Source organism: Nonlabens spongiae (assembly GCF_002117125.1).
Lineage (GTDB): Bacteria > Bacteroidota > Bacteroidia > Flavobacteriales > Flavobacteriaceae > Nonlabens > Nonlabens spongiae.
In genome coordinates, this window is sequence record NZ_CP019344.1 from 1816147 (window position 1) to 2046832 (window position 230686).

The 230686-nt window shown below is 41.7% G+C and carries 205 protein-coding genes, 2 tRNA genes and 4 pseudogenes (1 of these 211 cut by a window edge); 119 read left to right on the plus strand and 92 right to left on the minus strand.

Annotated features, from left to right (window positions below; genetic code table 11):
• Positions 1-165: 165 nt before the first annotated feature.
• Positions 166-768: a hypothetical protein gene (locus tag BST97_RS08395; protein ID WP_085766816.1), complete on the minus strand. Its 603-nt coding sequence runs from the start codon at positions 766-768 to the stop codon at positions 166-168.
• Positions 769-1157: 389 nt separating this feature from the next.
• On the opposite strand from BST97_RS08395, the gene BST97_RS08400 reads away from it, so the two are divergent.
• The 6 genes from BST97_RS08400 (at position 1158) to BST97_RS08425 (ending at position 8400) form a co-directional block, all read left to right on the plus strand.
• Positions 1158-1925: an alpha/beta fold hydrolase gene (locus BST97_RS08400; protein ID WP_085766817.1), complete on the plus strand. Its 768-nt coding sequence runs from the start codon at positions 1158-1160 to the stop codon at positions 1923-1925.
• Positions 1909-2622 carry a response regulator transcription factor gene (locus tag BST97_RS08405; protein WP_085766818.1) on the plus strand — a complete coding sequence of 238 codons (714 nt, stop codon included), beginning with the start codon at positions 1909-1911 and terminating at the stop codon, positions 2620-2622. The genes BST97_RS08400 and BST97_RS08405 overlap by 17 nt, the downstream gene beginning before the upstream one ends.
• 281 nt (positions 2623-2903) lie before the next feature.
• On the plus strand, positions 2904-4352 hold the full coding sequence (locus tag BST97_RS08410) for a hypothetical protein (protein ID WP_157111549.1): 1449 nt from the start codon (positions 2904-2906) through the stop codon (positions 4350-4352).
• Between the two features lie 30 nt (positions 4353-4382).
• Positions 4383-5459, plus strand: coding sequence for a right-handed parallel beta-helix repeat-containing protein (locus tag BST97_RS08415; protein ID WP_085766820.1), 1077 nt, complete (start codon positions 4383-4385; stop codon positions 5457-5459).
• A gap of 11 nt (positions 5460-5470) precedes the next feature.
• A complete protein-coding gene (locus tag BST97_RS08420; RefSeq protein WP_085766821.1) occupies positions 5471-6997 on the plus strand; it encodes a T9SS type A sorting domain-containing protein in 1527 nt (508 codons plus the stop codon).
• A 215-nt stretch (positions 6998-7212) separates the two neighbouring features.
• Positions 7213-8400 (plus strand): T9SS type A sorting domain-containing protein, encoded by a 1188-nt coding sequence (locus BST97_RS08425; protein WP_085766822.1) that lies wholly within the window; start codon positions 7213-7215, stop codon positions 8398-8400.
• Positions 8401-8775: 375 nt separating this feature from the next.
• Here the strand turns inward: BST97_RS08425 and BST97_RS08430 are convergent, their stop codons facing one another.
• On the minus strand, positions 8776-11409 hold the full coding sequence (locus BST97_RS08430; RefSeq protein WP_085766823.1) for a valine--tRNA ligase: 2634 nt from the start codon (positions 11407-11409) through the stop codon (positions 8776-8778).
• Between the two features lie 107 nt (positions 11410-11516).
• Here BST97_RS08430 and BST97_RS08435 point away from each other — a divergent pair, with 107 nt between their 5' ends.
• A complete protein-coding gene (locus BST97_RS08435) occupies positions 11517-11909 on the plus strand; it encodes a DUF1573 domain-containing protein (RefSeq protein ID WP_085768198.1) in 393 nt (130 codons plus the stop codon).
• Between the two features lie 3 nt (positions 11910-11912).
• On the opposite strand, the gene BST97_RS08440 is transcribed toward BST97_RS08435, so the two are convergent.
• A complete protein-coding gene (locus BST97_RS08440; RefSeq protein ID WP_085766824.1) occupies positions 11913-13226 on the minus strand; it encodes an aspartyl protease family protein in 1314 nt (437 codons plus the stop codon).
• 75 nt (positions 13227-13301) lie between these two features.
• On the opposite strand from BST97_RS08440, the gene BST97_RS08445 reads away from it, so the two are divergent.
• The 6 genes from BST97_RS08445 to gap all read left to right on the plus strand — a co-directional run bounded on the left by BST97_RS08445 (position 13302) and on the right by gap (position 19019).
• On the plus strand, positions 13302-14492 hold the full coding sequence (locus BST97_RS08445) for a pyridoxal phosphate-dependent aminotransferase (RefSeq protein WP_085766825.1): 1191 nt from the start codon (positions 13302-13304) through the stop codon (positions 14490-14492).
• Positions 14489-15520: a UDP-N-acetylmuramate dehydrogenase gene (gene murB, locus BST97_RS08450; protein WP_085766826.1), complete on the plus strand. Its 1032-nt coding sequence runs from the start codon at positions 14489-14491 to the stop codon at positions 15518-15520. The genes BST97_RS08445 and murB overlap by 4 nt, the downstream gene beginning before the upstream one ends.
• An 83-nt stretch (positions 15521-15603) precedes the next feature.
• Positions 15604-15816, plus strand: a complete 213-nt coding sequence (locus BST97_RS08455; RefSeq protein WP_085766827.1) for a membrane or secreted protein — start codon at positions 15604-15606, stop codon at positions 15814-15816.
• A gap of 6 nt (positions 15817-15822) precedes the next feature.
• Positions 15823-16971, plus strand: a complete 1149-nt coding sequence (locus tag BST97_RS08460; RefSeq protein WP_085766828.1) for a glycosyltransferase — start codon at positions 15823-15825, stop codon at positions 16969-16971.
• A gap of 46 nt (positions 16972-17017) precedes the next feature.
• Positions 17018-17890: a lipoyl synthase gene (lipA, locus tag BST97_RS08465; RefSeq protein ID WP_085766829.1), complete on the plus strand. Its 873-nt coding sequence runs from the start codon at positions 17018-17020 to the stop codon at positions 17888-17890.
• A 139-nt stretch (positions 17891-18029) separates the two neighbouring features.
• Complete coding sequence (gene gap, locus BST97_RS08470) at positions 18030-19019, plus strand: type I glyceraldehyde-3-phosphate dehydrogenase (protein ID WP_085766830.1); 990 nt, start codon at positions 18030-18032, stop codon at positions 19017-19019.
• Between the two features lie 187 nt (positions 19020-19206).
• Here gap and lpxK read toward each other — a convergent pair whose 3' ends face one another.
• Positions 19207-20187, minus strand: a complete 981-nt coding sequence (gene lpxK, locus BST97_RS08475; RefSeq protein WP_085766831.1) for a tetraacyldisaccharide 4'-kinase — start codon at positions 20185-20187, stop codon at positions 19207-19209.
• 263 nt (positions 20188-20450) lie between these two features.
• Here lpxK and BST97_RS08480 point away from each other — a divergent pair, with 263 nt between their 5' ends.
• Together BST97_RS08480 and BST97_RS08485 are read left to right on the plus strand one after the other, a co-directional pair.
• Entirely contained in the window at positions 20451-21542 is a 1092-nt protein-coding gene (locus BST97_RS08480) for a Nif3-like dinuclear metal center hexameric protein (RefSeq protein WP_085768199.1), read from the plus strand.
• A 3-nt stretch (positions 21543-21545) separates the two neighbouring features.
• The gene (locus tag BST97_RS08485; protein WP_085766832.1) at positions 21546-22325 is read left to right on the plus strand and encodes a zinc ribbon domain-containing protein; all 780 of its coding nucleotides are present in this window, start codon (positions 21546-21548) and stop codon (positions 22323-22325) included.
• An 89-nt stretch (positions 22326-22414) separates the two neighbouring features.
• On the opposite strand, the gene BST97_RS08490 is transcribed toward BST97_RS08485, so the two are convergent.
• Entirely contained in the window at positions 22415-23209 is a 795-nt protein-coding gene (locus BST97_RS08490; RefSeq protein WP_085766833.1) for a hypothetical protein, read from the minus strand.
• A gap of 220 nt (positions 23210-23429) precedes the next feature.
• Here BST97_RS08490 and msrA point away from each other — a divergent pair, with 220 nt between their 5' ends.
• Positions 23430-24071: a peptide-methionine (S)-S-oxide reductase MsrA gene (msrA, locus tag BST97_RS08495; protein WP_085766834.1), complete on the plus strand. Its 642-nt coding sequence runs from the start codon at positions 23430-23432 to the stop codon at positions 24069-24071.
• 80 nt (positions 24072-24151) lie between these two features.
• Here the strand turns inward: msrA and hemH are convergent, their stop codons facing one another.
• From hemH to aspS, 5 genes are all read right to left on the minus strand, one after another.
• Positions 24152-25189 carry a ferrochelatase gene (gene hemH / locus BST97_RS08500; protein ID WP_085766835.1) on the minus strand — a complete coding sequence of 346 codons (1038 nt, stop codon included), beginning with the start codon at positions 25187-25189 and terminating at the stop codon, positions 24152-24154.
• Positions 25190-25232: 43 nt separating this feature from the next.
• On the minus strand, positions 25233-25511 hold the full coding sequence (locus BST97_RS08505) for a type II toxin-antitoxin system RelE/ParE family toxin (protein ID WP_085766836.1): 279 nt from the start codon (positions 25509-25511) through the stop codon (positions 25233-25235).
• Position 25512: 1 nt separating this feature from the next.
• Positions 25513-25755 (minus strand): hypothetical protein, encoded by a 243-nt coding sequence (locus tag BST97_RS08510; RefSeq protein ID WP_085766837.1) that lies wholly within the window; start codon positions 25753-25755, stop codon positions 25513-25515.
• Between the two features lie 90 nt (positions 25756-25845).
• Positions 25846-26112 (minus strand): hypothetical protein, encoded by a 267-nt coding sequence (locus BST97_RS08515; protein WP_157111551.1) that lies wholly within the window; start codon positions 26110-26112, stop codon positions 25846-25848.
• 174 nt (positions 26113-26286) lie between these two features.
• Positions 26287-28038 (minus strand): aspartate--tRNA ligase, encoded by a 1752-nt coding sequence (gene aspS, locus BST97_RS08520; RefSeq protein WP_085766839.1) that lies wholly within the window; start codon positions 28036-28038, stop codon positions 26287-26289.
• Positions 28039-28399: 361 nt separating this feature from the next.
• On the opposite strand from aspS, the gene BST97_RS08525 reads away from it, so the two are divergent.
• From BST97_RS08525 to BST97_RS08575, 11 genes are all read left to right on the plus strand, one after another.
• Positions 28400-28759 carry a toxin-antitoxin system YwqK family antitoxin gene (locus tag BST97_RS08525; RefSeq protein ID WP_085766840.1) on the plus strand — a complete coding sequence of 120 codons (360 nt, stop codon included), beginning with the start codon at positions 28400-28402 and terminating at the stop codon, positions 28757-28759.
• A 168-nt stretch (positions 28760-28927) separates the two neighbouring features.
• On the plus strand, positions 28928-29614 hold the full coding sequence (locus BST97_RS08530) for a TetR family transcriptional regulator C-terminal domain-containing protein (protein ID WP_085766841.1): 687 nt from the start codon (positions 28928-28930) through the stop codon (positions 29612-29614).
• 162 nt (positions 29615-29776) lie between these two features.
• Entirely contained in the window at positions 29777-31117 is a 1341-nt protein-coding gene (locus tag BST97_RS08535; RefSeq protein ID WP_085766842.1) for an ABC1 kinase family protein, read from the plus strand.
• 122 nt (positions 31118-31239) lie between these two features.
• Complete coding sequence (gene tnpA / locus BST97_RS08540; RefSeq protein ID WP_085766843.1) at positions 31240-31644, plus strand: IS200/IS605 family transposase; 405 nt, start codon at positions 31240-31242, stop codon at positions 31642-31644.
• 231 nt (positions 31645-31875) lie between these two features.
• Positions 31876-35283, plus strand: coding sequence for an isoleucine--tRNA ligase (ileS, locus tag BST97_RS08545; protein WP_085766844.1), 3408 nt, complete (start codon positions 31876-31878; stop codon positions 35281-35283).
• Between the two features lie 2 nt (positions 35284-35285).
• Positions 35286-35666: a TraR/DksA family transcriptional regulator gene (locus BST97_RS08550; protein WP_085766845.1), complete on the plus strand. Its 381-nt coding sequence runs from the start codon at positions 35286-35288 to the stop codon at positions 35664-35666.
• A gap of 108 nt (positions 35667-35774) precedes the next feature.
• Positions 35775-36395, plus strand: coding sequence for a hypothetical protein (locus BST97_RS08555; protein ID WP_157111553.1), 621 nt, complete (start codon positions 35775-35777; stop codon positions 36393-36395).
• Between the two features lie 37 nt (positions 36396-36432).
• Entirely contained in the window at positions 36433-37050 is a 618-nt protein-coding gene (locus BST97_RS08560) for a lipoprotein signal peptidase (protein WP_085766847.1), read from the plus strand.
• A 108-nt stretch (positions 37051-37158) separates the two neighbouring features.
• Positions 37159-40098 carry a GH92 family glycosyl hydrolase gene (locus BST97_RS08565; RefSeq protein ID WP_085766848.1) on the plus strand — a complete coding sequence of 980 codons (2940 nt, stop codon included), beginning with the start codon at positions 37159-37161 and terminating at the stop codon, positions 40096-40098.
• A gap of 4 nt (positions 40099-40102) precedes the next feature.
• Positions 40103-41080: an isoaspartyl peptidase/L-asparaginase family protein gene (locus tag BST97_RS08570; protein ID WP_085766849.1), complete on the plus strand. Its 978-nt coding sequence runs from the start codon at positions 40103-40105 to the stop codon at positions 41078-41080.
• Positions 41080-42387, plus strand: a complete 1308-nt coding sequence (locus BST97_RS08575; RefSeq protein ID WP_085766850.1) for a sugar MFS transporter — start codon at positions 41080-41082, stop codon at positions 42385-42387. The genes BST97_RS08570 and BST97_RS08575 overlap by 1 nt, the downstream gene beginning before the upstream one ends.
• A 9-nt stretch (positions 42388-42396) precedes the next feature.
• Here the strand turns inward: BST97_RS08575 and BST97_RS08580 are convergent, their stop codons facing one another.
• From BST97_RS08580 to BST97_RS08595, 4 genes are read right to left on the minus strand one after another with little or no spacing between them, the layout of a single operon-like run.
• Entirely contained in the window at positions 42397-42969 is a 573-nt protein-coding gene (locus BST97_RS08580; RefSeq protein WP_085766851.1) for a 5-formyltetrahydrofolate cyclo-ligase, read from the minus strand.
• Positions 42941-43927: a succinylglutamate desuccinylase/aspartoacylase family protein gene (locus tag BST97_RS08585; RefSeq protein WP_085766852.1), complete on the minus strand. Its 987-nt coding sequence runs from the start codon at positions 43925-43927 to the stop codon at positions 42941-42943. The genes BST97_RS08580 and BST97_RS08585 overlap by 29 nt, the downstream gene beginning before the upstream one ends.
• Entirely contained in the window at positions 43920-44792 is an 873-nt protein-coding gene (gene rimK / locus BST97_RS08590; RefSeq protein WP_085766853.1) for a 30S ribosomal protein S6--L-glutamate ligase, read from the minus strand. Before rimK ends, BST97_RS08585 begins: the two co-directional genes overlap by 8 nt.
• A complete protein-coding gene (locus BST97_RS08595) occupies positions 44782-45219 on the minus strand; it encodes an ATP-dependent zinc protease family protein (RefSeq protein WP_085766854.1) in 438 nt (145 codons plus the stop codon). Before BST97_RS08595 ends, rimK begins: the two co-directional genes overlap by 11 nt.
• A gap of 342 nt (positions 45220-45561) precedes the next feature.
• Between BST97_RS08595 and BST97_RS08600 the strand changes: the two genes are divergently transcribed.
• Positions 45562-47226, plus strand: a complete 1665-nt coding sequence (locus tag BST97_RS08600) for a T9SS type A sorting domain-containing protein (protein ID WP_085766855.1) — start codon at positions 45562-45564, stop codon at positions 47224-47226.
• Between the two features lie 4 nt (positions 47227-47230).
• Here the strand turns inward: BST97_RS08600 and BST97_RS08605 are convergent, their stop codons facing one another.
• Positions 47231-48373 carry a cystathionine gamma-synthase gene (locus tag BST97_RS08605; RefSeq protein WP_085766856.1) on the minus strand — a complete coding sequence of 381 codons (1143 nt, stop codon included), beginning with the start codon at positions 48371-48373 and terminating at the stop codon, positions 47231-47233.
• A 333-nt stretch (positions 48374-48706) separates the two neighbouring features.
• Between BST97_RS08605 and BST97_RS08610 the strand changes: the two genes are divergently transcribed.
• Together BST97_RS08610 and BST97_RS08615 are read left to right on the plus strand one after the other, a co-directional pair.
• The gene (locus BST97_RS08610; RefSeq protein ID WP_085766857.1) at positions 48707-49057 is read left to right on the plus strand and encodes an arsenate reductase family protein; all 351 of its coding nucleotides are present in this window, start codon (positions 48707-48709) and stop codon (positions 49055-49057) included.
• On the plus strand, positions 49054-49974 hold the full coding sequence (locus BST97_RS08615) for a DMT family transporter (protein ID WP_085766858.1): 921 nt from the start codon (positions 49054-49056) through the stop codon (positions 49972-49974). Before BST97_RS08610 ends, BST97_RS08615 begins: the two co-directional genes overlap by 4 nt.
• Positions 49975-49982: 8 nt before the next feature.
• On the opposite strand, the gene BST97_RS08620 is transcribed toward BST97_RS08615, so the two are convergent.
• Positions 49983-50462, minus strand: coding sequence for an acyl-CoA thioesterase (locus tag BST97_RS08620; protein ID WP_085766859.1), 480 nt, complete (start codon positions 50460-50462; stop codon positions 49983-49985).
• 73 nt (positions 50463-50535) lie between these two features.
• On the minus strand, positions 50536-51933 hold the full coding sequence (locus BST97_RS08625) for an MATE family efflux transporter (RefSeq protein ID WP_245833509.1): 1398 nt from the start codon (positions 51931-51933) through the stop codon (positions 50536-50538).
• Between BST97_RS08625 and BST97_RS15790 the strand changes: the two genes are divergently transcribed.
• The 19 genes and pseudogenes from BST97_RS15790 (at position 51932) to hisIE (ending at position 69696) form a co-directional block, all read left to right on the plus strand.
• Positions 51932-52156 (plus strand): hypothetical protein, encoded by a 225-nt coding sequence (locus tag BST97_RS15790; RefSeq protein ID WP_157111555.1) that lies wholly within the window; start codon positions 51932-51934, stop codon positions 52154-52156. The genes BST97_RS08625 and BST97_RS15790 overlap by 2 nt on opposite strands.
• Before the next feature lie 21 nt (positions 52157-52177).
• Positions 52178-53839 (plus strand): asparagine synthase B, encoded by a 1662-nt coding sequence (asnB, locus tag BST97_RS08630; RefSeq protein WP_085766860.1) that lies wholly within the window; start codon positions 52178-52180, stop codon positions 53837-53839.
• Positions 53840-54024: 185 nt separating this feature from the next.
• Positions 54025-55431 carry an anthranilate synthase component I family protein gene (locus BST97_RS08635; RefSeq protein ID WP_085766861.1) on the plus strand — a complete coding sequence of 469 codons (1407 nt, stop codon included), beginning with the start codon at positions 54025-54027 and terminating at the stop codon, positions 55429-55431.
• On the plus strand, positions 55412-55912 hold the full coding sequence (locus BST97_RS08640; protein WP_085766862.1) for a hypothetical protein: 501 nt from the start codon (positions 55412-55414) through the stop codon (positions 55910-55912). The genes BST97_RS08635 and BST97_RS08640 overlap by 20 nt, the downstream gene beginning before the upstream one ends.
• Before the next feature lie 2 nt (positions 55913-55914).
• The gene (locus tag BST97_RS08645; protein WP_085768201.1) at positions 55915-56481 is read left to right on the plus strand and encodes an anthranilate synthase component II; all 567 of its coding nucleotides are present in this window, start codon (positions 55915-55917) and stop codon (positions 56479-56481) included.
• Positions 56478-57476, plus strand: a complete 999-nt coding sequence (gene trpD / locus BST97_RS08650) for an anthranilate phosphoribosyltransferase (RefSeq protein WP_085766863.1) — start codon at positions 56478-56480, stop codon at positions 57474-57476. Before BST97_RS08645 ends, trpD begins: the two co-directional genes overlap by 4 nt.
• 35 nt (positions 57477-57511) lie before the next feature.
• Positions 57512-58315: an indole-3-glycerol phosphate synthase TrpC gene (trpC, locus tag BST97_RS08655; RefSeq protein ID WP_085766864.1), complete on the plus strand. Its 804-nt coding sequence runs from the start codon at positions 57512-57514 to the stop codon at positions 58313-58315.
• A gap of 17 nt (positions 58316-58332) precedes the next feature.
• Entirely contained in the window at positions 58333-58950 is a 618-nt protein-coding gene (locus tag BST97_RS08660) for a phosphoribosylanthranilate isomerase (RefSeq protein WP_245833511.1), read from the plus strand.
• Complete coding sequence (trpB, locus tag BST97_RS08665) at positions 58947-60116, plus strand: tryptophan synthase subunit beta (RefSeq protein WP_085766866.1); 1170 nt, start codon at positions 58947-58949, stop codon at positions 60114-60116. The genes BST97_RS08660 and trpB overlap by 4 nt, the downstream gene beginning before the upstream one ends.
• 68 nt (positions 60117-60184) lie before the next feature.
• Entirely contained in the window at positions 60185-60967 is a 783-nt protein-coding gene (trpA, locus tag BST97_RS08670) for a tryptophan synthase subunit alpha (protein ID WP_085766867.1), read from the plus strand.
• Positions 60968-61186: 219 nt separating this feature from the next.
• Positions 61187-62047 (plus strand): ATP phosphoribosyltransferase, encoded by an 861-nt coding sequence (gene hisG, locus BST97_RS08675; RefSeq protein ID WP_085766868.1) that lies wholly within the window; start codon positions 61187-61189, stop codon positions 62045-62047.
• Positions 62047-63336 carry a histidinol dehydrogenase gene (hisD, locus tag BST97_RS08680; RefSeq protein ID WP_169711555.1) on the plus strand — a complete coding sequence of 430 codons (1290 nt, stop codon included), beginning with the start codon at positions 62047-62049 and terminating at the stop codon, positions 63334-63336. The genes hisG and hisD overlap by 1 nt, the downstream gene beginning before the upstream one ends.
• Positions 63337-63509: 173 nt before the next feature.
• Positions 63510-64583, plus strand: coding sequence for a pyridoxal phosphate-dependent aminotransferase (locus BST97_RS08685; RefSeq protein ID WP_245833513.1), 1074 nt, complete (start codon positions 63510-63512; stop codon positions 64581-64583).
• 218 nt (positions 64584-64801) lie between these two features.
• Positions 64802-65914, plus strand: coding sequence for a bifunctional histidinol-phosphatase/imidazoleglycerol-phosphate dehydratase HisB (gene hisB, locus BST97_RS08690; protein WP_085766870.1), 1113 nt, complete (start codon positions 64802-64804; stop codon positions 65912-65914).
• Positions 65911-66390: pseudogene (gene hisH / locus BST97_RS16130) on the plus strand (imidazole glycerol phosphate synthase subunit HisH); the annotation flags it as partial. The gene hisB and the pseudogene hisH, both read left to right, overlap by 4 nt.
• Positions 66391-66507: 117 nt before the next feature.
• Positions 66508-67179, plus strand: a pseudogene (locus tag BST97_RS16135) (DUF559 domain-containing protein); the annotation flags it as partial.
• A 93-nt stretch (positions 67180-67272) separates the two neighbouring features.
• Positions 67273-68046 carry a 1-(5-phosphoribosyl)-5-[(5-phosphoribosylamino)methylideneamino]imidazole-4-carboxamide isomerase gene (gene hisA, locus BST97_RS08705; protein WP_085766871.1) on the plus strand — a complete coding sequence of 258 codons (774 nt, stop codon included), beginning with the start codon at positions 67273-67275 and terminating at the stop codon, positions 68044-68046.
• Between the two features lie 123 nt (positions 68047-68169).
• Positions 68170-69030 (plus strand): imidazole glycerol phosphate synthase subunit HisF, encoded by an 861-nt coding sequence (gene hisF, locus BST97_RS08710; protein WP_085766872.1) that lies wholly within the window; start codon positions 68170-68172, stop codon positions 69028-69030.
• A gap of 10 nt (positions 69031-69040) precedes the next feature.
• Positions 69041-69696, plus strand: a pseudogene (gene hisIE, locus BST97_RS08715) (bifunctional phosphoribosyl-AMP cyclohydrolase/phosphoribosyl-ATP diphosphatase HisIE).
• 50 nt (positions 69697-69746) lie between these two features.
• Here the strand turns inward: hisIE and BST97_RS08720 are convergent.
• Together BST97_RS08720 and BST97_RS08725 are read right to left on the minus strand one after the other, a co-directional pair.
• Positions 69747-70271, minus strand: a complete 525-nt coding sequence (locus tag BST97_RS08720) for a DUF6252 family protein (RefSeq protein WP_085766873.1) — start codon at positions 70269-70271, stop codon at positions 69747-69749.
• Positions 70272-70363: 92 nt separating this feature from the next.
• On the minus strand, positions 70364-71446 hold the full coding sequence (locus tag BST97_RS08725; RefSeq protein WP_085766874.1) for a hypothetical protein: 1083 nt from the start codon (positions 71444-71446) through the stop codon (positions 70364-70366).
• Between the two features lie 152 nt (positions 71447-71598).
• On the opposite strand from BST97_RS08725, the gene BST97_RS08730 reads away from it, so the two are divergent.
• A complete protein-coding gene (locus tag BST97_RS08730; protein WP_085766875.1) occupies positions 71599-72714 on the plus strand; it encodes an alkene reductase in 1116 nt (371 codons plus the stop codon).
• Here BST97_RS08730 and BST97_RS08735 read toward each other — a convergent pair.
• Complete coding sequence (locus BST97_RS08735; RefSeq protein WP_085766876.1) at positions 72678-73277, minus strand: TetR/AcrR family transcriptional regulator; 600 nt, start codon at positions 73275-73277, stop codon at positions 72678-72680. The two genes, BST97_RS08730 and BST97_RS08735, sit on opposite strands and share 37 nt — an antisense overlap.
• A gap of 68 nt (positions 73278-73345) precedes the next feature.
• Between BST97_RS08735 and BST97_RS08740 the strand changes: the two genes are divergently transcribed.
• A complete protein-coding gene (locus BST97_RS08740; RefSeq protein WP_085766877.1) occupies positions 73346-74998 on the plus strand; it encodes an aromatic amino acid hydroxylase in 1653 nt (550 codons plus the stop codon).
• Positions 74999-75428: 430 nt separating this feature from the next.
• Here BST97_RS08740 and BST97_RS08745 read toward each other — a convergent pair whose 3' ends face one another.
• The 5 genes from BST97_RS08745 to BST97_RS08765 form a co-directional block, all read right to left on the minus strand.
• Positions 75429-75635 (minus strand): hypothetical protein, encoded by a 207-nt coding sequence (locus BST97_RS08745; RefSeq protein WP_085766878.1) that lies wholly within the window; start codon positions 75633-75635, stop codon positions 75429-75431.
• A 142-nt stretch (positions 75636-75777) separates the two neighbouring features.
• The gene (locus BST97_RS08750) at positions 75778-76425 is read right to left on the minus strand and encodes an Ig-like domain-containing protein (protein WP_157111559.1); all 648 of its coding nucleotides are present in this window, start codon (positions 76423-76425) and stop codon (positions 75778-75780) included.
• 111 nt (positions 76426-76536) lie between these two features.
• A complete protein-coding gene (locus BST97_RS08755) occupies positions 76537-77526 on the minus strand; it encodes an Ig-like domain-containing protein (protein WP_157111561.1) in 990 nt (329 codons plus the stop codon).
• Positions 77527-77609: 83 nt separating this feature from the next.
• On the minus strand, positions 77610-88703 hold the full coding sequence (locus tag BST97_RS08760) for a beta strand repeat-containing protein (protein ID WP_169711556.1): 11094 nt from the start codon (positions 88701-88703) through the stop codon (positions 77610-77612).
• 1386 nt (positions 88704-90089) lie between these two features.
• On the minus strand, positions 90090-90740 hold the full coding sequence (locus tag BST97_RS08765; RefSeq protein ID WP_085766882.1) for a response regulator: 651 nt from the start codon (positions 90738-90740) through the stop codon (positions 90090-90092).
• Between the two features lie 137 nt (positions 90741-90877).
• On the opposite strand from BST97_RS08765, the gene BST97_RS08770 reads away from it, so the two are divergent.
• Together BST97_RS08770 and BST97_RS08775 are read left to right on the plus strand one after the other, a co-directional pair.
• On the plus strand, positions 90878-91708 hold the full coding sequence (locus BST97_RS08770) for a helix-turn-helix domain-containing protein (protein WP_085766883.1): 831 nt from the start codon (positions 90878-90880) through the stop codon (positions 91706-91708).
• Between the two features lie 225 nt (positions 91709-91933).
• Positions 91934-93871 carry a tetratricopeptide repeat-containing sensor histidine kinase gene (locus BST97_RS08775; RefSeq protein ID WP_085766884.1) on the plus strand — a complete coding sequence of 646 codons (1938 nt, stop codon included), beginning with the start codon at positions 91934-91936 and terminating at the stop codon, positions 93869-93871.
• A gap of 5 nt (positions 93872-93876) precedes the next feature.
• On the opposite strand, the gene BST97_RS08780 is transcribed toward BST97_RS08775, so the two are convergent.
• Positions 93877-94182, minus strand: a complete 306-nt coding sequence (locus tag BST97_RS08780) for a hypothetical protein (RefSeq protein ID WP_085766885.1) — start codon at positions 94180-94182, stop codon at positions 93877-93879.
• Between the two features lie 83 nt (positions 94183-94265).
• Entirely contained in the window at positions 94266-94655 is a 390-nt protein-coding gene (locus BST97_RS08785; protein ID WP_085766886.1) for a hypothetical protein, read from the minus strand.
• Between the two features lie 206 nt (positions 94656-94861).
• Between BST97_RS08785 and BST97_RS08790 the strand changes: the two genes are divergently transcribed.
• The 7 genes from BST97_RS08790 (at position 94862) to BST97_RS08820 (ending at position 102452) form a co-directional block, all read left to right on the plus strand.
• Complete coding sequence (locus tag BST97_RS08790; protein ID WP_085766887.1) at positions 94862-98014, plus strand: WD40/YVTN/BNR-like repeat-containing protein; 3153 nt, start codon at positions 94862-94864, stop codon at positions 98012-98014.
• Positions 98015-98017: 3 nt separating this feature from the next.
• Entirely contained in the window at positions 98018-98434 is a 417-nt protein-coding gene (locus tag BST97_RS08795) for a hypothetical protein (RefSeq protein ID WP_085766888.1), read from the plus strand.
• A gap of 16 nt (positions 98435-98450) precedes the next feature.
• On the plus strand, positions 98451-99053 hold the full coding sequence (locus BST97_RS08800; RefSeq protein WP_085766889.1) for a Uma2 family endonuclease: 603 nt from the start codon (positions 98451-98453) through the stop codon (positions 99051-99053).
• Positions 99054-99213: 160 nt separating this feature from the next.
• Positions 99214-99287, plus strand: a tRNA-Arg gene (locus tag BST97_RS08805).
• A 458-nt stretch (positions 99288-99745) separates the two neighbouring features.
• Positions 99746-100909, plus strand: a complete 1164-nt coding sequence (locus BST97_RS08810) for a hypothetical protein (RefSeq protein ID WP_085766890.1) — start codon at positions 99746-99748, stop codon at positions 100907-100909.
• Positions 100899-101681 (plus strand): porin family protein, encoded by a 783-nt coding sequence (locus BST97_RS08815; protein WP_169711557.1) that lies wholly within the window; start codon positions 100899-100901, stop codon positions 101679-101681. Before BST97_RS08810 ends, BST97_RS08815 begins: the two co-directional genes overlap by 11 nt.
• Complete coding sequence (locus BST97_RS08820; protein ID WP_085766892.1) at positions 101682-102452, plus strand: hypothetical protein; 771 nt, start codon at positions 101682-101684, stop codon at positions 102450-102452.
• Here BST97_RS08820 and clpX read toward each other — a convergent pair whose 3' ends face one another.
• The 8 genes from clpX to BST97_RS08860 all read right to left on the minus strand — a co-directional run bounded on the left by clpX (position 102453) and on the right by BST97_RS08860 (position 111068).
• Positions 102453-103688, minus strand: a complete 1236-nt coding sequence (clpX, locus tag BST97_RS08825) for an ATP-dependent Clp protease ATP-binding subunit ClpX (protein ID WP_085766893.1) — start codon at positions 103686-103688, stop codon at positions 102453-102455.
• Positions 103689-103818: 130 nt separating this feature from the next.
• Positions 103819-104496, minus strand: a complete 678-nt coding sequence (clpP, locus tag BST97_RS08830) for an ATP-dependent Clp endopeptidase proteolytic subunit ClpP (protein WP_085766894.1) — start codon at positions 104494-104496, stop codon at positions 103819-103821.
• Between the two features lie 87 nt (positions 104497-104583).
• Positions 104584-105915, minus strand: coding sequence for a trigger factor (tig, locus tag BST97_RS08835; protein ID WP_085766895.1), 1332 nt, complete (start codon positions 105913-105915; stop codon positions 104584-104586).
• A 364-nt stretch (positions 105916-106279) separates the two neighbouring features.
• The gene (locus BST97_RS08840) at positions 106280-107401 is read right to left on the minus strand and encodes a beta-ketoacyl synthase N-terminal-like domain-containing protein (RefSeq protein WP_085766896.1); all 1122 of its coding nucleotides are present in this window, start codon (positions 107399-107401) and stop codon (positions 106280-106282) included.
• Positions 107402-107418: 17 nt separating this feature from the next.
• The gene (bioA, locus tag BST97_RS08845; RefSeq protein ID WP_085766897.1) at positions 107419-108705 is read right to left on the minus strand and encodes an adenosylmethionine--8-amino-7-oxononanoate transaminase; all 1287 of its coding nucleotides are present in this window, start codon (positions 108703-108705) and stop codon (positions 107419-107421) included.
• Positions 108702-109319 carry a dethiobiotin synthase gene (gene bioD / locus BST97_RS08850; protein ID WP_085766898.1) on the minus strand — a complete coding sequence of 206 codons (618 nt, stop codon included), beginning with the start codon at positions 109317-109319 and terminating at the stop codon, positions 108702-108704. The genes bioA and bioD overlap by 4 nt, the downstream gene beginning before the upstream one ends.
• A 211-nt stretch (positions 109320-109530) precedes the next feature.
• Entirely contained in the window at positions 109531-109935 is a 405-nt protein-coding gene (locus tag BST97_RS08855) for a DUF2007 domain-containing protein (RefSeq protein ID WP_085766899.1), read from the minus strand.
• The gene (locus tag BST97_RS08860; RefSeq protein ID WP_085766900.1) at positions 109932-111068 is read right to left on the minus strand and encodes an aminotransferase class I/II-fold pyridoxal phosphate-dependent enzyme; all 1137 of its coding nucleotides are present in this window, start codon (positions 111066-111068) and stop codon (positions 109932-109934) included. Before BST97_RS08860 ends, BST97_RS08855 begins: the two co-directional genes overlap by 4 nt.
• A gap of 130 nt (positions 111069-111198) precedes the next feature.
• Here BST97_RS08860 and BST97_RS08865 point away from each other — a divergent pair, with 130 nt between their 5' ends.
• From BST97_RS08865 to BST97_RS08905, 9 genes are all read left to right on the plus strand, one after another.
• Positions 111199-111738, plus strand: a complete 540-nt coding sequence (locus BST97_RS08865) for a hypothetical protein (RefSeq protein ID WP_157111563.1) — start codon at positions 111199-111201, stop codon at positions 111736-111738.
• Positions 111735-112286, plus strand: coding sequence for a DUF2975 domain-containing protein (locus BST97_RS08870; protein ID WP_085766902.1), 552 nt, complete (start codon positions 111735-111737; stop codon positions 112284-112286). Before BST97_RS08865 ends, BST97_RS08870 begins: the two co-directional genes overlap by 4 nt.
• Positions 112287-112350: 64 nt before the next feature.
• Positions 112351-112557, plus strand: a complete 207-nt coding sequence (locus BST97_RS08875; RefSeq protein ID WP_085766903.1) for a helix-turn-helix domain-containing protein — start codon at positions 112351-112353, stop codon at positions 112555-112557.
• Positions 112558-112663: 106 nt separating this feature from the next.
• The gene (locus BST97_RS08880; RefSeq protein ID WP_085766904.1) at positions 112664-113089 is read left to right on the plus strand and encodes an ankyrin repeat domain-containing protein; all 426 of its coding nucleotides are present in this window, start codon (positions 112664-112666) and stop codon (positions 113087-113089) included.
• A gap of 122 nt (positions 113090-113211) precedes the next feature.
• Positions 113212-115458 carry an ATP-binding protein gene (locus BST97_RS08885; RefSeq protein WP_085766905.1) on the plus strand — a complete coding sequence of 749 codons (2247 nt, stop codon included), beginning with the start codon at positions 113212-113214 and terminating at the stop codon, positions 115456-115458.
• Positions 115442-115867, plus strand: a complete 426-nt coding sequence (locus BST97_RS08890) for a response regulator (protein WP_085766906.1) — start codon at positions 115442-115444, stop codon at positions 115865-115867. Before BST97_RS08885 ends, BST97_RS08890 begins: the two co-directional genes overlap by 17 nt.
• Entirely contained in the window at positions 115864-116430 is a 567-nt protein-coding gene (locus tag BST97_RS08895; RefSeq protein WP_085766907.1) for a response regulator, read from the plus strand. Before BST97_RS08890 ends, BST97_RS08895 begins: the two co-directional genes overlap by 4 nt.
• Position 116431: 1 nt before the next feature.
• On the plus strand, positions 116432-116989 hold the full coding sequence (locus BST97_RS08900) for a biliverdin-producing heme oxygenase (protein WP_085766908.1): 558 nt from the start codon (positions 116432-116434) through the stop codon (positions 116987-116989).
• A gap of 128 nt (positions 116990-117117) precedes the next feature.
• Positions 117118-119229, plus strand: coding sequence for a glycoside hydrolase family 97 protein (locus tag BST97_RS08905; RefSeq protein WP_317043403.1), 2112 nt, complete (start codon positions 117118-117120; stop codon positions 119227-119229).
• 134 nt (positions 119230-119363) lie between these two features.
• Here BST97_RS08905 and BST97_RS08910 read toward each other — a convergent pair whose 3' ends face one another.
• Positions 119364-120035, minus strand: a complete 672-nt coding sequence (locus tag BST97_RS08910) for a hypothetical protein (RefSeq protein ID WP_157111565.1) — start codon at positions 120033-120035, stop codon at positions 119364-119366.
• A gap of 36 nt (positions 120036-120071) precedes the next feature.
• On the opposite strand from BST97_RS08910, the gene BST97_RS08915 reads away from it, so the two are divergent.
• Positions 120072-120740 carry an O-methyltransferase gene (locus tag BST97_RS08915; protein WP_085766911.1) on the plus strand — a complete coding sequence of 223 codons (669 nt, stop codon included), beginning with the start codon at positions 120072-120074 and terminating at the stop codon, positions 120738-120740.
• Positions 120741-120974: 234 nt separating this feature from the next.
• Here BST97_RS08915 and BST97_RS08920 read toward each other — a convergent pair whose 3' ends face one another.
• The 6 genes from BST97_RS08920 to BST97_RS08945 form a co-directional block, all read right to left on the minus strand.
• A complete protein-coding gene (locus BST97_RS08920; RefSeq protein WP_085766912.1) occupies positions 120975-121568 on the minus strand; it encodes a phosphatase PAP2 family protein in 594 nt (197 codons plus the stop codon).
• The gene (locus tag BST97_RS08925; RefSeq protein WP_085766913.1) at positions 121568-121843 is read right to left on the minus strand and encodes a Sec-independent protein translocase subunit TatA/TatB; all 276 of its coding nucleotides are present in this window, start codon (positions 121841-121843) and stop codon (positions 121568-121570) included. Before BST97_RS08925 ends, BST97_RS08920 begins: the two co-directional genes overlap by 1 nt.
• A gap of 45 nt (positions 121844-121888) precedes the next feature.
• Positions 121889-122689, minus strand: coding sequence for a hypothetical protein (locus BST97_RS08930; RefSeq protein ID WP_157111567.1), 801 nt, complete (start codon positions 122687-122689; stop codon positions 121889-121891).
• Between the two features lie 88 nt (positions 122690-122777).
• On the minus strand, positions 122778-125078 hold the full coding sequence (locus tag BST97_RS08935; RefSeq protein WP_085766915.1) for a M1 family metallopeptidase: 2301 nt from the start codon (positions 125076-125078) through the stop codon (positions 122778-122780).
• 63 nt (positions 125079-125141) lie between these two features.
• A complete protein-coding gene (locus tag BST97_RS08940) occupies positions 125142-125711 on the minus strand; it encodes a DUF6702 family protein (RefSeq protein ID WP_085766916.1) in 570 nt (189 codons plus the stop codon).
• A 76-nt stretch (positions 125712-125787) separates the two neighbouring features.
• Positions 125788-126621: a carboxypeptidase-like regulatory domain-containing protein gene (locus BST97_RS08945; protein ID WP_085766917.1), complete on the minus strand. Its 834-nt coding sequence runs from the start codon at positions 126619-126621 to the stop codon at positions 125788-125790.
• 113 nt (positions 126622-126734) lie between these two features.
• On the opposite strand from BST97_RS08945, the gene pepE reads away from it, so the two are divergent.
• Genes pepE through BST97_RS08970 form a run of 5 tightly spaced genes read left to right on the plus strand, consistent with a single transcriptional unit; the run spans position 126735 to position 129664 of the window.
• Positions 126735-127460, plus strand: coding sequence for a dipeptidase PepE (gene pepE / locus BST97_RS08950; RefSeq protein ID WP_085766918.1), 726 nt, complete (start codon positions 126735-126737; stop codon positions 127458-127460).
• Positions 127461-127463: 3 nt separating this feature from the next.
• Entirely contained in the window at positions 127464-127751 is a 288-nt protein-coding gene (locus tag BST97_RS08955; protein ID WP_085766919.1) for a GNAT family N-acetyltransferase, read from the plus strand.
• Positions 127730-128203 carry a GNAT family N-acetyltransferase gene (locus tag BST97_RS08960; protein WP_245833516.1) on the plus strand — a complete coding sequence of 158 codons (474 nt, stop codon included), beginning with the start codon at positions 127730-127732 and terminating at the stop codon, positions 128201-128203. Before BST97_RS08955 ends, BST97_RS08960 begins: the two co-directional genes overlap by 22 nt.
• A complete protein-coding gene (locus BST97_RS08965; RefSeq protein ID WP_245833518.1) occupies positions 128200-128889 on the plus strand; it encodes a M15 family metallopeptidase in 690 nt (229 codons plus the stop codon). The genes BST97_RS08960 and BST97_RS08965 overlap by 4 nt, the downstream gene beginning before the upstream one ends.
• A gap of 4 nt (positions 128890-128893) precedes the next feature.
• Entirely contained in the window at positions 128894-129664 is a 771-nt protein-coding gene (locus tag BST97_RS08970) for a M48 family metalloprotease (RefSeq protein ID WP_085766921.1), read from the plus strand.
• A gap of 23 nt (positions 129665-129687) precedes the next feature.
• On the opposite strand, the gene BST97_RS08975 is transcribed toward BST97_RS08970, so the two are convergent.
• The 3 genes from BST97_RS08975 to BST97_RS08985 form a co-directional block, all read right to left on the minus strand.
• Positions 129688-130053: a DUF6265 family protein gene (locus BST97_RS08975; protein WP_157111569.1), complete on the minus strand. Its 366-nt coding sequence runs from the start codon at positions 130051-130053 to the stop codon at positions 129688-129690.
• 143 nt (positions 130054-130196) lie between these two features.
• A complete protein-coding gene (locus BST97_RS08980; protein WP_085766923.1) occupies positions 130197-131135 on the minus strand; it encodes a mevalonate kinase family protein in 939 nt (312 codons plus the stop codon).
• The gene (locus BST97_RS08985; RefSeq protein ID WP_085766924.1) at positions 131132-132193 is read right to left on the minus strand and encodes a diphosphomevalonate/mevalonate 3,5-bisphosphate decarboxylase family protein; all 1062 of its coding nucleotides are present in this window, start codon (positions 132191-132193) and stop codon (positions 131132-131134) included. Before BST97_RS08985 ends, BST97_RS08980 begins: the two co-directional genes overlap by 4 nt.
• A 339-nt stretch (positions 132194-132532) precedes the next feature.
• On the opposite strand from BST97_RS08985, the gene BST97_RS08990 reads away from it, so the two are divergent.
• The 5 genes from BST97_RS08990 to BST97_RS09010 all read left to right on the plus strand — a co-directional run bounded on the left by BST97_RS08990 (position 132533) and on the right by BST97_RS09010 (position 137241).
• The gene (locus BST97_RS08990; protein WP_085766925.1) at positions 132533-133186 is read left to right on the plus strand and encodes a metal-dependent transcriptional regulator; all 654 of its coding nucleotides are present in this window, start codon (positions 132533-132535) and stop codon (positions 133184-133186) included.
• A complete protein-coding gene (locus BST97_RS08995) occupies positions 133183-134130 on the plus strand; it encodes a metal ABC transporter solute-binding protein, Zn/Mn family (RefSeq protein ID WP_085766926.1) in 948 nt (315 codons plus the stop codon). Before BST97_RS08990 ends, BST97_RS08995 begins: the two co-directional genes overlap by 4 nt.
• Positions 134130-134867: a metal ABC transporter ATP-binding protein gene (locus tag BST97_RS09000; RefSeq protein ID WP_085766927.1), complete on the plus strand. Its 738-nt coding sequence runs from the start codon at positions 134130-134132 to the stop codon at positions 134865-134867. Before BST97_RS08995 ends, BST97_RS09000 begins: the two co-directional genes overlap by 1 nt.
• A 108-nt stretch (positions 134868-134975) precedes the next feature.
• Positions 134976-136100, plus strand: a complete 1125-nt coding sequence (locus tag BST97_RS09005; RefSeq protein WP_085766928.1) for a metal ABC transporter permease — start codon at positions 134976-134978, stop codon at positions 136098-136100.
• Entirely contained in the window at positions 136084-137241 is a 1158-nt protein-coding gene (locus BST97_RS09010) for a metal ABC transporter permease (protein ID WP_085766929.1), read from the plus strand. Before BST97_RS09005 ends, BST97_RS09010 begins: the two co-directional genes overlap by 17 nt.
• 202 nt (positions 137242-137443) lie before the next feature.
• On the opposite strand, the gene BST97_RS09015 is transcribed toward BST97_RS09010, so the two are convergent.
• Complete coding sequence (locus tag BST97_RS09015; protein ID WP_317043469.1) at positions 137444-138217, minus strand: enoyl-CoA hydratase/isomerase family protein; 774 nt, start codon at positions 138215-138217, stop codon at positions 137444-137446.
• Between the two features lie 404 nt (positions 138218-138621).
• Here BST97_RS09015 and BST97_RS09020 point away from each other — a divergent pair, with 404 nt between their 5' ends.
• Positions 138622-139200, plus strand: coding sequence for a helix-turn-helix domain-containing protein (locus BST97_RS09020; RefSeq protein WP_169711558.1), 579 nt, complete (start codon positions 138622-138624; stop codon positions 139198-139200).
• Between the two features lie 22 nt (positions 139201-139222).
• Here BST97_RS09020 and BST97_RS09025 read toward each other — a convergent pair whose 3' ends face one another.
• Complete coding sequence (locus tag BST97_RS09025; RefSeq protein ID WP_085768204.1) at positions 139223-140461, minus strand: ABC transporter permease; 1239 nt, start codon at positions 140459-140461, stop codon at positions 139223-139225.
• On the opposite strand from BST97_RS09025, the gene BST97_RS09030 reads away from it, so the two are divergent.
• Complete coding sequence (locus BST97_RS09030; protein ID WP_085766932.1) at positions 140442-141782, plus strand: exo-beta-N-acetylmuramidase NamZ family protein; 1341 nt, start codon at positions 140442-140444, stop codon at positions 141780-141782. The genes BST97_RS09025 and BST97_RS09030 overlap by 20 nt on opposite strands.
• Positions 141783-141792: 10 nt before the next feature.
• A complete protein-coding gene (locus BST97_RS09035) occupies positions 141793-142236 on the plus strand; it encodes a DUF1569 domain-containing protein (protein ID WP_085768205.1) in 444 nt (147 codons plus the stop codon).
• On the opposite strand, the gene obgE is transcribed toward BST97_RS09035, so the two are convergent.
• The 3 genes from obgE to BST97_RS09050 form a co-directional block, all read right to left on the minus strand.
• Positions 142237-143244 carry a GTPase ObgE gene (obgE, locus tag BST97_RS09040; RefSeq protein ID WP_085768206.1) on the minus strand — a complete coding sequence of 336 codons (1008 nt, stop codon included), beginning with the start codon at positions 143242-143244 and terminating at the stop codon, positions 142237-142239.
• Between the two features lie 165 nt (positions 143245-143409).
• Positions 143410-144582: a T9SS type A sorting domain-containing protein gene (locus BST97_RS09045; protein ID WP_157111571.1), complete on the minus strand. Its 1173-nt coding sequence runs from the start codon at positions 144580-144582 to the stop codon at positions 143410-143412.
• Between the two features lie 155 nt (positions 144583-144737).
• Entirely contained in the window at positions 144738-145841 is a 1104-nt protein-coding gene (locus BST97_RS09050) for an adenylate kinase (RefSeq protein WP_085768207.1), read from the minus strand.
• 121 nt (positions 145842-145962) lie between these two features.
• Between BST97_RS09050 and BST97_RS09055 the strand changes: the two genes are divergently transcribed.
• The 5 genes from BST97_RS09055 (at position 145963) to BST97_RS09075 (ending at position 151859) form a co-directional block, all read left to right on the plus strand.
• Positions 145963-147108 carry a 5-(carboxyamino)imidazole ribonucleotide synthase gene (locus BST97_RS09055; RefSeq protein ID WP_085766934.1) on the plus strand — a complete coding sequence of 382 codons (1146 nt, stop codon included), beginning with the start codon at positions 145963-145965 and terminating at the stop codon, positions 147106-147108.
• An 80-nt stretch (positions 147109-147188) separates the two neighbouring features.
• The gene (locus BST97_RS09060) at positions 147189-148325 is read left to right on the plus strand and encodes an ATP-binding protein (RefSeq protein WP_085766935.1); all 1137 of its coding nucleotides are present in this window, start codon (positions 147189-147191) and stop codon (positions 148323-148325) included.
• Positions 148322-149077: a metallophosphoesterase family protein gene (locus BST97_RS09065; protein ID WP_085766936.1), complete on the plus strand. Its 756-nt coding sequence runs from the start codon at positions 148322-148324 to the stop codon at positions 149075-149077. The genes BST97_RS09060 and BST97_RS09065 overlap by 4 nt, the downstream gene beginning before the upstream one ends.
• A gap of 386 nt (positions 149078-149463) precedes the next feature.
• Positions 149464-150603, plus strand: a complete 1140-nt coding sequence (locus BST97_RS09070) for an SPFH domain-containing protein (RefSeq protein ID WP_085766937.1) — start codon at positions 149464-149466, stop codon at positions 150601-150603.
• A 155-nt stretch (positions 150604-150758) separates the two neighbouring features.
• Positions 150759-151859 (plus strand): DNA helicase PriA, encoded by a 1101-nt coding sequence (locus tag BST97_RS09075; RefSeq protein ID WP_085766938.1) that lies wholly within the window; start codon positions 150759-150761, stop codon positions 151857-151859.
• 1018 nt (positions 151860-152877) lie between these two features.
• On the opposite strand, the gene BST97_RS09085 is transcribed toward BST97_RS09075, so the two are convergent.
• The 13 genes from BST97_RS09085 to BST97_RS09145 all read right to left on the minus strand — a co-directional run bounded on the left by BST97_RS09085 (position 152878) and on the right by BST97_RS09145 (position 167711).
• Positions 152878-153387: a hypothetical protein gene (locus BST97_RS09085; RefSeq protein WP_085766940.1), complete on the minus strand. Its 510-nt coding sequence runs from the start codon at positions 153385-153387 to the stop codon at positions 152878-152880.
• A gap of 34 nt (positions 153388-153421) precedes the next feature.
• The gene (locus BST97_RS09090) at positions 153422-154234 is read right to left on the minus strand and encodes a hypothetical protein (protein WP_085766941.1); all 813 of its coding nucleotides are present in this window, start codon (positions 154232-154234) and stop codon (positions 153422-153424) included.
• Positions 154235-154372: 138 nt separating this feature from the next.
• A complete protein-coding gene (amaB, locus tag BST97_RS09095) occupies positions 154373-155926 on the minus strand; it encodes an L-piperidine-6-carboxylate dehydrogenase (RefSeq protein WP_085766942.1) in 1554 nt (517 codons plus the stop codon).
• Positions 155927-155941: 15 nt separating this feature from the next.
• The gene (locus BST97_RS09100; RefSeq protein WP_085766943.1) at positions 155942-156937 is read right to left on the minus strand and encodes an NAD(P)H-dependent glycerol-3-phosphate dehydrogenase; all 996 of its coding nucleotides are present in this window, start codon (positions 156935-156937) and stop codon (positions 155942-155944) included.
• Positions 156938-157316: 379 nt separating this feature from the next.
• Positions 157317-158081 carry a tetratricopeptide repeat protein gene (locus BST97_RS09105; protein WP_085768208.1) on the minus strand — a complete coding sequence of 255 codons (765 nt, stop codon included), beginning with the start codon at positions 158079-158081 and terminating at the stop codon, positions 157317-157319.
• A 2-nt stretch (positions 158082-158083) separates the two neighbouring features.
• Positions 158084-159847 carry a BatD family protein gene (locus tag BST97_RS09110; protein ID WP_085766944.1) on the minus strand — a complete coding sequence of 588 codons (1764 nt, stop codon included), beginning with the start codon at positions 159845-159847 and terminating at the stop codon, positions 158084-158086.
• Positions 159847-160854 carry a tetratricopeptide repeat protein gene (locus tag BST97_RS09115; protein ID WP_245833520.1) on the minus strand — a complete coding sequence of 336 codons (1008 nt, stop codon included), beginning with the start codon at positions 160852-160854 and terminating at the stop codon, positions 159847-159849. Before BST97_RS09115 ends, BST97_RS09110 begins: the two co-directional genes overlap by 1 nt.
• 59 nt (positions 160855-160913) lie before the next feature.
• Positions 160914-161945, minus strand: coding sequence for a VWA domain-containing protein (locus tag BST97_RS09120; protein WP_085766945.1), 1032 nt, complete (start codon positions 161943-161945; stop codon positions 160914-160916).
• Positions 161946-162015: 70 nt separating this feature from the next.
• Complete coding sequence (locus BST97_RS09125) at positions 162016-162474, minus strand: hypothetical protein (protein ID WP_085766946.1); 459 nt, start codon at positions 162472-162474, stop codon at positions 162016-162018.
• A gap of 193 nt (positions 162475-162667) precedes the next feature.
• The gene (locus BST97_RS09130; protein WP_085766947.1) at positions 162668-163678 is read right to left on the minus strand and encodes a vWA domain-containing protein; all 1011 of its coding nucleotides are present in this window, start codon (positions 163676-163678) and stop codon (positions 162668-162670) included.
• Positions 163675-165414: a hypothetical protein gene (locus BST97_RS09135; protein WP_157111573.1), complete on the minus strand. Its 1740-nt coding sequence runs from the start codon at positions 165412-165414 to the stop codon at positions 163675-163677. Before BST97_RS09135 ends, BST97_RS09130 begins: the two co-directional genes overlap by 4 nt.
• Entirely contained in the window at positions 165411-166274 is an 864-nt protein-coding gene (locus BST97_RS09140; RefSeq protein WP_085766948.1) for a DUF58 domain-containing protein, read from the minus strand. Before BST97_RS09140 ends, BST97_RS09135 begins: the two co-directional genes overlap by 4 nt.
• A gap of 435 nt (positions 166275-166709) precedes the next feature.
• Entirely contained in the window at positions 166710-167711 is a 1002-nt protein-coding gene (locus tag BST97_RS09145; protein ID WP_085766949.1) for an AAA family ATPase, read from the minus strand.
• A 355-nt stretch (positions 167712-168066) separates the two neighbouring features.
• On the opposite strand from BST97_RS09145, the gene BST97_RS09150 reads away from it, so the two are divergent.
• The 7 genes and pseudogenes from BST97_RS09150 (at position 168067) to BST97_RS09180 (ending at position 172416) form a co-directional block, all read left to right on the plus strand.
• Entirely contained in the window at positions 168067-168822 is a 756-nt protein-coding gene (locus BST97_RS09150; RefSeq protein ID WP_085766950.1) for an SDR family NAD(P)-dependent oxidoreductase, read from the plus strand.
• A 31-nt stretch (positions 168823-168853) separates the two neighbouring features.
• The gene (locus tag BST97_RS09155) at positions 168854-169225 is read left to right on the plus strand and encodes a hypothetical protein (protein ID WP_157111575.1); all 372 of its coding nucleotides are present in this window, start codon (positions 168854-168856) and stop codon (positions 169223-169225) included.
• Positions 169203-170177, plus strand: a complete 975-nt coding sequence (gene hemB, locus BST97_RS09160; protein ID WP_085766952.1) for a porphobilinogen synthase — start codon at positions 169203-169205, stop codon at positions 170175-170177. Before BST97_RS09155 ends, hemB begins: the two co-directional genes overlap by 23 nt.
• 11 nt (positions 170178-170188) lie before the next feature.
• Entirely contained in the window at positions 170189-170581 is a 393-nt protein-coding gene (locus BST97_RS09165; RefSeq protein WP_085766953.1) for a hypothetical protein, read from the plus strand.
• Between the two features lie 42 nt (positions 170582-170623).
• Positions 170624-171292 carry an IS1595 family transposase gene (locus BST97_RS09170; protein WP_085766954.1) on the plus strand — a complete coding sequence of 223 codons (669 nt, stop codon included), beginning with the start codon at positions 170624-170626 and terminating at the stop codon, positions 171290-171292.
• Between the two features lie 385 nt (positions 171293-171677).
• A pseudogene (locus BST97_RS16400) lies at positions 171678-171848 on the plus strand (GNAT family N-acetyltransferase); the annotation flags it as partial.
• 91 nt (positions 171849-171939) lie between these two features.
• A complete protein-coding gene (locus tag BST97_RS09180; protein WP_085766956.1) occupies positions 171940-172416 on the plus strand; it encodes a regulatory protein RecX in 477 nt (158 codons plus the stop codon).
• Here the strand turns inward: BST97_RS09180 and BST97_RS09185 are convergent.
• From BST97_RS09185 to BST97_RS09215, 7 genes are all read right to left on the minus strand, one after another.
• Entirely contained in the window at positions 172406-173278 is an 873-nt protein-coding gene (locus BST97_RS09185; protein WP_085766957.1) for a cupin-like domain-containing protein, read from the minus strand. The two genes, BST97_RS09180 and BST97_RS09185, sit on opposite strands and share 11 nt — an antisense overlap.
• Before the next feature lie 18 nt (positions 173279-173296).
• Positions 173297-174388, minus strand: coding sequence for a biotin synthase BioB (gene bioB / locus BST97_RS09190; protein WP_085766958.1), 1092 nt, complete (start codon positions 174386-174388; stop codon positions 173297-173299).
• 173 nt (positions 174389-174561) lie between these two features.
• Positions 174562-174909 (minus strand): phage holin family protein, encoded by a 348-nt coding sequence (locus tag BST97_RS09195; protein ID WP_085768211.1) that lies wholly within the window; start codon positions 174907-174909, stop codon positions 174562-174564.
• A gap of 71 nt (positions 174910-174980) precedes the next feature.
• Positions 174981-176684 (minus strand): G-D-S-L family lipolytic protein, encoded by a 1704-nt coding sequence (locus BST97_RS09200; RefSeq protein WP_317043406.1) that lies wholly within the window; start codon positions 176682-176684, stop codon positions 174981-174983.
• 8 nt (positions 176685-176692) lie between these two features.
• A complete protein-coding gene (locus BST97_RS09205) occupies positions 176693-177943 on the minus strand; it encodes an OmpP1/FadL family transporter (RefSeq protein ID WP_085766960.1) in 1251 nt (416 codons plus the stop codon).
• Between the two features lie 104 nt (positions 177944-178047).
• Positions 178048-178809, minus strand: a complete 762-nt coding sequence (locus BST97_RS09210) for an alpha/beta fold hydrolase (protein ID WP_085766961.1) — start codon at positions 178807-178809, stop codon at positions 178048-178050.
• Complete coding sequence (locus BST97_RS09215) at positions 178809-179522, minus strand: pyridoxine 5'-phosphate synthase (protein WP_085766962.1); 714 nt, start codon at positions 179520-179522, stop codon at positions 178809-178811. The genes BST97_RS09210 and BST97_RS09215 overlap by 1 nt, the downstream gene beginning before the upstream one ends.
• A 71-nt stretch (positions 179523-179593) precedes the next feature.
• Here BST97_RS09215 and BST97_RS09220 point away from each other — a divergent pair, with 71 nt between their 5' ends.
• The 7 genes from BST97_RS09220 to BST97_RS09250 all read left to right on the plus strand — a co-directional run bounded on the left by BST97_RS09220 (position 179594) and on the right by BST97_RS09250 (position 186704).
• Complete coding sequence (locus BST97_RS09220; protein WP_085766963.1) at positions 179594-180250, plus strand: CBS domain-containing protein; 657 nt, start codon at positions 179594-179596, stop codon at positions 180248-180250.
• Entirely contained in the window at positions 180250-181125 is an 876-nt protein-coding gene (locus tag BST97_RS09225) for an NAD kinase (RefSeq protein ID WP_085766964.1), read from the plus strand. Before BST97_RS09220 ends, BST97_RS09225 begins: the two co-directional genes overlap by 1 nt.
• 102 nt (positions 181126-181227) lie before the next feature.
• Entirely contained in the window at positions 181228-181914 is a 687-nt protein-coding gene (gene porG, locus BST97_RS09230) for a type IX secretion system protein PorG (protein ID WP_085766965.1), read from the plus strand.
• A 2-nt stretch (positions 181915-181916) separates the two neighbouring features.
• On the plus strand, positions 181917-182651 hold the full coding sequence (locus tag BST97_RS09235) for an isoprenyl transferase (RefSeq protein ID WP_085766966.1): 735 nt from the start codon (positions 181917-181919) through the stop codon (positions 182649-182651).
• Positions 182652-182655: 4 nt separating this feature from the next.
• Complete coding sequence (locus tag BST97_RS09240; protein ID WP_157111577.1) at positions 182656-185250, plus strand: BamA/OMP85 family outer membrane protein; 2595 nt, start codon at positions 182656-182658, stop codon at positions 185248-185250.
• A 31-nt stretch (positions 185251-185281) separates the two neighbouring features.
• Complete coding sequence (locus BST97_RS09245) at positions 185282-186106, plus strand: OmpH family outer membrane protein (protein WP_157111579.1); 825 nt, start codon at positions 185282-185284, stop codon at positions 186104-186106.
• A gap of 76 nt (positions 186107-186182) precedes the next feature.
• On the plus strand, positions 186183-186704 hold the full coding sequence (locus tag BST97_RS09250; protein ID WP_085766968.1) for an OmpH family outer membrane protein: 522 nt from the start codon (positions 186183-186185) through the stop codon (positions 186702-186704).
• A 116-nt stretch (positions 186705-186820) separates the two neighbouring features.
• Here the strand turns inward: BST97_RS09250 and BST97_RS09255 are convergent, their stop codons facing one another.
• The 3 genes from BST97_RS09255 to recQ form a co-directional block, all read right to left on the minus strand.
• Positions 186821-187015 (minus strand): cold-shock protein, encoded by a 195-nt coding sequence (locus BST97_RS09255; protein WP_085766969.1) that lies wholly within the window; start codon positions 187013-187015, stop codon positions 186821-186823.
• A 96-nt stretch (positions 187016-187111) separates the two neighbouring features.
• Entirely contained in the window at positions 187112-187603 is a 492-nt protein-coding gene (locus tag BST97_RS09260; protein ID WP_157111581.1) for an RNA methyltransferase, read from the minus strand.
• Positions 187594-189774, minus strand: a complete 2181-nt coding sequence (gene recQ / locus BST97_RS09265) for a DNA helicase RecQ (RefSeq protein WP_085766971.1) — start codon at positions 189772-189774, stop codon at positions 187594-187596. Before recQ ends, BST97_RS09260 begins: the two co-directional genes overlap by 10 nt.
• Before the next feature lie 158 nt (positions 189775-189932).
• On the opposite strand from recQ, the gene BST97_RS09275 reads away from it, so the two are divergent.
• The gene (locus BST97_RS09275; RefSeq protein WP_157111583.1) at positions 189933-190709 is read left to right on the plus strand and encodes a hypothetical protein; all 777 of its coding nucleotides are present in this window, start codon (positions 189933-189935) and stop codon (positions 190707-190709) included.
• Between the two features lie 24 nt (positions 190710-190733).
• Here the strand turns inward: BST97_RS09275 and BST97_RS09280 are convergent.
• Positions 190734-190805 (minus strand) — tRNA-Arg (locus tag BST97_RS09280).
• A 143-nt stretch (positions 190806-190948) separates the two neighbouring features.
• On the opposite strand from BST97_RS09280, the gene BST97_RS09285 reads away from it, so the two are divergent.
• Positions 190949-191899 carry a mechanosensitive ion channel family protein gene (locus BST97_RS09285; protein ID WP_085766974.1) on the plus strand — a complete coding sequence of 317 codons (951 nt, stop codon included), beginning with the start codon at positions 190949-190951 and terminating at the stop codon, positions 191897-191899.
• A 23-nt stretch (positions 191900-191922) separates the two neighbouring features.
• On the plus strand, positions 191923-193626 hold the full coding sequence (gene recJ / locus BST97_RS09290) for a single-stranded-DNA-specific exonuclease RecJ (RefSeq protein ID WP_085766975.1): 1704 nt from the start codon (positions 191923-191925) through the stop codon (positions 193624-193626).
• A gap of 239 nt (positions 193627-193865) precedes the next feature.
• Here the strand turns inward: recJ and BST97_RS09295 are convergent, their stop codons facing one another.
• Positions 193866-194114 carry a hypothetical protein gene (locus BST97_RS09295; protein WP_085766976.1) on the minus strand — a complete coding sequence of 83 codons (249 nt, stop codon included), beginning with the start codon at positions 194112-194114 and terminating at the stop codon, positions 193866-193868.
• Positions 194115-194365: 251 nt separating this feature from the next.
• On the opposite strand from BST97_RS09295, the gene BST97_RS09300 reads away from it, so the two are divergent.
• Complete coding sequence (locus BST97_RS09300; protein WP_085766977.1) at positions 194366-194719, plus strand: DUF6686 family protein; 354 nt, start codon at positions 194366-194368, stop codon at positions 194717-194719.
• A 75-nt stretch (positions 194720-194794) separates the two neighbouring features.
• Positions 194795-195616: a universal stress protein gene (locus tag BST97_RS09305; protein WP_085766978.1), complete on the plus strand. Its 822-nt coding sequence runs from the start codon at positions 194795-194797 to the stop codon at positions 195614-195616.
• A 61-nt stretch (positions 195617-195677) separates the two neighbouring features.
• Here BST97_RS09305 and BST97_RS09310 read toward each other — a convergent pair whose 3' ends face one another.
• The 3 genes from BST97_RS09310 to BST97_RS09320 all read right to left on the minus strand — a co-directional run bounded on the left by BST97_RS09310 (position 195678) and on the right by BST97_RS09320 (position 200035).
• Entirely contained in the window at positions 195678-196202 is a 525-nt protein-coding gene (locus BST97_RS09310) for a thioredoxin family protein (RefSeq protein ID WP_085766979.1), read from the minus strand.
• A gap of 77 nt (positions 196203-196279) precedes the next feature.
• Positions 196280-197872: a peptide MFS transporter gene (locus BST97_RS09315; RefSeq protein WP_157111585.1), complete on the minus strand. Its 1593-nt coding sequence runs from the start codon at positions 197870-197872 to the stop codon at positions 196280-196282.
• Positions 197873-197881: 9 nt separating this feature from the next.
• Positions 197882-200035: a S9 family peptidase gene (locus tag BST97_RS09320; RefSeq protein ID WP_085766981.1), complete on the minus strand. Its 2154-nt coding sequence runs from the start codon at positions 200033-200035 to the stop codon at positions 197882-197884.
• A 127-nt stretch (positions 200036-200162) separates the two neighbouring features.
• On the opposite strand from BST97_RS09320, the gene BST97_RS09325 reads away from it, so the two are divergent.
• Positions 200163-201473 (plus strand): hydroxymethylglutaryl-CoA reductase, degradative, encoded by a 1311-nt coding sequence (locus tag BST97_RS09325; RefSeq protein ID WP_085766982.1) that lies wholly within the window; start codon positions 200163-200165, stop codon positions 201471-201473.
• A 181-nt stretch (positions 201474-201654) separates the two neighbouring features.
• On the opposite strand, the gene BST97_RS16315 is transcribed toward BST97_RS09325, so the two are convergent.
• The 5 genes from BST97_RS16315 to BST97_RS09350 all read right to left on the minus strand — a co-directional run bounded on the left by BST97_RS16315 (position 201655) and on the right by BST97_RS09350 (position 206843).
• On the minus strand, positions 201655-201786 hold the full coding sequence (locus BST97_RS16315) for a cupin domain-containing protein (RefSeq protein ID WP_317043407.1): 132 nt from the start codon (positions 201784-201786) through the stop codon (positions 201655-201657).
• 202 nt (positions 201787-201988) lie between these two features.
• The gene (locus BST97_RS16140) at positions 201989-203041 is read right to left on the minus strand and encodes a MauE/DoxX family redox-associated membrane protein (RefSeq protein ID WP_085766983.1); all 1053 of its coding nucleotides are present in this window, start codon (positions 203039-203041) and stop codon (positions 201989-201991) included.
• A gap of 60 nt (positions 203042-203101) precedes the next feature.
• Positions 203102-203719, minus strand: a complete 618-nt coding sequence (locus BST97_RS09340; RefSeq protein ID WP_245833521.1) for a thioredoxin family protein — start codon at positions 203717-203719, stop codon at positions 203102-203104.
• Between the two features lie 17 nt (positions 203720-203736).
• Positions 203737-205251: a 2,3-bisphosphoglycerate-independent phosphoglycerate mutase gene (gene gpmI / locus BST97_RS09345; protein WP_085766984.1), complete on the minus strand. Its 1515-nt coding sequence runs from the start codon at positions 205249-205251 to the stop codon at positions 203737-203739.
• A 371-nt stretch (positions 205252-205622) separates the two neighbouring features.
• A complete protein-coding gene (locus BST97_RS09350; RefSeq protein WP_085766985.1) occupies positions 205623-206843 on the minus strand; it encodes a BaiN/RdsA family NAD(P)/FAD-dependent oxidoreductase in 1221 nt (406 codons plus the stop codon).
• A gap of 170 nt (positions 206844-207013) precedes the next feature.
• Here BST97_RS09350 and BST97_RS09360 point away from each other — a divergent pair, with 170 nt between their 5' ends.
• Positions 207014-207544, plus strand: coding sequence for a hypothetical protein (locus BST97_RS09360; RefSeq protein WP_157111587.1), 531 nt, complete (start codon positions 207014-207016; stop codon positions 207542-207544).
• A gap of 20 nt (positions 207545-207564) precedes the next feature.
• On the opposite strand, the gene BST97_RS09365 is transcribed toward BST97_RS09360, so the two are convergent.
• Entirely contained in the window at positions 207565-208437 is an 873-nt protein-coding gene (locus BST97_RS09365; RefSeq protein ID WP_085766988.1) for a helix-turn-helix transcriptional regulator, read from the minus strand.
• A 187-nt stretch (positions 208438-208624) separates the two neighbouring features.
• On the opposite strand from BST97_RS09365, the gene hemA reads away from it, so the two are divergent.
• The 4 genes from hemA to BST97_RS09385 all read left to right on the plus strand — a co-directional run bounded on the left by hemA (position 208625) and on the right by BST97_RS09385 (position 211780).
• Entirely contained in the window at positions 208625-209875 is a 1251-nt protein-coding gene (gene hemA, locus BST97_RS09370) for a glutamyl-tRNA reductase (RefSeq protein WP_085766989.1), read from the plus strand.
• A gap of 9 nt (positions 209876-209884) precedes the next feature.
• Entirely contained in the window at positions 209885-210856 is a 972-nt protein-coding gene (hemC, locus tag BST97_RS09375; RefSeq protein ID WP_085766990.1) for a hydroxymethylbilane synthase, read from the plus strand.
• Between the two features lie 64 nt (positions 210857-210920).
• On the plus strand, positions 210921-211325 hold the full coding sequence (locus tag BST97_RS09380) for an antitoxin Xre/MbcA/ParS toxin-binding domain-containing protein (RefSeq protein ID WP_085766991.1): 405 nt from the start codon (positions 210921-210923) through the stop codon (positions 211323-211325).
• A gap of 2 nt (positions 211326-211327) precedes the next feature.
• Positions 211328-211780: an RES family NAD+ phosphorylase gene (locus BST97_RS09385; protein WP_085768214.1), complete on the plus strand. Its 453-nt coding sequence runs from the start codon at positions 211328-211330 to the stop codon at positions 211778-211780.
• Positions 211781-211790: 10 nt separating this feature from the next.
• On the opposite strand, the gene BST97_RS09390 is transcribed toward BST97_RS09385, so the two are convergent.
• Together BST97_RS09390 and BST97_RS09395 are read right to left on the minus strand one after the other, a co-directional pair.
• Complete coding sequence (locus BST97_RS09390; protein ID WP_085766992.1) at positions 211791-214517, minus strand: AsmA family protein; 2727 nt, start codon at positions 214515-214517, stop codon at positions 211791-211793.
• A gap of 6 nt (positions 214518-214523) precedes the next feature.
• Positions 214524-215222 (minus strand): queuosine precursor transporter, encoded by a 699-nt coding sequence (locus tag BST97_RS09395; protein ID WP_085766993.1) that lies wholly within the window; start codon positions 215220-215222, stop codon positions 214524-214526.
• A gap of 94 nt (positions 215223-215316) precedes the next feature.
• Here BST97_RS09395 and folK point away from each other — a divergent pair, with 94 nt between their 5' ends.
• Positions 215317-216414, plus strand: a complete 1098-nt coding sequence (gene folK / locus BST97_RS09400) for a 2-amino-4-hydroxy-6-hydroxymethyldihydropteridine diphosphokinase (protein ID WP_085766994.1) — start codon at positions 215317-215319, stop codon at positions 216412-216414.
• Positions 216415-216487: 73 nt separating this feature from the next.
• On the opposite strand, the gene BST97_RS09405 is transcribed toward folK, so the two are convergent.
• The 4 genes from BST97_RS09405 to BST97_RS09420 form a co-directional block, all read right to left on the minus strand.
• Complete coding sequence (locus tag BST97_RS09405) at positions 216488-217111, minus strand: DUF6705 family protein (protein WP_157111589.1); 624 nt, start codon at positions 217109-217111, stop codon at positions 216488-216490.
• 11 nt (positions 217112-217122) lie between these two features.
• On the minus strand, positions 217123-218589 hold the full coding sequence (locus BST97_RS09410; protein ID WP_085766996.1) for a hypothetical protein: 1467 nt from the start codon (positions 218587-218589) through the stop codon (positions 217123-217125).
• Positions 218590-218684: 95 nt separating this feature from the next.
• On the minus strand, positions 218685-219971 hold the full coding sequence (gene odhB / locus BST97_RS09415; RefSeq protein WP_085766997.1) for a 2-oxoglutarate dehydrogenase complex dihydrolipoyllysine-residue succinyltransferase: 1287 nt from the start codon (positions 219969-219971) through the stop codon (positions 218685-218687).
• A gap of 3 nt (positions 219972-219974) precedes the next feature.
• Complete coding sequence (locus BST97_RS09420) at positions 219975-222734, minus strand: 2-oxoglutarate dehydrogenase E1 component (RefSeq protein ID WP_085766998.1); 2760 nt, start codon at positions 222732-222734, stop codon at positions 219975-219977.
• Between the two features lie 112 nt (positions 222735-222846).
• Between BST97_RS09420 and BST97_RS09425 the strand changes: the two genes are divergently transcribed.
• Positions 222847-223383, plus strand: coding sequence for an alpha-ketoglutarate decarboxylase (locus BST97_RS09425; protein ID WP_085766999.1), 537 nt, complete (start codon positions 222847-222849; stop codon positions 223381-223383).
• A 95-nt stretch (positions 223384-223478) separates the two neighbouring features.
• Here the strand turns inward: BST97_RS09425 and BST97_RS09430 are convergent, their stop codons facing one another.
• Positions 223479-223787, minus strand: coding sequence for a hypothetical protein (locus BST97_RS09430; RefSeq protein WP_085767000.1), 309 nt, complete (start codon positions 223785-223787; stop codon positions 223479-223481).
• 1 nt (position 223788) lies between these two features.
• Positions 223789-224772 carry a polyprenyl synthetase family protein gene (locus BST97_RS09435; protein WP_085767001.1) on the minus strand — a complete coding sequence of 328 codons (984 nt, stop codon included), beginning with the start codon at positions 224770-224772 and terminating at the stop codon, positions 223789-223791.
• A gap of 137 nt (positions 224773-224909) precedes the next feature.
• On the opposite strand from BST97_RS09435, the gene BST97_RS09440 reads away from it, so the two are divergent.
• The 4 genes in view from BST97_RS09440 to BST97_RS09455 are tightly spaced (at most 22 nt apart) and all read left to right on the plus strand, a layout consistent with a single transcriptional unit that may run on beyond the window.
• On the plus strand, positions 224910-225524 hold the full coding sequence (locus BST97_RS09440; RefSeq protein WP_085767002.1) for a TetR/AcrR family transcriptional regulator: 615 nt from the start codon (positions 224910-224912) through the stop codon (positions 225522-225524).
• On the plus strand, positions 225525-226904 hold the full coding sequence (locus BST97_RS09445) for a TolC family protein (RefSeq protein ID WP_085767003.1): 1380 nt from the start codon (positions 225525-225527) through the stop codon (positions 226902-226904).
• A 22-nt stretch (positions 226905-226926) separates the two neighbouring features.
• Complete coding sequence (locus tag BST97_RS09450; RefSeq protein ID WP_085767004.1) at positions 226927-228099, plus strand: efflux RND transporter periplasmic adaptor subunit; 1173 nt, start codon at positions 226927-226929, stop codon at positions 228097-228099.
• A 7-nt stretch (positions 228100-228106) separates the two neighbouring features.
• Positions 228107-230686, plus strand: the 5' portion of a protein-coding gene (locus BST97_RS09455) for an efflux RND transporter permease subunit (RefSeq protein WP_085767005.1). The gene runs 966 nt beyond the window's last position; only the first 2580 of its 3546 coding nucleotides appear in the window; its start codon is at positions 228107-228109; its stop codon lies off the right edge, out of view.

The window sequence follows — 230686 nt, forward strand, 5'->3', positions numbered from 1 at the left end:
AAACATAGAATCGCTATCGATGCTGAGATAACCTAGCGTTTCCGAAATACAGTTTATAATTACAACTGCCAATAGGAGGTAATAATATTTATTGAAACTAAAGCAAAAAATCGCAACCATTAAGGTTGCGATTGAATACCATGTTATGATAGATATATTTTCCAATTAAATTAGGCTTAATCCTTTGTACGGTGGTCGATAACTGAGATTGTAGTAGCCGGTTGATCCGTTACCAGATATTTTAATGGTGAGTAATTTTGAAGAACTTGAGTCATCTGGATCTTCTGCTATTGCGATGAACTGTAAACTTTGCTTACCATAAATCGACTCCATACCCGCAAGAAAGACATCTGAAAAATAATTATCAATCGTGGCTGATCCTTTGGGAATCTCACCTATGGGTTTCCTTGTTATTTTCACTGAATTGGAGTTCGTATCAAATTCAAAATTAGTATAGTATCCATAAGACGGAGTGATGTTATTGAGGTGAAAATCATGATTCTGCCCATTCTCATCTAAACAGGTCAAAATATCCCCATGATCTATATCATCATTTCTCTTATGATAATCATGAACCATAAGGCTAAGTTGCCATTGTTTCGTGTAGTCGATATAACCTTTTTCATGTGATAATTCAATGAAACTGATCTTATCATCCAATTTAGGGATATTAGAAAAATTTACAAACTTAATTCCCCCAATCTCTTGGACGTGAATACCATTTCCGCTGTTGATTTGAATATTGTTTTTATAGATCAATGTTTCCATAAGTCTTTGATTTTAAAGTTCGACCTAAAACTACTCAATCTCCTTAACAGTTTGTTAGCGTTTTTCCTATTTGTTTGAGGTTTTCTCCTATTGTGAAACAGGGCAAAGCCTGTTGTGTGCCATCAATACGAATGATAGTTTTGCTATCAGAAATAATGGGAACCGGCAGTTCTAGCCCTGTTCACAGATAGTCATCCAGACAATAAAAGTGAAAAGAAAGAGTGCTTTATTATTTATGTATGTGTGTAGTTTTTACGCTTTCGCGAAAGCGTAATCTAAATTACTCGTAAGACAGACCATGACATCAAAGTCTGCCTCCAGCCACCTAAAACCATTGCAATCCTTGCGTTTCAACTAAATCAGTATTAAATTCGAACTATCCCTGACTAATGATCAACAATAACCTTTTTCCCCACCGCATCGTTTGCATACACGGTAATTCCTCCTCATCAAGAGTCTTTGAGTGCCTCAAGGAGCTGGAAGGCGCTCACCTCTGCATCGAGGCTATAGATCTTAACGGTCATGGCAAGAACCAAAATTCCAAGACCGAGCAAGATTTTACAATTGCCACCTATAAAGCCCAGCTTATTAAGGCGATCAATGACGGCAACGGGCCAGTATTGTTGATAGGCAATTCATTGGGCGGCAACCTAGCCATAGAAATTGCAGAAAAAATTGACCATTTGAAGGGACTGGTGATCATGGGAACGCCGGTGCTCAAAAAACCTATCAACTTTGAAGAGTGCACACACCCATTACCAGAACTCGCGACCTACCTGACTGAGAAGTCCACGGATCATGACATTTATAACGCCATAGACTCTACCGTGGTGGACAAAACAGTTATCTCACACTTAAAGGAAGACTTTAAAATTACTGATGGCAGGATCAGATCGGTCATGGCAGCAGATCTGTCTAGCAGTAATGCGTTTGGGGATGAGTATTCTATTTTTACACAACTCGATGTCCCACGATATATCATAAACGGCAATCAAGATGCTCTTCTAAGATTGGATTACCTAGGGACTTTGGTAAAAGAGAGCAGCGGCGATGTCACATTGATCAAGTTTGATAACTGCGGTCACTATCCCAGCGTGGACCGTCCCGACCTCTTTATGGAAACCGTTCAAAAAATTGCCCATGCAGTATTTGAATAGGGAAAAACATACAGAAAAAGAGTTTTTACAGAAGGGAAAGCACTTTGCTTTCAAGCTCAGGAAGCTTTATCTCAAAGACCCAGAAAAATTCTACGATCTGCAGGACTACTATCCGTTCCCGGTCTACATCAACCACCGCAAGACTATTGAATACCATTTTATCAACGAGAAGTTTCTGGGCATGGGACGCGAGGTCGAGCCTATCGTGAGAAACGGTAAGGACTACTTACTGCGCGTCTCTAACGTTCCACTCTTCAACCGTGCGATGGAGAAGGCCAGGACTTTGGATAAGAACAACGACCATCAGGCCGTGTGCAACTACCTGCAGGCGATCAGATTGAATAACGAGAAGGAGGAGCCCTTTGTCACGAGCAAGATTCTAATCGACGATGCACTAACCATGAATGTCCCCTTGCTATTTACTGGCGAAGACAGCTTCTCTCAGGCCTTTAAGGAGATACTCCCCAGCAATAAGCAGGAACTCCAGCAATTCTTAAGGTTCCAGACCCTGACCAAAAGAGAAAAACAGATCACGAGACTCATAGGTCAAGGCCACTCTTCAAAACAGATCGCAGAGATGCTCTTCATCTCACCGCATTCCGTAAAGACCCACCGCAAGAACATCTACCAGAAACTGGACGTGCACAATGTTTCCACGTTGTTGAAACTGAATCTCGTGAACGACCTCGCTGGCTAGAAACGCATTCTCCCGCCTCTCTTCCCGACCACAATATACCCCAAAAGAGGTATTTGCATCCCCTTAAGACGGTTCTAGTTTTGGATTGAGTTGAGTGGTATGAACTTATTCCATGAATGTATATGTGGTTTCTCGCTTTTGCGAAAGAGGGATACAGAACTTGAACATGCTTTTTTATTGCCACTATCAAGAAATAGGGTTTTTCCTATCTAGGAATAGGGGAAAGCCTTAAAGGATTGTTAAGTAAACAGATAGGTTTGGTGAATCAAATACTTCAAGACATGAGAAATTTATACTTTATCTGTCTATTTAACTTCATCGGTGGTGTATTAGGAGCGCAAGAGCAGACAGACACCATCACTATTGATCAAAATATTGATGAGGTAAGCTACAAAGCTTTTGACAAGATCATTCAGCGAGACCTTAACTTTCTGCTCTTTGAAAATATCGCACCCCAGCAGGGCATTAGTTTTACAGCAAATGATAAGGGCAGCCAGCTTAATCTAAGTGGAATTTTATATTCTGGCTACAAAGGTATCTACACCATAAATGCTGAACTCTCCTCTACTAAAGGGGTGTATTTATTTGATGAGGATGGCGGCGAGAAAGGAACGGTTACATTCAATTATTTTAAGGCGTATCACCGAAAATATTTTAGAAAGTCCATCGAGGATCAAGACAAGATGCGAGGAGCCCATTTTGCCTTGGAGAAGATATTTCATGCATACGCAAAACTTGACACCTTAAAAACAATCCTTGACAAAGGAACAAATGAACCTGAAATAGAGTCCAATTACCTAAAAGCAAAGACAAAGCTACAGTCGCTTTCCAGAACCCATCTCAATTCCCAAGATGTACATGCCTTTGGTCAATTAGACAATTTCAGCTACAAGATGGTTAAATCAAAAGCTGGTGATAAAACTGTAAAAATTACCTATGACTGGAAACCCGCACGGATGAACGTAAAGAAAAAATACGATCTAAAGTCATTGGAACGGTTTTGCGAGCATATAGAATACATTCATAAAAAACTGGAAGAAGAATTAATCGAATACGAAATTCAAACGGCAAAAAAGAACTGGGAAACAAAGCATACGGTCTTTTTCAGCCTGCACCCTTATTATACAAGAGAATCACTAGACCTCTATGAAATTCAAGATGATTTCTCAAATTCGTTCCAAGAGATCAGCGGCGACCTTTATGGTATCAAGATTAATTTCCTGAACTATTCCTACGAGCGATTGGCAAAAATGAAATGGTGGAGGCCCCACCAGTTCTTCCTGCAAGTAGGTGGCAATTTAGGGCGCATCTCAAACCGTTCCAACTTTAGGGAACAACAACTTGCGTTTATTGATACGCTGGAAACCAGTAACGGAACAGTTCAAAACATAACCTCTAGAACCGGCTTTACCAGTCCCAGTGGGAGGTATCAATACGGGATTGGCTTTGGACTTCATACCGCTGTCTACGTGTTTCCTTGGAAATACCCATTTGGGCTCTTTGGGCAGATCAGCTATTCAGACCTGAACTTCTCGTCTGGTTCAGGAGTATCTGACAGCAGGACGATACCATTAAGAGCAGGTTTCCTTCTCAACCTTAAGAATAAGAAAAAAGACGTGGACAGAATTACCATCCAGGCCTTTGCAGATCGTTCTAACCTACGTCTCGACCCTAGTGCAAGTGATGATTGGCGCTTTGGTATAGGTGTGGGACTACCTATAAAATTTTAAACAATAATTATTAATCATAATCCCTTACCCATGAAAAACTTACTTACGACCCTCACAACAGCATTAATGCTGTTCAACGCCATTACCTTGCAAGCCCAAACCACCATAACAGTAGACAATACGCCCGGCAGCGGCGCTCAATTTTCTGATATTCAGAGTGCCGTCGATGCGGCAAGCAATGGTGATACTATCTATGTACAACAATCACAGTCTAATTATGGGGTCGTGGTAGTGGACAAGCCGGTCACTATCATTGGTAGGAGCGCTCTCGATGCTAATTTTATTACAAGGATTCAAGAAATAAGACTCACCATCGGATCCGACGGTACAATTATCCGAGGTGTAAGCGTAATAAACGGTATCTCAACTGTAGGTGAGGGGGGCGCAAACCCAACGACTGGAGTCATTTCAAACATCACAATAACGGAATGTACAACATCTATAAACTTAGGTTCTGATGGTTCATCCGATAGCTATGATGTTCAAAATATCACTCTGAGCGGTATTAATCATCGCGGTATTGATCTAGACTCGACAGTAAGCAATGTTCTTATCGATAATTCTTCAATTACCGCCTTGTCCGCTTCAAACCCCAGCGCATTGCTAGTTTCAAATTGCATTTTTGAAATGAGGAGTACATCCCAGCCTCAAATCATTAACTCCAATGTAAATGGTACTATAACTATTACCAACACGATTTTTGAAGGTCCTGTAAGCACGCTCAGAATAAGCGGCAACTACAGTTTGAGCTTCTGTCTGCTTGTCAATGTAAACGATCCTACTAATCCGGTTACTGTTGAACCGAACACTTCGGCCACAAACAATGTCAACAATTGTATTTTTGGTCAGGATCCTCTATTTGTTCTCAATGGGCCTATTCCAGGCGGGCAGGGAATATTTACCACAATCCCAGATTTTAACCTTCAAACTGGATCACCAGCAATAGGCGCGGGTTTTCAGGGCGAAAATATTGGATATGAAAGTACATTCAATTTTAAGCGTCTGGGAAAACCTAGAAATTTTCCAGAAGTAAAGATTACAAACTTTACCAATATAAGCCAACCAAACGGCACGCTGACTTTTGAGATCCAGGCGACTTCCCACTAAAATTTAGAATCATGAATTCAGAATTTAGAATTATGGGATCAAATCATCTTTCAATAGGCAAACTGTTTTTGACATTTTTATTTGTTCTGCTGTGTTCCGCTTTCGCGAAAGCGCAAGACATCACGACCGCAGAATACTTTATAGACAATGACCCGGGAGTGGGACAGGCTACCATACTCAGCCTCAATAATACGGGAACAAATCTTACAGATCAATTTACGATCAACACGGGCAATCTCACCATAGGCTTTCACAGACTATACACAAGGGTGCAAAATGCAAACAACACTTGGGGTCACTACGATGGTTTTCTTTTCTATGTGGCTGACACCACTCCCGTAAGCAATCCTGCCCTACCTGATCTTGCCGCAGCAGAATATTTTATCGATACGGATCCTGGCGTGGGGCAGGCAACGGCGATTCCCCTCAATTCAAATGGCTCCGCTATCACCGATACATTCATGGTCAATGTAGGCGCGATCACACCGGGTTTTCACCGTCTCTATGTGCGAGTGCAGGATGCCAATGGCGTCTGGTCGCAATACGATCAGTTTTTGTTTTACGTTACCGATCCCAACGACAATCCGCCCGGGCCGCTGCCCACTATTGTCGCGGCAGAATATTTTTTGGGAACTGATCCAGGACTGGGCAATGCAACAGCGGTTACACTTACACCTACGGGAACTCCTGACCATTTCATGTTTGACATTGATTTTTCAGGCTTGCCAAGTTGTTCAACGACTCCTTTTCACTTGAGGGTGCAAAATAGTGATGGTGTCTGGTCCCTTTACGACTACGATCCCGCGCTGCAATTGCCCGACACCGAAGCTTCTGTTGCAGATAACGCAAGCCTCACCACGATAAACGAACAATGTGAGGTCACCAGCCTTACCGCGCCTACGGCTACAGACTCTTGCACGGGCATGCAGGTAACTGGTACGAGCAACGTGAGCTTTCCTATTACTGCTAGCACTACGGTTTCTTGGACTTATGACGACGGGAATGGCAACATCACAACACAAGACCAGCAGATCATCGTTCAGGATACAGATGTTCCCGATGCTGTCGCACAACCTATTACGGTAGACCTCAACGGAGCGGTAAGTATTTCCATTCTCCCAACTGATATAGACGATGGATCGACAGATAATTGCTCCACGCCAGTATTGACCCTGTCACAGAACACTTTTACGGCAGTAGGAACGTATCAAATTACCCTAACGGCTACAGATTCCGCTGGAAATTTTGATGAGGATACAGTGACGGTAACCGTCGTTGATTCTACGTTGGGTATTCATGATCAGGACATCTCCGCATCGTTTGAGGTCTACCCCAATCCTACGTCGGGCGATTTGCATGTAGAGTCCAGCCAGCAGTTGGAGCGCATTGAACTGTACTCTATTACCGGAAAACTCCTTATGTCAATAAATGAATCGGTCGATGTTATCGATCTGTCAAAATATCAATCCGGCTTCTACCTAATCAAATTTATGGACGTGTACGGCAATACCGCTGTAAAACGCGTTATCAAAAATTAGCCACCAGCCATTTTTATGGCACAGCGCCTCGGGAATTAGGGGAACCGAGGCGCTTTGACTTTTAGTTGGATTCTTTTGGTTTTTACGCTTTCGCGAAAGCGTAAATAATTGAAGCCTTTTTAATTAATAGGGTTTTTCCTAACGAGGAATAGGGGAAAGCCTTAAGCAAGCACCAGCCATGTAATTACATTTTAAAAAATGTAAAAGTTTGGATTATGAATTTAAAACTACCTAGTATCGTTATCATTTATTTTATTTTGATGATCACGCAATCGCACGCACAAAACAACCTTGAATCTATAGTGGAACAGTTCTGGAACGGAGCTTCTTATGAAGACTCTAACGGCCGTGATCTATTCTATGACTCAAATGGAAATTTAATTACTGATATATATTATTTCCGAAACGGTTTAACTTGGGAACCTTCTGAAAAAACCGATTATATATACGGATCAAATGGAATGGTCTCGCAAGAGATATTTAGTATCTATCAAGGATCTGGCATGCCCACTCCATACTCCCGCACCAGCTACACCTATTCTTCAAACAATGTTACTTTTATACTGGACGAAGAGTTTGAAAATGGTCAATGGGTAAATCAATTAAGGGGTCAGCTCTCGTATAACTCAAATGGTATAAGCCAGTTTCTAATTGAAGAATGGACTGGATCGTCTTGGTTTCTGACAGAAACCATTGACTTTATATATTCAAACAATCGACTTACCGAAGTGAACTTCGAATACTGGGATGGTTCACAATACATTAATGATGGTCGAGACCTCTACACCTATAATTCAAACGGTCAGGTGGCCACCTATACTATTGAATCTTGGGATGGTTCCAACTATGTAGATCCTGAAACTTTAGAATATACTTACGATGTTGCAGGCAATCTTACCCAGCTAAGAGAATCATATGATAATGGAAATGGCAATTTATTTGTCAATCTTTCAGACTATAATTATGATACTAATAATCTTATGGCATCGTACAATAATCCCTTCAACGACCGAACCGGTATAGATTATCTCTTTGATGTTCAACCTAATTATGTGAATCAAATTTCTGAAATTCTCACGACTCAAGACAGTAACAACAGTGGGAACTTTACGCCAAGTAATCGTAAGTCGTATAATTATGATACCCAGCTGTTGAGTGCTCAGGAAATTGTTACTGAAAATGAAATAATCGTTTTCCCAAATCCTACCTCCAGTATACTTTATATCGACTCGCAGCAAGACTTAAAACAGATAGATGTATTCTCAATTACTGGCAAACTTGTTTTGACGTTAACTAAGAATCTTCATGAAGTCAATTTGTCAAATTTAACTTCGGGAGTTTATTTAATCAAACTGCAGGATGTAAATGGAAATTCATTTGTCAAACGGATCGTAAAGTCTTAGCCAACCAACCATCTTAATGGCACAGCGCCTCGGGAATTAGGGGAATCGAGGCGCTTTTTTTATTTATTCGCTTTCGCGAAAGCGTCATTAAAAAAAGTAATAATCAGAAATAGAGTTTTTCCTATTTACAAATAGGTTTTTCCCTTAAGAATGAAAATTAACGCAAAGCTATATTTGAATAAGTAAATAAGGGAGACTTTTCATGTTTATTACTTAACCGCCATCAAGTTTATGGCACAGCGCTCTGGCAATTAAGGGGAAAAAGCCAGGGCGCTTTTTTTATCTCTTCTTCCGCAACAAATAAATCGCTAGCGCCACAACACATACCAGTATCGCGATAAAAAAAACAGTAATTCCAGAAAGTGGATTCATACCTTAAGATTTAAGAGCAGCAATACTGCGCTCCAACGTTTCAATCTTAGCAACGGCATCTGCCTGTTTTTTCTTCTCTAATGCAACCACTTGTTCTGGTGCATTGTTGACAAAACGTTCGTTACCTAATTTCTTTTCCACTCCCTTCAAAAATGCTTGAGCGCGGTGTAATTCCGATTGTAGTTTTTCAAGTTCAGCTTCAGTATCTATAGCGCCTGCAAAGGGAATGAAATACTCATTAGAATTGACCCTGTAGCTAGCCGCTCCATCCAGTTGCTCAGAAATGACCTCAATTGAGGATATGTTTCCCATTTTCTGGATGAGGCCGTCATAGCGATCGCTCGTCTTTTCGTTATTGATCACTTTCAACTCTATCTCGTTCTTAAAAGCAATCTGTTTTTCCTTACGCACTTTTCTTATACCTGAAATTACGTCTTGAACTAACGTGAAATCCTCCAGAAGCGATTCATCAATCTGATGAGCCTCTGGCCACTTGTTGACACAAAGAGCATCTTTTGAATTGCGCTCTCTTAAAGAATGCCACAATTCCTCAGTCGCAAAAGGTGTGAAGGGATGCATGATCCTCAAATTGTCCTCAAAAAGGTCTATAACTTCCTCGTAGGTTTTGGCATCAATAGGTTGCTGGTATGTAGGCTTTATAATCTCAAGCAACCAACCGCAGAAGTCGTCGTAAACCAATTTATAGACCGCCATTAACACATCACTGATGCGGTATTTTGAATAATGATCTTCGACCTCTGAAAGTACCTGACTGAATTTACTTTTATACCACGCAATCGCTTGCTGGCTGTGCAAAGGTTGCTCGATGGACGCATCTACTTCCCAGCCTTTGATCAAATCGTGGGCACTCAGATTTTTCTTGATAAATCCTTTTCCTTGCTGACAGAGCGCCTCGTCAAACATCAGGTCATTGCCAGCAGCGCTGCTCAATAACAAGCCCACACGTACACCGTCTGCACTGTACTCCTCAATCAGTTTTAAGGCGTCCGGACTGTTGCCCAGCGACTTGGACATTTTACGCCGTTGCTTATCACGCACCAGTCCCGTGAGATACACTTTGTCAAAAGGTTTCTCGTCGCGCAATTCATAACCTGCAACGATCATACGCGCCACCCAGAAAAACAAGATATCAGGACCCGTTACCAAGTCACGAGTTGGGTAATAATAATTGATCTCTTCATTTTCAGGCTCCAGCACACCATTGAAAACACTTATAGGCCACAACCAGCTTGAGAACCAGGTGTCTAGAACATCAGTTTCCTGTCTGAGGTCAGTAGCCTGGATGGAGTTGTTGTTTGTACGCTTTCGCGAAAGCGTTACAGCCTCCTCCACACTTCCAGCTACTACAAAATCTTCTTTTCCATCACCATAGTAATAAGCTGGAATGCGTTGTCCCCAAACGAGTTGACGTGATATGTTCCAGTCGCGCACATTTTCCATCCAGTGGAAATAAGTACTCTTGAACTTAGAAGGCAAAAGCTCAACGATATCTTCTTTAACAGCTTTGATCGCCGGTTGTGCGAGTTCTTCCATCTTGAGAAACCACTGGTCAGAAAGTCGTGGCTCGATGACGGCGCCTGTGCGCTCACTAGTACCTACTTTGTGAACGTGATTTTCCTTTTTTAGCAAAAACCCTTTTTCATCAAGCTCCTGACTGATCTGTTTGCGCACGTCAAAACGATCTTTACCTTCATAATGCAGGCCGTAGCTATTGAGCGTTCCATTTGCATTGAAAATATCGATCACCTCTAAGTTGTGGGTCTCACCTATCTTTTTATCATTCTCATCGTGAGCGGGAGTAATCTTGAGTGCACCCGTACCAAATTCTGTATCTACATAAGAGTCTGCAATAATCGGTATCTCGCGATTTGCAATGGGTACAATAGCTGTTTTACCAACGAGTTTTGTGAATCGATCATCTTCTGGATTGACACAAATCGCCGTATCACCGAGAATAGTTTCAGGTCGAGTGGTAGCGATCACAATATGATCATCGCTGTCTTTGATGGCGTATTTCAAATAATAAAGATGCCCGTTGCGCTCTTCATAATTCACTTCCTCATCGCTGAGTGTGGTTTGAGCTTCTGGATCCCAATTCACCATGCGGTAACCGCGGTAAATCAAACCTTTTTTATAAAGGTCGATAAATACATTAATCACGCTCGCACTCATGTCATCGTCGAGGGTAAACTTAGTGCGTGACCAGTCGCAACTTGCGCCCAGTTTTTTGAGCTGTTCCAGAATGATTCCACCGTACTCATGGGTCCAGTCCCAAGCGTGTTGTAAAAACTCTTCTCTTGTCAGGTCGTTTTTATCAATTCCCTGATCCTTGAGTTTTTTGACAACCTTAGCTTCAGTCGCTATACTGGCGTGATCTGTTCCCGGCACCCAGCATGCATTATAACCTTTAAGTCGCGCACGGCGTATCAAGACGTCTTGAATGGTATTGTTGAGCATGTGTCCCATGTGTAAGACTCCCGTCACATTAGGCGGCGGTATCACAATGGTGTAGCTTTCCCTATCGTCTGGAACTGACTTGAAAAAGTCGTGTTCCATCCAGTAGTCATACCATTTTTGCTCTACGGTTTGCGAGTTGTAATTAGAAGCTAGGGACATATTGGCTCAATTTTTGACTATCAAAGGGCAAAAGTACCATTTAACCTTTGTAAAGCATAATGAGTTATACGATTATAAATCGTAGATTTATCGAATACTTTCCAGCTATGAAATATCCTATTTTGATTACTGTTTTACTGAGTATCCTAAGCATAAGCTCGATCCATTCTCAGAGCGATGCCCAAACTCTCAATACCACAGTTGAATTTGAGGCCACGGTTTTGGATTTTGGAACAATTAGTAAGAGTAGTGATGGTCGCAAAACTTTCGTCTTTAAAAATACTGGAGAGGAACCTCTGGTTATATCTAAAGTTTTTTCATCCAGCCATTTGAGGGTCGTCAAATATCCACAAGAACCTGTTCAGCCCGGTGAAAAGGGAGAAATCGTAATTAAGTATGACACCAATCGTGTAGGACCTATTGTGAAAACGGTGACCGTTATGATGAATATCAAAGAAAAAGCGATTCCGCTTCAGGTGAAAGGTGAAGTGAAATTGTAAAGGCTATTCTATTATTGGCTTCAGTTTTAGTCGCACCTTGTAGTATTCTTTTCCGCGTTTCATTTTTAATTTGACTACAGATCCTGGATCGCGGTAAAATAAATATGTGACTTCTCCCATACTGAATTCGCCCAAGTCCTTGTTAAATAAGCCAACTACCTGATCTCCCTCTTTTATTCCATTGAGATCTGCTGGAGAATCTGGAGCGACGTAGGATACGATGATTTTTTTGGCGTATCGATAGAAAAATGTTTTAGTCTGCCCGATTTCTATTTTCTTCATAGAGCGCACTTCTGTAGCTTTATCGGGATCGTAATTATATTTCACATCAGTCACCAGCTCTTCCTTACCTTCCCTGAGTTTTAATCCAGCCATATTATAATAAAAACCATCTTTAAAAGCCCTTGTTTGACGCAGATATAAAAATTCATCATCATAGTCAATCACGACTTCAAAACGTCTTAGAACCTCACCTCCTATCGAGCCGCGATTCAAATCACTGGACTGGAAATTTTCTCGATCCAATTCAGGGTAGGCAAAAGTGATTTTATCAAAAGTAAATTCGCCAATTTCAAGCGTATCAACTTTTGAACGGAATCCATATACATCACCACTCATCCCAAAACCAAGATAGTCCCTGAATCCTTTAACAGGCATTTTGAATTGCTCATCTTTTTCAAAAAGCCAAAGCGCGTCTCCACTACCCGTATCCAGTAATAAACGCGTAGGCATTGCTGAACTATCATTTTTGACTTGAGCGTTTATATATAACTTCTCGCTTACTTTTTCCAGCTTTATTTTTTCATATCTAGATAATCTCAAAGCAGATTCATCTTTGTAGGTTAAAATACGTTCACGACGAAAGTCTAGTTCAACTAAATGATTTTTAAAAAATTCAATTCCTATAATACCATTCACCTCAGTACCCAAAATCGGTAGAAAACTTATCTGACTTTCAGTAAGAACATTAATAGTTGCATTTTCAGATTTCAGTTCGCCTATTTGAATAAGGTTTTGAGAGCTTTCTATCGCTTTAAAAGGCTCTAAGCTTCCATAACCCCTGATGGTCGTTTCTCTTCCTTGACCTACATTCAAACTGTCGACACCATTTAAATTGAAAATGGTAGATCGAGACGCACCACTGTCAATGATAAATCGCAATTCCGTACCATTAACTTTTGCTCTAGCGATCATGATTCCAGAAACCACATCTACAGGTATTTCTACCTCATCAGCACCGTCAGGCAAGGTGAACTCTAGCGCGCAGAGCGGTAAAATAAATACAAGAATTGCTAAGAGGTTTATAAAATTTCTCATCTTCACTTGTAAGATCGTCAAAATGCATGGCACTCATGACACCAAATAGTACCTTTGTCGTAATTAATATAAGAAATGCCCAAAATATCTGAAAAAGGACAGGCGATGCCGTCCTCTCCCGTTAGAAAATTAGTTCCCTTTGCTGAAGCTGCCGTCAAAAAAGGCAGAACGATCTACCAGTTAAACATAGGACAACCAGATATTAAAACTCCTGAACAAGCCCTTCAAGCCGTTAAGGATGCAGACATGGAAGTACTTGAGTACAGCCATAGTGCAGGTAATCAAAGCTACCGCGATAAATTAGCAAATTATTACAACAATTTAGGTTTTGACATCTCAAGTGATGACATTATAGTATCAACTGGCGGTAGTGAGGCATTACTTTTTGTGATGGGGTCTATTTGCGACCAGGGTGACGAGGTGATTATCCCAGAACCGTTTTATGCAAATTACAATGGTTTTGCAGCGGCCAGCGGCGTTACCGTAAAACCCATTCATACTAAAATTGAAGAAAATTTCTCACTACCCTCTATTGCAGAATTTGAGAAACTCATTACTGATAAGACTAAAGCAATTCTCATCTGTAACCCAGGTAACCCGACCGGTTATTTGTATACCGAAAATGAAATGCAGCAACTGGCAGAATTGGTTAAAAAACACGACCTTTTTCTCGTAGCTGACGAGGTCTATCGAGAATTTGCCTATGATGGCCGCATCCATCACTCTGTTTTGAGTCTTAAGGGTATTGAGCAAAACGCCATCATGGTAGATTCCGTATCAAAAAGATATAGTATGTGTGGTGCCCGTATAGGCTGTCTGGTTTCTAAAAATAAGGAAATCATGGGAGCAGCAATGAAATTTGCCCAGGCGCGATTGAGCCCTCCTACTTTTGCTCAAATTGCTGCTGAGGCTGCTCTGGATACGCCCCAGGAGTATTTTGACGAGGTTATTCAAGAGTACATTGAGAGACGTGATTTATTGATCAACGGGCTCAAAGAAATCGAGGGCGTTAAGGTAGCTAACCCAGGCGGCGCATTTTATTGCGTTGCAGAATTGCCCGTAGAAGATACTGATGCTTTTGCGCAATGGTTGCTGGAGTATTTTGATTTGAATAACGAGACGGTCATGGTCGCGCCTGCAGCCGGATTCTACAGCACACCAGGCATGGGTAAAAACCAGATACGCATTGCTTATGTTCTGGAAAAGGAAGCAATAAGAAAGTCTATCAAAATCTTGCAAGCGGGTCTTAAAGAATACACGGCGTGATTGAGGTCCGGGAGCAATTTTCCTTAAAGGAGTATAATACTTTTGGAGTTTCCGCTTTCGCGAAAGCGTACATAAAAGCAACCTCACTGCAACAATTAAAGGAAGCGATAGGATATTGTAACGGTCAGGATATTTTCTTGCTGGGCGGCGGAAGCAACATGCTCATCAAAAACAATATTGAGCGCACCGTTGTACACGTATGCCTAAAAGGTAAAGAGGTTCTCAATAATGTAAAGGGCAAAGTCAGTCTGAAAGTCATGGCTGGCGAAAACTGGCACGAGCTGGTTCTCTACTGCATCGAGCAAAACTATGCCGGTTTAGAAAATCTATCTCTTATCCCTGGAAATGTGGGGACTGCTCCTATTCAAAATATAGGTGCTTATGGCGTAGAACTTAAGGATGTTTTTGTGAGTTGCGATGTTTTGGACACCGCGACCCTTGAAGAAAAGACGCTGACTAAACAAGAATGCAAATTCGGTTATCGGGACAGTATTTTCAAGAATGAGGCGCTGGGAAAATATGTGATCACCGCTGTCACATTTGAGCTGACTGATTTGAATTCTACAGATGATTATCAGCTTAAAACGGATTACGGCGCTATAAAAAAGGAACTTGCCCGACTTGAAGGTCCCGTGAATATTCAAAAAGCATCTCAGGCAGTCATTAATATTAGGAGTAGCAAACTCCCTGATCCTAAAGTTATAGGGAACAGTGGTAGTTTCTTTAAAAATCCAGTGATAGAGAAACGCTTGTACGATGACTTAAAATCCCGCTTTCCAGATTTACCATGCTATCCTTTGGATGATTTGCATGTCAAAGTTCCTGCTGGATGGTTGATCGACAAGTCTGGATTGAAAGGCAAGCGATATGGCGATGCTGGAGTGCACGATCGTCAGGCACTCGTTTTAGTCAATCATGGTAATGCAACCGGTGAGGAGATTCTAGAAGTGGCACATAAGGTCCAGAAAGCGGTTAAAAAAACCTTTGATATCAATATTGAAATGGAAGTTAATCTGATTGAAGGCTAGTGATAGCCCGAGTAAATCTCTTCATCAATAAATTCTAGTCGGCATGGCGTTTGTCTTGTATATGTAAATTTTATCTTTGCATTATGGATTTAAAACTATTTTTAATCACCTTCGGTTTATTAGCACTAGCTTTTGCTGGAATTGCTATAAAAATATGGGGAAAGAAAGATGGAAAATTTGCCGGTACTTGCGCCAGTCAAAACCCATACCTAAACAAAACAGGCGAAGCGTGCAGCATGTGCGGTAAATTACCCGACGAGCAGGATTGCAAAAATCCAGAGAAGACCACTCGATAATTTATCATGATCCTAGATCTCTTCGTCTGGTTTCTGGCCGGGTTCACGATTCTTAATTTAGGGTATTACCTATACTTCTCAAAGTTCTCTTTTATTACCAAGTCAACTTGCGATCGCACTTCGACTACGCTCAGTGACATCGCACCACATGCTTCTGAAACTATTGATGCGGTCTCAGTAATCATTTGTGCTAAAAACGAAGAGGAAAACCTCAAAAGATTACTACCGCTACTACTTGAACAAAACCATCCCAATTTTGAAGTAGTTGTTGTAAATGACTACAGTAAGGACAACACACTTGAGGTTATCGAATCATTCATGGAGAAAGACTCCCGAGTAAAATTGGTAGATATTGTTCCAAATGAATCTTTTTGGGGAAATAAAAAATATGCTTTAACGCTGGGGATCAAAAAAGCGAGAAATAATAAGTTACTTTTTACTGATGCCGATTGCACACCAGCCAGTAAAAGTTGGATCTCAGAAATGACTCAGCAATTAGTGGATAAAAAAACTATTGTGCTGGGATATAGTGGCTATGAAAAAATAAAAGGTTCCTTCCTCAATGCGCTTATCCGGTTTGAAACTGCCATTGCCGCCACCCAATATCTAAGTTACGCGGTAAGAGGAAACGCTTATATGGGAGTAGGTCGCAACCTCGCTTATACCGCTGACCAATTTTACGCCTCTAGTGGCTTTATGAGTCACATGAAGGTTTTGGGTGGTGATGACGATCTTTTTGTAAACGAAGCAGCAAACCGCGAGAATGTTGCAGTGAGCCTGAATCCAGATTCATTCACTTACAGCGTGCCTAAAAAATCATGGAACGCGTGGTGGAAGCAAAAAAGAAGACACATCAATACCGCTGGTCATTACAAATGGAAACATAAAATCGCTCTGGGGCTATTTTTTGTTTCTCAAATAGGCTTTTTTGCATCGGCTGTAGTTGCTGGAATTTTTAGTCCTTTTTGGATGATTGTATTGGGAATTATTGTTTTGCGTTATCTAGTCACCTGGCTAGTAATAGGATATGCGTTCAAAAAACTACAGGAGTCAGCGCTTGTTTGGTTTTACCCGTTTTATGAAGTCATTTTGCTCTTCAGTCAGGGTGCGTTATACTTCAACAACCTTGTTGCTCCACCCAGATACTGGGAATAGTCAGTTTTGAAAATTCAAACGACTACTTAATCACTATTTTTGTACTATGGAAACAATCACAAAATCTGTCGCTCCACCTAAAGGAAAGCCCAAATGGCTCCGTGTCAAACTTCCCGTAGGTAAAAAATACAAGGAATTGCGTGGAGTGGTTGACAAATATGAGCTCCACACCATTTGTACCAGTGGTAGCTGTCCTAATATGGGAGAATGCTGGACAGAAGGAACGGCTACTTTCATGATTTTAGGTAATGTATGTACGCGTAGTTGTGGATTCTGTGGTGTGAAAACAGGTAGACCAGAAGACGTAGACTGGGCAGAACCTGAAAAAGTCGCTCGCTCAATCAAACTGATGGGCATCAAGCACGCAGTAATTACGAGTGTTGACCGTGATGACCTTAAAGACATGGGTTCCATCATCTGGAAAGAGACTGTTGCTGCGATAAGAAGAATGAATCCAGAAACTACGCTGGAAACGCTCATACCAGACTTTCAAGGAAATACTCGTAACATCGACCGTATTGTTGAAGCAAATCCTGAAGTAGTTTCCCATAACATGGAGACCGTAAAGCGTTTAACGCGTGAAGTAAGAATCCAGGCAAAATACGAGCGCAGTCTTGAAGTACTTCACTACCTTAAAGAGCAAGGTATCAACCGCACAAAGTCAGGAATTATGCTCGGGCTTGGAGAACGTGAAGACGAAGTCATTGAAACTTTACACGATTTGAGAAAAAACGATGTGGATGTAGTGACGCTGGGTCAATACCTGCAACCTAGTAAAAGACACTTACCCGTTCAGGAATTCATTAATCCTGACCAATTCAAAAAGTATGAAGTGATCGGGAAAGACCTTGGCTTTAGACACGTTGAGAGCGGTGCATTAGTACGTTCTTCTTACAAAGCGCATAAGCATATTTTGTAGATTTTAGCTTCGTCAAATCCATCTATGTCAAGTCGAGCGGCTCCCGATAGCAATCGGGTCGAGACTGTTTTAACGTCGCGATCTCTAATCGTTCTTCCGCCGCGGCGGACTCGAACTGACAATTTCAACTGAATAAAGCATGATTAAAATCGCAATAAACGGCTTCGGGCGTATAGGTAGGGTATTTCTAAGAACGGTCATCGACCATCCTGAAATTGAGGTCGTAGCAATCAATGACTTGGCGAGCCCTGAAGTCATGGCACACCTTTTTAAATATGATTCTATCCACGGTGTACTCGATAAAGAAGTAAATCATGGCAACGATTTTATTCAAATCGGCAAGCATCAAATCAAATTTTCTCAGCATAAACAACTGGAAAGTCTCGACTGGAAAAATGTAGATATTGTCATAGAATCGACGGGAAAATTCAAGCTAAGATCAGAACTTCAAAAACATCTACAAGCTGGTGCTAAAAAGGTCATTTTGAGCGCTCCACCGGTGGAAGATGACATCAAGACCATTGTTTTGGGAGTAAATGATGCGATTATAGAACCCTCAGACCTCATTATTTCAAACGCCAGCTGTACCACAAATAACGCAGCACCCATGATCAAGGTGCTTGATGAGCTCTGCGGTATCGAGCAGGCTTACATCACCACGGTGCACAGTTATACGACAGACCAGGGATTGCACGATCATCCCCACCGCGATTTGAGACGTGCAAGAGCCGCTGGTCAGTCTATAGTTCCTACCACAACGGGAGCCGCCAAGGCATTGACTAAAGTTTTTCCGCACCTCAGCGAAGTCATTGGTGGTTGTGGGGTGCGCGTTCCAGTGCCTAATGGGAGTCTTACGGATATGACCATTAACGTGAAGAGAGGTACATCAATTCAAGAGGTGAATGATGCTTTTTCCGCTTTCGCGAAAGCGTACCCAGATTACTTCTCCTACACAACGATCCCACTAGTTTCTAGAGATATATCAGGCAGTCCCTACTCCTGTATTTTTGATTCAGAAATGACCAGCGTAATCGGTAAACTGGTTAAACTCATAGGGTGGTACGACAATGAAAGTGGATACAGTAATCGATTGAAAGATTTAGCGCTACGAGTGGCTGGACTCGGGTAGTTGTTTGGATTTAACGTAGTTGTTGTTCTCAGGCTGTTGGCATCGATTGGAACTGGACATCAGTTATCCGTTATTAGTTGATAGTAGCTAAATTGAGGTTATCAGATACAGATAAAAATTAGTTGGTAAGGGCAGGTTTAAACCTGCCCTTACAGACCTCAAGTTGGCGCAAAGCCTCATACTTAGATCACTTAATATTCGTGAAATCCAAATCTTCTTCTCCTAAGAACTTAGTTTCGATCTCAATGAAATAGAGATTTGGGATTCCAAACTTTTTCAAACGCATGTAATCTTTCTCAGTCGTGATGATGAAATTCATTTTCCGAATTTTTTCTATATCCTGATCCGTAAAATTATGATGATCAGGAAATTTGAGGTGATCCACTTCAAGAAATTGAGAGAGGTGATCTACCAGAGGTTGCGGTTTTGCGATGCCGGTAACCAAAGTAACTTTCTTTTGTTTCAAACCCTCCAAAGGAAGTTTTTCATCGCCTTGTAAAACATTTGAATAACCTATATAGGCAAAATCCACAGTTTGGTATGATCGCGGCTTTATCTTTTTACGAATTTTATTTTGCTCGCCAACGCTCAAATTGGACGGGCATTTTGTGACAATAATATGGTCTGCTCTCGTTACTCCAGCAGCGGACTCACGCAAATCTCCGGCTGGTAAAACAAAATCCTGGTAATAAGGTCGATCGTACGATGTTAACAAAATGTATTTGTGAGCTTTCACGTGCCGGTGCTGATAAGCATCATCCAGCAGAATCACATCGAGATCATATCTCTCACTCAAGTTTTTAATTCCCAGAACACGTTTTTCGGCGACAGCGACTTTTATGGAATCGGCAAACTTTGTTTTAATTTGCAGCGGCTCGTCTCCCACTTCTTTAGGAGTGTGACTTGTTTCTACCTCGAGATAACCGCGAGTCGATCTACCGTACCCTCTACTTACCACTCCGACTTTTTTATCGGTTATGGAACGAATCAAATATTCAATCATAGGTGTTTTACCCGTTCCACCCGTGCTCAAATTTCCTACTGCTACCGTAAACACTTTGGGGCGGTATTGCTTAGTGAGTCCCACGTTGAAGAAGAAATTGCGCAAAGCCGTTATAAGGTCATAAAGAACCGCGAAGGGATACAGCAAAAGACGAAGTTTGCGCATAAAGCGAAATTAGTGATTTTGAAAGCAGTGAACAGCAAATAGTTTTTGGATGCTTGATGTGATGTTAAAATATGTCGTCGGTTGTGGAAACTGAATCAAATTAGATGCAGCAGTTCCCGTGGCAGATAGCTTGTTCTCAATATTTGATATAGATTTTTATAGGATTACCTTAGTTTTGGGTTTTATTGAGCTTTCAAATAAAATGCGGTGGTCTGGCCTCAAGACCATTAACAATTAACTTAAAACTGGTAAACCACGCAATGATCACAATCAAACAAGTCACCGATTATCTAGAAATTCTCGCCCCTCGTGCTTACGCTGAAGATTTTGACAACACCGGTTTATTGACGGGAAACAAACATGACGAAGTCACGGGAATACTGGTAACGCTGGATTGTTTGGAAAATGTGGTAGACGAGGCGACAGAAAAAGGCTGCAACCTCATCGTCACTTTTCATCCTATCATTTTTAAAGGATTAAAGCACTTGCAACCTACTGATTACGTGCGTAAAGCGGTTGTCAAAGCAATCAAAAAAGATATCGCCATTTATGCAATTCATACAAATCTGGATAGCGTGAAGGGAGGCGTGAGTTACCGCATGGCAGAAGCACTGAACCTCAAAAATGTAAAGACACTCGTTCCAAAAAAGAAATTGCTCAAAAAATTGACGACCTACGTCCCTACTGAAGATGTTGAAAAAGTCCGTAATGCCTTGTTTGATGCGGGTGCTGGATCGCTAGGAAATTACTCAGATTGCAGTTTCAGTCATGAAGGAGTCGGGACTTTTAAAGGAAATGATGAAAGTAATCCGGCGATAGGACAGCAGGGAAAACGTGAAAAAGTTGCCGAGACGCAACTCAATCTGACTTTTCTTCCACACCTTGAGATTCCCGTTTTGCAGGCCTTGCATCGCACCCATCCGTATGAGGAAATTGCTTATGAGATTACCACGCTAGACAATTTCTACCAAAACATAGGACTTGGGGTCATCGGTGAATGGGAAACACCACTTTCTAAAGAAGATTTTTTACAAAAAGTGAAGTCCATTTTTAAGTGTGGAGTGGTAAGATTCTCGCTTTCGCGAAAGCGAGATATCAAAAAAGTAGCGCTACTGGGAGGTTCTGGAGCCTTTGCCATTAAAAATGCCATCGCTGCCGGAGCTGATGCGTATGTTACCGCAGACCTCAAATACCACGAATTTTTTGAAGGATCAGAAATGCTTTTATGCGATATAGGACACTTTGAAAGTGAGCAGTTTACAAAAGATTTATTGTATGAATATCTTAGCGATAAATTTAGTAGTTTTGCAATCCTTTGTGCAGAGGCACAAACAAACCCAGTAAATTACTTTTAATAGATGGCAAAAAAGACTGAGGCTACCGTAGAAGACAAGTTAAGAGATCTTTACAACCTTCAACTCATCGACTCTAGAATAGACGAGATACGCAATGTACGTGGAGAACTTCCACTAGAAGTTCAAGATCTTGAAGATGAAGTGGAGGGTCTTACAAAAAGACTGGCCAAACTGGATGCCCACCTAGAAGAACTAGGCGATAACATCACAGAAAAGAAAAACATGATCGCAGAGTCTAAGGCTCTGATCGAGAAATATGCCGAACAGCAAAAAAACGTGCGTAATAATCGTGAGTTCAACTCTTTAAGCAAAGAGATCGAGTTTCAAGAACTTGAGATCGAACTTTCCGAAAAGCACATCAAGGAATTCAAGGCGCAAATCGAGCAGCAAAATGAAGTGATCGAAGAACACAAGGGCCGTCTTGAAGAGCGCAAAGAGCACTTGAAGCACAAGAAGTCTGAACTGGATGAAATTCTTAAAGAGACTGAGAAGGAAGAACAAGCCCTTATGAAAATGAGTGCAGACTATGCAAAATCTATTGAAGAGCGTTTGATCAAAGCCTACACCCGTATCAGAACCAACGTTAAGAATGGTCTTGCCGTAGTGCCGATCGAGCGTGGTGCATCTGGAGGTAGTTATTTCACCATTCCACCACAGGTGCAAGTTGAGATTGCTAGCCGTAAAAAGATCATAACTGACGAGCACTCAGGTCGTATACTTGTAGACGCCGCTCTTGCCGCTGAACAAGCCGAGACTATGGATAAGACTTTTGCGAAGCTGTAATTCAGTTGACTGTTGACTGTTGACTGTTGCAATAATTGAATAGAATATAGAAGCCACCGCGATGCGGTGGCTTTTTTTATGGTTTAAATCTAATTTTTGAATTCAGTTAAAGGAACATTCCATTCCACGGTGAGCGGTTGCGCATCTTCTATCTTTCCGGACTCATAGATTCCCAAACCAGAAAATCGACCTTTGAATTGTTTCTCATTCAATATTTCTACAGTCAAGACTCCTGAAACAGGGAGCACGTTCAACCACCTACTTTTGTCTTGAGAGGGCATGTTGATGAATACACCAAAATATTGAGAGGTCAATTCAATTTCATCATCAGGCAATTTCTCCATCTCACCGCTGATTATTGCTTCCAGCTCAGCAGCTACCTTTTGCAATTCGTCCATCGCAGCCATATCGCCCTGCTGAATTCTTTTACTGAGCTGCTTCATTTTCTCTTCGCGTTTCTTGATCTCAGCATCAAGTCGTGGCTTGGAGTCTTTCAAAACCGCTCTGGTTTTATCTGCGATTTCATTGCCTTGCTCGTATTCTGACATACCTCTTTCAAATTGAGTAGTTTTCATTACCAGCGGTTTATCCATCTTAATGGGAAAACATTGGGTCATACCAACAATTAAAATATTCATCGCTTCAGGATGGTTGATCAGTACACCATCTTGCAACTTGTCTAAATCTGGAAGTTTCTCCTCCAAAAGATTGACATTGAATTCATCGCTATTCTTTGTTAGTTCTGCTTTATACACAGCTTTATAAGTACGGGATTGTCCATCAAATGTGTAGGTGATTGTCTGTGAGAAGGAGATTGAACTCAGGACCACAGCAAGTATGCTCAGGATCGATAATTTCGAATAGCTCTTAAGAGGTCGTTTCATTTTTCATTAATTTAAAAGGTAAACTATTGCAAATTAAGTAATTGATAAAAATACATATTTTATAAACTTCACCTCATATTAAAGTGGGTCTGAAAAAGGCATCTTACGGTCTAATAACTACCTGGCTGCATTTACTGATATCTTGAACATTTCACCTTTAACGGGTTTTTGGTACGCTTCTTTCTTAATGTCGATTAGATTCGCTAAAAAGTGAAAAAAAATGAAATTATTGACATTAATCCTCGCAGCCTTTTTGAGTACTGGCTGTGCAGAGGAAAAAAAAGAAAAGGAAATTGTCCAAAATATCGAACCCATAGAAGTCGCTGCACAAAACGGCATGGAGCGCGCTTATTTTGCCAGTGGCTGTTTTTGGTGTGTTGAGGAAATCTATGAAAGCGTAAAAGGAGTAAGTGAAGTAATTTCTGGCTATTCAGGAGGAAATTCAGACAATCCTACCTACCGCAATCACGCAGATCATGCTGAGGCTAATGAAGTGATTTACGATCCTGAAAAAGTGAGATTCAAAACTTTGGTAGATGTGTACTTTGCCTCTCAAAATATTGAGCAAGAAAATGGTCAGGGGCCTGATATAGGTCACAGTTACAGATCCATCATCTTCTATCAAAATGCGGAGCAAAAACAAATCATCGATGCAAAAATCGCTGAGTTGACCAAAGAAGGATACGATGTAGCCGCAGAGGTGAAGCCATTCCAGAAGTTCTACAAAGCTGAAGACTATCACCAGGATTACGCTACGAATAATCCGAATAACCGCTACATTCAAGGGGTCAGCATCCCTAGATTCAAGCGTTTTGCCTCAAAGATGCCTGAGGTAGTAAAAAAAGAAGCATTGCAGCATTGATATTTTTGACTTACGACCGCTGCGCTTAACGACGAAAGACGTATGACCATAAAAGCTCTCTTGAACGAGAGCTTTATGTTTTATACGGTTGCTTCAACAGGCTGCATCGCCCATTCATCTATCCAGCGGCTTAAGACTTTTACCCAGTCCTCGCGATCGTTAAGGCAAGGGATAACGTGGAACTCCTTACCTCCTACTTCGTGGAAAATCTCTTCGCCTTCCATTGCGATTTCTTCTAGTGTTTCCAGACAATCGCTTACAAATGCCGGTGTAGCTATCGCAAGTTTTTTAGTTCCTCCCAGTCCCATTTTCTCAATGGTGCGATCGGTATAAGGCGTCAACCATGGATCAAACCCTAGGCGTGATTGAAATGTGGTGGAATAAGTTCCTTCTTCTAATTCTAAATATTCGCCTACGAGTCGAGTGACTTCCTTACATTGATGGCTGTAGCAAAATTGATGGGCAGGTGATGGAGTCGCACAGCATTTTCCATCCATTTTACAATGCCCATTAGTGATATCGCTTTTTCTGATGTGACGTTTTGGGACGCCGTGATAGGAAAACAACAAATGCTCGTACTCCTTACCTTCAAGAGATTCTTTAATGGATTCAGAAAGCACTCGTATATAATCGGGATGATTGTAAAAAGGCGGCATCTGTGTGAATGACATTTGCGGGTACTTCTCAGCTCTAATTTTCTCTGCCAGCACAACAATGGTCTCCACCGTCGCCATCGCAAATTGCGGATAAAGCGGTATAAGCAAAACCTCGTCAACTCCTTTTTGATGCAATTCTTCTAGACCATTTTCTATAGTCATGCTCCCGTATCGCATTGCTAAGGCAATAGGAACACTAGTAAAACTATCAATCTTATCTTGAAGCCGTTCTGATAGCACGATCAAGGGACTCCCCTCATCCCACCAGATTTTAGAATAGGCCTCGGCACTTTTTTTAGGTCTGGTATTAAGAATTATACCTTTTACAAGTAACGCTCTTAACACATAAGGAAGATCGATGACACGCTCATCCATCAGAAATTCGTCAAGGTATTTCTTGACATCCTTAGGATCTGTACTATCTGGCGAACCTAGATTTACTAATAAAACTCCTTTGCTCATAATTTAGTGTTGCATTTCAAAGGTCGGAAGATTTCAAGCTTTATTACTTATAAAACTGTTTGTGGTGCAAAATTCTAAAAACTACAACTCGTTTATCTTCCATTATAAAATGAATAGCATATGGAAACTTTTTCAAGTGAGCTAATCTGATGTCTCGATATCTCGACTGATACTGCAATGGGTTTGTCTTGAGCTCTTCAATCTTACTCCAAAATTCAACTTGGAATCTACTTGCTAAATCGGCCGAAATTTGCTTGTAATACTCAACCGCTTCTTTGAAATCGATAAGAGCCTCTTCATCAAAAGTCAGGAGATGAACCATTTTATATCTGAGCTTTAAACTCTTCTTCAGACATGAGAAGACTTTTGCCTTTTTTATACTGTTCAAGTTTGGCGTCCATCATGGATTTATATTCGTCAGTAAATTCTAGATTATTAGCTTGTTCTCTTAAGATGTGCTCCATGTAATTCTTAAGCTTCCTGCCCTGCTTTTCTGCTTGGGCCTTTAAAATCGAGATGGTATTTTGATCAAGAGCGACTTCTTTCCTTTGTTTATTCACTGCCATAATTCCATTGTTTACGATAAATATACGTATAACTTACGTGTCTATTGAAGGTGACGCTTTCGCGAAAGCGTAACACCTCAAGCACACCGCTCAGTTTCTCTGAATAGGACCATCCCAATCATCATCCTCATCATCGTTGTCCATTTTAGAATTATTGAAGGTAAAACCGCTCAAATCTTTTTTGCTGTAGCGATTCCAAATAAACAATGGCATAATGACGAAAAATATGAAAAGCGTCGCCATACCGATGTACTTATGACCAGATGCAGGATCACCATTTTCCACTTCATAAAACCCATAACCGATTACCAGTAGCGCGGCGATCAAGCACAATAAAAGAAATTTTAAGAAGTTCATGATGTGTTGCTGTTTGCGCTTAGGTATTATCTTCTCGCCGTTCGCTGCTAAAATATTAATATCAGTTCGAGCAGAAGTCAGGAACGAATTTAAAACGAGAAAATAAATCAGGTTCGACTATAGCACGACTCGGCTTCAATCTATATTCAGAATTCTATAATCGATATTCAATATTCAATCCATCGTGACCTTCAAGTTCAGCTCCTCAAGCTGCTCTTGATCAATTTTTGATGGTGCATCAATCATGACATCGCGACCGCTATTATTTTTTGGGAACGCAATGAAATCCCTGATCGTTTCCTGACCTCCCAGTATAGACACCAATCTGTCAAAGCCAAATGCCAAACCAGCATGCGGCGGTGCACCATACTCAAAAGCATCCATCAAGAAGCCAAACTGCGCTCGAGCCTCCTCTGGTGTGAACCCAAGGTGATCAAACATAGTCGCTTGAAGCTGCTTATCAAAAATACGCACAGAACCACCTCCTATTTCATTACCATTCAGCACAAGATCGTAGGCGTTTGCGCGCACATTGCCAGGATCTGAAGCAAGCTTCTCGATATCCTCAGGTTTAGGTGATGTAAACGGGTGATGCATCGCGTGGTAGCGCTGTGTCTCTTCATCCCATTCCAGTAGCGGGAAGTCCACCACCCACAGTGGTGCAAATTCATCAGCTTTTCTTAAGCCTAAGCGCTCTGCCATTTCCATGCGCAATGCGCTTAATTGCGCTCTGGTTTCATCGGCTGGACCGCTCAATACACAAATCAGGTCGCCTGCTTCGGCGCCGGTTGCTTCTGCCCATTGTGCCAGATCTTCTTGTGAGTAAAATTTATCGACGCTGGATTTGTAGCTCCCATCCTCGTTGCACTTCACGTACACCATACCTTTGGCTCCTACTTGCGGTCTGCGCACCCAGTCGATGAGCTTGTCGATCTCCTTACGGGTCATGCTTGCTCCACCGGGAACTGCAATTCCTACGACCAGCTCTGCCTCGTTGAAGATCTTGAAATCTCTCGCTTTCGCGAAAGCGGAAACATCACCAAACTCCATCCCAAAACGAATGTCTGGTTTATCATTACCGTACTTTTCCATCGCCTCCTGATACGTCATACGTGGGAAGCTGTCCAGCTCCACGTTTTTCAACTTCTTGAGCAGGTGCGTGGTCATCTCTTCAAAAATGTTCAACACGTCTTCTTGCTCCACAAAGGACATCTCACAGTCGATCTGTGTAAACTCTGGCTGGCGGTCTGCGCGCAAGTCCTCATCACGGAAGCACTTCACGATCTGGAAATATTTATCCAGTCCACCCACCATGAGCAATTGCTTAAAGGTTTGTGGGGATTGCGGCAAAGCGTAGAACTGACCCTCATTCATACGCGATGGCACTACGAAGTCACGAGCTCCCTCTGGCGTGGATTTGATCAAAACCGGTGTTTCCACCTCAACAAAATCCTTGCTAGCAAGAAAATTGCGTACTTCCATTGCCACACGCGAGCGGAATACTAAGTTCTCACGCACGGGATTGCGACGTATATCAAGATAACGGTACTTCATGCGCAGCTCCTCACCACCGTCTGTTTCATCTTCTATTGTGAATGGAGGCGTCTTTGATTCGCTCAAAACAGTGAGTTCGCTCACGAGTATCTCGATGTCGCCTGTAGGTATTTTGGGATTTTTAGACTCCCTCTCGATTACGGTACCTTTTGCTTGAATAACAAATTCACGACCTAGCTGCTGGGCTTTTTTAATCAATGCTGGATCTGTACGCTCTTCATCAAAAACCAACTGGGAAATCCCATAACGGTCGCGCAGATCTACCCAAACAACAAAACCTTTATCCCTGGATTTCTGAACCCAACCGGCAAGAGTTACTTCTTTGCCTATATCGCTATTTCTCAAGCTGCCACAATCGTGCGATCTGTACATAATATATCGATTTATCGAGCTGCAAAAATAATGGTTAGTAGATGAGTATGGGAGTTTTTGAGTAGGGGAGTTTTGAGTCCGTCAGTATAATATAACATACTTCAGCACAAGATGTTTGTTTCTCTGTGTCGAGACAATGAAATCCATCCACATAAGGGAAGATAGCCTGGAGCTTGGAACTTGGAACTTGGAACTTGGAACTTGGAACTTGGAACTTGGAACTTGGAACTTGGAACTTAAAATTAGATCGCTCAAAAAACTTATTTTCAATTACTTAAAAATACAATGTAAATTTAATGTTACCTAATCTTTGCGCTAATGTAAATTTAATGTTATCTTTGATTCACTAAATACTCTAGTTATGAAGAAGCAAGTAGCAATTTTGATGATGATGGTAATGGGTTTCCTTTCTTTTGGACAAGATCAAAAACCCAAGGTTGAAACGCTGGAGAATGGCTTGACACAAGCTACATTTTATCATGAGAATGGTAAAGTCGCTCAACAAGGAACGTTCTTAGACGGTAAAAGACACGGTGAGTGGATCAGCTATGACACAGATGGCAACAAAACCGCTGTAGCACAATACACTCAAGACAAAAAATCTGGAAAGTGGTTCGTCTGGAAAGGTGACCAACTTACTGAAGTGGATTATGAGAATAATACCATTGCAAATGTGAACAAATGGGTGAGCAAAGAAGCTGTGGTAAGCAACCGCCCGTAATTGAAAAACACAAAAATTTTCAAAAACCTGCTCCTCACGAGCAGGTTTTTTTATGCCTCAGCTTTAAGTTATCACACTGTTCTACGACTATTTCTTAACAATGTTTTTGTTTAAACTTTTACATCTAAAGCTTAAACGCATCGTATTTTTACCTTAAATAATTTTGACATGGCAACCGCAAGTAAAAAGTCTACTTCTAAAAAGACCACAAAGAAAAAAGAGCTTTCTCAACAAGATGTGATCACAGCTTATATGGACTACGTCTTAGAACACGAGAAAACGCCTAAATCGGTCTATAAATTTGCCAAGGATAACGGCATGACTGAACAAGAATTCTACCAATTCTTTGGGAGTTTTGAGGGGTTGCGTAAAGAAATCTGGAATACGTTCTTTACCATGACCATGGATGTTGCTCACAAAAATGAAGATTACGAGCACTTTTCCAACCGTGAAAAGATGCTGACTTTTTTCTACACCTTCTTTGAGCTGCTCACACTCAACCGCAGTTACGTGTTGTTTACGCTCCATAACCATCAAAACATGATGGATAAAATGGATCAGCTTAAAGGCCTGCGTCGTCACGTAAAGGATTTTGCTAAAGATCTGATCTCTCAACGCAACGAGACTAAATCAAATATATTATTGGAGCGTTCAGAGTCCATTTATAGTGAGGGTGCCTGGGTACAGATGCTTTTCCTTTTGAAGTTCTGGATGGATGATGATAGCGCCGGATTTGAGAAAACAGATATGGCCATAGAGAAATCGGTCAATACGATTTTTGATGTGTTTGACAATACACCGCTGGACGCCGTTTTTGATTTTGGGAAATTTCTTTGGAAAGAAAGGAAGGTTTGATTCAGTTGGCAGTTGCAGTTGCCAGTTGCAGTAACAATAGCAAATTGAAATTTATACTGTTGACTTAAAATTTGATTCCGCTTTCGCGAAAGCGAGATTCTTTAAAGCAGTATATAACTGAAATACTCTGCACTCATTATTCTGAACCCTTAATTGGTAAACATGAAAACACTCGATAAAATACCGACTAGCAAAATAGGCCGCACCACCGAGTTGGTTAAAACGGGTGCCAAAATTGGAGCCAACTATTTAAAATATTATTCAAAAAAAGCGGTCAACCCCAGTCTGGACCGCTCTTCCCTTGATGAAGATAACGCCTCAGATATTTATGACGGCTTGAAGAGTCTGAAAGGAAGTGCGCTGAAAGTTGCTCAAATGCTGAGTATGGACAAAAGTCTATTGCCCGGTGCTTACGTAGAAAAATTTAGCCTCGCTCAATTCAGCGTGCCACCACTTTCTGCGCCATTGGTACGCAAAACCTTCAAAAAGTACCAAGGAGCCTATCCAGAAGATATTTACGATTCATTTTCAAGAAATTCAGTGAATGCAGCCAGCATAGGTCAAGTTCACAAAGCGACTAAAAACGGTAAAGAACTCGCCGTCAAAATTCAATATCCTGGCGTTGCTGATTCTATAAGTAGTGATCTCGCCATGGTAAAACCTATCGCGATCAAAATGTTTAATCTGAAAGGTGAGGATAGTAAGCGCTACTTTGCAGAGGTTGAAGACAAGCTACTGGAAGAAACCGATTACGAGCTGGAGGTAAAGCAAAGTCTAGAAATTACTGAGGCTTGTTCTCACATTCCCAACCTTAAATTTCCTAATTACTATCCGGAGCTCTCCAGCAAGCGTATCATAACAATGGACTGGATGAAAGGGCAGCACTTGAGTGAGTTTGCAAAAACAGATTTTCCCCAGGAGACCGGGAATAAGCTGGGACAAACGCTTTGGGATTTTTACATGTTTCAAATGCATGGTCTGAAAGCCGTACATGCTGATCCGCATCCCGGAAACTTCTTGATTTCTGAAAATGGCGATTTAATTGCAATTGATTTTGGCTGTATCAAGGAAATCGTTGAAGAATTTTATCAGCCCTACTTTGAGCTGGCAGTTCCCGCAAGCATCAACAATCCCGAAATTTTCAGACAAAAGCTTTTTGAACTGGAAATTTTGAGAGAGGATGATACCGAAAATGAGATCAATTACTTCTCGGCACTATTTCACGAGATGTTGAGCTTATTCACTAAACCCTTTCAAAGCGAGACCTTTAACTTTGCCGATGCTACATTTTGGGATGAAATAAGTTCGCTGAGCGAGAAATACAGCAACGACAAAGAGTTGCGTAAGATGAACGGTAATCGAGGCAGCAAACACTTTTTGTACATCAACCGTACGTTCTTCGGACTCTACAATTTGTTGCACGATCTTAAAGCAACAGTCAGAACTAGGGAGTATGTGAAGTTTCTTGAGGAGAAGGGTTTTGAGAATCATCCGGCGTTGTGAGCAGCTACATAATGGTTGAAAGTTTTGGTAAGGGCAGGTTTAAACCTGCCCTTACTGAATCTATGATTTAACAAAACTTCTAAGATTTGTATATTGTATGCTAGAAATCCAGCCAACTCACCATGTCCAGAAATTTTCATCAGTTACACCTACATCTTGTATTTGTTACTAAGCACCGAGATCATCTCATTAATGATCAACTGGAAAAATCTCTTTATCAACATTTGTGGGTAAAAGCTCATGAGCTAGAGTTATTTCCGATCGCCATCAATGGGACTAAGGATCATTTGCATCTTCTAATCGGCATCCCGTCTACTTTATCTGTAGCGAGTATCGTGAAAAATCTCAAAGGTTCCAGTTCTAGGTTTGCAAATGATTTCATGGGAAACCAAGATCTTTTTCAATGGTCTCGTGGGTATGAAGCATTTACTGTCAGCAAAAAAGATATACCGATGATCAAAAGCTACATCAGAAATCAAAATGATCATCATAAAAAAGGAAGCGTTAAGTCAGATCTGGAATTTTGAATCTGGCCAATCATATACGTTTTGATTTGAGTAAGGGCAGATTTAAATCTGCCCTTATTGGGAAACTTTGTGTACAACTTGAACCCATCTAAGAAGGGGTCAAAACCTGCCCTTACTGAGAGATAACCCTACGCCTTTGACTTCCCGCTAATCATACCGACAAGCAATATAGTTTTGTAGCAAAAAACTCCTAAATTCCCTACTTTTGCGCCCTTGTAAAACACTGGTGGAATGAGTAGTAAATTCAATGAATACAAGGGTCTGAACCTCCCTAAGGTAGATGATAACGTTAAGCAGTTTTGGAAATCAAACGAGATTTTCAAAAAGTCTGTGACTACACGCGAGGGTAATGAACCATTTATATTCTTTGAAGGGCCTCCTTCAGCAAATGGCCTTCCCGGGATCCACCACGTTATGGGAAGAACGATCAAAGATCTTTTTTGCCGTTATAAAACACAGCAAGGGTTTCAGGTAAATCGTAAAGCAGGTTGGGACACTCACGGTCTTCCCGTAGAATTGGGCGTTGAAAAAGCGCTGGGCATTACTAAAGAAGATATCGGCACAAAGATCAGCGTTGAGGAATATAACCAGGCTTGTAAAGATGCCGTACTCAAGTATACCGACATCTGGAGCCAATTGACTCAAGACATGGGTTACTGGGTAGATATGGATGATCCATACATCACCTACAAGCCGAAGTATATGGAGTCTGTCTGGTGGTTGTTGAAGCAGATTTACAATAAGGACCTGCTCTACAAAGGCTACACGATCCAGCCCTATTCACCTGCTGCGGGAACAGGCTTGAGTTCGCATGAGCTCAATCAGCCAGGCACCTATCAAGACGTTACAGACACCACCGTAACTGCCCAATTCAAGGTGAGTGATCCTTCACAATTGCCTTTTGAGACTAGCGGAGAAGTGTTTTTCCTAGCTTGGACTACCACGCCTTGGACATTGCCATCCAACACGGCTCTTACTGTAGGTCCTAAAATCGATTATGTACTTGTAGAAACTTTCAACCAGTACACGGGTGATCCTATGCAGGTAATTCTCGCTGAGAAATTGGTTAAGAATCAGTTTGGGAAAAAGTATGAGGCTTTAGAAGGTGACGCTTTCGCGAAAGCGAGATCAGAATATCAACTAGGCGATAAAAAAATTCCTTACACCGTACTGGCGACCTGCAAAGGAGCTGACTTAATTAACATTAAGTACGATCAACTCCTCGACTACGCAAAACCATATCAAAATGCGGAGGACGCGTTTAGAGTCATCGCTGGTGATTTTGTGACGACCGAAGATGGTACCGGAATCGTGCACACCGCTCCTACTTTCGGAGCAGACGATGCGCTTGTTTCCAAACAGGCAAATCCACCTATACCGCCTATGCTCGTTCTCGATGAAAACGAGAATCCTGTACCATTGGTCAATTTACAAGGAAAATTCAGAGATGAGCTGCCAGGAGTAGGCGGAAAGTATGTAAAAAATGAATACTTCAATCCAGAAGAAGCGCCTGAGCGATCGGTAGATGTAGATATCGCGATCTCATTAAAAGAGCAAAACCGCGCCTTCAAGGTGGAGAAATATGTCCACAGTTATCCCCATTGCTGGAGAACGGACAAACCAGTGTTGTATTACCCGCTAGACAGCTGGTTCATAAAAGCGACCGATTTCAAGGACCGCATGCACGAGCTCAACAAAACCATCAACTGGAAACCTGCTTCTACGGGAGAGGGACGTTTTGGGAATTGGCTCGCAAATGCTAATGATTGGAATCTTTCTCGATCCCGTTTTTGGGGAATCCCATTGCCTATCTGGCGTACAGAAAATGGTAGCGAAGAAAAAATCGTGGGTAGCGTAGAGGAATTGGTCACCGAGATTGGGAAATCCATCGATGCTGGTTTCATGGAGAAAAATCCGTTTGAGGGATTTGTGGTAGGTGATATGAGCGAGGAAAACTATAACCTCGTGGATCTCCATAAAAATGTGGTGGATCAAATCATATTGGTTTCTGACAGCGGAGAAAAAATGATGCGCGAGGCAGACCTGATTGACGTTTGGTTTGACTCAGGTTCCATGCCTTATTCTCAATGGCACTACCCTTTTGAAAACAAAGAGGCAGTTGAAAACGGACTCAGAAAGGCAGATTTCATTGCTGAAGGTGTGGATCAAACACGTGGATGGTTCTACACCTTACACGCGATCGCGACCATGATCAGCGATGACGTGGCATACAAAAACGTAGTTTCTAACGGGCTCGTTCTCGACAAGAATGGTCAGAAAATGTCTAAAAGACTAGGCAACGCCGTAGATCCATTTGAAACACTCAGCAATTTTGGAGCTGATGCCACCCGCTGGTACATGGTTTCTAATGCAAATCCATGGGACAACCTGCGTTTTGACCAAGATGGTATTTTAGAGGTACAGCGCAAGTTTTTTGGGACGCTTTATAACACCTACAGTTTCTTTGCTTTGTATGCAAATGTTGATGGATTCCGCTTTCGCGAAAGCGAGATCCCACTAGCAGAGCGCCCAGAAATAGACCGCTGGATCCTTTCAGAACTCAACACCCTGATCAAGGACGTGACCGCATTTTATGATGATTACGAGCCAACCAAAGCCACTCGAGCGATTACCACTTTTGTGACGGAAAACCTAAGTAACTGGTACGTGCGCTTGTGTAGACGTCGTTTCTGGAAAGGAAGCTACGAGCATGATAAAATTGCTGCCTACCAGACGCTATATACTTGTTTAAAAACGGTAGCTCAACTGGGCGCTCCTGTTGCTCCGTTCTATATGGACCAACTCTACCGTGACCTGACCAGCGTTTGTGAGGAAAATGCGGGTGAAAGCGTTCACTTAAGCACGTTCCCTACGGCTGACGATTCCCTAATCAATAGCGAGCTGGAAGAAAAAATGCACAAGGCGCAAATCATCTCTAGTTTGACACTTTCATTGCGTAAAAAGGAAAGCATTAAAGTGCGCCAGCCGTTGCAGCGCATCATGATCCCTGTTTTGGATCCTAAAGAGCGTGCGCAGATCGAAGCCGTTGCAGATCTCGTAAAAAGCGAGGTAAACGTGAAGGAAGTAGAATTGATCGATGACGCAAGCGGAATTCTCGTAAAGGAGATCAAGCCTAATTTTAAGGCATTGGGACCTCGATTTGGGAAAGACATGAAGGTGGTCGCAGCTCAAATAAGAAGTTTTCAACAAGAAGACATCAATTTGTTAGAAAAAAATGGCGAGAAAACAATAGATCTCAATGGTAAAGAAGTTACCTTGACCCTGTCAGATGTAGAGATAACCTCCTCAGATATCGAGGGATGGCTCGTTGCCAACCAGTCTGGAATAACCGTCGCGCTTGACGTGACTCTCACTCCAGAATTACGTAATGAAGGGATCTCACGAGAACTGGTCAACCGCATTCAAAACATAAGAAAGGATTCTGGTCTTGAAGTGACAGACCGCATCAATATCGTGATGCAATCGCATGAATCCATGAACGATGCCGTGAGTGAAAATGAGCAGTATATCAAGGATGAAACTCTAGCAGATGACTTAACCTTAAAACAACAACTCGATAACGGTACAGAAATTGAGTTTGACGATATAAAGACCGTTATTGCGATCAAAAAACTATAGACATGAGTACAGACGAGAAATTGAGGTATAGCGATGCAGACCTCCTACATTTTAGAGGAATTGTAGAGAAAAAAATACGTGAGGCTGAAGAGCAACTAGAGCTTATCAAAAGTGCTTTTAAAAACGATTCTGACAACGGTACTGAAGATACGGCTCCGCAATTCAAAGCGTTTGATGAAGGAAGTTCTGTTATGAGTAAGGAGTCTAATGCGCAACTTGCCATCAGACAAGAGAAGTTTATACGCGATCTCAAAAATGCTTTAGTAAGAATTGAGAATAAATCTTATGGAATATGTCGTGTGACAGGTAAGCTGATCAAGAAAGAACGTCTCGAGCTTGTTCCTCATGCCACGCTGAGCATCGAGGCAAAAAACATGCAATAGTCGTTGACCAGAGTTACCTTTCAATTTATATCAAGCCTTTTTGAGCATTTTCAACAAATGTGTTCAAAAAGGTTTTTTGTTTTTTGGGGACTTTGGGTTCTCGTTTTCATGAACCTTCCTGCCTTAGCGACACGACAGGCAGGAGCATACTCCCAAAACGATTCTCGCAATATCATCAATTCGAGCATAAAAGGTAGCGATTTTGAAGTCGTGGACATCGTATTTGATACATACGTTGCTTTAGAAATTGGAAATTCTACGGATGGGAAAGTCCTACTATTTGAAGAAGAAAATGGTGAGTATAAAAATGCGATACAAGTGCGCCGGACTATTGAGAAGGACAGTTTGAAATTGATAAACACGAAATCTTTATCATTTGAATTTCCACAAGACAAATTAAGTGCGCACAAAGTCATCAATACTTCGCTCAAGTTATTGATTCCAGAAGGTAAAAAGGTCATAATCAATGTAAGGGAAGCAACTGTTTTGTGCGAGGGAAGTTTTGAAAGTATTTACGTAAATCAACTTTCTGGCACATGTAAATTCAAGATGATCGAAAGTGATGTAACGGTAGTAAGCGTCTACGCCGATATTGATTTTGAGCTTTCTGATCTTCAGAACAAACAAATTCTAAGGGAAAATCAGAAAATGAAATTTTGGTTTGGAAAGGGTGCTCGCTATAGTGCGGATCTGCAAACCATTCATGGGAATATAAGCTTAGAGAGGTAGTGTAATAAGTCTTATTTTTGGCACTCTTTAGAAAGAAATGAAATTATCCAAAGCCATACTCATAATCATTGCCGTGCTGTTCATAGATCAGGCGAGCAAGATTTACATAAAGTTGAACTACCCACTTACGGGAAGTAGAAATCCGATTGTGGACTGGGGGAAATTCCAATTGCTTTTTTATGAGAATGCCGGAGCGGCATGGGGTTTTGAAATTCCTGGCGACTATGGAAAAATCATTCTAACGGTTTTTAGATTGTTTGCTATATGCGGTATTGGTTACTGGTTGTGGACTAGTGTGCGCGACAAAGGACCTAAAATACTGAGCGTTTGTATTGCCTTGATTTTTGCGGGAGCGCTGGGAAATATAATTGATTCAGTTTTTTATGGTCAGCTTTTCTCGAGTAGTGTTCACGGTGTCGCAGAATTTATGCCTGAGGGCGGTGGTTATGCACCGTGGTTTTACGGTGAGGTTGTAGATATGCTGTACTTTCCGCTTTTTGATGGCGTCTGGCCTAATTGGGTTCCTATGGTAGGTGGAGAGAGCTTTTCTTTTTTCAATGCCATTTTTAATGTTGCTGACAGTTCTATCACCATAGGTGTTATGCTGCTGATTTTGTTCAGTAAAAAAGCTTTCCCAGATAAGAAAACGGCTTGATTTCAAACAAAATCAATTAAGTAAGTCCTTTCTTTAATTCTGTCAAGACTGATACCTATTTCCTAATATTTTCTAAATTGAGTTCTTGAACTTACGTATCTTGGGATCATGATTCTAGATGCAAAAAAAGCCCTTTACCTCTTACTGGGCTGTTTCCTTATTTCAAGTTGTCAAAATGTCCAAGAGAGTAAGTTAGAAGAAGAGCTAACATCGCTCGATCTGGTCAATCCATTTATAGGTACAGGTGGTCATGGTCATACGTATCCTGGAGCTTCTGCGCCTTTTGGTATGATGCAGTTGAGTCCAGACACCAGACTAGATGGCTGGGACGGTTGTAGCGGCTACCATTATTCTGACTCTTTAGTTTACGGTTTTTCCCATACGCATTTGAGCGGTACCGGAGTGAGTGATTATGGTGATATACTTTTCATGCCAACTGATCAACCCTACCTGAATAATGGCGCTGATGGCAAGCAAGGCTATCGGTCCTCATTTTCACACGATCAGGAAAAAGCAAGCCCAGGATATTACGAGGTAGATTTATTAGACACTAATATTAAGGTCAGACTCACCGTTTCTAAAAGAGCAGGTGTCCACGAGTACACTTTTCCAGATGCCGACTCCCAATACATGATTTTAGACCTTGAGCATCGAGATGAGTTGCTTGAGCATGAATTCAAACCTATTTCAAAAACGCAATTCAGCGGAAAGAGGTTTTCAAAAGCATGGGCTGCAAATCAAATGTTGTTCTATTATTTTGAGACTTCACACCCTATTATAAATCTCGACGAAATTGATCAAGATCAAGCTGTTTATGCACTAAAATTTGACAATCCGAATAACGAAAAAGTTACCATCAAAATTGGAATCAGCGCAGTGAGTGCTGAAGGTGCTAAAAACAATCTCAATACAGAAATAGGTAACAAGAGTTTTGATCAAGTTCTAGAAGAAACTCAAGCATTATGGAAACAAGAACTGGATAAAATCGAGATTACAGATAATAACCTAGAGAATAAAAAGATCTTTTACACATCACTTTACCATACCATGCTGGCGCCTAATATCTACAATGACGTAGATGGTAGGTACCGTGGAATGGATCTCAAAATACACGAGGCTGAAAACTTCGATTATTACACTGTCTTTTCTCTTTGGGATACTTACCGGGCCGCGCATCCACTCTACACCATCATTGACCAAAAAAGAACAAACGATTTCATCAACACCTTCAATGCAAAATATGACGAGGGCGGCATCCTCCCTATATGGGACTTAAGCGGCAATTACACCGGCTGCATGATAGGATATCATGCCATTCTCGTCATTGCAGATGCCTATCTTAAAGGTATAAATGACTATGATGTAGAGAAAGCTTTCCAAGCCATGAAGCACAGCTCTGTCCAAGATCACTTAGGACTGAAAAGCTATAAGGAGATGGGTTTCATACCCGTAGAGCTGGAATCTGAAAGTGTTTCAAAAACCTTAGAGTATGCTTACGACGACTGGACCATCGCCCAAATGGCTAAAGAAATGAATCGACAAGAGGATTATAAAACCTACATTCAGCGAGCTCAGAACTATAAAAACCTTTACAACCCACAGACACGATTTTTTCAAGGCCGCATGCGCAACACGTGGTTTGCCCCTTTTGATCCTGCTGAAGTCAATTTTAATTACACCGAGGCCAACGCTTGGCAATACAGTTTGTATGCACCTCAAGATATCAGCGGACATATAAATTTGATGGGAGGTGATGATGATTATGAAAAACATCTCGACCAGCTTTTCACAGCACCTCAACAAACTTCTGGACGGCACCAAGCAGATATCACCGGTCTTATCGGTCAGTACGCGCACGGCAACGAACCCTCCCATCACATGGCTTACCTCTACAATTTTGTGGGTAAACCGCATAAGACTCAAGAGCGCGTTTACGAGATCATGAATACTTTGTATCAAAATGCTCCTGACGGCATTTCCGGAAACGAGGACTGTGGCCAGATGAGCGCGTGGTACGTCATGAGTACCATGGGTTTTTATCCTGTGACGCCGGGTTCAAACCAGTATATCATTGGCACGCCATTGTTTCAAGAGGTGAATATAAACCTTGAAAATGGCAATAACTTTAAAATCGTTAAAGAGGGAGAAGGCATTTATGTTGCTGGTGTTGAGTACGCTTTCGCGAAAGCGGAACAACCACAATCTCTATCTAAAAGTTATATAGACCATTCCATGATTATGCAGGGCGGCACGCTTACCTTCAAAATGAGTGAAACCCCTGAAGAATGGGCAACCCGCAGCGAAGATAGACCAAGCACCACAATTGAAGACCACCTGACCGTGAGCCCTCCGTTCATGGCAAGTGGCGAGATTGCTTTTGCAAAAAGCACTCAAGTTGAGCTACAAAGCATCGATTCAAATGCCACCATTTTCTACCGATTAGGTTACAAAGGAGGATTTAAAAAATACGAGAAACCTTTTGAAATAGACAAACCCATTGTACTCACAACCTATGCAGAACGCGATGGCAAAAAAAGCACGGCAATAAACACCAATTTGTACAAATATGACGATCGCTTGACCATTAAATTGGGGCATAAATATGCGCAACAGTACAGCGCTGGCGGCGATCAGGCACTCATAGACGGGATGCGAGGAACTCTAGATTATAGAAGCGGAACCTGGCAAGGAAGTCAAAATCAAGATCTAGACATCACCATCGATTTAGGAAATCTGCGTGCGATTACGACTGTTTCAACTGCATTTTTAAAAGACCAGCGCAGCTGGATATTTTTTCCAACGGATGTTGAGGTTGAACTCTTAGGTGAAAACGACAACATTGTTGCGTCAAAAAAAGTACAACTACCTGAAACGGGAAAAGAAGAAGTTAGAGCCATTCATCCCGTTTCTTTAAACTTTGAACTCACTAAAGGTGTCCAGAAAGTAAGATTGAAAGCGGGTACAGCGGGCAAGCTCCCAGAATGGCATCTAGGTTACGAGCATGGTGGCACCGCCTGGACATTTATAGACGAAATATCCATAAACTAAATCCATGAAGAGATCAGACTTCATTAAGCTTAGTGCTGCTGGTGGTATCTCACTCACACTAGGAACGCAATTGCTGGGCTGTACTGATAACAAAAAACAGAAAAAAATGAGTCCATCAAAACCTATCTCAATCTGCACTTGGGGATTTGTAAATGCAAACGCCGCAGCTGCCGACGCGCTAGAATCTGGAATGAACGCTTTAGATGCTGCAATTACCGGTGTTCAGATCGAGGAAGAAAACATTAAAAATACCACCGTAGGAAATGGCGGCACTCCAGACCGAGAAGGCCATGTGACTCTTGATGCCTGTGTGATGGATCATAACGGTAATGCTGGTTCAGTCGTTTTTGTTGAAAATTATACCCGTGTAGCCACACTGGCAAAAATCGTGATGGAAGAAACCCCTCATGTGATGCTTGCAGGCAGAGGCGCTGAGGATCTCGCTGCAGAAAATGGATTTAAGAAACAAGACCTCCTCAATGAGAACACCAAATCAGCGTACCGAGAATGGTTAAAGACCAGCGACTACAAGCCAGTAATCAATATAGAAAATCATGACACCATCGGTATGTTGTGTATGGATAAGAAGGGCGACATCAGCGGTGCTTGTACTACTTCTGGACTTGCTTATAAAATGCATGGACGTGTAGGCGATTCTCCTATCATAGGTTCTGGATTATTTGTTGATAACGAGGTAGGAGGTGCTGCTGCAACGGGAATGGGTGAGGAAATCATGAAGTCTGTTGGGAGCTTCTTAATTGTCGAACTGATGCGACAGGGCAAAACACCCCAAGAAGCTTGTGAAGAAGCTGTTCATCGTATTACAAAAAAGGGTGGCTATGAGGATTTTCAAGTAGCCTACATCGCCATCAATAAAAATGGTGAGACGGGCAGCTATTGCATTCATCCTGGTTTTGCTATGATGGAATATCGTGATGGAAAAAATGAACGAGTCAACAGTAAATCTTTTATCAAAGCATAATGACTCAAAAGAAAAATTACTCTGTTCCCTTTATCATTATAACCACGCTTTTTTTTCTGTGGGGATTCATTACGGTTTTGGTAGACAGTCTCGTACCGCGTTTGAAAGATGTCTTCGAACTGAGTTATTTTCAGGCAGGCATGGTACAATCGGCATTTTTTGCGGCGTACTTTGTTTTTTCAATTCCCGCGGGATCGCTGCTCTCCAAAATCGGATATAAGAATGGCATTTTTATAGGATTGCTGACCATGGCTACGGGTTGCTTTTTATTTTATCCAGCCTCTTCGATACGTTCTTTTCCCATCTTTTTGATAGCCTATTTCACTCTTGCTGCAGGGATAACCATTTTACAAGTTGCTGCAAATCCTTATGTAGCTGTTCTAGGCAGCGAAGATGGCGCCAGTAGCAGGCTGAATTTATCACAAGCTTTTAATTCGCTAGGGACTGCAATTGCACCAGCGTTTGGAGCAGCTTATTTATTGAGTGATAAGATTCTTTCTTCGTCAGAAATCAAGATGTTGAGCACCCAGGCTCAAGAGGAGTATTACCTATCTGAAGCGATAGCCGTACAGGATCCGTTTTTGATATTTGGTGGAGTGCTAGCTGTACTAGCCTTGATATTCCTCTTTCTTAAACTACCTGTTATTCAGAAAAATAAGTCAGGTGGATACCTCAAAGTTTTGAAAAACCCTAAAGTTCTGAAAGGAGCCTTGGGAATCTTTGTTTACGTAGGTGCAGAAGTCGCCATAGGCTCCTACTTAGTCAACTATTTTATCAGCCTAGATCTCGCTGAACTTATTAAATCCAGCTCGTTCCTAAGCTCTATTGCTTCGACCCAAGTAGGTGAAGATTTGTATAGCATTGATAACAAGGCTATTGTGGGAGCATTCGTTTTCTTGTATTGGTCTGCAGCGATGATAGGTAGATTTTTAGGGTCTGTCCTGATGCGCTTCTTTGCTCCAAATAAGGTATTACTGGTATTTACCTTAACCGCTGTCGCGCTGATTTGCATGAGTATTTCAAACACAGGAACTTTGGCGATGTTTACGATTCTTGCGGTGGGCTTATGTAACTCGATCATGTTTCCCACGGTTTTTACCTTAACGCTTGATGGTCTGGGAGACAGCAAACCACAAGCCTCGGGAATCATGTGTACTGCGATCGTGGGTGGAGCGGTTATCCCTGTTGCCTTCGGAAAATTAGTAGATACCTACGGATTCACGATTGCGTTTCTCTTACCGATGCTTTGCTACCTCTACATCGCATTTTTTGCGTTAGGACAGAAGATAAGTCTCAAGACGATCTGAAATCTTAAATCAAAAATTAAAAATCTTTTCAGGAGTAACTAGGTAATCCAGCCGTTGATCGTTTTCATTGGCTTCTATCAAGTCGGGTAACGGTTCAAAAAAGTTCAAACCGATTTTGATCGTTTCTGGACGGCATTTCTCTAGAAATCGATCGTAGAAACCTTTTCCATAACCTACTCTATTTCCCTTCAGATCGGCTGCGAGTAAGGGAGTGAAAACAACGTCGATTTGAGATTCTTGGATCTGGATATTACCTTCTCCAGATGGTTCGGGAATCCCATATTTATTGAGCTTAAGGCTCGTCTGATCGGTAAGTAGATAATGGTTAAGAGAGTAATCTTTGAAATTACCTTTTGAGACAATCAAATTTTTATCGCGTCCTTGCAGAACTTGCAGCAAGTATTCGGTTTGAATCTCATGCTGTTTCTCAATACTTAAAAAGAGATGGTAATTCTGAAGGTTCCAGATGTCAAGTTTTAGACATTGGTTAGCTATTTCAATACTCTTTTCCTGTATTTGCTTTCGCGAAAGCGCACTCCTTCTTTCCTTAAATTCAAGCCTTATCTCCCTCTTGCTTTTCATCTATTGAGATATGAAAAATGGCATCGCCCTGATAGACCAAAGGCGCATTGTTAGTATTGATAATATACCCGGCATTTGGAGCCTTTACTTTGAATCTCATGCTGCCGTACGGGTCAGTAATGGTGGCGATGAATTCATCTTTTTCAACTCTCTTACCACAGGGGACTTTTGCATGGAAAAGACCGGAATAACGAGCACGCAGCCACTTACTCTTATTAATGATAATGCTTTCCTTGTGCTCGTCAGGCACGGGAATGGAAGTCTTGAGCATCTTGAGATGATGCAGTACACGCAAAGTCCCATCTACTGCTTCACCCACGATTTCCTTATCGCTGCGTTTAGACTCTCCCCCCTCAAAAAGTAAGTAAGGTTTCCCCATTTCTGAACAGGTCGCGCGGAAGGTTTTCTTCACATTGCTGCTGTACATCAAGAATGGTGCGTGGAAGATTTTTGCGAGTTTCAGTGATTCTGTTTCAGACTCAGAAATACGTAAATGTGGCGCGTTAAAGCGCTGGGCTCCACCGGTATGGAAGTCCAGCACATAATCGACATGTGGCAAGATTTCATTTACAATTTGATAGGCAAACCTACTGGCGAGCGCACCTGTTTTAGTCCCAGGAAATACGCGATTCAAATCCCTACCATCAGGAAATTCCCGCTGATTATTGAGGAAACCAAAAATGTTCAAAATAGGAATCGCGACAATAGTCCCGGCAGCGGGCTTGTTGTACTTTTTGGCGATCATTTGTCGCACGGTTTCCACGCCGTTGATCTCATCGCCGTGTATCCCACCAGTGAGCAATACCACCGGTCCTTCTTTTTTACCGCGCTCGATAATTACAGGGACCTCAACCGTGGTAGAAGTATACAATTTGGCGAGATTAAAATTGAGCTTGTGGCTGGATCCGGGCAGGATCTCTGTACCTAAAATCGTAAGTTCCTTAAATGTTTTAGGCATTTTTCTCTACGTACTTGATTATTTCCTTGGCAATGTTCACTCCAGTCGCTCCTTCTATGCCTTCCAGTCCTGGCGAACTATTAACTTCCAGAACCAGTGGACCACGACTACTTTGTAAAAGATCGACGCCACAAACTCCCAGACCTAAAGCTTTGGCAGCTGCAATTGCTGTTTGTTCTTCGGCACGACTGAGCTGTATTTTTTTAGCAGTTCCACCTCGATGCAAATTGGAGCGGAACTCACCTTTCTGCGCCTGGCGTTTCATGGCACCTACCACTTTATCGCCTACAACAAAAGCACGCAAATCTGCACCGCCAGCCTCTTCAATAAACTCCTGCACGATCACTCGGCTTTTTAAATCATTGTGAGCGTCTATGATAGCATCTGCCTCTTCAAGCGTTTTGGCTAGGTTGACACCTATTCCCTGAGTTCCCTCAAGAACCTTGATCACAACTGGTGGACCGTCTACCAGCTCACAGATATCATCAGTATGTTCACCAAAATTGGTAAATACCGTACTGGGCATTCCCACACCAGAACGAGATAGTTTTTGTAAGCTATGCAACTTGTCCCTACTCATCACCAATGCGTTAGAAGAAACCGTAGAAAAACAACCCATCATTTCAAATTGACGCACAATGGCTGTACCGTAAAAAGTAATGCTGGAGCCTATGCGCGGTATGATAGCATCTGGTTTAGGCAGTTTTTCTGCGTGGTAATAGACCAGCGGTTTTTGCTTCTCCAGTTTAATATCGCAATACAGAACATTAACCGCTCTGGTTTTGTGGCCGGCTTTTTCTGCTTCCTCTATTAATCTTTTTGTGCTGTATAGGCTCGTGCTGCGCGAGAGTATATCAATCTTCATGAATGGATTTCAAATAAGAAACGTCCTGAAGCTCAGGATCGACTATAAATTTTTTTGACAGAAATTTTCTTCCCAAAAGCACCGGGAAACGCATTTCCTTACGGTTGCTCAAGGTAAGGGATATTTTATAAAGCTTCCCAAACATTCTTATGTTTGCCAGCACCTCATATCGAGTCTCCAGGCTGCCGTTGCTGCTGCGCACATTGGTGATCTGGTAATCTTGAAACTCCAGTTTCTTGCCGTGGTATTGCTCGTGGTCCTCGTCCAGAAAAGTGGCGCACAACACGCCGTCTTTTTCTTCAATATCCTGACAATGGATGCTACTGGTATAAGCACCCGTATCGACTTTAACGTCCACATTTTTCAGTTCCAACCTTGGAAAATCTGCCTTATCGGTGCGGCCTATGATGATTTTATCGTCGTACACTTCAATTTAGTTAAGAGGGCAAAGATGCATTTAATGCAGGATTAATTGTGTTTAATAATTGTTACGCTTTTTGATTTCTCGCTTTTGTTACCGCTTTCGCGAAAGCGGAATTTTGTTCTTGATTATTCAATTAATTGGGAAATTGAAAATCTTTAGGCAATGATTCTGATTCAATTTTCTTTATATTTATTGACATATCTAAGCAACCATGGATTTAAAGGACTTCATCTTCATAATTTTTATATCATGGATCACCTTCCCTTTGGCTCAAAGCTACGATTGGGCTTATAGAGGGGGGGCGATATCAACTTCTCATCAGGTAGTGTTTCACAAATAGACGAAATGGAACATATTAGGCAAATAGCTGTGGACAGCCAGAACAATTATTATTTCCTGGCGGTAGTTTCTGGAGGCAATACAGATCTTAATGGGCAGCCATTTACTAATTATAATAGACCAAGCGGAAGTACGGACACCTTTTTGTTCTCCACTGATTGTTCTGGTAATTTTAGATGGCAAAAAACCATAGGAAGCTATGGTACCGACCAGCCCCAGCATTTAAGCATCGACTCAAATGACAATATATATGTGTCGGGAAGGTTTTTGCCAAGGCTCAACAGTAGTGACGGCTTTACCCATTTTGATAATGATGTTATAATAAACTCACCCCTTACCATTTCCACTCCAGGCCCACACAATAAATCCATTTACTTGATCAAATATGATAGGGGCGGTAACTTTCAATGGCTGGAGCTACCGCAAAAAGACCAAGCCGACATTTCAACCATTCAAAATTCTTACAGCTTTGGACACGTGACAGATTCCAGCGGCGTCACCCATTGGCTCATGACCATGGGGCCAGGCACCCACCTTAACGGCGCCTATACCACCTCCACCAATGAATACGGCATCTTCAGGTTTGACGACCAGGGCAGCTACCTGGGCCATACGCCCGTGGACATGGGCTTTAATGGAGGCCGTGCGACTTATGGTACCACCCTGGAATACGATGAGCTGCTCGACCGTTATTATATCTCTTGGTATAGTGATCCACGAAGTGCAGACAACTTTCAATTTATGGGAAACATGCTCAACACCAGTACCATGCTGGCCGCCATCGAGAACGGAACTGGCAACCTGATCTGGATGAAAGAGTCTACCAGAACGGGCAATACACAAATTCTTTCAACAAAGGTTGATGATCAGTCAAACGTCTATATTTCAGGCATAGGTTTTACCTACACTACTGGTGCCGATGGCATTGCAGGTTATTTCTTTACCAATACAAGGACAAATGGCAACATGAGCGGTGGTGCCCCTTTCCTTATCAAGCTCGATCCACAGGGCAACCTGTTGTGGGGAACCAATCCTGATTTCAATGCTGATCGCGGAGCTTATGACATTACGATCAACGGCAATGAAGTGGCAATTGCCACGGGACTACTGGTGTCCACAAACTGGGGTGGGGCCGCCTACAGCGATAACGGTGCTACGGACGAGCAGCCCGTGGTCGCAAGGTTTGATGCCGCTACCGGCGCTACGCTGGGGCTGCATCCCATAAGGGGAAGCGGTGGTAGCGAGGATCTGGCCACCGCCATCGCCACCGATACTTTTGGCAACTACGCCGTGGGCGGCTATATGTTCAGCAGCAGCCTGTTCCAGAACAGCCCGGGCATCACTCCCCTGCAGCGCAACGGTAGCGGCCGCACCGACTTCTGGTTTGCCCGCCTCGCCACCACCGACTGTGCCGGCGTGCCGCTCTCTACGGACCAGGTCGTGAAAGAGGGGTTCAGCCTCTACCCTAACCCGACAAATGGCCTGGTGTCGATTAGAACATCATCTCAGATCGACCGGTTGAGTATCCATGATCTCTCTGGTAGGCTGGTGCAGCAGCCAGAGCTAGATGGTAGTAACCGTATGGATGTTTCATCATTGCCCACGGGCGTCTATCTCGTCACCTTGAAATCTGTTCATGGGGAGTCAACCTTGAAGTTGGTGCGGGAATGAGTGTTTAAGTTAACGCCTGCTCCAAATCTCCTAAAAGATCATCAATATCTTCAATTCCTACGGAGAGTCTGATTAACGAGTCAACCACACCCGTTTTCTCACGTTCCTCTTTTGGGATGCTGGCGTGCGTCATCGTGGCTGGGTGACCGGCGAGCGATTCCACGCCGCCCAGCGATTCTGCCAAAGTGAAAACTTTCAATCGTTCCACTACTTTTTTTGCGCTTTCTAAGTTTCCTTCTTTAGTGGTAAAAGAAACCATTCCACCGAAATCGCTCATTTGCTTCTGGGCAATCTCATAATTGGGATGATCTTCAAAACCAGGCCAGTACACTTTGTCCACATGGGGATTCTTCCTCAAGGCATGCGCGACCGCTTTACCGTTTTCACAATGACGTTGCATGCGCACATGTAAAGTTTTTATACCACGCATCACCAAAAAACAATCCATAGGTCCTGGAACGGCACCGCTTGCTTTTTGGATGAAATAAAGACGATCTGCGAGCTCTTTATCGTTTACGATCAGCGATCCCATAACTACATCGCTATGACCTCCCAGGTATTTTGTTGCGCTATGCATGACGATATCTGCTCCCAATTCTAGCGGTCGTTGCAAATAGGGCGTAGCAAAAGTATTGTCTACTGCAAGTAACAGATTGCACTTTTGCGTTAATTGACCTACCGCTTCTATATCAATGAGGTTCATCATGGGATTAGTTGGTGTTTCTACCCAAACTAATTTTGTTTGCTCATTCACATACGATTCAATTGTGGAAGCCTGTGACATATCCACGAAGTGAAACTTGATTCCAAAATCCTGATAGATTTTAGTGAAAAGTCTGTAAGAACCACCATACAGATCGCCAGTAGAAATCACCTCATCGCCTGGTTTCAATAGTTTCAAAACCGCATCAATCGCCGCAATACCAGAACCGAAAGCAAAACCATGATTCCCATTCTCGAGACTGGCCAAGGTTTTTTCAAAGGCAAGGCGGGTGGGATTGCCGCTACGGCTGTATTCAAAGCCCTTGTGATCTCCTGGACTCTTCTGCTTGTAAGTCGAGGTAAAGTATACGGGAGGCATCACTGAGTTGTAAGCGGGATCGACTTCAAAGTCGCCACCATGTATGGTTTTGGTATTGAATTTCATTTTAAGCTTTTTGATCAAAGATAGAGGGATTCAAGTTTAAGCTTAAGTGTAAGACTAAGCTCAAGTTTAAATAGATGTAGAAATCTAGGGTAGAGAAATGTTAACAGATTTTAACTCCAAACCGTTTTTCCGTGGCGGCGGACTCGAACTTACAATGACGTAATAGATTTATGATTGGATTCAAGGCAATAATCGGCTTTGATTTTGATTTTAAAGTTCTCGCTTTCGTACCTCGACGAGCTCGGTATGAACTTCATTCCCGCTTTCGCGAAAGCGAGAATGAAAGCGAGAATGAAATCGAATTCCTAAAAATATCCAGCTTAACTTTGCAGCATGAAAGATCAATTTATTTATCTAGAAAGCTGCAACACCTGCCAGCGTATTAAGGGAGGGCTGAATTTGCCTGAAGATTTCACTCTTCAAAACACTAAGGAACAGCCAGCTACCGAGGAGCAGATCGAGTTTTTAATGGAGCAGGCAGGCTCTTATGAAGCGCTGTTTAACCGTCGCGCTCAACAATATCGTGGTCGCAATTTGCATGAGAAAGATCTTTCTGAAGCTGATTACAAAGAATTGTTACTGGACCATTATACTTTTTTGAAGCGTCCCATCTTGATCAAGGATGGTAAAGCCTATATAGGAAATAGCAAAAAGGTAGTCGCTGCCGCAAAAGAGGCGCTTTGAACATACGTCATATAGCCATTTTCTGCGGTTTTTGTGTGGCATTATTCTATGCCTACAACTTTACCGCGGCAAAAGAAGTCGTTCCCGAGCACATAGGTCCGTACGGATTGACCTGGTTTAGGGTTCTGGTGACGGGATCTATATTTTGGATACTTTCCTGGCTGGCTGGACCTAAAGAAAGAGTTCCCTTTAAAGAACTGCCACTTATCGCACTCGCTGCATTTTGTGGCGTGGGTTTCAACATGGTGACTTTTATGAAAGGTCTGGAACTTACGTCGCCTATCAGCGCTTCGGTACTGATGGTCACAACGCCCATAATTGTTCTGGTGCTCAGCGCCATTTTCTTAAAAGAGAAGCTCTATGCGTTGAGAATTATTGGAATTCTGGTTGGATTTTCCGGAGCCGCCATGCTGATTCTCGCCTCCAGTGATGCCACCGAAAACGCGACTGATCCAGCAATGGGTAATTTTTTGATTTTTGTCAATGCGCTGTCATACTCGTTTTATATTCTACTGGCAAAAAAGCTGACCGCAAAATATCATGTGTTTACCTTAATGAAGTGGCTTTATTTTTTTGGAGTCTTATTCATCACACCCTTCGGGATTTCTCAGGGACTGGATTTTGACTTTCAGGCAGCTTCCATGGAAACGTTGCTGTTTGTAGGTTACGTAATTCTATTTGCGACTTTTGGTACGTATATGCTCAACATAATCGCCATTAAAAATTTAAGACCTAGCGTTGTAGCGGTTTTCGTTTATCTGCAACCCTTATTAGCGGGAATGATCGCTGTAGGTCTTGGCAAAGATGAAATCAATACCACCAAAATCATTGCTGGCGTTTTGATCTTTGCTGGGGTGTTTATGACAAGTTTGAAGAGATCAAATAATCAAACTATCGTCGTAGATGGAAAAGCTTAATTAAGGCCCTAATCCTCTAGGTCCTCAGGAAACTCGCCATGTTTGCGGGTATCCATTTTGGTTAAGGTTTTGAAATCTTTTGATCGTGGGAAGTTTTTGATCAGCTCGTAGAGTTCCTGATCGAGCGGAGTAATCTTGCGCTCTTTAAGATTCATCCACGCACCCATCATTAATCCGCGAGCGAGGTTATTTCCTTTTTCATCATAGAATTGATGTCTGAAGCTGAATAAGCTACCATCTTCACTCATACCCGTCACCTCACAACTCACTTTGATAGGAGTTCCTTGATGAATTTCTCTAAAATAAAAGATCTGTTCTGTAAAAATGACGGGACCTATATTGAATTTATGCATCTCACGCTGACCAAAACCGTTTTCAATCAAGAAAGCCATGCGAGTATGACTCATAAAATTCTGGTAAGCGCTATTTGCCATGTGTCTATTAGCATCTAGATCACTCCATCTTACATCAAATTCTTTAATGTACATTACGATTTTCTTTGTGAGCTAAATTATATTATGCACGCATAATAATCTAGGACTTTACAAAAATTTAAATTCTTTATTTATGGATCAGATGCTCTCTAGAATTCAGCTTTTGCATTGCACGCCATAAGAACCAAGCGGTAATAATGGTAGAAGAAATATCAGCAATGGGAAAACTGATCCAAACACCTAATTCTCCATAAAACTCTGGTAAGATATAAATGAGTGGAATGAGAATGAATCCCATACGTAACAAGGTTAGTAATAGTGCCGGAGTAGCTTTACCAATAGCCTGGTAATAAGCCGCACCGATTAACTGAATAGCGATAACAGGTACTGCAAGAAACACCAGTTTTAGGGCAAAAGAGGTTTGCTCGATTAAATCAGGACTGTCGGTAAAGGCATCGGCTATTTCTTCAGTAAAGAAAAACAGACCTGCAAAAATGAATACGCCTAGAACACAAGCTACAATAATTGAAATAACGATAACTTCCCAGACCCGCTGCCATTTTTGCGCTCCATAATTAAAACCGGCAATAGGTAAAAATCCTTGAGTGATTCCCAATACTGGAAAAAGCGCAAACATCATCATGCGGCCTACGATCCCAAACACGGCCACGCTGGTCTCACCTCCTAAGTCGTACAATACATTATTCATGATGAGATACAGCAAACTACTATTGGCCTGTCTAGCGAGGGTCACAAATCCTAATCCGGCTATCTCAGCTACAATAACCCATTTCAGAATAAAATGGCGCCAACCACAGAGCAGCTCACTTCTTCCTGATAAGAAAAACCAAGCGATATAAATGAGACAAACCAGATAACTAGAGGTAGTTGCCCAGGCTGCACCTTCCATACCCATGTCCAGTTCATAAATCAGCACATAATCTGCGATAAGATTACCTACTGACGGGATAAGCATGGCGATCATAGCATGAGTAGGCGCTCCCTCGGCACGTATGACATTATTCCCCATCATACTGAGCGCAAGTAATGGGACGCCGTATAGAACGATTTTGTAATAGATTTTGGCAGGCTCAAAAATATCACCCTTACCGCCGAACATGGGAACGAGATCATTGATATACACCAATCCCAAAACCACCATCACCGTTGAAATGAGCAGTGTCAAGGTAAGCATGTTGCCGAAGGTGGCTTTGGCCTTTTCCTTTTGCTCCGCTCCTAGAGCGCGGGATATGATACTCGCCCCACCTATTCCTATGGCCATCCCCAGCGCAGCAATAAAAAATGAAACGGGTAGCACCACATTGATCGCAGCTATAGCGATATCACCTATCCAGTTCCCGACCAGAAGTGTATCAATGAGAATATTAAGCGACATGACCAGTATACCTATACTTGCTGGCACGGCTTGCTGAACAAGTAACTTTCCTATAGGCAGTTTACCTAGCGTTTCAGATCTATTTGCTCCTACTGCTTTCATGAAGGTCAAAAATACGACTTGCTTCATGGTAGAAATCACCAGAATCATCAGTTGTTCTTATAGCTTGTTGAGCAAAATGAAGTCAGAACATGTCAAGGAAAATGATGTTGCTTACGCTTTCGCGAAAGCGAGAAAAAAAAACCACTGTGACACTTTTAAGCCCAATACTAATCTCAATCGTTATCGTAAAAAGAATCGCATTTTCCATTCCTCAAAATTTGTGGTTTTCAAGGAGTTTATATCTTGCTAAGCTTAGTCTAAATTGAAAATTATGTGTGGAATCGTAGGAGTGTTTCATCTCAAAAATGACATATCTAGTCAGCGCAATGAGATACTGGAACTCTCTAAAAAAGTGCGCCATCGCGGCCCAGACTGGTCGGGAATCTACGCAAGTGAACACGCTATTTTAGCTCACGAACGCCTTACAATAGTAGATCCTACATCTGGTGGCCAACCCCTGTACAGTCCAGATGGTTCAATCGTTCTTGCAGTTAATGGTGAGATCTACAACCATCATGAAATCAGAGAAAGATACCCTCAGTATGATTTTCAAACACAGTCTGATTGCGAGGTGATTCTTGCGTTGTACCAAGATTTGGGATCTAATTTCCTAGATGAATTGAGAGGAATGTATGGTTTTGCACTTTATGACAGCAAAAAAAATTTCTTCATGTGCGCTCGAGATCATCAGGGAATCATACCGCTTTATCACGGTCGTGATGAGAAAGGTCAGTTTTATGTAGCAAGTGAACTCAAGGCACTTGAAGGTACCTGTAATGAAATTGCGCAATTCCCGCCGGGTCACTTTTACTCAAGTGATACTAACGAGTTCACACAGTGGTACGATCGGGACTGGAAAGATTTTGAAAACGTAAAGAACAACACAAGTTCTATCGATGACTTGCGCAAGGCCATGGAAAAAAGCGTTCATGATCACCTTATGAGTGATGTACCTTATGGAGTCTTGCTTTCTGGCGGACTGGACAGCAGTATCGTAAGCGCCGTGGCAAAAAAGTATGCCGCACGTCGTGTGGAAAGCAAAGATTATAACGAGGCTTGGTGGCCTAGGCTGCACAGTTTTGCAATAGGTCTTAAGGGCAGTCCAGATCTAGCGGCGGCTCAAAAAGTAGCAGATCACATAGGTACGGTCCATCATGGAGTGAATTTTACCGTTCAAGAAGGTCTTGATGCGATAAAGGATGTGATTTATTATTTGGAAACCTATGATGTTACCACGGTAAGAGCGTCAACTCCCATGTACCTACTCGCGAGAGTAATTAAAAGTATGGGAATCAAAATGGTGCTATCTGGAGAGGGAAGTGATGAGATTTTTGGTGGTTATTTATACTTCCACAAGGCACCTAATGCAGCGGAGTTTCATAAAGAAACAGTCCGTAAATTGGATTCTTTGTATCTCTACGATAATCTGAGAGCTAATAAATCCCTTGCTGCATGGGGAATTGAAGGGCGAGTTCCTTTCTTGGACAAAGACTTTATAGATGTTGCCATGCGACTCAATCCTGAGGACAAAATGTGCAAGAACGGTAAGATTGAGAAACACATTCTGCGCGAGGCTTTTGAGGACTACCTACCCAAAAGTGTAGCCTGTAGGCAAAAAGAACAATTTTCTGACGGTGTGGGATACAATTGGATCGATTCTTTAAAAGAAGTGGTTGAAACAGAAGTGACTGATGAGATGATGGAAGCAGCGGCGTTTAAATTCAAGATCAATCCTCCTCAGAACAAAGAAGAGTATTATTACCGCAGCATATTTGCTGAACATTTTCCTAGCGACACAGCGGCCTCATGTGTGCCATCGGTCAAATCGGTAGCATGTTCTACGCCTATCGCTCTTGAGTGGGATGCAGCATTTAAAAATATGAATGATCCTTCAGGAAGAGCGGTGAAAGGAGTTCATGATGATGGGTATTAAAGCTGTCTAAAAGTATTGTATGTTATACTTATCACGTTTACATTTGCAACAATGAAAATGATAAACAATATAACTTGGTGGTGGAATTTTACAGCTCAAAAGCCGTAAAGTTGCCCTATACAAAATATTCAAAAGGTCTACTTCACGGTAGGCCTTTTTAGTTGGTAGGAATCAAACTGATAAAAATGTTTCAAGCAGAAACGAATTTTAGAAAAATAATAGCAGATACACTTACCCCTGTAGCCATATACATGAGGTTAAGGGACAAATACCCTAATAGTATCCTGCTGGAGTCAAATGAATATGGAAAACGTAGTAATAGTTATAGTTTTATTTGCAGCAACCCTATTGCTGAATTAAAGGTAGATGGGGATCGTTTTCAACAGTTTCTCCCTGATGGCAGCTCTGAATTGAAAACCCTAAAAAAGGATTTTGATCTCGCAAAGGCGCTAAATGGATTTAAAAGCTACTTTCAATCGCCTGAATCAGAATTCCCATTTCCCATTCAAGGATTATTTGGGTTTTTAGGTTATGACTCTGTACAGCACTTTGAAGATATTGAATTTCGCTTTCGCGAAAGCGAAACAGAAAAAATTCCCGAAGTACTCTATCATGTATATCAGAATGTCATCGTATTTGATCATTACTTCAATCAATTGTACGTTTTTGATCATGCTTATGATGGGGCTGCATCACAATTAGATGACCTTTTAAGTATTATCAGACACAAGGATGTCACGGAGTACAATTTCACCCTTGCTGGATCAGAAAAAAGTGAGATGACTGATCCAGAATTTAAAACTCTTGTGGAGAAAGGAAAATCTCACTGTCATCGAGGTGATGTTTTTCAAATGGTACTGTCACGCAAATTCACTCAAGAGTTTAAAGGAGATGATTTCCAGGTCTACCGTCAGTTGAGAGCGATCAACCCCAGTCCCTACCTCTTTTATTTTGACTACGGTAATTTCAGAATTTTCGGAAGTTCTCCAGAGGCTCAATTGATAGTAAATGGTGATCGTGCAAGTATTCAACCCATTGCTGGAACCTATAAGCGCACTGGCGATGATACTGCAGATCTTGAAGCAGCACAAAAACTAAAAAAAGATCCCAAAGAAACGGCTGAACACGTAATGCTTGTTGATCTTGCCCGCAATGACCTGAGCCGTCATGCATCAAATGTGAAGGTAGAGGATTATCAGGACATCCATTTCTATAGCCATGTGATCCATATGGTCAGCAAAGTGACCGGAACTATTGATGAAGCAAGCAAAGTAAATCTAGTGGGCGACACCTTTCCTGCGGGAACCTTAAGTGGAGCACCCAAATTTAAAGCAATGGAGCTCATCGATAAATATGAGAAATCAAGCAGGGAATTCTATGGAGGTGCGGTAGGTTTTCTAGGTTTTAATGGCGATTTTAATCATGCCATAATCATACGTAGTATTCTTTCACGCAATAATCAGCTTGAATTTAGAGCTGGTGCTGGTGTGGTCATAGAGAGCAATCTTGACGATGAGACACAAGAAGTCTATAATAAAACTAACGCCTTGAGAAAGGCAATTAATCTAGCAAATGATGCAGTCAACTTTTAAATTTTTAGTCATAGCTGTAATGGCGGGTATGATGAGTTCTTGTAGTAATGGTGACAATCAAATAGTAGCGACAAGTTTGAAGAAAAAGGGCGATATATATACGCTAGGCTATGGTCCTGAAATGCAATTCAATCAAATAACCGATAGTGTCGATATACTTTTCACTCCAGATGACTACAGCAAAATATTAGGAGGACCCGTCAAACAAAGTGACTTTATTATAAATCGAGATAAATTTCAAATCAGGCTATTCCTTTATGAAAATTACTCAAAAGGACAAGCGCGATTCAGATTGAAACTGCGCACTTACGCAAAAGATATGAAGATCATTGATGAAATGATTATCGCAAGTACTCTAGAAGAAGAGTTGAGCGATGGCTATTTGACTGAAAACTTGAAAGCAGTAAGAAAACATAAAGACAGTAACGACATAGTTATGAAGATCGATGAATATGGTAATTTTAAAAGTGTTGCCAAGTGAGTATAAGGGTTTTTGTCATAGATAATTATGACTCATTCACATATAATCTTGTGCATTATCTTGAGGATCTGGAAGCTGTTGTTACCGTTAAAAGAAACGACCAGTTTGAACTAGATGAGTTGCTCAACTATGATGCAATCGTACTTTCTCCAGGACCTGGCATTCCATCTGAAGCTGGAAAGCTTCTTGAAGCCATCAAATTTATAGCAGGTAAAAAGCCCATTCTGGGGATATGTTTAGGGCATCAGGCGATAACAGAGGTTTACGGAGGGAAGATCATCAATCTTGAGAAAGTCTATCATGGTGTTGCAACACCCATGATTCATGAAGGACATCAACTTTTTTCAGGTATTGAAAAGAATTTTGAGGCTGGACGTTATCATTCTTGGGTTGCTGAAGCATCAAATTTCCCTAAAGAATTAAAAGTCATCGCACGTGATGAAAACGACCAGATTATGGCGCTATGCCATAAGGAACTTCCTGTTTATGGAATTCAGTTCCATCCAGAAAGCGTAATGACGCCGCAAGGGAAAGAGATGCTCAAAAACTTTTTAGAATTAGCACGATGAAAGAAGTATTGCAAGAATTGTTTGAGCATAAGACGCTTTCGCGAAAGCGTGCCTATCAAATACTTACTGCTATCACACAAGGTTTCTTCAACGATTCTCAGATCGCGGCATTTCTCACAGTATATGGTATGCGCGGGATCACGGTTGAAGAACTCGCTGGTTTTAGGGATGCCATGCTCGAGCAAGCCCTTTTAGTAGATCTGGACAAATACAATCCTATCGATCTGTGTGGCACAGGTGGTGACGGCAAGAATACCTTTAATATAAGCACGCTGGCAAGTTTTGTGACTGCTGGTGCTGGAGTCCATGTTGCTAAACACGGGAACTACGGCGTAAGCTCTGTAAGTGGATCTTCTAACGTGATGGAATATTTAGGCTTCAAGTTTACTAATGACACGAGTGTTATTGAGAACCAAATTGCAAATGCCGGAATCACCTTCCTACATGCGCCCCTTTTCCACCCAGCCATGAAGGCGGTGGCGCCCATCAGAAAGGAGTTAGGTATCAAAACATTCTTCAACATGCTCGGCCCATTGGTAAATCCAGCTAAACCAAAACTGCAAAGTGTGGGCGTTTTTAGCCTTCAACTCGCGAGAAATTATGAATATCTGTTCCAAAAAGAGCCAGATAAGCGATACGCAATTATTCACGCACATGATGGTTACGATGAGATAAGCCTTACGGGTAAAGCCCGTATCGCAACTAATCTAGGTCCGGTAGACCTTTCTGCAGCTGAGTTTGGGTTCTCGATGCTAAAACAAGAAGATATCTTTGGCGGTGAGACTATTGAAGAGGCAGCAGAAATATTTGTCAATGTGTTGAACAACCAAGCTACAAAGGCTCAAGAAAACGTTGTTATCGCAAATGCCGCGACGGCTATCATGGTCGCAAAAAATATAAATCTGGCAAGTGCAGTAAGTGAAGCTCGTGAATCATTGATAAGTGGTTCAGCGCTCAGAGCATTCAACACGCTACTCAAGCTTAAACATTCCTGACAAACCATTCAAACACCATTGAGAACCGATTGAACATGAACGACATTCTTAAAAAAATAACTCAGCAGACCTTAAAAGACCTCAGCGTGCGCAAAAGAAACATGACGCTTTCAGATTTGAGGTCCATGCCTGGATATGGGAGAAAAACTTTTTCACTATACGAGTCTCTAAAAAACGGCAGCGGCATCATTGCTGAACATAAAAGGCAAAGTCCTAGTAAGGGTAGTTTTAAATGTCCTGCTGATCTTGAAAAGGTCGTTAAAGGATATGAAAAAGCAGGTGCGAGTGCCATCAGTTGCCTGACAGATGAACCATTTTTTGGTGGATCATTGAAAGACCTTCAATCTGCGCGTAATTATGTGAAAATACCATTACTGCGCAAGGATTTTATGGTGGATCTGTACCAAGTTCATGAAGCCAGAGCTTACGGTGCTGACGCTATCTTACTTATTGCCGCTTGTCTGGATGATGAACAAATGAAAACTCTAGCGATCGAGGCTTTAAACCTCAATCTAGAGATACTTTTTGAAGTTCATAACAAAGAGGAGTTAGATCGTGTTATGCAATTGACTCAATCGTTCAATCCTACAAAATTTGTCATAGGTGTCAATAATCGCGATCTCAAAAAATTTGAGACCAGCATAGAAATCAGCAAATCACTGATAGCACACTTTCCTAAAGACGTCCTAGCCATTTCTGAAAGCGGAATCTCAGATCCAGAAGTAGTAAAAGAACTTAAACAGATTAGTTTTCAGGGTTTTTTAATCGGTGAGCTTTTTATGAAAACTGATGACCCTGGTAGTGCCTTAAAATCATTTATAAAATCGGTGGAGGAATGATCATTAAAGTTTGTGGCATGCGCGACACTGAAAATATCGAGCGCCTACAGCAGCTTGGTGTAGATTTTATGGGATTAATCCGTTATTCAAAAAGTAAGCGGTTTGTGGACGATTCTCAGACCGCCAAAATCTCACAACTACCTCTACGCAGTGGTACAGTGGGTGTTTACGTAAATGAAACTTTTGAGAATATCATTAAAGATATTATCCCGCTGCGGCTGGATGTGGTACAACTGCATGGTGATGAGAATGTCGCTTTCGCGAAAGCGATACTAGAGCTAAACATCAAGGTTTTTAAGGCGTTCCAAGTAGATGCAAATTTTGATTTTGAAATTTTAGAACCTTGGCAAGAGCTAGCCAAGGAATACCCTGCTAAATTGTTTTTCTTGTTTGACACTAAAAGTGACCAGTATGGCGGTTCGGGCAAGAAATTCAATTGGGAACTTCTCGACCATTACAAGGGCGAGGTACCTTTTTTACTGAGCGGCGGCATCAAACTTGAAGACGTGGATCGCATCGATGCATTTAAGCATAAGATGTTTATGGGTGTAGATCTTAATTCAGGTTTTGAGACAAAGCCAGGTTTAAAAGATATAAGTGAACTCACCACCTTTATCAATAAATTGAGATCATGAGTAATTATCAAGTAGATGAGAATGGGTTTTATGGAGAATTTGGAGGTGCTTTCATTCCAGAACTACTCTATCCCAATATTGCAGAGTTAAAAGAGAACTACCTGCAGATCGAGCAATCCTTTGATTTTCAGGCTGAATTTCAAAAATTACTAAAAGATTACGTGGGTAGGCCTACTCCCCTATTTCTTGCTGAACGCCTGTCTGAAAAATACGGTGCCGAAATATGGCTGAAACGTGAAGACCTGTGTCACACGGGAGCGCATAAAGTGAACAACACTATTGGACAGATTCTTTTGGCACAACGGTTAGGCAAGAAACGTATCATCGCGGAGACAGGAGCGGGACAGCACGGTGTTGCCACGGCCACTGTGTGTGCGTTGAAAGGACTTGAGTGTATTGTTTACATGGGAGAAAAGGACATACAGCGTCAGGCACCTAATGTCGCTCGCATGAAAATGCTGGGAGCAACCGTGAGACCAGCCTCCAGCGGCAGTAAAACTTTAAAAGACGCTACAAACGAGGCCATGCGCGACTGGATCAACAATCCAGAGGACACACATTACATCATAGGATCTGTAGTAGGCCCACATCCCTATCCTGATATGGTGGCAAGGTATCAAGCCGTAATCTCGCAAGAGATCAAGAAGCAAATGGAAGGCTTGCCAGATTATGTAATTGCATGTGTAGGTGGCGGTAGTAATGCCATGGGTGCTTTTTACCACTTTCTTGACAATAAAGAATTGCAACTCATAGGCGTCGAGGCTGCCGGGCACGGTATAGAAAGCGGTAAAACGGCTGCAACGCTCACCTTAGGAACTCCCGGAGTTCTGCATGCCAGTCGCAGTATCATGATGCAAGATCAAGATGGTCAAGTGGTAGAGCCTCACAGCATATCGGCTGGTCTTGATTATCCGGGAATAGGTCCTGCCCACGCCTGGTTGAAAGTGAGCGAGCGCGCAAAATATATGGCCGTGACAGATGCTGAAGCCCTTGAGGCTGCCGTAGAATGCAGTAAACTGGAAGGAATAATCCCTGCGCTTGAAACTGCACACGCATTCTCTGTTCTAAAAGATCTGAAATTGAAGCCTACAGACCGCGTCGTCATTAACCTTTCTGGTCGTGGCGATAAGGATATGGAAACCTATATGAGAGAGCTGAAGCTCTAGAAAAAATACTAAGGTGCTTGTCAAGCGCCTCAACCGTAAGGGTGGATCGCATCCGCCATAGCAAATAAATGAAAAACAAACTCACAAAGCTTTTCGAGCGAAAAGATAGAAACCTGCTCAACATCTTTTTTACCGCAGGATATCCCGAGCTTGAAGATACACCCGTTATATTAAAAAGTCTATATGATGCCGGCGCAGATCTGGTCGAGATAGGAATACCCTTTAGCGATCCACTGGCCGATGGCCCTACTATTCAAGAGAGCTCTAAACAGGCTCTCGAAAACGGGATGAGCATCCAGAAACTTTTTGACCAGTTAAATCAATTCAGAATTCAGAATTCAGAATTCAGAATTCCAATTTTATTGATGGGATATTTCAACCCTATAATGCAATATGGGCTTGAAAAGTTTTGTAAACGCTGTAGCGAGGTAGGTGTAGACGGTTTGATCATTCCGGACCTACCACTAGAAATCTACATCAGTCATTATCAAGCTGTTTTTAAAAAATACAATCTCAGCAATATATTTCTCGTCACGCCACAAACCAGCACAGAGCGGATCTTGCAGATAGATGAACAAAGTACAGGCTTCATCTATGCGGTAAGCAGTGCAAGTACTACAGGTAGCAAAAGTGATTTTGGAAGTGCGAGTTTATACTTGGAACGTTTAGCATCTCTTGGCCTCAAAACTCCTATTCTCACAGGTTTCAATATTAAAACTGCTGAAGATTTTCAGCAAGCTTGTCAGTACGTGAACGGTGCGATCATAGGGAGCGCTTTTATCAAAGCCTTACAAGACGATGGCAAGGTTGAGAGCAAAACGAACCAATTTGTAAAGAGTATATTGAGTTAAATGAATGCAAAATTTGAGTTTCGCTTTCGCGAAAGCGAATTCACAATTACTTTTGCAGCTATAATGAGAAACCAAACACATCATCATCATTTTATACTCACCCAGCAGGCGAGCTAAAAGTGTATTGATGATATTCATAGCATATAACCCGTCTGTTTAAGGCGGGTTTTTTATTTTCTAAAAAATAGAATCGGCTTAAGCAGGCAAATAATTTTACTAATGACAGAAACGATCAAAATCGCAGTACAGAAATCAGGAAGACTGAGTGAAAAATCACTTCAACTTCTGAAGGACTGCGGTATCAAATTCAGTAATGGAACCCGCAAGTTGACCAGTAAGGCAAAGAATTTTCCGCTTGAGATTCTTTTTTTAAGAGATGATGATATACCACAATATGTAGCGAGTGGAGTTGCACACCTGGGAATTCTTGGACTCAATGAAGTCGAGGAGAAAGATCAAAAAGTAGATGTAGTCAAGCAGCTCGGTTTTGCGGGATGCAGATTGAGCCTTGCCGTTCAAAAGGATACTGCATATACAGGTCTGGAATGGTTCAACGGCAAGCGTGTTGCGACCAGCTATCCTAATATCGTTGAGAAATTCTTTGCCGATAAAAATATAAACGCTACTACTGAAGAGATAGGCGGTAGCGTGGAAATCGCTCCGGGAATAGGACTGGCAGAGGGAATCTGCGATATCGTTTCTACTGGTTCGACTCTGATCATGAATGGTCTCAAAGAAGTTGAGACGGTCATGAATAGCGAGGCCGTGCTCATCGCTACTCCTAATCTGGAAGCAGCTCAATCAGATCTGCTTCAGAAAATATTATTCAGACTTGAAGCGGTTCAAAACGCCCAGAAAAGCAAATACATACTTCTCAATGCCCCTAATGAGAAAATTGAAGAAATAAGCGCGCTTCTTCCTGGAATGAAAAGCCCTACTGTTTTACCTCTTGCTGTGGAAGGCTGGTCCAGCTTGCACAGTGTCATTTCAGAAGAGGATTTCTGGAACGTCATTGACCAGCTTAAAGAGGCAGGTGCCGAAGGAATTCTAGTCAGTGATATTCAAAAACTCATTGCATAATGCTGAAAATCATTAAATACCCCAATCAAAGCGAGCAGCAAACCTTGCTAAGTCGACCTACTCAGGAAAAGCAAAATGTTGATAATGCTGTTCAAAGCATCATAGAGCAAGTAAAAGAAAAGGGAGATGATGCTCTGTACGCTTTCGCGAAAGCGTATGATCAGGCACAATTATCGTCTCTAAAAGTCTCTCGTGAAGAAATAGCAACTGCTGAAAATCTGGTGAGTGACGAGCTGAAAACAGCAATCAAGACTGCATACAATAACATCTATAAATTTCACAAAGCCTGCTATACACGCGAGTACCCAGTAATAGAGACCATGCCAGGAATTACCTGCTGGCGCAAGTCGCTGCCTATTCAAAAAGTAGGACTCTACATTCCAGGCGGTAGCGCTCCCTTGTTCTCTACTGTTTTGATGCTTGCCATTCCTGCACAAATTGCAGGTAATGAACGCGTCGTACTCTGTAGCCCAACTGATGCGAGTGGCGCTATAAATCCGGTGGTTTTGTATACCGCTAACCTGTGTGGAGTTACTAAAATCTATAAAGCTGGTGGTGCGGGTGCCGTTGCCGCCATGACTTATGGGACTGACAGTATCCCGGCCGTAGACAAGATTTTTGGTCCTGGAAATGCCTTTGTCACACGTGCGAAAGAATTGGCACAACAGGCTGGTGTCGCCATCGATATGCCGGCAGGTCCAAGTGAAGTTTTAGTCATTGCAGATAAAAACGCTAACCCAGAATATGTTGCTGCCGATCTACTTGCTCAAGCCGAACATGGTCCAGACTCTCAAGTTATTTTACTAACTGATAGTTTAAAGCTTACAGAAAAAGTAAATGAAGAGGTGATTTCTCAATTGAGCACGCTTTCGCGAAAGCGAACTGCTAATCAAGCGCTTGAAAACAGTAAAGCAATTGTCCTAAACAACCTAGAAGATTGCGTACGCTGGTCAGATGCTTATGCTCCAGAACACTTGATTATCAATACGGATAATGCAGATGAACTGGCAAGTAAAATCAAAATAGCTGGTTCCATTTTTATAGGACCTTACACTTGTGAAAGCCTGGGTGATTATGCCAGCGGTACCAACCATACTCTACCTACATACGGTTATGCCCGAAATTATAGTGGGGTAAGCGTGGACAGTTTTGTAAATAAAGTCACCTATCAAAAAGCAACAAGGCAAGGAATTCAAAACCTAGGACCAGCGGTCGAGTTAATGGCTCAAGCTGAAGGTCTGGACGCGCATAAGAATGCTGTGAGTGTGAGAATTAAGAATGTAGAATGATGAATTCGGAATTTGATTTAAAATTAATTGTTCGCAAAAATATCTGGGAATTGAAGCCGTACTCAAGTGCGCGCAGTGAATTTGATTTGTATGGCCTTTTGGGACAACCTCTAATATCTTCCACTGAAGGGGAACACATTGATGCCACGAGTCAAAATTCCCCCTTGGGGGAAATGTCCGCAGGACAAAGGGGGCTTACACTTCTAGACGCAAACGAAAACCCAGAATCTGCTCAAAATTTGAACAGATATCCAGATCCTTTACAAAGTGAACTTAAGGCTGAGCTGGCAAAACAGAAAAGAATTTCTAAAGATCAGATTTTTATAGGTAACGGTAGTGACGAGGCGATTGACTTGCTCTACCGTATTTTTTGTGAGCCCGGGAAAGACAAAGCTCTGATTTGCCCACCCACTTATGGAATGTACGAAGTTAGTGCGGCGATCAATGACGTGGAGGTGGTACGAGTGCCGCTTAAAAAGGATTTTTCGTTTGATCTCAATGAGATCCTGAATCGAGTTCAGGGTGACAGGAAAGTTAAAATGATCTGGATCTGTTCTCCTAATAATCCTACAGGAAACGCGCTTTTAAAAGCTGACCTCAAACACGACTGGCAAACTGAAAATTACACCCGTGGCGGAATGATGGATATGCCTTTCAGTCCAGAATTTGAACAAGAGATGCTAGAGAACCAGCGCAAGCTGGATCAATTGTTTGGAAATTTTAATGGAATCATAGTGGTTGATGAAGCCTACCACGATTTTACAGATAATGTCAGTTTTATAAATAGACTCGATGATTACCCAAATTTGGTGGTCTTACAAACCATGAGTAAAGCGCAGGGACTTGCGGGAGCTCGTGTGGGATTTGCATTTGCAGGTAAGGAAATAATTGAACTGTTCAATAAAACCAAACCACCTTACAATGTCAATGAGCTTTCACAAAAAGCAGCATTGCAAGCCTTAAAAAATAAAACTGCAACCGAGAAGTCAATTGCTCAATTAGTCACCAATCGTAAATGGCTGGCAGATCAATTGACTCAATTTGATTTTGTGAAGAAGGTTTATCCTAGTGAAGCCAATTTTATATTGGCAGAAGTTGAAAATGCAAATCAGTTATACAATTATTTAAAGGATAATAACGTCATTGTACGCAATAGACACAGCCAGATTCCTAACACGATTAGGTTTACCGTGGGAACGAGACTTGAATGTGAGAATGTTATTAAAACCTTAGATAAGTTGAATTGATTAAGATGAAAAACGGGCTAGAATATTTATTTATAATCCTTGGAGCAATATGTGTTGTCCTATCAAGCTATCGATTATTTTAGAATAATGACTACACAAATAATATTATAGGTATCATCGTTGGCATCGGCTTGATAAAAGCTATGTGGGACAAAATAAAAAGGTCAAGAGAGAGTAAACAGAACTAACCGCTAAGAGCTTATCGCTAAAAGCTAATTATGAAAAAAGTACTATTTATAGACCGCGACGGCACCATCGTCAAAGAACCACCGGTGGATTATCAGCTGGACAATTTTGAGAAATTGGAATTTCTACCTCAGGCCATTACGCAATTGCACCGCATTGCACGTGAGCTGGATTACGAGCTGGTGATGGTGACAAATCAAGATGGCTTGGGAACAAAAAGTTTCCCAGAGGACACCTTCTGGCCGGTTCATAATTTAATGATGAATATTTTGAAAAGCGAAGGTGTAGAATTCAGCGAGGTGTTGATTGATCGATCTTTTCCTGAAGACAAAGCTCCCACCCGCAAGCCAGGCACGGCACTCATGACGCATTACATTAAAGGTAACTACGATCTTGAAAACAGCTTTGTTATAGGCGACCGCAACAGCGATATGCAACTGGCCAAAAATTTAGGCTGTCAAGGCATCCAGTTACCTTCAATTACTGATGACAGCAATTTTGAGGATCAAGAAATTATCGCACTCAAAACTGACAGTTGGAAGGAAATCTTTCAATTCTTGCGTGGGCAGCCGCGCAAAGTGAGCGTGAATCGAAAAACAAAGGAAACCGACATTCAGATTACGCTCAATCTTGATGGGTCAGGGAATGGTACAATCAACACAGGACTCAAATTCTACGACCACATGCTGGAGCAGTTGCAGCGTCATGGTTCACTGGATCTCAACATCAAGGTGGACGGTGATCTGGAAATAGACGAGCACCACACCATTGAAGATACGGCGATTGCGCTAGGTGACGCTTTCGCGAAAGCGTTATCTACAAAAAAAGGTATCAACCGTTATGGCTTTTTGCTACCCATGGATGATAGTCTAGCTCAGGTCGCGATTGATTTCGGTGGAAGACCGTGGATCGTATGGGAAGCAGATTTTAAGCGTGAGTACGTGGGCGATATGCCTACGGAATTATTTTTCCACTTCTTCAAAAGTTTCAGCGACGCTGCCAAATGCAACTTGAATATCAAGGTTGAAGGAGATAACGAACATCACAAGATCGAGTCGGTGTTTAAAGCTTTCGCGAAAGCGGTTAAAATGGCCGTAAAACAAACTGGTGATGGGAAATTACCGAGTACAAAAGGAGTGCTATGATCGCGATAGTTAAATACAATGCAGGTAATATAGGTAGCGTGACTAATGCTCTGAATCGGCTGGGTGTTAAGAACATAGTAACGGACGATCCAGATGAACTTAAAGCCGCCGACAAGGTCATTTTTCCAGGTGTGGGCGAAGCCAGCACCGCAATGAAATATCTGAAAGATCGCGGGCTGGATGAGGTGATTTTAAGCCTTAAGCAACCAGTTTTAGGGATTTGTCTGGGAATGCAGCTCATGTGTGCGCACAGTGAAGAAGGTAATGTGGAATGTCTAGGAATCTTTGATACGGTGGTGAAGAAATTTCCCAACTCTGGAGAATACATATTAGACAATACGTCAAGCCCCCCTGTCCCCCAAAGGGGGGAAAGTATCCATGAGGGTCAAGAACAGCTGCAATACTTCAAAGTTCCACACATGGGTTGGAATGGAATCGGTGCGATTAGAACCAGAAAACACAAGAGTGTGCAGCAACTTGTTCGTGAGGCAAACCTCTCTTTCCCCCCTGTGGGGGATGTCCGCAGGACAGGGGGCTTGGCGCGGCCACACCACACAAGTACAAACAAGCAGTTTGCAAGCAAAAGAGAATACGCTGGTAAATTGCGTAGAGAGATGACCGAATCAGAAGTTATTCTATGGTCACAAATAAGTAATAACAGTAGAGGAACTAAATTTTCCAGACAAGAACCCATAGGCGGTTTTATACCTGATTTTGTTTCTCATGAAACCAAACTAATCATTGAGGTAGACGGTGCTATCCACAATTTCCAGAAATCTAAAGATAAAGAAAGGCAAATCTATTTGGAAAATCAAGGATATCAAGTACTTCGATATACCAACTCTGAAATCAAAAATAATCTCAGTCGCGTTTTAAACCAGATAGATTTTGCAGTTGAAAAGAGAAAGTGTGAATTGCATACTACCAAGACCCCCTACCCCCCAGAGGGGGGAAAGGTTCATGGCGATGAATTTAATCGAACCAATTTTGTTTCCTCCAGTTCCCCAGAGCAAGAGCAGAGAGATAGAATTTTGTCTGGCAATACAAGAAAATCAAAGCTGCTAAGAACTATTCAGTCCACAAACGACGTTTACTACGTCCACAGCTACTACGCAGTTCCAAATGAAGATGCTATAGCAGTTTGTGATTACATCTTACCTTTTGCAAGCGTGATGCAAAGGGACAACTTTTACGCCACGCAGTTTCACCCAGAAAAAAGTGCTGCAGTGGGAGAGCAGATTTTGAGGAACTTTTTGAGATTATAATCAACAAGATGTCAAGTCGAGCGACAGTCGAGACTGAATTAGAGTACACAAATCGGCGAAAATTGCCGTTCAAACTGACAAAAAGAACAACAAATGAGAATAATACCAGCAATAGACATAATAGACGGCAAATGTGTCAGGCTTACTCAAGGTGATTATCAGCAAAAAACCATCTACAGTAAAAGCCCTCTTGACGTAGCCAAGAAATTTGAAGATCACGGTATAGAATACCTTCACCTAGTCGATCTTGATGGTGCCAAGCAGTCCCGAGTGGTCAATTATGACATCTTGGAAAAAATTGCCAGCAAGACCAGCTTAAGAATCGATTATGGTGGTGGAATAAGATCTGAAGAAGATGTAAAAACCGTTTTGGAATCTGGTGCACGACAACTTACAGTAGGTAGTGTAGCCGTTAAAAACCCTAAAGATGTGGAACGCTGGCTCAAGATTTATGGAAGCGATAGAATTATTTTAGGAGCTGATGCCAAAGACGGTAAAATCGCAACGCATGGCTGGCAGAAAAGTAGCGAGTTGGACGCCCTTGATTTTATCAAAAGCTGGTTAAAAAAAGGGATTGAATACGTCATTTGTACTGATATTTCAAAAGACGGCATGCTTGCTGGCCCCAGCACAGAGTTGTACAGCAAAATCTTGAATATAGATACAACAGCACCTGCTGAATCCATTATCCCATCTGCTGATGATTTTGAGAATAACATTCAATTGATCGCCTCTGGTGGTGTCACTGGTATGAATGACTTACATGAATTAAAAGAAATGGGCTGTGAAGGTGCTATCATCGGGAAAGCGATTTATGAAGGGACAATTACACTGAAGGAACTGAGAAAATTTATAGAAACGACATAAGATAAGAAAATGCTGTTGCATTTTCTGACTTAGGACTAAAGACCGAATCTGGTTTCATAAGAGTCTTAAGTCAGGCTTTGTTCACGCAAAGCCTAATCTTAAATCACGAGCAAAGCGAGCAATATGCTAAAAAAAAGAATCATACCTTGTCTAGACATCAAAGACGGGCGCACGGTTAAAGGAATCAACTTCGTTGGGTTGCGCGATGCAGGTGATCCAGTAGAGCTAGCCCAGCAGTATGCCGAGCAGGGTGCAGATGAGTTGTGCTTTTTGGACATTACGGCGACCATTGAAAAGCGAGAAACACTCGTTCCTCTTGTGCGTGAAATTGCTGCTGTTTTAAACATTCCGTTTACCGTGGGCGGTGGAATTAATGATGTGCGACTCGCAAAGGAAATTATCAAAGCTGGTGCCGATAAAATTGCCGTGAACAGCGCAGCCGTAAAGAGGCCAGAACTTATCAATGAACTCGCAAAAGAATTGGGAAGTCAATGCGTGGTCGTGGCGGTGGATACTAAAGCAATTCAGAATTTTGAGTTAAGAGTTCAGAATGATCATGATACGAGATTTAAGTCAGATGAAAATGAGATTCCGCATCAAGTGCGGAATGACAAATCGACTAACAAAGTCTTTGTAGGTGGAGGCCGCTACGAGACAGAGCGAGAAACGATCTCGTGGTGTATAGAATGTGAGCAGCGAGGCGCTGGAGAAATCCTTCTCACCAGTATGGATCACGACGGGACTAAAAATGGGTTTGCACTTACAATCACTGATGAAATCTCGCGCAAGCTCAACATCCCTATTATCGCTTCTGGAGGAGGTGGTACCGTAGAGCATTTTACAGAGCTTTTTAGCAAAACACAAGCCAGTGCTGGACTTGCGGCGAGTATTTTCCATTTTGGCGAGCTACCAGTTCCGGAATTGAAAGAACAGCTTGCTGGAAAAAATATATCGGTCAGGTTGCCTAGAACCCTGATCAACTAAAACAAAGCAGATGTCGCTAGAACCTAATTGGAATAAAGCTGTAGATGGATTATTACCCGTCATCATTCAAGACGCTAGCAGTCTTCAGGTTTTGATGCTGGGATATATGAATGAGGAGGCGTTCTCGCTTTCGCGAAAGTGTAACAGAGTCACTTTCTACTCACGCAGCAAACAGAGAATATGGACTAAAGGGGAAACCAGCAACAATTATCTTGATATCGAAGAAATCAAGTTAGATTGCGATCAAGATGCCATCTTAATAAAAGCAAATGCCCACGGCCCTACCTGCCATCGCGGTACGACGAGTTGTTTTGACTCGGTTTCAAAAATAAGTTAATCAGAAAGTAATATAGGTGCTGGGGCTTGTCCAGCATCACAGATAACATGATTATGTTCACTTTAAAAGATTTAGAAAAAACCATCCACCAGCGCATTGATGATCAGGTTCAGGGCAGTTATACCTACTCGCTGTATGAAAAAGGGATCAATAAAGTCGCTCAAAAGGTAGGTGAAGAAGCGGTAGAAACGGTGATTGATGCCGTAAATGGAACTGACGAGGATTTTCTTTATGAAGCCGCCGATTTGATGTACCACTATATCGTATTGCTCAAAGCAAAAGGCTTTTCCTTAGAAGACATAGAACGAGAATTGAGTAAAAGAAAATAGGCGACACTTCCCCAATGTGCCGCCTACCTCAATTTAAAAAATGTACTCAATTATAGGGCTAGATTGAACGAGCCATCTGTCACATTTAAAGTATCTGTGTCATCATCTTGATTACGTGCCGTAAACTCAAAAGTACCTTTGATATTTGTAGCAGTGCGTTCTGTAATGGTAATCGTACCTACATCGCCACTGTTCATATAAGGAGCTGCATAACTAGTAGATTCAAAGGTTGAGGTATCTACTATTGTATAGGTAGCCACGGCAGTGATGCTGTTTGCATCATCAAAGTCATAACTGGTTTCCTCAATTACTGGTCGTGTGACCTGGATGGTCATGGCTTCTCCATTCAGGTTAATGGCCGTGATCTGCAAAAACTCAGTACCTCCATTAGCTGTGATTCTACCTACAGTTCCCTGACTGATCGACTGAAAGGAACTCCCATTTACTCGAGCAATTACTTCTCCTTCTCCAGCCTCGCTTCCTCCACCTGATGAATCATCATCGCTTGAACAAGATGTTAAACTAATTGCGATCAACATCATCGAGATCGCAAAAATTGATTTGATTTTTTTCATAATAATTGAATTGTTGATTAATAATACAAAGTTGAGGGATCCCTCAGGTTCTTGAAATAGGGTAATTGCCCTATATTTAAGACAAATATCAACTACATTTTATACTTATCATTCATATAATTAAGCTGATCATCGATAAAAGCTTTTCCTGAGAGGTATAAGGCATCGGCAAATTTGTTTGAATCTACTTCCACCATCTTGGCATCTTTTGAAACTGTGCTCGTCCATTCTGTAACGGTCCACATATTCCCCACATCATAAGTCTGACTGGCTTTACCCCTATTGAAGGATTCTACTTTTACATTTTCAAGAACGCCGCTTATTTGTAATGGCTTTTTCAGGTATCCTTTCCATACTGTTTTTTTCAAACCAGATCCTTGTGATAGATTAAAAGCAGTCTCAAGGTCATAGACACTCTCTTGACCTTTCATACGCAAACCTTTTTCTACGGGCGCAGTAACAGATTTTGTGCCTAGGGCAAGATTGGTTTTGATTTTTGCAGTAGCTCCGGCCAGGCCATCCAGCCATCCACCACCGGTTTCACTCCAGCTCATGACTAAGGTAATATCGAGAATAATGGCGTCGTCCATCTCCTTTGAAAGTGCATTGTTACCGCCGCTCAACGCTGAACCGACGGCTTTGAATCCGCTGAGAAATCCGCGTTTTTTGGAATCCTTTCCTTCCGCCTCTTTTTTACTAGCCAAGCCGTCAAAACTAGAAGGGATTATTTCTAGAAATCCTGGCGTCGCGCTCTCCCGCATGATGGGACCTTTAAGCGGTACTGCTTTTTTATAAAACTTGGTTTCTTTTGCCTCATCTACATTGAGCAGTGTGTAACCTTTGGATTTTAGGTCAGTAATCAAGTCATCGTAAAGCTTGTCTACTTTGGCCTGCATGAGATCAGTATCTACACCGGTAAGTCCCAGAGCTGCTTTTGCTGTAGCTTCACCTCTTCCCTTTCCTCTAAATTCTCGCTTTGCCTTGTAGTCCACATCTTCCCTGTAGATTTCAACCAAAGCGTTAAAATTAGCAATATAGACTTCCTTCGAGGCCTTTTTCTTTGGCTTTTGTCCAGAGTCAAAAACTTTAGATTTTAATTCTCCCAGAGTTTGCGCTTTCGCGAAAGCGGAAAAAAGAAACAGCACTGTCAGGACAGAATAGATTATTGTTTTCATGATAAATGTGTTGAATGTTTTGTAAATATCTCACAACCAAAAAATCAGCTCAATAAGTCAACTGCCCTATTTTAAATACGGCCTAATTAACGCGGTCTTAACCGCAATAAAAGAGCTCAGGCTGTACTTTTAAAAAAAATTAAAAAATGAGTATGATTACCACACAGCCACTGTTAGATCCGATTACTTTAGGAGCCGTAGAATTAAAGAATAGAGTCGTTATGGCTCCCATGACCCGTTGCAGGGCAGACAATGAGCACCGTGCACCGGTCCAGAAACACATAGATTATTATACACAGCGTGCGGGAGCCGGACTTATCATTTCAGAAGGAAGCGAAATTTCTGAACGAGCACAAGGCTATCCATATGTGGCTGGAATATTTAACGAGGAGCAAGTAAAAGGCTGGAAAAAGGTAACGGATAGTGTGCATGAAGCTGGTGGGAAGATTTTTTGTCAATTATGGCACGTAGGTAGAACTTCTTTACCTGATTTTCATGGTGGAGACCTGCCGTGGGCTCCCAGCGCAGTAAATCCAGAAACTGAGCTTTACAATCATAAAGGTGAAAAGAAAAAGACCGTCACTCCACACGCGATGACTATAGATCAGATCAAGCAAACGGTCAAAGAATTTGGAGATGCAGCAGCAAATGCAAAAAAAGCTGGATTTGATGGGGTGGAAATCCACAGTTCAAACGGTTACCTGATACACCAATTCTTCAATGAGAATTCAAATCTTAGAACTGATGAATACGGCGGAAGCCAAGAGAACAAAGCTCGATTCTTTTTTGAAGTACTCGAGGCAGTCAAGGAAAGCTGGCCTGAAAACCGCATAGGCTGCCGTATGAATCCGTCACTTCACGGAGTTTTTGGTATTGAATCAACTAAAAATACCATTCCATTTTTTGACTATGTCATTGATAGACTAAATGAATACGACCTGGCCTACTTACACCTCTCAGAACCTTTTACAGACGTGAGTGACATCGATCATCTCGTGACTAATATCGCAGAGCATTATAGACCTATTTACAAAGGTAACTTGATAATCAATGGTGGATTTGATCGTGAGTCTGGTAACAAAGTGATTGCAGACGGCCATGCAGATTGTGTTGCCTTTGCAAAACTATTTATAAGCAATCCAGACCTTGTAAAAAGATTTGAACTCAAAGCAGAAACCGCAGACTGGGATCAGGACACCTTCTACACGCAAGGTAGAGAGGGCTACACAGATTATCCCGTGCTGGAAGAAGAAGCTGTCAAGGACTGATTTGCAAGTCCATTAAGAAGCATTTTAGGCAACTCAATTTGAAGATCGGCTATTTCACTGGCCGATCTTTTTGGTATCCATAGGTAGATAGATCTTAGTGTGCTCAGTAAATTAAATAGCATGGTATCTACGTGAAACGATTTGAACTCTTCATTAGTGATCCCGTCTTCTAGGATTATCTTGAAATCCCGTTCATAATCTTGTCGCATTCTTTGATAAGCCTCGTAGTCTTTTCCCTCAAGGTGCATCCAGTCATTATTTAGCACCGCAAGTTCAGCAGGGTAACTGAGCGCTATATTGATATGGAGCTGTATGAGTTGTTCCGCTTTCGCGAAAGCGGAATCCCCACCAGCACTGATCTCGTTCATACCACTACTAAAACTTTGTGCCACCTTCAAAACAAGAGAAGACAGTATCTCGTGTTTACCAGATATATGATTATATAGGCTAGATGCTTTGATATCAAGTTCTTCTGCTAGATCTCGCATCGTAATCGCAGAGTAGCCGCGCTCTTTGAATAGTTTTGCTGCAGCATTTAGTATCGCCTTTTTTCTTTGAGTCATGAATGGCAAATTCAAACTTTTTTAAAAACAGAGTTAGCTCACCTGCAAGTTACATTTAATTTTACTACATGATTGAAAATATAGAAAGCAACCCACTTATTGATAGACTACCGCCTCACCTAAAACAGTTTATCAAACCTCAGAACTATGAAGACTATACCGCTCAGGATCAAGCTGTATGGAGACATGTAATGAGGCGCAATGTTGAATACCTGAGTAAGGTGGCGCATGGATCTTATCTAGATGGTCTCAAAAAAACAGGTATTTCTATTGAAGAAATTCCCTCCATGTATGGGATGAATCGTATCCTAAAAGAGATAGGCTGGGCTGCAGTTGCAGTAGATGGTTTTATACCTCCAGCAGCTTTTATGGAGTTTCAAGCTTATAAGATTCTCGTCATAGCATCTGACATAAGAAAAGTGGAGAATATTGAATACACTCCTGCTCCTGACATAATTCATGAAGCGGCGGGACATGCACCTATCATAGCCAGTCCAGATTACGCTGAATACTTGAGGCGTTTTGGAGAAATAGGTAGTAAAGCTATAAGTAGTGCTCATGATCACGAGGTTTATGAAGCTGTGCGACTATTGAGTATTTTGAAAGAATCAAGAACTTCAGAAAATCAAGAGGAACTGACCTCAGAAATAAAAAAAGCTGAATGTGAGATCGATCGACTTCAAAATAAAAAGGTTGAGCCTAGTGAAATGGCTCTTATACGTAATTTACACTGGTGGACTGTTGAATATGGTCTTGTGGGCGACCTTAACAACCCTAAAATCTATGGTGCTGGACTTCTATCTAGTATAGGAGAAAGTAAGACATGTTTAAATCCTGAAGTCGAAAAAAGACCTTATAGTATTCAAGCTGCCTATCAAGATTTTGATATCACGCAAAAACAACCTTTTCTCTATGTCACACCAGATTTTGCGTATCTGAGTGAAGTCCTAGAGGAGTTTGCAAATACCATGGCAGTAAGGAAAGGTGGTCATCGAGGATTAAAAAAATTGATTGAATCTAAGTCTCTCGGAACTATAGAACTGAGTACCGGACTCCAAATTTCTGGAGTTTTCTCACGCATGATTTTAAATGAAGACAATGAAGTAGTCTTCTTTAAAACCCAAGGTAAAAGCGCTCTCGCTTACCGCGAAAAAGAGCTCATAGGTCATGGCGTTGCTGCTCACGCAAATGGATTCTTATCACCTATCGGCAAATTAAAAGGGATCAATCTCGCCATTGAAGACATGGGACCTAGAGATCTTCAAGCGTACAACTTTTACGATAATCAGCGTATTGAATTCACCTATGAAAGCGGAATTACCGTAGAAGGGCTCAATATTACCGGAATGAGAAATATCAATGGAAAATTGATGCTTATTCAATTTACGGATTGTACGGTAACCTACAAGGATGAAATTTTGTTCACACCCCAAGATGGAATTTTAAATTTAGCAGTAGGTAAGGAAATTGTTAGCGCTTACGCAGGACCAGCTGATTATCATAGCTTTGATCTAGTGTATCACAAGAGCACTACAGAAACGTACCAGTCAAGACTTTCTGAGAGGCAGAGAAATATCGACTTTTTATATTCTCGAGTCCGTCAAATGAGAAAAGATAAGCAAGTGGACATTCAAAAGTTAGATGAACTTATTGATGAGGTAAACAACACTTATCCAGATGAGTGGTTACTTATGAATGAACTCAAAGAATTGAAATTATAATTGATTTTAAATGTTGAATTCTAAAGTAATTTTAGTACCCACAGAAGGTATGCTACTTATTTTGAGATCTCCATTGAGGGACTGAGCACTAGCGTGCATTAGTTTTATGCCGCTGCCTTTTGCAACTTCAATAGAATCGTATCCTTGACCATTATCATGACAAATTATACTAACTGAACGTTTCTTAAAGGTTATAAGGTGAATATAAAAATCTGCAGCTGAGTGCTCAATCGCATTGTGAGCAGATTCTAAAAGATATTGCCCAATGAAAAAACCTTGCCTTTTGTTAGTTTTATACTTAAGTCTTCTGGGTAGTTTATTTTGAAGTTAGGTACTGGTTGGTGATCAACGGAAAGTATTTGGTGCAGTCCTTGGTTTAATGATTTTATTTTGTCCAAATTGATAGTCTTAGCTTCAATCAGATTGTTAATTAAAAAATGATAAGCTGATTTTTTACACCTGATGGGAACTGTTCAAGATTCTGTTTTTCATTTTCTAAAAATTGGTTGTCTTTGTACAGTTCATCTTTTATTAAAGTAATTTTTTTGGCCCGATTTTGACTTTCAAAATAATCGAGAATAGAAATGACAACTAATCCTATAGCTATACCTAAGAAAATGTAATTTACAATAGTCATATTCCAATTTACAAAAATGTTTAGTATGTCATTACAGCTCAACTTTAATGAATTTTAGAGACATACCAATTCCAGATAGAATTCTTTATTAAAAAAGCGATCCAACTGGATCGCTTTTTATCTATGTAGTCAGTTTCAGGACTCAGTCAAACAAGAAGTTCACCCAGTCCGTACCATTGAAGTAGGCGTAGCCTACCTTGAGTGAGTCGGAGGCATTTGTGTTGAACACCAGCAGGGAAGTTGCGGGATCCAGAATCGTCACGCGATCTGAACAGCCCTGTAGTGCCACCCTTGGGATCATCACGCCCCTGTTGCTGGAGTTCACGTGAAGTACCGCACTATCGTCAGGGGTATCGATGTTGATGCCCACGCCCGTATTGAGCGCAAGGCTGTCTATAAATGCAACCGTGGATCTTTGCGCGAGCGCTCGGTCCACCACTCCATCTCCGTCCGTATCCACTTCCGCACGTACCACGGCCACGGTCTGTACCTTGCTGAAGAGAAAGCTCTCAAACCTTCCCGATCCATCGGTCTTTCCATTCACCGTTGCAAGGGTTGCCTCCCCACTCTCCACCGTCAGGCGTACCGATACTCCCGGCATAAGCTGGCCCTCAGTGTCCCTTAGGGTAAGTCCCACCTGGCCACCATCGCCCAGCATATCTCCCACCGCATCCACGGCCTCAAAACGGGACTGCTCCAGATCGGGCATGCCCCTATCCAGCCCGGTATCTGCAAGGCCTACTGCCATGCATAAGGATACCATCGCTAATATCAACCTGTTTTTTCTCATCTCTTTCTTCTATCTTTTATGATCCTTCCCTTTCAGGAGAGACCACTTATGGTTTAATTGATTATAGTTTACAGACGTTCTTACGTTGCTCAATTCTAGGTCTTTGATCTCCTATCGCGCACAGACGCTCTTCCACTCGCTTCCATCCCAGAACACGAAACCGACCTCCAGCCCACCAACGGCTGCCGTGTTGTATACCAACAGTGTTACCGCGGGATTGGTTATCGTGGCCGTATCCGCCGTACCGGTAAGCGCCACCCTGGGGATCAATACCCCTTTATCCGTACCGGCAACTTCAAGCACCGTTGAACTGTCTGGAGTCTCCGTACCTATTCCAACGTGGCCACCCGTATTGAAGCTGGACACATCGGTCGTGAACTGTATCGCGGTGGGCGATCCCAGGGTCACCGTCGTATCTGGCGTACCGTTCCCTGTAGTGTCGTACATGGCCGTGAACTCCGATACGCCCGCACTTGCCGAGGTTACCGTACTCTCGTAGATACCCGAGGCATTGGTCGTGCCGCTCGGACTCGTGATGCTGGCAGGCCCACTGGTCTTCACAAACATCACCGCAACTCCATCCTGTGGGACGCCGCCGCTTCCTATCAGGCTTATGCGCAGCGTTGCCGTGTCGCCCATCGTATCCCCAAGCGAGTCCGGAGCGGACAGCTTGAACATCTGTGGGGTGTCGCTCGCACTGCAGTCGTTAAAGACCACCACGTCCAGCTCGCGCTCCGACGTGTTGGTGTCAGAGTCCGTACCCACCACCGTCACGCTGTAGAGGTTGTTCCCGTCAGTGTCCAGGGGCGACTCGTAGTCGCGCTCCACCATGCTCACCACTCCGTTTGAGGAGTTGATCGTGAACAGGGACGCATCAGGACCGGAAAGGCTGTAGGTAACCGTGCCCACCGGTGTGCCCGTGATGCTTGCCGCCGGGCTGGTGTAGGCAACGTTCTCGTTCACGCCCTGGTCGCCGTAGCTGTCGACGCTGAACTGCGCCATGAGCGAGAGCGGTAGCAGCAAAAGTGACAACATGAGTCCAAATGACGACTGGTTGCCGGTTTTGGAACTATTTTGGTTTCTTTTGTTTTGGTAATCCATTCTCAAGATTCGTTTTGGGTCCATGCCCGGTTCTATGTTTTGTTGGGTCCCGCTTCCGCGAAAGCGAGACCGAAATTTGAAATCTACTGTCTCAACTGATCACGTTCCAGACAGATACTCCTCCACTCTGCACCATCGAAGAACACAAAACCTACACCTAAAGAAGGACTCGCGTTTGTGTTGTAGACAAGCAGTGAAGTCGCTGGATTAGGGATCGTACTGGTATCCGAACAGCTCAACAGGGCCACGCTAGGTATGAGCACTCCCTTGTCCTCACTGAATACCTCAAGTACCGATGATGGGTGTGGCATGCTCACGGCTATTCCTACCTCTCCACAGGCTTCCCTGTCGTCGATGCTGGATAGGAACCTCACCGGTGTCGGGTTGCCCAGTTCCACATCGGTATCTGGTGCTCCGGTGGTAGCGGCATACCTCGCGGAGAAGGTAGGCGTGCCCACGACCGTGCTCGATACCGTCGCACTGAACAATCCACTGGCATCTGTGGTTCCCGTGCTGGTCGTCACGAAGCTCGCGCTGCCGCTCTCGAGGCTTATGCTCACCTGAACGCCTGATCTCGGAGCTCCACTGGCATCGGTAACCTCGACCTGTAGCACCGCGTTGTCACTGCTGGAGGCAACGCCTATCGGATCCGTTGCCCTCAACTTGTTCTGTACCACGTCTATGTCCTCGCATTCGTTGTTCACGATTACCGTGAAGTCATCTGTGGCAACCGGGCCCACGCTCGAGGTCGAAATGATCGTGAGGTTGTAGAAGTTGTTGGTGTTGTCATCAACCGGGTTCTCGAAGTCCCGCGCCACCATGCTCACCACTCCCGTTACAGGGTCGATCGTGAAGTCCGCTGCGTCAACGCCACCCAGGCTATAGGTAATCGTGCCGCCGGGTGAGTTGGTCAGGGTGGGAGCCACGGAAGTGAACGCATTGTTCTCCAGTACGGTCTGTGTAGGCATGTCCACCTCAAAGTCAAGAACATCCCTATAGTCCACGTCACCTCCCGCAAGAACATCTCCATCGGTATCGGTGAAGTTGTCCGTCTGGGTGCCGTCATACTTACCGCTTGGATCGTCATAGCCATCACCGGCCACAGGATCATCCACGGTATCTTCAAGACCGTTGTTGCCTACTACTCCGTCCGTGCGGCCATCGCCATTTGCATCCGTCAGACCGTCTCCGCTCTCGTCTATGTCAAAAAGGCCATCGTTGTCGGAGTCGGTATCCAGATAGTCAGGAAGGTCCGTGCCGTCCGTATTCTCTGGAGTTATACCAATACTTCCATCACCATTAGCATTTCCATTAGGAGTTACGTCGTAAGCATTATCCAAACCATCTCCATCATCATCTAGTCCAGTCGGAGCAATATACCCCACTGTTGATTGTGATTCAATGTTGTCCGGTATGCCGTCGTTGTCCGAGTCCAGGTCAAGACTGTTCACTATACCATCACCATCACTATCACCTTCTACAAGTAAGCATGAATTTGTGATAGTTGCTTCGATCCATTCAGTCCTACCACCCGAACGAACAGTCATATCAATCTGGATGAACTGAGTCTCATTTGCGAGGGTATAATTGTAAAATGAAGTAGTATTTACATTAACCTGATTAGTTTGTGGGTTCGTTCCACCTCCAGGGATGTAAGTTCCTCCAGTTGTTTCTGAAGTAACAGCTGTTCTATTTTGTGTGCCATTCCCCCAAATATCCAGTCTTATCACTGAGCCTGACTGATAGACTTGACCTAAATCAATCACGAAGTAATGATTAACGCTATTCATTGCAACACCATCGTCGGCAGTAGCCACTCCATCGTTTATCGCACTGAAGTTAGTATTGCCTGTTAGAACATTTGATTCTCCCTGAACAGCACTAGAGACTGGAACCGAAGATGAATTACATTCTATTTGACCGTTAAATTCCTCAGAATCCAAAATCCCATCATTATCGTCATCGATATCTACAGCATCTGGAACACCGTCACCATCAGTATCTAGCTCTACAGTGACTGTAACAAATGCATTGTCACAATTTGTTGTAGTACCAGTACCTTCTTGACATATTCTGTATTCAATCGTATAAACACCAGCCTGAACCCCTGCTCCAACATTTACATCTCCTGTTAAAGGATCCACAATAACTCCAGCATTAGTTGTACTGATTTGTGTAATATCGACATTTGCAACAGTAGCTTGTAAACCATCAACAGTATCATTATCCAGCACATTGATTATTCCGTTACTTGCTACTCCAGCAGTTGCACTAGCAGCATCATCAATTGCGTTGATTTCTGGAATATCTCGATAATCAACGTCTCCACCAATCAAAACATCACCATCTGTATCCGTGAAATTATCATCTTGTGTATCATCAAATTTTCCATTTACATCTGAATAATCGTCAATACCACCAGCGTCTACAGTGTTATCTAAACCATTGACTCCTACTGCTCCATCCGTACGACCATCATTATCTGCATCTGTTAAACCATCGCCACTTTCATCAATATCGAAGAAGCCATCATTATCTGAATCAATATCTAAGTAATCAGGGAGATCAGTACCATCTGTATTTTCTGGATCTAAACCATTACTTCCAGTTCCATCAGAATTACCAAATGGGGTATCGTCATAAGCATCATCCAAACCATCCTCATCATTATCCACGCCTAAAGGGGCAGTATAACCTGTAGTGCTTTGAGCTTCTATATTATCTGGAATACCATCGTTATCAGAATCAAGATCTAAATTGTTCGGAATACCATCATCATCAAAATCACAATCCGAAATTGAACCATAGATAGATCCAGTTGCTAGTGTCTGTCCTGTTACATCCTGATCTATAATGAATGTATTGGTAGTTCCTGAATTCAGAGTTACAGTGTTGAATGTATTGCCGTTAATCAAAACTAGAGGGAATAATGGTCCATTAGTCACCTTGCTTCCGAAGAAACTAACATTACCGCTATCATCAATTATAAGCCTAATTAATGGTGTATCCACATTGGATTCAGGACGATCCCAAATTTGAGGAATTCCACCCACTCCATAAGCATCACCATCTGCAAACTCAACCGTTACCGTTTGATCTGTTTGAAATTCAAATTCTTGAGTGGCCAAATCAACGCCATTGACATTTAAGCTAAATGCATTATCCAAACTTAATATGTCCAGTACGAAGTTATCTACCGGCGAAACTACCAACCCGGTTGAAGAGTTTCCATCTGCAATGCTGAAAGTTGTTTCGTCAAACCTAACTTCACACTCTTCAGTATCCAAAATCCCATCGTTATCATCATCGATATCAACTGAATCTGGGACTCCGTCGCCATCAGTGTCAGTCTCGACGGTAACAGTAACAAATGCACTGTCACAATTTGTAACAGTTGCTTCTTGGCAGATCCTATATTCTATCGTATAAACTCCTTCAGGAACTCCAGCGCCTACATTTACATCACCTGTTACAGGATCTACCGTTACACCAGCATTGGTCGTGCTGATTTGAGTGATATCCACATTTGCAACCGTAGCTGGCTGACCGTCGACAGTATCATTATTAAGAACATTTATTATTCCATTACTTGCAACTCCTGGCAGTGCACTTGCAACATCATCCACGGCATCTATTTGTGGCACATCTCTGTAATCCACGTCACCACCAGTCAAAACATCGCCATCGGTATCGGTAAAGTTATCAGCTTGCGTATTATCAAAGGTTCCGTTTACATCACTGTAATCATCAGCGATTTCTAGAGTATTATCTAAACCGTTGTCACCCACCGCGCTGTCGGTACGTCCATCACTATTTCCATCAGTAAGGCCTGAACCTGATTCAACGATATCAAAAACTGAATCATTATCTGAATCGAGATCCAAATAATCAGGATTGTCAGTTCCGTCAGTGTTTTCTGGGCTTAAACCTATTGAACCAGTTCCATCGCTATTACCATTTGGAGTTTGATCGTAGTTGTCATCCAGTCCATCACCATCAGCATCAGAACCAGATGGAGCGGTATACCCTAAAGTTGTCTGTGCTTCTATAATATCTGGAATCCCATCATTGTCTGAGTCTAGATCCAAACGATTTGCGATTCCATCACCATCTGCATCACATATTAACTCTGATTCCGAAGCGATTTCATCGCCACTCCAGGTTTCTGAATTAGAATACCTTGCAGCGTCCATAAGACCATCAAAGTAACCAGAAACGTCAGCAGAAGTACCCCCACCTATTGGGCCTCCTAAACCTCCATCACTTCCATGGCCAGGTATATTATTAAACGTCGTTGTAACAGTTGTAGCTGGAATTCCATCTAAGTACAAGTTCATTGTACCTGAGTCAAATGTTGCCGCTACATGATGATAATTGCCGTCTAGAGTCAATACAGTAGGATGTACGATGTCAGTTTGTGAGCCTACCCCACCATTTCTAGCACTATAAGTCAAAACATCGTCATCTAGCCACAGGGTAACACCATTAGTACCGCCTCCTTCTTCATAAATGATACGATCACCGACCAAGACATCAGGTTTTATCCACACTGAAAAGCTCAAGTTTGTATAGGTGGCTTCCATAAAGCCACCATCTTGACTGTATCGTATGGCATCATCCGTCCCGTCAAAGTTAGCAGCATTAGTTCCCTCAACCACATCTGTAGAGTAAGTCGGACTGGTTGTACCACCAAGGGCACGCTCATTGTTCCCGTTTCCAGAAACGTCATTTGTGTTACCATCTAAAGTCCAAAATGCATCAACAGTTGTAACAAAGGTTGCAGCTTTATCTGAAGTAGGACAAGATTCTTCTATATCATCAAGTATTCCATCATTATCATCATCGATGTCTGCGGAATCGATCACTCCATCTCCATCTGTATCAATACCGAGTCCGCTTACGGTAACGCTTACAGTAGCTATATCACAATTTGAGGGCAAGGCCGTTTGACAAATCTGATACACCAAAGTATAATTTCCTGCTGGAACCGTATCAGCTACGCTTAGTTGACCTGCGGGATCAACGGTGATTCCAGGATCAGAAGAAGAAATTGTAGTCACTGATACATCTGAAATTAAAACAGGATTTCCATCCAACGTATCATTATCCAAGACATTGATCACATCATTAGCAGCAATTCCTTCATTGGTTGTAACAGCGTCGTCTATCGCATCAATAATCCTAGGATTATCGGTTATATCTCGATAATCCACATCGCCGCCTAGATTGACATCACCATCTTCATCGTCAAAGTTGTCTTCTTGGGTGTTATCGAAGTCCCCTTTCGCGGAAGCGTAATTATCACTGGACTCGAGGGAATTATCAAGACCATTGAATCCAACTGTTCCATCTGTCTGACCATCACTATTACCATCAGTCAGTCCTGAACCAGATTCATCGATGTCAAACAGTCCGTCATCATCTGAATCAAGATCCAGATAGTCAGGATTCAGGCTGCCGTCTGTATTCGTTAGCGTTAAGCCCGTGGCGCTTGTTGTGTCATTATTTTCATAGCTTGCAAATAGACCGTTTGCGCCCACACCTCCCGAAGGAGCGATATAACCCGTTGTGGATTGCGCCTCGATGTTATCTGGAATACCGTCATTATCGCTATCGAGGTCAAAAGAGTTGATAATACCATCATCATCAAAATCCAATGCAGTACAATACCTAAATTCATAAAATTGAACTGTAGAATTAGAAGCATTAGCTCCATCCTTACCATGCTTTATATTCACAGTATCTACAGGACCGTTAGCAGTGATCAAGACAGAGCTAGCTGGTGCGAGATTTCCACTGGATGAGTTGCTGGTAATTGATTGAGGTGAATTAAAAACTAGATCTGCTCCTAGATTAATATCAGTTATTGTAATAGGCACATCCACTCCATCCAGACTAGCGGTTAGGTTTAACCTATCTTGATTGTCCAAGCCACCCACTTTAAATTCAAATTCATAAACAGGTTCACTAAATTCAAATTCATGAAATGCAAAGTCACCGTTAGGAACATTAGACTGCTGATTTTGAGCATTAATAAACACACCGTCTACACCTGTATTTGTAGTAGTAGATATTCCCGAGTTCCAAACTGCAGAACCTTGAAGACTATAAGTATAATCCATTGACGCTCCATTAAATGGGTAGATTCCAGCTTGTGTTCCAGGGTCAGCGGTTGAAGAGAAAGTACTACCAATTGCTACAAAGTCTGTTGCAGGACAAGTAAAACCTTCATCTACATCAAGAATACCATCATTATCATCGTCGATATCAACATCATCAGGAACACCGTCGTTATCACGATCATTATTTGTAACCGTTACAAAAACGGTAGCCGTATCACAGTTTGATGGACTCGCTGTCTCACAAATGCTGTAAATTAATTCGTAGGTACCATTGTTTACGGCAGCAGATACGTCAATGTTTCCATTAGCGTCTAGCGTTATGCCTGGATCATCAGAACTGATTGTCGTCACCGTAACATCTGCCGGCGTTACAACTACACCGTCCAAAGTATCATTATCCAGTACATTGATTAAATCATTGCTCGTTGTCCCTTCACTATGTGAGGCAAAATCGTCGTTTGCGTTGATCAAAAGCACATTTACATCATCATCACGGTAATCTACATCACCGCCAGTGTTTACGTCTGAGTCAGCATCCGTAAAGTTGTCGTCTTGAGTATTATCAAAACTACCGTTGACGTCGGCATAGGTATCTAGGGTTTCCAAGGTATTATCCAACCCATTATCACCCACCACACCATCGGTTCTACCGTCAGTATTGCCATCTGTCAAACCGCTACCGCTCTCGTTGATATCAAAAAGACCGTCCTCATCAGAGTCTACATCCAGATAATCTGGATTTCCGACCTCATCTGTGTCTACAACCTGTATCCCCTCTGAACCGATACCCAGGTTGCCGCCATTAGGCGTGCTGTCAAAAGCATCGTCAAGACCGTCTTGGTCAGCATCTGAACCACTGGGTGCGACATAGCCTAGAGTGGATTGACCTTCGATAATATCAGGGATACCGTCATTATCAGAATCCAAATCAAACTGGTTTTCTATACCGTCTCCATCTGTATCACAAAATGTAGCTTCACCATCGCCCAAGACTGAAAATGGAATGGTCGTCTTTGCTATGGTACCTGATGAGTAACTTACCGAAAGAGTCTGACCTCCTCCATTCTCATAAAATAGTACCTCAAAATCATAGACTCCCGGTGTCAGGGCAATGGTTCCGGAATTCTCCACAGGACCATGATCGCCATCGTTGTCAACGACCTCATTTCCATCAATGAAAAGCTTTGAACCATCATCAGAATTTGTGAAGAATGTATAGGTTTCTGAGGTGTTTATTTCAATGCGACCTAAATATCTAATCGAAAAAGTATCGCCATCAGCTGGAGTTACAACGGATTGTAAATTTGCAACGTTAAAATCTGACACAAATCCGGTTCCAGCAGCAGTTGCTGAACCTTCTGATATATTATCCACAGTATTACCAGCCGGAACACTGTCATAAAATTGATACCTCAATCTTCCAGTAGTTCCCAGGCCACCGGAACAAATGTCTTCGTCAATATCTAGAATACCATCGTTATCATCATCAATGTCAACGCTGTCCTCTACTCCATCGCCATCGCGATCAAATACGGCGTTGACATCTTCCCTATAGTCTACATCACCGCTCGCTGATTGTGCGTTGGAGTTGCTGTCGGTAAAGTTGTCAAACTGAGTATCGTCGAAAATTCCGTTGACGTCGTTGTAGTTATCTGCAGATTCCAACGTGTTTTCTAGACCGTTGTTGCCTACAGCTCCATCTGTTCTACCGTCACTGTTTGCATCGGTCAGGCCAGATCCTGACTCATTGATATCAAATAGGGCATCGTTATCAGAATCCAGGTCTAAATAGTCAGGGTTGTCGATTCCGTCAGTGTTTTGAGGAGTCAATCCATTTGATCCCACTCCGTTGCTATTGCCATTGGGCGTATCATCAAAGCTATTATCCAAACCATCATTATCGTCGTCAGAACCAGAAGGTGCTACATACCCCACCGTAGGTTGCGCCTCGATAATGTCTGGAATACCATCGTTATCTGAATCTAGGTCCAGACTGTTGGGAACACCATCGCCATCATCGTCACAGGCTGATTCATCTACGGTGATCGCAATGGAATCGATATCAAAGTCTGTGATACTGGGCGTGCTTTGCTTGGTGATACGTAGATACCTGAACGATTGGGTTGATTGAAACGTAGAAGTTACCGCAATTTCAGAGGTTGTTGAAATTGGAAAAAATGCGGCTCCAAACGTGCTGCCATCTAACGATTCATCGATGATGGGTTGAGCTGTTCCTGTTTGCCCGGGTAGTCTTCTCCAAGTAAAGGTAATATCAGTTCCCGGAGCAAGCGTTCGCCCAAAATCAATGGTACTGATGTTTCCATTTGTAGTCCATGAAGCGAAAGCGCCATCAGAGGGTCCTGTGATATTGGCTATGTTCGTGACACCCGTGGTCGCTTGAGTTGCCACGGCATTTGCCGTTTCTGACGTGCATTCCTCCGTATCTAGGATACCGTCATTATCATCATCTATGTCAACAGTATCAGGTACACCATCTCCATCAGTATCCACGCTATCTATATCATCTCGATAATCGACATCTCCATTTACTGAAAGCACATCGCCATCTGAATCTGCAAAGTTGTCTGATTGCGTATTGTCAAAAACTCCATTTACATCAAAATAATTATCATTTATTTCTTCCTCAGTTATTAAACCGTTATTACCAACAGTTCCTGTAACCTGTCCTGATGATTGAGCTAAACCTCGACCAGATTCAACTATATCAAAAGCTCCATCATTATCTGAATCCAAATCAAGATAATCAGGATCATCCGCACCATCTGTGTTGACTGGCACAATGTCAGTTCCACCTTGAGCCGTCTCGTAATTATCATCTAGACCATTGTTGTTGGCATCGGTCATCCCAGCTCCTGATCCACTAGGCGCTATATAACCTAAAGTCGACTGTGCTTCTATGTTGTCTGGAATACCATCGTTATCCGAATCAAGATCTCTAGAATCTGGGATACCGTCGTTATCTGAATCAAGAGATGGCAGTCCACAAGAAATCCTTAGGGAATAAGCCATAGCAGGTTCAGTTCCGCCACAAATAACACCTACGTCTGCGCTCGCGTCAACGTCGATGATAATTCCCGGCGTACCACCACCTACGTCGATAACTTCAACAAGTCTGTTCAAAGCAGGCGTTACAGCTTCCAAAGCACCACACTGAGTGGTTACATTATAGGTTGTAGCTGGAAGCGTTTCATTATTGAAACCAATTTGGAAAGTCTCTGTAGCACTGTTTAAATCACCACGTGCCAGGAGGTTATCGACCAAAACAAAATCTCCGATTGACACATTCAAACCTGATGCGTCATAAACCACTTCAGAGGTACCTCCAGCAGTTGTAACCTGTCCGTTTGTATCTAAAGTTTGTTCTGAGCTATCACATGTATCACCCTCTAGTGTATCTGGAATTCCATCGTTATCATCATCAACATCTGTACTGTCGTCGATGCCATCCCCATCATTATCTGATATACAAATTGCTGCTTGAACATTTGAATCTGTTGAACTGATGTCGTTTTGACCACCGTTAGCTTGATTGGGAACACCATTAGCATCGATACCAGTGACGGAAACATCGAGCTCCTCATCTGCGTCAAGATCTGTAAAGTCAAAACCACCATCACCCTCAAGAGCATCAGGACAACCATCATTATCTGAGTCTGTATCCAAATAATCTGGGATCAGATCTCCGTCTGTGTCTATATCTGTACATTGTTGATAAGACTGAATCTCTAAATAGTCTACTTCGAGAATACCACCATTATCCACAGTCATTAAGAGACGTATATACTTGGTATCGCTCAACAAAGTATAGGTAAATGTGGAGGCCGCAGTAGAAGAAGAGGCAAAGGAAGACGAATTGCTGGTAACACTTCCATCGAAATTTGATTCTTGAACCTGAATTGTCTTGGTTGCAGCTGTAGATGCAAAATAGCTGATTTCAATATCTGTTCCCTGTGGAACGGTAACTCCTAAATCTATTACCAACTCATCATTAACGGTATCAAACTGGGCACCATTTGAATTCACACTGTCTAGAATAGCATTCTCATCAGCTACACCATTATTAACAAAAACATCATTAGCTCCTTGAGGTGCCGTGTTTGAGCAAATACGTTCATCAACGTCAAGAATACCATCGTTATCATCGTCATCATCATCCACATTATCCGCACCATCAAGATCATTATCCTTGTCCAGAATGAAGATTTTTCCATCCCCATTATCAACAGTTGCCGCCGTAGTTATAACACTGGTTATCGTAGAACCTATCGGCACTATGTCTTCTAAATCAAAAAGTGCAATTCCGAGTGTACCGCCGTTTTCAACCACTCGATCTGAAAGCCAATAATCAACATTTCCAGTGGGGGCCGTTACATCACCTGGAGTTCCCGTTCCACCTGGACCAGAGAATGCTCCTCCAGCAGGATTCACAAATGTTTCTCCTAGACTTGTGATGTTTGAAGTTCCAGGAGCAGAACCAATTATTTCGATATGCAAACAATTGTTCGCATTTCTTTCCGTCACCGCAATAATAGAACCTGCTGCCGTAACAATATTGTCGAAAATTAGCGTTTGCTTTTGACTGTTGGTGGTGTCTATTGCCCCAAAATTATCGCAAATGCTAGCCCCATTACCATTTGATTCAAAATAATGATTAAGGTTTCGATCTTGATAAGCCGCAAGTGCAGAATCATCCCAAGTCGCACTAGCGCTGGTATTTTCAACAGTTGTACCATTGAGAAGAATATTGTTTCCTCCATTTCCTGCAGGCCCCACTTGATTAAGCACGTACCCTGTAGGAGCGATCAAATCGTTATAAACAACTCCGTCAACAGTTATACTTTCCAAAAATGCAGGTGAACTATTTGTAGGTTGAGGACCCGCCCATTGAAAAGAAACGTCGGACTGTATACTAGGAGCATTAGTTTGAGAAAATGCATTAATGGAAAAAATAGAGAAAATTATGATCAAAATTCCATGTGAAATTTTGGTCTGATACGAGTGTCTGAATGCGTTCAAAAGGTAATTTTTAACCATTATTTTGGGGTTTAGAATGGGGTAAAACATCCTAAAACAAAATTAATTTGATATCATTTTATAATAATTAATCATGAGTTATATACCGAAATAAAAGCGATAAATTGACATATGCAACACATCAAAAAACACTCAATAACTCAACATTGCCACAACATATATAATTTAAAACACTGATTATAAGAACTGTAATTTTATATTTATCCGATACAGCAGGGATGTCATGTCACTATGTAGTTGATCGAATTTTGTCTATGTGACCCAACTACAACGATATCGTTATCGTTTAAAAAATCGACGAAGTGTTGAGCTAATAAGATTAACAGTAATCTGTTAAAATTAAGATTCTTATAGCAGGATATTTAAACATGGCTTTGACACGATTTTTAAAAGAAAAAGGATTTCATGAAACGAGCAAGTTTACATTCCTTCTCTTACTAATCTTTTCAATTATTAAGAGCTCTCAAATAAATCGATTTTATATACTCTTTATGACAATAGAGTATTAGAAAAAATTTACCTAAGCTGGAACATTAATTCTTTGCTAGACTTAAGTACAACTTAATTTGATTGTAAGGCTTACAGCCGCATTGATTTTTACCATATCAATCTTTATTGTTGCCCATTAGTTCACGGGCTCCACTTTCACATTTCTAAGAAAGTCTATAAACCAGATCAATTATCGAGTCTGCGGATCATGGATCTATAAAGCTCCCATATTCTAAAGATAGGTTCACTACCTGAAAACGAACTGGCTAAGTGACTACATTCACCAGAGCAGAAAGAAATACCACTAGTGCTTTGTAATCAATCACCGAAGAAATTAGTAAGAAATATGACCTCTTTTTTACAATCGATGGTGATATAGAGCTTATCGTTGAGCGTACAGTTACTGGTCTTTCCGCTATTGCCAATCGTATTCCTATAGGTGCCTCAACGAAGTTCGATGGAATAACAAAACCCATGTTCCTAATTAGATTACAGATACGCTGATCATAGCAATTGGTATTGCTAAGTATGTGCAACTACAGGTGCCCAATTCAAGATTTATTGTCCGATGTATGAGTTTATCAATTGAGTTTAAGAACAGGTGGTTTAAAAATGCCACCTAGAGAAAGTAGAGAACGTTAATTGTATCTGCTCCGTATGATTTTATAGAAAATTTCGCATCTAGATGTGCTGATGGTGGAAATCAACGCATCCTCATGAGCACTGAAGTACCTTCTCTGACTTTGGCTACTAATCGGTAATACGCTTTTATATAAGCGCAACTATGTATGTTGAGACGATTTCAGCGGCACAAGTTGAAGACTTATAATTTTAGAATAAGATGGACACGATATCAATCTTTTGAAAACTTAAGCGACATGGTTGTTCTAAGAACACCTATATCAACCTATTCTTCCGCGCCTTCTCAACAGCTTCTAGTTTAGAATGAACCTGCAACTTTTTGTAAATGTTCTCAATGTGCTTCCTTACCGTACTGGGAGATAGAAAAAGGTTATCTGCAATCTTTGTGTAGGACAAGCCTTGGGCAAGTTGCTCCAGTACATCAACCTCTCTATCGGTCAGCTTAAAATCTTCTTCTTGTGACTCGGCAACTTTGATGGGAGAGCGTAGCAATCTTAATGTTTTCAGAGCAATGGAAGGGGTCATGGCCGCTCCACCCTGCATGGTAGATTCTACACCATTTTTAAGTTGTTCAGGCTGTACATCTTTTAATAAATAACCATCCGCACCGGCTTGAATAGCATCAAAAACCAAATCGTCATTATCAAACACGGTTAACATGATTATTTTAATATGTGGATATAGGGATTTAACCTCCCTAGTCGCCTCCACCCCATTCATGATCGGCATTTCTATGTCCATAAGAATGATGTCAACGTATCTATCCTTTGCTAACTTTTCTATACAATCTTGACCATTTACCGCCGTAAATCTGAGGTCAAATGCGTCGAAAAAACTCAATTTCTCTTTAGTGGCCGCAGTGAGAAAGGAATTATCATCTACTAGCGCATACTTGATTGTGTTCATGATGAGGTTATTTAATTTTCCGCTTTCGCGAAAGCGAGATCATTATTACACCCCACTAATCTATAATAATAATTAGAATGAAGGTAATTCTCGGTAGATAGACGTTCTAAAATGGACTAAATACCTATTTTTAAGTTATGAAATTAGATTACCAGCACAATAGAGATGGAGGCAGGTTCACTGTAACTGATTTTACCTGTAACGCCTCTCTTGAGATGCTTAAAGACAAAAAATTATTTAAAATCATATGGTGTCGTAATGGCAAAGTAAACCTACAAATAGATGGTTATAAAGTTGAACTCATTGCAGGTCAGGTTCTTTTTTGTACACCTGTAAATCAGGTAGATATTCCTAAAAATAATCATGAAATCGTTGCCTATCTATTCAACAGAGAATTTTACTGCATCTTACAAAACGACTCAGAAGTCTCATGCATGGGAATGCTGTTTTATGGATCTAAGAGTGCTCCCATTGCCGATTTAAATGATAAGGATATCAAAAATTTTGAAGCAATTCTTGTTTTGCTTAAAGATGAGTTTCAAATCAAAGATCTAATTCAAGGTGAAATGCTCAGAACCTTACTTAAAAGAATGTTGATCACCGCAACTAGATTGATTAGGAATCAGCAATTTAACAGCAGCTCTAGTATAAAGCAAATAGAATTAATAAGAAAATTCCATATTCTAGTAGAACAACATTTTAAAGAAAAACACGCGGTTGCAGACTATGCTAAACTCCTTTATAAGTCACCCAAAACGCTCTCTAATTTTTTTAAAAAGCACGAAGTCTCATCTCCTTTAAAAATCATTAACGACAGAATTATTTCTGAGGCAAAACGATTGCTTCTTAATTCCAACTTAAGCGCAGAAGAAATAGGCTATGAACTAGGTTATAAAGAGCCGAGCCACTTTTCAAAATTTTTCAAAAAGCATGTAGGCATGTCACCACTCAGTTTCAGAAAAAGCTAATACTGAAATCTTAAGCATCACTCAATTTACAAAAGCATATAGTATATATTAGTTTATACTTTTCTGTAAAGCGCCCTTTAACCAATCAATTTTCCAAAGAAATTTTGGGCTCAATCCTTTTCATAACCCTTAATTTCAACAAGAGATAGCTATCATTTAAACTACAAACCCGATCTCTAAAACTTTGTTAATTTGTCTATATTAGCCTATTGCAAAATCATTTAGATGAAAAGATTCCTTATCCTCGTTCTTATAATATCAGGTTTCTGTTTTGCGCAATCACCGCTTGATACCGCACACGCAGATCTTAAAAATGCTGAAAATGCTAAAGACAGCATAAAGGCTTATCAAGACATTGCCTGGTTTATTCAGCGCAGTCACATTGATTCTTCTTTTTATTACAACGAGAAAGCTCAAGCCATTGCTGAACGTATCAATGATCAAGATGCCATAAACACAAACAATAAAGAACTTGCTGGGTACTTATATCGTTCAGGAAAGTACGAGGAGGCCAAAAAGGCTTACCTAGATGTTTTAAAAATTTACGAAAAAGCCGGTGACAGCCTTAATGTGGCAAAAATTAATACCAATCTAGGTGCCGTCTATCAAAGTGGATCTGAGTCTCAAAAAGCTATGGAAAGCTATATTAGTGCTTTAAGGTTTTTTGAAACTGATGAAAAATATCTGGCAAATACCGCCACTACTCTAGCTAACATAGGTGTGCTGTACAAATCCATGGGCAACACCCAGAAAGCACTCGATTCTTACTTAAAAGCAGAAAAAATTCATCAAGCTACGGATAATGTCATGGCACTTGCCAACATCAAACTTAATCTGGGTGGGCTGTATGTAGATCAAAAAGACTTTGAAAAGGGTGAAAAGTACCTTACGGAGGCAAGAAATATTTGTCTAGAAACCAATAACTACTACACGCTCGCGGCTGTTGATCAAAATCTAGGAACAATTGAAACCGCAAATGGAAATTATGATGATGCTCTCGAGTATTTCAATGAATCTTTAAGCATCAAAACACAAATAGGCGATTTGAATGAAGCTGCAACCACCAAAGTGAGTATCGCCACCATCCAGACTGAATTAGAAGATTATGATTCTGCGGTTAAAAATTTGAAAGAAGCCATTTCAGTATTTGAAGAAAACAACAATTCAGAGCGATTGTTGATCGCCTATCCCGCGCTCAATGCCGCTTACATTTATATGAATGAGCAGGATAGTGCTTTTGTTTATTTGGACAAGTACACGATGTTGCGAGACAAAATCGCTCGAGAAGATGCGGTAAGAATTACCTCTGAGCTTGACGCAAAATATGAAGCTGAAAAAAAAGACCGCCAGCTCGCAGAACAACGTAATGAGATCCTAAAAAAAGAGCTAGAAGTCAATCAGCGCAACAATATGCTCATTCTATTGGGACTTGTCTTGCTTGCAGCATTGATTTTAGGTTACTTATTATATAGACAGCAAAAACTAAAAAACAGACAGCTCAAACAAGAGGCAGAATTAAGAGAAGCGCAAGCACAATTAGAAACTCAAGAAAGATTGCAACAGCAAAGACTGCGGATATCGCGTGACTTACATGATAACATCGGTAGTCAGCTTACCTTTCTCATTTCCTCTCTCGACAATCTTAAATACGCTCAAAATGTAAGTAAGGAAATTGCCAATGAGAAACTGGACAACCTCAGCACCTTTACCCGATCTACCATTACAGAATTACGCGACACGATCTGGGCAATGAACAAAAATGACATTTCAATCCAAGATCTCAAGGACCGTTTATTGATTCATCAAGGCAATGCTCAAAATGCGGGTAAAAACTTCACCGTGGAATTTGCTGATAATGTGAACGTGAACGAGCAGTTCAATTCTGTAAGGGGAATGCATTACTTCAGGATCGTTCAGGAAGCCATCAATAATGCTATGAAATATGCAGATACTGATGATGTTTCCGTAAAATTTGAAAAACAGGGCAACCAATTGGTGACTCGCGTAAATGATCGCGGTAGGGGTTTTGATCCTGAAAAGCAAGAAACTGGTAATGGCCTCAGAAATATGAAAGAACGGGCCCAACTTATGGAGGGCAGCGTAAAGATTCATTCAGAACCAGGGAATGGAACAGAAATCACCATTTCTGCTCCCGTTAATTGATCCTATTACTCTGAGATAATTTCTAGAGTTCGCACATAATTTTTGACCGAAGCCTGAACTTGAGCAAGTCTCAAAACATACTGCGGTAATTGAACAGCAAGTTCTTGATGGTCATCAAGGCAAGCTTGAATATTTTGATCCGTCCATCGCAGTTCTTGCATGAGCAACTGATTTTTGGCACGGTTCTCATGAGCCAGAACCGATTGTGATCTCCTGATCGTTCTCAATTCCTCCCGCTGCTTTGAAGCTGCCCTCATCATTTTATTATTCCGTATAATAATCGTGATGATGCCTATTAAAAACAGCAACATTATGAGCAATACGAAATAATTGAGAAAAGCATTCATGGCAGCATCATGCAGGGTTTAGATTTAGAATAGATTTCTACGATATACTATTTCCCTACCACGTCCAGCGATCTCACGATATTGAATCGGTCATCAGTGAGGTGCATTTGTACGTCATCGTTTTCAAAGATTTGCATTTGAGCCAGCAATGCCACCGCATTGAAACTATAGTCGAGACTCTTGTCCGTATGATATTGATCTACCGCTACCATTTTGATATTAACGATACTATCTTTAAGAATCTGGAAGGAAGCCGTACCATTTTCACCATACCCCATGGTGTCCATCATTACTGAAAATCGCTGTGCCTGTTCTTTAATGGAATCCGGTTTATAGAAAACCTCAACACCATTTGATTCCACACTAGGCCCGTACCCATCAAGATCGCAACTTGCCAAGGTCATAACGACCGCCAGCAATAAAATAACTTTTTTCATAAGATTAAATTTAGAACTACAAATTTGCCTCCCTTCTCAAGTTTGATCAATACGGCAAATGCCCTAGATCGCTCACTTTTATGTCAAAGCTCACAACTCATCGCTCACAGCTCATAGCTCATAGCTCATAGCTCATAGCTCATAGCTCAAAATTCCACTTTACTTCGTAACTTTTCCCTTTCAATTTTGTTTACCATTATTTCGATATGAAGAATCCTTTAATTTGGTCTATTATTTTAATTGTTCTCGCTTTCGCGAAAGCGGAATCGCAACAACTTCCCGAGCCGCCCGTGGCACAGAAATTTTACGAAAGCCAAGAGTTCAGACAGCTCGGCCCTTTCAGAGGTGGCCGAAGTGCAGCCGTGACCGGAGTTGCTGGCAAGCCTAATCTGTTCTATTTTGGAGGAACCGGTGGTGGTGTCTGGAAAACAGAAGACGGTGGCCGCACATGGGAGAATATCTCAGATGGATATTTTGGCGGATCCATAGGCGCAGTAAGCGTTGCGCCCAGCGATCATAACGTGATCTACGTGGGCGGCGGTGAGAAAACCGTGAGAGGAAACGTTTCCAGCGGTTATGGAATCTGGAAAACAGAAGATGCTGGTAAAACCTGGAAAAAGGCAGGGCTTCCAGAAAGCAGACACGTGCCACGCATCGCAATCGACCCCAATAATCCAGATGTAGTCTATGCTGCAGTTTTGGGAAACATCTACAAACCCACACCAGATCGAGGTGTTTATAAAAGTACCGATGGTGGGAAAAGCTGGAAGAAAACCCTTTTTGCCAATGAGCAGGCAGGCGCGGTTGATCTCATCATCGATCCAAGTAATCCGCGTAATATTTATGCTACTACATGGCGCGTGCAACGCACACCTTACAGCCTATCCAGCGGTGGTGAAGGCAGTGCGATGTGGAAAAGTACCGATTATGGTGAAACCTGGAAGGAAATTTCAAAAAATGAAGGGTTTGCAAAAGGAACTTTAGGCATCATGGGAGTTACCGTTTCTCCCTTAGATTCTGATCGGGTTTACGCTATCGTTGAAAACAAAGATGAAGGCGGTGTTTACCGCAGCGATAACGGAGGTCTAACTTGGCGCAGAACCAATAGCGATCGTAGCCTGCGACAGCGTGCCTGGTACTACACCAGAATCTATGCTGACAGCCAGAATAAGGATCAAGTCTATGTAGTAAATGTGTCCTACCATAAAAGTGCGGATGGTGGACGCTCCTTCTCAAGCGCAAGAGCTCCGCACGGTGACCACCACGATCTGTGGATCGCACCAGAAGACCCCAATCGTATGATTATGGGAGACGACGGTGGCGCACAAATTACTTATGATGGAGGAGGGACTTGGAGCACCTACCATAATCAGCCTACCTCGCAATTCTACCGCGTTACGACCGACGACTCTTTCCCTTACAGGATTTACGTTGCTCAGCAGGACAATGGAACGATTAGAATTCCACATAGGACAACTGGCTACAGCATTTCAGAAACGGACTGGGAAGGAACCGCAGGTGGGGAAAGTGCTCATATTGCCGTTGACCCAAAGGACAACGACATTGTTTATGGAGGAAGTTACGGTGGTTTTCTCACCCGCTATAATCATAAGACTAACCAGCAACGAGCGATCAATGTGTGGCCAGATAATCCTATGGGTCACGGTGCAGAGGGAATGAAATACCGTTTTCAATGGAACTTCCCCATCTTTTTCTCCAAGCATGAACCAGAGAAGCTGTACGCCTTTTCAAATCAGGTGCATGTAACCACAAATGAGGGTCAGAGCTGGGAAACCATCTCGCCAGACCTTACGAGAAACGATCCCTCAAAACTGGGCAGCAGCGGTGGACCGATCACTCAAGATAATACGGGAGTGGAATATTATTGTACGATTTTCGCAGCGGCAGAATCTCCCCTTAAAAAAGGAGAACTCTGGATAGGGAGCGATGATGGCTTGATTCATTTGAGTACAAATGGCGGTAAAAACTGGAGCAATATCACACCCAAAAAGCTTCCAGAATGGTCGCAAATCAACAGCATCGAGCCCAGCCGTTACGATCCCGCGACTTGTTATGTGGCCGCTACACGGTATAAATTGGGTGATTTCACTCCTTACCTCTATAAAACCACGGACTACGGTAAATCTTGGAAACTCATTACAGACGGCATTCCTGCAGAGTTCTTTTCACGGGTGGTAAGAGAAGACGATAAGGATCCTAACATTCTATACTCAGGAACGGAAACAGGTCTTTTCATATCTACCAACGCTGGCGGTAGCTGGATGCCGTTCCAGATGAACCTGCCTATCGTACCAGTAACAGATCTGGCAGTGAAGAACAACAATCTTATCGTGGCGACCCAGGGACGTAGTTTATGGATTCATGATGATCTGGAACTGGTAAGACAGGGACTTAAAATGAGTTCGCTCCTGCCTGCCAAGGCACGACAGGCAGGTTCGCGAAAGCGAGATAACGCCATACTTCTTAAACCTAAAGATGCCTACCGCATGCAAGGTGGTGGAAGATCAGGTTCTCTATTAAGCGGTGAAAACCATCCCGCGGGAGTTCAAGTGCATTTTTATTTACCGGAGTATAATAAAAAAGACACCGTGGCTCTTTCATTTTATGACGAGAAGGACAAGCTGATCAAGACTTTTGGCACACATGAGAAGGAAAGTAAGCTCGAAGTCAAGGAAGGAGCCAATAAATTTAATTGGAATACGGTTTATGATGGCGCAGAAAAGCTGGATGGAATGATATTGTGGTGGGCTAACCTTTCAGGCCCTCGAGCTGTTCCGGGAACTTATAAAGTAGAGCTTAATGTCAATGGAGAAGTTCAAGAGCAAAACTTCAAAATTATGGCCACTCCAGATAGTGAAGCTACCGTAGCAGATATGCAAATGCAGTTTGACTTCATTTCGGAAGTCAATGCAACAGTAGACGAGGCTCACAAATCCATCAAAAACATCAGGAGTTTTTCCAAAAAGCTTGATGCTTTCAACAGTTTCTATGGCGACAGCGAGGACGATAAAGTTCAGGAGATGGTAAAAATGGCCAAGGAAATGAAGGAGAAATTCAGCGAGGTGGAAAAAGCCCTTTATCAAACCCAAAACCGCAGCGGTCAGGATCCACTAAACTTCCCGATACGACTGACCAATAAACTGGCTCACCTCAACAGTCTTGCACAAGTAGGCGACTACGCTCCTACAGATCAAAGCATCCAAGTCAAAAATGAACTTACAGCAGAGATCAATAAGGAACTGGGCAAATTCAACGAAATCTTAAATCAAGACATCAAAGAGTTTAATAAGCGATTTAGGGAACTGGGATTGGATTATTTAATGGTGGAGAAGGAATAAGACATGGAAGTACTAAGTGGTATATGGAAAGGATATTATGAATATGGTCTAGGTTATGATCTACCTTATTTTGGTGAGCGTGTGAAAATTGAATATCATTTGGATTTCAAAAACTTCAATTTGACCGGCACCACTTATGAAGAACCATCAGAATTTTCAGTCGACTCAAAAGGTTCAATTGATGGGTTCATTGAAGATACGCTTGTTTCTTTCACAAAGAAATATCCAATTTATCCAACTGTAAATGAAAACGGTAGTATTGAGCTCAAACCTGGTGAGTTGATTGTCAATCATACTGGATATTACGATAGGGAACGTCAATCGATATATGGCTTGTGGACTATCAACAACCCAGATACCGTGAATGAAGAATATGAGATGCAGCAAAGCGAAGGAATCTGGTTGGTTTCAAAAGAGTAGATGATAAAATGTTTCGATGGAAAAACAAGTCGCCAGAATAAAAGATTTGGATTTGAATAAGCGCTATTCGTACGCTGATTACAAAAAATGGACTTTCGAGGAAAGATTAGAACTGTTTGATGGACGTGTTCACCTATGTGACAAAACCACTTACAGGATTCATCAAAAAGTCACTGGCAATGTATTCGCTAATCTTTTCAATCAATCAATTATTAGACAATGTGAAATTTACATGCTGCCATTTGATGTTGTCCTTTCTAAAAACATTAATGTTAAGGACGAAGAAGTGTTTACCGTAGTACAACCCGACATTTGTATCATATGTGATCCAGAAAAATTGACCGAGGCAGGTTGTACGGGTGCTCCTGACTTGATTGTAGAGATCATTTCACATTCCACGGCCAAAAAAGATTATAACGAAAAGTTCAATCTGTATCAGGAAAATGGTGTGAAAGAATACTGGATCATCAACCCAACACTGGAAAATGCTGTGGATACCTATATTCTGGATAATGAAGGAGTCTACCAATTGAACCATCAATTTGAAAAAGGTAATGGAATTGTCACTACTCCCCTTTTTCCAGACCTGCAATTGAATTGCTCCGATTTCTTTAGATAGATATAGAGATACCCTTATATTTGCGAGCCTAAAATAGGCCACGCAGCTCATCCCGATAGCCATCGGGAGAATAGAGCAAATGGCTTTATAAAATACACGGCCCTGTGGCGCATCCCGATAGCTATCGGGAGAATATCGCAACTGGGTTAGTAAAATACTTGGCCCTGTGGCGCAACTGAATAGCGCACTGGATTTCGGCTCCAGCGGTTGTAGGTTTGAATCCTACCAGGGTCACGACACTCACAATCCCGATGGTGGTAGCCATTGGGATTGTTTTTTTGAGACCGTTGCAAGTGGACTTTCAAAAGGGATCAAGGAAATAATTATATGACCCGATAGGGTCGGGATTGTATTTGCAACTTTGAACTTACTAGGATCACAACGTAATCCTGCCGAGGTCACGAATAAATCACTAAAAAGTGAATTGCGAAGCGAGTTTCAAAATTGAAGCTCGCTTCTTTTTTTGAAACTTCCGGAGTAATTCTTTTTGTGATTTTCAAAACGGAGCTATTTTATAATTTCCAACCATTCTACTAATAAAAAAATGAAAACATACTAACCATAAGACTTTCAATAGAATATACATATTATTAACTAATTTTTAACTGTTAATTTAAGAACGAATTGATTTTTGCTTTGAATAATAAATTAGGTTTACAATGGTATACCAACTAATCCTTTAAACAAAAATCATGAACAAAACAAAAAACCTATGGCGATGGTCTGCAATGGCTATGCTAAGTCTCTCTCTCTCTCTAGTTAGCTGTGAAGATGAGATTACAGAAGAAAAGCAAACAACTTCGGAAGATCAACTCTTTGCAAAATCTTCAACAGAAAAATGTGAATTTCAACCTTATGGACTCTACTTTAATAATGGAGTTACCAGCGATTGCGATCATAATATGATGCACTTTCCATCTTGGGAGTCATTCGCGCAAACTCTAGAGCAATTGGAAACCGCTATTGATACCCATGAAGATAACTTCTTGAATTCTCACGGACATCTTAGTGAAGACCCTCTCAACGATTTGGAAGAGTCAATTAGTCATCACCCAGATCAACCACTAATTGACTATGAAGACTCTCATCATTTCTGCTCACTAAGAAAATTTGAGGAGGCGGCAGAAAATGCATGGCTTGATGCATCAGACCAACCGGGATGGACCTTTGATGATTGGGCAGAAAATCAATTTATAGTCGATCCTGTTGAGCAAACACTTTACAATCCACAAAACGAGGTGATGATTTGTAATTTCATTTACAAAGAAATGGCTGAAGGTTGGTTGATTGTAGACTCCACGCATCCTGACGCTTCCAGCGCTTTGGGATCAGCAAATGAAGGAAACTCATTAGAGCAAGTAATTCAACAGTTTGGTGGTAATGAGGAACAAGCGGGAGCTGCTTCTGCTGAATTTATCAATCCGAACGCTTGCTTTTATAAAAGTAGCGACTCTAAAGGCGTGCAGCTTTCAGGCAGTTATGCCATGAAAAAATCTAACCAAATGAGAAACAGAACTTTTGATTTTACAGATGCTGGAAATACAAAGGTGTTCAAAGCATTTACTAGGAATTACAAAAAGAAGAATAGTAAATGGAGAAAACGCCGTATCAGTAGCAGCGCACGTATTTATGGGGATACTTACGAGAAAGATTCGTCATTGCCGGCTAATTCAGAATCAGATTGCATTTTTAAAGAAGAGGAGGATGTACAGGGACGATACAGAAAAAAGAGAAGGTCAAAAGCTAAACTAAGAAGACCTTATGCGGGCGGTGAAGAGATTGGCACTATTGATGACGCTCTTTTCTCTGAACACAGACAGCGCCCATTTTATGAAACTCTGGAGTTTGAAAACTAATAATTTTTTTCAAATTATCATACTGGCGCTTATGCTAAGTGCCAGTATGATTTGTTATTGTCAGAACGATAACAAAAACAGTAATTTACCTCCTAAAACCTTTCCAATAGGGTTGCGGGTAGGACTGCATAATGATTTCTTTTCCAATACCAATGAGAATGATTTTATTGAACTTGAATACAAAGATCGGTTAACTTTTATTGCTGGTTTCGATGTTGAACTTTTTAGAACTAGACAATGGCTGTTTACCACAGGTTTTTTCGTTAAAAATATATCTCAGTCAAAAAGCTATAATATCACGGCAGATCAACTAGGAAGGGAAAGAGGCACTAATGCTGAATTTATAGAATCACCTTATTGGACGTATCATTTACCAGTTGAAGCACTTTATAGATTTAATAAGTCTACAAAACACCCTTTATATTTTAAGGGAGGACTGGAGTTACAGCACTACGGATACACACCAGGCAGGTATCGTCATCCCTTTTTAAGTGTGAATGGAATACCTAGGACGATTGGAGAATACGAGGAATATCAGAGTCCTTTTACATTTGGGGCAAACCTCGGTTTAGCTGGTGATATTTATTTAAATGATAATAGCAAGTTTAGAATCGCGCTTACCGGTCATTACCATTTCCAAACGATGGAAGAAACCTTTATAACTACTACTAATCTAGCTGTGCCTGGAGCTACTTCAAAACATGAGTGGACAGGACATTATATCAACCTATCCCTTACTTATTTCCCTAAGAAAGGATTTATACGTTTCTAAATGAAATCACTATCTGTATTTATTTTTTTTATACCCTTATTTCTCGTTGCACAAACTGAACAGAAGAACTCAAAATTGTTATTTGACGATATTATTAAACTAGGTTTAACAGCCGGTTATCAAAATAATTTTGAAAAAAATGAGACAACAGTAGGTTATGAATATGAAATTGATGTTACCAATCACTACTTAGTTGGTTTAGATTGGATGTTTGCTCGCACAGGCAAATTCTTATTCAAGACTGGTGTTTATTACGAATCCTTTGAATCAAATAGTTATCTAAGGGTTCCAGGATCTTTTATTAACATCCCTGATGATTTTATAGAAAATGATACCAGAAACCTAAGTTTCTACACTTTAGAATTAGGTACAGAATATTTATATAAAATTAATGAAACAAATTTCTTAAGCTTTGGTTTATCTATAGATATGCGATGGCTTAATAAAGATGATAAATTTGCACGTGGGAGGGTTTTATCAAGTCCTAGTTCTGAAAATGAGTTGTTATTAATCAACCAGAGCACTAGCGAGGGGTTTATAGACTTCCCTATTTCTTTGAACTACTACTACAAAACTAACTCCTCAGGACTATTCAAACTAGGTGTTTCTGGTTCTGTATTCAATGATAGAATTTACAATGATCAAATCGAATACTTTGATCAAACTAACAACAACTTTAGAAGTTCCTTACACGGTCTTCGTAGAAAACACATACAATTCTCTCTTTCCTGGTTCCCACCCAAAAAGTGGTTCAGCAAAAACCCAAACTAATCACCCCACCGCCTTTAGCTTCTGGATTGCGCTTTTGTTGAGCTTGGATTCTGCGTAGGATTTAGTGACGTTTAATTCCTTTTCATCTGATCCTGGGAGGTCAAACATGGCATCGGTTAAGATGGCTTCACAGAGGGAGCGCAGTCCACGTGCACCTAGCTTGTACTCAATAGCTTTCTCAACGATGTAGTCCAAAGCACCGGTGGTGATGCTAAACTTGATATCATCCATCTCAAACAATTTTTCATATTGCTTGATGATCGCATTTTTAGGCTCGGTTAGAATCGCTCTTAGCGTTTTAGCATCCAGCGGATTCATATACGTCAGCACCGGTAAACGGCCAATGATTTCAGGAATCATTCCAAAATCTTTAATGTCTTTAGGAATAATGTATTGCAGCAAATTATCCTTTTGCACGACTCCATCATTTGAGATACTCGCGCTAAAACCTACCGCCTGCATGTTCAAACGCTTACGGATCACCTTCTCGATACCGTCAAAAGCCCCTCCAGCAATAAAGAGAATGTTCTCTGTGTTTACCTCTATAAACTTTTGATCAGGGTGTTTACGACCACCTTTTGGCGGCACGTTTACTGTGGTTCCTTCCAGCAATTTGAGCAATCCCTGTTGAACTCCCTCTCCAGAAACATCACGCGTGATGGATGGGTTGTCTGACTTACGAGCGATCTTATCGATCTCATCAATGAATACAATACCAGTTTGTGCCTTTTCCAGATTGTAGTCTGCCGCTTGCAGCAAACGCGTCAAGATACTTTCAACGTCTTCACCTACATAACCCGCCTCAGTCAATACTGTGGCATCCACAATGGCTAGAGGCACGTTAAGCATTTTGGCAATGGTTTTCGCGATAAGCGTCTTACCGGTACCAGTTTGACCCACCATCATGATATTGGATTTTTGAATCTCAACATCGTCCTCAGTAGGTTTTTGTAGCAACCTTTTATAATGGTTGTACACCGCAACTGACATCACCTTTTTGGTAAAATCCTGACCTATAATGTACTGATCAAGGAAATTTTTGATCGCCTGCGGTTTCTTGAGTTCCAGCTCATTGCTGGAGATTCCAGAATCACTCGATCCGTGATCTTCCAGAACGATCCCGTGGGCCTGTTCTATACAACGGTCACATATATGCGCGTCCAGACCTGCTATCAACAGATTAGTCTCTGACTTGCTGCGACCGCAAAAACTACATTCTAATTGTTCTTTACTCATTCTTTAGTAAAATTTGCACCTGCCTTAAAAAGACAAATACTTACGGGTGGTCGGTTATTGTGTTTGTTAGTTCCGCTTTCGCGATCCCGATAGCTATCGGGACGAGATCATCAACAAATGCTCTCCAGAATTACTTCTCTCTTACAAGAATCTCGTCAATCATTCCGTATTCCAGCGCCTCGTCTGCCTTCATCCAAAAGTCACGATCTGAATCTTCTTGCACCTGCTCAACTGGTTTGCCGGAGTGCTTTGCAATGATGTTGTAAAGCTCCTCTCTTAACTTGACGACTTCTCTAGCCGTTATCTCGATATCGCTCGCCTGACCTTGCGCGCCTCCAGAAACCTGGTGGATCATCACACGACTGTGAGGAAGTGCACTACGCTTGCCTTTTTCACCCGCACATAGTAAAACAGCTCCCATACTGGCCGCCATTCCTGTACAAATCGTCGCTACATCTGGCTTGATGAATTGCATAGTGTCATAAATACCCAGACCGGCATAAACGCTACCGCCTGGCGAATTTATATAGATCTGAATGTCTTTATTTGCATCTGTACTCTCAAGAAAGAGCAACTGCGCCTGAATAATATTGGCCACCTGATCGTTCACTCCCGTTCCCATAAAAATGATGCGGTCCATCATAAGACGTGAGAATACGTCCATGGCAAGAACGTTCATCTGACGCTCCTCGATAATATTAGGAGTCAGATTTGACGGGTACATGCGACCCATGATTTTATCATAGTAGTTTGGGTTGATTCCTTGATCTTTAACCGCAAACTTTTCAAATTCCTTACTTATGTTCATAATCGTAATATTAGGAAGCGTAAAAATAAAAGGCGTTAACTTCTCTATAAAAAAGTTAACGCCTCAAGATACGATTTTCTTATGCCTTTAAGCGCCGTAAGCCTCTTCAATAAACTTCTCGTAAGAGACTTCTTTCTTCTTTAAAGAGACGTTTTCTTTAAAGAAGTCCAGCATTTTCTCGTTTTGCAACTGCTCGCTCATTTTTTTCACCTCATCTTGATTACTCATGATGCGTGCCACCACTTGATCTACTTCTTCATCAGTCGCTCCGGTATGACCATACTGAGCCATCTGTTGACGTATCATGGTGCGAGCATACTCCTGAAGGTCTTCAAATTTGAGTTGCAAGTCCTCGTTGTTCTTGATCAGGTTACCTTCGATCAATTGATATCTCAAGCCTTTTTCAGAACGATTGTATTCCTCCTCGGCTTCTTCAGCAGTCATTTCTTGCTCACCATTATTTGCGATCCATCTTTTAAGGAAATCAGCTGGTAAGTCAAATTTTGTATTCTCAATCAAACTCTCCGTTACATCAGTCAAGAGTTTTTGATCGGTTTGCTGTGCGAATTGTTTAGAAGCATCTTCTCTCAAACGCTCCTTAAGCTCGTCTTCGCTTTTAATAGCATCAGGACCAAAAAGTTTGTCAAAAAACTCTTGAGTCATCTCAGCTTTCTCGCGCGTATTCACTTCAGTAATTTCAAACTCAAGCGGCACATTGATTCCTTCGTCTACCTTTTCTTGATCGATCTTAAGAAGATTGTTCAAATCTTGATCGTTTTCAAAGAGATTTTGAGTTTTCAACTTGAGAACATCACCTGGTTTAGAACCAACTAATTTCTTCATATTAGTTTTACCCTTGATGCGATCTGTTTTGAAAGTAGCGTCCACATTGATGTCTTCATCGTCGTTTCTGAATACTCCAGTAATTTCGTCTCCCTCGGCAACCTCATCTTTGTTGACTAATTTACCGTACTGCTCTCTTATTCTATCGATTTGATCATTGATAGTTTTATCATCCACCTTGATTTCATAGCTCGTTATCTTCTTACCTTTAAGATCAACGTCAAATTCTGGAGCAAGTCCTATTTCAAATTCAAAGTTGAAATCTTTAGCGTTCTCCCAATCAATGTCTTCTTGCTCTTTAGGAAGCGGATTCCCTAAAAGCTCCAACTTCTCTTCTTGAATATAAGAATTGAGCTTTTCTTGAATCATTTTATTGATCTCATCCACCATTACGGGAACGCGATACTTTTTGTTGATCAAACCAGCTGGCACGTGACCTTTTCTAAAACCTGGGACATTTGCTGTCTTACGGTAATCTTTAAGGATCTTCTCAACTTTTTCCTTATAATCTTCTTGCTTGATCTCAAGACTCAAGACGGCGTTAAGCGCGTCAACATCAGTACGATTGATATTCATTTAAAGGCTTTTAATGCTTTTATTTTAGGGCTGCAAAATTAGTCTTTATCTAGATGTAAACAAAGCTTTTAGGAAAACGAGAAGTCAAAGAGTTTAGACGCGAGAAAAAGAGACGAGAGGTTAGAAGTGAGAAATTAGACCTCCGAAGTGTTTGAAACCTCCGAAGTCTTGTTTCAACAGAATCTTTTCAATTTAAGGTATGGCACTAGACAAATGCCTCAACGTCGTTTCTAGCAGTTTACAAGCATCGTTATGGGAACCCTTGGCGTTTGCGAAGCGAAACTGCGAGCAATGCATAGCGAACAGCGAATAACGAATAGCAAATATCTTACAGCGCATTCAAGGCGCTCAGCGCGACGCGCAATTACACTTTCTCCACCAGCAAACTCACCGCATTACCTCCGAAACCGGTCGAGTTCATCAATATGCGTTTTGGAGCATTAGTTATGCTATTTTTTAAATCAAGATAGGGAACGTTTGGATAGAATTGATTTTCAAAGATCTGTAACGCCATCGTCAAACTCAAAGCGGCGCTAGCTCCCAAACTATGACCTATTTGCCATTTATTATTGAGCAAAACGGGAGTACTTTCTCTAAAAACCTGTTCAATCGCACGCAGCTCTGATCGATCACCTTTGATGGTTCCTGGTGCATGGGTAACGATAGCGTCGATCTCGTTTTTAGGAAAATCCCTTAGAGCTTGCCTCATCGATTGTTGCAGGCAAAAACCATCTTCCGAAACGGAGGTTGGGCTGCTCAAAGTTTCTACAGATGTACCGAAACCTATAATTTTTGCCTTGGCAGATACTGGCTCAACGGTCAGATGAAACAAACCTGCTCCCTCACCTAAAATCATGGTGTTTTCTGTTTTTTCAACATCAAGAGCTCTACATGGAAAAGTGCTTTGATCTCTTGAATAAATGCGCAATGCCTTCATCTGCGCAATCGTAAAATCGGTCAAGGGTGCCTCGCTCCCACCTACAAGAAATGAATCAGCCATTCCTGCCTTTATCCAAGCCATTCCGTTCAGAATTGAGTGTGCAGACGTCGCGCACGTAATGGAATGAGAAAACGCGGCAGCGGTAGTGCCTAAATGTTGTGCTACCCAGCTAGAGACATTTCCCAAAGTAGTAAGCGGTGAAGCAACGGCCGGAAGAATTTCACGACCAGACGTAGCTTGAAATTTCGCATAAAACTCCTCCCAAAGTCCCGTAGCTCCCCTACTGCTCCCAATATTGATTCCACATGATTGAGGTAAATTTTGAAACTGATTTGCCACAAAAAGTGCCAGCTGAACACTACGATCCAGAGTCTGATATTTGATATTTTGAGTCAAAAAATCGGCGAGATTAGCTTCAGTTTCTTGATCTAATGCCGCAATCCATTCACCGTTTTTATTTTTGGAAAAATGAGGTTCGGCATCATTTAAAAAATTCAGGCTTGGCGCAACAAACTTGTATTCTTTTATGTAAATATCTCTACTCAAATCTTGTGAATTACTTTCTAATTCTGAAGTTCAAAAGTCGTGACAAACTCTTCTAGAAGTTCATAAACTCGATTTAATTCTGTGCTGGTCGTTGTAAAAGGTGGAACGATGTAAATCGTGTTTCCTAACGGCCTTAAAAAAACGCTACGTTCCCAAAACCAATTGAAAATTTGATCTCTTTGATTGCCGTAACGACTCATTTCCAGCTCAACATCTATTGCAAGAATAACACCTTGATGTCTCACTTGAGCAACACGATCATGCTGAATAATTGATTTAGCAAAAACAGCATTACGCTCTGTAGTCATTCTGATTCCATCCTGAATAGTTTCACTATTCAGCAAGTCGATTGCTGCTGCCGCAGCTGCGCAGCCCAAAGGATTCCCGCTATAAGTATGACCGTGAAATAGTCCTTTTGCAAGGTCGTCGTCGTAGAAAGCTTGATAAATCTCTTCCGTACAACTCGTGATCGCCATGGGCATGATCCCGCCGGTTAGCGCTTTGGAAAGACAAATGATATCGGGTTTTTCAGCAATTTGATCGCTGGCAAAATTGGTTCCCGTTTTCCCAAATCCTGTCATGACCTCGTCTGCGATGGTGATGATTCCGCTTTCGCGAAAGCGAGACAACAACCTCCCCATAGCTGCAGCATCATTCAACTGCATGGCTGCCGCTCCCTGAACTAACGGCTCATAAATGAAACTTGCCACCTCATTCTGCTGGATTATTGCCTCAACCTTTTGGAGCACTTCATCAATATTGCTAGCTGTAGGCGCCGGAATACGCTCAACTTCGATAAAAAAGTCCTGAAACGCGCCGTTGTAAACCGATAGACCGCTAGCGCTCATGGCACCAAAAGTATCTCCGTGAAAACCGTTTTCTAAGGCAATGACCACGTTACGTTTTTCACCTCGATTGAAGTGGTACTGAAACGCCATTTTTAAACCGATTTCAACGCTGGTGCTTCCATTTTCAGAAAAGAAAAGCTTGAACTGATTTATCGGTAAAATATCCAACAATTTTTGAGATAAAATTGCAGCTGGCTCGTGGGTCATTCCAGCAAAAACCACGTGATGTAAGCGATCCAGCTGATTTTTAACCGCGGTAGTCAACTTAGTGTTTCTATGCCCATAACTGCAGGTGTACCAGCTTGAAATCGCATCAAAATAGCGGTTGCCCTCAAAATCATAGAGGTAATTCCCTTCTGCCCGATCGATTGCGATGGGAGCTTGCGCTGTTTTATGCTGCGTCAAAGGATGCCAGATATTCTTCTGGTCTATTGCTGTAATCTCTTCCCGATTCATAATTGCTCCAAAGCTGATTTGAATTTTGTGGCATACTGATCAACAAGTTCAGAATTAATAGCCTCGTGCTTCTCAATGATTGCGAGTGTGGGAACGCTGGTCATTTTTTCAATGATCTCAATAGTCCCTTCTAGATCCACGTGATTGTAAATGATTCCAGCGCAATCCAGCCCTCTTGATTTCAAGGCTTCCACCGTGAGCAAGGTGTGATTTATCGAACCCAAATACCCTGAGCTAACCAGGATCACTTGATCATCTGGCTCAATCAAATCAGCGATGGTATGTCTATCGTTAAGGGGCACGAGTAACCCGCCTGCTCCCTCAATGATTAGATGGTTATCAGTTTGCGGTCTGGAAATTTCTTCCAGTCTTATCTCTACACCATCTTTTTTAGCAGACTCATGCGGACTCATAGGCGTTTGCAATCTATAAGCTTCTGGATGAATCACGGACTTTTGATTACTGATTAAAGTCTGAACTGTTTTGCGATCTGTCGTGTCGAGACCGCTTTGTATAGGTTTCCAGTAATCGGCTTCAAGAGCCTCGGTGACTATTGCCGAGACCACGGTTTTTCCTACATCGGTTCCTATTCCCGTAATAAAAATCTGCTTCATGATCATTCTTTCGGCTGCAAAGGTCGGGCGTAGTGCGGTAATTATGGGTGTTGAAATGGATATTTGGTGTGTTGTAGTAGAATAAAGTTGCAGTAGGCAAATTAGTTGAGTTGAGCTATCGTGAAATAGATACAGAAATAAACTAATCCAGATTTTATCGATATTTAATAGCTTACTGCCTAAGGCGTAAAGCCTAGAGCGCGGAGCGCAACTAATTAAAATAATGCCCGCAGTTCTTACACTGGAAGGAGAACTTTTGCTTTAATGGAGACAGGCTGTAATAGATCGCTGTCATAGTTTCTTTGAAAGTACGTGCGGTGCTAATGTCTATGAGTTCGCGAGCCTGGCGTTTGCCACAATTGGGACAGGCAACATAATCCACGCGATTTTTAACCAGTTCTGGATTGCTCGCTTCTAATATTGCCATCGCTTTGACGTAATCTTCACGGTAGACCTGCATTTTCACGCCGCCCAAGGCGTTTGTAGCAAATGGATCTGTAGCAACGGTAAATTCATCCTTGAGAAAAACCGTTATGTTCTCACTCTCCATTTTTCCCTTGAGCACCATGGCTTCGGCAGGATAGCTAAAAACGGCAATGGTTCTGAATTTACTCAACCTTTCAAGATTTTTGCCAGCAATTTAAGCATGTTTTGGATTTCGTGTTTGGTATTATAGACATGTAGGCAAATACGCAATCGCTCTTGTCCCCGTGATACAGTAGGTGATCGCATTGCTCTGATATCGTAACCGTTTGCCTGAAGTTCTTGAGCTGCCTGCGTGACCTCGCTATTCCCTGAAATTTTACAGATCTGTATGGCGGTCTCGTCCCGGTAGCTATCGGGATCGCGAAAGCGTAACCTCAAACCATTTTCCAGCACCTGATCATTGAAATAAGAAATAATCTCACGCAATTGAGGCACTAGGTTTCTATTTGACACTAGCTTATCATAACCCGCTTCAATGGCTCGCAATGAATGTTCTGGCAGCGCCGTGGTATAAATGAAACTGCGGGAAAAGTTGACCAAATACTGCTTGAGATCTTCACTGCCTAATACCGCAGCTCCGTGTGCGCCCAATGCTTTGCCAAAGGTCATCACTCGTGCAAAAATCTTGTGCTCCAAACCAAGCGATTGCGCCAGCCCCTCACCCCTATCGCCCAAAACTCCCAGCGCGTGAGCCTCATCCAGAATCAAATGGACATTTTCGTATTTGCTGATGATTTCGATCATTGATTGCAAATCTGGCTGGTCTCCATCCATGGAAAAAACCGATTCTGTGACGACGTAGACCTCGCGATCCTCAGCTATGCAAAATTTATCGAGCAAAATCTCTAAGTGCTGTAAATCGTTGTGCGGGAACTTGATGGCTTTGGCATGTGACAACCGGATGCCATCGCGCATACTGGCATGTACCAAACTGTCGTAGATAATGAGATCTGCACGATCTGCCAGACAAGAAATCAATCCCAGATTTGCATCGTAACCGCTGTTGAAAATCAAAGCCGATTCTGCTTTATGAAAATTGGCGATTTGCTGCTCTACCTTTTCATGGAGCTGACTGTGACCACTTATGAGCCTGGATCCAGTTGCGCCACTTTTAAAGACACCTTCTACCTCGATCGTCCTAGCAAAACCCAGATAATCGTTTGAGGAAAAATCGACCAGATTTGAATTAGGCAACTGCAAACCGCGCAAGTTACCGGAGAAGTGACGCATGCCTAATTTTCGGTGAAGCTTATCTGGTAGCATGCAGCAAATTTAAAACAACTCAAGCGGTAAAATAGGCTGATTCAATGGTTATCCCACAAGTTAAAACAAGTTTAAATATTATCGTTATTCAATAATTTTTCTATTTTTGTTATCGTTAAACGATAATATTATGAATTGGCTTTCTGTTTTAAGAGCAATTTTAAACCTGTTGTATTTCTTTGCGTGGATGAGTGCCTTGGCCGCTCCATTAATGCTTTTTATGGCGCTATCTGGAGTTGATATTTATGTGTCTGGAATCGATATCGATGTTGTTCAAAACAAAGTATTATACTATAGCATTCTCATCGCTAGCGTAGCGGATCATTTTTTCTATTTAGCAATGATTCACCACTTAAGAAAAGCGGTCTACAAAATCAACCGGCGCCAGCTACTCAGCTTTGACCTGAAGTCTCACTTATTTAAAGCAGGATTGTTCTGTGTAATAGGTGGAATGCTGACAAAAGTTTGTGGGGCGGTATTCAAGTATTTTATCTATCCACTCTATCCACTGTTGTATGAAGATTACCCAAGAGTTAGGACTCCGCTTAATATTAACGATAGCTTTGATTCTATATTTTTGATTCTGGCTTTCGGGATTTTTTTAATCATCTTTTCCAAAATCATCGAGCGCGGCTTGATGCTGCAGGAAGAAAATGCGCTTACGGTATGAAGATCAATCACAAAAAATGGTTTCTGACCTTAGCTGGTTTTGGCCAGGGAATCTCGCTGCTCGTAGTATTGGGAATGATCATATCGATAATCATTGTCATGATCGATACTTCTCAGATTTACTACGAGAGATCATTAGATGATTATATTTTTAGAGCAAGACCTTCTATTTTGAATGAGAAAACTTGGAGTCTGATCTATAAGATTTTTACCATCGCTGCTGCGCTGCTCATTTATTTAGGTTTTAAAAGACTGTATGGCTTCGGTCTAAGACTGGATAACAACTTAGCTTTAGATCAAAAAACGGGCAGAATCCTCAAAAAAATGAATGTATTGTTCTTTACTGGTATCTTGATACGTCCCATAGGGATGAATGCACTAAGCTTTATTGACTTTTTCTCTGTAGAAACAACAAAATATTGGCATCTGGATGGAAGTTTGTTTTTCTCAATTCTAACGTTAAGCTTTATCGCTCTATTTATTCATTTGATCGCAGATCTGATTATATCGGCAGGGAAAATGAAAGAAGAAAATGATTTGACAATTTGATGCATGATATGAATTCATATTACGCTTTCGCGAAAGCGAAACATCCCAAAAACCATTTTTGCAAATGCCCATAGTCATCAATCTTGATCATATGCTGGAGCTACGAGGCATGAAGAGTTACGAGCTGGCCGATGCTATAGGCATCACAACTGCAAACCTATCCATCCTAAAAACTGGAAAGGCAAAAGCGGTGCGTTTTTCAACCTTGGAAGCTATTTGTAAAGTGCTGGACTGTCAACCGGGAGACTTATTAGAATACCGCACTGAATAGAAAGTTCTTGTCTCAGAAAGAGGATTTGAATTTGAATCAGAAAAATCCTGAATAATTATCATATTGTCAAGATAAGCTTATATTTAGCCTTTAAAATAAAGTTAAGATGAAAAAACTATTTTTTATTGCAGCTCTAATCGTTACTGGAAGTGTAGCTGCACAAGATATCACAACAGATTTTGCTATGGCTGTCAAAGCTGGCGATATGGATCAGGCTAAGTCTTTTATTACAGAAGAATCAGTCAATGAATGTCATGATCTTACCAGAAAACAAGTGAGCATGATGGTTTTTATCCTATCCACAGGGAATGATGAATTACTAAAATATGCCGTGGAAGAGAAAAATGCCGATGTAAACATTCAGTGTGGGAAATACACACCTCTGAGTTGGGCTGCAAAAAATGGGAGTGCTGAAACAGTTGCTTACCTGCTGCAGCAAGGTGCTGATAAATCCATCGCAACAAAAGGAAAAACGGCTATGGACTGGGCGCAATACTACAAGCGCAACGAGATTATCGCAATGCTCGACTAGCTTGTCAAACCCCACAAAAATCTAACAAGCCTTTTACCTCTTAGTAAAAGGCTTTTTTAATGAATGGAAAATCGCAAATGAGGTTGTTTTTTCCTACAGTTTTTACTTACTTTTACTAATTGATGCAGCCCAAAACACTTATTAAAAAGTACCCTGAAATTCAGGACCTTGATAAATGCGAGGATGAACCCATAAGGTATTATCCAAACGTTCAAAGTCATGGCTGCCTCATTGTCACGGACTACAACTTAAAAATTGTACAAGTCAGCGATAATATAGAGGACTTCATAGGTGAAAATGTCAATTATCTCCTTGATAAAGTCCTCAAACAGGTTCTGGATGCTGACATAATTCAATATATTGAAAAATGGCTTGACGGCACCATTGAGGATAATAGTCGCATTTTCACTATACATAATAAATCCAGAACTTTAATATTACATAAAAGTGACCTTGAGGTACTAATTACTATTGAGGGCAATGAATATCACATTGATCCAGCGCTATTTCAGGTTCAACTCCTTACGGTATTTGAAAAGCTTTACAACGCAAAAGATTCACAGGACTTAGTGGATCGAGCTGCGAAGAGCGTAAGAAAGCTCTTAGGTTTTGATCGAGTCATGGTTTATCAATTTGATTCAGAATGGAACGGTAAGGTCATGGCAGAAGACCGAGACCCTAAACTTGAAACCTGGCTTGATCTACATTTTCCTGCCACTGACATTCCTGCAACTGCTAGAAAGCTTTTCCAAGAACAAGGTGTACGCTCTCTGACTGATGTTAAAGATCCTTATGCAGCACTAACACCTACCATCAATCCTTTAACTGGTGGACTGACAGACTTAAGCCAAAAAAACCTGAGAGGAAGCTCTTCCATTCATATTGAATACCTAAAAAATATGAAGGTCGGAGCTACGCTTAGCAGCGCTATTATTCATGAGGGTAAATTGTGGGGTTTGATCGCCTGTCATCATTACAGCAAAAAATTTGTAGGCCATCAATTAAGACAGAGCTGCAAGCTATTTAATCAAATGTTTTCCTCTCAAATCAGCCTTAAAGAGTCTAAAGGCTCTTTAAGCAAGGTGGAAAAGATCACTAAGATTAGAACAACTCTACTCAATTACATGAGTAAAGATTTCAACATTGTAGATGGGCTCACCCTGAACAAAAAAACTGCGTTGAACCTTATACCGAGTACTGGTTTTTATGTGATGCTCGATGAGCAAACGAGACGAATCGGGAAATGTCTTAAAGAAAAAAAATTAAAGAAGCTAGCAGCTGAGTTGATTGAAAGATTCCCAGATAGGCAAATAATCGAGCTTGACTTCATCTCGAGAGAATTACCATGGATGGCATCGCATTCTAAAAAGGTATCTGGTGTTTTATTATGCAGATTTTCTAAACGTACAGATGAATATGCCATGTGGTTGCGTGAAGAAAAACTCAATACAATAAACTGGGGAGGAGACCCTTCTCAAGGAACACTTGAATCTACGGGTGAAAAACGACTGTCGCCCAGAAAATCCTTTGAGAAATTTTCAAAAGATGTTGAGTGTACTTCAGACCCATGGCTTGTACATGAAGTTGCTGGAGTCAAGGCTTTAATCGATGATGTCAAAAATCTTATTGTTACCAAGTTTACTGAAATCAAGCAATTGAATAGACAGCTTCAAAGCTTGAACGAAGAGTTAGAGAGCTTCAGTTATTCTGTGAGCCACGACCTGCGTGGACCATTGAGGGGAATCGATGGTTTCGCACAAATCTTGATGGAGGATTATAATGAGTCCCTAGATGACTATGGTAAAGATGCGTTAAAGATTATTATCAAATCTGCTGATAAGATGAATAGCCTCATGGACGACATTTTAGGCTACAGTGGCTTGAGCAAACATGATAAGATTGATGAGTTCATCAACGTGAATAAGCTGATTGAAGATGTGGTCCAAGACAGCAAATTAACTGACGACTACCCTCAGACCGAACTTAGAGTCTCTCCATCACTCCCTCAAATTTTTGGTGATAAGGTAATGATCTATCAGCTGTTTTTGAATTTACTTACAAATGCTTACAAGTACAGCAGTAAATCTGAAACCCCTATTGTAGAGATAGGAGTTGAACAGAAGGGAGATCAGATCATTTATTTTGTCAAGGATAACGGTATAGGCTTTAAACCAGAATATGATAAAAAGATTTTCGGTGTATTTACGCGCCTGGTAAAAGATGAGTATAAAGGTACTGGAGTAGGTCTTGCCATAGCCCAGAGAGTTGTCTTAAGGCATGAAGGAGACATCTGGGCCGAATCAAAACTGGGCAAAGGTGCAACATTTAAGTTTTATCTAGATAAAGAGCATCATGCCGACTGGAAATAAAACAATCATTCATATAGAGGATCGGGAAGAAGATATCATGTTCGTAAAGAGAGTTTTAGAAAAACAATATTTAGATCTCAACATTTTGAGCATGAATGATTCAGAAATTGCCCTAGAAGAAATAAATGATGGCACTTTGCTAAAGAAACGTCCTCGATTGATTTTAATCGATATTAAAATGCCTAAAATATCAGGCTTTGAACTTTTAGAGCAATTCAATGAAAATGAAAACTTTATAGGAATCCCCAGAATAATTTGGAGCAGCAGTAGCCAGCCTGACGATATTAAAAAAGCCTATAAACTAGGCGCTAATAGTTATTTGGAAAAACCCAAGGACTATAGCAAACTTAAATCAGCATTATTAACAACGGTTGACTACTGGCTCAACCACAACCTCATTAAGTCATGATTACACAGCCCCTTAAAATATTAGTCGTTGAAGACCAAGTGACCGATGCGGCCCTAATTCAAAGGCAAATACGCAAATGTGTCGAGGAGGTAGAAATTACCATAACGGATAATCTACTTTCATTTAGACATGCGTTAAAAACCTTCATACCCGATTTCGTTTTCACTGATTTTCAGATGGTAGGATTTAATGGATTTGAAGTTATGGAACAACTTCATGAAATCTATCCTAATATTCCCCTGGTCGTCATTTCAGGAACCTTAAATGATGAGGAGCTGGTTGCTCGTATCATCAATAAAGGAGCTTCTGCATTTTTACTCAAATCTAACATCAGTGACCTGCACTCACGATTAGAGCCTATTTTAACAGAGGTACTAGAAAAGCAGCAACGTCTTTTTATGAAGCTGGAACGCCAGCGTGAAGAGCGTCAAAAAATCGAGCGCATCCATGCCATTCTCAAAACAGCAACAAAAGACGAGACCAGCCACGATGAAAAAACCAAAGAGTATTACGAGAAACTCATTTCTGAGATTTCAGACAACTTACCTAATGTTATAAAATAGCATGGAATTGATCGAGCGCATCCGCAAAGAAAGTAGAGCCATTCACGACCGCTTAGAAGGGGCAAGCGGCGTGGATAAGATCATGGACGGCAGCGTGACAGATCAGCAAGTTGAGGAGATATTGATTAAAAATTATCTCGCTTTCGCGAAAGCGGAACAACAAATAACCCAGTTCCACACCATCGAGCGTCCTATGAGCCATCGTATTTTGGAAGATTTGGATCAAGAACAGATTGATGCGAATCTGGATGACGGCTATCAACTGAACAACAAATACGAAGCGTTAGGAGCTCGTTATGTACTTAATGGAAGTATGTTAGGTGCTGCCGTAATTGGGAAAAACCTCAGATCTTGCCCAAGAGTTTCCCAAAAAGACTGGCAGTTTTATCGCAAACCAAATGCTGATGAACGTAAAGCCTGGCCAGAATTACTACAGCAAATCAATCATGAAGATTATTCAAAAGAGCAACAAGATCAGGTCTTAAATGGTGTGATGAAGACCTTTGACCTTTTTGAAGCCGTCTATGGACAACCGGTTAAAAGTCTAGAGCGACACTAATAAATTTCATTTTTGACCCATAAAATGCTCAAGTTATTAAAAATAATGAACAGCTATGGTCATGATTTTGTTTTGCGCATATTTGTAGTATATAAATTCTACCTAAAATGCGTCAAAGCTTGTATCTTTTGGCAGTTATACTGCTATTAATTTCCTGTCAAAACAATTCTGACGATCAATCTGATCTGGAAATCGGTTCCCCAGATGGTGCCCTTGTTTTAAAATTTGATCTTTCAAAAGACGGTAGGCCTTTTTACACTACATCGTATAAAAATAAAACGGTCATAGACACTTCCTATCTAGGTATGGATTTCAAAAATCTGGACAACTTTGATCAAGATTTCAAAATCACGTCTAGTGGTACCGCAGAATTTGATGAAACCTGGGAAATGCCATGGGGCGAGCAACTCGAGGTACAGAATAAGTTTAATGAACTATGGGTAAAACTACAAGAATCTAATGATTCCGGTCGGACTCTGGAATTGCGTTTTCGTATTTACGATGATGGTATAGGTTTCCGTTATGAAGTTCCAGAGATGGAGAGGATCGACACCGTTTACATAACAGAAGAAAACACAGAATTCAATCTCACTCAGGATTACAAAACTTTTTGGATACCTGGCGACTGGGACATTTATGAGCATTTGTACAGCACCACTAAACTGTCTGAAATCAATGTAGACAAGTACCGCAACCATTCCAATCTCGCCCAGACCTATATTCCAAACAATGCTGTAAATACGCCAGTTACCATGGTGGGTACAGACAGCATTCACATCTCGATTCACGAGGCAGCACTAATAGATTACAGCGGTATGACACTGGGCGTAAACAGTGAAAAGCTAGGCTATAAAAGTATTTTGGTGGGTTCTGAAAATCGAGATTACAAAGTCAAAAAGACGCTCCCGTTTCACACGCCCTGGCGCAGCGTACAAATTACCGACAACGCTCCTGACTTGATCGAATCCAAGCTTATTGTCAATCTCAACGAGCCTAATAAACTAGGCGATGTTTCTTGGTTCAAACCCATGAAATATACAGGTGTGTGGTGGGAGATGCACCTGGGCAAATCCACCTGGGATTATGGCATGACCCAGAGTATGGATTCTTGGAAGGACACCGGCAAAGCCCACGGCCGCCATGGCGCCACGACTGAGAATGTGAAGCAATTCATCGAGTTTTCTGCTGAGAATAATATCGGTGGTGTGCTGGTTGAGGGCTGGAATACTGGTTGGGAACATTGGATCGGTTTTGAGGATCGGGAGGGCGTCTTTGACTTCGTAACGCCTTATCCTGACTATGATCTTGAAGAGGTTACCGCTTTCGCGAAAGCGAGAGACGTACAGATCATCATGCACCACGAGACCAGCGCCGCGACCGAGACCTACACCAAACAGCAGGACACAGCTTTTGCACTCATGCAGAAATACGGAATGAATACTGTCAAAACGGGTTATGTAGGCAAAATCTTGCCGAAGGGCGAGTACCACCACGGTCAGTACATGGTGAATCACTATAATAACACTGTAGTAAAAGCGGCCGAATATAACGTGGCGATCAATGCCCACGAACCTATAAAAGCTACCGGATTGCGCAGGACTTACCCCAACACCATCTCACGAGAAGGCTTGCGAGGCCAAGAATTCAATGCCTGGAGCAGCGACGGCGGTAATCCACCAGAACATTTATCAATCGTCGCCTTCACGCGCATGCTTGCTGGCCCCATAGATTTTACACCTGGAATCTTCAATATCAAATTTGACGAGTACAAGGAGAATAATCAGGTAAATACAACGATCGCACAGCAATTAGCACTCTACGTAGTTATCTATAGTCCAGTTCAAATGGCTGCAGACCTCGTAGAACATTATGAAGCCAACCCAGAGCCTCTACAATTCATCAGAGACGTAGGCGTAGACTGGAAACAAACAAAAGTTTTAGACGGCGCGGTAGGCGATTACGTGGTCATCGCTCGTGAAGAGCGAGAAACGGGCAACTGGTTTGTAGGTGGCATCACAGATGAGAATGTGCGAAGTCAGACGATAGATCTTGATTTTCTCGAAGAGGGAAAAACCTATCAAATGAGGCTTTACAAAGACGGAGAAGATGCGCACTGGAACGATAATCCATTAAGCATAAACATTTCAGAACGTGAAGTAACTAAAGGTGAAGAAATCAACATTGAAATGAAACCAGGTGGTGGATTTGCGATGAGTTTGATGTTAGTTGAAAACGAATAATTATTTAGGCGTAAGACCAGAACAAATGTATAGATTTGTTCTGGTCTTATGCCTTGATTTTTTTTGTAGCCTGGAAAATTAAGAGTAATCTATTTTGTGCTATTCTATTTGGCTGAATAATTTATTACATATCGTCAACCAATAATCGGCTCAAAGTCATACTGTCGGAAAAATTCACTTGATGCATGTACTTTTAGCAGTGTAATCTTTAGTTTATTTTCACTACTTTCATTATTCAAAAAAAGTTTGGTTTTCGCATCATTCTCGTAAAATATTATACCAAGTTCTCTATCATATTTCGGTATAAATGTCATTGAGGTCGTAGTTGGTCGGTCAAATGTATATTCCCTAGAAAAAATCAATTCTCCATTTAGACCGACCGAAAAAAACATTGGTTCACTTTTATGATTGTCATGATTAACACTTTGATAATAGGTCGTATTGAATTCATGTATCAATGAATTAGAAACATTAAGCAATTCTAGCTGACTTACTCCTCTTTTGGAATTAAAGCTAACGCTAAACTCTTTTTGTTCAAATTGATCAAAGCAGGAGTATAAACCATCTTTCATTTCGCAAGTCATAAACCCAAAATCCTTTAATTCAAATGAAGGTATTTTGTAAAGAAGTTGATTTTCCTGATTAAACTTGAAAATATAGGAATAGCTTTTGCTGAAGTACAGATTATTGTCCTTGTTATTGGACTGCTGACAAGAAACGAACATAAATATCGTCAGTAAAGGTAATATGTAACTCAATCTAAAAGTGAACGGTTTCATTCCTGAGGCCTTTAGTGCTTCTATCAAATATACCAATTAAACACTCTCTACTATATTTGTGCAATGCACTTCCTCCCACAAAAAATTGACGACTACATCGTCACACATTCTGAAAATGAACCGCAAATACTGAAAGATCTCACTCGAGAGACCTACCAGAAAGTCTTGCAGCCCATTATGCTTTCTGGATCCTACCAAGGTCGGGTTTTGAGTATGATATCTCACCTGGTGGCACCTAAACGCGTTTTGGAAATCGGAACGTTTACAGGATATTCTGCACTTTGTCTCGCTGAGGGTATGCCCGATGGCAGCGAACTGATCACAATTGACATTAATGAGGAATTAGAAGATCTGGTGGAGCGTTATTTTAAACGCTTTCGCGATCCCGATAGCTATCGGGACACTAATAATAACACCACCCTCACTCAAAAAATAGGCGACGCAACTCAAATTATCCCTGAACTTGAAGGAACTTTTGATCTTGTCTTTATCGATGCAGACAAACCTAATTATGTCAACTATCTCGACCTCATCATGGATAAAGTTCATAGCGGGTCTTTAATCATTTCAGACAACGTGCTCTGGCACGGCAAAGTGGTTGAAGAATTAGATCCAAAAGACAAATCAACACCTATTTTGCTGGAATTCAATAAGCGCCTGAAGGAAGATCCTCGTCTACAAACCGTGGTTTTGCCTATTAGGGATGGGCTTACTCTGAGTAGGGTGGTGTGACCTCACCCCAGCCTTCTGTGCATTCCTCTCCCTCTTGCCTCAGTCGTCGGATGCAATGGGAGAGGGAGCTATCACAGCCGGTCAAATTTTGTCATGCTGAAAGCGCGAAGCGATATTCAGCATCTACTTGTCAGGAGAAAAGGATTCTAATATTATCGTGACATTAATAAACAGACTCTGTCCCGATAGTTATCGGGACGCTCGCGCACTCGCGTACAGGGTGACAACTAGATTTTATTGATTACGGGATAATAGAACAAAGTACGCTTTCGCGAAAGCGTAACCCAGTAAAACTCCTACCAGCATACCCACGATAACGTCAGTAGGATAGTGAACACCTACCATGATGCGAGAAAGGGCAAAGGTGACCGGCCAAATGAAAATTAGCAACAACCATTTTGAATCAATTGCGTTGGGTTTATGATGTGATTTTGCTTGTGTAGTAATAAGCAAAAACGCTACAAAAGTGGCCACGGCAAAGCTTACTGCGCTATGGCCTGACCAGAAACTAAAATTTTCTGGAGTCTGATAAATACGTATGCTGTCCATAAGAACAGGCTCATTATTAGGCCTGAGTCTGGCGATCTGATTTTTGACCAGATTAGTTAATCCCAGCGTTACCGCTGCAACCATAAAAATTCCTAGAATGCTGATAATTGCAGACTTAATCTTATATGCTCGCAATAAAAAATAGAAAAATAAGAGGTATAACGGAATCCAGTTTTCAATCTGGGTGACGTAGATCCAGAAAGTATCAAACTCACCTATCCAGAGGCTGTTGAGGAACCTAAATAACTCCCGGTCGTATTCCACCAGGGTTTCCCACATTAAAATTTACGCTTGATGGAGCCAGATTCTTCGATCTGATCTTTCACTTCCTTGATCTGGCTGTTGATCTTTTTTACATCTTCGGTAAAACCGTGCTCATCAGCGCTTTTTGATATTTCATTTTTAATATCATCAGTAGCATGGCGCACACTGTTCATCGCTTTTGCAATACCACGCATAACCTCAGGAAGCTTATCAGCTCCAAATACCAATATCACGACCAAACCTATGATCATGACTTCTGGAACGCTTATGAATAAGGGATACACATTCATGCTGCAAATATACATTAGCACGTATCGATTGCGCTGCGGGCGATGTTAATTATCCGTATAGATAAAGGTTTCAACGGTCACCTCATCTACCCCACCTTGCGACCGAGTGACAATTCTTGAGCCTGGGAAATTATCGTCACTCAAACTGTAAACAAATTGCACCGAGCTTGACATTGTGAAAGTACCTCCCATAGATTCAAATGAGTTGATCGTGCTGGGTAAGTAACGAGTATAGGGTATGAAATCTTCAAAAACGATAAACCGCAACACATCATTCATATCTCTGAAAGGGTTGTTATTAAAGAAATAGGTCAACTCTTGATAGCGTTCAATAGCATTCCCAGCTGATAGCTCATTGATGCGTTGTACATTAAAATTTGATGTATAATTATAGTTTATAGTTTGTTGCAGCGCATCATTTTCAAAAGTTTGTGTTCTGAAAATTCGGTTTTGAGAATCGACACTAAAAAGCTTTGTGCGCTCAACCGAACCTGTACTATCCAGCAACTGAACCTCATCCCCATCGTAGCTTAACGAGTAGGCTACAGTCGCCCCATTTTCGGTTCGGGTTATATCAGTCAATCGGTCGTTAGATGCATAATTGAATTCATAAGTTATGTTTTGAAGACCTGTGAATAGGATGGTTGAAATAAGACTATCCTGATCATAATTTATGGCAATGTCAGTTAGTACATCATCTGTATCGGGATCAGTGATGATGATTTGGGACAAGCGTACTGCGTCATCAATAGATTCAAGAATCTCCTCAGGCTCGCCCTGTTCAATTAAGGAATCCTCACAACCGATAAGGATCATTACACAAAGTACACTCAATAAATATCGCATGATATAATATTACAATCTTCTAATTAAATGAACACAAAAAAGCCAGATTCATTGTGAATCTGGCTTTAAAATTATGACAGAACGAATCTTACTTCTTCATCTCTTCAAACTTATCCATACTTGCATCTTGTGGCCAGGCGTTGTTTTCCATATCGATATCTGCAGTTTCCAGCTTAGGATCAATCATGATCTTAGTGATTTCCTTTTGGGAAGCTTTGTTGATTTGAACTTCCTTGTCATTGAGTCTCCAGATTTCAGCTGGGTGGGTTACCATTTCAGTAGTTCCATCAGCATAAGTGTACTCGATTATGATAGGCATTACTAAACCACCAGGCTTTTCTACAGTAATCTCGTAGAAGTATTTAGGTGCTTTCATCTTTGAACGCTCCTCAGCAGTAAAGTTGTCGAGCATGTAAGTTTTTAAAGGCTCCACCGTTTGTGCTGGATCTTTATCCTTCATATCTTCTTTGTAGTCTGCACTTCCTTCTTCAACCATGTAAACGAGTGGTGGTAAATCGCTATCAGAAATATTATTAGCCTTCATGTATTCTCTCATCTGCTCGTTCTTCTCGCTGGATACATAGAGACGCTTCACGTCTTTAATTCCCATATCGTTATAGCGCGTCGTGTAGAACCAGCCTCTCCAGAACCAGTCTAAGTCCATAGCACTTGCATCTTCCATGGTACGGAAGAAGTCTTCGGGAGTAGGGTGCTTAAACATCCATCTTTGCGAATACGTCTTGAATGCATAGTCAAAAAGCTCTCTACCCATTACGGTTTCTCTTAAAATGTTAAGGGCTGTGCCTGGTTTTGCATAAGCATTTGAACCAAACTGGTAGGTGTTCAAACCTTTGCTCATAATCGGTGCGATGTAACGCTGATCTCCTGCCATGTAAGGAACAATTTTGGCAGCTGGACCACGGCGAGATGGGTAAGCGTCATAGCCTTCAATCGCATCTGGATAATTTTCTCCCATATCCTGTTCAGCAACATATTGTACAAAAGTGTTCAAACCTTCATCCATCCACGTCCACTGGCGCTCGTCGCTGTTTACGATCATCGGGAAGTAGTTGTGTCCTACCTCGTGAATAATTACTGAAATCATTCCGAATTTAGTACGATCGTTGTAATTTCCTTCGGCATCTGGTCGACCATAGTTCCAGCAAATCATAGGATATTCCATCCCTTGATTCTTTGCGTGTACAGAAATCGCTTTATGGTAAGGGTAGTCAAAAGTCATTCTTGAATAAGACTCCAGCGTTTGTTTTACCGCTTTTGTCGACCACTGTTCCCAAAGCGGGTTCCCCTCTGGAGGATATATTGAAACCGCTGCTACATCCTTCCCTCCTATTTTCACCGCCATCGCATCTGCTACGTAACGACGAGAAGAAGTCCATCCAAAATCACGCACATAATCTGCTTTGAGCTTCCAGGTTTTCATCTTCTTTGAGCCTGACATCATTGCGAGCTTTTCTGCTTCTTCTTGAGTGCGTATAACTACAGGCTCCTCATAAGATTTCATGGCCTGCTCATAACGCTTCATCTCAGTTTTTGAGTAAACGTCTTTACGATTCAACAATTTTCCGGTGCCATCTAACCAGTGATCTTCTGGTACAGTAATATCTACTTCAAAGGTTCCAAAGGGCAACGCAAACTCATCACGACCCCAGAACTGGCTGTTTTGCCATCCTTCCACATCGTTGTAAACACACATTCTAGGATAAAATTGAGCAATCACATAAGCTCTGTGACCATCGTCAAATTGCTCATAACCGCTACGGCCACGACCATCTACGTGGTTGTTGATCTTGTAATCCCAGTCGATACCGAAGGTAAATTTCTTACCCGGCTCCAGAGCTTTAGGCATTTCCACTCTCATCATGGTCTGGTTGATCATGTATTTGAGTGGCTTTCCATCGTCATCTACCACCTTCTTGATATTGAAGCCTCCATCAAATGGTTCTTTCATATAATTACCAGCAAACTGAGCCGGTTGCATGATCGCTGAACTCCTTCCTGAATTTATTAAAGGCGACGGTGAGTCCTTTGCTCTCATATTTTGATCGAGTTGTACCCATAGATACTCCAGTACATCAGGAGAATTGTTTGTGTAGGTAATCTCTTCAGATCCATAGATGTGTGCGTTTTCATCATCCAGTCTTATGTCCATTTTATAATCAGCTCGTTGCTGATAATACTTGGGACCTGGAGCACCACTGGCACTGCGGTACTGGTTAGGGGTAGAGAACTCTTGGTAGAGTTGCCTAAACTTGTTGATGTTGTAATGTTCCTCAGCTTTAGGTTCTTCTTTTTCTTGTTCTTCCTCCTGTGCAAAGGCTCCAAAAGAAACCAAGAACATGCTCAAAAACAGAAACTTGATGGATTTCATGTAGTAATTTTATTGAATTGATGGCTAAAAATACAATTAAAGCACGGTACTTAGAATACTTTCCTAAAAGTTTAGAGAGCTTTCTGGCTTGGCACGCTCGAGAATCATGGTCTTCCGTTTGTCGTTGATTTTAAAATGAACCAGATTTTTTTGCTCTTCAAATACCTCATAAAAAGCATTGAATTCCATGGTTACATTTTCAGGTTGGGCCGTAGGTGTAAATTCTATGTAGAGGGCTATTTGATCAATCTCATACTCTGCTCCTAACAGTTTAGGCTCCACCTGCTTTCCATCTAGAGTTGCGATAAGCTTGAGTCCCAAATACTTTTGAATCGCGTCATAATGATCCTCGATTTCCTCTTTTTCTCCCAGAGTTACTTGATTCACGTTGCGTGCATTCAGTACTCGTTCCAGATCGTCTATAAAAAAACGCGTCACCATTTGCATGGCACCCGCCTTCTTGCTGTACTTGACATTAGAAACTGATACGTAGTATTTATGATCGGCATCCTTATTAAAAGCGATATGGTTAGATGGTGTTCCGCTTTCGCGAAAGCGAGATTCTTTAAGGCAGGTAAAAGAAAAACTCGCAAATATGAAAATAGAAGCTGTTGCTAAGGTTTTAAAAAGCATAGATAATACTAAATGACAAAAATGACTATATGTAAGTTGATAACAAAATCAACGCCATATTTATGAATGATGACTGCTAACCTTTAGTCTCCAGCAAACCTTTTTTTCTTTTAAAGGACTTAGACTGTTCAGAAAGAAATTCCAGTAAGGCAAGCTCATTGTCAGACTCCAGCATTTCCTTGTTCAGACCATTATCTTTTGCGTAATACATAAACTCGTAGAGGTATTCCTTATCCAGATCTAGGAATTCTGCGAGGTAGTCTGTTCCAAATTTATTCTTGACCATGACTACGTTGAACTCTTCTTCCACTGGTTTAGGTTTACCGCTCAGATCTAGATTTTTTAACGATTCACTCACAACCAGCGACCCCAGCAAACCGATTACATTGAACATATTCATGCGCAAACCACTTTGACTCGCTGCAAGTTGTTCAATCGGATACTCATCAGGTTGTCTCACACGATCTGAAAAAGTGTTTTCCATACGGTCTACGGCTCTAACCCGCAAGTTTTCTTCTTCAACACCAGCCAGCACAGGCTTCACATCTACGTCTCGTTTTACCTCGATCATCATAAGGTTGTCTTGAATAATCACCTCTTCTAATTTGTTAACCCCTTCGTTCAATTGCAGTGTAGCAGATTTTCTTTTGATTGTATTTGCACCCACCTCGAGTGTGAATGGTTCAAACTGGACCGCATCAAAATTGAGTTTGTCGCCTTCCATCACATTGATGTAGAAAACACCTTGTTCATTAGTAATCGTACCTTCTAGATTATTGAGATTGAAAATAGTGATCCCTTCAATGGGTTCTTCAGAGGCTGAGGTGACAGTTCCTTTAATCTGAACACGCTCCTTTTGGGCAAAAGCTATTGTAGAAATGAAGAAAATCAGTAATGTAAACTTTTTCATGATGACTTGATTGATTTAGGAAGATACGATCAAATCAACGTTTGAACTAGGTAAATAATTGTTAAACAGAAATAGCTTTTATCTCGCTGTTCAATAATGAATATCTTTGAGTCATGCGCGCAAATCAAAGAGATATGATTGTCGCCAGCACGTCTACATTGCACGGGCAGCGACCACTGGAATATTTACTGGACGAACTCAAATCGGTCTTTACAAATCAAAGTATTAAAAGCCTACTGTTCATTCCGTTTGCACGACCCGGCGGCATCACCCACGATCAATACACTCAAAAAATAGGTGATGCTTTGAAATCTCTTGATATAGAAGTAAAAGGCATACAACAAATGCAGAATACCGTAGAAGCTATTCAAAATGCCAAAGCTATTTTTACAGGAGGCGGCAACACTTTTGTTTTGGTCAAGCAATTGCACGACCATAAATTAATGCAACCTCTGCGCGAAGCAATTTACTCTGGCACTTTTTATTTGGGTACCAGTGCAGGCTCAAACATCTGCGGGCTGACCATGCAAACAACAAATGATATGCCTATCCTACAACCTACTAGTTTTAAAACAACTGGTGTTTTGGGATACAACATTAACGCACATTACCTAGACCCTATTGAGGGAAGTCAACACATGGGCGAGACGAGAGAGCAACGTATCAAAGAGTTTCACACCTATAATTCCGTACCTGTTTTGGGATTAAGGGAAGGAAGTTATTTGAGAGTGAAAGGAACTGAGGAAATTCTCAAAGGACCACACAGCGCTCGAGTATTCAAAGCTGGAGTTGAACCCACAGAAATACAAACCGATACTGACGTATCATTTTTAAAATAGATCATGAAGAATCAAATCAAACATAAAGAGTCTGAAAGTCGTGGAATATTCTATATCCATGATGAAGAAGATAAAAAAATCGCCGAGCTCACTTACAGCTTGGAAAACGATGTTATGACCATAGACCACACCGAGGTAGATCCCAGTAAAGAAGGTAAAGGATTAGGCACAAAAATCGTTCAACATTCTGTAGAATTTGCGAGAGAAAAAAACAGAAAAGTCAATCCGTTATGCCCATTTGCAGAGGTGCTATTTGATAAACATGAGGATTGGAACGATCTCAGAGTATGAGCATCATCATTAAAGAAATACTTGCTGAACAAACCCGCGAGATACGCCAGACAGTTTTAAGACAAGGGCTTCCTGCAGCAACCACGATCTTCAAAGGTGATGAACTGGAAACAACGTTTCATCTAGGTGCTTTTGAAAAGAATAAGCTCGTAGGTATAGCGACTTATTTATTTAAAAATAAAAGTGCTATTCAAGAGTTGTTTTCTGATGAAAAATTTATGTATCAGCTGCGTGGCATGGCCGTAATGGAGAATGAGCAGGGGAAGGGAATCGGTAAAAAGCTGGTGGAATTTGCAGAATGCCGCCTCAAAGAGGATCAGATCGATGTTTTATGGTTTCATGCGCGCACTAGCGCCGTTCCGTTTTACGAGAAACAAGGTTACCAAACCGTAGGCGAAGAATTAGATCTAGAACCTGCCGGACCCCATTTTAAAATGTATAAGGAACTATGATCAAGTGGTTTTTATACATAATGATAGGTTCTCAGATTATGAATGCGCAAACCTTGAAGGATACGCTCATCGGCAAAGCTGATTTGGGCAACAAATCCATCCCTCTTGAAGTGCAAAAAGCTTTTGACGAGATGAGAGCGGCGGCAATAAAAGATGGCATCAACCTAACTATCGTTTCAGGATACCGAAGCTACGAGCGGCAAGAACAAATCTGGAACAGAAAGTGGAAACGCTATGAGAAACAAAGTCTGAACCCTGAGCAAATCTTTGATAAAATCGTAGAATATAGCACCGTTCCGGGCACATCGAGACACCACTGGGGGACTGATCTGGACATTATCGATTCCAGTGCAAGTTATTCAGGCGATGTATTGGTTCCCAAGAAATTTCATGGCGACGGACCGTTTTGCAAAATGAAAGACTGGATGGATCAAAACGCAGGCAAATATGGTTTTGCACTTGTGTATACTATGAACGAGCAACGCCCGGGCTTTAAATATGAGCCTTGGCACTGGAGTTATGTTCCGCTTTCGCGAAAGCGTTACCAGCAATATCTTTCTAACATTAATCTAAAGCAATTTTTACGAATACAAGATATTCTAGGAATGGATCAGGTATCAGACGAGAGGATCAAAAAATACCTTGAAGAACATCTACAGGGAATCAATTCTAATTTAAAACAATAACACTATGGCAAGTAGAGGCGCAAAAGGAATCAGACTGTTTATAGGCTTAGCGATTGTCGCCTTTGCCGTCCTCAAATTTTGCGGCAGCGAGGAAACTAATGAATTTACTGGCGAGAAACAGTATATAGGCATGAGCGTGGAAGAAGAAATTGCTCTAGGGCTCAATGCTACCCCTCAAATGATAGAACAATTCGGTGGGTTACATCCTGATCAAGCCGCTCAGCAACTCGTAGATCGTGTAGGCAATAAACTGGTCGAGAGCAGTATTGCGGCAAATTCACCTTATAAATATGAATTTCATCTACTGGCAGATGGTCAAACGATCAATGCCTTTGCGTTACCTGGTGGTCCTTGTTTTATCACCACCGCCCTATTCAATCAGCTAGAAAATGAGGATCAACTTGCTGGTGTACTGGGACATGAGATAGGACATGTCATTGCAAAGCATAGCGCAGAGCGCATAAGCCAGCAACAACTTGCTAACGGTGTCGTGACCGGTGTAAGTGTAGGCACAGAGGGAATGGGTCAAGCGGCGGCAGCAGTTGCCCAAACCATCACTATGAAATACGGTCGTGACGATGAACTGCAAAGCGATGATCTAGGCGTAAAAATGATGATCGATGCGGGCTATAATCCTGAAGAGATGATAGGCGTCATGAAAATTTTAAAAAACGCCGCTGGGAACAATCGTGTACCAGAGTTTCAAAGCACTCATCCTGACCCAGAAAATAGGATGCAACGTATCAGGGAGTCGATTGAGAAGTATAAAAATTAACTTTACCTAAAATTAATTTAGTTTCACCGCTCAAACTCAAACTCCACTTGCATTTCTCCTCCAGAAATTCTCGCATGTAATTTGTTTCCCTCAATTTGATATAAAATGATAGTTGGAAATTCATTTTCAGGATTTTCTGCTGTGAAGCTGTCTTCAGAAATTTTAATTAGTTTAAAGTCTGTTGAACCAGTTTGATCTTTTTGAGAAACCTTGTAAAACCAGTTTCCATTCTTCCACTTGACAAGTTCTACATACTCCTGCCACACCGTATCATTTTGAACCATCGTAAACCCATGACCTTTATATAAAGGTTCATTTATTTTTCTCCAATTTTCAAAAGTCTGCTTGTCTTCCTGATCATTAGTTCGTTGCCGGGACCTATGAACCAATCAAAATCTACCGAACCTATATAGGGCTCTTACTCGTGAGCAGCAGTATCATTTTGCATACAAGAATTCAGCAAAACGCACGCCATCAAATTCAGAACTGAGAACTTCTGATTCGTATAATCTGTAATTAATCAATAAATAATTTAAAACGAGTAAACCACCTCAAGCTTGTAATCCTTGAGCGATTTTTTGGCATTTTCTAGATCTTCCGTAAAACCTAGGATGTAACCTCCACCTCCAGAACCACAAAGTTTTAGGTAATAGTCACCAGTATCCAGTCCTTTCTTCCATAAAGCATGGAATTGGCTAGGAATCATTGGCTTGAAGTGATCTAGCACTACCCCAGAAAGTTTTTTCACATTCCCGAAAAGGCCTTTTACGTCACCTTTCAAGAAATCATCCACGCACAGGTCAGTGTACTTAACGAACTTATCTTTCAACATGGCACGGAAACCATCTTGCTTCATGTTTTCCATGAATATATTAACCATAGGGGCAGTTTCTCCCACCATTCCAGAATCCAGTAAGAAAACGGCTCCTTTACCGTTTGCCGTTTGCGATGGGATTCCAGCCGGTTCAATATCTTCTTTGCTATTGATTAAAATAGGTAAACTCAAGTAAGAATTGAGAGGATCAAGACCAGAGCTTTTACCATGAAAAACGCTCTCCATCTTTCCAAAAATTTCTTTGAGTGTAAGCAGTTTGTCACGAGTGAGATTCTCGAGTACCGTGATCTTATCCTCAGCGTACTTGTCATAAATTGCTGCTACGAGAGCGCCACTAGATCCCACACCATATCCCTGAGGAATACTGGAGTCAAAATACATTCCAGCATCGATATCTCCTCGCAAGGATTTGATGTCAAATTGTGGAAACTCATTATCTTCTCGACTTAGCTTTTCTAGATGATCGGCAAGACGCGACAAGTTTTTATTAGACTGTGCTTTTTCCTCATTAAGATCGTCACTGATTTTAAGCGCACCGTTATAGAAGTTATAAGGTATGGACAAACCTTTGGAATCCTTAATGATTCCGTACTCTCCGAAGAGTAGAATCTTTGAATAAAAAAGAGGTCCTTTCATAATTTGAGGCTTTTAGCACCGTTGCCTATTTCATCGCAAATATACTGTTCATTCTCACAATACTGCGCCAATTTGCTGTTAATCAGCTTATCTACCTGATCTTTATGATTTTTAGGGTAAAGCATGTGCACATTTGCACCAGCGTCTAGCGTAAAACACACCGGCACATCAGTTTCCTTCCTGAATTTCCATATTTCCTCGATGATCGCCAGTGTATTGGGACGCATTAAAATATAATACGGATGCGATGTCATCATCATCGCGTGCAGCGTGAGCGCTTCACTCTCCACGATTTTGATAAATGCTTCTTGATCACCTGCTTCAAGAATTTCTTTGAGTTGGGTGATGTTATCGTGGGCTTGTTGAAATCTCGCTTTCGCGAAAGCGTGCCCATTCATAAGCTCATGTCCAGCCGTACTGCTTACCGTTTTCTTTCCTTTATCCACAAGCAGAATCACATCTTGATAACCCTTAAAGTTCTCGTGTAAAATATCGCTCACATCAATACCATAATAATCATTACTGGAATCAAACTGAGCGTGTGAGCCCCAAACCACCACTTCACCCTTGATGCTCCTACTGGCACTTCCAGAGCCTAAACGTGCCAAAAATGAGGTCTTCTCAAAATCGATAGGCTTCCCTGAATGCTGGGATTCCATATCCATCAGGCAACTGCTGAGCGCCGCCATACTACTGGCACTGCTGGCAATTCCTGAACTATGTGGGAACGTATTATGGGTATCGATAGTGAAATGATAATGTGTAAGCCACGGGCAATAGTCTTTGACCCGCTGGAAATAAGCCTTGATTTTTGGAGCAAAGTCAGACTTTTCTTTACCATCATACAAAACAGTAAAACCGTGATCGGTTTTTTTTGCAGTAACATTAGTTATCGTTTTGCTCTTGCTCAACGTAAAGCTAATCGATGGGTTTGCAGGAAGTTGTACCTCGTGCTTACCCCAATATTTTACCAATGCAATATTTGAAGGAGCCTCCCAGTTTGCACTTAATACTTCTTTGAGATCGGTAAATGGTGCCTGTTTAAAGCGTTCTTCCATGTTGTAGCAGACTTATAGAGCAAATATATCTTATATCAAGTTATGAATTGTAAGGGTGGCGTTAAGAAAGAGTGTGTGAGTAGATGAATTTGCGAGAATAGCGAACAGCGAATAGCGAAGAGCGAAGAGCGAAGAGCGAAATTTCAAAAAATCAATTGACTATTTGAACTGCAAACCCACGAAGCGATCTGCAACTGTCAACTAACAACTGTGCACTACTCCCTGCCTACCGCCCACTGCCTACTGCCTACTGCTACCTGCTCACTAATTTTAGCCTCGTCTAAATATTTGCTTAGTCTTAAGAAACAAAATTTTACCTTTGTTATAATATTTGTAGGTATGCATTCCATTTCTGAAGAGAATTATATCAAGGCGATCTATCATGCACAGCAAGCGAGTGACTTAGTATCAACCACAGAGATTGCTTCACGCATGAATACGAGAGCCTCATCTGTGACTGACATGCTCAAAAAGCTAGCTGATAAAAATTTGGTGGAATATGTACCTTACAAAGGTGCAAAGCTCACTAAAAACGGACGTTCCTGCGCCATGCAGATCATTAGGAAGCACCGATTATGGGAAGTATTCTTAGTGGAAAAACTTGATTTTACTTGGGATGAAGTTCACGAAATAGCTGAACAGTTAGAACACATTCAGTCTAGAAAACTCATCGATGAACTGGATCGTCACTTGGGGTACCCAAAAAAAGATCCCCATGGTGATCCCATACCTGATAGCGAAGGCAATTTAAAGGAGGTAAATCAAATCTTACTCTCTAAACTACCTTCAGGAACTACTGGAATGGTGACAGGAGTCATAGACACTTCTACTGAGTTCTTAAGATATTTAGACAAATATAATTTACATCTAGGGTCTGTGGTGGAAATCCTTGAAATAGAAGAGTACGATCAGTCACTTAAAGTCAAGTTTGATAATAAACAAATGACACTCACTCAGCAAACAGCTGAAAAGTTATACATCCAAAAAAAATGAAACTGAGAACAACCTTTTTAAGAGATTTCACCTGTATATTCTTTTTCAGTTTACTGATCGTTGGCTGTAAAGATGAACCTAATCAATCTGGTACAAATACAGACAATAGACTAAAAGTAGTGACTACCACTACCATGATAACTGATCTCATCAAAGAAATAGGCGGCGATCGCATTGAATTGCAGGGTCTCATGGGCAGTGGCGTGGATCCACACCTATATAAAGCAAGTGAGGGCGATGTGTCTAAACTCTTTGAGGCAGATGTCATTTTCTACAATGGTTTGCATCTCGAGGGCAAACTGGTGGAAGTCTTTGAAAAAATGAATTCTCAAGGAAAAAAAACCGTAGCCCTAAGTGATGCCGTCGATAAACGTACGCTTATAGGCAGCGAGTATTTTGCCAGCAGTTACGATCCTCATATCTGGTTCTACACTAATTACTGGGAACAAATGGCTGATCTAGCTACTTCGACCTTGATACAAGAAGATCCTTCAAACAAGGATTATTACAACCAGAATTTGCGTGATTACCTAAACAAGATAAATATACTGGAGGACCAGGTGGAAGATTTGATCTCATCCCTCCCAGCTGAAAAGCGCATTCTAGTAACGGCTCATGATGCTTTCAACTATTTTGGAAGACAATACAGCTTTCAAGTAGTGGGACTTCAAGGATTGTCTACAGCAACTGAGGCTGGGGTAAAAGACGTGCAACGTATGACCGATTTTATCATTGACAATGATGTTAAAGCCATATTTGTGGAAAGTAGCGTTCCTCGTAGAACTGTAGAAGCACTTCAGGAATCTGTGCGAGCAAAAGGTAAAGAAATTGAAATAGGTGGCGAGTTGTATAGCGATGCATTGGGCAATAAGGGAACCGATGAGGGAACTTATATCGGGATGTACCTGCACAACGTCAAAACCATAGTTAATGCTCTAAAATGATGACCGAAAAGATCGCCGTTGCTGTGGACGATCTCACGGTCGCCTACAACTACAAACCTGTTTTATGGGACATTGATTTATCCATACCAGAAGGGGTACTTATGGCTATAGTAGGACCTAATGGTGCGGGAAAGTCCACTTTGATTAAATCTATTCTAGGCATCATCGATCCCATTGCTGGTTCAGTAGCTATTTATGGCAAACCCTATAAAAAGCAGCGTAATCTCGTCGCTTATGTACCACAAAAAGGAAGTGTAGATTGGGATTTTCCTACTACAGCACTTGATGTGGTTTTAATGGGGACCTACGGCGCGCTGGGCTGGATCAAACGACCCGGCTCCAAGCAGAAAAAGGAAGCGCTGGAAGCTTTGGAAAAAGTGGGCATGCTTTCTTTTAAAAATCGGCAGATCAGTCAGCTTTCTGGTGGGCAACAGCAACGTATTTTCTTAGCAAGGGCACTGGTTCAGAATGCCTCAATCTATTTTATGGACGAACCCTTTCAAGGAGTCGATGCCACTACCGAGATTGCCATCATCAACATTCTGAAAGAACTGCGCAAAGCCGGCAAAACCGTAATTGTAGTGCACCATGATTTACAGACCGTTCCCGAGTATTTTGACTGGGTAACTTTTCTAAACGTGAAACACATCGCCACAGGACCGGTAAAAGACATTTTTAATGATGATAACCTTACCAAAACCTATGGAATCAATTATAAAGTTGCGGTACAGCAGTAAGCAATTATGAATTCTGAATGTAGAATGCAGAACTTTTATCAGTAAATTTCTTGTGAAATCGCTTTCGCGAAAGCGAGATAACCACAAACAAAACAAACGAGCAAATACTTGAATCTAACGGAATACTTCACGGACTACACACTACGCACGATCACGCTGGGAACGGCTGTGCTGGGCGCGATCTGTGGGATGCTGGGTAGTTTTGCGGTCTTGAGAAAACAGAGCTTGCTGGGTGACGCCATCTCACACGCAGCTTTGCCGGGAATTGCGGTAGCCTTTTTGATCACAGGTGCAAAAGATTCCAATATCTTGTTGCTGGGGGCGCTCGTGAGTGGCTTGCTGGGAGTTTTCTGGATCAAAGGGATCGTTACAAAAACCCATTTAAAAACCGATACCGCGCTGGGCTTGATCCTGAGTTTGTTTTTCGGCTTGGGAATGTTGCTGCTCACCTACATTCAGAAGCAGCCCAATGCGAATCAGGCGGGACTGGACACCTATTTATTTGGTCAGGCAGCTACTTTGGTAGAGAGCGATGTCATTCTTATGAGCATCGTGACCGGAATAAGCTTGCTGATCCTGTTGCTTTTTTGGAAAGAATTCAAGTTGTTGCTTTTTGATAAGAACTACGCGATCACCTTAGGTTTCAACACAAAACTCATCGACGGTTTAATCAGTTTCTTTATCGTACTGGCGATCGTCATAGGATTGCAAACGGTAGGGGTTGTTCTTATGAGTGCCATGCTGCTGGCTCCCGCTGCTGCAGCTCGACAGTGGACTAACAAATTAAGCACGATGGTATTTATCGCAGCTATCTTCGGCGCGATATCTGGGATTGTAGGCACAGGAATTAGTGCCAGTCAAAATAATCTATCTACCGGTCCTGTAATCGTACTGGTAGCTGCTGTTTTTGTAGCCATTTCATTCATCTTCTCGCCAGACCGAGGAATTTTGTTCAAACAGCTCAGACTCATTAGGAACAGACGCGATCTCGAATTAAAGAAAACCCTACATTTCATGTACAACATCGTAAAAAAACACGATGATATCTCGCGACCCCACGCGATTTTGATCTTGAACAACTTTCAAGGGTTTACCCGATCATCCCTATCACAAATGGAGGAAAAAGACTGGATCACCGTCAAGGGTCAGAGCTGGTCCATGACCCAGCAAGGATTTGATATCGCGGCACATTTGTATGACGCAAATATGATAAGCCATGACACCAGCCATTGAAATTCAACTTATCGCTGTGCTGACGGCAGCAGCTTGCGCCATACCTGGTGTTTTCTTGGTATTGCGTAAAATGGCGCTCATCAGCGATGCCATAAGCCACTCTATTCTGCCGGGAATCGTAATTGGATTTTTCATTACTCACGATCTGGCCTCGCCGTGGCTGATTCTTTTTGCTGCTTTCAGTGGAATTATTACGGTCATACTCGTTGAAATGGTTCAAAAAACCGGGTTGGTGAAAGAAGATACTGCAATTGGGCTGGTTTTTCCAGTGTTGTTCAGCATAGGCGTGATACTTATCGCTCAGAATGCAAACGATGTGCATCTGGATATTGATGCGGTGCTTTTAGGTGATTTGGCATTTGCTCCCTTTGATCGATGGATCCTGAACGGTACGGATATGGGGCCGCGCGGGCTCTACCTCATCTCCACTATTTTATTGATCACGATTCTTTTATTGTTTTTGTTTTATAAAGAACTCAAGGTAAGCACCTTTGATGTGGGGCTTTCAAGCGCTTTAGGCTTTTCACCTGTCGTTTTGCATTACGGATTGATGAGTGTTTCCTCGGTAACCACCGTTGCGGCATTTGATGCGGTGGGCGCAATACTCGTAGTGGCCTTGATGATTGCACCGGCAGCTGCAGCTTATCTACTGACTTCTGATTTGAAAAAGATGATCGTGTTATCAATTTTGTTCGGGTGTGGTTCAGCGATTGGAGGCTACTGGCTGGCGAGAGTTCTCGATGCATCGATCTCTGGATCCATCACCACAGTTTTAGGAACGCTGTTTTTACTGGTTTATTTATTTGCTCCCGCAAAAGGATTGATCGCGGTATCCATACGTCAAAATAGACAGCAAATTGAGGTATCCCTCCTTACCTTTCTCTTACACCTGAATAATCATGATAGTCTGGAAGAACGTCGTGTAGGCCACTTACAAGAGCACATCAATTGGGGGAAAGTACGTTCCCGATCTGTCTTGAATCTGGCTTTAAAAAATAATATGATTACCATAGATGAAAAGGTGGTCTCGCTTACGCGAAAAGGAAAAGAATTTACAGAAAAGGCACTCGATTACATCATCTCCAACCGCAATGAGAAAATCGAGGATATCAAGGATGATTTTTTCTTGTTTAGGGGGTGATTTATTAAAGAAAACATGCCAAGAAAAATACTTGGCATGTTACAAACGGATAGCTTTTCATAGTTGACATGCCAACTATGCGTGTTGGCATGTCTTGATGCTATTACGTATACTCAATTAGCATGCTCGAAAAAAGTTTACAGGAAAGCAACCAAACCTCTATAGAAAAATACTTGGCATGTTTGAATAGTAGAAATTAATTTCAAAACTCCGCCTTTCTCTTATTCAAAAAAGCTGATGTTCCCTCTTCAAAATCTTCCGTTCCAAAGCAGTTTCCAAACTGGTCGATTTCTTCCTCATACCCATTGACACTGTCTTTAAAACCAGCATTTACCGCTTTGATCGCCGCACTCAACGCCAGCGGGCTGTTATTCATAATTTTTCCCGCCAATTTCTCGCAGGTAGGCATTAATTCTTCAGGAGTTACTACGTGGTTCACGAGACCGAAATCGTGGGCTGTACCTGCGTTAATCATTCCCGCAGTCATGATCATTTCAAACGCACGCCCCTTACCTACTAATTGTGGCAAGCGCTGGGTCCCACCATACCCGGGAATCACTCCCAATGAAGTTTCTGGCAAACCTAGTTTTGCGTTTCCACTTGCCACTCTAAAATGGGCGGCCATGGCGAGCTCTAAACCGCCCCCAAGAGCAAAACCATTTACCGCAGCGATAACTGGCTTGCTACACTGCTCTACTTTATCAAACAAAGTACGCTGACCTCGAGCGGCCAGCTCTTTACCCTGTTCCACATTAAAATCTGCAAATTCCTTGATATCAGCACCGGCTACAAAGGCCTTCTCACCAGATCCAGTAAGAATAATTACTCGGGTATTATCGTCTTGTTCAACCTGATCGATGGCATTGCTCAATTCGGCAATAGTTTCTGCATTGAGTGCGTTCAGTTTGTTAGGTCTATTAATAGTGATCGTGGTAATGCGATTCTCTGTATTGATTAAGATGTTTTCCATAATTATTCTATCAGATTTTCTGTAAAAATACAGGACTCACAATTGTATTATCGTGTCAAAACTGAAAATGTGTAGAAGAGATTTCAGGATCCAGATAATGTAGAAATAAGAAAGGGGTATTTAAAACACCCCTAACTTTCCCCAAAATTAAATCTTAAACGCAAAGAACATAAATTGTCTTGCCCTAAACATATAACTCAAAGGTGAAGTAAATCAGATGGACGTGAAATAGGGCAATTGACGTAGATGACGTGATATTTTAAAAACTATTTAAGTCTAAAAGAAATTTAAATCAAATTTATCAAGATCGACTTTGACACTCTATGACTTTCTAAATGTCGTATGAATGACTTAGTAATTATCACATGAATTTGAATGAGATCGCTATTTTTATACTCCAAACCGATACGATGAGAATTAATACTGACAAGATTATTGCAGCCCGCATAAAGAAAGGATTAACGCAGGAGGATTTAGCTCAACAAGCAAAAGTCAATCTCAGAACAGTTCAACGAGTAGAAAAATCTGAAACCAATCCAAGAGAGATCACATTGAACTTAATTTGTAATGCTTTGGAAATGGAGATAGATGATGTGATCGTGAGAGAAAAATCTGTAATGGAAAATCGCATTATATCTAAAGTGGTTGAAATCATATTTCTAACACTATTAAACATGATTTTAATGATGATTTTCGGTTACTTGACAATAGATATTAATGCTCAAATTAACAGTGTTATAGGTGGTTTATTACTGAGTATATTCCTCCCATTTTTTATCGTTTTCTTCACTCAAAGAATGGGATCTCTAGAGCGACTCTTGAAATTTGGGTCAGGATTTATCGTGTATTTCTTCCTTTTCCTTTTTTTACACGGATTCCCTAAAGGGTTCGTTAGCGGTCTTTATCCTTGTTTATTGATTTGTGTTACTGTGTTGTATTTCGGAGATGTTTTGACAAAACACTTAGCACCTACGCGAGAAAAGGAATAATTCTCTGCTTGTAGTTTAGTTATTACTCAAACCGCATCGCCTTAACTGGCGAGATAGAACTAACCACTAAAGTCGGTACGATAAGGGCTAGAAAACAAACTATAAAAGTTCCCACGTTAACCGCCACCACGTGAAATATTGATATATAAACCGGCATGACGGTGACATAGTAATTGGCTGGGTCTAGTGTTAAAGGTTGAAAATAATATTGAAATGCGATAAGTCCTAACCCAAGAACATTTCCAATTAAAAGACCTTTCAAAACCAAACTCATCGCATTGTAAAGGAATATTTTACGCACTGTCCAGCTTTGTGCGCCCAGTGCCTTTAGCGTCCCTATCATTTGAGTCCGTTCTAAGATAAGAACCAGCAAAGCGGTGATCATGTTAATAATCCCCACGACCAAAATAATTCCTATCACTCCATAAATATTGGAATCCAGCAAAGCCAACCACGAAAAGATAGTTGGGAACTGCTGCTCGATACTGGCAGCATATAAAGTAGCTCCAACATTGAGATTGATATCGCGGGTGATCAAATCCAGCCGGTCAAAATCACTTATATAGACCTCAAATTTTCCCACCTCATCATCTTCCCAGCCGTTTATTTTTTGCAGATTGCGCAGGTCACCAATGATAAATTTGGAATCATATTCTTGCAAACCGCTGTCGTAAATACCGCTTATGGTAAAAGCCCTTAAAGCCGGTGGGCGCCGGTCTTCACCGCGCATAAAATAAGTAGGAGCCTTATCCCCTACTTTGAGTCTCAATTTGCGTGCAATATCGTCTGAGACGAGTATCTCTTTCCCTGTACGTGAACCATTGAGTTTGGGGAGGTCTCCTTCGATTAAAAAAGGTTTAAAATACGTCCAGTTGTAGGTAGAATCCACACCTTTAAAAATCACACCTTCAAAATCGGTTTCGGTGCGTATGATTCCGCCTTTGGTAATAATAGGTTGCAACTGCAGTACCTCTGGAACCGCCTCAAAATCAGGATAAAAATCTTGGTTTTTTGATAAGGGTCTGGTTGTTGTAATGGAATTGTTCCGGTCAAAAAGCGATATCGCGACATGCCCGTTAAAGGCGCTCACTTTTTCCTTTATCTTACGCTGCAATCCCACGCCAGTAGCGATGGCAATAAGCATGACTATGATACCTATCGCAATTGCTGCCGTAGCAATTTTGATGATAGGAGCGCTTACGCTATTTTTATAACTTGCACTACTCTGTATGCGCCGAGCAATGAAATATTCTAGATTCACAAATTCTCTTTCACTTTTCAAATATACCATAATCGCCTTTGGGCTTTCACTAGGTTCTTGCAAAGGAAACATCAATAATAAAAGTACGACTGTCCCTAGCGATGAGGTGATGGTTGATAGCACGCTTTCGCGAAAGCGAGAACTCAAAAATCCCAGGAAGGATATCATCGCCTTGAAGAAAGATCAACCGGAGCCGGCAGCAGATCATCTGGGAGAATGGGTGGATAAATTGAAGAACAAAACCGTTGCCGTAGTGGGTAACCAGACCAGCGTCGTAAATTCTGGTGAGATTTTAAGACCAGACGGCTGGGATAAGGAAGACCGTGTGCGGTATGTGCATCTGGTAGATACGTTGCTCTCACAAGGCGTGGATATCAAGGCGGTTTTCGCGCCTGAGCATGGATTTAGAGGAACTGCAGACGCTGGGGCAACCATAGAGGATGGGGTTGATGCCACGACTGGATTGCCCATCATTTCCCTATACGGGAAAAACAACAAACCGAGCGCGCAACAACTATCTGGTGTGGACATAGTGGTTTTTGACATTCAAGATGTGGGTGCGCGGTTCTATACCTACATCTCTACGTTACATTACATCATGGAAGCCTGCGCCGAATTGAAGATTCCTATTTTGCTTCTCGACCGCCCCAATCCAAATGGGCATTATGTGGACGGGTCCATTTTGGAAAAAGAGCACCAGAGTTTTGTGGGCATGCATCCCGTTCCCGTGGTGCATGGCATGACTATGGGAGAATATGCCAGTATGATCAATGGCGAGGGCTGGCTAGAAAACAACGCAAAAGCTGATCTTCAAGTGATCAAATGCAAAAAGTACACGCACGACAGCGCCTATCATATTCCCATCAAACCGTCACCCAACCTACCTAATGACCAAGCGATCAACCTGTATCCCAGCCTTTGTTTTTTTGAGGGAACTGAGGTGAGTGTGGGCCGCGGGACTGAAATGCAGTTTCAGGTATATGGATCGCCCTCGCTGGTGAAGTATATCGGCTTTTCATTTACGCCCAGTCCCAACGTAGGTGCCAAGCGGCCTAAATTCAATGGAAAGAAATGTTTTGGTGTGGATTTGCGCGAGCATCCTAGGCTTGATCGTATCGAGTTGGAGTTTTTAGTAGACGCTTTCGCGAAAGCGCCTTCCAAAAAAAGCTTCTTCAACTCTTTTTTTACCAAACTCGCCGGAACTGAAAAACTGCAACAACAAATCGAGAGCGGCATGAGTGCAGAGGAGATCAGAGCGAGTTGGAAAACTGGTCTTGAGGAGTTTGAGATTACAAGAAAAAAATATCTTCTTTATCCTTAAATATTTTGCTATGCCATCATTCTTCGACCAAAAAACTTATGATAGCCTAAGAAATCGTTTGGATGCTTTATCTCCAGATGCGGAACCACAGTGGGGTCGCATGGATGCTGCCCAAATGTTGAAACATTGTCAATACCCCATTCAGATTGCTCTGGAAAAAGAGAAAATGAAACTCAAACCCAATTACATGGCGCGAATCTTTTTCAAAAAGGCGATGTACAATGACAAGCCTTGGAAGAAGAATCTCCCCACGGTAAGATCATTCAAGGTTGTGGATCAGAAAGATTTTGAGAGTGAAAGGGAAAAACTCGATCAATGGATGCAGGAGCTCTGGTACGATCGGGAAAATGAGAACAGGCGGCCACATCCAGTTTTTGGCAAGTTTACAAATGAGCAATGGGGTCAAATGCAGTGGAAGCATCTGGACCATCATTTTAGGCAGTTTGGGGTGTAATCAGTCATTCAACATACCCCACAACCGATCTTTAAGTTGCTGCAACTGGTACTGACTCACTGACGAGATGAACATATAATCAGCGCCATTAAAAGCACCTCGCTCATCCAGATCCTCCCTGATTGCTTCCATCAATTCCTCGTCCAGCATGTCAGATTTTGAGATGGCAATAAAGCGTTCTTTATCCAGCATTTCTGGATTGTACTTGCGCAATTCATTGACGAGAATATCGTATTCTCCAGCGATGTCATCAGCGTCTGCTGGAATTAGAAATAACAAAGTCGAATTACGCTCGATGTGTCGTAAAAATCGATGTCCTAATCCCTTTCCTTCTGCAGCTCCCTCGATCAAACCAGGAATATCTGCCATGACAAAAGTTTGAAAATCACGATACTCGACAATGCCAAGATTAGGCTTTAAAGTCGTGAATTCGTAATTGGCGATTTTCGGTTTGGCGGCGGTTAAAACAGAAAGCAATGTGGACTTTCCAGCGTTAGGAAACCCTACCAGACCTACATCAGCAAGGATTTTTAATTCAAATGTTACATCTACTTCCTCACCTTCGGTTCCAGGTTGAGCGTAGCGCGGTGTCTGATTGGTGGAACTTTTGAAGTGCCAATTTCCACGACCTCCCATTCCTCCTTCGCAAATAATATATTCTTTATCATGCTCTAAGATTTCATGGATCTGTTCTCCGGTTTCGGAATTTCTTACTACAGTCCCAAGAGGAAGTTCTATGATCACATCTTCACCATCATGACCCGTGCGGCGTTGTTTAGAACCATTCCCTCCCTGTTCTGCCTTGAAATGTCGCTTGTATTTGAAATGATACAGTGTCCAGAGGTTTTCATTTCCTTTTAGAATGATATGACCACCACGTCCACCATCTCCACCATCGGGACCACCTTTTTCTAGGTACTTCTCACGGTGCAGGTGTGTACTTCCCTTTCCGCCTCTACCAGATTCTAGGTGTACTTTAGTATAGTCAACAAAATTTCCTTCAGTCATAGTCTCAGTTATCAGTTGATCGTTGATAGCATTCAGTATCAAGTAAAACGATATGACAAAGGTACAGCTATAAGTCGAGTAGGTCTATTTCCACGTCTCTGACTTTTAGGGATAAAAAAACCGTCTCATCGAAGAGACGGTTTGAAATGTGATGTGAAACCTAATTTAATTCTTGAAAAGCTTCACCGTCTTTTGCGCGCCATTTTCCAATTGAATTTGCGCTAAATACAAACCACTTTTGAAAACTTTTGAGTCTACTTCAATCGTGAATGAATCAGGAGCCGACACTAAAACCAACTTACCTAACTGATCAAAAACTTTGATATTTGCGATATCCATGTTTTGGTTTTCAAACACCCAGACCTTGCTGGAAGGATTAGGATACACTTTGAATCCTGCAAAATTTTCATCGTCAACACTTGCGGTAGCGTTAAATGCATAGGTAAGAGCTGATCTTGAGAAAACAATGTCATAGGTTCCGGCTGTTGCTGGAATGTCGTTTGATCCATTAGGCTCGGCAACCCCACCTGGAAATGCTGTTCCTCCCCAATTAATTCCCCAGTCCTGATTTTGTCTAAACTTAATGGGACCATCTGTGAGAACTTGACCATCTAAAGTATAGGTATCACCATCTATTGTGTTCATAAGAATATCAGTTGCATTATTGGGGTCAGGCCAGCCATTTGCTGCTGGACCAACGATTCCTACATCTGGAATTGAGAACGAGTAATCACCTGTTGAAAAATTATAAGTCACCAAATAAAAACCACCTGGCATGGGAATGGAGGCGCCACCTTGTGTAGCAGTACCAGTAGGGAATGCCGTATCTCCATAAACGGTGGCTGTTCCCGTTTCACGGAACTGCAAATCACCCATGATGAAGTTTGTCACTGCAAGTTCATAGGTAACACCATCTACCGTGGACATTTGTGGATTAGAACCACCAGTCACAGCAGTACCTGCCAACTCAATATCAGTAAATGGGGAAACATCGGTAAAACTATAGGTGTTATTATTTAAATCAACAAGAATATCGTAAACCCCTGCCTGTACGGGAATATCATTTGCAGTTATAGATCCAGTAGGAAAAGTATTACCCCCATAGCTGGGATTCCCCCAGTCCATATCAGTCCTGAACTTTGCGGGACCAGTACTCAAGGTTAATCCAGCTATAAAATGGGTTCCATCTCCGTTATTAGTCAACATGATGTCAGGAGTGGGATTAGTAGCAGCATCTGGCCAACCGTTTGCAGCGGGTCCTACGATACCTATATTGCCTTGCGCAAAAGTGAGCATCGTAAAAAGAGCACATAAAGAAAAGAGTAAAGTTTTTTTCATAACATATAATTTGTCTGTTTGCGTAAAGTTAATAAGCAAACCCAATTAACTGATTAATAAGCTACAAAGATTTACGAAATCGTTTTCGTTATAGTTTGAGCCAATAAAAAAACCAGCACCTTTCCGTGCTGGTTGAAAATTAATTTCGGTGGTTTTTACAATTTATCAAATTCCACACTTAAACGATCAGTGATTTCATCAATACTCCCCACGCCATCGACGCCGTAGTATTTATTCTGTTTCTGGTAGAAATCCTTTAGCGGTGCGGTCTCGTTATAATATACTTTAATGCGGTCTCTTATTACACTTTCATTGGCATCATCTGCTCTGCCACTGCTCTTTCCGCGTTCAAGCAAACGCTCTACAAGAACCTCGTCATCTACCTCTAAAGCTACCATACCGGAAACCTGCGTATCCTTGCTCTCCAGCAAACCATCGAGGGCGGTTGCTTGAGCCTCGGTGCGTGGGAAACCATCAAAAATGAAGCCTTTTGCTTCGGGATGCTTTTCTACTTCTGCCTTGAGCATATTGATGGTGACTTCATCAGGCACGAGGTTTCCTTTGTCTATATAGGTTTTAGCAAGTTTACCCAGTTCTGTGGCATTTTTTATGTTATACCTGAAAACATCACCTGTTGAAATATGAACTAGACCATATTTCTCTTTAAGACGTTCGGCTTGAGTCCCTTTTCCAGCTCCCGGAGGGCCAAATAACACTATGTTTTTCATTTGTTTTGCTTGTACGTATAGTTCGGGCAGGTTGCGCCCTAGATTGTTATAGTCCATGCCGTATCCCACGACAAATTTGTTCTCGATATTTTGACCCACGTAGTCTATTTCTAATTCCCGATTATAGACCTCAGGCTTTAAAAACAGCGTAGCAATTTTAAGGTGTTGAGGATTATGCTGTTTCAGCTTTCGCGAAAGCGAGACCACCGTCAAGCCCGTGTCCACTATATTTTCTACAATGATGACCGTGCGCCCCTCTAGGCTTATATCCAGATCCATGTCAAGTTGAATCGTCCCAGTGGACTTTGTTCCCTCGTAACTTTTAGTCCTTATAAAAGCGGTCTCACAATCTCCTTCAAAACGGCGTACGAGATCTGCCATTACCATGAAGCTGCCGTTTAATATTCCTAAGAACACAGGTCGATCTTCCTTGTGGTCACGATTGATTTGATAGGCAAGATTATTAACCGCGTCGCTGATTTGCTGGGCGCTTAGGAATGGCTTAAAATGTAGATCGTGTAACTGAATCACTTTTATGGCAAAGGTCAAAGATACTACGATTGTGCAAGGCGATAAAACCTAATTTACCTCAGTTTTCTAAACATAAGCCTAGAAACGCTGTTCTGAGTGATAAGAATTTTATTTTTGAGGCATGGAACAAACTCAATTCTCATCAGATTTTAGGTTAGGTATTTTGGGCGGTGGCCAGCTGGGTAAAATGTTGCTCTACACCACCCGCAAGTGGGACATCCTGACATATGTCATGGATAAAGACGATACCGCACCAGCCTTCCAAGGCTGTGATGTGTACTTTGAGGGTGACATTACAGATTACGAGGCGGTAATGGAATTTGGCTCTCAGGTAGACGTGCTCACAATAGAAATTGAAAATGTAAATGTGCAGGCACTGGAGGAACTCGAGAAGCAGGGAATTGCAGTTTCACCCAATGCTCGTGTGCTCAACCTTATCAAAAACAAGGCGGTCCAAAAGCAATTTTATCAAAATTACAAGATTCCCACAGCACCATTTAAAGTCTTGGCAAATCCTGATGAAACTGAAGTTTTAGAGTTTCCTTTTGTCTGGAAAAGCGCTGAAGGCGGCTATGACGGCAAGGGTGTAAAAGTGATCAGAAAAGCTGAGGATCTTAAAGACCTACCGCAATCCCAATGTATTTATGAGGAAATGGTCGATTTTGATCTGGAACTAGCAGTCATCGTCGCCAGAAATGCTCGAGGGGAAATGCGCACCTATCCTGTTGTGGAAATGGAATTTCACCCAGAGGCTAATCAAGTGGAATATGTTTTGTGCCCAGCCCGAATCAATCTGGATATTTCAGACAGAGCGAGAAAATTGGCTTTAAAAGTTTCTGAAGCCTATAATCATGTGGGACTTCTGGCAGTAGAAATGTTTCTTACCAAAAGCGGCGAACTTCTAGTCAATGAGGTTGCTCCCAGACCCCATAATTCAGGCCACTACAGCCTTGAAGGTGCCGTAACTGACCAGTTTGAGCAGCACGTACGATGTGTTTGCAACTTCCCGCTAGGCAGTACAGAAAGTACCATGGCCAGCGTGATGGTAAACCTCGTAGGTGAAGAAGGTCATACTGGACCCGTAGTTTATGAAGGTATTGAAGATATCATGACCATGCCTGGTGTCACGCCACACGTATACGGTAAAAAAGAAACTCGCCCTTTCAGAAAAATGGGACACGTAACAGTAGTAGCTCAAGATATTATTGAAGCTCGCAAGATTGCTGAAAAAGTAAAAAGTAGTATTAAAGTGGTTGCTGCCGAATAGCAGAATAGTTGTCAGCATTTTTATCATTCATTTAATCTCTAAGTCTAGATCATAAAATTTCTAGTGGCTACATTTACCTCATGATCAACAAGAGGTTGCTTGTCAAAAATCTGCTCGCACACAATGACGAGAACAGCTTCTACGATAAGAAGCTTAAGATTGATCTTTCTAATAAAGAAGGCAAAGCAAAATTTCTCAAACATATTTGTGCGTTATCTAACAGCAATCCTAAGAACAATAGTTACATCGTTATCGGGATTGATGATAGGACTAATGAAATCGTAGGCACGCACTTTTTTGACGATAGTAAACTTCAAAACTTGATCAACGCCTACCTGACTAATGCGCCACAAATCCAATATGAGAATGTAGCTTTCCCACACCTCCCCAGCGATCAGGTAGTGGGGCTCGTACGCATCGCAGCACAGGATGGGGTTACTTCACTACGCAAGAATATCTGGAAATATTATGGTGGTGCGGTCTTTTTTAGGGACGGTAGTATTTCCATGCCCAAAGTTTTTGACATTGAGGTTGTGGATCACAACTCAGAAGTGGTTCAAAAAATCGAGCGTCAGTCCAGCAATAATATCCAGCTCACGCTGGACAGAGTCGTTGATTTTGTCAAACGTGATAAAGGTGCAATTAAAACCCAATATCAGGTTTTCAAAGAACAGTTTGTCGTATGCTGGTCGGGAAAGACAAAAAAAAAGAAAGGACAGACGTATTATAGCCGGGTGGACATCGAGTTGGTAAACGAGCAAGTAAGGCTGTTTTACAGCGCTCTGGATGAGGTGCAAATCACTTATGATGAGGACTCCTTCACCATTCTGGAATACCTGCATTTGGGAATAGGCGATGCCCAGAAATATTACCCATTGGAACGGCAGCGTTTTTCATTTTATCCTAATGGAACCTATAGTATAGAGACTAAAATATTGTTTAATCCGCCATACTTTGATAGGCGCACATTGCATCATATTTATAATTGTAATTTATCCCTGCTTTCCCAATTAGAGAAAGGCAAGGAATTAAATTCAGATCAGCTGGAGGAACTTAAAAAACTTCCTGAGCAAATGCTTATTTGCCAGTTCAACAACGTGGGTGAACCCATAGAAAAAATGAAAGCCATGAAGCAGTACCTCAAAACCTTTCCTAAGGTTTACAAATCCTACAAAGAATCCCTGCGCGTCTTGCGTAAAGTAACCTACAACTCATGAGAACTATAGTCATAGGCGACATTCACGGCGGTTATAAAGCTCTTGTCCAACTTATGGAACGCGTAGCTCCCACAAACGCTGACCAACTCATTTTCTTAGGCGATTATGTAGACGGCTGGTCAGAAAGTTATGAGGTGATTGATTATTTGATCTCGCTTTCTAGTTCGCTTTCGCGAAAGCGAAATAACGTAAATGAAGCAAAACCCATATTCCTAAGAGGAAACCACGACGAGCTGGTACTCAATTATTTTACCCAAGAAGATGAGAATGAAATGTGGCTCTATCATGGAGGGAAAAGCACCGTAAAAAGTTACCAAAACAGGCCGCCAGAGAAAATCCAAGAACACATCAATTTTCTCAAAAATGGACTCGTAAACTATTATGAAAAAGATGGCAATGGGTTTTTTCACGCCGGTTTTCACAACCTAAAAGGTCCAGCGCATGAGTATTATGAAACCATGTCCTACTGGGATCGCAGCCTTTGGGAAATGGCGTTATGTATGGATTCTAACATCGCAAAAGATGACCTGCGCTACCCTAATCGGTTGAAGTTGTACAATGAGATTTTTATAGGTCATACGCCCACAGATCGGTTGGGAAAACATGTTCCCATCAACGCTGCAAATGTTTGGAATGTAGACACCGCTGCGGCTTATAAAGGCCCGCTCACCGCACTCTGCGTAGAGGATAAGACCATTTGGCAAAGTGATCCAGTCCATACTTTTTATCCTGATGAAAAGGGGAGGAACTAGGTGAAGTTGAAGCTGAAATTGAAGATGAACTTGAACTTGAAGCCGAAGATGAAGACATCTAGCTGATGTCATTCTGAACGGAGCCTAGCGAGTCCCATACAGCTGTCGGGACAGAATCTGCTGGATCGGGACTTCTGAAACCTTTCTAGATCGAGACATTATTATTGAGACTCTGTCCCGATAATTATCGGGACACTCGCTCACTCGCGTTCAGAGTGACGGTTTGGTTTTGTCTTTAATTTTGATTTTGATTTTGATTTTGATTTTGATTTTGATTTTGATTTTGATTTTGATTTTGATTTTAAAATTAGCGATCCCGCTTTCGCGAAAGCGTAACAAACACTATCTTCAACCGACACATTTTAGAACCTAATAACTAACTTAAAATGGGAATATTTGACAAAATCAAAGAAAAGCTAAGCAACGAGTTTATCGACATCGTTGAATGGTTGGATTATACGGAAGACACGATCGCGCACCGTTTTGAGCGCTATCAAAACGAGATCAAGAACAATGCACAACTGATCGTGCGTGAGGGACAAGCGGCTGTTTTTGTAAATGAGGGGCAACTCGCTGATGTTTTTACACCGGGAACCTACACACTCAATACACAGAACCTACCGATTCTCACCACGCTGAAAGGCTGGAAATACGGTTTCAACTCACCCTTTAAGGCCGAGGTCTATTTTGTCAACACCACTCTATTTACGGACGAGAAGTGGGGAACTAAAAATCCCATCACGCTGAGTGACGACCGTTTTGGACTGGTGGAGATCAGAGCCTTTGGAACCTATGCATTCAAAGTTGCTGATCCAGGCAAGTTCATCGTGGACATCGTGGGGACGGACAATAATTTCACCAATTTTGAGATCAACGAGCACCTCAAGAGTTTGATTGCTACGCGCTTTACGGATACCGTAGGTGAGGCCAATTTGCCTATCGAACTTTACGCAGCAAACACCACAGAACTTAGCGACACGTGTCGTGAGGTAATGCAGCCAGAGTTTTTAAGCGTGGGTATTTCCCTAGAGCGCTTCTTTATCGAGAACGTATCCATGCCCGAGGATCTCAAAAAAGAAATCTTTGAATACAGCCGCATTGATAAAATTGACTTAGACAAGCTTACCAAATTCAAAACCGCCAAGGCAATTGAAGCTGCAGCCACTAATGAGGGCGGTACAGCCGGCGCCGGAATGGGAATGGGAATGGGATTTGTGATGGCCCAGCAAATGGGGAACATGATGAATCCGCAAATGGGTTCGCAGCAGCAAGCGCAACAAAGACAGCAACCACCTGCTGCAGCCGTACCGCCTCCCATGCCACAAGCGGTTCAATATTATTACGCAATGAACGGTGCCCAAAGCGGTCCCGTAGGTTATGAGCAGATGCAATCGCTATTTGCGAGCCGCACGATCAACAGAGAAACTCTGGTCTGGAAAGCGGGCATGGATGGCTGGAAAGCGCTAAAAGAGGTAGACGAACTTAAAAGCTTTTTAGGAGGTAATACACCGCCGCCATTGCCGTAAATTTTTAGTTGGCAGTTTTTTGGTTGACAGTTGCTATTGTATAGAATATTAGGGCGGATCGCATCCGCCTTAATATCAAAGGCATATCGTATCGTTTCATATTCAAGCTTTTTGAATCCATTGCGAGTCCATCTATCTTGTTCCAATATTTATAAATGAACCCCACACCCACCAAATCTTCTGAACGCAAGAAATCCTGCATCAACTGTGGTGCAGAGTTGACCTATGAACCCGGTACGGAGTTCATCACTTGTGACTATTGCGGTCACAAAGAGGAGATCGACGAGCCACAACAGCCGTTTGAGGAACTGGAATTGCAGAAATACCTGCAAACCATGGGTGCCCAGCAGCATAGTATGGAAATATCCATGCTGCAATGCAAAAACTGTGGTGCAACTCAACATATTGAGGATAATTATAAATCCCTGCATTGCGTGTATTGTACCATGCCGCTGATCGTGGAGGACATGTATCAGGAAGAGTGGATTTTGCCTGGCGCAGTGGTCCCTTTTCAAATCGATCAGAATAAAGCGCACCAAATTTTTAAGAAATGGGTCGCGGGATTATGGTGGGCGCCCAACAATTTACAGCGCGCTTCACTGAGTCCTGAAAACACGCGTGGATTGTATGTCCCTTACTGGACCTTTGATGCGCAACTCTTTTCTAGTTACCGAGGACAGCGAGGAGAATATTACTACGTCACAAAAACCGTAGGTTCTGGTAAAAACAAGCGCACGGTACAAGAGCGTCGCACGAGGTGGTATCCCGCTGCTGGCGAAGTTTCAGGATTTGTGGATGATACGTTAGTTAGAGCGTCTGAACAAACGGGAGGGCGTATACCGCAACAGATAGCTCATTGGAATCTGGATGCCTTAAAAAGTTTTGACACGAGCTTTCTCGCGGGCTATGTGACTGAGAAATACACCATATCACTCAAAGATGGACATGTTGATGCTCAAAAGAAAGCTGAACAAATCGCCCGGAACTGGATACGCCGCGATATAGGTGGCGATACCCAGCGTATCTCCTCGATGAACATGACTTTAAGTGATGAAACCTTTAAACATATTTTACTGCCGGTGTACATCAGCAGTTATAAGTACGATGGTAAGCAATACAGCTTTTACGTGAACGGCCAGACCAGTAGAATTCATGGATCGAGGCCGTATTCTTCTTGGAAGATTTTCTTGGCAATTATTGCCGCTTTAGCATTGATAGCCTTAGGCGCCTATTTGATGAATTATTTTCAGGTGTAGATCAATCGTTGATTAATTTCTTAAATATATAACGGGTAACAAAAATATCATTGAAACCAGTAGTACCACCGTAACTTTCAACAATGATTTTCTATATAGTATTTGAAAAAATGTTCAACCTTCGTAGTAGTTAGATCTAAATTTTTCCTGCTTTTTATCAAATAACTACTCGAACTCACTATCTCTATATGTTCAAAACGGTCGGGCGAGAAATAGCGTTTCACGTAAATACTATAAGTGTTGAATCTTTTAGTCGATTCTACGGTGCCATCCGGATTTATCGTTTTATTTGAGTTTTCTTCTAACTCAATTTTTGTCGGAGCACCAATAAATCCAAAAGAAAAAAGATCATTTTTCTTAAAAATACCAATACTTATTTCGATAATAGTATTCAAAATCATCAAGAAATTTTTCGTTCCTGAAGTCTTGTGTCTTTCCAAGAATCTACGAGAGTTAAGTAAGGAATATCGGTGCTTGGAATTGCGGTGGTTCTTTTGATAAAATTTAAGAATACAGATGTAATTATAATGATATTCTACTTCAACAATGTACGAGATATTCAGAGAGCATTTGAAAGTATAAATTTCCTCTTCAAATTCTCTCTTTTGATAAGTTCGTTTGTCTTTGAGTATATAATCAAATGATCTTCCAGGCAATGATCAAAAATTGAACCTATAAAGTTAGATAGGAATAAGCCCTGCTTCTATTAGCTTCGACATCAGCAACAGTCAAAACCTTTGCTCTATGCACAACTGACGTTGCACCCTTAGCAGGAGAAGAATTCATCTTACTTACTTTTGTATAAATTGACTTTCTACTGTTTTTTATAATATGTCCCATGATTTGGCAAATAAAGACTATGCAAACGTACAATTAGCGAGCCAAAATTGTTCAAAATAAGTGTTACTTTATCGAATCTATACATTATTTATAATGTGTATAAATAACTTACTATATCTGAATATTGATCGTTTACAATTCTGGAACTATCTAACATTTGTAGAACCTGAACTCAAATCTAATCAACATTCATCGATTTCTTAAAAATATATCGAGTCACGTAGATACCGTTTGAATCACCATCACCACCATAACTTTCTGTACCGCTATTGACAAATGCCAATTCCCAACCTTGCTCAGCCAATTCATTTATCTTTGAAGTAACGACAGCGTCATTTGCGGCAATATTTTGAAATCGGATTCCAGCTATATTGAAAAAGTTCAAAAGTTTGGTTTCCTCAAAATCTTTTACTCGTATCTCTCTTCTACTGGACTTGTTGCGTTCGTCATTTTCTGAACTACGCGTACTGGTAAAATCTCTATAGTCGCGATCTTCCGTTCCAAAAATCATTCTAGATCTACCGATTCCACTAGGAATGATCGATTCTACCACCGTAACTGTTTGATAAACGTAGTAGGGTTTGTTGTTACTGGTTGTGAGTGAATCTGTTTGTGAGAAAGCAAAACCTGAACTAATAAGTATTAGGATAGGTAAAATCAATCTTAAGCGAGAATTGAAGAGCTTCATCTTATAACGGTTAGCATTACTCTATAAAGGTAATCTAATCAACCCAATTTTTTCTCTTGACTTCCTCGAAACCATAAGTCCTCTCAATATTTGAGTAAAAAGCAAACCAGAAATGACCTTCTCCATAAACAATTAGTTTTTTGCTTACCGTAGAGTCAAGAATATGAGTCATCAACTTTTCATTCCTTAAATCATGCACAACTTCCTTGTAATAATCTTTCCTGTTGCAATCATATTTTTGATTCATTGGCGTATTGTAATCACAATTATCCAGTACTACCTTATGATATTGCTCTTCAAATAATGCTACCAAATCCTTCAGATAAAAATCCGCATGAACATCGATTTCAGGCCTTAAACCATAATCATATTGCTTTTGCAAGACATATTTATCAGGATCAAGAATTTCGAAAATAGCTTGCTGTTCATTGCTCAGGACATTCTCCCCAAATGTCAAACCCGTGAGTCTTCTCATTTTTAGCTTAGTTTCCTCCGCATCCGGCTTGTTTTCGTCAAATTTTACGGTTTCATAATAAACAACATAACCTTTTTCCCGTTTTTCTTCAATGAAGATCCTTACATTATCATAATTGGTTGGTTTAGCTATATGCATCATAGGTAAATAGATGACACGCTGATTGTCTTTCTTGAAATATGATGCGTTTTTTGCTATGTCTCGATTGATTTGACTCTTAATCAATACCGACTGACAAGACATGGTCACCACAACTATCAATAGATAAATTACACTTATTAAATTAATTCTTCTCATATCAATTGATAAAAAATAATCAGAATTATCATAAGCCAGACGATTTACCGGAAAAGTAATAAAACTGAATTTCATAAGCGCCAAAAAAAAACCGCTTTCGGCTTGAAAGCGGTTTTAGAAATCAATTTTCAAATTAATTCTTACAAATCAAATTTTATTCCTGGAGCTCCTGCATCCAACGATCCGCCGCGGCGGAGAGAGGAATGCAAATGATTAAAGATCAAACTTAATACCCTGAGCAAGGGGCAAATCCGTAGTATAATTAATCGTATTGGTCTGTCGGCGCATGTAGACTTTCCATGCGTCAGATCCTGATTCTCTACCTCCACCAGTATCTTTTTCACCACCAAAAGCGCCACCTATCTCGGCACCGCTAGTTCCTATATTGACATTAGCGATACCGCAGTCAGATCCTGCAACCGATAAGAAACGCTCTGCTTCTCTCAAGTTATTGGTCATTATGGCACTAGAAAGACCTTGTGCCACATCGTTTTGGATATCAATAGCATTTTCAACATCTCCAGAGTATTTCAAAAGATAAAGTACTGGAGCAAATGTTTCGTGTTGCACGATTTCCATGTGATTTTCAGCTTCCGCAATAGCGGGCTTCACATAACAGCCACTTTCATATCCAGCCCCTTCTAGAACGCCACCTTCTACGATAAGCTTCCCTCCTTGTTTCACCACTTGCTCACGAGCATTATTGTAGCCAGCAACAGCATCAGTATCGATAAGTGGTCCCACGTGGTTATTCTCATCCAGCGGATTTCCAATTTTTAATTGTTTGTAAGCGTCTACCACAGCGTTTTTAACCTTGTCGTACATGCTCTCGTGAATAATTAATCTTCTCGTTGAGGTACAACGCTGTCCAGCAGTTCCCACAGCACCAAATACAGCTCCTATCACGGTCATCTTTATATCGGCATCTGGAGTTACGATGATAGCGTTGTTACCACCCAATTCCAATAAAGATTTACCCAATCGTTCTCCCACTTTTGCCGCAACGATTTTACCCATGCGAGTGGATCCGGTAGCGCTTACCAGCGGGATTCGCTTATCAGTCGTCATCATCTCGCCTACTTTGTAATCTCCATTGATGAGACATGATATACCTTCAGGCAGATCGTTGTCTTTAAGAACTTTGGCGATGATATTTTGGCATGCGACGCCACAGAGCGGCGTTTTCTCGCTAGGTTTCCAAATACAAACATCACCACATACCCACGCAAGCGCTGTATTCCAAGCCCAAACGGCAACCGGGAAATTAAATGCACTTATGATTCCTACAATTCCCAAAGAATGATATTGCTCATACATTCTGTGACCGGGACGCTCTGAGTGCATTGTGAGTCCGTGCAGTTGTCTTGACAATCCTACGGCAAAATCACAGATATCGATCATTTCCTGAACCTCGCCCAGTCCTTCCTGATAGGATTTCCCCATTTCATAGGAAACAAGTTTTCCCAGTGGTTCTTTGAGTCTTCTCAGTTCTTCACCAAATTGTCTCACCACCTCGCCACGCTGTGGAGCAGGCATCGTGCGCCATTGTTTGAAAGCATTCCCAGCGGCTTTCATAACTTTTTCATAGTCTTCTTGAGTTGTCGTAGAAACCTTGGCGATTTCAGCTCCATCTACTGGGGAAGAAGAAATGATTTCCTCACCAGACCCAAAGCTGTTATTTCCTGTTGAAGTTCCGTGGTTAGATGCTTCAAGTCCCAAAGCCTTCATAGCTTCATCGATCCCAAAGTCTTTTGCAATTTGTGACATGTAGTTTATTGATTTTTAGTCCAGCTTGTCAGCTAGTTTTTTAAATACTTTTTTTGGATTTTTATTATCGTAGAGAATGCTGTGTACCGCATTCAAAATGGGAGTTCGCGCTCCTTTTTCTTGATTGATCTTATAGGCGCTTAAAGTTGCGTAATAACCTTCAGCCACCATACTCATTTCGAGCTGAGCACTGCGTACCGTGTACCCTTTCCCCAGCATGTTACCAAACAATCGGTTACGTGAAAAGACAGAATATCCAGTTACCAGTAAATCTCCCAAATAAGCACTGTCGTTGATATTGCGCTTCATTTTGTGCACCTTTTTGATGAATCGTTTCATCTCGCGTATGGAATTACTCATCAAAACACTCTGAAAGTTATCACCATAACCCAGACCGTGAGCTATCCCAGCAGCAATCGCATAGATATTCTTAAGCATCGCGGCATATTCCGTACCTATAATGTCGTCGCTGGTTTTACAGTTGATGTAATCGCTCGATAAGCGTTCTGCCAGAAAATCGGCTTTTTCTTGATCTGCGCAAGCGATGGTGAGGTAGGAAAGTCTTTCCAGAGCTACTTCCTCTGCGTGACAAGGTCCCGTAATCACACCTATATCTTCAAATTCGATTCCGTAATGCTCATTAAAATGTTCTCCTACGATCAGGCCCGTTTCAGGAACGATTCCTTTTATGGCGCTGAAAATGATTTTACCCTTCAACTCAACCGTAAGCGCTTCTAGTTCTTTGTAGACAAAAGCGCTGGGAATGACAAAAATGCAAACATCAGCATACCCGACGATCTCATTGATGTCGCTGGAGAGTTTCAATTGCTTGACATCAAATTCCACAGAGCTCAAATAACTGGGGTTATGCTCATTGCGCCTTATATGCTCGATCGCGTAATCGCTACGCATGTACCAGCCTACTTCATCCAGATTTTCACAAAGCATCTTCACTATCGCAGTAGCCCAGCTACCACCTCCCAAAACCGCAATTTTCTTCGTTTGATCCATAGTTTTCTTAAGCAGGTCTAAAGATACTATTTTCAGCAGCCTTCTTTAAATGATTCGTAATAAATCGGGTGATTGGTTGCTAGGATCGTAAATTATGGTGGTTCCGCTTTCGCGAAAGCGAGAACTAGAAAAGATGAAGATGAAGATGAAGTTGAAGTTGGAGTTGAATAACATTAAGAAAACCTGTCACTCTGAAACCGAGTATGCGAGGTATTCAGAGTCTCCATAATGATGTCTCGACTTAGAATTCTTGTGAATTCCCATCAAACAGATTCTGTCCCGACAGCTGTACGGGACGCGCTACGCTCCGTTCAGAATGACAAAATATAATTTGCTTCGGGTTCATCTTTAACTTCAAGTTCGAGTTCGAGTTCAACTTCTAAAGCTCCCGCACCGTATCAGCGGGTAACCAGGCTTTGCTGCCGTTTGCCAATGAAATTTTGAACCAGTCCTCAAACTCCTCCAAAATCTCAACCTTTGTTCCTTCATGAATCAAAAAGGCTGCCTCCGAGCTTTGGGTAGGCTCGCTCCTTGTCTTGAACTCATCTATGTAGACAATGGCATAGCGCTCGCTATTCATGGAATCTTTTGCGTAGAACGCTGTAAGAATAGTGAGGACAGAAAAAATAACGCCTATCAAAGACAGTATAAAAAAGAGTCGTTTTTTAGCCGGTGTCGCAGAGTAAATGTAGAGTATAATAAGCAAAATCGTCACGAGAACCAGTGCTATACTGGTGTACGCCCACTCATCAACAGTGAGACTGGCGGCAATCTCTTCAATTTTTGCATTAAACCCACTTTCGGGCAGTGGGTCTATCGCGTCAATTTTCATTTGGTTGGCAAATCGCAGATTATTTTGAATCTCCTCATTTTTGGGATCCAACATAAGTGCTTTCTCGAAATTATAAATCGCAGGTCCTACTTCGTTCTTTTTATAGTAAGCGTTACCTAAATTATAATAAACTTCAGCACTGTGTTTTCCTGTTTTTAATATCTGCTCGTAACCTGCGATGGCGACATCATAATTTTCATCGGCGTAGGCTTTGTTTGCATTCTTGAATACATTCAATTCATTGCTAACAGCCTCTTGAGCGGTTGAGAAAACTACCGCAAGCAACATAAAAACTGATAAAACACTTTTCATTTTCATTTTTTTAATTGCTTATCGATTCTATTCAAAACGCTTCCTGCCTTATCATAATCCTCTTTCATACTCGCATTTGTTGAAGGCGTGTAACGGGCAAATTCACAGCTCTGGAGCAGTTCTATAAATTCTTTGCGCGCTTCTTCTCCAGCACCTTTTTCTGCCAGGAGTAGGTCTACACGTTCTTTTGACATATCAGCAGTCTGGATATTTAATTTTGACTTGAGATAGTTGTGAAGCGATCGTTCTAAGGCGATATAGAACTGCTCGTGATTCCCGATGTTCTTACGCGCAGCACTCAAGAATTTTTTACTCAGTTTGTTTGCTGTGCGCAGTCGGTTCCCAGTCACATCTGCCTCGCGACGTTCCTGCTGTTTGCGCACAATCAGCACGATGGGAAGCAATAGGAATGTACCGCCCAGAATCGCCCAATAAGTTCCAGAATTGAAGAAATAGGTTTTTTCTTGAGATTGTAAAACGGTATCTGTTTTTATAAAGGCAAATTGATCGGTAGAACCTATCACATTTTTAGGAGTTCCAGCGGCAACTGCGTTTGAATTACTGTTTGAAGCTGGTGCAGGACCGTCTACCATGATCATGGCTTCGCCGCTATTTAAGGTAACATAACGCTCCTCTTGCGGATCAAAATAAGAGAACTCCACCGGCGGAATCACATATTTACCACCAAACTGAGGAACTATAGTATAGTTGTCTTTAATCTCTCCTCGCATACCACTGACGGAAGTCTGAACGTTATTGATTCGTTCTGGTTCATAAACTTCAAGACTCTGCGGCACTTTAAGTTTCGGAAGCTCCATAAGTTTCAAGTTCCCTTTTCCGGTCACTTCTACGCTAGCGGTAAGGCTTTCTCCTGCCTGAAGTTGCACTCGATCTGTATCTATTTTAAAATCAAAATTACCCACTGCACCCGTGAAGCTTGCCGGTCTTCCTACTGCAGGAAGATCTTTTACTGTTATCGTTCTTGAGCCTGCACTCACCGTCATGGACTCGTTGCTCATGTAGGGACGGCCAAAAAAGTCTCTTCTATTAGTAGGTAACTGTACGTCTATATCTAGGGTTAAGGGTTCGATTTCAAGTTTACCCGTCTTTTGCGGATATAAAACCGCCTCTCTCAAAACAAGATAGCGATACGGCTCACCTTTATATGTTCCGTTTTGTGCTCGTCTATTACGATTGTCAATATTCTGAGACCAAAAATCAGCGTACTTTGGACTATTGACCTCTCGCCAGTTACTTACTCCCGTATTGTTTTTTACATAAAGTTTATACACAACGCGTATCGGCTCGTTGAGGTACGGATTTGAGTTAGAAACCTCAGCCACTAAATGCACATTGTCTTCTGCATCAGGGGAATTATCATTGATATCCTTAGGCTGGGAAACGGCACCCGTGACATTGATCTCGATTATATCAGTCTTGTAGGGCCTACCTTCATAGGTCATGACACCATGCTTGATGGTCAATTTCCCTGTTTTGGTAGGTTGTAACACATATCTAAAAGACTTGCTCATGCTACTGCGACCATTTACCCAGCTTTGCGAGATACTCTGACTAGGCCCTGCGATTACCTGAAAACCTTCAAAATTAGGCGGTGTAAAATCATCACCGTCCACATTCATCTTGAACTCGACGCTCAGTCGTTCATTCAGCGCTACTTTGTTGCGACTCACTGTAGCATCAAAGCTTACCTGAGCTGTGGCTAAGTAACCTATAAAAAATAATATGATGCTCAAGGCTTGTTTCATTACCAGTCTTTCTCAGATTTTACCGCCTTGCCTTTGGCTTTTTTAGCATTTACTTTTTCTTGGATTTTCTGTTCTTCGTTATTCATGGCTTCCAGCAACTGTCTGGCTTGCTGTGGCGTTAATTTACCAGCCTGGCGTTGTGGTGCTTTTCTATCCTGCTCTTTAGGATTTCCGTCACCATCTTTCCCATCTTGGTTTTTACCCTTCTCGTCTTCCTTTTTCTTGCCGTCGTCACCTTCATTCTGGTCGCCGTCTTTTTTATCGTCGCCCTGATCTTTATTCCCATCAGAATTCTCATCTTGATCACCTTGATCGTTTTTATCCTGTTCCTCACCGTCCTCTTTGTCGTCCTGATCTTGATTGTCATCACCGCCGACACCGCCGCCTCCTTGCTTTTCTTCTTCCTTTTTGGCAAGTGCTAGATTATAGCGGGTTTCGTCGTCTGTCGGGTCGTTACGCAAAGCATTTTTATAAGCTTCCACAGCTTCTTTGAACTGTTTGTTTTCAAATAGCGTGTTGCCCGCGTTGTGGTAGATTTTATGCTTTTCTTCCTTGGTGGTTGCTGCCTCAGCGGCTGCTTGGTAATCATTGCTCGCCTCAAAACGACGCTCCTTATTGAAATGTAAATTTCCTAGATTATAGGAAGCTCCCGCTGCTTCTGGGTTTAAGGCGACGGCTTTTTTATAGGCAGCTTCGGCAAGTGCATCGTTGCCCGCTTCTGCCTCTTCTTGAGCGGTCTTTAAGGCGCGCTCGTATTCAATATTTTGTAATGGTGCTTGTGATTGTTGCGCTTTTCCTCCTACGCTTATTCCTAAAAATAGTATTAGAAATAGGCACGCTTTCGCGAAAGCGGGAACACCAAAAACATTTTGCAGGCTACGGCGGACAGGCGCGAAAGCGAGACCCATAAAAACACCACAAACCAGCATCAGCTTCAACGACTTAACAACACCTTGGGTGCAAGCTTGCTGTATATGTCCATTCAAAGATTTAGTAAATAAAAACATCTCTTTACTGTTTTTGTCCCGATAGCTATCGGGATTGTCTTTGTTTTTGATTTTAATTCCTATTCATTAAAAAGATTCAATTTTCTGACCCAGCCGGTCTTGCGCTCCAGATAGAAAACGTCCAGCACGATAAAAAACAAACCGAATGCCAAAAACCACTGATACTGCGATTCAAAATCTGCATACTGCTGGGATTCAAATTCAGTCTTGTCGATTCCAGAAAGCTCGGTCTTGAGTTCTTCAATCACATTTGCAGTAATTGTGCCGTCTATGTAAACGCCGTTTCCAGCCTCTGCGATTTCTGTCAAATTTTCCTGAACCAACTTGGTGATCACCGTTTTTCCCTCACGATCCTTCTTGAATTCCTTGACGATACCGTTGCGCTTTATGGGTATGGTACCCCCTTTAGGCGTTCCCACGCCTATAGTTATGATTCTGATACCTTTCTCGGCGGCAGCTTCCGCAACGCTCGCAGTCTCGCCTTCATGATCTTCACCGTCACTGATGATGACCAATACTTTTGCCGCCTCACTTTCCTCACCGTAATAACTTTCAGCTAGCTGGATTGCCTCGCTGATCGCCGTTCCCTGACTGGAAATGAGCTCGGTGTTCAGCGATTGCAGAAACATCTTAGCACTTCCATAGTCGGTTGTGATGGGCAGTTGCGGCACGGCACTACCCGCATAAGCAATCAACCCGATGCGGTCACTCGCTAGGTTGTTAATTATCTGCGTGACCAGTTGCTGTGATTTTTCCAACCGGTTAGGTGCGATATCCTCAGCGAGCATGGATTTAGAAACGTCTACTGCAAAAACAATGTCGACGCCCTCGCGCTTGACGGTTTCCAATTTGGTTCCAGCTTTTAAATTAACGAGTGCAAACACGCAAAACGCAATCCCAAAACAGATGGTCACCAATTTTAAGATAGGCTTGAACCAAGACCTGTTTGGGATCAAGTGATCTAGCATTTGGCTTTCGGCATATTTCCTTTGTGCGCGATACCTCCAGGCGCTCAAAATCAGAAACAGCACAACCAGCATCGGTATGATGAGCAACATCCAGAAATATTGTTTTTCTTCTAGTAGGTACATGGTTTAGTTATCAGTTATTTATTTTTAGTTATTAGTTATTGTGAGTGGCGGATAGGTCCGCTATTTTAATTTAGTTAATGGTCATAATTCTCTCCTCCAAAAACTCCATCAGAGTCTCCTGATCTTCTTTTCTTATTTCTCTAAGGTCGATTTTTTGCAGGTCATTGGAACGTTTGTAAACTTCTAATTGATCTTCCTTTAACTCAATACGCTTTATATCTTTATATCTAAGCCCGTAGTGCGTTCTGAAACGATTGATTACAACTCTCACGACTTTGTCATTGTATTTAATAACTCTGGTGTGCCACAACTGTTCTGCAAGAGAAATTGACATACCAATCGAACCAATCACCATACATACAGAATATAATATTTCATTCTCCTCAGCCATCATTCCGTATGCCGCAATAAAATATGAAACAGCACTAATCAACATCAATGCACCTGGCCATCCGAACCTCTTCTGTTCAATGAACTTTAAAGACTCGTGCTCTCCAGCCGTCGCTTCTGATATTCTTGATTCTGTCATTTACTTTTAATCCTTTCTGTATTTCGTTCAATTTCTGGCATCCTGACCGCGCTTCGACAGGCTCAGCGTGACAGACATCTTCAACATAAATGGCGGATGCGATCCGCCCTACGATACTGCAAACTGTCAACCTACAACTGCCTACTGGCGGATGCGATCCGCCGCTACTGTCCACTCGCGGGCTGCGCCCGCGCTACGCCACCGTCCTAAACACCTTATACTTCAACAACATCTCAACTCCCAAAAGAATCAAAGCTAATAAAACCAGATCGCGATACTTTTCCTCTACATTGAAAAATTCAAACTGCTCGATCTCGGTTTTTTCCAGCTTGTCTATTTCTGCGTAGATTTCTTCCAGCTTTTTGTTGTTCGTTGCTCTAAAGTATTCCCCACCGGTGTCTACGGCGATCTGTTTCATCAATTCTTCATCAATTTCTACCGGCATCAATCTGAAATTGAAACTCCCATCCAAATTTCTGGAATAAGGCGACGGCGCATTTCCATTGGTTCCGATTCCGATCGTGTACACTTTGATGCCATATTCAACAGCAAGCTCACTCGCTATTTTAGGATCGATAAAACCGCTGTTGTTAACACCATCCGTCATCAAGATAATTACTTTACTCAATGCTTCACTTTCCTTCAACCGATTCACCGCGGTTGCCAGTCCCATCCCGATTGCGGTTCCATTTTCCAAAACACCGTCAAAAGCGATGCTGTTCACCGCGCGCAACGACACACTTTTGTCTGTTGTGATGGGAGTTTTTGTGTAGGCTTCACCGGCATAGACCACCACTCCTATACGGTCATTGGGTCGGCCGTTGATAAAATCTGCTGCTACCTCTTTTGTAGCTTCAAGGCGATCCGGCTTTAAATCTCGAGCCAACATACTCGCACTCACATCTACCGCGAGGACTATGTCAATTCCGTTAGTTGTTTTGGTTTTGGTGGTCACATCGGTAGTTTGTGGTCGTGCCATTGCGGTGATCAATAAGCTTACCGCAAGCAATCGCAAGACCAGCAAAACAGGTCTGAAAGTCGCGAGTAATGATCTGCCAGCTTTGAACCCTTTGATACTGGAAACCTGAACGTTTGCATTCTGCTTGCGCCACGTCCACAAATAATATCCTATGATCAATGGCAGCAGCAAGAACAGCCAAAACATTTGAGGATCCTGGAATTCTATGTTGTTGAACCAATTCATGCTCCAGGTTGTTTTTTAGATTCCAATCCCGCTGGAATTTTGATCTCGATGGATTGCTCTATACGTTCCAAAATCAAGCGACCGTACTCTCTCAGCTCCTCTTCTTCATCATCTTTCTCAACAACGATCATGACTTGCTGCAAACCTCCTGCTTTAGCAAAAAGTAAGATGACATATTGATACTCATCACCACCGTGATCTAGGGTTCCAGCCAGCTCAATACCTTTGTTACCATTGATCTCAATTTCATTATCCAGCATCACGATATTAGACGCCCCTTCTGATTCCATGTTTACGATGAGCGGCTCCATAAATGCATCGGCTTTGAGATCTTCTGGCAATTGCTGCTGGAAGTTCATCGTAGCTACCTGAACCATCAAAGGATCCTCCCACTCGCCGTATTCAAAGTTGTTGAATAACGCCACCGCATTTTTGATCTCATCGGGTAAGCTGATGCTGTCATTGCGCACTAGCACATCAGGCGTGGTCAACTGAATTGCAGGAACTCCATAAGTTGTCGTGATCCAGTCTTGTTCATAAAGGTCGCGCAATTCATTTCCAAAAACCTGATCTTTCACCTCATCCCAGCCGTCTACATAAATCCAGCTTCCAGCCGCTGCACAAAGCAATACGACTCCAGCCGCAATTCCTATGGCAACTTTTTTAGCCCGACGCTTCAATTCTTGCTGGCGGCGGTAGCGCGCATCCTGCATCAATTCCTCTTCAGTAGGTGGCGGTAGTACTTGGTGAATGTTGTAGATAATATCGTTAGTGCGGTTGCGATCTTCCTTGGCGCTGATCGCATCACCTCCCGCTCCTGCAAATTTGATCAAATCTGCCTTGCGCAAAATTTCTTCCAGCGCACGCTCTGTATTTTGAGTGATACTCATGCCTTTTTCAGACATGGCAATTTTCAACTCACGCAACAGCTGATCCGTCGTACTTTCCAGAGTATGACCGTACACTTTGGAATCAATGTATCGGCGCAAAATGTAGGTGAGTTCTGTGTAGTATTCCTTCCATTGGCGGTTTTCCAACAGCCCTTTCTCATCAAGTTTTTGAAGGCGGTACTTAGTCCATTCGTACGGCTGTAAAGTTTCTTCGTAGGTCTTTTTTTCTCGCTTTCGCGAAAGCGCAAACACCACAAACCCTACTGGAATCAGGAGCAACAACCACCACATCCAGCTGTAATCTGGCGGCACGTTAGTCTCCAGTTCCATGGAATCCTTGATTGGGAAAAGTTTTTGTTTAGTGGTGTCTACCACCACCTCGCGCACGCTTACTAAAACGGAATCGCTATAAAGTTGGGCGCTATTTTTGAGAATCTTGAGTTGTGGCACCCAGTAATCACCGCTGTCAAATTGTGTGATACCGTACTGTTTGAAAAGCTTGATCTTGTCAGCAACACGTGTGCTGTCCACAGGGTAACTATTGATCACCTCCATGGCTCCCATGGTTTGTTGCTCTGGGAAAACTACCAAATCCTGTAAAGTTGCTTCAACGGTGATGCCCAGTTTTATCTCCTCGCCTATCTTGATCAGATCGCGATCTACCGTAGTAGGCACCTGTAGGCTGTCTGGAACTTGTATTTGAAATGAGGGCGTTTCGGCTCCGCTCAACGACCACATTTCGACTCCGTGGTTGCCGAGCGTAGTCGAGGTACTCAACGACTTCGCAATTGAGGGGTTTGCCAATACGATTAAAAACAGAAATATGTAGGTCAGTCGTTTTCTCATCGTGCCTTGAAGTATCCCAAAAGTTTTTTTGTGTAATTCTCTCTAGTTTCCAGATCAATGGCACCTGCATCTGAGCGGGTGAAAGCGTTTTTGAAATAAGCTGCACATTCTTTATGGAACGCAGCATAATTTCTGCGCAAACTGCGGCTACTGGTGTTGATGAGTTGCGTTTTTCCGGTCTCTTGATCTGTAAAAGAAACCAGTCCCAGATTGGGCATCTCGGTCTCGCGGTGGTCATAAATGCGCACTCCCGTTACATCATGTTTGCGTCCGACGATTTGCAACGCCTTCTGATAATCTGTATTCATGAAATCAGACATCACAAAAACGATGGCTTTTTTCTTGAGCACACCGCCTAGATATTCCAACGCTTGAACAATATTGGTGGTCTTATGCGACGGCTTGTATTCCAGTAATTCTCTAATAATTCTCAGGATATGAAACCTTCCTTTTTTGGGAGGTACAAAAAGCTCTACTTGATCGGAGAAAAGTAGTAACCCAACCTTATCATTGTTCTGTAATGCGCTAAAAGCAAGCGTGGCGCACATCTCGGTGATAATTTCTTTCTTTAGTTGCTCTTGTGTTCCAAACAATGTAGAAGCACTCACATCGGCAACTAGCATTAAGGTCAGCTCACGTTCTTCTTCAAAAATCTTGATGTGCGGCTCCCCAGCTCGAGCGGTCACGTTCCAGTCAATATTACGTACATCGTCTCCATACTGATACTGACGGACCTCGCTAAAAGTCATTCCACGACCTTTGAAAGCACTATGGTACTCGCCACCAAAAACCGCATCGCTCAACCGACGGGTTTTGATCTCGATCTTCCGGACTTTTTTAAGTAGTTCTTTTGTATCCATGTGGTGCTCGCTTTGCTCGCGGGTGGTTAGTTAACGGTTAATTGTTAATAGTTATAAGATTTGATGGTTTGGGTTTCTATTTGATCCTTGATTTTAGTTGTAAGTTCTTCGTTGATAGTTGTTAGGTCTTTCGTTATTCGCCTTTCGTTATTCGCCTTTCGTTATTCGCCTTTCGTTTTTTGCTATTCGGTTGAATGCTGATTTTAAATTCTAAGTCGTTAGTCCTAAACTTTACTTTGTCAGTCTGAGCTTGTCGAAGACGATTTGACATCTAAAAAGTGAGCTTTGACACCCTTCGACTCCGTGGTCATTGAGCGGAGCCGAAATGCTCAGGGAACATGCTCAGCTTGACAGCTTCACGGTCAGCTAACAACTTACAACCAGCAACAATTAACTTTTAACCATTAACTGATAACTGGCGGATGCCATCCGCCCCTACGGCACCTCGATAGTATTCACAATCTTGTTCACGATATCCTCAGTCGTGTAGTTTTCCGCCTCGGCTTCATAGGTAATTCCGATTCTGTGACGTAATACGTCAAGCACTACGGCACGTACATCTTCTGGAACGACGTAGCCACGACGTTTGATGAAAGCGTAACATTTAGCGGCTTTGGCAAGATTGATCGAACCACGAGGAGATGCTCCAAAACTGATCAACGGCTTCAAATCCTCCAGCTTATACTTCTCTGGATAACGTGTCGCAAAAATGATGTCAAGAATATATCTTTCAATTTTCTCATCCATGTAAACCAACTCCACCGCTTCTTGAGCTCTCAAAATCTGCTCTGGCGACACTACTGCATTGGGTACCGGGAAGTCTTTCTTCAAGTTGGCGCGCATGATATACTGTTCGTCAGCAAGCGTAGGGTAATCGATCACCGTTTTCAACATGAAACGGTCCATTTGCGCCTCAGGCAATGGGTACGTTCCTTCTTGGTCTACTGGGTTTTGGGTCGCCATTACAAGAAATGGTTTCTGCAACGGGAAGGTGGTCTCACCGATGGTCACCTGCTTTTCCTGCATGGCCTCCAGCAAAGCACTCTGAACCTTTGCCGGTGCACGGTTAATCTCATCGGTAAGGACAAAGTTGGCAAAAATCGGTCCTTTTTTGATGGAGAAATCGGCGTCTTTTACGTTATAGATCAAGGTTCCTACGACGTCGGCTGGTAAGAGGTCTGGTGTAAACTGAATTCTTGAAAAAGATCCATTAACGGACTTAGAAAGCGTATTAATCGCGAGGGTTTTTGCCAGTCCTGGAACACCTTCTAACAAAATATGTCCCCTACCCAGCAGACCGATGAGCAATCGCTCCACCATGTATTTTTGCCCTACGATTACTTTATTCATCTCATTTACAAGCAAATCAACAAATTGACTTTCCTGAGCCACTTTTTCATTGATGCTTGCAATATCTACTTGTGTGTTTTGATCCATTATGGGTGCGTTTGGTTTACACTTTTCTTAACCTGCAAAATGTCGTTTTCTTTTGCGCCGCTAAGTTAATCAACGGTTAATTAAAGAAAATGAGTGTTAACGGAGAGAAACTGAAGTTGAAGTTGAAGTTGAAACTAACTCAAATTATTTGTCATTCTGAATGGAGCTAAGCGACGATTCAGAATCTCATCGAGACAGATATTATGAGACTCTGTCCCGATAATTATCGGGAAGCTCGTGCCTCGCTTTCAGAGTGACAGGACAAGTTTGAGTTTAAATTTAGATTTGAATTTTATGTTCGCTTTCGCGAAAGCGAAACAAACACCAGCTCCCTCAGCCTTCTTATCTTTACGTCATGAAAACAATTTTTATCACCGGCGCGACCAGCGGTATAGGTCTGGCAACAGCTGAACTTTTAGCTTCTCAAAACTATCGTTTGATTCTTTGCGGAAGAAATACAGAAAAGCTCATTCAATTGAAAGCTGAACTCAGTGAAAAAACGAATGTTCATGTACTGGAATTTGACGTGCGGGATAAAAATGCTGTTGCTGAAAAAATCGAAAGTCTACCTACTGATTTTCAGAAGATCGATGTATTGATTAACAATGCTGGTAACGCTCACGGTTTAGACTCCATTGATGAAGGAAGTGATGAGGATTGGGATGCGATGATCGACATCAATGTCAAAGGCTTGCTTTATGTAAGCCAGAACATCATTCCTCAAATGAAAGGGCGGAAAGACGGACATATCATCAACATAGGCTCGACTGCTGGAAAAGAGGTTTATCCCAAAGGAAACGTTTATTGCGGTTCCAAACATGCAGTAGATGCTATTACTACAGGAATGCGACTGGACTTAAATCCTTACAAAATCAAAGTGGGAGCGGTTAATCCGGGACTGGTGGAAACCAACTTCAGCGCTGTGCGTTTCAAAGGCGATAAAGAACGAGCTGATAAAGTTTATCAAGGTTACAAAGCGCTACAACCTCAGGATGTAGCAGAGGTGATTTTATTTGCAATCACTAGACCGCCTCACTTAAACATTACCGATCTTACCATGATGTGTACCGCCCAGGCAAGTAGTACGATAGTTTTGAAGGATGAAAAATAGAACTTTAATTTTCGGACTACTGATATTGCTAATGGCCTCCTGTAAAAAGCAACAAGAGCCCACAATTGAAAACATCAATACCATTTTTCAAACCAAGGATTTCAATATCGAATTCCGCATGGATGAGGATCATACTTACAGACTAGGTTTTAGGGAAGGCTATGTGAGTTTCTTCTCCAATGCAAAAACACAACGCAATGTAATTTCCTATGATGAAGCTATTGCGACTAATGCCTTGATCCAAAACCAATTCAACCAGCGCACGCAAGATGAAAACGATCCTGAAATAGCGATCTACGATGATTTTAACGAAGTTAGCTTTCGCGCAAGCGGATTTGAAAACGAACTTTACAATTTACTTAAAGAACTCAATCTAGAATATGTACCCATTAAGAAGAAATAGAAGACTGCGTGCCGGCCATGCCATACGTTCACTGGTTCAAGAAACCATTATTTCCCCTAATGATTTTATTGTTCCGCTTTTTATCGTTGAAGGCAAAAACGTGAAGGAGGAAATCCCCTCGATGCCAAATTATTACCGTTACAGTCTAGATCTCTTGAAAAACGAAGTCAAAGAATTGTGGAACCTAGGCTTAAAAAGCGTTTTGCTATTTGTAAAGGTTGATGATAAGCTCAAAGACAACAAAGGCACCGAAGCCATCAACGATAATGGTTTGATGCAACAAGCTATTAAAACAGTAAAAGATGTGGCTCCAGAGATGTATGTAATGACTGATGTCGCGCTGGATCCCTACTCCAGCTACGGGCACGATGGAATTGTGGAGGATGGTAAGATTATTAACGATGCCACTTGTGAGATTTTGGCAAAAATGAGTATTTCCCACGCTCGTGCCGGAGCAGACATGGTCGCACCCAGCGATATGATGGATGGTAGAATTTTGTACATAAGAGAAGGACTGGAAGAAGAAGGGTTTACAGATACTGGAATCATGAGCTACTCGGCAAAATATGCAAGTGCTTTTTACGGTCCGTTTAGAGACGCGCTGGACAGTGCTCCAGGTTTTGGCGATAAGAAGACCTATCAAATGGATCCGGCAAACCGCTCAGAAGCAATTAAAGAAACCCTCATGGACATCGATGAAGGTGCAGATATTGTGATGGTAAAACCTGGCTTGTGCTATCTGGACATCGTTCGTGATCTTAAAAATGAGGTAGAAGTCCCGATAAGTGTTTATCAAGTGAGTGGCGAGTATGCCATGCTCAAGGCCGCTGCCGAAAAAGGCTGGCTGGATCACGATGCTGTTATGATGGAGCAGGTTACCGCGATCAAAAGAGCTGGCGCCGACTTAATCGCAAGCTATTTTGCTAAGGATGTGGTAAGTTTGATTAATTAATAGAAAGGGAAATGAAAAATTATTGTTATATCCTAATTACCTTTTTACTCCTACTTTCATGTACAAACGATGATAGCCAGGAAGAGGTATTATTAGAGGATGTTATTGTTGAGAATGTTCTTTTTGAATATACCGAAGACCCTGCTAATGGGACTGCGAGACTCAGATATGAGTTTAAGTTTACCAATCCAAATTCGGTGGCAGTTAAGGGTTTCCCTGGTTATAGTTATCAAACACTTCCAGACGAAAACGTGACGTTTTCAATGATACGTAATGACCACCCGTGCGTAAATCTGGAACCAGGCGAGAGTTGCACAATCATGAGAGATATTATCGATACTATTGACCTGAGTTCTATAGATGATATAGTCTTGATTGATCTTAAATACACTATTTCTGAATAAATAAGGCTTAAGACCAGAACAAATGTATAGATTTGTTCCGTAATGCCCGTAAAGTATAGTAAACTTAGCGATTATAAAATCAAAAAAATAATTGGGTGCTTTTGCAGCGATGTTGATGCCACCAAAACGGCCGAGATCCTCAAGCTGAACAGAAAGACGATCAACCGTTATTTTCGACTCTTTAGGGAGGTCATCTTCAAGAAACAGCAGGAGGACAAGAGATTGTTCTTTGGAGAGGTCGAGTTGGACGAGGCTTATTTTGGGGCGAAAAGGCTCAGGGGCAGGAACATGCCCCAAAAGCGTGGTAGGGGAACCTGGAAACAGCCGGTATTCGGTGTTTTTGAGAGGGACGGAAGGGTCTATACCGAGCTTGTTCCCGATGCGAAGAGGGACACCCTGCGGAAGGTCATCCAGAAGAAGATAAGCGTGGAGAGCGTTGTCATTACTGACGGTTGGAGAGGTTACAATGGCTTGTTGGACATCGGTTACAACAAGCATTACCGCATCGACAAGAGCAAGAGCTTCTCAAACAGGCACGGCGTCCACATTAATGGGATCGAAAGCTTTTGGAGCTTCACCAAAAGGAGGCTGGCAAAGTTCAATGGAGTGAAGAAGACCTTCGACCTGCATCTCAAGGAATGTGAATGGAGATGGAAGAAGAGCACCCAGCAGATGGAAAAAGAGCTATGGAAAATGTTATTGAAATATTGACAACTCTACCGAGTTGCCAACATTCCAACAACACATCAACATTATCATTATTTTTGGCTAGAAAATAAAATCTTCTGGTCTAGAGCCTAAATAATATTGAAATACACACAAGGAAATCTAGAGACCGATCGGTTGCGATTCCGTTTCTTAACGGAAGCAGATAAAAGATCTGGTTGCCGTTTTTTAAAGATCGGTCTATATGGAGTTTTTATGCTTAGATGAATCTAAGAGCTTAGAGGAAATCAATAATTTCTGGTGGGAGAAATGCAAGACACGCTACGAGGAAAACCGCGGAGGGTTAATGGCGGTACAACTCAAGTCTACTGGAGAGCTCTTGGGAATGTGCGGGTTGCTAGTATAATCATTTGACGGAAAATCTCGATTAGAAGTCGGCTACTCTTTTCTGCCAAAATCTCGAGGTAACGGTTATGCTACTGAGGCGGCTCATTTTGCAAAAAATTATGGATTTGAGAACGGTTACGATAAAAATTTGGAGGGCTCGCTTGTTTCCATGATTCATCATGATAACCTGCCGAGTAAAGCGGTTGCAAAACGAAACGGTATGCAGCTAGAAATTGAAACGATTTACGAGCGCGGGCAGAATTTCAATATATTCAGCATCACCAGAAAACAATGGGAATGGGATCGTGAAAAGTGAAAAAACCTATACTGTAGAAGAGGCTAAAAGGGCTTTAGAACGTTACTGCGCCTATCAGGAACGCTGCCATCAGGAAGTGGAGCAAAAACTACGGGAGATGGGCATGATCCAGCTAGCCATAGACGAGATCATCCCGCACTTGATCCAGCACAATTTTCTAAATGAAACCCGATTTGCAGAAAGTTTTGCGAGGGGGAAATTCCGCATCAAGAACTGGGGTAAAAACCGCATTGTTAGAGAACTCAAACAAAAAGGCTTGAATGAGCGTACCATCAAACTGGGACTTAAAGAAATCGATGAAGATGACTATGAGGCTGTTTTTGAGACGCTTTCGCGAAAGCGATACAACCAACTAAAAAAAGAAAAGGATAAGTACCGTAAACGTAAAAAGTTTGCTGACTACCTGCTCTACCGAGGCTGGGAGGCTGATCGGGTTTATGCTAAGGCCAAAGAGCTTATTCCCTAATACCTAATTTCTCATGGGTACGCACGATCGCCTGCTCGTTTTTGTGGTCGATCCAGTCTTGGCCTTTTCTACGACGCATGAAATTGTCAAAATGACGCATGATCAAAATATTGTAGAGCGCCTTTCCTAAGTTTTTGATTTTTCTGGGATACGATCGCAAACTTATGGAGAAACCTGGCGTGAGGTAGTGCATATAATGCCAGTAACCCTCAGGCATGTAGAGCATCTCGCCGTGTTTCAAATCACACACAAAACCTTTAGCCTGCTTCAAGGCTGGCCATTTTTCCAAATCTGGATCTGAGAAATCGATGTCCTCACGTGAAATGAGTGAGTGCGGTACTTTGTAGAGGTATTTAGACTGATCTGGCGGATAAATGATGCAGCGTTTCTTACCGTGAAAATGAAAGTGCAAAATGTTAGTGAAATCGATGTCAAAGTGCATGAACACTTTTGAATCGGTGCCACCGAAGAACATCATGGGCATACCCTTGATCAACTTCATACCAAGATTGGGAAATTTAATATCCTTCTGCAGGCTGGGAACTTCCTTCAGAATATTGAAAAGAAAAATACGGAAGTTGGTAGGCTCTCGTTTCAAAAGATCGATATAATCGGTCATTTTCATCTCTGCATGCGCCTGATTGAAGCCTTCGTCGTGTTTTACAGGTCTATCATCGTAAAGCGGCACGGTTTTATCACCAGCCTTCTCCCTGATATATTCCAGGTTCCAGCGATCATAAGCCGGCCAGTCTTCTGTCAGTTTTTCTATCACCACAGGTTTTTGCGGCTTTAGATAGTGTCTGACAAAATCTTCTTTTGAAATAGATGAAACTCTAGGTATTTGCTCTAGTTGTAGAGGCATGCACTCTTATTCTAATGATTACAAGGCTTTGGAAACCTTAGCTACTTGTTTAGCTAGCTCGTTGCGTTCAATTTTGTGTTCAGGACGGCTCCATTTAGGTTTCTCACCCATTGCCTTATATTTAGAGTATTGAGCCTCGACCGTCTCTGGTTGAGCTTTTTTAACGAATGGCTTCATAGGTTCTAATCCTAATAACTCAAACATTTTCATGTCCTCATTCACATCAGGATTAGGAGTTGTTAGCAATTTATCTCCGGCAAAAATGGAGTTAGCTCCTGCAAAGAAACACATGGCCTGACCTTCTCGGGTCATATCAGTCCTCCCTGCGCTTAGTCGCACTTGGGTTTGTGGCATGACAATGCGCGTCGTGGCTACCATACGAATCATCTCCCAGATACTAACCGGTTGCTGTTCTTCCAGCGGTGTTCCCTCTACGGCAACCAGTGCGTTGATGGGCGTACTTTCAGGTTGTGGGCTCAATCGTGAGAGTGCCACGAGCATTCCTGCACGGTCTTCAATGCTTTCTCCCATACCTATGATACCGCCACTACAAACGGTTACATTGGTTTTGCGCACATTATCTATAGTATCTAAACGGTCTTGATAGCCTCGGGTAGAAATAACTTCCTTATAATATTCTTCTGAACTGTCTAGATTATGATTGTAGGCATAAAGACCTGCTTCAGCCAGTCGCTGGGCTTGATTTTCTGTCACCATGCCTAGCGTGCAGCACACTTCCATATCGAGCTTGTTGATGGTACGTACCATCTCCAGTACTTGGTCAAATTCAGGACCATCTTTTACATTTCTCCAGGCCGCACCCATGCAAACCCGTGAGCTTCCGCCAGCTTTAGCACGTAATGCCTGAGCTTTTACTTGCTGCACACTCATGAGGTCATTACCTTTAACATCAGTATGATAACGAGCCGCTTGCGGACAATAACCACAATCTTCTGGACAGCCTCCTGTCTTTATCGAAAGTAAAGTAGATACCTGAACCTGATTTGGATTATGGTATTCTCTATGAACCGTTGCTGCATCATAAAGCAAATGCATTAGTGGGCGGTTGTAGATTTCTAATATTTCCTCTTTTGTCCAGTCGTGTCTCATCAATCAGGGGTAATTTGAACGGGTAAAAATAAGGATTAGTTAGTAATGATAGGTAGTTGAACCGTGTGAGTATTATCTTCCCTCAAGCAGTGTTTATTATGAACTGTTTTGGTTGAAAGTGTTATCGCTTTCGCGAAAGCGGAACAACCCTTAAACTTCACAGGATTTTAGAATCAAGACCTCTCTTTTTCCAAAGTGCTGAAAAGAATAGATCTGATAATAGCCAAGAGTAAAGAAAAAATCAATGCTGGAAAAAATCCATCAACTGAAAAACCTGACACAAACCAATCAGCCAATAGAATTATGATGGCATTTATTACTAATAAAAATAGCCCTAATGTGAGAATTGTAACCGGCAAGGTAAAGAGCACGAGTATAGGTTTCACGATAAAATTGAGAATCGAGATGGCGAGTGCCACCATGATTGCGGTAAAATAACCGCTGGTTTCTACACCAGGCAGCACTTTGGAAAGTAAGACCACAACGATGGCTGTGATCAAGAGTTTGATTAAGAATTTCATAGAGGTAAAAATAAAAAATCCGCCGGAGGCTCCCTCCAGCGGATTCATAATTTTATAGCAAAAACTCCTGCTTAGTCGATTATGTTACTCGTCTGGATCGTGCCGTACTGACCTATGTTAACCATAGGTATAGTTGAGCCATACTGCGCATTAATCGCTTCAATTATCGCATTTGCAGTATACGCATAGCCACGTGGCGTAGGGTGAACTCCATCAAGAGAAAATGCTCCACCAGTTACAAACTCACTGGTAAGCAAACCTCCATTAAAAGGCACACCACCTTGAGCTACTGTTTGAAGCTCAGCACGCGCATCTACTAGTGCAAGACCATTTGCAGCAGCTAGCTGAGAGATAGTAGCATTGTAAGACGCTTGAGCATCGGCAACATTATCTTGCTCATCTGTCGTAAGAACAAATTGATTAGCCATTCCTACGGTCACACCATTTACCGAAAACTGACCCGCTAGAGTTGCTGCGGTTTGAGCAGGAATTCCTCCTTGGGTAAATACAGTGTTCAATTGGTTAAAACGATCTTGGTCTAAAGTACCTATAACTGATGCCGCTCTCAATGTTACGAGATCATCAGCGGTAGCTTGGCGTATTTGACCAAATTGTGGAGCTAAAACCTGTGCAAGACCTGCTGCTTGAGCAGGAGACAATGGTAAGCCTACTGCCGCTCCTATTCCTTGTACTACGGGTGTAAGTGCAGTTGCAAACGCAGGGTTTTGCGAAAGATCTGCAAGACTCTCATCTCTGATAACAATTCCACTGGCACCTGTTGAAGAAAATTGAATACTACGATCAGCTTGACCAAAGGCAGCAAAAACTTGGTTCAACCCTCCATAAACTTGGTTCAACAAAGGTATTTGAGGCCCAAAAGTAGGATCAGCTGGGCTCAAAGCTAGTGGTGGCACCGTTGTAAAAAACGGAATAGAAGTCACATCTGGAATATTTACCAAAGCACCTTTTGCACCATTTGCAGTAAGGGCAGTTACAAGCTGGCTGTAGACTCCAGCAAAAACCATGTTGTTAGTGATATCATTTCCAGCATATGTTGATGGATCTACATTTCCAGTAACATTGTGATCTTCTGCAGCCACAACTTCACCAGTTGAAGGATCAACTTTTGTACCTCCACTAGTCGCATAACCAAGTATATCATTGTTTCCTATCCACAAAGTGAAAAACGTAGGGTTAGCAGCTGCAGCGTCTTGGATCACGGTTGAGGTCTCTGAACTGGAAAAACGTGCGTAATATGGGTTTGCAGTACCCATTGCAACACCAGCAACAGATCCATAACCTGGCGCGGCAAGATGATAACTTTTTGCCCCTGGCACACCAAAGTTATTCAATGGACCGGTGACTTTATTAGTAATATCCGTTGTAGGGGTTCCAGATTGTATCGCTGGTCCAGGATTTCCGTCAGCATCAACGGCAAGTACAAATCGATTGTCAGTAATCTGATTTCCACCAGCAAGTAAACCTCCTAGATTATCATTAACTAACGGCTGGAAGAATTCTCCACCACCTACATGCTCAAGCTGGCCTGCAATGATATTAGGATAACTGTTTTGTTGACCTTGAAGGTATAGTGCTCCATCTGCAAAACCTGCCGTAAGAGAGTTACCTACAGTCACATAATTAGAGAAATCTGCCTCTCCAGCGGTATAGAAATCACCGTCCTCTACAGACTCATCAAACTCGTTCTCACAGCTTACCAGAGCCGTTCCGACAAATAGTAAGCCTAAAATTTTTATATAAGATCTTTTCATCATTTCTTTTATTACATGTTATACGTTACACCTATACCCGGTATCAAAGCTTGTGACTTGTAGGTACCACCAAAAGGTGCGTTAACTGGGACTCCTGGATCAGAGTAGAAGTCATATGACTCGTTAATTTGCTTGAATCTCAAATATAAAAGTGAAGCATCGATTGAGAATTTTGAACTCACGTTGTAAGAAAGTCCGAAGGTGTACCCATTAGAATCGTTACGTGGCGTTTCAGGAGCAAAGTAACCTGATTGAACCGGAGATTCATCAAAGTAATAACCTGCTCTTATGTCCAGCTTGTCCGTAGCATTATACTCTACTCCAAAACGGTAGGCAGAAGCATCTTTATAGTTTCTAGGGTTGATAGACTCAGACCCATCCTCAAACACGATATCTAGAGCTTCATACTCACTCCAGAAGGCACGGTTGTAGTCAAAGGCAAAGAGGAACTTGTCCCACTTGTAAGAAACACCTACTGTTGCCTCTGCAGGTAATGGCAAGGTAGCTTCAAAACCTTGAACACCATTACTTGGAGTCAATGGACTGTTAGGGAAATTAGTAAACGTAGCAGTTCCTTCTGTACTTTCTATATCAATAAGTGAGCGGTAGTTGAATCCTAGCTTAAAATTTTCAGTAGGCGTAAACATAAGACCTGCAGTCCATCCCCAGCCGGTAACACCACTATCTTCAATAGCCACATTTGAGCGATTTCCCTGCTCGTCAGTCAATGATCGAGAAGCATTTCTATTAAACTCTACACCACCTATCGCTAGAATAGGACCTCCACCTATACTAACAGAATCAAAAAGCTGGTAAGAAAGTGTAGGCTGGATAAAGATTGCACTTAGCTCGATCTCATTAACCAGGTGCGAACCTTCCCAATCTGTAGGCCAGGTAACGTTACTACCATAAGGAGTGTACACCCCAAGTCCCACTGCAAAATCGTCAGTCACTTTATAATTTGCATATAGGTAAAATGGCGTTCCAGCAGGGCTATCTGTTTCTGCAAAAGTTCCAAACTGCTCGTTCTGATATGACACATCAGAAAAGACACCAAAACCTCCGGCACTCACACTCAATCTGCTCTCTAGATGTACCAGTCCAGCTGGGTTAAAAAAGAGAATATCGGCACTGTTTACAACCGCGACACCGGTGTGTCCCATCGCGAGCTGCCTGTTACTTTGGGTACTCACGCGATATCCTCCCGCAAATGCCATGGTAGAAACCAGGCACAGTACCACAAAAACCTGTAATTTGTTCATAGTCAATGTTTTCGTAAAAGTTTAGATTTATTTATGAAATCAAATTTAATATTAAATTAATGTTATGCAAGTAAAAGTTTAGATATTATGCAAGCATAGCATTTCTACTTTACGAAATCGATTACGTAATCGTAGAATTTTTCAGGTTGTTCTGCGTGTAGCCAGTGTCCTGCTTCAGTAATGGTTGCGAGTTCCGCTTTCGCGAAAGCGTGATCGATCAAAAGCTTATCAGAATCAGTTATATACCCAGATTTCCCACCTCTTATAAATAGGGTCGGAATCTGCACTGGCTCTATAAAATCTTCATGAATTCCCACTGAATTTTGAGCTGCTCCCAGTACCGGTAAGTTGAATCGCCAGCCATAGGATTTGTCTTTTTTGCGGTATAGACTTTTGAGTAAAAACTGGCGCGTACCAAAGTCATTTATAAAAGGCTCTAACATCTCGTCTGCATCGCTTCTCCTATTGACTTTAGAAAAATCTACGGATTCTAACGCCTTGATGATATCGCTGTGGTGAGGCGGATAGGTCTTAGGAGCAATGTCTGCGATGATGAGTTTCTCGATAAGTTCTGGAAATTGCTGTGCCGCAATCATGGCAATCTTACCACCCATACTATGACCTATTAAAATGATGTCGCTGAGATCGTGTTTTTGACAATAGTTCTTAACGTCCTGCGCCATTTCTTGATAATCAAAAAGATCGCTGTGCGGGCTGCGACCGTGATTGCGCTGGTCCAGAATATGAACGTTAAATCCATTTTCTGAAAATTGCTTTCCCAGCGTTTTCCAGTTGTCTGCCATTCCTAGAAAGCCATGCAAAATGACCATGGGCCTACCCTCCCCCATTATTAATGAATGTAACATCAGGACAATTTTTTCTTATACATGTTAACTACGTTTTCCAGACCTAAATACAAGCTTTCTGAAATCAAGGCGTGACCTATACTCACTTCTTTTAGGTTGGGAATGTGTTTTGAAAAGTATTCAATATTATCCAGTGAAAGATCATGCCCAGCATTGATGCCAAGACTTAAATCATGAGCCGCTTCTGCTGCTTCAACGTAGGGTTTGATGGCCGCCTCGGGATCTTTGACATAACCGATTGCGTAGTCCTCTGTATACAGCTCAATCCTATCCACACCTGTTTTTGCAGCACCTTCTACCATTTCAAGTACAGGATCTACGAATATACTGGTACGTATTCCCATAGATTTAAAATGATCGACCATTTCCTTGAGGAAATTCTTGTTTTTAACGGTGTCCCAACCGGCATTTGAAGTTATCGCATCCACAGCATCTGGAACCAGCGTTACTTGATGTGGTCTTACTTCTTCCACCAGTTTTACGAAAGATTCAATCGGGTTTCCTTCAATGTTCAGCTCAGTAGTTACCATACGTTTCAAGTCTCTGGCGTCTTGATACCTAATGTGGCGCTCATCTGGTCTGGGATGGATGGTTATCCCCTGTGCACCAAATCGTTCTATATCTGCAGAAACTTTTAATAGATCAGGTACATTTCCTCCTCTTGCATTACGTAGTGTCGCGATTTTATTCACGTTCACGCTCAGTATAGCCATAGTGTAGTTTTAACTCAAAAATACGAACTAGTCCCTGAGGGCTTTCCTAAAGAATTGGTTAATTTGCAAGTATGCAGATACACGACTACATAATAAATGATGTGCAACCGCTGGATATCAATGACAGTGTCAAAAAAGCGCAAACCATTTTCTCACAAATGACCTATTCACATATACCTATCATGGATCAAGGTTTTTATATAGGCTGTATCTCTGAGACTGATGCGCATTGCTTCGATAGCAAACAGACCATGGAAGAAATAAAGTATTCCATGTCCGCATTTCAAGTAGATAAAAACACCCACTGGCTTGAAATTTTGAAAGCATTTGCTCAAAATCAGTCCAATATCATGCCTGTACTTGACGAGAATAAAAAGTATCTAGGGTATTATGAGCTCACTGATGTGATGGAATTCTTTAATGAGGCGCCATTTCTCAATGAACCGGGTAATGTTGTGGTAGTCACTAAAGGTTCAACGGATTTCAGTTTTAGCGAGATTGCTCAAATCGTCGAGACCAATGACGCGGAACTTTATGGACTCTTTATAAGCGACCACAAAGAGCATCTTACAGAAATAACCCTCAAAATAAGCACTTCAAATCTCTCTGCGATTCTTCAAACCTTTAGAAGATATAGTTATGAGGTTTTGAGTCTGGACGAAGATGACTCTTATCTCGACACATTAAAAGAACGTTCTGACTATCTGGACAAATACCTAAACATTTAATGAAAAAGCTGGGCATTTACGGTCAGTACATTCAAGACGGCTCTCTGGAAGTGGTCAAGACACTTCTGGATTTCTTTGAGAATCGGGATTGTGATATTACCATCGAGATGGAGTACCATCAAATGTTAAGAAAGAATAATGTTGCTCAAAATATCAAGAGCTTCAGCAAGCTCGATGAATTCTATGATGGTCTCATAAGTATAGGTGGCGATGGTACGATTCTACGTGCCGTGGGTTTTGTGGGATCTTCAGATATTCCCGTGATAGGAATCAACACCGGTAGACTAGGTTTTCTCGCAACAGTTAAAGTGGAACATTTAAAAGAATCCATGGAAGCCTTGCTGCAAGGCAAATACTGTTTAAGCAAGCGCTCACTCATCACGGCGTCGTCAAGCTTGAATGCTGAGGAATTGTTTGACAGAAATTTTGCCCTAAATGAGGTGACCGTAAGCAGAATGAACACCACCAGTATGATTCAAATTGAGACACGGCTCAATGGCGACTTTCTTACCAGTTACTGGGCAGACGGTTTGATTATTTCTACGCCTACAGGATCTACCGGTTATAGTTTGAGCTGTGGCGGTCCAGTAATTTCTCCTAACACTTGTGGCTTTGTCGTTACACCCATTGCGCCTCATAACCTAAATGCAAGACCACTGGTTATACCAGATGACACAGAAATCACATTGAAAATAAGCGGTAGGGAAAATGAATTTCTCACCTCGCTGGACAACCGTATTTACTCTTTCCCAAACGAGACGATCATCACGCTTAAGAAAGCAGACTTCACCATAGACCTCGTACAACTCGAGGAACAGTCTTTTATTAAAACCTTGCGCCACAAGCTACTTTGGGGAGAAGATAAGCGCAACTAAGCAATAAATTTCCATTTGTACTGTTTTGATAACCTACAGAAGGTCAGCTTTTACCTTTAGTAGGTAGATAGATATGTTATATTTGCACGTTTTAAAAATTTGATGCGATACGTAGTAGTGATGGTGGCTATGGTTTGTTTCGCTTTCGCGAAAGCGCAGACCTACGAGCTCGGAATTTTTGCAGGAGGATCCAACATAATAGGAGATGTAGGAAGTACGCAGTTTGTCAATCCTAGAGGTTTCACTCTGGGAGGTGTGGCAAAATGGAACCGTAGCGACAGGCATAGTTTTAGGGGATCGCTCATAGGGACGTTTTTACGTGCTGATGATGGGAACAGTTCAGACCCTTCCAGACAAATGCGCGGACTACAAGTAGACAATAAGATGATTGAAGGTTCACTGGGAATAGAGTATACATTCTGGGATTATGAACTGTACAGCGGTAAGCCACAGTTCACACCCTATTTGTATTTTGGAGTGAGTGTGATTCATTTTTCTAACACGCGCTTAAACAGCAGTGGCAGAAGTTTCACCTTTGATGGTTGGGATACTAATTTTGGGATCCCTATTTCTTTAGGTTTCAAGACTAATATTGCACCGCACATAACCCTGGCTGGGGAAATAGGTGCTCGATACACATTTACGGATAATCTGGACGGCAGTAATCCTGAAGACGGAGGCGCCTCTCAATTGAAAATAGGAAATCTAGACAATAATGACTGGTTCATGTTTACGGGAGTAACGGTAAGTTACACCTTCGGTCGTAAACCGTGTTATTGTAATTTTTAGACATGGCAGAACAACTACTTGACAAAAAACGCATACCGGAGCACGTAGCTGTCATCATGGATGGTAACGGTCGCTGGGCAAAGAAGCAAGGGCTTATGCGTGTGCGTGGTCATGAAAAAGGTGCCAAAGCAGTAAGACAAACCGTGACCACCTGTGCAGAACATGGTGTAAAACATCTTACACTATATGCGTTTTCTACCGAGAACTGGAAACGTCCCAAGCTTGAAGTAGATACTTTGATGAAGCTCTTAGTAAGCAGTCTCAAGAAAGAATTACCTACACTTCAAAAAAACAACATCTCACTTAGGGCCGTGGGTGCACTTGACTTACTTCCCTCCGTAGCACAAAAAGAGCTGAAGGAAGTCATAGAAGCAACTAAAGACAATAATCACATGAATTTAACCCTGGCACTTAGTTATGGTTCACGTGAGGAGTTGATAAGTGTGATTAAGAATATTGCAGGTCAGGTTAAGGAGGGCTCGCTAGAGCTCGATCAAATTGATGCAGAAGTGATCAACAAAAACCTGTACACTAATTTTATGCCTGATGTAGATCTACTCATACGTACCAGCGGTGAGAAACGCATCAGCAATTTTTTACTGTGGCAAATAGCCTATGCAGAACTTTATTTTACAGAGGTCCTGTGGCCCGATTTTAGAAAAGAACACCTCATTGAGGCATTTTGTAACTATCAAGACCGAGAAAGAAGGTTTGGAAAAACAAGTGAACAATTATAAAGGAATGACAAATCAGCTAACCAAGAGCTTCATTGCTACGATCATTCTGCTTACTGGGTTCTTTACCAGTGCTCAAATAGTAACAGATGCACCTATCGGTGAAGAGTCTGTTCAATACCGCATAGGTGAAGTAAAAGTCACAGGTAGTCAATCCTATAATGAGAATACGGTAAGAGCCTTTACAGGATTGAGACCCGGTATGGAAATCTACGTACCTGGAGAAAAGCTGAGCAAGGTCGTTAAGAAAATGTGGGATCTCAAGCTATTCAGCGATATACGCATTTATGCAACCAGCATAGAAGGTGATCCTACTGATGAATTTATAGACACCATCAACCTCGAGATTTATATCGTAGAAGTCCCTAATGTACGGAATGTGGAAATCACAGGACTACGCAAAGGAAAAGCTAAGGACCTGAGAGAAGAACTTAAGCTTCAAAAAGGGACTAAAGCCACTGAAAACTTGATTACTAACACACGTACTTTTATTGAAAACAAATACCGTAAAAAAGGTTTCCTAAATGCCGATGCTCTGGTACGTATCAGGGAAGTGCAAGACTCTGCCTCAGAAAATGAAGTAGACATGAAAATCGATGTTGACCGCGGCAAGAAGCCTAAAATTTCCTACATAGATTTTGAAGGCAATGAACTTATTCCAGATAAGAAGTTACGCAAGGCGATGAAAAATACTAAGAAGCGTAACATCTTAAGAATATTCAAGAGATCTAAATATGTAGAAGAAGATTTTCAAGAAGATCTAGAATCTGTCGTAAATAGATATAAGGAAAAAGGTTTTAGGGATGCTCGGGTAATTTCAGATACGTTGATCAAAGAAAGTGATGATCGTGTGGGCATCAAGATTCAAGTTGAAGAAGGTAGAAAATATTACTTTGGTGATATCAAATTTGTAGGTAACAACGTTTATTCAGATGAGTTTCTACAAAGAAAACTAGGTATTGAAAAAGGTGATGTGTACAATGGGGTAGCCTTTGATGAGCGTATAAGCAACCCTGCTGACCCAGATTCAGATGATATCTCAAATCTATACCAAAACACAGGGTACTTATTCTCTTCAGTCAACGCCGTAGAAACTAAAGTTGAAAACGACACCATCGACTTTGAGATACGCATCGTAGAAGGAAAAGAGGCTTATTTCAATAACATCTCCGTTACTGGAAACACGCGTACTAACGATAATGTGATCTACCGTGTGATCAGAACCACACCAGGTGAAAAATACAGTCGTCAAAAAATTATCAACTCTATACGTGAACTTGGAGCACTAGGGCTTTTCAATGCTGAGAAAATCAACCCACAGCTTAAGAATGTAAACCAGCAAGAAGGTACAGTAGACGTCGAGTACGAGCTGGAAGAAGCTGGTGCAAGCCAGATTGAGCTTCAAGGTGGTTACGGTGGTGGTGGATTTGTTGGGACTCTAGGACTTAGATTCAACAACTTCTCGATACGCAATCTATTCAATGGTAAAGCTTACAAACCAGTTCCTATGGGAGATGGTCAAACTCTCGCAATAAGGGCTCAGGCGAGTACTATATTTAGAACCTACTCTTTAAACTTTACCGAGCCGTGGCTGGGTGGTAAAAAACCAGTTTCTTTTAATGTCTCGCTTTCTCATAGTGAGCAGTACAGAGTGAACCCTCAAAACTTTAGAGAAGTAGACCGTGACCAGCGTTTTTTAATCACCGGTGGTACGATAGGTCTAGCAAAAAGACTGGAATGGCCGGATAATTATTTCCAGTTTTCGCAAGCGCTATCTGTGCAACACTACAACTTGAAGAACTACCGTACGGGTCTCTTTAACTTCCCTAATGGTTTCAGTAATAACATAGCGTATACTGTAGGCCTCACCAGAGACAACGTAGGTGTGAACCCTATTTTCCCCACTTACGGATCACGCTTTTCAGTAACTGCAAAAATGACCCTTCCATACTCCTTGTGGAATGGTGTAGATTACGCTGGTCTCAATGCGGACAACCCTGATCTACCTGACGAGTATCGTACAAACGGTCTTGCTGACCTAGCTAAAATCGATCAAGAGCGTTTCCGTTTCTTAGAATATTACAAAATCAAGTTCCAAGGTCAGTGGTACACGCAACTATATGATAAGTTGATCCTGCAGACTAATACTGAATTTGGGTTCTTAGGCGCCTACAACAGTGACAGAGGCCTGGTTCCTTTTGAACGTTTCTTTGTGGGTGGAGATGGACTTGGCGCCTTTTCTCTCGATGGTCGTGACATCATAAGGATGCGAGGTTATGAGAACAGCTCGCTTACCACGAGTGCAGATGGTGACACGGTGTATAACAAGTTTAGCTTAGAGTTACGTTATCCTATCACCCTTGAGCAGGCGGCATCTATTTATGTGCTGACATTTGCTGAGGCAGCAGGTTCTTATGAGCGTTTTAGAACGTACAATCCTTTTGATGTACAGAGGTCGGCTGGAGCGGGATTACGTATTTTTATGCCGGCATTTGGTTTACTAGGAATTGATTTTGGTTACGGATTTGATTCCGCGCCTAACAACCCTACACCAGACCCTAGTGGATGGCAAGTACACTTTATAATCGGGCAGCAGTTTTAAGTTGGCACGATTATTTCAAATATTGAGTCGTATGATAAAAACAAAGCAATTTTTGACCGTCGCGGTGGTGATTTTTGGTCTCGCTTTCGCGAAAGCGCAACGAGGAGCAAGAGTCGCTTACATAGACATGGACCGTATCATCGAAGCATCACCTGAATATAAAAAAGCAGTCCAACTGCTAGGTCGAAAAGCTGATGGCTGGAAGCGTGAAATGGATGCTATGCAGGCAGAAATAGATAAGATGGAAGATCAGCTCAAAAACGAGCGGGTATTGCTTACCAAAGAGTTGATCGAGGAAAAAGAAGAGGATATCCAGCTCAAGAAAGAGGAGCTCGCTGCTTACCAGCAAAAAAGATTTGGTTCACAAGGAGATTACATTCTTCAACAACAACAGCTCATACAGCCGGTCCAGGATCAGGTATTCAATGAGGTGCAAAAGATTAGCGAGGCAAGAAAATATGACTATGTGATGAATGCTGAAGAGGCTAACTTGTTGTTTGCCGCTGAGCGTCACGACATAAGCGACCTTGTTATCAAAAATCTGGAACGCGCAGGAAAAAGTGGACCAGAGGCCAGACAGGCTAGAGAAGACGCTAAGAAAGAGCTTGATGAGCCGTATTTAAATGTTGAAGAAGCTGAAGCACGTGAGGAGAAAGAAAAGGCAAAGGAGGAACAACAACAAAAAGTGCTCAATGCCCGTGAAGAAAAGTTAAGAAGACGCGATTCACTTCAAGCTGCAAAAAGGGCTTCATATGAAGCTAGAAAAAAAGAAATACAGCGTCGCCGGGACAGTATCAAAGCTGCTCGTGAAGCTGCGCGGCAAAAGAAAGAAGAAGAACGAGAGAACAATCAATAATGAATCAGTGAAGTAAGTATACAGCCCTTATCTTTGCAACCATTTTAATATAGACTAGGATTAACAAAAAAAGAAAATGAAACAAGTAAGAAATTTAATTGCCGCTATAGCTTTAGTATTTGCAGGATCAACTGCTGTTAACGCTCAGGCAACACCTTCAAAAGTATGTCACGTAGCTTCTCAAGAGCTTGTGGAGGCACTTCCAGATGCCATAGCTGCTGAGAAGCAGTTGAAGAAACTGGCAAAAAACTACGATACTAAGCTAGCAGAGATGGATCGTGAGATCCAGACTCGTTTCCAGAATGCACAGCGAGAGGCTCCTAATAAAACAGATGAGGAAAACGAGCGTGTACGTACTGAAATTCTTCAAGGTCAAGAAAAGCTTCAAGACTACTACCAAAAGTCTCAAGAAGCGATGGCTCAAAAACGAGTAGACCTTTTAAAGCCACTTTATCAAAAAGTAAAGGATGCTATCTTCAAAGTAGCTCGTGCAAAAGGTTTTGATTACGTTCTTGATTCAACCACGGGAACTGGAATCATCATGGCAGATGGCTATGACCTTACTCCTGACGTTAAAGCTGAATTAGGTATTAAGTAATTCAGTTTACATATAAATATTAAAACTCCCGCTAGAAATCTAGCGGGAGTTTTTTGTACAAAAAACCCGATCGCGATGATCGGGTTTTTCATTGAATAAAAAATATATGTAATAAATTACTGGATAACTCTTACGTTAACAGCGTTCATTCCTTTCTTACCCTCTTTTTCTTCGTACTCTACTTTGTCGCCTTCTCTTACCTCATCGATAAGTCCAGTTACGTGCACGAAGCAGTCTTGATTTGTTCCATCTTCAACGATAAAGCCAAAACCTTTTGACTCATTGAAAAATTTAACGGTACCTTCTTTCATTGTAATAAAATGTAAATTAAAGTCCAAAAGTAGACTAATTGCAGCATATAAAGACCTAACAATACACTTATTTTGAATTATTTACAGTTTAGTAACCTAAAAAGCACTTTTGGGGCGACCTGCGATATAGGGCTGACTTCCTTTCACGCTACGATCGTACATTACGATACTGCCAGCTACAGAAACATTTAAACTGCGAGGCGTCTCAAATTTTAAAAGGTGGTGTGATCGATTTATGGCTTCATTGCTTAAACCATGATCTTCTGCGCCCAGAAGATAGACGCAGTTACGTGGGTGAACAAAATCTTCCAGTAAAACAGCCTCATCTACCAGCTCGATGCCTACGAGCATAGCTCCTTTGGGAAGGTGTGCATAGAATTCATCAAAAGTTTTATAATGGAAATATGGGAGCGCCGCTACGGCGTTGTGTGTGTCGCTAGCCTGCTTTGCATATCGATTGCCAATAGTAAAGATGAAACTAGCTCCTAGATTCTGCGCACTACGCCACAAAACACCTAGGTTCTCTGGAGTTTTACCGTTTAAAATACCGATGCCGAAATAGCCAGGTTCTAAATTATTCATGGTGATGTAAAAATATGATCCCCTTCTAACACATCTATAGCGAGTCTTAGCCTACCATAATCCACTTTTCCATCAAAAGCCTCATAAATAGGCTTGATAGAATTAGTCTCTTTATGGATTTTCCAGAGCTGATCCAGTTTTTCAAGATCTATCTCTTCAATAAAAGATTGTACTTTGACGTCCCTAAATTTTCTGTATCTTTTCCCTAGGTGTGAGAGAATCGTACTCTCAGTAAGCGAGCGACTTTCAGCAATCTCTTTTACAGTAGACCCTTTCCAGAACTTTTCCACCGTTTCCATTACGGTATCTGATAAACCGCTCGGGTTTTTACGGCGTTTTTTCTTTTTGGAAGAGGGTTTGCTGACTTTAGCAGTTCGGTAAGCGAATGGACCCAAACGTTTTTCTCTAAAATTACGAGTCACATCCAGAAAAACAGATCCGTACTGATCGTGTTTGCTGGAACCTACTCCATTGATATCTGCAAACTCGTTATCAGTAAGCGGTATGCGGCTCGCCATGTCTTGAAGTGTAGCATCGCTAAAGATCAAGTAAGGAGCCAGGTTTTTATCACTTGCAATTTGTGAACGCAATTTTCTTAGCACTTCAAAAAGTTCTTGTTTAACTGGATCGGGTAATGCTTGTGCAGTTGTACTTTTCTTATTCTTAAAATCCTTTGCCGTGGGTACCACAGCCAGCATGACTTTTTGCTGTTTGAAAAGTACTTGCTCTGATTGTGGCGTGAGTTTGAGCTTGTTCTGATCGTGGAAGGCAATTTCAAGCAATCCCTGATTGATCAACTGGATGATATACTGCTGCCAGTTGCTCCACGAGATATCCTTACCCGCTCCATAGGTTTTGATATCCATAAATCCGCTTTCCATCACCGTGGCGTTTGAGGCACCTCTCAGGACATCAATCAACAGATTGAGCGATGCCTGTTCTTGCATTCTATACACGGCACTCAGGGCTTTCTGGGCGATGAGCGTTGCATCAAAAAAGTCGGGTTTGTTTAGGCACACATCGCAGTTGCCACAATCTTTTTCTAGATACTCATTAAAATAATTCAGCAACATGCGCCTGCGGCAAGTGAGGGCTTCTGCAAATTGCTTCATGCGATCCAGTTTTGCCAGCTGTACCTCACTATTACCACTGTTTTCAGCAAATTTGCGCAGCTGGATCACATCAGCATAACTGTGGAATAAAAGCGCACGCGATTCCAGTCCGTCTCGTCCAGCACGACCTATTTCCTGATAATAGCCTTCGATATTTTTAGGCATGTTGTAATGAATCACAAACCGCACGTTTGATTTATCGATCCCCATACCGAAGGCGATGGTTGCACACACGATCTTGATCTCGTCTGTGATGAATTTTTCTTGCACGCTTTCGCGAAAGCGGTGATCCATTCCAGCATGGTACGCAGCAGCAGCATAACCGTAATTTTTCAGCTTCTCTGCCAGACTTTCACAGGTACTACGACTCAAGCAATAAACAATCCCAGACTCCTTGGAAAAATGATTCAGAAAATTCCTGATCTGGGTCATACGCTGGTTGCCGGGACGCACGTCCAGCCTAATGTTAGGCCGGTCAAAGGATGCCACATATTCCCGAGCCTGCGGAATACTGAGTTGGTTTTTAATGTCCGCGCGAGTGGCGCGATCAGCCGTGGCGGTGAGCGCTATAATTCCCGTTTTGGGAAAATTACTTTTCAGGTAGGAAAGCTGGGTATAAGCGGGTCTAAAATCATGCCCCCAAGTAGAAATACAATGCGCCTCATCAACCGCAATGAGTGAAACATTTTCCTCGTTGATGTAGTTATTCAACAAAGAGATACTCTCAGGCGCCACGTAAAGCAATTTTATCGTGCCTTGTTCAAGTTCTTGGAGTATATTTTGCTGGTCTGCAGAATCTTGCGAACTATTAAAATATCCGGCAGGAATACCGTTTTGTTTCAAAGCATCTACCTGATCCTTCATCAAAGCGATCAATGGAGAAATTACCAGAGTTAATCCATTTAAGAGCAGAGATGGCAGCTGAAAACACATAGACTTACCGCCGCCCGTAGGCATCACGACCATGAGGTCGCGACCTTCCATAACATCATTAATGATCTCTTCCTGTAACGGCCGGAAGCTGTCGTAACCGAAGTATTTCTTGAGTATTTCTTTCTTTTGCATGGGTAAAAATGAATTGTATGGCGATAAAAAATCAAAGTTACAGTTAAAAACACTTTTCAATCAAGAGAATTTAAAAACTGCACTCGATAGAGACTTGACATCGAGAAGCTATTGTGCCATCTTTAAAAAATCTATTTTTACAAACAATAAGCTGCCTTATGAAAGTTCACATCATCCTCATATACATTTGCTTTTGTTATTTATCATCGGCTCAAGAATTGAGTGACTATAAATACATTGAAGTTCCCAACCAGTATGAATTCCAGCACGAGCCTAATGAGTATCGATTGAATGATTTAGCCGTTTTTGAGCTGAAGAAAAAAGGTTATGAGGCGTTTAAATCAACTAGCGTTCAACCGCAGGACAAGAATATAGGAGCCTGTAATACGCTCGTCATGGATATTGAAGAGTCCGGCATTTTAAGCAGAAGTTTCATTTTGAATTTCAAAAATTGTGATGGAGAAATAGTTTACTCCACAATCAAAGGAACCGGTAGGGAAAAGGACAATCAAAAAGCTTATTTCACCGCCATGCGTGAAACCATACGTTCCATGCCAGAGGCAATTCAAGCAAAGGCTTCAACTACCGAAGTTATAGAAGCTAAAATTCCTGACTCTGCCGAAACCCAACCTATCGAAGACGATCAGCAAACAAAGTTTCCCGATGAACCCGCTACTGCAGATCGACCGGCTTTAAAGTTTGATTATGCTCAAAAGACCAATCAAGGCTATGGGATTGTTTTAAAAGAAGCAGAAGAAGTAGAAGTATACAACAATGACAAACTCATAGGATCTGGGCAAAAGTCCAGTACTGGATTTTATCTGATTGAAACCAAACAATTTAATGGTGTAGGAATCATTAAGGATGAAATTTTTATTATCGAGTATCGCGATAATGGTGAGCTTGTACGTGTGGAATTACACAAAACTTTTTGAGAACAAGGACTTTGTTGATAGTAGTAGCCTCGCAAGGAATCGAACCTTGATCTAAAGTTTAGGAAACTCTTATTCTATCCGTTGAACTACGAGGCCGTTTCTTGAACCAAATCTACAAGAAGCATCGCACATTTCCATAGCTTTGAACCGAGTGTTTTGCAATTGACCGAGACCTGATTACATCACTTTCTAAATAAAGTGATTAGTTTTACAGCTTACCTCTGCAAAAAGTTCGCATCATGAGTCGATTTCTAAAATTATTCATAGGCGCTATCTTGTTGCTAATAGCGACATTTCTGATACCTATTCTGGACTATTTAAGCGATCAAGTAGACTATGACTTCCCTATTCTTAGATCTCAACAGCGCAACATCATCATCGTAGTTTTTGCATACTTACTAATCGTAGGCATGCGCATTTTCAAAACCTACATTTTAAAGCGGTTTGACATCAATCAAGAGGACAACCTGCATGCGCGCAAAGTGTACACTCAGGTAAATGTTTTTGAGAAGATCATATTTTTTATCATCATTTTAGTGGCTGTCGGGCTTATTTTGATCTCGTTTGATAGCATACGCGAGATTGGTGTGGGGATGTTTGCCTCAGCTGGTGTAGCTGGAATCATTCTCGGTCTTTCTGCACAAAAAGTCGTGGGTGCATTGCTGGCAGGCGTGCAAATCGCGATTACCCAACCTTTCCGTATTGATGATGCGGTGGTGGTAGAAGGTGAATGGGGCTGGATCGAAGAAATCAACCTTACCTATGTGGTGGTGCGCATCTGGGATAAGCGACGCCTGGTACTGCCTTCCTCCTATTTTTTGGAAAAGCCTTTTCAGAACTGGACTAAGACCAGTGCCGATATTGTAGGAACGGTTTTTCTATACACAGATTATACGATTCCGTTTGATGCTTTACGCAAAGAACTTACTCGACTACTGGGAACCGCAGATCTTTGGGACGGGCAGACAAACGTCCTTCAGGTTACCGACTCTAATGAATCTACGGTCGAGGTACGTATTTTAGTAAGTGCACGCAACTCCCCTACTGCTTGGGATTTGCGGGTTTTCATCAGAGAAAAAATGATTACTTTCATTCAAGAAAACTACCCAGACAGCCTACCGCATACCCGCATTCTCATGAAACCCATGAAAGGTGAACAACCGGCGAGTCTTGGTTTCAAACCTGCATAAATTCTGTTGTAAATTGCAATGCTATGCGCTGGACTCTACAACCACCACCTGATCCCGAAAAGACTCAAAAATTAGCCTCAGAACTCGGTATAGACGAGAATCTGGCTGGTTTGCTGGTGCAACGTGGTGTGGACGCTTTCGCGAAAGCGAGATCCTTTTTCAGACCTTCCCTTAACGAGCTCCACGACCCTTTCTTGATGAAGGACATGGCTGCTGCGGTGAAACGCATTCTCACTGCCGTGGGCAACAACGAGAACATACTGGTTTATGGCGATTACGATGTAGATGGCACCACCAGCGTGGCGCTCATGACCACTTTTTTACAAAGTTTTTACCCCAATGTTTCCAGCTATATTCCAGACCGGTATGCAGAGGGTTATGGCGTGAGCTATCAGGGCATCGACTTTGCGCATGACAACGAGATGACTCTGATCATCGCGCTGGATTGTGGGATCAAGGCTATTGATAAGATCGCTTACGCGAAAGATAAAGGCATCGACTTTATTATCTGCGATCACCACCGTCCTGGGAAAGAAATTCCAGATGCGGTTGCCGTATTGGATCCAAAAAGAAACGACTGTAATTACCCCTATAAAGAACTCTGCGGCTGTGGTGTTGGTTTTAAGTTATGTCAAGCCATCGTACAGGAAAACGACTGGGAATTTGAAATGTTGTTGCCTTATCTGGATCTTGTGGCTACCGCTGTAGGTGCTGACATCGTACCGATCACAGGCGAAAACAGAATTTTAGCTTTTCATGGTTTGCAGGTCATCAACGATGAGACTCGTGCAGGATTCAAAGCGATTATCGACCAACTCAAAAACAAGGGTAAACTCACCATTACCGATGTGGTTTTCATCATCGCCCCACGCATCAATGCGGCTGGCCGTATGAAACATGGTTTGCACGCGGTGAATCTTCTAACCTCTACCGATATTGAACAAGCTCGCACATTTGCAGCAGAAATTGAGGCCTATAATCAGGACCGTCGAGATACGGATCGTAGCATTACCTTAGAGGCGCTCGATCAAATTACCGAAAACAGAGAGGAAGAGCGCTCTACGACCGTGGTGTATGATGAGAATTGGCATAAAGGCGTGATAGGAATCGTCGCTTCAAGGCTTACAGAAACTTATTATCGACCTACGCTGGTTTTTACTAAAAGTGGGAACAAACTTGCTGCCAGTGCGCGCAGTGTTTCAGGGTTTGATGTGTATAATGCCTTGGAGCAGTGCTCGGAATTTATCGAGCAATTTGGGGGCCATAAATATGCAGCTGGATTGACTTTGGAAGAAAGCAATTACAAACTGTTCAAGCAACGCTTTGAAGAAGTGGTTTGTGCCACTATTCAAAACCAGCATACTATTCCAGAAATTAAGATTGACGCGCGACTCCCACTGGAAGCCATTACACCTAAGTTCTACCGAATTCTAGAACAAATGGCACCTTTTGGCCCGGGTAATATGCGACCCGTATTTATGACGGAAAAGGTGGTGGACACCGGTTTTGGAAAGTGTGTAGGGGAAAGTGAAGACCACTTAAAAATCAGGGTGGCAAAGAATAAGAGTTCTAGCACTGCCTTTGATGCGATAGGCTTTAATTTAGGAAAGGATTGCGACCTGATCACCGACGGTAAGCGGTTTGATATCGCCTACTCACTAGACCTGAACGAGTGGCAAGGTGTGAGAAGTTTGCAGTTGCGGTTGAGGGGTTTGAAGAGTAGCTAATCGATATGAATTTTGTACCTTGACATGCTAACACGGATAGTTGGCATGTCATCTTCCTAAAAGCACATCAGTATTAACATGCAAAGCCTTCTTCTTGGCATTCTCGGTCGATTTTGTAATATTGATAGGTGATATTAGTGGTTAGTAATTATTAACCTACTTTGGAATAAATGTTATCGTTTCAAACAAAAAACCACGACTCGCGTCGTGGTTTAAGATATTAAAATCAAATAAATCTTCTATGCATTAACTTTTGCTGGAGCCCAGGCTTCACAAAGCATGCCTTCTGCAGCTTTTTGAGGGTGTGGGCATGATTCACTTTTAAATCTCGCGCAACTTGTACAATCGTGATCATTGTCTAGACCAGCTCGCATATTGAAGCTGTTACACGTATACTGATTGCCCACGATTACATCGTGAACAGCACATTTATTTCCTGATTGTAAGTTAGAGCAGTTCTCGCAGTTATTTCCTAATCTGATAGCCATAATTTCTGAATTTTACTCTAAGATAATAAACATAGGTGATGGAATTGTTATAAATAATTGAAAACCAACTCTTTATAAATAGAATAAATAAAAACAAGCTTTTAAGAGCCTGATAAACTGATATCAAGAAAACTATCTATAACCAATCCAAACAAAAGTTTTACATATCGTTATTTAGACTGAATAAAATTAGTTATTTTTGCACTGTCTATTTAGAACGAGATCAGATAATAAGAGTAAATAATTGAACTATGCAGTACAGCAATGTTGAAACTCACGCTCAAAATTCTTTCGGCAGCCTTAAGTTTTGTAGGGATTGTAAATGTTTCACGCTGACTTTTTCCAACTTCGAGTTCAAATTTGATCGTTCTAAACTCAAAAAATTTGCTAACTACCTCAATGATGTATGTGAGGATTACTGGCTCGATAGCGACACTGCCGAAAACAAAAAACGCCCCATCCCCATACATACCAGTCAGCAAAATCTTGTCCTGGTTTTTGACCGCAGGGAATTTGCCGCGTTGAAACAACTGGTTACAACAAATTACGCTGAAACTAAGTTTCTTAGCATTCTGGACATCGACTATCCGCTTATTCTCAATTAAAAACTTAAAACCTGACTTTTGTCAGCTGCGTGGTGATACCGTTTCTCTACTTTTACAGTAGAAAATTCAATCATCATGAAACATATTATCATTCCCGTAGACTTCTCAGCGTTCTCTGAAAACGCCTTAAAAGCTGGTGCTGTGCTGGCTCAAAAATTTGGCGCAAAACTTCACGTATTGCACATGCTGGAACTGTCTGATAGCATCATCTCGTCCTCCAGTTCCTCTGGACGTGATAACGAGATGTTATTCTTGCTGCAGCTCGCTCAGAAGCAATTTGGACCTTTTCTGGACAAAGACTACTTGAAAGGAGTTGAAGTTGAGGCAGTAGTAAAACACCACAAAGTCTATGCTGAGGTGGATAGCATTGCTAAGGACATACACGCAGATCTCATCATCATGGGCTCGCGAGGTAAATCTAGAGAAACTGGATTTTTTGGAACGGGATCAAATACGGCCCGCATGGTTAGAAACAGCGAGACGCCCGTTCTGGTCGTTAAAGAAGGTCAGGATTTCGCTTTCGCGAAAGCGGTCATAGCAACAGATCTCAGCTTGGAGAGTATTCCAGCCTATAAAAAGGCAAAGACCCTATTTGACATGCTGGACTGCGATCACGAGACGGTATATGTTAATAGGCCAGACAGCTCCTTTCTAAGCGATACCGACTTTAACGAACGCGTAGAAGAGTTTGCTCATGCTGGTGGTCCAGAGCAAGTGAAAAGCGTGAACGATTATTCCATCGAGGCGGGCGTACTGTCTTATGCTGATCAGCACGACATAGATCTAGTCGCAGTAAGCACGCACGCTCGCAAAGGTGCAGATTATTTCTTCAATGGTAGTATTGCTGAAAGTATCGCACAGCACTCAAACTTGCCAGTGCTGTCTTTCAAAATTTAGGTAGCTTATCTTATGAAATGCCGTTTTGGAAAGCAGCTCATCAGCTTTTCTGAAACGGCTTTTATCCCTGTAGCTGGTACTCAAAATCGCGCTGATAATCACGCCATTTTTTACCCGTATTGATGGACTTGTAGGTGTCATCAAGCAACATGGTAATATAGATCTCCAGCTTGCGGGAGTCCATTTTACCGGGAACGGGATTGATCATCTCACCCTTTTCATCAAAGAATACCAGAGTGGGATATTCTATAATATTAAGCAACTCGGCAAACTCGTTTTGTGAGCGGTAGTTACGTTTTTTGTTGGGATTCCCGTAGGCCTTTCCCTTGTAGATAATTTGTTCATCACCTTCTGCATTGAAGGCGACGGGATAGTAATTTTCATTAATGAACTGTGCTATTTCCGCTTTCGCGAAAGCGTGCTTCTCCATCCACTTACATACAGAACACCAGTCTGTGTAAGCCTTTAAAAGAATTTTGCGTGGTTCCTGTTTCTGAGCCTCCAGCGCATCGTTCATGGACATCCACTGCACCTGACCAAAGCACACACCCGAAAACAAAAGAAAAACAATCAAGATCTTTTTCATAATGCAAAAGTAATGGCTATCCTAGAAACAAAAAACGCACCGAAGTGGTGCGTTTTAGTAAAAATCCTAACCTAGAATTAGCGGATTCCGTGCATGAGTTTTTTCATAATAGGTGATATGAGAATTGCAAATAAACCTACAGCAATAGTTATAACACCAAAACTTGCATAAACACTTACATAGCTGTAGAGTTGAGAAAATGAATCCCCAGCAGCTTCAGCACCAGATTGAGTCATTCCAGTTACGGATTCCACAATATCACCAAAAAATCCACTAGCAAAAATGTTTTCACTGCCTTTTTCAGAGCTTGTCAATTTAGCAATTCCTCCAGCAAAGAAGTGCCCATAAAAACTACTAAGGAACCAAACACCTAGAAGAAATGAAACAAATTTAGCCGGCGAAAGTTCGGATACCTTAGACAACCCTATTGGGGATAAGAACAGTTCACCTATAGTCAAAACACCATAACCTATAACTAAATAACTCATGGGAGTAAGAGCGTTAGAATCAGCGCTCTGAGCTGATAGGGCAAAAATCAAAAACCCAAGGCCTAGCAGCGCCAGACCTATACCAAATTTAACAGGTGAGCTAGGATTTTTTCTTGCAGCACTTAATTTGGTCCACATCCAAGAAAAAGGAATAGCAAGTAATATTATAAATCCAGGGTTAATACTATTTGTTTGTGAAGCACTCAACAGCGAAAGTTCAACATTCCTATCTGCAAAAGTTGTAAGTGAACTTCCTGCCTGTTCAAAAATAGCCCAAAAAAGTGAGGCAAGAATTGTGAAATAGACGATTACAATTAAACGTCCACGTTCAACAGCACTTACGGTGGTCATGATATAAATTACCACTCCGAGAATTACAGCTGACAATAGGTAAACCAAATATGATTCGTACTCATACTGCCATACTATAATGGCAAAAATTGGCACAGCTATAAAAGATAGAACCGTAATCATGTTTCCCATGTTTAGTCCAAGTGTTTTCTTTTCATACAACTCTTGACTAGGAGGCAGTCCTATATCACCAAAAACATTATCCTTTGTTCCTCTATAAAAAAATATTAAACCAACGAGCATACCTATACCAGCTAAACCGAAACCATAATGCCAACCAAACTCCTCACCTAGATATCCACATATCAAAGGCGCTATGAAAGCTCCTAGATTTATTCCCATGTAGAAGATAGTAAAACCTGCATCACGCCTATTATCGCCCTCCTTATAAAGCCCACCTACCATCGAGGAAATATTAGGCTTAAAAAGTCCATTCCCAACAATTAATAATGCAAGTGACCCGTAAAAGAAAACTGGATGCTCGATCGAAAGAACAAAGTGACCTAATGCCATGAGAATACCACCTAGCATGATGGATTTTCTATACCCTATTAATTTATCTGCTATATAACCTCCTATCAAGGGTGTAGCATAAACTAATGAACCATAGGCTGCATAAATACCATAACTCATGGTATCATCAAATAATAGTTCCTTGGTCATGTAGAGTACCAGTAAAGCTCTCATTCCATAGAATGAAAATCTTTCCCACAATTCCGCAAAGAACAGATAAAAGAGTCCTTTTGGGTGACCAAAAGCCTGAGGTCCAATCAAGGCGTCTAATTCCTTCTCATTATCGACCACGTCATTTGTAAATTGAGTATCGTCCATATATTTAATTTATAGATTTTCTTTGATGAAGTCAGTCATCTTATTAAAAAGATGAATGCGGGTATTACCACCGTAAATACCGTGGTTTTTGTCTGGATAGATTGCCCAGTCAAATTGCTTATTGGCTTGTACCAGTGCCTCGATCATTTGCATGGTGTTTTGCACGTGAACGTTATCGTCTGCACTACCGTGGATCAATAGGTATTTCCCTTTTAGTTTCTCAACGTGGTTAATGGGACTGTTCTCGTCATAACCACTCGCGTTCTCTTGTGGAGTGGTCATATAGCGCTCAGTATAGATCGTATCGTAATACCTCCAGTTAGTCACTGGTGCAACCGCGATAGCTGTAGAGAAGGTATCTGCACCTTTCAAAATACAGTTAGAACTCATAAAACCACCGTAACTCCACCCCCATATTCCTATGCGATCAGCATCTATATAATCCATTGCACCTAACTTTTGCGCCGCGGCAATCTGGTCTTCTACTTCATATTTACCCAGCTCTTTCTGAGTGACCTTTTTGAAATCGGCTCCTTTATAGCCCGTACCACGACCGTCTACACATACGACAATGTAGCCGTCATTAGCAAGCATACTGTGCCAGTAATCATTTGCACCGTACCAGCTGTTACTCACTTGCTGTGAACCAGGACCACTGTATTGAAACATGAGCACCGGATATTCTTTTGAAGCGTCAAAATCGAGAGGCTTCATCATCCACATATTGAGGTCATTTCCATTAACTGCGATCGTACTGAACTCTTTTTCTGAAAGCTTGTACGATTCCATTTTGCTCAATAGCGCATTATTATTTTGAATCTCACGCAGTCTTTTGCCGTCCTTAGCATCATTTAACGTGTAAACTGGTGGCGTGGTAGCGCTGCTGTAGGTGTTGATATAATAAGAGAAGTCATTACTGAAAGAAGCTGAGTTGCTCCCTATCTCATTATTCAGTTTGCGCTTTTTCTTTCCTTTTAAAGAAATAGAATAGATCCCACGATTGATACTGCCATCTTCCGTGCTTTGAAAGTAAATGCGCTTTGATTTTGGATCATAGCCATAATAGCTGGTTACATCCCAATCGCCGCTTGTGATCTGACGCTTTTCCTTTCCGTCTTTATCGTAAAGATATATGTGGCGGTAATTATCCTTTTCACTCGTCCACAAGAAGCTTCCATCTTCTAAAAAAGTAAGGTCATCGGTTACATCTACATAAGCGGCGTCTTCTTCGGTAAAGGCAATTTCTGCATTACCATCCTGATCTACATAATAGAAGTCCAGTACATTTTGGTGACGATTCAAAACCTGCGCAGCTAGGCGGCCATCAGGATTGTAGTTGATTCTCGCTACGTAAAACTCTTCGTTGCGATTGAGGTTTATTTCTTTACGCTTTCGCGAAAGCAAATCATAAACATGCAACCCGACCACGGCATTCTTCTCTCCAGCCTTAGGATATTTGAACACGTAGGGATACTGATAAAGATCACTGCCGTAAACATCCATGGAAAATTCTGGAACCTCACTCTCGTCAAAAGAAAGAAAAGCAATCTGTTTGCTGTCTGGACTCCATTGATAGGCGCGCACGATGGCAAATTCCTCTTCATAAACCCAGTCGCTCACACCGTTGATCAATTTATTGATCTCCCCATCGTTTGTTGCCTGAACAGTGTTCCCGCTCTGCAAGTCTTTGTAATAGAGATTGTTCTCGTAAACATAAGCAACCCTTTTACCGTCTGGTGAGAATGCTGCGCTGCGCACCAGATTATCACTTAGTTGAGTGAGCTTTTTAGTTTTGAGGTCATAAATATGAACCATGGAATTAGCACTGCGCCTAAAAATGGGCTGACGTTGCGATACGATCATGATTTGTTGCTCATCATCACTCAGGCTGTAGTTTCTTATGGGCAATTCCAGCTCAGAACTGCTTACCAGCGTACCCGTTTTCTCACCGGTCAGGTAACTGTATTTATCAATGGATTGGGTACGGTCTGCGTTGTAGTTTAAAACGAGGTATTCTTTTCCATTGTTCATGGATCGTAGCGATTGCAATCCCTGCGTGCGGAACTCACCAGTATAAATATCCTCTACCGTAATATTCTTTTGTGCGATCAGCAAAGCTTGAACCAGCAGAAAACACAAAAAAATGACGCTCTTTTTATTCATTTAATGATTTTATAACGTAGGATGCCAATTTTACTAAAAAAAAGCCAATATACCGCTGCTTTCAGCTAGAAATGCAAGCACATCTTCAAGGTCTGACTTTGTATCTTTACCCTTTAAAGTAAACTGTATGTCCACCACCGTTACCGGTTTTTCAAAACTCAACAAGCCCCAAAAAATAGACTGGCTCACAAAAAACCTGCTTCAGGGTGATTTAAATGCCCGCAAAATGCTGGAACAGTACTGGAATGATGACCAGAAACTGCAGGATTTGCACGACAGCTTTAGTGAGAATACGATTTCAAACTTCTACCTTCCTTTTGGACTGGCTCCCAACTTCATCATCGACGGTGAAGTCTACACGATCCCCATGGCGATCGAGGAAAGCAGCGTGGTGGCCGCGGCGAGCAAGGCAGCCAAGTTTTGGCAGGATCGAGGCGGCTTCAAAACAGAAATAAAAGGCACAACCAAGGTAGGTCAAGTGCACCTCACCTATGATGGCCTGACAAGTGAGATGGAAGCTTTTTACGCTTTCGCGAAAGCGGAACTCCTACAATCTACTGAAACCATAAACGGCAGCATGAAATCTAGAGGAGGCGGTTTGCTCACGCTGGAACTGGTGGACAAAACCAAAAGCATCGCAGGCTACTACCAGCTTCACGCAACATTTGACACGCGTGACGCGATGGGTGCCAACTACATCAACACCATGCTGGAGCAGTTTGCCACCACCTTGCGCACCAAAGCTCGGGAATATCAAGGATTTTCTGCCGCGCCACCAGAAGTTGTGATGAGCATCTTGAGTAATTACGTACCAGATTGCACAGTAAAAGCCAGCGTTTCTTGTACGTTTGAGGAGTTGGGAATCATTAATGGGGTTTATGGGACTAATTTTGCCAGAAAATTTGTGCGCGCAGTAAAAATCGCTACCGAAGAGCCTTACCGCGCTGTGACGCACAATAAAGGAATCATGAACGGGATCGATGCGGTGGTCATCGCGACTGGTAACGATTTTAGAGCCGTGGAAGCTGGGGTTCATGCCTACGCCGCTCGTGATGGTCAGTACCGATCGCTTACCAGCGCTAGAATTGACGGCGACACGTTCATTTTTGAAGGAGAGTTCCCGCTGGCACTGGGAACGGTTGGCGGCTTGACTTCTCTACATCCCTTATCAAAACTGGCTTTACAGATCTTGGGACAACCCGATGCCAGGGATCTAATGCGCATCACGGCGGTTTGCGGACTGGCTCAAAATTTTGCAGCGTTACATTCTCTAGTCACCTCAGGAATTCAGGCGGGTCACATGAAAATGCACCTGACTAACATGCTGGAACAGATAGGAGCAAATGAAGCAGAAAAAGAACAACTAAGAGCTGCATTTACCGAACGCACGCCCAGCTTTTCTGCGCTGAGAGATGCGCTCGAGGAGTTGAGAAATTAAATCCTGTTTTATCATGCTGGAGGGGCAGAGCGACTCCCTTACAGCTGTCGGGACAGCATCTCTTATTTCATGACTAAAGGTATTTAAAAAATGGAGATATTGAGATGGAGACTCTGTCCCGATAATTATCGGGAAGCTCCCATCGTCGCGTTCAGAGTGAATTTTTTTTAAGAAGTATCAGCTAAATCCAATTCAGCTGATCTTTAGTCAATTCATATTGCACATCGCCTGTATGCTTGATTTTTGCTGGCTCAAAGAGTAAAACATGAACGTCTTCTCTGGCAACTGGTTTGTGTTTCACTCCTTTAGGCACGATGGAAATATTACCCTCGTTGAGTTCGATCTTATTATCTCATAATTTCATGCTCAACTGGCCTGTGATGACCATGAATAATTCATCCTCATTTTCATGAGCATGCCACACAAACTCTCCTTTGAGCTTGGCAAGCTTGACCTGCTGACCGTTTAGTTCTCCAATGATTTTAGGAGTCCACTGCTCAGTGAAAAGACTGAATTTATCTTGAAGGTTTACTTAGTTCATGATTTGGTTTTATTGTTACTTGTGTGCCGTATTTGACCTCTATATTTCTTGCTATACGTTCAAAAACCCAAATCTCTGGACTTACAGCAAGAGCTCTTTCCTGAATACTGTAAAACATAGGATTCAGAATCGATTCATTTTCTCTCATGCTTTTATCATAATCCTGAAAAAGTGGTAATTTTTTATTGATCTTAAAGTCTGGCGCGTACCAATTACCCGAATAAAGCTTATATCCTAGATTATCAGGAAGTACATCTACGTAACTGAGAGCGGGTACTACAAACAGCAATATAGCCAGCGTTTTAAGCTTGGGGGTTAGACTTTCGCCATAGAAAGAAACACTAGATCTGAAAAGAAATACAAGCACGGCCATCATTGCGAAATTCCAAGGATACACAATAGCATTCCAGTTCCATTTAAATGGACTTAATTTCCACAGCAAAACCACATGCATAAAGATCAAAAGTGTGCAAGCCAGTTTTCGAGTTCTTTTGAATAAGAGGAGCAGCCCAAACATAATTTCACTGGCAGCAACCAGATAGCCTATACCCTTAGAAGGTTGAAATGGTAAAGAATGAAACCAGACTAGTGGTAAAATACGCTCATGAAACTGATCATTAAATTTATTGAGTCCACTAAATAAATACACAGTTACCAACAGCACGATGAGGCCTTTCTCGAGCTGCCCTGGATCATTCCTGAACACATTTGCAATTAAAAACAAACTCAGATAACAAATGAAATAAGGAGTAAGTCTACTGACGTCTAGCAAACAAAAAACCGTAAATATGATAAGAGTACCAGCAAACCATAATTTGCCTTTTTTTACGGTAAGGAAAAGTCCTAACGGCATCAACATCGTTATTACACCGATGATAAGATTAACGCTAGAATTAAAGGCTCCCATCAAAGAAACCGTTAGCACATCGTCTTGAAATAAAAAGGCTTTGTAACCAATGGCAAAGGTCGCCAACCAGCAAAGCAGAACAGCGAGTTCGAAAAATGTATTACGGGCAAAAGTCTTCATCTGTCATACAAAAAAAGGGAAGTTTTCACTTCCCTCCTTTTCGATTATAAAATTATACTTCTAATTTTCATATGAGTGTTTGTACTCTTGTCCTGAAACAATCTTTAAAATATCTTTTTCCAAAGACTCTCTAGGACGTTCTACATAACGCCCTATTTCCTCACCATCTTTATAAAAAATAAAGGTAGGCACTCTCATGATATTGTAGCCCGAAACAAGATCTTCTGGTTTTCTTTTAGAACGATCTACGGTGATCATGGTTAAATCGTCCAGATCATAATTGGCTTGATCCAATAACTTGTAGAATTTAGGTGTCTCTCTTTTGGAATCACCACACCAGGTTCCCATATAAGCTCTTATCTCAACACCTTCAAGATTTTCCTCTATAGCACTTACTATTTCAGCATCTGGATTGTAGCTATCATAACGAGGCGTAAACCAAGTAGCAAAAGGCTGATACATAAAAGCCGATTTGTTCTGGATCCCACTTAAGTTTCCTGAAGCGTCTTTCTGTGCTGGCAAATCCATATTCTTAGGTGGTTTGGGAGGTGCGGGAGGCACAGGTTGTTGATTGCGGGTTTGTTCCATGCGTGGCGTTGTTGCTGAGGTCGTTTTCTCCTGGGTTCCACATCCTACAACAGCCGCTGCGGCAAGTATCATCAAAATTTTCTTCATCATTTTTTCATTTAGAAGGACTAAAGTAAAGGTTTTTGCGTCATCTCCTCGGGTTGTTGTATTCCCATTAACTTTAAAATCGTAGGTGCAATATCTCCCAAAATCCCATCTTTCACCTGTTTCAATTCTTTATCAACCAGAATAATAGGTACTGGATTAGTCGTGTGAGCCGTATTCATACTCCCATCAGGATTCTTCATTACCTCACAGTTTCCATGATCTGCGATCACGATGACGCTATACTCATTTTCTTGAGCAGCGGTAATCACTTTCTTGGCTGCCGTATCCACTGCTTCACAGGCAGCTACAGCCGCTTCCATAGATCCTGTATGACCTACCATGTCGGGATTGGCAAAATTGAGACAGATAAAATCTGCGGCATGTTCATTGATTTTAGGGACGATGCTGTCTGCAACGCAGTCTATACTCATTTCAGGTTGCAAATCGTAAGTAGCTACTTTGGGCGAGTTGCACATGATTCGATTCTCACCGCTGAAAGGATCTTCCTGACCTCCATTAAAAAAGAAAGTCACGTGCGGATATTTCTCCGTTTCTGCAATACGTATCTGCCTTTTACCGGCTTTAGAGAGTACCTCGCCAAGAGTATTTTTAAGATTGTCTTTTTCAAAAATCACTTGAATTCCCTCAAAACTGTCATCATATTTGGTCATCGTTACGTAATGCAGATCTAACTTGTGGGTATTTTGCTCGTGGTAATCATTTTGCGACAGCATTTGTGTCAGCTCACGGCCGCGATCTGTACGGTAATTAAAGAAGATCACCACATCACCATCTTCTATAGTTGCAACAGGTTCTGAACCGTTGAGCACCACAATAGGCTCGATAAATTCATCGGTTTTACCATCATCATAACTTTTTTGAATGCTCGCTACGGCATCATGAGTAGGCGCACCCAGGCCATTTACGATTAGATTGTATGCTTTTGCCACACGTTCCCAGCGTTGGTCCCGATCCATGGCATAATAGCGCCCTACTACGCTCGCGAGCTGGGCGTGAGATCCCTTCATGTGACTTTCAAGATCTTGAATAAATCCCTTTCCAGATTTAGGGTCTACATCACGACCGTCAGTAAACGCATGAACTAATACATTTTGAACTCCCGCATTTTCTGCAACGTCGAGCAAAGCTTTGAGATGGTTTATATGAGCATGAACACCACCGTCTGAGACTAAGCCTAAGAAGTGGATTTTTTTTGATTCCGCTTTCGCGAAAGCGAGAGCCTCCTCCAGCACCTTCTCATTTTTAAGCGTATTCTCCTTAACAGCTTTGTTGATTTTAGCCAGATCCTGATAAACGATACGACCGGCACCGAGGTTCATGTGACCTACCTCGCTGTTCCCCATTTGCCCCTCTGGAAGACCTACGTTCTCACCGTCAGTGCGCAACGTGGCATGTGGATATTTCTCATAAAGCGAGTCAATGAAAGGAGTATTCGCCTGTGCGATGGCACTTACTTCTGGATCTTGCGTAATTCCCCAGCCATCGAGGATCATTAAAATGGTTTTCTTGTTCAAGGTGATATTTTTTGAATTTCACAAATTACGAAAAATGACCTAAGAAGACTCTCAAATGTGCAAAAAGCCCTACAGATTTTCACGAAACCGATTGAGAGATTGAAAGATTTTCAAAACATGCCAAGCCCAAAACTTGGCATGTTAGCGTTGGAGATTTTTTTTTGCAGCTGACATGCAAACTATTTGTATTGACATCTCTCTATACAATGGACAGATTTATAAATTTTGCAGACAGCTTTCATATTTCTCGTTATCAACCAAACATGCCAAGACCAAAACTTGGCATGTTAGTGTTGGAGATTTTTTTTTGTAGCTGACATGCAAACTATTTGTGTTGGCATGTCTCGACACGGAGAATGAATGTTTAAATTTTACCAAGAATTGACATCTGCAATTCTCCTAGCGATCATCCACCCTCCCGTCCAGGCATTCTGAAAATTAAAGCCGCCGGTGATGGCATCAATGTTAAGAACTTCACCAGCGAGATAGAGATTCTCATGCCTTTTTGATTCAAAATTCTTGAAATTGATTTCTTTTAAGTCCACACCGCCGGCGGTCACAAATTCTTCCTTGAAAGTACTTTTACCATTGATTTTAAATACCGAAGCGGTTAGTGTTTTGGCCAGTACCTCTAGTTTTTTATTGCTGCAATCGGCCCAAGTGGACTCAGCAAGCTCGGCGGTTTGAATTAAATATTCCCAGAGTCGTTTGGGAAGATCAAACGGTCCGTCGTTCAACACTTTTCTTTTACTGGATTTACGTTTTGCGATGAGGGTTTGATAGCATATTGCCTGATCGATATGGTTCAACCAATTGATCACAAGATCAAATTTGTAATCCACTTCATTCAATTTATGGGCTCCCCAAGCGCTCATTTTTAAGATCGCAGGGCCTGAAAAACCCCAGTGAGTAATTAACAACGGCCCGCTGGATTCCAGTTTAAGAAGTGGCACTTCAACACGTGCTTCTAAAGAGATACCAGCCAGTTCCATCAATTTTTTATCAACGGCATTGAATGTAAATAGTGAGGGAACTGCTGGAGAAACTGTATGGCCTAAGATTTCCATCATTTCCCAAACTTTGGGATTGCTGCCTGCGGTTACGACAAGATTTTTGGCTTGATAAACCTTAGACTTAGTCGAGACCTCCCATAATTGATCTTCTTTTGAAATCGAGATGACGTTTTCGCTTGTTTTTATTTGAATTTTATGCTTTCGCGAAAGCGATAAAAAACAATCAATAATCGATTGTGATGAGTCTGAAACTGGGAACATGCGCCCATCATCTTCAATTTTAAGTTCTACGCCCCTATCCTCAAACCAGGACACCGTGTCACCCGTCATGAAGGTGTGAAATGGGCCAAGTAATTCCCGCTCCCCACGTGGATAGTTAGTTGACAGGCTGCGTGGCTCAAAATCGGCATGGGTGACGTTGCAACGGCCACCGCCAGAAATGCGTACTTTTTGTAAAACCTCTTTGCCGCGTTCCAAGATGGCAATGGAGTGATTCTGAGTTTGCTCAGCGAGATTTATAGCTGTAAAGAAACCGGCCGCTCCACCGCCTATGATGAGGGTGTCGAAAAAATCAGTCATTATTTTTGGAAGGATAATTACGTTTCTCAACAAAGTTGCGATTATTTTCTTGTTGTTTAAAAGAGTATCTAAAACAGTTTAGTTTAAGATTTTCAGCGGTAATAAATAAAAGTACCTTTGGCACTAAACATGCACTTAAGCAGTTACTCATTAAGTAATAAGAACCAATAATGAAGACCATATTTTTTGTCACCATACTGCTTTTGCAATTCACCTTAACAGCTCAAAATCCAGAACGGAACTCACTTTGTGAAGATATCCTGAGTTCCAGAATGGAGTTTCTCGTAGACGGCTCCTTCAATAGCGAGAAGGCATTAGAGAGACACCTCTCCCGACTCAAGGAATGCGGTCTTGATGATTATGACGTGCAGTTCTTCAGCAATATGAATTACATGTCGGGTATCTTACGTAAACTCACTCAGGTTAAACCTATTGAGCGATTACTTTACGGAGATCTTTTGAAACAATTAGAAAGTGCCATGGCTACGGAGCGCTATCAGAAACTGAAGAGCGACACCCTCAAAAGTGAGGAATTAGGCGAGCGCGTAGGAACTGAGCAGACTTGGAAAAAAGACAAATTCCTATTTGAAGAACTCGGAGCTTCTCAACGCATTATCGAAGCCGTAGGCAGCTATTTGCGAGAAAATCCCAACAACCAAAAAACCTATCGGGAAATTCTGGAATTTATCCAAAAAAACTGAATCTAGCTCGCTATCACGATTTAACGATCAGAAAGGTATTTTTTAGGAGTGGTTCCGTACTTCTTCTTAAAAGCACTTATAAAATGACTGCCCGTACTGTAGCCTACCTTCAGGCCTACCTCGTTGACATTGTATTTACCGCTGTCTAGTAACTGGCGGGCGTAATCCATTTTGTGATCGAGCGCAAAGCCATGAACCGTATCACCGTATACCTCTTTAAATCCTTCTTTGAGTTTCTTGAGCGAGAGGCCTATTTCAGTTGCAAGATCATTGAGTGATGGTGGATCGATCATGCGCTCGACAACAATCTCCTTGGCTTTTTTGATTTTACGCATGTTCTCTTCGTCAGCAAGGAAAGGACAGGCGTCAAGATTAGCGTCTTCCTCTTTGTTGAAATATAGCGATAACAGCTCATAGGATTTCCCCTTGAAATACAGCTGTTTAATCGCATCATTAAGATTGTAATTCATCAATTGATGCAGCGCTACAGCCATTGCCGGAGAAATTTTACCGTCCATGTAATACTTCTTACCTTTATTCTCTTCACTCAAGAAACTCACATGATCGGCATCTTGAGAGAATAGACTGTGAAATTTAGTTATGGAAACCAGAACGGTGATCATCCAGGTGTTTTTCTGGAGCGTGAGATCCATGGGTAGCCCACGCGAGGGGTTGTAAAGCAAATAAGAGTTTTGTTCATCCAGCTGCAGCTTGTAACTGCCCTCATTAAAGGCCAGTTGCACGGATCCCTTCATACAAAAATGGAACTGTAAATATTTGGAATCTACCTCATTATAGAATTTAGAAGCCTTGTCATCAGTCTTGAACCTGATCACTTGAAAACCCTTCTCAATAGTCGTGATTTCACCAGCACTTTTTGCGATACTTTCCATATTAAATTTTATTTAAAACGACTCTAAATAATGATGATTCCGCTTTCGCGAAAGCGAGACATCTACCACCACTACTGCTCTACCCTCATTTGAAAGCAAAAATAGCCTATTGCGACGAAAATGGAACTGATGGCGTTATTTTTATACTGCTATTAACTTTAATTTTGCGCACGATCGATGTAGAAGTATGGGATCAAATCATTCTAAAAATCAATCTTTTTACTGCATAGGAATTTCCTACCGCAAAGCAGATGCTGAGCTGAGAGGTCATTTTTCCCTAAGTGAAGATGCGATCCATAACCTGATTCTACAAGCAAAGAATGAAGAAATCAATTCTCTTGCAGCCATTTCCACTTGCAACCGTACCGAGATCTATGCCTTTGCCGAAAGTGAAGATCACCTCATGCAGCTTTTATGCGCTCACTCTCATGGAAGCATGGAGGAACTGAAAAACATTGTTTCCGTCTATAAATGTGAACAAGCTATCGATCATCTCTTTAAGGTAGGTACGGGACTTGACAGTCAGATTCTAGGCGATTTTGAGATCATAGGTCAACTGAAAAAAGCATTCAAGCAGGCTAAAGGCCTCAAAATGCTGAATGCCTACATGGAGCGGTTGATTAACGCCGTAATTCAAGCCAGCAAACGCATTAAAACCGAAACTAACTTGAGTAGCGGTGCGACCTCAGTGAGTTTTGCGAGTGTTCAATATATTTTAGAGAACTACGGTAGGCAGTCGCTGGATATCTTGTTGTTCGGTACGGGTAAGATAGGACGCAATACCTGTGAAAATCTGGTAAAACATACCAGTAATAAAAACATCACCCTCATCAACCGCACAAAGGATAAAGCTGAACGTGTCGCAGGTCGTTTTAATCTTGAAGTGAAAGATTATGCACAGCTCGAGGTTCAGATCGCTCAAAGTGATGTTCTCATCGTTGCAACCGGAGCTCAAAATCCTACCGTGAGTAAAGAACTAATCGTTACACAACGACCGCTGTTGATTTTAGATCTTTCCATTCCTAAAAATGTTAAGGAAAACGTGAGAGAACTGGATAATGTAACTCTCGTACACCTGGATGAGCTATCTCAAATTACGGCACAAACAATGAGTGATCGCGAGGTTTTCATCCCTCAGGCTAAAGAAATCATCGATGAGATAAAAGCCGATTTTCAAATGTGGGAACGTTCCAGAGAATTTGCACCTACTATGCAGGCTCTCAAATTTAAACTTGCCATTCTCAAAGACGCTGAGATAAAGAGCAATCGCACCAAATTTGAAAACTTTAATCAAGAACAGGTAGATGCTATTTCTGACCGGATCATTCAAAAAATCGCCGGCCATTTTGCTAACCACCTGCGTAAAGAAGATGAAAACACAGAGGAGACTCTGGATTTATTGAACAAGATCTTCAAGCTTGACAGCGTCGCCAGCTAAAATTATTCCATGACCATAAGAATAGGTACTCGAGATTCTGAACTTGCTATGTGGCAAGCCACCACTGTTCAATCGTTATTGCAAGACCTAGGTCATGAGGTGGTTTTGCATCCCGTGAAATCTCAAGGCGATCTAAATCTTACGGAACCTCTTTATGAAATGGGAATTACTGGAATTTTCACTAAAACGCTTGATGTAGCTCTTGTGAAAGGTGAGATCGATATTGCGGTACACAGCCTGAAAGATGTACCTACGCAGCTTCCAAAAGGTATGGTTCAAGCTGCGGTTTTGCCACGACATTCCCATAAGGATATTTTGGTTTATAAAAAGTCCTTCAACCCTGACGAAGACATGACTATTGCCACAGGCAGCTTGCGACGCAAAGCGCAATGGTTGAACAGTTTTAGCGCCCACAAAGTGGTCGACCTGCGTGGAAACGTGAATACCAGACTCGCTAAACTCGCTTCAAATGAAGATTGGGATGCTGCGATTTTTGCGAAAGCGGGACTGGACCGCATCGGACTATTGGGCAAACTCAAGTCTAACTATGGCTTTGAATATACTGACCTAGACAGTTTTATCCCTGCACCAGCACAAGGTGTAATGATGGTCGCTGCAATGGGAGAACATAAAGAACTCCTCAACGTCCTTTCAAAAATCAATGATTTTGATGCGCAAGTTTGCACAACTATCGAGCGTACTTTTTTAAGGACTTTAGAAGGTGGTTGCACGGCACCTATCGGCGCTATTGCGATTCATAAAGAAAATGAGGTCGATTTTAAGGCATGTTTATCCGGTCTGGATGGCAAACAGCATTTGGTCGTGAATAAGAAATGGCGATGTCCAAAATCTAGCGTAACGTCTTCTCAAAAAGATAAAATTCTTGATCAAGCGATTCTTTTTGCTGAAAACTGTGCGAAAGAACTTCTAAAAAATGGTGGTAAGGATTTGATGGCGGAGATTAAGAGGGAATTGGATTAGCATTTTTCGGTAATTTTACGCTTTTCATTCAGTAAATTTTCATATTTTAGTTGAAAAGTTCGTTATGAGTGCTATTGATATACCTCCAAAAATTTCGGATAGTCAAGTCATCAATTATGTGCGATCTGAAAGACTAGGAAGAAAACAGGTAAGACAGTTTAAAGAAATCACGCGTTCTACAGATAAGGTAATATCAGTATGGTTTAATGTAAGTGAAAAAACGTTCCAAAATTACCGCAGTTCAAATGGTAAGTTGAGTATTAATTTCAAAGAAAAACTGGTTTTGCTGATTTCGCTTTATAAACAGGGCGAAAAGGTATTTGGTTCAAAACAAGCTTTTATCGATTGGCTCGAGAAGCCCAACTTCCATTTTGATCAGAAAAAACCTGTCGATTTTTTTAACACTATTTCTGGAATTAGATATATCGAAGACAGACTTACGGGAATGGAGTATGGTGATAATGGGTGATTTTGGAAATCTATAGAATCTCACATACGCTTTATTCCAGAAAACTTTCCAGCTCTGGCGCGGCAAACCGCTGGAACTTTGATGGCGATTATGTAATCTACACGGGTTCGTCACGATCGCTTTCTACATTAGAATTGGTCGTTCATAGAAACTCGATCGTCCCGCTTCCCGATTATGAGGTGATGATCGTCTCGATAGCCGATGAAGAAAAGCTCTTTGAGCAGATCAGGATTCAGGACTTACCAGATAATTGGCGGTCGATCAAATCCTATTATAAGCTGCAGAAAATAGGCTCGGAGTGGTACAAACAAAAGAGGACGCTAGTGCTTAAAGTTCCCTCAGCCATTGTTCCTCAAGAACATAATTATATTATTAATACTGAGCATCCCGATTTTAAAGATAAGGTATCTTTAGTACGTCAGGAGGCTTACTTTTTTGATGAGCGATTGTTTTAAATCAATTGCGTTATTTCTTCTTCTCCTTCACCGTATCATTCTTTTTCCCAAACAACCCACGCAACAATCCACCGGCGGCTTCTTTGATTTTGTCCTTGTCGTCTTTTTCAGAAGCAGGTGTATTACTCGTAGATGTGCTGTCTTGAGTTTGTGTATTGCCAGAACTGCCACCATTTAAAATATCCTTGATTCCTTGTTTAGGATCATTTCCTTGTAAAATATCGTTCACCGCACCAGATAGTGCCTGCTCACCTTTATCCTTTAGTTTTTGCTTCTGAATTTCTACAATCTGATTGGTCAAGTTAGTCACGGCACTTTGTAAATCTACATTAACTTGAGGCGATGTCATCGCACCACCTAGTCGTATGGGCAGTGGGACGGTAATTTGATTCACTTCTTTTGCCTCAAGCTTAGCCAGTAAACTAGCACCTTCTTTTCCAAAATACTTGGCAGGAAGATTCAGGTCGAGTACATAATTCATTTCATTGGTCAAACTGTGGCTACCGCTAGCGGTAACTTTGATATCCTTAATATTAAAATCAAACGGACTTACTTGTACCGCTCCATTGCTGAAGTTCAGTTTTGTGGTAAAATCAGACAGGTTCAAAGCATCTAAATCGATGAAATCTACTCTCTGATTGATCCTGCTCAAAAGTGGATTTTGGCTTACATCTACATCTTTAGTCAGTAGTTGTGCAATGGCGTCACCTGCAAGGCTCGATATGATAGGAGACAGATCATTATTCAAATCTCCTGAAAAGTTGATATCAGTATTCATCGTACCATCTAGAGCGCCAATGATAGGAACCAAATTTTGAAACATTTCAAAACCTTGGAAAGATTGAGCGATATCCAGATTCTTCATGTCCAGCGCCATGGTAAATTTAGGCGTTTCACCTTTGGTACTTAGAGAACCATTGACTCCTATTGCTCCGTTGAAAATATTAGTGCGCACGTTATTGAGCGTCATGGTTTCATCACGCACGATCGCAGATCCACTCACATTTTTAAGCGTCAACCCATCGTATAGGACTTGGTTTGCCGTAAAGTCAAGCGATGCATCCAGAAATGCTGGGATTTTGATGGCTTGCTCTGTAGGCGTGCTTTGTTGAGTGGCTGTTGATTGGTTCGCTTTCGCGGAAGCGGAATCACCACCATCTTCACTCGCCGTCATAAAGTCCGAAACATCAAACGTATTTGAAGAAACATTGAACCTTCCTTTCAGACCCTGATCCTGCAGTAAAAATCCGATCAAGTTATCGATGTTACCACTCGCCTTAAGATCTGTGTTGCCTGTTTGAGCCAGCATCTCATTCAATTTGATGCGAGAAGTACTCAAATCAAGGTTAGCCTTGCTGATGATAAATGGTTTGGTAAATGCACCACCCAAATATTTAAAATCGCTCAGTCTAGCAGTACCATTAGTATTGATGCGTTCATAGCGCTCTTTTTCTATGCTTTCCATATCAAATCGCGCAGCCATATCAAGAGCGAGACGACCATCAAGGTTTACACCGTCTGGCATGGGGAAAGCTCTGGTAAGATTTGCAAAATCTAGGTTACCCTTTGCATTGACATCCACTTTCATATTGCCGGTCAAATCCTTGATCATCGCGTTACCGGTAAGGCGATCCTGCCCTATGTTGAAGGCGGTGTTTTTGATATCGAGATAGGTATCCTCTACAAGGCCCGTATCGTTTACTAAATGCGCATCAATATTAATATTGGTAATTTTTTGAGGAAGATCCGGATATTGAACCGAAGCATTTTGCGAGACTACTTTGATATTTAATGTTGGAATGTAGGTGTCATCTACCGTTCCTTTAATTGCTCCATCTACTTTGAAATCGCCAGTGGTCGTGATCCCATCGAGATTAGTCCTGTAGGTTTCAGGTATTAGGGCAAAGAAATTTTTGAAATCAGAAGTAGGTGCATTGAATGAAAGGTCCACGATGGTTGATTCATCTTCAAGGTCTATAAATCCCTCAAAAACCAGTTCTAGTTCATTGATCAAAGCCTTGTTATCTTGAAACGTGTACTTCTGATTCTCCAGATCCATTAAGATATCAGCATCCAGCTTGACCTGCTGACCCGTTAAATAAGCTATGTCGTTAAGCGAATAAAAGACCTTGGCCTCTGTCATGGTCTCGAGTGTACTTTCTCCCAAACTGAAATCTCCATTACCGCTGTGATTCATATCTACGATTTCCAATATGTTTTTGGTAACGGCATCGTCGTATATGATTCGGGTATTATTTACCTGATAATGTTTTAGGTCTAAAGAGAAACCACCGCTGCTTTCGGCTTGAGTGGTGCTCGTAGTTGCCGTTGAATCCACCACAGCGACGTCCCAGCTAGAAACGCCCTCTTCATTAACTTGAAGACGTGTAAACGCTTCACTGATCGCAAGCTCATTAACCCTTATAGGTTCGCGAGCTCCATTGAATAAATCTCCAATAGGTAAGTCCAGTTTAACTTCGTTACCGAAGAAAAGGGTATCTCCGGCAAATGGTGCTTTGTTGATTACAGAAAGCTCATTGATCTCAAGACGAGCATCAGGGAAGGCGCTGAAGAGGCTTAAATCCACATCGGCAAAGTCGACTTCTGCATTCAGCGCTTTATTGAGCTCGGTTTTGATGAGTTCCGCAATTTTATCCTTAAAAAGATAGGGTGTCGCAACAAGTAGTATTACGAGCACGACAATAACAATTCCCAGAATTTTAAAAAACTTTTTCATATCAACTTAATCTATTAGAAGCTCCTCACCTTGTTTTAAATCGAAGAGCCTTTTGAAAATTTCTACACCTAAATACAAAAGCGGCGTATCAATTAATGCTACCAACACTTTAAACAAAAACCCTGCCCCAAGCAAGGGAGCAAATTGTTCCCACTCCAAAATCCCAAAATAACAGAGTAACAACAAAACGCTAGCCGTGTCCACAAATTGGGAAAACACTGTGCTAAAATTATTTCGCAGCCATAACATTTTTCTCTTGGTCAACTTTTTCCAAAAATGATAGATGCGTATATCCACAAATTGCGCCAGTAAATAAGCCGCCATACTTGCAAATACTGCAATTTTTGTAGCACCGAAAACCTGAGTAAAGGTCTGGTCATCGATGGGACTCGTCTCCATGGCTGGAGCGACATCAGCCACATACAGAATTAGCAAACTAAAGATCGAGGCAAAAATTCCTGCGAGCACTAAATCGTTTGCCTTGCGTCTACCATAAATCTCACTTACTAAATCTGTAATCAAAAATGTAAGCGGATATGGCAATAAACCCACTGAAATTTCAAACCGGAACCAGCCGAAAGGATTCCAATAAAAAAATTTCTGAAAGATCAGATTTGAAGCCACTAAAGAGCAAATGAACAACGCACCGAGCACGAGATAAATTCGGTTTGCCAGGCGCAACTTTTTGGCGGTCAGAGTCTTCATTTAAACTACAAATGTACCTAGGTGAGCCGTGATTATTTCTTAATTTGCACTAAAAGTTAGCGCTATTCCATCTCTTCATAATCATAAGATTTTCATTGCTTTAGGTTCTAATCTAGGTGATCGCCTGCAGCATCTACTCAAGGCGGCTCACCTTATAGAACAGCGTTTAGGATTGGTTATAAAAAGTGGAGGCATCTACAAATCTGCCGCGCTGGACTTTGATGGTAAGCCGTTTCTCAACACCTGTATTTTGGTTCACAGCATCAAAAACCCTTTTGAAGCGCTGGCCGTTTTAAGAGCGATCGAGCGTAAAATGGGCAAAATGCCGCGCACATCTTCTGACTATGAGAATCGCATCATCGATCTGGATATTTTGCTGTTTGATGATCAAATCATCGATCAAGCCGAGCTTCAAGTTCCCCATCCCAGAATGCATCAGCGCAATTTTGTGATGCAGCCTTTGGTGGATATTGCCTATGACGTAAAGCATCCGGTTCTGTATAAAAGTATGGCCGAGATCAGTAGCCAGCTACAGCCATTAAGTGAGGTGGTGCCTGAAATGATCTCGCTTTCGCGAAAGCGGTATCCCATCCAAAACCTCAATTTTATCGCCATCGAGGGAAATATAGGTTCAGGAAAAACCAGCCTTACCCACAAAATATCTGAAGATTTCAATGCGAAAATGGTACTGGAACGTTTTGCAGACAATCCGTTTTTACCTCTTTTCTATGAAGATAAAGAGCGCTACAGTTTCCCGTTAGAGATGTCTTTTCTTGCAGATCGCTATCAGCAACTGAGTGATGACGTGGCGCAGCATGAACTTTTCACAGAATTTACCGTCGCCGATTATTATGTTATCAAATCTCTTATTTTCAGCAAAATAACGCTGGAAGATGAAGAATATCATTTATACCAGCGCTTGTTTCACATGATGTATAAAGAATTGGTCAAGCCAGATTTATACGTCTATCTGTACCAGACCGAGGAGCGGCTGCTGGAAAATATCAAAAAGCGCGGTAGGGATTACGAGCAAAATATTGAAGCGAGTTATCTGAACCAGATCCAGCAAGGCTATTCTGAATTCATACGCACACAACAAGATTTAAAAATCAAGGTGATTGATGTTTCAGAACTGGATTTTGTGAATAATCAAGAAGATTATTTAAAGGTGCTGGAGCAGATTTGTGACTAGTAAAAGGTTGCGTTGATACAAAAATCAAACTTTAAGAACTAATCTTAAGTATTTAAGAATTTACAATTTGAAACTACTGCCTCACCATTCTATACTCTTTTTGCCATGGCATAGTGGGAGGGTCGTAGGTTTCACCAGGGTCTAAAGTTTGGTGGCTGGTAAAGATAATATAGGCACGGATGGCGTCCCTTCGATCATTGATGTCGCGATAGGATTCATGGATAATTAAAGTTGCAGTAGTCATCTCATTGTTGGGATCAGATAATCCTAGGAAAAACTTCACTTGTCCATCTCGGCACTCACTAGTTGGCAACCAACTACATTTAGTAACCCTGATGCGTCCATCGATTATATGTTCATAACCGTTACGGCTATCGATCATATCCAGGGTGTTGATCATTTCAACACCGTTTTCTATGTATTGGTATTCACCTACCAAAAGATCTGTAAAATGATCGCCCCAATCAACACGCGTTTCCTTTTTGAAATGGATTTTGAGCGTAGTCGATCCTTCCGTATATAACCAGGTTCCCACAAAGAAGTCCATCTCATTGTTCACGTCAGAATAATATTTGACAGGAGTAGGTGATGGCATAAACCCAATACTGTCCAAAGGTAAAATCACCTGAGAATGCAAAGTAAAACTCGACATTAAGGTGAGAAGAAATAAAAGTTTAAGGATTAAAAATTTGCTCATAGTCTTTATCATCAATTTATTTTTGTCCATCCGCTTAGGTTTATATCGTTGGCTTTGTAAAGTGAGATTCCAAAATTTTTGAATTTACTAGTAAATACGCCCTTCAAATCAGACATGTTGTTATCATAGTCTCGACCTAAGGCTATAGTCAAATTATCAATCTTCGTATCTCTATTAATCCCGTTGACGGTATTCAAAGCAGCATTAAGTTCATTATTCAATTTAGTGATGTCGGTTACCTTAAGAGCGTAGACATCACCGCTTGCTGAAACAATCATTATTACGGCATCATCTTTGAAATCCGGGCCAAGTGTGTTGTGAGTTTCGTGCAACGTAAAAATATCCCGGAATGAGAACATTGCGTGAGTACCAACAGGATGGGTGTGGATACTACCAAAATCAAATCTTCCAGTATAAATATAGCTTCTAGTAAGCGAGGGCCCTCTTTCAATCGCAGGAGTCCTTGGTTTTGTTACATAAGAAGTATCTACAAACGACTTATAAAAGCTCATGGAATACTCGACCGTTTCTGAGGTTTTAGTTCTTAACTGGTTAATAATGTCCTTTACCTTGACAAAGGTAGTATCCTTCTTGATCAGATCATTTAATTCTTGTTCAATGGGATCAGGTATTTGATCATTAATTTCCAGCTCATAACATCCATCAGTAGATATTGCATTGACATTATTGCCTTCATCTATACAGGGTGGGTAGTTGTTAGGATTAGTCAATACGTCTTCATCAGCTGGTGGTGGAGCGCCACCGCCGTTATTAGGTGTGCCATCATCGAGATCCTCATCTTCATCTGTATTACCGCCGCAAACGGTCTGGCAAGATTGATACACATAAGCACCAACAACTGGAGGTTTAGTATTGGGACAGTCTCCTCTAATTACACAACAATTCTCTCCTACTTCATGCCCGCCACCTGTACAAGGAACCATGACTGTGGTGCATTGGGGTTCACAGCCAGACTTTTGTAGATCTGCAAAAGTCCCGTTTTGAAGCCTCGTAATCAAAACATTGGGATCAGTTTCATGGTAAAGTCCTTGATCTATTTTGACATAATCCTCAGCGCTAACGTCATATTGAATGAGGTACTCGTCATACTGTTGCGTATCAAGATTGTAATGCAGTACTATGTTTTCAATATAATAAAATGGAACATCGCGCTTCAATCTAAAAGTATAGGTATGGGTCTGGGCATAGGTTATCACCTTAATTTGGGTGGTATCAATAGTCATACCGCTCATGTTAGATTTGGCTGACAGATCATTATTGACACTCTGATTAAGGGAAATATTATGAAGCTGTGTTCTGATCTGCGTTTGGTTTTGTAGTTCAGAAAAAGAAACCGTTTCTGCATGAACGTGGGTTTCCCTTGTGGGAACTTCGCCTATTTCTTCATATTCTTCACAACCTGCAAGCGTGATCAAGAGAGTTAAGACACCTAATAGAACGTAACTGTTGAATTTCATTTGGATGGTTTCAGTATCTAAATATACACTATATAAACAAAAAAGAAGCTATCTTAATAAAGATAGCTTCTTATATTTTAGATTGCAAATGAGCTCTACAACTCCAGCGCCTTCTTCACATCGCCATCCATCAATAAATTGATCGGATCTTCCAGGGCTTCTTTGATCGCTACCAAGAATCCTACTGACTCGCGACCATCAATGATTCTGTGATCGTAAGAAAGAGCAAGGTACATCATGGGTCTTATAACTACTTGTCCATCGATCGCAACGGGTCGCTCAATGATGTTGTGCATTCCCAAAATCCCACTCTGCGGTGGGTTGATGATAGGGGTGCTCAACATGGAGCCAAAAACACCACCATTAGAAATGGTAAATGTTCCACCGGTCATCTCGTCAACGGTAATTTTACCGTCACGAGCACGTAAAGCCAATCTTTTCACCTCTTGCTCAACTCCTCTGAAAGATAGATTTTCAGCATTTCTGATTACGGGAACCATCAATCCTTTAGGACCTGAAACCGCTATGGAGATGTCTTTATAATCATAGGTAATCATTTCTTTACCGTCGATCATACTGTTTACTGCTGGATATTCACCCAATGCTCTTACAACAGCTTTAGTAAAGAAAGACATGAATCCAAGAGAAACTCCATGTTTCGCTTTAAAAGCCTCTTTGTACTCACTACGCAGATCAAAAATAGGCTTCATGTCAGCCTCGTTGAACGTGGTAAGCATTGCGGTCTCATTCTTAGCACTGACGAGACGCTCTGCAACTTTTCTACGCAGCATGGAAAGCTTAGAACGACTCTCACTTCTTGAACCAGGTCCAGGAGTTCCCATAGATGGTTTTGCATTTACCGCATCATGCTTTGTGATGCGACCATCGCGGCCCGTTCCAGAAACAGACGCTGCGTCCATTCCTTTTTCATCAAGGATCTTCTTAGCCGCGGGACTTGCAGTACCGCTCGCGTATGTATCTTTTGCTTGCTCAGGCTGCGGAGCTTTTTCTGGAGATTTTTTCTTGTCGTCAGGATTGTCCTCACGCATTTCTTTTGCAACATCTTTATCGTTGCCTCCCTCGTCACCATCTTCATAAGAATCTGGAGCATCTTTTACATCTTTAGCTCCTTCATTGGGATTTGCAGCTTCTGTATCGATAAGGCAAACAACCTCACCTACTTGTACTGCATCGCCTTCTTCAGCTTTTAGGGTAATGATACCACTTGCTTCAGCAGGGAGTTCCAGTGTTGCCTTGTCGCTATCTACCTCGGCAATGGCCTGATCTTTCTCGACCCAGTCACCATCAGCAACCAGCCATTCTGCTATTTCAACTTCTGTAATCGACTCGCCGGGTGACGGCACTTTCATTTTTAGAGCCATAATTTATTTGTTGGTGTTAAAAACGTCTTCTATTATTCTTGCTTGTCTGCGTTTGGATCTCGTTGAGCTACCTGATGCAGGAGCCGCATACATATTTCTGGAGCAAACCCTCCAGGTACGCGTTTCTGGCATGTGCAACATCAAGTGGGAATAAGCTCCCATATTGCGCGGCTCTTCCTGTGCCCACACGATGTCTTTTGCAGACTTGTATTTCTTGATTACTTCTTTGATCTGGTCGGTAGGCAGTGGGAATAATTGTTCTATTCTCACTATCGCTACATCCTTGATATCATTCTCTTCACGATAATTGAAGAGGTCGTAGTAGAATTTACCACTCGTGAACACTAGGGTTTTCGCTTTCGCGAAAGCGGTATCACTATCAATCACCTCCTGAAAATGACCTTTTTCAAACTCTTCTACCGTACTGACCGCTTGGGGAGATCGCAACAAAGATTTAGGAGTAAATACAACTAAAGGTTTTCTGTAGTTCACCTTCATTTGCCTTCTCAGCAAGTGGAACATATTTGCTGGCGTGGTACAGTTTGCCATGAACATGTTATCCTTTGCGCAGAGCTGTAAATAGCGCTCGATACGTGCGCTGGAATGTTCTGCACCCTGACCTTCATACCCGTGTGGTAGAAGTTTTACCAGACCGTTTTGATTCTTCCACTTGTCCTCACCGGCACTTAAGTATTGGTCCATCATGATCTGTGCACCGTTTGAGAAGTCTCCAAATTGCGCTTCCCAAATCGTCAAGGTATTAGGACTCGCAAGGGCATAACCGTATTCAAAACCTACCACTCCGTATTCTGAAAGGTGGGAGTTGTACATGTACATTTTACCCTCGGCACCTTCTAGATGGTTGTGTAAGATGAATTCGTTCTCGTGGTTTTCTGACTTCACGACTGCGTGACGGTGGGAAAATGTTCCACGTTCTACATCCTGACCGCTCATGCGCACATCATAGCCTTCCAGCATCAAACTACCGTAAGCGAGGTGCTCTCCCATGGCCCAGTCCAGTTTGTTCTCTTCAAACATTTTGCTGCGGGACTCGATAACTTTTTTCACCTTGCGGATGAAGTTCTCTCCTTCAGGAAGGGTAGATATAGTTTTGGTGATTTTTTCTAGCGTCTTTTTATCCACGCCAGTCTCCACCTTTTGCATCATTTCATCTTCAGTCACAGAATCAAAACCGTCCCATTCATCTTGCATGAAAGGGGTGATTACCGTGTTTTCCATTTGACGCGATGTAGCAAGCTCTTCTTCCAGACGACCTTTATACTGGTCTTCTAGATCCTTGATTTTACCATCATCAATCACACCCTCTTTTTTCAATTTATCGGCGTAGATGTCACGAGAATTCATTTGCTTACCGATTGCCTTATAAAGCTGTGGTTGTGTGAATCGAGGCTCGTCACCTTCATTGTGACCGTATTTTCGATACCCTAGAAGGTCGATAAACACGTCACGACCAAATTCCATCCTGTAATCCAGTGCAAAATTAATGGCGTGAACTACGGCCTCGGCATCATCTGCATTTACGTGCAAAACGGGCGACAAGGTAACTTTTGCGATATCTGTACAGTACGTACTTGATCTACCGTCTAGGTAGTTAGTGGTGAAACCTACCTGATTGTTCACCACCATATGAATGGTTCCAGCAGTTTTGTAGGCTTCTAGCTGAGCCATTTGCACAACCTCGTAAACGATCCCCTGACCTGCGATCGCTGCATCACCATGAATAACAATAGGAAGGACATTTGAGAAATTGTCTGGCGTGTGCATGTCTTGCTTGGCACGCGTGATTCCTTCTACTACCGCTCCTACTGTTTCCAAGTGTGATGGATTGGGAACAATATTGATATTGATATCGTTTCCGTTATCGGTTTTACGTTTACTGGTATAACCTAAATGGTATTTAACATCGCCGTCAAAAATATCTTGCTCATAATCTTTACCGTCAAATTCTGAGAAGATGTCCTTAACCGGTTTACCGAAGATGTTAGTAAGCACATTTAAACGGCCGCGGTGTGCCATTCCCAGTACAAACTGATCTACACCTTTATCGGCGGCATTTTCAATTAAAGCATCCAGCGCAGGGATAAGTGACTCGTTTCCTTCTAAAGAGAAACGCTTCTGACCTACGTATTTTGTATGTAAAAAAGATTCAAAAGAAACTGCCTCGTTGAGTTTCTTAAGGATTTGAATCTTTTGATCTTTAGAAAATTCTGGGTGGTTGTTGTTTCTATGCAACCAGCTCTGGATCCATTTCACCTCATGCGGTTTACGGATGTACATATACTCAACACCTATACTATCACAATACACTTGAGTAAGGTGCTCAATGATGTTCTTAAGAGATGTCTTTCCTAAGCCTATAAGCTCACCAGACTCAAACTCTGTATTTAAATCTGCGTCTGTAAGACCAAAATGCTCTAGGTCGAGCGTAGGTTGATAGTTACGGCGCTCTCTTACAGGGTTGGTTTTAGTAAATAAATGCCCACGTGTTCTGTAGCCATCAATAAGCTTTACAACACTGAATTCTTTAAGCATCTTCTCAGATAACTCAGCAGTATTTACCTGGCCACCCGTATCTACATATTCTACTACCGTCTCGTGACCGGCACTTTCCATTCCAAAGTCAAAACCTTGAAAGAAAGCCCGCCAAGAAGGCTCCACCTGATCTGGATTTAATAAATACTCATCATAAAGTTGTGCAAAATAAGCAGTGTGTGCTGCGTTGAGGAAAGAATACTTGTCCATATAGCTAAGGATTGCTCCTTTTTGGTAAAATATCCAGCAAAAATAGAAAATAACTGCATCACCACGAGGTAGTTTGTATATTTATAACAGCTTTGAAAGAAAAACTCTACACATGAATCGCCATTTTTCATTTACCTTATTTGTATTTCTCTTCTTCATCATCAATTTGGGCGCTGCGCAAAGTACCCTGCAACCCGAAGAACGATTTTGGGATCGCGTTCTTTTTGGAGGAAATCTGGGAGCTAGTTTCGGTAATGATTTCACATCGGTCATCATCGCACCACAAGCTATTTATAAGGTGAACGATTTTGTAGGACTGGGTGTAGGTTTGAACTATAGCTATTCAGAACTCGATGCAGACGATCCAAGAATCTTAGATTATTCTTCAAATATTTATGGTGGTGGTTTCATAGGTCTTTTCAATCCCATACCTGAAATTCAAGCCAGTTTTGACTTTGAAGTACTCAATGTCAATAGAAATTTTGAGGTTCAAGGGATTGATGAACAATATTGGGTCCCGGCGCTGTTTTTAGGCGCAGGCTATCGCCAGGGTAATTTCATCATAGGTGCACGATACGATGTGCTTTACAATGAAGATAAAAGTGTTTATAACAACGGAATCCAGCCGTTTGTGAGGGTGTTTTTTTGATTAAGTTGAAGTATAAGATGAAGAGTAAGTTTAAAAAACTCAGCACGAGATCAATAAATTTGGTTTTAAACTTGAACTTATACTTAATCTTAAACTTACTGATGCCCCAACCTGAATTTAACCTTCACCCATTCTCTGTAGAAAAAGCTCAGGATAATTCCCTTTTCTAAATGCCTTTCTTGAACATCGGCGAGGTAATAGAGTTGCTGTAGTCTAGGGTCGCTGTCTTCCATAAGTTCGTTTAAAAGTGCGGCGACAGCGTTTAAAAAAGCTTTGGGATCATCTTCCTCCACCTCTTCCAGCCCTGATCTTGAGAGATCTTTGTTAATTTGGTTTTTATAGATGATGAAATTGTGACGCTTTCGCGAAAGCGCCTCCTCAATACGCTCTAGTTCTTGAGACATACTAACTAATTCTATTCATCAACTGCAGAGAAAACCTCTTCAGGAAAGTTTTATTCTCGTCACTAATCTCCAGCTGTGTAATGGTATTTAAGGCCTTCTCGGTATAATCTATTATCGCATCCAGTGTTGCTTGTGCGCCACCACTTTGTTGGAAAAGGGTTTTCACTTTTTCCTTTTTATCACTCATCTCCATTTCTGAAAGCGTGTTTTGATCCAGGGCAAACCATTTTTTCAAGCTCTCATTACTTTGAGAATGCTCAAGACTTTTGAGATAGAGATAAGTTTTTTTATTCTCCCTGATGTCGCCACCTACTTCTTTCCCAAACGTCTCTGGATCGCCAAAGGCGTCCAAATAATCATCCATCAACTGAAAGGCGATACCTAGGTAAATACCATAATCATATATAAATTGCTGCTGCTCCTTGCTGGCTCCAGCTATGATCGCCCCCATCTGCAAAGAACACCCTAAAAGTACCGAGGTCTTCAATTTGATCATGAGCAAATACTCATCTATGGTCACGTCGTCTCGAGTCTCAAAATCAACATCATATTGCTGCCCCTCACACACTTCCAGAGCCGTACGGCTTAAAAGTTGAGTAAGCTCCTTGAACTGCGTTCCCTCATACTCGTCAAGTTGCTGGTAAGCCATAATCAGCATGGCGTCTCCACTCAAGATTCCTGTATTCACGTCCCATTTTTTATGCACGGTCTCCTTACCTCTCCTTAGATCTGCTGCATCCATGATATCATCATGGAGCAAAGTAAAATTGTGAAACACTTCAACTGCTATGGCGCAGCCCATGGCATCATTACTTTTTGCGCCGTACATCTCGGCAGCCATTAAGGAAAGTAACGGACGCAATCGCTTTCCTCCTAGATCTAAGATATAATGAACGGGATCATAAAGAGTAGCAGGTTCAGCATGTGAAGTGCGCTGCTTGAGGGCTTCTAAAAATTGACTTTTTAAGTCTGAGAGTAAATCCATGCCGTAAAAATAGAATAGAGATTCAAGAACGCGTACTTAGGATCTTACATCAATGTTAAATTAGTGTAAAACTTAGGAAACTAAAAAAGTTTTTAAAGTTTCCTATGCTTACTTTTGCACCCGATTTTAGAATTTGAATGACTGATATTAAAAACGAAATATTACAAAAATCCAAAGACCTCTTCCTATCACTAGGATTCAAGAGCGTTACCATGGATGACATTGCTAGAGAGCTGGGAATGAGTAAAAAGACGCTCTATAGTTATTACAATAAGAAAGAGCGCCTCGTGGCAGACTCTGTCCTATTTGTATTTAATGACATATGTTGCGATATAGACGGTATTTGTGAGGCATCTACAAATCCTATCCAAGAACTTTATGACATCAAGCGTATGGTGTTATCTAAACTCAAAGGCGACAAGTCTTCACCCATCCATCAACTGCAACGCTATTATCCCAAGGTACACGATGATCTTAAATCAAGACACTTTGATCACATGCAAGAATGTTTCAACAAGAACCTGAAAGAAGGAATCGCACAAGGTCTTTACATCCCTACGATCAATAGGGAGTTTGTCTCGCGCATTTACTTCGTAGGTATGCAAGGCATCAAGGATCTCGAGATATTTCCTATAGATAAATTTCCAGTGCAAGAATTGTATGACCAGTATCTGGATTACCACCTACGTGGGATCGTAACTCCTGCCGGGCGTAAAATACTTAACCAAATCACTAATAAAAACCACGACTAGATGAACAAGCTATCCATGATGGTATGGATTTTAATGGTTCTCGCTTTCGCGAAAGCGTACCCTCAACAATCCCCTCCAGAACAGACCAGCTTCTCGTTACAGGAGGCCATCAATTATGGTCTAGAAAACAACTATCAAGCGATCAATGCTCAACGCGATATCGCCAAAGCTCTGAAACAAAAGTGGGAAACTACGGCCACCGGTTTGCCGCAAATCAATGGTGAAGTGGGATATAACTATAATATCGAGGTCCCCTTATCACCTGTTCCTGCCCAGTTTTTTGATCCAAATGCTCAACCGGGAGAATTTGCTGCGGTACCCTTTGCGCCTAAACAGAGTGCAAACCTTACAGCGACGCTTACTCAGCTCATTTTTGACGGTTCCTACATAGTAGCGCTTGAAGCCTCAAAGACTTTTCTGGACTTCTCAAAAAATGCTGATAACAAAACGAAGCTTGAAGTACGCAAAGGCATTATCAATGCTTATGGTGGCGTTTTACTTACTGAAGAAAATGTTGCCATCTTAAGCAGCAACCTCTCAACTATAGAAGAAAACTTGCGGGAGACCACTAAAATCTTTGAGAACGGTCTCGCTGAGGAAGAAGATGTAGAACAACTTAAAATCACACGGTCTCAGCTCGCTAATCAGTTGAACAGCGCCCAGCGCCAAGTTGCTATTTCTAGAGACATGTTGAAACTGGCCTTAGGGATACCTCTTGAGACAACAATCACTCTTACTGATGACCTAGAGACTCTTGCCAAAGAAAACATGGACATGGCGATGACACAACCAGAGCTTGAACTTGAGAAAAATGTAGATTACCAGATCGCATATAACCTCACAGAACAGCGCAGACTGGAATACAAACTAGAGCGTTCAAAATCTTTGCCCTCTCTAGGCGCATTTGTAAACTATGGTATCAACAGCTTCGGTGAGGATTTTGTTTTTCTAGATGCAAATAATGCCTGGTTTGATCAGAGCACAGCGGGCTTGAGTCTTACCGTTCCTATCTTTAGTTCTTTTGGTCGCAAGGCCGCTCAAGACCGCACAAAAATTGCATGGGATCAAGCAGAGACTGACCTTGAGCAGCAAGTGCAACAAATCAATCTGGATTATCAACGAGTCAGCAGCAACTACCAGCTAGCCATTGATAATTATCAAACGAGCAAGGACAATCTCGCACTCGCAGAGCGTATCGAGAACAAAAACTCAATAAAATTTAAGGAAGGTCTCGCTACCAGTTTTGATTTGAGACAAGCTCAGCTTCAGCTTTACTCCACTCAATCAGAATACCTCAATAGTATGTACCAGGTCATTGCTGAAAAGGCAAACCTTGAAACCGTACTCAACACCCCAGATTTTATAAACATACAAGACTAACACAACCCTGTAGAAATATTCCATGAAAAAGTTTATCACCTTCTCCATAGCTGCGATTCTTCTAGCTTCTTGCGGTAGCGAGCCTACCCTGGATGATCTAATCGCAGATCAGAATACAGAAGCCATTCAACAACGTAAAACGCAACTGCTCAATCAGAAAAAAGAACTTGAGAACAAGATCAGTTCCATCGAGTCTTATCTCAATGAGAATACAAAGAAGAAAGAAGGCGTTCTGGTAAGTATTGCTGCAGTTGAAGACACTTTATACAATCATTATATCGAGTTACAAGGAAGTGTTGATACAAAAAAGAACATAACCTTAATGGCAGAGATGCAGGGAATTCTTACTAATGTATATGTAACCGAAGGCCAGAAAGTAAGAAAAGGGCAGCGACTCGCCCGAATAGATGATGGTGGTCTTGCTCAACAAATTGAGCAAATGAAAGTTCAAGAGCAGCTAGCAAAAACTACTTATGAACGCCAGAAGAGATTATGGGATCAAAACATAGGTTCTGAAATTCAATTTTTGCAGGCAAAGGCAAATTATGAAGCTCAGCAAAGCTCCATAAGTAGTATGCAGCAACGACTTGCAAAATCTGTTATCACTGCACCTTTTGCAGGAACCATCGACGAGGTGATTACGGAACAGGGAAGCACTGTAAGCCCAGGTATGACACAACTATTCCGCATTGTGAATCTCGATGATATGTATATCGAGGTAGAGGTTCCTGAAACCTACATAGCGAGCGTTAAAGAAGGAACTGACGTGAAGGTGGAGTTTCCGGTTTTGGGAGAAAGCGTTGAGAGCGAAGTGCGTCAGAGCAGTTCTTATATCAATCCCGCAAACCGATCATTCAAGATCGAGATACCAGTAGAGAACAAGGATCAGAACATCAAACCTAATCTTACTGCGCGCATAAAAATAAATGATTATACAAATGAAAGCGCTCTACTATTGCCGCTTGCTGTGATAAGCGAGAATCAGAATGGGGAACAATATGTAATGGTTGCTGAGAATCTTAAAGAAGGAGATAATGGCTTTAATACCGCTGTCGCGAAAAGAAGAATCATTCAAACTGGAAAGACCAGTAATAACATGGTAGAGATCACAGAAGGTCTGGAAAAAGGTGAGATGATCATCGTAGAAGGTGCACGAAGTGTAAAACCTGATCAAGAGATCAGAATCAAAGCATAAGCAAAAGATGGAAAAAAAGAGTCAGAAAGAATTTGGTCTCAGCTCCTGGGCGATAAATAATCCTACCGTTATATGGATTTTAATTGCCATGGTCGTCATTCTGGGGATTCAAGGATATTTCTCTATGCCTAGAGAGGATTTCCCAGAGGTAAAGGAAACAAAAATTTACATCTCAAGTGTCTATCCAGGGAATACTGCAGAAGATATTGAGCGCCTTATCACAGAACCTCTTGAGGACAAACTAAAGAATATTTCTGGAGTTTCTGAAATTACCTCAACATCGCAAGAAGATTATTCCATCATCATTGTAGAGTTTGAAGAAGGAGATATTTTAGGTAAAAGCATCAGCGTTCAAGAAGCTGAACAAAGAGTAAAAGATGAAGTAGATACTGAAACTGCTAATGAAGACTGGCCTGTATTCAATGGAGCAAAGGTAGAACCTAACGTCTTTGACCTTAAATTGAGTGAGGAGATGCCTATTATGAATATCAACATAACAGGTGATTATACTGTGAGGGAACTCAAGAAGTTTGCTGAGTACCTAGAAGATGAGATCGAAGCCCTGGATCAAATTAAAGAGGCTGATATAAGAGGTGCTCAAGAACTTGAAGTAGAGATTGCCGTAGACATTTATAAGATGACCGCAGCAAAAGTCAGCTTTGATGACGTGATTAATGCTGTAAAAAATGGTAATGCTACCATTAGTGCTGGTAATCTCAAAACAGAAAGCCAGCGCAGAACGATAAGAATTCTTGGAGAAATAACAGATCCTAAGCAGCTGGATCGTTTTGTGGTCAAAAATGAAAATGGCCCCATCTATCTTAAGGATATCGCAGAGGTCAAGTTCAAAGAAAAGGATAAAACCACTTTTGCGCGTGAAAGTGGTGATCCTGTAGTCATGATTGATGTAAAAAAGCAGTCTGGTAAGAACATGATCATTGCTTCAGAAAGTATTAGGGAGATTCTTAAAAAGTCTCAGGAGACTGGTAAAATCCCAGAAAATGTGGATGTCACCATTACAAATGACAGTTCCAGTCGCACACTGAATCAAGTGGACGATCTAGTGAACAATATCATTTTTGGAGTAATACTGGTAGTGGTGGTTCTCATGTTCTTTTTAGGATTCAGAAACGCATTATTTGTTGGTTTTGCGATCCCCATGTCCATGTTAATGAGTTTTATCATTTTAAGTTTCTTGGGTTACACATTAAATACCATGATTTTATTTGCGATGATTATGGGTCTGGGAATGCTTGTGGACAATGGGATCGTAGTCGTTGAAAATGTCTACCGTCTTATGGATGAAGAAGGCATGACTCGATTGCGTGCTGCAAAAGTAGGTATAGGTGAAATTGCTGTTCCTATCATTATTTCTACTTTGACTACCGTAGCGGCTTTTGTCCCCATAGGGTTATGGCCCGGTGTGATGGGAGAATTCATGAAATATTTCCCTATCACCCTTTCGGTAGTTCTCGGTAGTTCTTTATTAGTTGCGATATTCTTTAACTCGATGCTGGTTTCTCAATACATGAGTATAGATGAGAAGAAGATTTCCAGAAAAGGTTTGATACGCATCAGTTTGATTATGATCCCAATAGGTGTCTTAACGCTATTGTTTGGTGGCCCGTTAAGAGGTTTGGGAACACTCATGATCGTTACAGCCATTTTATTATGGCTATACAAATATTTCATCAAGGGATCTACATTATACTTTCAGCGTAAAATGCTCAAGGCACTTGATAACGCCTACGAGCGTTTTTTGAAATTTGCCTTAAGAGGTAAAAAACCATACTTCTTTATGGGAGGAATGGTGATCCTGTTTTTAGGAGTGCTAGGAATGTATTTTGGTTGGTCGGTAGCTTCTGGCCGTACGAAAGTAGAATTCTTCCCAGAGAACAAGCCTAATCAGATCATAGTTTACATTGAGTATCCACAAGGGACTTCTATTGCTAAGACAAATCGCACTACTAAGGATATAGAACAAGTCGTTTATGATGTCTTAAATGCTGACATGTATCTGGAAGGCAACCGTAATTTTATGGTAGAAAGTGTGGTTTCTCAAGTAGGTGAAGGTGCCGGAAACCCGCAAACCGATGGTGGTAGCGATGCCGAAATGCCTCATAAAGGAAAGATTACCGCCAGCATGCGTGAGTACAAATACCGCAATGGTAAAGACAGCGAGGTACTCCGTAAAAAAGTACAAGAAGCTGTGCAAGGCCGTTATCCTGGTATCGCCATTAGCGTAGAGAAAGATCAAGCTGGACCACCAGCAGGTTATCCTGTAAACATCGAGCTACAAGGTGACGATTATGAGGAACTTATCGTAACTGCTGAACGCATGGCCAAGTTCTTAAACGAGAAAAACATCGCACCCGTAGACGAGCTCAAAATAGATGTGAACAAGAGCAAACCTTCACTTCAAGTAAGCGTAGATCGAGAGAAAGCAGGTGAACTGGGTGTGAGTGCTGGTCAGGTAGGAAATCAATTGAGACGTGCCATCTTTGGAGAAAAAGCTGGAATCTACAAAGAAGACGGTGAGGATTATGACATCTATGTCCGGTTCAATGAAGAAGACCGTTACGATCGT

What these genes read in the sequence shown, in the direction of transcription:
- tig (WP_085766895.1), bottom strand. Translation starts at nt 105,915, where the DNA reads ATGAATATCAATCGTACTGATGTTGACGCGCTTAACGCCGTCTTGAGT.
- BST97_RS08750 (WP_157111559.1), bottom strand. Translation starts at nt 76,425, where the DNA reads ATGAGAAAAAACAGGTTGATATTAGCGATGGTATCCTTATGCATGGCA.
- BST97_RS09440 (WP_085767002.1), top strand. Translation starts at nt 224,910, where the DNA reads ATGACTGATATTAAAAACGAAATATTACAAAAATCCAAAGACCTCTTC.
- BST97_RS09225 (WP_085766964.1), top strand. Translation starts at nt 180,250, where the DNA reads ATGAAAAAGCTGGGCATTTACGGTCAGTACATTCAAGACGGCTCTCTG.
- BST97_RS08925 (WP_085766913.1), bottom strand. Translation starts at nt 121,843, where the DNA reads ATGAATGTGTATCCCTTATTCATAAGCGTTCCAGAAGTCATGATCATA.
- ileS (WP_085766844.1), top strand. Translation starts at nt 31,876, where the DNA reads ATGAGTAGTAAATTCAATGAATACAAGGGTCTGAACCTCCCTAAGGTA.
- BST97_RS09425 (WP_085766999.1), top strand. Translation starts at nt 222,847, where the DNA reads ATGAATCGCCATTTTTCATTTACCTTATTTGTATTTCTCTTCTTCATC.
- BST97_RS08735 (WP_085766876.1), bottom strand. Translation starts at nt 73,277, where the DNA reads ATGACTCAAAGAAAAAAGGCGATACTAAATGCTGCAGCAAAACTATTC.
- BST97_RS08870 (WP_085766902.1), top strand. Translation starts at nt 111,735, where the DNA reads ATGAAGATCAATCACAAAAAATGGTTTCTGACCTTAGCTGGTTTTGGC.
- BST97_RS09235 (WP_085766966.1), top strand. Translation starts at nt 181,917, where the DNA reads ATGGCAGAACAACTACTTGACAAAAAACGCATACCGGAGCACGTAGCT.
- BST97_RS08765 (WP_085766882.1), bottom strand. Translation starts at nt 90,740, where the DNA reads ATGAACACAATCAAGTATGCGCTAGTAGATGATAATTCCTTTCTCACT.
- BST97_RS08985 (WP_085766924.1), bottom strand. Translation starts at nt 132,193, where the DNA reads ATGGAAGAACGCTTTAAACAGGCACCATTTACCGATCTCAAAGAAGTA.
- BST97_RS09450 (WP_085767004.1), top strand. Translation starts at nt 226,927, where the DNA reads ATGAAAAAGTTTATCACCTTCTCCATAGCTGCGATTCTTCTAGCTTCT.
- BST97_RS08785 (WP_085766886.1), bottom strand. Translation starts at nt 94,655, where the DNA reads ATGAAAAAAGTTATTTTATTGCTGGCGGTCGTTATGACCTTGGCAAGT.
- BST97_RS08575 (WP_085766850.1), top strand. Translation starts at nt 41,080, where the DNA reads ATGACTCAAAAGAAAAATTACTCTGTTCCCTTTATCATTATAACCACG.
- BST97_RS09435 (WP_085767001.1), bottom strand. Translation starts at nt 224,772, where the DNA reads ATGGATTTACTCTCAGACTTAAAAAGTCAATTTTTAGAAGCCCTCAAG.
- BST97_RS09315 (WP_157111585.1), bottom strand. Translation starts at nt 197,872, where the DNA reads ATGGACGATACTCAATTTACAAATGACGTGGTCGATAATGAGAAGGAA.
- BST97_RS08440 (WP_085766824.1), bottom strand. Translation starts at nt 13,226, where the DNA reads ATGAGAAATTTTATAAACCTCTTAGCAATTCTTGTATTTATTTTACCG.
- hemA (WP_085766989.1), top strand. Translation starts at nt 208,625, where the DNA reads ATGGGATCAAATCATTCTAAAAATCAATCTTTTTACTGCATAGGAATT.
- clpX (WP_085766893.1), bottom strand. Translation starts at nt 103,688, where the DNA reads ATGAGTAAAGAACAATTAGAATGTAGTTTTTGCGGTCGCAGCAAGTCA.
- BST97_RS09125 (WP_085766946.1), bottom strand. Translation starts at nt 162,474, where the DNA reads ATGACAGAATCAAGAATATCAGAAGCGACGGCTGGAGAGCACGAGTCT.
- BST97_RS09295 (WP_085766976.1), bottom strand. Translation starts at nt 194,114, where the DNA reads ATGGCTATCAGATTAGGAAATAACTGCGAGAACTGCTCTAACTTACAA.
- BST97_RS08895 (WP_085766907.1), top strand. Translation starts at nt 115,864, where the DNA reads ATGATTACACAGCCCCTTAAAATATTAGTCGTTGAAGACCAAGTGACC.
- BST97_RS08900 (WP_085766908.1), top strand. Translation starts at nt 116,432, where the DNA reads ATGGAATTGATCGAGCGCATCCGCAAAGAAAGTAGAGCCATTCACGAC.
- recQ (WP_085766971.1), bottom strand. Translation starts at nt 189,774, where the DNA reads ATGCAAAAGAAAGAAATACTCAAGAAATACTTCGGTTACGACAGCTTC.
- BST97_RS09100 (WP_085766943.1), bottom strand. Translation starts at nt 156,937, where the DNA reads ATGGATCAAACGAAGAAAATTGCGGTTTTGGGAGGTGGTAGCTGGGCT.
- BST97_RS09205 (WP_085766960.1), bottom strand. Translation starts at nt 177,943, where the DNA reads ATGAACAAATTACAGGTTTTTGTGGTACTGTGCCTGGTTTCTACCATG.
- BST97_RS08865 (WP_157111563.1), top strand. Translation starts at nt 111,199, where the DNA reads ATGAATTGGCTTTCTGTTTTAAGAGCAATTTTAAACCTGTTGTATTTC.
- bioA (WP_085766897.1), bottom strand. Translation starts at nt 108,705, where the DNA reads ATGAATCGGGAAGAGATTACAGCAATAGACCAGAAGAATATCTGGCAT.
- BST97_RS09215 (WP_085766962.1), bottom strand. Translation starts at nt 179,522, where the DNA reads ATGGCTATACTGAGCGTGAACGTGAATAAAATCGCGACACTACGTAAT.
- BST97_RS09210 (WP_085766961.1), bottom strand. Translation starts at nt 178,809, where the DNA reads ATGTTACATTCATTAATAATGGGGGAGGGTAGGCCCATGGTCATTTTG.
- BST97_RS09380 (WP_085766991.1), top strand. Translation starts at nt 210,921, where the DNA reads ATGAGTGCTATTGATATACCTCCAAAAATTTCGGATAGTCAAGTCATC.
- BST97_RS09360 (WP_157111587.1), top strand. Translation starts at nt 207,014, where the DNA reads ATGAAGACCATATTTTTTGTCACCATACTGCTTTTGCAATTCACCTTA.
- BST97_RS09250 (WP_085766968.1), top strand. Translation starts at nt 186,183, where the DNA reads ATGAAACAAGTAAGAAATTTAATTGCCGCTATAGCTTTAGTATTTGCA.
- BST97_RS08430 (WP_085766823.1), bottom strand. Translation starts at nt 11,409, where the DNA reads ATGTCCCTAGCTTCTAATTACAACTCGCAAACCGTAGAGCAAAAATGG.
- odhB (WP_085766997.1), bottom strand. Translation starts at nt 219,971, where the DNA reads ATGGCTCTAAAAATGAAAGTGCCGTCACCCGGCGAGTCGATTACAGAA.
- BST97_RS09195 (WP_085768211.1), bottom strand. Translation starts at nt 174,909, where the DNA reads ATGAAATTCTTAATCAAACTCTTGATCACAGCCATCGTTGTGGTCTTA.
- BST97_RS08530 (WP_085766841.1), top strand. Translation starts at nt 28,928, where the DNA reads ATGGCAACCGCAAGTAAAAAGTCTACTTCTAAAAAGACCACAAAGAAA.
- BST97_RS08525 (WP_085766840.1), top strand. Translation starts at nt 28,400, where the DNA reads ATGAAGAAGCAAGTAGCAATTTTGATGATGATGGTAATGGGTTTCCTT.
- BST97_RS09065 (WP_085766936.1), top strand. Translation starts at nt 148,322, where the DNA reads ATGAGAACTATAGTCATAGGCGACATTCACGGCGGTTATAAAGCTCTT.
- trpC (WP_085766864.1), top strand. Translation starts at nt 57,512, where the DNA reads ATGAACGACATTCTTAAAAAAATAACTCAGCAGACCTTAAAAGACCTC.
- BST97_RS09275 (WP_157111583.1), top strand. Translation starts at nt 189,933, where the DNA reads ATGAAAGTTCACATCATCCTCATATACATTTGCTTTTGTTATTTATCA.
- trpB (WP_085766866.1), top strand. Translation starts at nt 58,947, where the DNA reads ATGAGTAATTATCAAGTAGATGAGAATGGGTTTTATGGAGAATTTGGA.
- BST97_RS08980 (WP_085766923.1), bottom strand. Translation starts at nt 131,135, where the DNA reads ATGAAAGGACCTCTTTTTTATTCAAAGATTCTACTCTTCGGAGAGTAC.
- gap (WP_085766830.1), top strand. Translation starts at nt 18,030, where the DNA reads ATGATTAAAATCGCAATAAACGGCTTCGGGCGTATAGGTAGGGTATTT.
- BST97_RS09120 (WP_085766945.1), bottom strand. Translation starts at nt 161,945, where the DNA reads ATGTACCTACTAGAAGAAAAACAATATTTCTGGATGTTGCTCATCATA.
- BST97_RS09200 (WP_317043406.1), bottom strand. Translation starts at nt 176,684, where the DNA reads ATGATGAAAAGATCTTATATAAAAATTTTAGGCTTACTATTTGTCGGA.
- recJ (WP_085766975.1), top strand. Translation starts at nt 191,923, where the DNA reads ATGCGCTGGACTCTACAACCACCACCTGATCCCGAAAAGACTCAAAAA.
- aspS (WP_085766839.1), bottom strand. Translation starts at nt 28,038, where the DNA reads ATGTACAGATCGCACGATTGTGGCAGCTTGAGAAATAGCGATATAGGC.
- amaB (WP_085766942.1), bottom strand. Translation starts at nt 155,926, where the DNA reads ATGTCACAAATTGCAAAAGACTTTGGGATCGATGAAGCTATGAAGGCT.
- BST97_RS08505 (WP_085766836.1), bottom strand. Translation starts at nt 25,511, where the DNA reads ATGGTTCATCTCCTGACTTTTGATGAAGAGGCTCTTATCGATTTCAAA.
- BST97_RS09240 (WP_157111577.1), top strand. Translation starts at nt 182,656, where the DNA reads ATGACAAATCAGCTAACCAAGAGCTTCATTGCTACGATCATTCTGCTT.
- BST97_RS08410 (WP_157111549.1), top strand. Translation starts at nt 2,904, where the DNA reads ATGAGAAATTTATACTTTATCTGTCTATTTAACTTCATCGGTGGTGTA.
- BST97_RS08600 (WP_085766855.1), top strand. Translation starts at nt 45,562, where the DNA reads ATGGAACATATTAGGCAAATAGCTGTGGACAGCCAGAACAATTATTAT.
- BST97_RS09145 (WP_085766949.1), bottom strand. Translation starts at nt 167,711, where the DNA reads ATGGATCAAAACACACAAGTAGATATTGCAAGCATCAATGAAAAAGTG.
- hisB (WP_085766870.1), top strand. Translation starts at nt 64,802, where the DNA reads ATGAAAAAAGTACTATTTATAGACCGCGACGGCACCATCGTCAAAGAA.
- hemC (WP_085766990.1), top strand. Translation starts at nt 209,885, where the DNA reads ATGACCATAAGAATAGGTACTCGAGATTCTGAACTTGCTATGTGGCAA.
- BST97_RS09410 (WP_085766996.1), bottom strand. Translation starts at nt 218,589, where the DNA reads ATGAAATTCAACAGTTACGTTCTATTAGGTGTCTTAACTCTCTTGATC.
- BST97_RS08740 (WP_085766877.1), top strand. Translation starts at nt 73,346, where the DNA reads ATGATTGAAAATATAGAAAGCAACCCACTTATTGATAGACTACCGCCT.
- BST97_RS08995 (WP_085766926.1), top strand. Translation starts at nt 133,183, where the DNA reads ATGAAACTGAGAACAACCTTTTTAAGAGATTTCACCTGTATATTCTTT.
- BST97_RS08945 (WP_085766917.1), bottom strand. Translation starts at nt 126,621, where the DNA reads ATGAAAAAGTTTACATTACTGATTTTCTTCATTTCTACAATAGCTTTT.
- obgE (WP_085768206.1), bottom strand. Translation starts at nt 143,244, where the DNA reads ATGACTGAAGGAAATTTTGTTGACTATACTAAAGTACACCTAGAATCT.
- BST97_RS09060 (WP_085766935.1), top strand. Translation starts at nt 147,189, where the DNA reads ATGATCAACAAGAGGTTGCTTGTCAAAAATCTGCTCGCACACAATGAC.
- BST97_RS08490 (WP_085766833.1), bottom strand. Translation starts at nt 23,209, where the DNA reads ATGAAACGACCTCTTAAGAGCTATTCGAAATTATCGATCCTGAGCATA.
- trpD (WP_085766863.1), top strand. Translation starts at nt 56,478, where the DNA reads ATGAAAGAAGTATTGCAAGAATTGTTTGAGCATAAGACGCTTTCGCGA.
- BST97_RS08560 (WP_085766847.1), top strand. Translation starts at nt 36,433, where the DNA reads ATGAAATTATCCAAAGCCATACTCATAATCATTGCCGTGCTGTTCATA.
- BST97_RS09135 (WP_157111573.1), bottom strand. Translation starts at nt 165,414, where the DNA reads ATGAGAAAACGACTGACCTACATATTTCTGTTTTTAATCGTATTGGCA.
- rimK (WP_085766853.1), bottom strand. Translation starts at nt 44,792, where the DNA reads ATGAAGATTGATATACTCTCGCGCAGCACGAGCCTATACAGCACAAAA.
- hemB (WP_085766952.1), top strand. Translation starts at nt 169,203, where the DNA reads ATGTACCCATTAAGAAGAAATAGAAGACTGCGTGCCGGCCATGCCATA.
- BST97_RS09115 (WP_245833520.1), bottom strand. Translation starts at nt 160,854, where the DNA reads ATGTTTTTATTTACTAAATCTTTGAATGGACATATACAGCAAGCTTGC.
- BST97_RS09020 (WP_169711558.1), top strand. Translation starts at nt 138,622, where the DNA reads ATGAGAATTAATACTGACAAGATTATTGCAGCCCGCATAAAGAAAGGA.
- lipA (WP_085766829.1), top strand. Translation starts at nt 17,018, where the DNA reads ATGGAAACAATCACAAAATCTGTCGCTCCACCTAAAGGAAAGCCCAAA.
- BST97_RS08940 (WP_085766916.1), bottom strand. Translation starts at nt 125,711, where the DNA reads ATGCTTTTTAAAACCTTAGCAACAGCTTCTATTTTCATATTTGCGAGT.
- hemH (WP_085766835.1), bottom strand. Translation starts at nt 25,189, where the DNA reads ATGAGCAAAGGAGTTTTATTAGTAAATCTAGGTTCGCCAGATAGTACA.
- BST97_RS09300 (WP_085766977.1), top strand. Translation starts at nt 194,366, where the DNA reads ATGCAGTACAGCAATGTTGAAACTCACGCTCAAAATTCTTTCGGCAGC.
- BST97_RS08565 (WP_085766848.1), top strand. Translation starts at nt 37,159, where the DNA reads ATGATTCTAGATGCAAAAAAAGCCCTTTACCTCTTACTGGGCTGTTTC.
- BST97_RS08555 (WP_157111553.1), top strand. Translation starts at nt 35,775, where the DNA reads ATGAACCTTCCTGCCTTAGCGACACGACAGGCAGGAGCATACTCCCAA.
- BST97_RS08485 (WP_085766832.1), top strand. Translation starts at nt 21,546, where the DNA reads ATGGCAAAAAAGACTGAGGCTACCGTAGAAGACAAGTTAAGAGATCTT.
- BST97_RS09255 (WP_085766969.1), bottom strand. Translation starts at nt 187,015, where the DNA reads ATGAAAGAAGGTACCGTTAAATTTTTCAATGAGTCAAAAGGTTTTGGC.
- BST97_RS08860 (WP_085766900.1), bottom strand. Translation starts at nt 111,068, where the DNA reads ATGCTACCAGATAAGCTTCACCGAAAATTAGGCATGCGTCACTTCTCC.
- BST97_RS08800 (WP_085766889.1), top strand. Translation starts at nt 98,451, where the DNA reads ATGGAAAAACAAGTCGCCAGAATAAAAGATTTGGATTTGAATAAGCGC.
- BST97_RS09325 (WP_085766982.1), top strand. Translation starts at nt 200,163, where the DNA reads ATGTCCACCACCGTTACCGGTTTTTCAAAACTCAACAAGCCCCAAAAA.
- hisD (WP_169711555.1), top strand. Translation starts at nt 62,047, where the DNA reads ATGCTGAAAATCATTAAATACCCCAATCAAAGCGAGCAGCAAACCTTG.
- BST97_RS08770 (WP_085766883.1), top strand. Translation starts at nt 90,878, where the DNA reads ATGAAATTAGATTACCAGCACAATAGAGATGGAGGCAGGTTCACTGTA.
- tnpA (WP_085766843.1), top strand. Translation starts at nt 31,240, where the DNA reads ATGTCCAGAAATTTTCATCAGTTACACCTACATCTTGTATTTGTTACT.
- BST97_RS08730 (WP_085766875.1), top strand. Translation starts at nt 71,599, where the DNA reads ATGATTACCACACAGCCACTGTTAGATCCGATTACTTTAGGAGCCGTA.
- BST97_RS08420 (WP_085766821.1), top strand. Translation starts at nt 5,471, where the DNA reads ATGAATTCAGAATTTAGAATTATGGGATCAAATCATCTTTCAATAGGC.
- BST97_RS08585 (WP_085766852.1), bottom strand. Translation starts at nt 43,927, where the DNA reads ATGCCTAAAACATTTAAGGAACTTACGATTTTAGGTACAGAGATCCTG.
- BST97_RS08930 (WP_157111567.1), bottom strand. Translation starts at nt 122,689, where the DNA reads ATGCGATATTTATTGAGTGTACTTTGTGTAATGATCCTTATCGGTTGT.
- BST97_RS08760 (WP_169711556.1), bottom strand. Translation starts at nt 88,703, where the DNA reads ATGGTTAAAAATTACCTTTTGAACGCATTCAGACACTCGTATCAGACC.
- BST97_RS08880 (WP_085766904.1), top strand. Translation starts at nt 112,664, where the DNA reads ATGAAAAAACTATTTTTTATTGCAGCTCTAATCGTTACTGGAAGTGTA.
- BST97_RS09170 (WP_085766954.1), top strand. Translation starts at nt 170,624, where the DNA reads ATGCCCGTAAAGTATAGTAAACTTAGCGATTATAAAATCAAAAAAATA.
- BST97_RS08810 (WP_085766890.1), top strand. Translation starts at nt 99,746, where the DNA reads ATGAACAAAACAAAAAACCTATGGCGATGGTCTGCAATGGCTATGCTA.
- BST97_RS08795 (WP_085766888.1), top strand. Translation starts at nt 98,018, where the DNA reads ATGGAAGTACTAAGTGGTATATGGAAAGGATATTATGAATATGGTCTA.
- BST97_RS09365 (WP_085766988.1), bottom strand. Translation starts at nt 208,437, where the DNA reads ATGGAAAGTATCGCAAAAAGTGCTGGTGAAATCACGACTATTGAGAAG.
- pepE (WP_085766918.1), top strand. Translation starts at nt 126,735, where the DNA reads ATGCGCGCAAATCAAAGAGATATGATTGTCGCCAGCACGTCTACATTG.
- BST97_RS08625 (WP_245833509.1), bottom strand. Translation starts at nt 51,933, where the DNA reads ATGAAGCAAGTCGTATTTTTGACCTTCATGAAAGCAGTAGGAGCAAAT.
- BST97_RS09140 (WP_085766948.1), bottom strand. Translation starts at nt 166,274, where the DNA reads ATGGATACAAAAGAACTACTTAAAAAAGTCCGGAAGATCGAGATCAAA.
- BST97_RS08510 (WP_085766837.1), bottom strand. Translation starts at nt 25,755, where the DNA reads ATGGCAGTGAATAAACAAAGGAAAGAAGTCGCTCTTGATCAAAATACC.
- BST97_RS08435 (WP_085768198.1), top strand. Translation starts at nt 11,517, where the DNA reads ATGAAATATCCTATTTTGATTACTGTTTTACTGAGTATCCTAAGCATA.
- porG (WP_085766965.1), top strand. Translation starts at nt 181,228, where the DNA reads ATGCGATACGTAGTAGTGATGGTGGCTATGGTTTGTTTCGCTTTCGCG.
- BST97_RS08460 (WP_085766828.1), top strand. Translation starts at nt 15,823, where the DNA reads ATGATCCTAGATCTCTTCGTCTGGTTTCTGGCCGGGTTCACGATTCTT.
- BST97_RS08755 (WP_157111561.1), bottom strand. Translation starts at nt 77,526, where the DNA reads ATGGATTACCAAAACAAAAGAAACCAAAATAGTTCCAAAACCGGCAAC.
- BST97_RS09340 (WP_245833521.1), bottom strand. Translation starts at nt 203,719, where the DNA reads ATGATGAAGAAAATTTTGATGATACTTGCCGCAGCGGCTGTTGTAGGA.
- BST97_RS09395 (WP_085766993.1), bottom strand. Translation starts at nt 215,222, where the DNA reads ATGAAGACTCTGACCGCCAAAAAGTTGCGCCTGGCAAACCGAATTTAT.
- BST97_RS08790 (WP_085766887.1), top strand. Translation starts at nt 94,862, where the DNA reads ATGAAGAATCCTTTAATTTGGTCTATTATTTTAATTGTTCTCGCTTTC.
- BST97_RS09305 (WP_085766978.1), top strand. Translation starts at nt 194,795, where the DNA reads ATGAAACATATTATCATTCCCGTAGACTTCTCAGCGTTCTCTGAAAAC.
- BST97_RS08955 (WP_085766919.1), top strand. Translation starts at nt 127,464, where the DNA reads ATGAAGAATCAAATCAAACATAAAGAGTCTGAAAGTCGTGGAATATTC.
- BST97_RS08970 (WP_085766921.1), top strand. Translation starts at nt 128,894, where the DNA reads ATGGCAAGTAGAGGCGCAAAAGGAATCAGACTGTTTATAGGCTTAGCG.
- bioB (WP_085766958.1), bottom strand. Translation starts at nt 174,388, where the DNA reads ATGAGACACGACTGGACAAAAGAGGAAATATTAGAAATCTACAACCGC.
- BST97_RS09155 (WP_157111575.1), top strand. Translation starts at nt 168,854, where the DNA reads ATGGCCTCCTGTAAAAAGCAACAAGAGCCCACAATTGAAAACATCAAT.
- BST97_RS08455 (WP_085766827.1), top strand. Translation starts at nt 15,604, where the DNA reads ATGGATTTAAAACTATTTTTAATCACCTTCGGTTTATTAGCACTAGCT.
- BST97_RS08640 (WP_085766862.1), top strand. Translation starts at nt 55,412, where the DNA reads ATGATGCAGTCAACTTTTAAATTTTTAGTCATAGCTGTAATGGCGGGT.
- BST97_RS09055 (WP_085766934.1), top strand. Translation starts at nt 145,963, where the DNA reads ATGGAACAAACTCAATTCTCATCAGATTTTAGGTTAGGTATTTTGGGC.
- BST97_RS08920 (WP_085766912.1), bottom strand. Translation starts at nt 121,568, where the DNA reads ATGTGGGAAACCCTGGTGGAATACGACCGGGAGTTATTTAGGTTCCTC.
- hisA (WP_085766871.1), top strand. Translation starts at nt 67,273, where the DNA reads ATGAGAATAATACCAGCAATAGACATAATAGACGGCAAATGTGTCAGG.
- BST97_RS09150 (WP_085766950.1), top strand. Translation starts at nt 168,067, where the DNA reads ATGAAAACAATTTTTATCACCGGCGCGACCAGCGGTATAGGTCTGGCA.
- BST97_RS08745 (WP_085766878.1), bottom strand. Translation starts at nt 75,635, where the DNA reads ATGACTATTGTAAATTACATTTTCTTAGGTATAGCTATAGGATTAGTT.
- BST97_RS08820 (WP_085766892.1), top strand. Translation starts at nt 101,682, where the DNA reads ATGAAATCACTATCTGTATTTATTTTTTTTATACCCTTATTTCTCGTT.
- BST97_RS09030 (WP_085766932.1), top strand. Translation starts at nt 140,442, where the DNA reads ATGAAATATTCTAGATTCACAAATTCTCTTTCACTTTTCAAATATACC.
- BST97_RS08720 (WP_085766873.1), bottom strand. Translation starts at nt 70,271, where the DNA reads ATGAAAAAAATCAAATCAATTTTTGCGATCTCGATGATGTTGATCGCA.
- BST97_RS08990 (WP_085766925.1), top strand. Translation starts at nt 132,533, where the DNA reads ATGCATTCCATTTCTGAAGAGAATTATATCAAGGCGATCTATCATGCA.
- BST97_RS09000 (WP_085766927.1), top strand. Translation starts at nt 134,130, where the DNA reads ATGACCGAAAAGATCGCCGTTGCTGTGGACGATCTCACGGTCGCCTAC.
- BST97_RS09045 (WP_157111571.1), bottom strand. Translation starts at nt 144,582, where the DNA reads ATGAAAAAAACTTTACTCTTTTCTTTATGTGCTCTTTTTACGATGCTC.
- BST97_RS08885 (WP_085766905.1), top strand. Translation starts at nt 113,212, where the DNA reads ATGCAGCCCAAAACACTTATTAAAAAGTACCCTGAAATTCAGGACCTT.
- hisF (WP_085766872.1), top strand. Translation starts at nt 68,170, where the DNA reads ATGCTAAAAAAAAGAATCATACCTTGTCTAGACATCAAAGACGGGCGC.
- BST97_RS09085 (WP_085766940.1), bottom strand. Translation starts at nt 153,387, where the DNA reads ATGAAGCTCTTCAATTCTCGCTTAAGATTGATTTTACCTATCCTAATA.
- BST97_RS08605 (WP_085766856.1), bottom strand. Translation starts at nt 48,373, where the DNA reads ATGAAATTCAATACCAAAACCATACATGGTGGCGACTTTGAAGTCGAT.
- BST97_RS08425 (WP_085766822.1), top strand. Translation starts at nt 7,213, where the DNA reads ATGAATTTAAAACTACCTAGTATCGTTATCATTTATTTTATTTTGATG.
- hisG (WP_085766868.1), top strand. Translation starts at nt 61,187, where the DNA reads ATGACAGAAACGATCAAAATCGCAGTACAGAAATCAGGAAGACTGAGT.
- BST97_RS09445 (WP_085767003.1), top strand. Translation starts at nt 225,525, where the DNA reads ATGAACAAGCTATCCATGATGGTATGGATTTTAATGGTTCTCGCTTTC.
- BST97_RS09220 (WP_085766963.1), top strand. Translation starts at nt 179,594, where the DNA reads ATGCAGATACACGACTACATAATAAATGATGTGCAACCGCTGGATATC.
- BST97_RS08580 (WP_085766851.1), bottom strand. Translation starts at nt 42,969, where the DNA reads ATGAAAAGCAAGAGGGAGATAAGGCTTGAATTTAAGGAAAGAAGGAGT.
- asnB (WP_085766860.1), top strand. Translation starts at nt 52,178, where the DNA reads ATGTGTGGAATCGTAGGAGTGTTTCATCTCAAAAATGACATATCTAGT.
- BST97_RS08635 (WP_085766861.1), top strand. Translation starts at nt 54,025, where the DNA reads ATGTTTCAAGCAGAAACGAATTTTAGAAAAATAATAGCAGATACACTT.
- BST97_RS08570 (WP_085766849.1), top strand. Translation starts at nt 40,103, where the DNA reads ATGAAGAGATCAGACTTCATTAAGCTTAGTGCTGCTGGTGGTATCTCA.
- BST97_RS09110 (WP_085766944.1), bottom strand. Translation starts at nt 159,847, where the DNA reads ATGAAACAAGCCTTGAGCATCATATTATTTTTTATAGGTTACTTAGCC.
- BST97_RS08775 (WP_085766884.1), top strand. Translation starts at nt 91,934, where the DNA reads ATGAAAAGATTCCTTATCCTCGTTCTTATAATATCAGGTTTCTGTTTT.
- BST97_RS09070 (WP_085766937.1), top strand. Translation starts at nt 149,464, where the DNA reads ATGGGAATATTTGACAAAATCAAAGAAAAGCTAAGCAACGAGTTTATC.
- BST97_RS08915 (WP_085766911.1), top strand. Translation starts at nt 120,072, where the DNA reads ATGCACTTCCTCCCACAAAAAATTGACGACTACATCGTCACACATTCT.
- BST97_RS08685 (WP_245833513.1), top strand. Translation starts at nt 63,510, where the DNA reads ATGTCCGCAGGACAAAGGGGGCTTACACTTCTAGACGCAAACGAAAAC.
- BST97_RS08415 (WP_085766820.1), top strand. Translation starts at nt 4,383, where the DNA reads ATGAAAAACTTACTTACGACCCTCACAACAGCATTAATGCTGTTCAAC.
- BST97_RS09390 (WP_085766992.1), bottom strand. Translation starts at nt 214,517, where the DNA reads ATGAAAAAGTTTTTTAAAATTCTGGGAATTGTTATTGTCGTGCTCGTA.
- BST97_RS16140 (WP_085766983.1), bottom strand. Translation starts at nt 203,041, where the DNA reads ATGAAGACTTTTGCCCGTAATACATTTTTCGAACTCGCTGTTCTGCTT.
- BST97_RS09350 (WP_085766985.1), bottom strand. Translation starts at nt 206,843, where the DNA reads ATGACTGATTTTTTCGACACCCTCATCATAGGCGGTGGAGCGGCCGGT.
- BST97_RS09165 (WP_085766953.1), top strand. Translation starts at nt 170,189, where the DNA reads ATGAAAAATTATTGTTATATCCTAATTACCTTTTTACTCCTACTTTCA.
- trpA (WP_085766867.1), top strand. Translation starts at nt 60,185, where the DNA reads ATGAAAAACAAACTCACAAAGCTTTTCGAGCGAAAAGATAGAAACCTG.
- BST97_RS09405 (WP_157111589.1), bottom strand. Translation starts at nt 217,111, where the DNA reads ATGAGCAAATTTTTAATCCTTAAACTTTTATTTCTTCTCACCTTAATG.
- BST97_RS09130 (WP_085766947.1), bottom strand. Translation starts at nt 163,678, where the DNA reads ATGAATTGGTTCAACAACATAGAATTCCAGGATCCTCAAATGTTTTGG.
- BST97_RS08620 (WP_085766859.1), bottom strand. Translation starts at nt 50,462, where the DNA reads ATGTACATTAAAGAATTTGATGTAAGATGGAGTGATCTAGATGCTAAT.
- clpP (WP_085766894.1), bottom strand. Translation starts at nt 104,496, where the DNA reads ATGAACATAAGTAAGGAATTTGAAAAGTTTGCGGTTAAAGATCAAGGA.
- BST97_RS08610 (WP_085766857.1), top strand. Translation starts at nt 48,707, where the DNA reads ATGAAAGATCAATTTATTTATCTAGAAAGCTGCAACACCTGCCAGCGT.
- BST97_RS15790 (WP_157111555.1), top strand. Translation starts at nt 51,932, where the DNA reads ATGGTAGAAATCACCAGAATCATCAGTTGTTCTTATAGCTTGTTGAGC.
- BST97_RS08395 (WP_085766816.1), bottom strand. Translation starts at nt 768, where the DNA reads ATGGAAACATTGATCTATAAAAACAATATTCAAATCAACAGCGGAAAT.
- BST97_RS08660 (WP_245833511.1), top strand. Translation starts at nt 58,333, where the DNA reads ATGCGCGACACTGAAAATATCGAGCGCCTACAGCAGCTTGGTGTAGAT.
- BST97_RS09245 (WP_157111579.1), top strand. Translation starts at nt 185,282, where the DNA reads ATGATAAAAACAAAGCAATTTTTGACCGTCGCGGTGGTGATTTTTGGT.
- BST97_RS08875 (WP_085766903.1), top strand. Translation starts at nt 112,351, where the DNA reads ATGCCCATAGTCATCAATCTTGATCATATGCTGGAGCTACGAGGCATG.
- BST97_RS08935 (WP_085766915.1), bottom strand. Translation starts at nt 125,078, where the DNA reads ATGAAATCCATCAAGTTTCTGTTTTTGAGCATGTTCTTGGTTTCTTTT.
- BST97_RS09075 (WP_085766938.1), top strand. Translation starts at nt 150,759, where the DNA reads ATGAACCCCACACCCACCAAATCTTCTGAACGCAAGAAATCCTGCATC.
- BST97_RS08780 (WP_085766885.1), bottom strand. Translation starts at nt 94,182, where the DNA reads ATGTTGCTGTTTTTAATAGGCATCATCACGATTATTATACGGAATAAT.
- BST97_RS09035 (WP_085768205.1), top strand. Translation starts at nt 141,793, where the DNA reads ATGCCATCATTCTTCGACCAAAAAACTTATGATAGCCTAAGAAATCGT.
- BST97_RS09185 (WP_085766957.1), bottom strand. Translation starts at nt 173,278, where the DNA reads ATGCCTCTACAACTAGAGCAAATACCTAGAGTTTCATCTATTTCAAAA.
- BST97_RS09090 (WP_085766941.1), bottom strand. Translation starts at nt 154,234, where the DNA reads ATGAAATTCAGTTTTATTACTTTTCCGGTAAATCGTCTGGCTTATGAT.
- BST97_RS09420 (WP_085766998.1), bottom strand. Translation starts at nt 222,734, where the DNA reads ATGGACAAGTATTCTTTCCTCAACGCAGCACACACTGCTTATTTTGCA.
- BST97_RS08445 (WP_085766825.1), top strand. Translation starts at nt 13,302, where the DNA reads ATGCCCAAAATATCTGAAAAAGGACAGGCGATGCCGTCCTCTCCCGTT.
- BST97_RS09430 (WP_085767000.1), bottom strand. Translation starts at nt 223,787, where the DNA reads ATGTCTCAAGAACTAGAGCGTATTGAGGAGGCGCTTTCGCGAAAGCGT.
- BST97_RS08400 (WP_085766817.1), top strand. Translation starts at nt 1,158, where the DNA reads ATGATCAACAATAACCTTTTTCCCCACCGCATCGTTTGCATACACGGT.
- BST97_RS08725 (WP_085766874.1), bottom strand. Translation starts at nt 71,446, where the DNA reads ATGAAAACAATAATCTATTCTGTCCTGACAGTGCTGTTTCTTTTTTCC.
- BST97_RS08965 (WP_245833518.1), top strand. Translation starts at nt 128,200, where the DNA reads ATGATCAAGTGGTTTTTATACATAATGATAGGTTCTCAGATTATGAAT.
- BST97_RS09285 (WP_085766974.1), top strand. Translation starts at nt 190,949, where the DNA reads ATGAGTCGATTTCTAAAATTATTCATAGGCGCTATCTTGTTGCTAATA.
- BST97_RS08535 (WP_085766842.1), top strand. Translation starts at nt 29,777, where the DNA reads ATGAAAACACTCGATAAAATACCGACTAGCAAAATAGGCCGCACCACC.
- BST97_RS08515 (WP_157111551.1), bottom strand. Translation starts at nt 26,112, where the DNA reads ATGAACTTCTTAAAATTTCTTTTATTGTGCTTGATCGCCGCGCTACTG.
- msrA (WP_085766834.1), top strand. Translation starts at nt 23,430, where the DNA reads ATGAAATTATTGACATTAATCCTCGCAGCCTTTTTGAGTACTGGCTGT.
- lpxK (WP_085766831.1), bottom strand. Translation starts at nt 20,187, where the DNA reads ATGCGCAAACTTCGTCTTTTGCTGTATCCCTTCGCGGTTCTTTATGAC.
- BST97_RS08405 (WP_085766818.1), top strand. Translation starts at nt 1,909, where the DNA reads ATGCAGTATTTGAATAGGGAAAAACATACAGAAAAAGAGTTTTTACAG.
- BST97_RS09310 (WP_085766979.1), bottom strand. Translation starts at nt 196,202, where the DNA reads ATGAAAAAGATCTTGATTGTTTTTCTTTTGTTTTCGGGTGTGTGCTTT.
- BST97_RS08550 (WP_085766845.1), top strand. Translation starts at nt 35,286, where the DNA reads ATGAGTACAGACGAGAAATTGAGGTATAGCGATGCAGACCTCCTACAT.
- BST97_RS09320 (WP_085766981.1), bottom strand. Translation starts at nt 200,035, where the DNA reads ATGAATAAAAAGAGCGTCATTTTTTTGTGTTTTCTGCTGGTTCAAGCT.
- BST97_RS09010 (WP_085766929.1), top strand. Translation starts at nt 136,084, where the DNA reads ATGACACCAGCCATTGAAATTCAACTTATCGCTGTGCTGACGGCAGCA.
- BST97_RS08890 (WP_085766906.1), top strand. Translation starts at nt 115,442, where the DNA reads ATGCCGACTGGAAATAAAACAATCATTCATATAGAGGATCGGGAAGAA.
- BST97_RS09105 (WP_085768208.1), bottom strand. Translation starts at nt 158,081, where the DNA reads ATGAAAAGTGTTTTATCAGTTTTTATGTTGCTTGCGGTAGTTTTCTCA.
- bioD (WP_085766898.1), bottom strand. Translation starts at nt 109,319, where the DNA reads ATGAAGCAGATTTTTATTACGGGAATAGGAACCGATGTAGGAAAAACC.